Annotated in this window: 180 protein-coding genes, 1 tRNA gene, 2 pseudogenes and 1 riboswitch (1 of these 184 cut by a window edge); of the genes and pseudogenes, 80 read left to right on the forward strand and 103 right to left on the reverse strand. The window is 66.3% G+C overall.

What is annotated here, in order from left to right; genetic code table 11:
- Nucleotides 1-349 (reverse strand): annotated as a pseudogene (locus tag ABIC44_RS03570) (transposase family protein); the annotation flags it as partial.
- Between the two features lie 658 nt (nucleotides 350-1,007).
- On the opposite strand from ABIC44_RS03570, the gene ABIC44_RS03580 reads away from it, so the two are divergent.
- The 3 genes from ABIC44_RS03580 to ABIC44_RS03590 all read left to right on the forward strand — a co-directional run bounded on the left by ABIC44_RS03580 (nucleotide 1,008) and on the right by ABIC44_RS03590 (nucleotide 5,058).
- Nucleotides 1,008-3,404 carry a TonB-dependent receptor plug domain-containing protein gene (locus ABIC44_RS03580; protein ID WP_354293705.1) on the forward strand — a complete coding sequence of 799 codons (2,397 nt, stop codon included), beginning with the start codon at nucleotides 1,008-1,010 and terminating at the stop codon, nucleotides 3,402-3,404.
- Nucleotides 3,404-4,654, forward strand: coding sequence for an aminotransferase class V-fold PLP-dependent enzyme (locus ABIC44_RS03585; protein ID WP_354293706.1), 1,251 nt, complete (start codon nucleotides 3,404-3,406; stop codon nucleotides 4,652-4,654). Before ABIC44_RS03580 ends, ABIC44_RS03585 begins: the two co-directional genes overlap by 1 nt.
- Nucleotides 4,655-4,761: 107 nt before the next feature.
- Nucleotides 4,762-5,058 (forward strand): efflux RND transporter permease subunit, encoded by a 297-nt coding sequence (locus tag ABIC44_RS03590; protein WP_354293940.1) that lies wholly within the window; start codon nucleotides 4,762-4,764, stop codon nucleotides 5,056-5,058.
- Here the strand turns inward: ABIC44_RS03590 and ABIC44_RS03595 are convergent.
- Nucleotides 4,958-5,929: a quinone oxidoreductase family protein gene (locus tag ABIC44_RS03595; RefSeq protein WP_354293707.1), complete on the reverse strand. Its 972-nt coding sequence runs from the start codon at nucleotides 5,927-5,929 to the stop codon at nucleotides 4,958-4,960. The genes ABIC44_RS03590 and ABIC44_RS03595 overlap by 101 nt on opposite strands.
- Before the next feature lie 144 nt (nucleotides 5,930-6,073).
- Between ABIC44_RS03595 and ABIC44_RS03600 the strand changes: the two genes are divergently transcribed.
- The gene (locus ABIC44_RS03600) at nucleotides 6,074-6,949 is read left to right on the forward strand and encodes a LysR family transcriptional regulator (protein WP_354293708.1); all 876 of its coding nucleotides are present in this window, start codon (nucleotides 6,074-6,076) and stop codon (nucleotides 6,947-6,949) included.
- Between the two features lie 69 nt (nucleotides 6,950-7,018).
- Here ABIC44_RS03600 and ABIC44_RS03605 read toward each other — a convergent pair whose 3' ends face one another.
- Complete coding sequence (locus ABIC44_RS03605; RefSeq protein WP_354293709.1) at nucleotides 7,019-8,098, reverse strand: pyridoxal phosphate-dependent aminotransferase; 1,080 nt, start codon at nucleotides 8,096-8,098, stop codon at nucleotides 7,019-7,021.
- Nucleotides 8,098-10,737, reverse strand: a complete 2,640-nt coding sequence (locus ABIC44_RS03610; protein ID WP_354293710.1) for a TonB-dependent receptor plug domain-containing protein — start codon at nucleotides 10,735-10,737, stop codon at nucleotides 8,098-8,100. Before ABIC44_RS03610 ends, ABIC44_RS03605 begins: the two co-directional genes overlap by 1 nt.
- 389 nt (nucleotides 10,738-11,126) lie before the next feature.
- Between ABIC44_RS03610 and ABIC44_RS03615 the strand changes: the two genes are divergently transcribed.
- Entirely contained in the window at nucleotides 11,127-14,312 is a 3,186-nt protein-coding gene (locus ABIC44_RS03615) for a TonB-dependent receptor (RefSeq protein WP_354293711.1), read from the forward strand.
- A 2-nt stretch (nucleotides 14,313-14,314) separates the two neighbouring features.
- Nucleotides 14,315-15,046, forward strand: coding sequence for a DUF6250 domain-containing protein (locus ABIC44_RS03620; protein WP_354293713.1), 732 nt, complete (start codon nucleotides 14,315-14,317; stop codon nucleotides 15,044-15,046).
- Nucleotides 15,047-15,484: 438 nt separating this feature from the next.
- On the opposite strand, the gene ABIC44_RS03625 is transcribed toward ABIC44_RS03620, so the two are convergent.
- Genes ABIC44_RS03625 through hsdR form a run of 4 tightly spaced genes read right to left on the reverse strand, consistent with a single transcriptional unit; the run spans nucleotide 15,485 to nucleotide 22,659 of the window.
- The gene (locus tag ABIC44_RS03625; protein ID WP_354293714.1) at nucleotides 15,485-16,405 is read right to left on the reverse strand and encodes a restriction endonuclease; all 921 of its coding nucleotides are present in this window, start codon (nucleotides 16,403-16,405) and stop codon (nucleotides 15,485-15,487) included.
- A gap of 15 nt (nucleotides 16,406-16,420) precedes the next feature.
- Complete coding sequence (locus ABIC44_RS03630; RefSeq protein WP_354293716.1) at nucleotides 16,421-17,740, reverse strand: restriction endonuclease subunit S; 1,320 nt, start codon at nucleotides 17,738-17,740, stop codon at nucleotides 16,421-16,423.
- Nucleotides 17,737-19,218, reverse strand: a complete 1,482-nt coding sequence (locus ABIC44_RS03635) for a class I SAM-dependent DNA methyltransferase (RefSeq protein WP_354293718.1) — start codon at nucleotides 19,216-19,218, stop codon at nucleotides 17,737-17,739. The genes ABIC44_RS03630 and ABIC44_RS03635 overlap by 4 nt, the downstream gene beginning before the upstream one ends.
- 33 nt (nucleotides 19,219-19,251) lie before the next feature.
- Nucleotides 19,252-22,659 (reverse strand): type I restriction-modification system endonuclease, encoded by a 3,408-nt coding sequence (gene hsdR, locus ABIC44_RS03640; RefSeq protein WP_354293719.1) that lies wholly within the window; start codon nucleotides 22,657-22,659, stop codon nucleotides 19,252-19,254.
- A gap of 122 nt (nucleotides 22,660-22,781) precedes the next feature.
- On the opposite strand from hsdR, the gene ABIC44_RS03645 reads away from it, so the two are divergent.
- A complete protein-coding gene (locus tag ABIC44_RS03645; protein WP_502959815.1) occupies nucleotides 22,782-23,039 on the forward strand; it encodes a DUF6429 family protein in 258 nt (85 codons plus the stop codon).
- Nucleotides 23,040-23,273: 234 nt separating this feature from the next.
- On the opposite strand, the pseudogene ABIC44_RS03650 reads toward ABIC44_RS03645, so the two are convergent.
- The 6 genes and pseudogenes from ABIC44_RS03650 to ABIC44_RS03675 form a co-directional block, all read right to left on the reverse strand.
- Nucleotides 23,274-24,710, reverse strand: a pseudogene (locus tag ABIC44_RS03650) (IS1182 family transposase).
- 310 nt (nucleotides 24,711-25,020) lie between these two features.
- Nucleotides 25,021-26,415: a PIN domain-containing protein gene (locus ABIC44_RS03655; RefSeq protein WP_354293721.1), complete on the reverse strand. Its 1,395-nt coding sequence runs from the start codon at nucleotides 26,413-26,415 to the stop codon at nucleotides 25,021-25,023.
- A gap of 3 nt (nucleotides 26,416-26,418) precedes the next feature.
- Nucleotides 26,419-27,480: a radical SAM/SPASM domain-containing protein gene (locus ABIC44_RS03660; RefSeq protein WP_354293722.1), complete on the reverse strand. Its 1,062-nt coding sequence runs from the start codon at nucleotides 27,478-27,480 to the stop codon at nucleotides 26,419-26,421.
- The gene (locus ABIC44_RS03665) at nucleotides 27,458-27,844 is read right to left on the reverse strand and encodes a hypothetical protein (RefSeq protein ID WP_354293724.1); all 387 of its coding nucleotides are present in this window, start codon (nucleotides 27,842-27,844) and stop codon (nucleotides 27,458-27,460) included. Before ABIC44_RS03665 ends, ABIC44_RS03660 begins: the two co-directional genes overlap by 23 nt.
- Nucleotide 27,845: 1 nt before the next feature.
- A complete protein-coding gene (locus tag ABIC44_RS03670) occupies nucleotides 27,846-28,211 on the reverse strand; it encodes a hypothetical protein (RefSeq protein ID WP_354293725.1) in 366 nt (121 codons plus the stop codon).
- A complete protein-coding gene (locus ABIC44_RS03675) occupies nucleotides 28,208-30,874 on the reverse strand; it encodes an SMEK domain-containing protein (RefSeq protein ID WP_354293726.1) in 2,667 nt (888 codons plus the stop codon). The genes ABIC44_RS03670 and ABIC44_RS03675 overlap by 4 nt, the downstream gene beginning before the upstream one ends.
- A 789-nt stretch (nucleotides 30,875-31,663) precedes the next feature.
- Here ABIC44_RS03675 and ABIC44_RS03680 point away from each other — a divergent pair.
- Entirely contained in the window at nucleotides 31,664-32,812 is a 1,149-nt protein-coding gene (locus ABIC44_RS03680) for a hypothetical protein (RefSeq protein ID WP_354293728.1), read from the forward strand.
- Between the two features lie 376 nt (nucleotides 32,813-33,188).
- Here the strand turns inward: ABIC44_RS03680 and ABIC44_RS03685 are convergent, their stop codons facing one another.
- The 3 genes from ABIC44_RS03685 to ABIC44_RS03695 form a co-directional block, all read right to left on the reverse strand.
- Nucleotides 33,189-33,749, reverse strand: coding sequence for an alpha-ketoglutarate-dependent dioxygenase AlkB (locus ABIC44_RS03685; RefSeq protein WP_354293944.1), 561 nt, complete (start codon nucleotides 33,747-33,749; stop codon nucleotides 33,189-33,191).
- Nucleotides 33,749-34,831 (reverse strand): DNA polymerase IV, encoded by a 1,083-nt coding sequence (gene dinB, locus ABIC44_RS03690; protein ID WP_354293730.1) that lies wholly within the window; start codon nucleotides 34,829-34,831, stop codon nucleotides 33,749-33,751. Before dinB ends, ABIC44_RS03685 begins: the two co-directional genes overlap by 1 nt.
- Before the next feature lie 156 nt (nucleotides 34,832-34,987).
- Nucleotides 34,988-35,335 (reverse strand): winged helix-turn-helix transcriptional regulator, encoded by a 348-nt coding sequence (locus ABIC44_RS03695; RefSeq protein WP_294200023.1) that lies wholly within the window; start codon nucleotides 35,333-35,335, stop codon nucleotides 34,988-34,990.
- A gap of 100 nt (nucleotides 35,336-35,435) precedes the next feature.
- Here ABIC44_RS03695 and ABIC44_RS03700 point away from each other — a divergent pair, with 100 nt between their 5' ends.
- Nucleotides 35,436-36,467, forward strand: coding sequence for a zinc-binding alcohol dehydrogenase family protein (locus ABIC44_RS03700; protein WP_354293731.1), 1,032 nt, complete (start codon nucleotides 35,436-35,438; stop codon nucleotides 36,465-36,467).
- 39 nt (nucleotides 36,468-36,506) lie between these two features.
- On the opposite strand, the gene ABIC44_RS03705 is transcribed toward ABIC44_RS03700, so the two are convergent.
- Both ABIC44_RS03705 and ABIC44_RS03710 read right to left on the reverse strand, forming a co-directional pair.
- Nucleotides 36,507-37,112: a DJ-1/PfpI family protein gene (locus ABIC44_RS03705; protein WP_354293733.1), complete on the reverse strand. Its 606-nt coding sequence runs from the start codon at nucleotides 37,110-37,112 to the stop codon at nucleotides 36,507-36,509.
- The gene (locus ABIC44_RS03710; protein ID WP_354293734.1) at nucleotides 37,112-37,954 is read right to left on the reverse strand and encodes a PhzF family phenazine biosynthesis protein; all 843 of its coding nucleotides are present in this window, start codon (nucleotides 37,952-37,954) and stop codon (nucleotides 37,112-37,114) included. Before ABIC44_RS03710 ends, ABIC44_RS03705 begins: the two co-directional genes overlap by 1 nt.
- Nucleotides 37,955-38,027: 73 nt before the next feature.
- Here ABIC44_RS03710 and ABIC44_RS03715 point away from each other — a divergent pair, with 73 nt between their 5' ends.
- The gene (locus ABIC44_RS03715; protein WP_502959816.1) at nucleotides 38,028-39,473 is read left to right on the forward strand and encodes an aminotransferase-like domain-containing protein; all 1,446 of its coding nucleotides are present in this window, start codon (nucleotides 38,028-38,030) and stop codon (nucleotides 39,471-39,473) included.
- On the opposite strand, the gene ABIC44_RS03720 is transcribed toward ABIC44_RS03715, so the two are convergent.
- Complete coding sequence (locus ABIC44_RS03720; RefSeq protein ID WP_354293735.1) at nucleotides 39,453-40,370, reverse strand: LysR family transcriptional regulator; 918 nt, start codon at nucleotides 40,368-40,370, stop codon at nucleotides 39,453-39,455. The genes ABIC44_RS03715 and ABIC44_RS03720 overlap by 21 nt on opposite strands.
- 91 nt (nucleotides 40,371-40,461) lie before the next feature.
- Here ABIC44_RS03720 and ABIC44_RS03725 point away from each other — a divergent pair, with 91 nt between their 5' ends.
- Both ABIC44_RS03725 and ABIC44_RS03730 read left to right on the forward strand, forming a co-directional pair.
- Nucleotides 40,462-41,496: an aldo/keto reductase gene (locus tag ABIC44_RS03725; protein ID WP_354293736.1), complete on the forward strand. Its 1,035-nt coding sequence runs from the start codon at nucleotides 40,462-40,464 to the stop codon at nucleotides 41,494-41,496.
- Between the two features lie 13 nt (nucleotides 41,497-41,509).
- Nucleotides 41,510-42,673 carry an MFS transporter gene (locus tag ABIC44_RS03730; protein WP_354293737.1) on the forward strand — a complete coding sequence of 388 codons (1,164 nt, stop codon included), beginning with the start codon at nucleotides 41,510-41,512 and terminating at the stop codon, nucleotides 42,671-42,673.
- Here ABIC44_RS03730 and ABIC44_RS03735 read toward each other — a convergent pair.
- The 5 genes from ABIC44_RS03735 to ABIC44_RS03755 all read right to left on the reverse strand — a co-directional run bounded on the left by ABIC44_RS03735 (nucleotide 42,643) and on the right by ABIC44_RS03755 (nucleotide 46,455).
- Nucleotides 42,643-43,524, reverse strand: a complete 882-nt coding sequence (locus ABIC44_RS03735; RefSeq protein WP_354293738.1) for a sigma-70 family RNA polymerase sigma factor — start codon at nucleotides 43,522-43,524, stop codon at nucleotides 42,643-42,645. The genes ABIC44_RS03730 and ABIC44_RS03735 overlap by 31 nt on opposite strands.
- On the reverse strand, nucleotides 43,517-43,969 hold the full coding sequence (locus ABIC44_RS03740; protein WP_347091793.1) for a carboxymuconolactone decarboxylase family protein: 453 nt from the start codon (nucleotides 43,967-43,969) through the stop codon (nucleotides 43,517-43,519). The genes ABIC44_RS03735 and ABIC44_RS03740 overlap by 8 nt, the downstream gene beginning before the upstream one ends.
- 86 nt (nucleotides 43,970-44,055) lie before the next feature.
- Complete coding sequence (locus ABIC44_RS03745) at nucleotides 44,056-44,604, reverse strand: GNAT family N-acetyltransferase (RefSeq protein WP_354293740.1); 549 nt, start codon at nucleotides 44,602-44,604, stop codon at nucleotides 44,056-44,058.
- Nucleotides 44,601-45,518, reverse strand: a complete 918-nt coding sequence (locus ABIC44_RS03750) for a bifunctional helix-turn-helix transcriptional regulator/GNAT family N-acetyltransferase (protein WP_354293946.1) — start codon at nucleotides 45,516-45,518, stop codon at nucleotides 44,601-44,603. The genes ABIC44_RS03745 and ABIC44_RS03750 overlap by 4 nt, the downstream gene beginning before the upstream one ends.
- A gap of 40 nt (nucleotides 45,519-45,558) precedes the next feature.
- Nucleotides 45,559-46,455 carry an AraC family transcriptional regulator gene (locus ABIC44_RS03755; RefSeq protein WP_354293742.1) on the reverse strand — a complete coding sequence of 299 codons (897 nt, stop codon included), beginning with the start codon at nucleotides 46,453-46,455 and terminating at the stop codon, nucleotides 45,559-45,561.
- 150 nt (nucleotides 46,456-46,605) lie between these two features.
- Here ABIC44_RS03755 and ABIC44_RS03760 point away from each other — a divergent pair, with 150 nt between their 5' ends.
- Nucleotides 46,606-47,622, forward strand: coding sequence for an aldo/keto reductase (locus ABIC44_RS03760; protein WP_354293744.1), 1,017 nt, complete (start codon nucleotides 46,606-46,608; stop codon nucleotides 47,620-47,622).
- A gap of 72 nt (nucleotides 47,623-47,694) precedes the next feature.
- Here ABIC44_RS03760 and ABIC44_RS03765 read toward each other — a convergent pair whose 3' ends face one another.
- Nucleotides 47,695-48,435: a metallophosphoesterase family protein gene (locus tag ABIC44_RS03765; protein WP_354293745.1), complete on the reverse strand. Its 741-nt coding sequence runs from the start codon at nucleotides 48,433-48,435 to the stop codon at nucleotides 47,695-47,697.
- Nucleotides 48,436-48,533: 98 nt separating this feature from the next.
- Nucleotides 48,534-49,535: a quinone oxidoreductase family protein gene (locus ABIC44_RS03770; RefSeq protein WP_354293746.1), complete on the reverse strand. Its 1,002-nt coding sequence runs from the start codon at nucleotides 49,533-49,535 to the stop codon at nucleotides 48,534-48,536.
- Nucleotides 49,536-49,628: 93 nt separating this feature from the next.
- Between ABIC44_RS03770 and ABIC44_RS03775 the strand changes: the two genes are divergently transcribed.
- Together ABIC44_RS03775 and ABIC44_RS03780 are read left to right on the forward strand one after the other, a co-directional pair.
- Nucleotides 49,629-50,516: a LysR family transcriptional regulator gene (locus tag ABIC44_RS03775; RefSeq protein WP_354293748.1), complete on the forward strand. Its 888-nt coding sequence runs from the start codon at nucleotides 49,629-49,631 to the stop codon at nucleotides 50,514-50,516.
- Between the two features lie 92 nt (nucleotides 50,517-50,608).
- The gene (locus ABIC44_RS03780; RefSeq protein ID WP_354293757.1) at nucleotides 50,609-51,781 is read left to right on the forward strand and encodes a winged helix-turn-helix domain-containing protein; all 1,173 of its coding nucleotides are present in this window, start codon (nucleotides 50,609-50,611) and stop codon (nucleotides 51,779-51,781) included.
- Between the two features lie 13 nt (nucleotides 51,782-51,794).
- On the opposite strand, the gene ABIC44_RS03785 is transcribed toward ABIC44_RS03780, so the two are convergent.
- The 3 genes from ABIC44_RS03785 to ABIC44_RS03795 all read right to left on the reverse strand — a co-directional run bounded on the left by ABIC44_RS03785 (nucleotide 51,795) and on the right by ABIC44_RS03795 (nucleotide 55,239).
- Nucleotides 51,795-52,769: a serine hydrolase domain-containing protein gene (locus tag ABIC44_RS03785; RefSeq protein WP_354293759.1), complete on the reverse strand. Its 975-nt coding sequence runs from the start codon at nucleotides 52,767-52,769 to the stop codon at nucleotides 51,795-51,797.
- A 74-nt stretch (nucleotides 52,770-52,843) separates the two neighbouring features.
- Nucleotides 52,844-53,845: an alpha/beta fold hydrolase gene (locus tag ABIC44_RS03790; RefSeq protein ID WP_354293761.1), complete on the reverse strand. Its 1,002-nt coding sequence runs from the start codon at nucleotides 53,843-53,845 to the stop codon at nucleotides 52,844-52,846.
- A 53-nt stretch (nucleotides 53,846-53,898) separates the two neighbouring features.
- A complete protein-coding gene (locus tag ABIC44_RS03795; RefSeq protein WP_354293763.1) occupies nucleotides 53,899-55,239 on the reverse strand; it encodes a hypothetical protein in 1,341 nt (446 codons plus the stop codon).
- Nucleotides 55,240-55,760: 521 nt separating this feature from the next.
- Here ABIC44_RS03795 and ABIC44_RS03800 point away from each other — a divergent pair.
- Together ABIC44_RS03800 and ABIC44_RS03805 are read left to right on the forward strand one after the other, a co-directional pair.
- Nucleotides 55,761-56,270 carry a hypothetical protein gene (locus tag ABIC44_RS03800; RefSeq protein ID WP_354293765.1) on the forward strand — a complete coding sequence of 170 codons (510 nt, stop codon included), beginning with the start codon at nucleotides 55,761-55,763 and terminating at the stop codon, nucleotides 56,268-56,270.
- Nucleotides 56,267-56,893: a hypothetical protein gene (locus ABIC44_RS03805; RefSeq protein WP_354293766.1), complete on the forward strand. Its 627-nt coding sequence runs from the start codon at nucleotides 56,267-56,269 to the stop codon at nucleotides 56,891-56,893. The genes ABIC44_RS03800 and ABIC44_RS03805 overlap by 4 nt, the downstream gene beginning before the upstream one ends.
- 112 nt (nucleotides 56,894-57,005) lie before the next feature.
- On the opposite strand, the gene ABIC44_RS03810 is transcribed toward ABIC44_RS03805, so the two are convergent.
- Both ABIC44_RS03810 and ABIC44_RS03815 read right to left on the reverse strand, forming a co-directional pair.
- A complete protein-coding gene (locus ABIC44_RS03810; protein WP_347091783.1) occupies nucleotides 57,006-57,674 on the reverse strand; it encodes a hypothetical protein in 669 nt (222 codons plus the stop codon).
- Nucleotides 57,675-57,804: 130 nt separating this feature from the next.
- On the reverse strand, nucleotides 57,805-59,826 hold the full coding sequence (locus ABIC44_RS03815; protein WP_354293768.1) for a S8 family serine peptidase: 2,022 nt from the start codon (nucleotides 59,824-59,826) through the stop codon (nucleotides 57,805-57,807).
- Between the two features lie 643 nt (nucleotides 59,827-60,469).
- Here ABIC44_RS03815 and ABIC44_RS03820 point away from each other — a divergent pair.
- The 3 genes from ABIC44_RS03820 to ABIC44_RS03830 all read left to right on the forward strand — a co-directional run bounded on the left by ABIC44_RS03820 (nucleotide 60,470) and on the right by ABIC44_RS03830 (nucleotide 61,893).
- Entirely contained in the window at nucleotides 60,470-60,763 is a 294-nt protein-coding gene (locus ABIC44_RS03820; RefSeq protein ID WP_354293769.1) for a hypothetical protein, read from the forward strand.
- A gap of 63 nt (nucleotides 60,764-60,826) precedes the next feature.
- Nucleotides 60,827-61,345 (forward strand): hypothetical protein, encoded by a 519-nt coding sequence (locus tag ABIC44_RS03825; protein ID WP_354293771.1) that lies wholly within the window; start codon nucleotides 60,827-60,829, stop codon nucleotides 61,343-61,345.
- Between the two features lie 59 nt (nucleotides 61,346-61,404).
- Nucleotides 61,405-61,893 carry a hypothetical protein gene (locus ABIC44_RS03830; protein WP_354293772.1) on the forward strand — a complete coding sequence of 163 codons (489 nt, stop codon included), beginning with the start codon at nucleotides 61,405-61,407 and terminating at the stop codon, nucleotides 61,891-61,893.
- A gap of 113 nt (nucleotides 61,894-62,006) precedes the next feature.
- On the opposite strand, the gene ABIC44_RS03835 is transcribed toward ABIC44_RS03830, so the two are convergent.
- From ABIC44_RS03835 to rhmD, 9 genes are all read right to left on the reverse strand, one after another.
- Nucleotides 62,007-63,869, reverse strand: coding sequence for a site-specific integrase (locus ABIC44_RS03835; protein ID WP_354293774.1), 1,863 nt, complete (start codon nucleotides 63,867-63,869; stop codon nucleotides 62,007-62,009).
- Nucleotides 63,870-64,093: 224 nt separating this feature from the next.
- Nucleotides 64,094-64,170, reverse strand: a tRNA-Pro gene (locus ABIC44_RS03840).
- A 68-nt stretch (nucleotides 64,171-64,238) separates the two neighbouring features.
- Entirely contained in the window at nucleotides 64,239-64,730 is a 492-nt protein-coding gene (locus ABIC44_RS03845) for a nucleoside deaminase (RefSeq protein ID WP_354293775.1), read from the reverse strand.
- 64 nt (nucleotides 64,731-64,794) lie between these two features.
- Nucleotides 64,795-65,550, reverse strand: a complete 756-nt coding sequence (gene kduD, locus ABIC44_RS03850) for a 2-dehydro-3-deoxy-D-gluconate 5-dehydrogenase KduD (protein WP_354293777.1) — start codon at nucleotides 65,548-65,550, stop codon at nucleotides 64,795-64,797.
- Nucleotides 65,551-65,555: 5 nt separating this feature from the next.
- On the reverse strand, nucleotides 65,556-66,398 hold the full coding sequence (kduI, locus tag ABIC44_RS03855) for a 5-dehydro-4-deoxy-D-glucuronate isomerase (RefSeq protein WP_354293778.1): 843 nt from the start codon (nucleotides 66,396-66,398) through the stop codon (nucleotides 65,556-65,558).
- 41 nt (nucleotides 66,399-66,439) lie between these two features.
- A complete protein-coding gene (locus ABIC44_RS03860; RefSeq protein WP_354293779.1) occupies nucleotides 66,440-67,342 on the reverse strand; it encodes an amidohydrolase family protein in 903 nt (300 codons plus the stop codon).
- The gene (locus tag ABIC44_RS03865) at nucleotides 67,342-68,091 is read right to left on the reverse strand and encodes an SDR family NAD(P)-dependent oxidoreductase (protein ID WP_354293781.1); all 750 of its coding nucleotides are present in this window, start codon (nucleotides 68,089-68,091) and stop codon (nucleotides 67,342-67,344) included. The genes ABIC44_RS03860 and ABIC44_RS03865 overlap by 1 nt, the downstream gene beginning before the upstream one ends.
- Entirely contained in the window at nucleotides 68,088-68,951 is an 864-nt protein-coding gene (locus tag ABIC44_RS03870) for a 2,4-didehydro-3-deoxy-L-rhamnonate hydrolase (protein ID WP_354293783.1), read from the reverse strand. Before ABIC44_RS03870 ends, ABIC44_RS03865 begins: the two co-directional genes overlap by 4 nt.
- A 10-nt stretch (nucleotides 68,952-68,961) precedes the next feature.
- Nucleotides 68,962-70,149, reverse strand: coding sequence for an L-rhamnonate dehydratase (rhmD, locus tag ABIC44_RS03875; RefSeq protein WP_354293785.1), 1,188 nt, complete (start codon nucleotides 70,147-70,149; stop codon nucleotides 68,962-68,964).
- Nucleotides 70,150-70,324: 175 nt separating this feature from the next.
- Here rhmD and lra1 point away from each other — a divergent pair, with 175 nt between their 5' ends.
- The 9 genes from lra1 to ABIC44_RS03920 all read left to right on the forward strand — a co-directional run bounded on the left by lra1 (nucleotide 70,325) and on the right by ABIC44_RS03920 (nucleotide 80,993).
- Nucleotides 70,325-71,089, forward strand: coding sequence for an L-rhamnose 1-dehydrogenase Lra1 (gene lra1 / locus ABIC44_RS03880; protein WP_354293787.1), 765 nt, complete (start codon nucleotides 70,325-70,327; stop codon nucleotides 71,087-71,089).
- A gap of 114 nt (nucleotides 71,090-71,203) precedes the next feature.
- A complete protein-coding gene (locus ABIC44_RS03885) occupies nucleotides 71,204-72,007 on the forward strand; it encodes an IclR family transcriptional regulator (RefSeq protein ID WP_354293789.1) in 804 nt (267 codons plus the stop codon).
- Between the two features lie 104 nt (nucleotides 72,008-72,111).
- Nucleotides 72,112-72,927 (forward strand): rhamnogalacturonan acetylesterase, encoded by an 816-nt coding sequence (locus tag ABIC44_RS03890; protein ID WP_354293791.1) that lies wholly within the window; start codon nucleotides 72,112-72,114, stop codon nucleotides 72,925-72,927.
- The gene (locus tag ABIC44_RS03895; RefSeq protein WP_354293793.1) at nucleotides 72,915-74,114 is read left to right on the forward strand and encodes a rhamnogalacturonan acetylesterase; all 1,200 of its coding nucleotides are present in this window, start codon (nucleotides 72,915-72,917) and stop codon (nucleotides 74,112-74,114) included. Before ABIC44_RS03890 ends, ABIC44_RS03895 begins: the two co-directional genes overlap by 13 nt.
- Nucleotides 74,114-75,085 carry an alpha/beta hydrolase gene (locus ABIC44_RS03900; RefSeq protein WP_354293795.1) on the forward strand — a complete coding sequence of 324 codons (972 nt, stop codon included), beginning with the start codon at nucleotides 74,114-74,116 and terminating at the stop codon, nucleotides 75,083-75,085. The genes ABIC44_RS03895 and ABIC44_RS03900 overlap by 1 nt, the downstream gene beginning before the upstream one ends.
- Nucleotides 75,082-75,399 (forward strand): L-rhamnose mutarotase, encoded by a 318-nt coding sequence (gene rhaM, locus ABIC44_RS03905; protein WP_309695218.1) that lies wholly within the window; start codon nucleotides 75,082-75,084, stop codon nucleotides 75,397-75,399. Before ABIC44_RS03900 ends, rhaM begins: the two co-directional genes overlap by 4 nt.
- Nucleotides 75,396-78,356: a beta-galactosidase gene (locus ABIC44_RS03910; protein WP_354293797.1), complete on the forward strand. Its 2,961-nt coding sequence runs from the start codon at nucleotides 75,396-75,398 to the stop codon at nucleotides 78,354-78,356. Before rhaM ends, ABIC44_RS03910 begins: the two co-directional genes overlap by 4 nt.
- 19 nt (nucleotides 78,357-78,375) lie before the next feature.
- The gene (gene bglB / locus ABIC44_RS03915; RefSeq protein WP_354293799.1) at nucleotides 78,376-79,488 is read left to right on the forward strand and encodes a beta-galactosidase BglB; all 1,113 of its coding nucleotides are present in this window, start codon (nucleotides 78,376-78,378) and stop codon (nucleotides 79,486-79,488) included.
- Nucleotides 79,488-80,993, forward strand: coding sequence for an MFS transporter (locus ABIC44_RS03920; protein ID WP_354293800.1), 1,506 nt, complete (start codon nucleotides 79,488-79,490; stop codon nucleotides 80,991-80,993). Before bglB ends, ABIC44_RS03920 begins: the two co-directional genes overlap by 1 nt.
- 5 nt (nucleotides 80,994-80,998) lie before the next feature.
- Here the strand turns inward: ABIC44_RS03920 and ABIC44_RS03925 are convergent, their stop codons facing one another.
- Nucleotides 80,999-82,933, reverse strand: a complete 1,935-nt coding sequence (locus ABIC44_RS03925) for a rhamnogalacturonan lyase (RefSeq protein ID WP_354293802.1) — start codon at nucleotides 82,931-82,933, stop codon at nucleotides 80,999-81,001.
- Between the two features lie 207 nt (nucleotides 82,934-83,140).
- Between ABIC44_RS03925 and ABIC44_RS03930 the strand changes: the two genes are divergently transcribed.
- Nucleotides 83,141-86,275, forward strand: a complete 3,135-nt coding sequence (locus ABIC44_RS03930) for a TonB-dependent receptor (RefSeq protein WP_354293803.1) — start codon at nucleotides 83,141-83,143, stop codon at nucleotides 86,273-86,275.
- A 65-nt stretch (nucleotides 86,276-86,340) separates the two neighbouring features.
- On the opposite strand, the gene ABIC44_RS03935 is transcribed toward ABIC44_RS03930, so the two are convergent.
- From ABIC44_RS03935 to ABIC44_RS03960, 6 genes are all read right to left on the reverse strand, one after another.
- Nucleotides 86,341-87,018, reverse strand: a complete 678-nt coding sequence (locus ABIC44_RS03935; protein ID WP_354293804.1) for a DUF6250 domain-containing protein — start codon at nucleotides 87,016-87,018, stop codon at nucleotides 86,341-86,343.
- On the reverse strand, nucleotides 87,015-89,774 hold the full coding sequence (locus tag ABIC44_RS03940; protein WP_354293805.1) for an exo-rhamnogalacturonan lyase family protein: 2,760 nt from the start codon (nucleotides 89,772-89,774) through the stop codon (nucleotides 87,015-87,017). The genes ABIC44_RS03935 and ABIC44_RS03940 overlap by 4 nt, the downstream gene beginning before the upstream one ends.
- A gap of 93 nt (nucleotides 89,775-89,867) precedes the next feature.
- Complete coding sequence (locus ABIC44_RS03945; RefSeq protein WP_309695205.1) at nucleotides 89,868-90,053, reverse strand: hypothetical protein; 186 nt, start codon at nucleotides 90,051-90,053, stop codon at nucleotides 89,868-89,870.
- A 61-nt stretch (nucleotides 90,054-90,114) separates the two neighbouring features.
- On the reverse strand, nucleotides 90,115-90,822 hold the full coding sequence (locus ABIC44_RS03950) for a VIT1/CCC1 transporter family protein (RefSeq protein ID WP_354293806.1): 708 nt from the start codon (nucleotides 90,820-90,822) through the stop codon (nucleotides 90,115-90,117).
- Between the two features lie 60 nt (nucleotides 90,823-90,882).
- Nucleotides 90,883-91,239 (reverse strand): hypothetical protein, encoded by a 357-nt coding sequence (locus tag ABIC44_RS03955; RefSeq protein WP_354293807.1) that lies wholly within the window; start codon nucleotides 91,237-91,239, stop codon nucleotides 90,883-90,885.
- Between the two features lie 20 nt (nucleotides 91,240-91,259).
- Complete coding sequence (locus tag ABIC44_RS03960; protein WP_354293808.1) at nucleotides 91,260-92,795, reverse strand: L,D-transpeptidase family protein; 1,536 nt, start codon at nucleotides 92,793-92,795, stop codon at nucleotides 91,260-91,262.
- Between the two features lie 194 nt (nucleotides 92,796-92,989).
- On the opposite strand from ABIC44_RS03960, the gene ABIC44_RS03965 reads away from it, so the two are divergent.
- The 4 genes from ABIC44_RS03965 (at nucleotide 92,990) to ABIC44_RS03980 (ending at nucleotide 98,001) form a co-directional block, all read left to right on the forward strand.
- Nucleotides 92,990-94,795, forward strand: coding sequence for a DUF885 domain-containing protein (locus ABIC44_RS03965; RefSeq protein ID WP_354293809.1), 1,806 nt, complete (start codon nucleotides 92,990-92,992; stop codon nucleotides 94,793-94,795).
- Between the two features lie 54 nt (nucleotides 94,796-94,849).
- Complete coding sequence (locus ABIC44_RS03970) at nucleotides 94,850-95,440, forward strand: NADPH-dependent FMN reductase (RefSeq protein ID WP_354293810.1); 591 nt, start codon at nucleotides 94,850-94,852, stop codon at nucleotides 95,438-95,440.
- A gap of 99 nt (nucleotides 95,441-95,539) precedes the next feature.
- Nucleotides 95,540-97,375 carry a cation:proton antiporter gene (locus tag ABIC44_RS03975; RefSeq protein ID WP_309695192.1) on the forward strand — a complete coding sequence of 612 codons (1,836 nt, stop codon included), beginning with the start codon at nucleotides 95,540-95,542 and terminating at the stop codon, nucleotides 97,373-97,375.
- Nucleotides 97,372-98,001: an OmpA family protein gene (locus ABIC44_RS03980; protein ID WP_354293811.1), complete on the forward strand. Its 630-nt coding sequence runs from the start codon at nucleotides 97,372-97,374 to the stop codon at nucleotides 97,999-98,001. Before ABIC44_RS03975 ends, ABIC44_RS03980 begins: the two co-directional genes overlap by 4 nt.
- 63 nt (nucleotides 98,002-98,064) lie before the next feature.
- On the opposite strand, the gene ABIC44_RS03985 is transcribed toward ABIC44_RS03980, so the two are convergent.
- The 12 genes from ABIC44_RS03985 to ABIC44_RS04040 form a co-directional block, all read right to left on the reverse strand.
- Complete coding sequence (locus ABIC44_RS03985; protein ID WP_354293812.1) at nucleotides 98,065-99,963, reverse strand: prolyl oligopeptidase family serine peptidase; 1,899 nt, start codon at nucleotides 99,961-99,963, stop codon at nucleotides 98,065-98,067.
- 97 nt (nucleotides 99,964-100,060) lie between these two features.
- On the reverse strand, nucleotides 100,061-101,179 hold the full coding sequence (locus ABIC44_RS03990; protein ID WP_354293813.1) for a YihY/virulence factor BrkB family protein: 1,119 nt from the start codon (nucleotides 101,177-101,179) through the stop codon (nucleotides 100,061-100,063).
- Entirely contained in the window at nucleotides 101,176-103,074 is a 1,899-nt protein-coding gene (locus ABIC44_RS03995; protein ID WP_354293814.1) for an AI-2E family transporter, read from the reverse strand. The genes ABIC44_RS03990 and ABIC44_RS03995 overlap by 4 nt, the downstream gene beginning before the upstream one ends.
- A 165-nt stretch (nucleotides 103,075-103,239) precedes the next feature.
- Nucleotides 103,240-106,296 carry a TonB-dependent receptor domain-containing protein gene (locus tag ABIC44_RS04000; RefSeq protein WP_502959817.1) on the reverse strand — a complete coding sequence of 1,019 codons (3,057 nt, stop codon included), beginning with the start codon at nucleotides 106,294-106,296 and terminating at the stop codon, nucleotides 103,240-103,242.
- 395 nt (nucleotides 106,297-106,691) lie between these two features.
- Entirely contained in the window at nucleotides 106,692-110,006 is a 3,315-nt protein-coding gene (locus ABIC44_RS04005; protein WP_354293817.1) for a PAS domain S-box protein, read from the reverse strand.
- Nucleotides 110,007-110,217: 211 nt separating this feature from the next.
- Nucleotides 110,218-110,811: a nicotinamide riboside transporter PnuC gene (pnuC, locus tag ABIC44_RS04010; protein ID WP_354293818.1), complete on the reverse strand. Its 594-nt coding sequence runs from the start codon at nucleotides 110,809-110,811 to the stop codon at nucleotides 110,218-110,220.
- Nucleotides 110,811-111,965, reverse strand: coding sequence for a phosphotransferase enzyme family protein (locus ABIC44_RS04015; protein ID WP_354293820.1), 1,155 nt, complete (start codon nucleotides 111,963-111,965; stop codon nucleotides 110,811-110,813). Before ABIC44_RS04015 ends, pnuC begins: the two co-directional genes overlap by 1 nt.
- A gap of 2 nt (nucleotides 111,966-111,967) precedes the next feature.
- Entirely contained in the window at nucleotides 111,968-114,277 is a 2,310-nt protein-coding gene (locus ABIC44_RS04020) for a TonB-dependent receptor (RefSeq protein ID WP_354293821.1), read from the reverse strand.
- Nucleotides 114,278-114,308: 31 nt separating this feature from the next.
- Nucleotides 114,309-114,418, reverse strand: a riboswitch (TPP riboswitch).
- Nucleotides 114,419-114,450: 32 nt separating this feature from the next.
- Nucleotides 114,451-115,065, reverse strand: coding sequence for a class I SAM-dependent methyltransferase (locus ABIC44_RS04025; RefSeq protein WP_354293823.1), 615 nt, complete (start codon nucleotides 115,063-115,065; stop codon nucleotides 114,451-114,453).
- Nucleotides 115,062-115,715 (reverse strand): PIG-L deacetylase family protein, encoded by a 654-nt coding sequence (locus tag ABIC44_RS04030; RefSeq protein WP_354293825.1) that lies wholly within the window; start codon nucleotides 115,713-115,715, stop codon nucleotides 115,062-115,064. Before ABIC44_RS04030 ends, ABIC44_RS04025 begins: the two co-directional genes overlap by 4 nt.
- Nucleotides 115,712-116,704, reverse strand: coding sequence for an acyl-CoA dehydrogenase family protein (locus ABIC44_RS04035; protein WP_354293827.1), 993 nt, complete (start codon nucleotides 116,702-116,704; stop codon nucleotides 115,712-115,714). The genes ABIC44_RS04030 and ABIC44_RS04035 overlap by 4 nt, the downstream gene beginning before the upstream one ends.
- Complete coding sequence (locus tag ABIC44_RS04040; protein WP_354293829.1) at nucleotides 116,701-117,705, reverse strand: glycosyltransferase family 2 protein; 1,005 nt, start codon at nucleotides 117,703-117,705, stop codon at nucleotides 116,701-116,703. Before ABIC44_RS04040 ends, ABIC44_RS04035 begins: the two co-directional genes overlap by 4 nt.
- 221 nt (nucleotides 117,706-117,926) lie before the next feature.
- Between ABIC44_RS04040 and ABIC44_RS04045 the strand changes: the two genes are divergently transcribed.
- Nucleotides 117,927-120,110 carry a catalase gene (locus tag ABIC44_RS04045; protein ID WP_354293831.1) on the forward strand — a complete coding sequence of 728 codons (2,184 nt, stop codon included), beginning with the start codon at nucleotides 117,927-117,929 and terminating at the stop codon, nucleotides 120,108-120,110.
- 125 nt (nucleotides 120,111-120,235) lie between these two features.
- Here the strand turns inward: ABIC44_RS04045 and ABIC44_RS04050 are convergent, their stop codons facing one another.
- From ABIC44_RS04050 to ABIC44_RS04060, 3 genes are all read right to left on the reverse strand, one after another.
- Nucleotides 120,236-122,365, reverse strand: a complete 2,130-nt coding sequence (locus tag ABIC44_RS04050) for a TonB-dependent receptor (RefSeq protein WP_354293833.1) — start codon at nucleotides 122,363-122,365, stop codon at nucleotides 120,236-120,238.
- Nucleotides 122,366-122,553: 188 nt separating this feature from the next.
- Nucleotides 122,554-123,672, reverse strand: a complete 1,119-nt coding sequence (locus ABIC44_RS04055; RefSeq protein ID WP_354293835.1) for an esterase-like activity of phytase family protein — start codon at nucleotides 123,670-123,672, stop codon at nucleotides 122,554-122,556.
- Nucleotides 123,673-123,792: 120 nt separating this feature from the next.
- Nucleotides 123,793-126,336: a TonB-dependent receptor gene (locus ABIC44_RS04060; RefSeq protein ID WP_354293837.1), complete on the reverse strand. Its 2,544-nt coding sequence runs from the start codon at nucleotides 126,334-126,336 to the stop codon at nucleotides 123,793-123,795.
- Nucleotides 126,337-126,492: 156 nt separating this feature from the next.
- Here ABIC44_RS04060 and ABIC44_RS04065 point away from each other — a divergent pair, with 156 nt between their 5' ends.
- The 6 genes from ABIC44_RS04065 (at nucleotide 126,493) to ABIC44_RS04090 (ending at nucleotide 134,443) form a co-directional block, all read left to right on the forward strand.
- Entirely contained in the window at nucleotides 126,493-127,074 is a 582-nt protein-coding gene (locus ABIC44_RS04065) for an FKBP-type peptidyl-prolyl cis-trans isomerase (RefSeq protein ID WP_354293838.1), read from the forward strand.
- A gap of 242 nt (nucleotides 127,075-127,316) precedes the next feature.
- Nucleotides 127,317-127,832 (forward strand): RNA polymerase sigma factor, encoded by a 516-nt coding sequence (locus ABIC44_RS04070; protein ID WP_354293840.1) that lies wholly within the window; start codon nucleotides 127,317-127,319, stop codon nucleotides 127,830-127,832.
- 17 nt (nucleotides 127,833-127,849) lie between these two features.
- The gene (locus ABIC44_RS04075; protein WP_354293841.1) at nucleotides 127,850-128,845 is read left to right on the forward strand and encodes a FecR family protein; all 996 of its coding nucleotides are present in this window, start codon (nucleotides 127,850-127,852) and stop codon (nucleotides 128,843-128,845) included.
- A 99-nt stretch (nucleotides 128,846-128,944) separates the two neighbouring features.
- Complete coding sequence (locus ABIC44_RS04080) at nucleotides 128,945-132,028, forward strand: TonB-dependent receptor (protein ID WP_354293843.1); 3,084 nt, start codon at nucleotides 128,945-128,947, stop codon at nucleotides 132,026-132,028.
- 113 nt (nucleotides 132,029-132,141) lie between these two features.
- On the forward strand, nucleotides 132,142-132,912 hold the full coding sequence (locus ABIC44_RS04085) for a Slam-dependent surface lipoprotein (protein ID WP_354293844.1): 771 nt from the start codon (nucleotides 132,142-132,144) through the stop codon (nucleotides 132,910-132,912).
- A 58-nt stretch (nucleotides 132,913-132,970) separates the two neighbouring features.
- Nucleotides 132,971-134,443 carry a surface lipoprotein assembly modifier gene (locus ABIC44_RS04090; protein WP_354293845.1) on the forward strand — a complete coding sequence of 491 codons (1,473 nt, stop codon included), beginning with the start codon at nucleotides 132,971-132,973 and terminating at the stop codon, nucleotides 134,441-134,443.
- 21 nt (nucleotides 134,444-134,464) lie between these two features.
- On the opposite strand, the gene ABIC44_RS04095 is transcribed toward ABIC44_RS04090, so the two are convergent.
- On the reverse strand, nucleotides 134,465-134,767 hold the full coding sequence (locus tag ABIC44_RS04095) for a hypothetical protein (RefSeq protein WP_354293846.1): 303 nt from the start codon (nucleotides 134,765-134,767) through the stop codon (nucleotides 134,465-134,467).
- 46 nt (nucleotides 134,768-134,813) lie between these two features.
- On the opposite strand from ABIC44_RS04095, the gene ABIC44_RS04100 reads away from it, so the two are divergent.
- From ABIC44_RS04100 to ABIC44_RS04130, 7 genes are all read left to right on the forward strand, one after another.
- The gene (locus tag ABIC44_RS04100) at nucleotides 134,814-135,185 is read left to right on the forward strand and encodes an energy transducer TonB (RefSeq protein WP_354293847.1); all 372 of its coding nucleotides are present in this window, start codon (nucleotides 134,814-134,816) and stop codon (nucleotides 135,183-135,185) included.
- A gap of 346 nt (nucleotides 135,186-135,531) precedes the next feature.
- A complete protein-coding gene (locus ABIC44_RS04105) occupies nucleotides 135,532-137,973 on the forward strand; it encodes a TonB-dependent receptor (RefSeq protein WP_354293848.1) in 2,442 nt (813 codons plus the stop codon).
- Between the two features lie 11 nt (nucleotides 137,974-137,984).
- Nucleotides 137,985-139,403 carry an MFS transporter gene (locus ABIC44_RS04110; RefSeq protein WP_354293849.1) on the forward strand — a complete coding sequence of 473 codons (1,419 nt, stop codon included), beginning with the start codon at nucleotides 137,985-137,987 and terminating at the stop codon, nucleotides 139,401-139,403.
- A 13-nt stretch (nucleotides 139,404-139,416) separates the two neighbouring features.
- Nucleotides 139,417-140,352 (forward strand): TauD/TfdA dioxygenase family protein, encoded by a 936-nt coding sequence (locus tag ABIC44_RS04115; protein WP_307098489.1) that lies wholly within the window; start codon nucleotides 139,417-139,419, stop codon nucleotides 140,350-140,352.
- A gap of 171 nt (nucleotides 140,353-140,523) precedes the next feature.
- Complete coding sequence (locus ABIC44_RS04120; RefSeq protein WP_354293850.1) at nucleotides 140,524-141,264, forward strand: ABC transporter ATP-binding protein; 741 nt, start codon at nucleotides 140,524-140,526, stop codon at nucleotides 141,262-141,264.
- Nucleotides 141,261-142,700, forward strand: coding sequence for an ABC transporter permease (locus ABIC44_RS04125; protein WP_354293852.1), 1,440 nt, complete (start codon nucleotides 141,261-141,263; stop codon nucleotides 142,698-142,700). The genes ABIC44_RS04120 and ABIC44_RS04125 overlap by 4 nt, the downstream gene beginning before the upstream one ends.
- Complete coding sequence (locus ABIC44_RS04130; RefSeq protein ID WP_354293853.1) at nucleotides 142,697-143,959, forward strand: DUF3526 domain-containing protein; 1,263 nt, start codon at nucleotides 142,697-142,699, stop codon at nucleotides 143,957-143,959. The genes ABIC44_RS04125 and ABIC44_RS04130 overlap by 4 nt, the downstream gene beginning before the upstream one ends.
- Nucleotides 143,960-143,962: 3 nt before the next feature.
- On the opposite strand, the gene ABIC44_RS04135 is transcribed toward ABIC44_RS04130, so the two are convergent.
- On the reverse strand, nucleotides 143,963-145,723 hold the full coding sequence (locus tag ABIC44_RS04135; protein WP_354293947.1) for a M14 family metallopeptidase: 1,761 nt from the start codon (nucleotides 145,721-145,723) through the stop codon (nucleotides 143,963-143,965).
- 267 nt (nucleotides 145,724-145,990) lie between these two features.
- On the opposite strand from ABIC44_RS04135, the gene ABIC44_RS04140 reads away from it, so the two are divergent.
- Nucleotides 145,991-146,866: an SDR family oxidoreductase gene (locus tag ABIC44_RS04140; protein ID WP_354293854.1), complete on the forward strand. Its 876-nt coding sequence runs from the start codon at nucleotides 145,991-145,993 to the stop codon at nucleotides 146,864-146,866.
- A 123-nt stretch (nucleotides 146,867-146,989) separates the two neighbouring features.
- Nucleotides 146,990-147,358 (forward strand): hypothetical protein, encoded by a 369-nt coding sequence (locus tag ABIC44_RS04145; RefSeq protein WP_354293855.1) that lies wholly within the window; start codon nucleotides 146,990-146,992, stop codon nucleotides 147,356-147,358.
- Between the two features lie 33 nt (nucleotides 147,359-147,391).
- Here ABIC44_RS04145 and ABIC44_RS04150 read toward each other — a convergent pair whose 3' ends face one another.
- From ABIC44_RS04150 to ABIC44_RS04160, 3 genes are all read right to left on the reverse strand, one after another.
- The gene (locus ABIC44_RS04150) at nucleotides 147,392-148,834 is read right to left on the reverse strand and encodes a carbohydrate porin (protein ID WP_354293857.1); all 1,443 of its coding nucleotides are present in this window, start codon (nucleotides 148,832-148,834) and stop codon (nucleotides 147,392-147,394) included.
- Nucleotides 148,835-148,980: 146 nt separating this feature from the next.
- A complete protein-coding gene (locus ABIC44_RS04155) occupies nucleotides 148,981-150,015 on the reverse strand; it encodes a class 1 fructose-bisphosphatase (RefSeq protein WP_354293858.1) in 1,035 nt (344 codons plus the stop codon).
- A 55-nt stretch (nucleotides 150,016-150,070) separates the two neighbouring features.
- Nucleotides 150,071-151,081 (reverse strand): LacI family DNA-binding transcriptional regulator, encoded by a 1,011-nt coding sequence (locus ABIC44_RS04160; RefSeq protein ID WP_354293859.1) that lies wholly within the window; start codon nucleotides 151,079-151,081, stop codon nucleotides 150,071-150,073.
- A gap of 163 nt (nucleotides 151,082-151,244) precedes the next feature.
- Here ABIC44_RS04160 and ptsP point away from each other — a divergent pair, with 163 nt between their 5' ends.
- From ptsP to ABIC44_RS04180, 4 genes are all read left to right on the forward strand, one after another.
- Nucleotides 151,245-153,791, forward strand: a complete 2,547-nt coding sequence (gene ptsP, locus ABIC44_RS04165) for a phosphoenolpyruvate--protein phosphotransferase (protein ID WP_354293860.1) — start codon at nucleotides 151,245-151,247, stop codon at nucleotides 153,789-153,791.
- On the forward strand, nucleotides 153,791-154,759 hold the full coding sequence (pfkB, locus tag ABIC44_RS04170) for a 1-phosphofructokinase (RefSeq protein ID WP_354293949.1): 969 nt from the start codon (nucleotides 153,791-153,793) through the stop codon (nucleotides 154,757-154,759). The genes ptsP and pfkB overlap by 1 nt, the downstream gene beginning before the upstream one ends.
- Nucleotides 154,756-156,450: a PTS fructose transporter subunit IIC gene (locus ABIC44_RS04175; RefSeq protein WP_354293861.1), complete on the forward strand. Its 1,695-nt coding sequence runs from the start codon at nucleotides 154,756-154,758 to the stop codon at nucleotides 156,448-156,450. The genes pfkB and ABIC44_RS04175 overlap by 4 nt, the downstream gene beginning before the upstream one ends.
- Nucleotides 156,451-156,634: 184 nt before the next feature.
- Complete coding sequence (locus tag ABIC44_RS04180; protein ID WP_309695128.1) at nucleotides 156,635-157,657, forward strand: sensor histidine kinase; 1,023 nt, start codon at nucleotides 156,635-156,637, stop codon at nucleotides 157,655-157,657.
- 49 nt (nucleotides 157,658-157,706) lie between these two features.
- On the opposite strand, the gene ABIC44_RS04185 is transcribed toward ABIC44_RS04180, so the two are convergent.
- The 4 genes from ABIC44_RS04185 to ABIC44_RS04200 form a co-directional block, all read right to left on the reverse strand.
- Nucleotides 157,707-158,948, reverse strand: a complete 1,242-nt coding sequence (locus ABIC44_RS04185) for a DUF2254 domain-containing protein (protein WP_354293862.1) — start codon at nucleotides 158,946-158,948, stop codon at nucleotides 157,707-157,709.
- Between the two features lie 200 nt (nucleotides 158,949-159,148).
- Nucleotides 159,149-161,377 (reverse strand): glycosyltransferase family 32 protein, encoded by a 2,229-nt coding sequence (locus ABIC44_RS04190; protein ID WP_354293863.1) that lies wholly within the window; start codon nucleotides 161,375-161,377, stop codon nucleotides 159,149-159,151.
- Nucleotides 161,378-161,525: 148 nt separating this feature from the next.
- Nucleotides 161,526-162,125: a zinc-binding dehydrogenase gene (locus ABIC44_RS04195; protein ID WP_354293864.1), complete on the reverse strand. Its 600-nt coding sequence runs from the start codon at nucleotides 162,123-162,125 to the stop codon at nucleotides 161,526-161,528.
- On the reverse strand, nucleotides 162,046-163,017 hold the full coding sequence (locus ABIC44_RS04200) for a patatin-like phospholipase family protein (RefSeq protein WP_354293866.1): 972 nt from the start codon (nucleotides 163,015-163,017) through the stop codon (nucleotides 162,046-162,048). The genes ABIC44_RS04195 and ABIC44_RS04200 overlap by 80 nt, the downstream gene beginning before the upstream one ends.
- A 240-nt stretch (nucleotides 163,018-163,257) precedes the next feature.
- On the opposite strand from ABIC44_RS04200, the gene ABIC44_RS04205 reads away from it, so the two are divergent.
- From ABIC44_RS04205 to eat, 4 genes are all read left to right on the forward strand, one after another.
- On the forward strand, nucleotides 163,258-163,455 hold the full coding sequence (locus ABIC44_RS04205; protein ID WP_354293867.1) for a response regulator: 198 nt from the start codon (nucleotides 163,258-163,260) through the stop codon (nucleotides 163,453-163,455).
- A 215-nt stretch (nucleotides 163,456-163,670) separates the two neighbouring features.
- The gene (locus tag ABIC44_RS04210) at nucleotides 163,671-165,080 is read left to right on the forward strand and encodes an ethanolamine ammonia-lyase subunit EutB (RefSeq protein WP_354293868.1); all 1,410 of its coding nucleotides are present in this window, start codon (nucleotides 163,671-163,673) and stop codon (nucleotides 165,078-165,080) included.
- A complete protein-coding gene (eutC, locus tag ABIC44_RS04215) occupies nucleotides 165,077-165,880 on the forward strand; it encodes an ethanolamine ammonia-lyase subunit EutC (RefSeq protein WP_354293870.1) in 804 nt (267 codons plus the stop codon). The genes ABIC44_RS04210 and eutC overlap by 4 nt, the downstream gene beginning before the upstream one ends.
- 14 nt (nucleotides 165,881-165,894) lie before the next feature.
- Complete coding sequence (eat, locus tag ABIC44_RS04220) at nucleotides 165,895-167,286, forward strand: ethanolamine permease (RefSeq protein ID WP_354293872.1); 1,392 nt, start codon at nucleotides 165,895-165,897, stop codon at nucleotides 167,284-167,286.
- Nucleotides 167,287-167,338: 52 nt separating this feature from the next.
- Here eat and betA read toward each other — a convergent pair whose 3' ends face one another.
- The 4 genes from betA to ABIC44_RS04240 form a co-directional block, all read right to left on the reverse strand.
- Nucleotides 167,339-168,997, reverse strand: a complete 1,659-nt coding sequence (betA, locus tag ABIC44_RS04225; protein WP_354293874.1) for a choline dehydrogenase — start codon at nucleotides 168,995-168,997, stop codon at nucleotides 167,339-167,341.
- An 11-nt stretch (nucleotides 168,998-169,008) separates the two neighbouring features.
- Nucleotides 169,009-171,027 carry a betaine-aldehyde dehydrogenase gene (betB, locus tag ABIC44_RS04230; RefSeq protein ID WP_354293875.1) on the reverse strand — a complete coding sequence of 673 codons (2,019 nt, stop codon included), beginning with the start codon at nucleotides 171,025-171,027 and terminating at the stop codon, nucleotides 169,009-169,011.
- Nucleotides 171,028-171,189: 162 nt separating this feature from the next.
- A complete protein-coding gene (locus ABIC44_RS04235) occupies nucleotides 171,190-172,845 on the reverse strand; it encodes a trimethylamine N-oxide permease (protein WP_354293877.1) in 1,656 nt (551 codons plus the stop codon).
- 191 nt (nucleotides 172,846-173,036) lie between these two features.
- On the reverse strand, nucleotides 173,037-175,451 hold the full coding sequence (locus ABIC44_RS04240; RefSeq protein WP_354293879.1) for a TonB-dependent receptor: 2,415 nt from the start codon (nucleotides 175,449-175,451) through the stop codon (nucleotides 173,037-173,039).
- Nucleotides 175,452-175,742: 291 nt separating this feature from the next.
- On the opposite strand from ABIC44_RS04240, the gene ABIC44_RS04245 reads away from it, so the two are divergent.
- Together ABIC44_RS04245 and ABIC44_RS04250 are read left to right on the forward strand one after the other, a co-directional pair.
- Nucleotides 175,743-177,803, forward strand: coding sequence for a phosphocholine-specific phospholipase C (locus ABIC44_RS04245; protein ID WP_354293880.1), 2,061 nt, complete (start codon nucleotides 175,743-175,745; stop codon nucleotides 177,801-177,803).
- Nucleotides 177,800-178,837, forward strand: coding sequence for a haloacid dehalogenase-like hydrolase (locus ABIC44_RS04250; protein WP_354293882.1), 1,038 nt, complete (start codon nucleotides 177,800-177,802; stop codon nucleotides 178,835-178,837). The genes ABIC44_RS04245 and ABIC44_RS04250 overlap by 4 nt, the downstream gene beginning before the upstream one ends.
- Before the next feature lie 76 nt (nucleotides 178,838-178,913).
- Here the strand turns inward: ABIC44_RS04250 and ABIC44_RS04255 are convergent, their stop codons facing one another.
- The 6 genes from ABIC44_RS04255 to ABIC44_RS04280 form a co-directional block, all read right to left on the reverse strand.
- Nucleotides 178,914-179,993 carry an FAD-binding oxidoreductase gene (locus tag ABIC44_RS04255; protein WP_354293883.1) on the reverse strand — a complete coding sequence of 360 codons (1,080 nt, stop codon included), beginning with the start codon at nucleotides 179,991-179,993 and terminating at the stop codon, nucleotides 178,914-178,916.
- Complete coding sequence (locus ABIC44_RS04260) at nucleotides 179,990-181,237, reverse strand: aromatic ring-hydroxylating oxygenase subunit alpha (protein ID WP_354293885.1); 1,248 nt, start codon at nucleotides 181,235-181,237, stop codon at nucleotides 179,990-179,992. The genes ABIC44_RS04255 and ABIC44_RS04260 overlap by 4 nt, the downstream gene beginning before the upstream one ends.
- A 121-nt stretch (nucleotides 181,238-181,358) precedes the next feature.
- A complete protein-coding gene (locus ABIC44_RS04265; protein ID WP_354293886.1) occupies nucleotides 181,359-183,920 on the reverse strand; it encodes a GcvT family protein in 2,562 nt (853 codons plus the stop codon).
- Nucleotides 183,921-183,979: 59 nt separating this feature from the next.
- Entirely contained in the window at nucleotides 183,980-184,837 is an 858-nt protein-coding gene (purU, locus tag ABIC44_RS04270; protein WP_354293887.1) for a formyltetrahydrofolate deformylase, read from the reverse strand.
- Nucleotides 184,838-184,857: 20 nt separating this feature from the next.
- The gene (locus ABIC44_RS04275; RefSeq protein WP_354293889.1) at nucleotides 184,858-185,790 is read right to left on the reverse strand and encodes an electron transfer flavoprotein subunit alpha/FixB family protein; all 933 of its coding nucleotides are present in this window, start codon (nucleotides 185,788-185,790) and stop codon (nucleotides 184,858-184,860) included.
- Between the two features lie 23 nt (nucleotides 185,791-185,813).
- Nucleotides 185,814-186,563: an electron transfer flavoprotein subunit beta/FixA family protein gene (locus ABIC44_RS04280; RefSeq protein ID WP_354293891.1), complete on the reverse strand. Its 750-nt coding sequence runs from the start codon at nucleotides 186,561-186,563 to the stop codon at nucleotides 185,814-185,816.
- A 164-nt stretch (nucleotides 186,564-186,727) separates the two neighbouring features.
- Here ABIC44_RS04280 and ABIC44_RS04285 point away from each other — a divergent pair, with 164 nt between their 5' ends.
- Nucleotides 186,728-187,774 (forward strand): GlxA family transcriptional regulator, encoded by a 1,047-nt coding sequence (locus ABIC44_RS04285; RefSeq protein WP_309703025.1) that lies wholly within the window; start codon nucleotides 186,728-186,730, stop codon nucleotides 187,772-187,774.
- A gap of 24 nt (nucleotides 187,775-187,798) precedes the next feature.
- On the opposite strand, the gene ABIC44_RS04290 is transcribed toward ABIC44_RS04285, so the two are convergent.
- From ABIC44_RS04290 to glyA, 8 genes are all read right to left on the reverse strand, one after another.
- Nucleotides 187,799-188,773: a LysR family transcriptional regulator gene (locus tag ABIC44_RS04290; protein ID WP_354293892.1), complete on the reverse strand. Its 975-nt coding sequence runs from the start codon at nucleotides 188,771-188,773 to the stop codon at nucleotides 187,799-187,801.
- Nucleotides 188,774-188,841: 68 nt separating this feature from the next.
- The gene (locus ABIC44_RS04295) at nucleotides 188,842-189,348 is read right to left on the reverse strand and encodes a prolyl-tRNA synthetase associated domain-containing protein (protein WP_354293893.1); all 507 of its coding nucleotides are present in this window, start codon (nucleotides 189,346-189,348) and stop codon (nucleotides 188,842-188,844) included.
- A 10-nt stretch (nucleotides 189,349-189,358) separates the two neighbouring features.
- Entirely contained in the window at nucleotides 189,359-190,720 is a 1,362-nt protein-coding gene (locus tag ABIC44_RS04300; protein WP_354293894.1) for an L-serine ammonia-lyase, read from the reverse strand.
- Nucleotides 190,721-190,724: 4 nt separating this feature from the next.
- On the reverse strand, nucleotides 190,725-191,264 hold the full coding sequence (locus ABIC44_RS04305; protein ID WP_354293895.1) for a sarcosine oxidase subunit gamma: 540 nt from the start codon (nucleotides 191,262-191,264) through the stop codon (nucleotides 190,725-190,727).
- On the reverse strand, nucleotides 191,257-194,238 hold the full coding sequence (locus ABIC44_RS04310) for a sarcosine oxidase subunit alpha family protein (RefSeq protein ID WP_354293896.1): 2,982 nt from the start codon (nucleotides 194,236-194,238) through the stop codon (nucleotides 191,257-191,259). The genes ABIC44_RS04305 and ABIC44_RS04310 overlap by 8 nt, the downstream gene beginning before the upstream one ends.
- Nucleotides 194,235-194,519 carry a sarcosine oxidase subunit delta gene (locus ABIC44_RS04315; protein ID WP_307098397.1) on the reverse strand — a complete coding sequence of 95 codons (285 nt, stop codon included), beginning with the start codon at nucleotides 194,517-194,519 and terminating at the stop codon, nucleotides 194,235-194,237. Before ABIC44_RS04315 ends, ABIC44_RS04310 begins: the two co-directional genes overlap by 4 nt.
- Nucleotides 194,520-194,530: 11 nt before the next feature.
- Nucleotides 194,531-195,784: a sarcosine oxidase subunit beta family protein gene (locus ABIC44_RS04320; protein ID WP_354293897.1), complete on the reverse strand. Its 1,254-nt coding sequence runs from the start codon at nucleotides 195,782-195,784 to the stop codon at nucleotides 194,531-194,533.
- 22 nt (nucleotides 195,785-195,806) lie between these two features.
- Nucleotides 195,807-197,117, reverse strand: a complete 1,311-nt coding sequence (gene glyA / locus ABIC44_RS04325; RefSeq protein ID WP_354293899.1) for a serine hydroxymethyltransferase — start codon at nucleotides 197,115-197,117, stop codon at nucleotides 195,807-195,809.
- Nucleotides 197,118-197,280: 163 nt separating this feature from the next.
- On the opposite strand from glyA, the gene ABIC44_RS04330 reads away from it, so the two are divergent.
- The 3 genes from ABIC44_RS04330 (at nucleotide 197,281) to ABIC44_RS04340 (ending at nucleotide 199,799) form a co-directional block, all read left to right on the forward strand.
- Nucleotides 197,281-197,847: a pseudouridine synthase gene (locus ABIC44_RS04330; protein WP_354293900.1), complete on the forward strand. Its 567-nt coding sequence runs from the start codon at nucleotides 197,281-197,283 to the stop codon at nucleotides 197,845-197,847.
- A 218-nt stretch (nucleotides 197,848-198,065) separates the two neighbouring features.
- Complete coding sequence (locus tag ABIC44_RS04335) at nucleotides 198,066-198,896, forward strand: 23S rRNA (adenine(2030)-N(6))-methyltransferase RlmJ (protein ID WP_309695062.1); 831 nt, start codon at nucleotides 198,066-198,068, stop codon at nucleotides 198,894-198,896.
- A 72-nt stretch (nucleotides 198,897-198,968) separates the two neighbouring features.
- A complete protein-coding gene (locus tag ABIC44_RS04340; RefSeq protein WP_354293901.1) occupies nucleotides 198,969-199,799 on the forward strand; it encodes an aldo/keto reductase in 831 nt (276 codons plus the stop codon).
- Here the strand turns inward: ABIC44_RS04340 and ABIC44_RS04345 are convergent.
- Complete coding sequence (locus ABIC44_RS04345; RefSeq protein WP_354293902.1) at nucleotides 199,796-200,692, reverse strand: LysR family transcriptional regulator; 897 nt, start codon at nucleotides 200,690-200,692, stop codon at nucleotides 199,796-199,798. The genes ABIC44_RS04340 and ABIC44_RS04345 overlap by 4 nt on opposite strands.
- Before the next feature lie 89 nt (nucleotides 200,693-200,781).
- Here ABIC44_RS04345 and ABIC44_RS04350 point away from each other — a divergent pair, with 89 nt between their 5' ends.
- Nucleotides 200,782-201,648 (forward strand): aldo/keto reductase family oxidoreductase, encoded by an 867-nt coding sequence (locus ABIC44_RS04350; protein WP_354293903.1) that lies wholly within the window; start codon nucleotides 200,782-200,784, stop codon nucleotides 201,646-201,648.
- Here ABIC44_RS04350 and ABIC44_RS04355 read toward each other — a convergent pair whose 3' ends face one another.
- Nucleotides 201,649-201,960: an ArsR/SmtB family transcription factor gene (locus tag ABIC44_RS04355; protein WP_354293951.1), complete on the reverse strand. Its 312-nt coding sequence runs from the start codon at nucleotides 201,958-201,960 to the stop codon at nucleotides 201,649-201,651.
- 130 nt (nucleotides 201,961-202,090) lie between these two features.
- Between ABIC44_RS04355 and ABIC44_RS04360 the strand changes: the two genes are divergently transcribed.
- The 9 genes from ABIC44_RS04360 (at nucleotide 202,091) to ABIC44_RS04400 (ending at nucleotide 211,755) form a co-directional block, all read left to right on the forward strand.
- Entirely contained in the window at nucleotides 202,091-202,825 is a 735-nt protein-coding gene (locus ABIC44_RS04360; protein ID WP_354293904.1) for an SDR family oxidoreductase, read from the forward strand.
- Between the two features lie 286 nt (nucleotides 202,826-203,111).
- Nucleotides 203,112-203,450, forward strand: coding sequence for a hypothetical protein (locus ABIC44_RS04365; protein WP_354293906.1), 339 nt, complete (start codon nucleotides 203,112-203,114; stop codon nucleotides 203,448-203,450).
- A 57-nt stretch (nucleotides 203,451-203,507) separates the two neighbouring features.
- Nucleotides 203,508-204,767, forward strand: coding sequence for a TolC family protein (locus tag ABIC44_RS04370; protein ID WP_354293907.1), 1,260 nt, complete (start codon nucleotides 203,508-203,510; stop codon nucleotides 204,765-204,767).
- Nucleotides 204,764-205,930, forward strand: coding sequence for an efflux RND transporter periplasmic adaptor subunit (locus ABIC44_RS04375; RefSeq protein WP_354293909.1), 1,167 nt, complete (start codon nucleotides 204,764-204,766; stop codon nucleotides 205,928-205,930). The genes ABIC44_RS04370 and ABIC44_RS04375 overlap by 4 nt, the downstream gene beginning before the upstream one ends.
- A complete protein-coding gene (locus ABIC44_RS04380; protein WP_354293911.1) occupies nucleotides 205,927-209,157 on the forward strand; it encodes an efflux RND transporter permease subunit in 3,231 nt (1,076 codons plus the stop codon). Before ABIC44_RS04375 ends, ABIC44_RS04380 begins: the two co-directional genes overlap by 4 nt.
- A 156-nt stretch (nucleotides 209,158-209,313) precedes the next feature.
- The gene (locus ABIC44_RS04385; protein WP_354293912.1) at nucleotides 209,314-210,057 is read left to right on the forward strand and encodes a DUF4198 domain-containing protein; all 744 of its coding nucleotides are present in this window, start codon (nucleotides 209,314-209,316) and stop codon (nucleotides 210,055-210,057) included.
- 26 nt (nucleotides 210,058-210,083) lie between these two features.
- A complete protein-coding gene (locus tag ABIC44_RS04390) occupies nucleotides 210,084-210,452 on the forward strand; it encodes a hypothetical protein (RefSeq protein ID WP_354293913.1) in 369 nt (122 codons plus the stop codon).
- Between the two features lie 8 nt (nucleotides 210,453-210,460).
- Complete coding sequence (locus ABIC44_RS04395; RefSeq protein WP_354293914.1) at nucleotides 210,461-211,156, forward strand: HupE/UreJ family protein; 696 nt, start codon at nucleotides 210,461-210,463, stop codon at nucleotides 211,154-211,156.
- Complete coding sequence (locus ABIC44_RS04400; protein ID WP_354293915.1) at nucleotides 211,153-211,755, forward strand: hypothetical protein; 603 nt, start codon at nucleotides 211,153-211,155, stop codon at nucleotides 211,753-211,755. Before ABIC44_RS04395 ends, ABIC44_RS04400 begins: the two co-directional genes overlap by 4 nt.
- A gap of 24 nt (nucleotides 211,756-211,779) precedes the next feature.
- On the opposite strand, the gene copD is transcribed toward ABIC44_RS04400, so the two are convergent.
- The 9 genes from copD to ABIC44_RS04445 all read right to left on the reverse strand — a co-directional run bounded on the left by copD (nucleotide 211,780) and on the right by ABIC44_RS04445 (nucleotide 222,222).
- Nucleotides 211,780-212,634: a copper homeostasis membrane protein CopD gene (gene copD, locus ABIC44_RS04405; RefSeq protein ID WP_354293916.1), complete on the reverse strand. Its 855-nt coding sequence runs from the start codon at nucleotides 212,632-212,634 to the stop codon at nucleotides 211,780-211,782.
- A gap of 3 nt (nucleotides 212,635-212,637) precedes the next feature.
- A complete protein-coding gene (gene copC, locus ABIC44_RS04410; protein ID WP_354293918.1) occupies nucleotides 212,638-213,000 on the reverse strand; it encodes a copper homeostasis periplasmic binding protein CopC in 363 nt (120 codons plus the stop codon).
- 120 nt (nucleotides 213,001-213,120) lie between these two features.
- Complete coding sequence (locus ABIC44_RS04415) at nucleotides 213,121-215,334, reverse strand: TonB-dependent siderophore receptor (RefSeq protein ID WP_354293919.1); 2,214 nt, start codon at nucleotides 215,332-215,334, stop codon at nucleotides 213,121-213,123.
- A 247-nt stretch (nucleotides 215,335-215,581) separates the two neighbouring features.
- Nucleotides 215,582-216,733, reverse strand: a complete 1,152-nt coding sequence (locus tag ABIC44_RS04420; RefSeq protein WP_354293920.1) for a M20 aminoacylase family protein — start codon at nucleotides 216,731-216,733, stop codon at nucleotides 215,582-215,584.
- A gap of 20 nt (nucleotides 216,734-216,753) precedes the next feature.
- Nucleotides 216,754-217,248 (reverse strand): Lrp/AsnC family transcriptional regulator, encoded by a 495-nt coding sequence (locus tag ABIC44_RS04425; RefSeq protein ID WP_267433172.1) that lies wholly within the window; start codon nucleotides 217,246-217,248, stop codon nucleotides 216,754-216,756.
- A gap of 40 nt (nucleotides 217,249-217,288) precedes the next feature.
- The gene (locus tag ABIC44_RS04430) at nucleotides 217,289-218,665 is read right to left on the reverse strand and encodes an aminotransferase class III-fold pyridoxal phosphate-dependent enzyme (protein ID WP_354293921.1); all 1,377 of its coding nucleotides are present in this window, start codon (nucleotides 218,663-218,665) and stop codon (nucleotides 217,289-217,291) included.
- A 130-nt stretch (nucleotides 218,666-218,795) separates the two neighbouring features.
- Nucleotides 218,796-219,863: a tartrate dehydrogenase gene (locus ABIC44_RS04435; RefSeq protein ID WP_354293922.1), complete on the reverse strand. Its 1,068-nt coding sequence runs from the start codon at nucleotides 219,861-219,863 to the stop codon at nucleotides 218,796-218,798.
- A complete protein-coding gene (locus tag ABIC44_RS04440; protein WP_354293923.1) occupies nucleotides 219,860-221,332 on the reverse strand; it encodes an NAD-dependent succinate-semialdehyde dehydrogenase in 1,473 nt (490 codons plus the stop codon). Before ABIC44_RS04440 ends, ABIC44_RS04435 begins: the two co-directional genes overlap by 4 nt.
- Nucleotides 221,326-222,222, reverse strand: coding sequence for a GNAT family N-acetyltransferase (locus ABIC44_RS04445; RefSeq protein WP_354293924.1), 897 nt, complete (start codon nucleotides 222,220-222,222; stop codon nucleotides 221,326-221,328). Before ABIC44_RS04445 ends, ABIC44_RS04440 begins: the two co-directional genes overlap by 7 nt.
- Before the next feature lie 347 nt (nucleotides 222,223-222,569).
- On the opposite strand from ABIC44_RS04445, the gene ABIC44_RS04450 reads away from it, so the two are divergent.
- From ABIC44_RS04450 to ABIC44_RS04470, 5 genes are read left to right on the forward strand one after another with little or no spacing between them, the layout of a single operon-like run.
- Nucleotides 222,570-223,850 (forward strand): NAD(P)/FAD-dependent oxidoreductase, encoded by a 1,281-nt coding sequence (locus ABIC44_RS04450; RefSeq protein ID WP_354293925.1) that lies wholly within the window; start codon nucleotides 222,570-222,572, stop codon nucleotides 223,848-223,850.
- Nucleotides 223,847-225,373 (forward strand): ABC transporter substrate-binding protein, encoded by a 1,527-nt coding sequence (locus ABIC44_RS04455; RefSeq protein ID WP_354293926.1) that lies wholly within the window; start codon nucleotides 223,847-223,849, stop codon nucleotides 225,371-225,373. The genes ABIC44_RS04450 and ABIC44_RS04455 overlap by 4 nt, the downstream gene beginning before the upstream one ends.
- On the forward strand, nucleotides 225,370-226,329 hold the full coding sequence (locus tag ABIC44_RS04460) for an ABC transporter permease (protein WP_354293927.1): 960 nt from the start codon (nucleotides 225,370-225,372) through the stop codon (nucleotides 226,327-226,329). The genes ABIC44_RS04455 and ABIC44_RS04460 overlap by 4 nt, the downstream gene beginning before the upstream one ends.
- A complete protein-coding gene (locus ABIC44_RS04465; RefSeq protein WP_354293928.1) occupies nucleotides 226,326-227,123 on the forward strand; it encodes an ABC transporter permease in 798 nt (265 codons plus the stop codon). The genes ABIC44_RS04460 and ABIC44_RS04465 overlap by 4 nt, the downstream gene beginning before the upstream one ends.
- Nucleotides 227,120-228,910 (forward strand): ABC transporter ATP-binding protein, encoded by a 1,791-nt coding sequence (locus ABIC44_RS04470; RefSeq protein WP_354293929.1) that lies wholly within the window; start codon nucleotides 227,120-227,122, stop codon nucleotides 228,908-228,910. Before ABIC44_RS04465 ends, ABIC44_RS04470 begins: the two co-directional genes overlap by 4 nt.
- 47 nt (nucleotides 228,911-228,957) lie before the next feature.
- Here the strand turns inward: ABIC44_RS04470 and ABIC44_RS04475 are convergent, their stop codons facing one another.
- Both ABIC44_RS04475 and ABIC44_RS04480 read right to left on the reverse strand, forming a co-directional pair.
- Complete coding sequence (locus ABIC44_RS04475; protein WP_354293930.1) at nucleotides 228,958-229,656, reverse strand: cupin domain-containing protein; 699 nt, start codon at nucleotides 229,654-229,656, stop codon at nucleotides 228,958-228,960.
- 2 nt (nucleotides 229,657-229,658) lie between these two features.
- Nucleotides 229,659-230,321 (reverse strand): haloacid dehalogenase type II, encoded by a 663-nt coding sequence (locus ABIC44_RS04480; protein WP_354293932.1) that lies wholly within the window; start codon nucleotides 230,319-230,321, stop codon nucleotides 229,659-229,661.
- A 334-nt stretch (nucleotides 230,322-230,655) separates the two neighbouring features.
- On the opposite strand from ABIC44_RS04480, the gene ABIC44_RS04485 reads away from it, so the two are divergent.
- On the forward strand, nucleotides 230,656-230,686 hold the 5' portion of the coding sequence (locus ABIC44_RS04485; RefSeq protein WP_354293934.1) for an aldehyde dehydrogenase family protein. 1,397 nt of this gene lie beyond the right edge of the window; only the first 31 of its 1,428 coding nucleotides appear in the window; its start codon is at nucleotides 230,656-230,658; its stop codon lies beyond the right edge, outside the window.

Genomic DNA, 230,686 nt, shown 5'->3' on the forward strand with positions numbered 1-230,686 from the left:
ATGTCCGGCAGGCGGGAGATACCATGCCGCTGCAGGCATCGGTGCAGCGCTGAGCGCGTCAGGTGCGGGATCGATGGTTGCAGAGCGTAGAGGCAATCGTCGAGCGGCAGCAGCGTGTGACGTCGAAACGCCACAACCATCGCCTCTTCGGCCTCGGACAAGGTTGTCGAATGAGGGGCCTTCGGCCCGGTCTTCAGGTCCTCGACGGTCGCCCGCTTACGCCACTTCGCGACCGTCTTTGGGTTGATCCCCAACTCACGGCTTAGCGTCGCGAGCGAAGCTTGGCGCGCTGTATTGCTGCTCGGACGGCGTGCGTGGTCGTGGCGCACCCATGACGAACTTGTCCCATGCGGCTTCCTTCCATCCCAGCGAAAGGATCACACCATCAAACTCTGGGATCAAACACCTAAAAATGAAATCGACAAGTAGACGGGATGCGCGATAAACTTACATCTGTCGTCAGCCATTGAAAACAGATCAGCGTAACCGGCTAGATTTGGGCCGCTGTAAAGCCATGGGTATGGCGGTGGCGTCGCTCGGGTTAACGGGCCCGCCGTCCAATTTTGCGGCACGGCCGAACGGCCGTGCGGGCCATGCACAGGGGTATTTCCGCTGCTCGCATGCGCCATGTCGAACAGCGGCTTTCGTCATAAGCTGATGTTCAACGTTGGCCCGGTTGGCGTACCGGCATTAGGGCCGGAGGCGACGACAATGGGTGCGCTCGCATCCATCCTCGCGTTGCAATGGCAAATAGGGTGCGATCAGCGACCATTCCGCGTCGCTCACGTCGGACGGATAGGGCTTGCGGCAAATGCGCATCCCATCACGGATCGATCAGTCCCTCTTGCAAGTCCATAACAGCCTATAGGCTGCCGGTTGGACGTGACACAAAACCGTCATCGGCCTGACGTGCCCGTGCATTCGAAACTCAACGGCACTGCAACAAAGGTGCTTTAGCGCGCAGCCCATGGGCGCTGAGAGAGCCGCCCTTCAGGGAATGTGTCATCATGAAATTCGCTACCGCCAGTGCCGTTGCGGCACTGCACGTTCTGTTCGCGCCTGCCGTTTCGGCGCAGACCGCTGCATCCCAAGCCGGTTCGGAGATCAGCCAGGCCGCGGCGGATGCTGCTGGTGAAGACGTCGTCGTGACCGGCACGCGGGAGCGTGGCCGCACGCAATTCGATACGCTGGCGCCGATCGACGTGCTGCCGGAAGCACTTGTGCAGTCCAGCGTATCGAGCGATCTCACCAGCGTGCTGGCGCAATTGCTGCCGTCGTTCAACGTGCAGCGTCTGCCCGCGGCCGATGGGCAGGCGTTCGTGCGCCCGGCAACGCTGCGCGGCCTGTCTGCCGATCAGACGCTCGTCCTCGTCAACGGCAAGCGCTATCATCGCTCGGCACTACTGGGAACGCGCGGTGCGCAGGCGCCCGATCTCGCCAGCATCCCCACCCTCGCGATCAAGCGCATCGAAGTGCTTCGCGACGGCGCGTCGGCCCAATATGGCTCCGACGCGATCGCCGGCGTCATCAACATCATTCTCGACGACCAGCCGGGAATGGAGGCATATGGCCAGTTCAGCCAATATTATGCCGGTGACGGCAACAACTACCAGTCCGGCGCTCGCGGTGGCGTCGCGCTCGGAGACAAGGGCGCGATCGTCTTCACCGGTCAGTTCGAGCACGGAGAGGCTACCTCGCGCACCCGTCAGCGTCCCGACGCCGCCGCCTTCCAGGCCGCGAACCTGACGCTCGCGGTCCCGAACCCGGTGCAGCGCTGGGGACAGCCCGACGAGGAGCGCGTCCGCGGCGCAGTCGACATGCATTACGACCTCGCCGACGTCGCGACCGTCTACGCGTTCGGGACTGTGCAGCAGGGCGAAGGGATCACCGATTTCAACTGGCGAAACCCCAGTAATACCGGCAGCGTCTACAACGCCAGCAGCGCCTTTCCCGATTTCAGCTTCCGCAGCATCTATCCGGTCGGCTTCACGCCGCGCTTCGGCACGCAATTTGCCGACCTGCAACTCGTCAGCGGCCTGCGCGGCAATCTGTCGGACGCGCTCAGTTACGACCTTAGCGCCTCGGCCGGCCGCAGCCGCATCGACTATATGATCGCCGAAACGCTCAACGCATCCCTTGGGCCAGCCAGCCCGACCAGCTTCTACCTCGGTCGCCTGACGCAACGTGAGACGAACCTCAACGCCGACTTCGTCTATCGCCTGCCCATCGGCGGGGTCGAACCGCTCAACATCGCCTTTGGCGGCGAGCGTCGGATCGAGCGCTACGCGGTCGGCGTCGGCGATCCGGCTTCCTACGCGATCGGGGCGGGTGCGGCCACCGGTCTTGCCCCGAACGCCAATGGATTCCCCGGCTTCGGGCCGCAACAGGCGGGCAACTTCCAGCAGACGAGCAACGCGGGTTACGTCGATCTCACATGGCATCCGGTCACGCTGCTCACCCTCGGGGCGGCGGGCCGCTACGAGGATTTCTCGAGCTTCGGGGACAAGTTCACCTATAAATTCTCCGGCCGGGTCGAGCCGGTCGAATGGCTTGCGCTGCGCGGCACCTATTCCACCGGCTTCCGGGCGCCGACTCCGGCCCAGCTCAACTCGCGGGTGGTGAGCCAAGGCCTGGACACCCGGACGCTGCAGGTCTTCAACCAGGGGCGCCTGGCTCCCACGGACCCGCTCGCGGTTGCGCTGGGTGCAAAGCCGCTGCGGCCCGAAACGTCGCGCAACATCAGCGCAGGGCTCATCGCGCAGACGCATATCGGGCTTGGGGCGACGGTCGATCTCTATCAGATCGATGTCGACGACCGCTTCAGCCAGTCGGCGACGATTCCCATCCCGGCGGCCTTCGCCAATCCCAACCGCTTCACCTCGATCAGCTATTTCACCAACGACTTCAACACCCGGACCCGGGGTGTCGATGTCGTCGTCAGCTATACTCATACTCTTGGCGGCGGTCGGGCCAGCGCGACGCTGGCCTATAATTACAACCGCACCACCGTCCGTAGCGGAACGAGCGCGGCGATCGCCAACGACACGCAACGCCGCATCTTCGAGGAACGGCTGCCCCAGCACAATGCGACCGGCACGCTCGGCTACGAGATCGGTCGGGTCGGTGTGATGCTGCGCAGTCGTTATTACGGGCCCTGGACCGACGTGACGGGCAATGCGACCGGCGAGTTGTTCCAGCGCTTCGGCGGCCTCGCGCTCTTCGACGCCTTGCTTACCTATCGCGTGACGCCGAACATCTCGATCCGTGGCGGCACCGAAAACGTCTTCAATACCTATCCGGCGGAAGCGACCAATCAGGCGAACCGTGGCCTGATCTATTCGCGAAACGCACCCTATGACACCGACGGTGGCCGGTACTATGTACGGCTTGGGTTGAACTTCTGATGATCGATCGGCGCGCGCTTTTGGCTGGCGGGATGGCCGCTACCCTTCCCCTGCCTGCGCGCGCCGATGCGCCCGCGCATCCCGCCCCGGACGACGAGGCGTTCTGGGCGAACATCGCGGCGGAGTATGACGTGCCACAGGACGTCATCCAGCTCGAAAACGGCAATTGGGGCGCGATGCCCCGCCCCGTTCGCGGCGCCTACGAAGAGGCCGTCGCGCGCGTGAACCGCGATACCAGCTATTATGCGCGCCGCGGCATGCTCGCCGATCTCGCTGCCGGCCGTACCGCCGTCGCGGCGGAACTGGGTGTCCCCGCGAACGAGATCGCCTTCACGCGCAATGCGACCGAGGCGCTGAAAGCGCTGATCCTCGGCTACAATCGTCTGACCGCAGGCGATGCGATCCTGTACGCCGACCTCGACTATGACAGCATGCAGGCGTGCATGGAGAGCCTGGGGCCGCGGCGTGGCGTCCGCGTTCGCCGCATCGCGCTGCCCGAACCCGCAACACGCGCCAGCCTGATCGACGCCTATGCGCAGGCGATGGCCGACGAACCACGGCTGAAGCTCATCCTTCTTACCCATCTAAGTCACCGGACCGGTCTGGTGATCCCGGTTCGCGAGATCGCGGCGATGGCCCGCGCTCGCGGAATAGACGTCATCGTCGACGCAGCGCACAGTTGGCAACAGCTCGACTTCGCGCTGCCGGACCTCGATTGCGATTTCGTCGGGTTGAACGGCCACAAATGGCTCGGCGCGCCGCTCGGCATCGGCATCCTCCATATCCGCAAAGGCGCACTGTCCCGCATCGACCGCGATCCCGCCGAAGACGCGAGCGGCCCCGACACCGTCATGGCCCGCATCCACACCGGTACGCTCGACTACGCCTCCTGGCTCACCGTCCCCGCCGCGCTCGCCTTTCAGCATCGGATCGATCGTGCCGCTCGCGCCGCACGGCTGCGCGCGCTGCGCGACCGCTGGGTCCGACAGGTGCGGGCGATCCCCGGCGTCGAGATACTGACGCCGGACGACCCCACTTTGCACGGCGCGATCACCTCGTTCCGGCTTCAAGGGATAAGCAGCCCGCAAGCGAACGCCGCCATTGCCCAGCGACTGCTTGAACAGCATCGCATCTTCACCGTTCATCGGACAGGAGCCGTCAACGGAGCATGTGTGCGGGTGACGCCGTCCTTGTTCAACTCGGCGAACGATGTCGACTGTCTGGTTAAGGCTTTGTCGACCTTTCACTGATGGTGCTCCGGGCGTGCGTGCGGTTGAGGCGGAGCGGAGCGGCGGGCTGAGCCATAGCGCAATTCTTCATCGACCGCCCGGTTCTCGCCTGGTTTATCGCCATCGCCATTCCCCAAATGCCGGTCGCCCGCTTCCCCAGCATCGCGCCGCCAACCGTCAGCATCTTCGCCAGCTATCCCAGTACCACCCCACAGTCGCTGAACGACAGCGTCGTCTTGCTCGTCCAGCGCGAACTGTCGCGCGTGAAGAACCTGCTCTATTTCGAGAGTTCGGCCGACACTTTGGGCTTGGCTACGATCATCGTTACCGTGGACCGTCGGGGATCAGGACGATCTTGCCCGCGAAGCTGCGATCCTCCAGCAGTCGATGGGCGGCGGCCCCTTCGCTCAGCGGGAAGATGGTGATGGCGGGCGCGGTGATCGTGCCGGCCCGCAAGGCCGCGAACAGCCGGTCGGCGCGGCTCTGTCGGCTTTCCGCGCGGTTCAGATAGGTCCAGAGATCGCCGCCGACGACACCCTTGGAATGCTCCATCAGGGACCGCAGATCGATCGCGGGCGGTGGGCCGCCTGCCTTGCCGAAGATCACCACGCGGCCACCGGGACGCAAGGCAGCGAGGCTGTCGTGGAGCGTGGTGCCGATCGAATCATAGACCACATCGACGCCGCCTCCGGTCGCCCGCCGCACCTGCGCCACCCAATCGTCATAGCCATAGACCGCGTTCGCGCCATTCGACCGCGCCTGTTCGCGCTTGGACGGGGTCGAGGCCAGCGCATGGACCTCGGCGCCCAGCGCCGCCGCCATCTGGGTCAGCAGCCGCCCGACGCCGCCCGATGCGGCCTGGACCAGCACCCGGTCGCCTGCCGACAGCCTGCCGCTATCCTCGACCAGATATTGCGCCGTCACGCCTTGCAGCAACAGCGCGGCGGCGGTGCGGTCATCGACATCGTCCGGCAGTGCGACCAGACGATCGGCGGGCGCGCAGACCCGTTCGGCATGGGCGCGCGGCACGTCGAGAAACCCGACCCGCTGCCCGACCCGCCAGCGATCGACGCCGGTCCCGATTGCGACGATGCGCCCGGCACCCTCATAGCCGCCGATCCATGGCGCTTCGCCGTCCAGCACATAGATGCCCTGACGGCGATAGATGTCGGCGAAGTTCAGGCCGACCGCGCTGGTCTCCACCAGCACCGAACCGGCGTCCAGTGCCTGGTCCGGAAGATCGCCATAGCGCAGCACTTCGGGGCCCCCGAACCGATCGAAAAACAACGCCTTCACTGAACTATCCTCGACACACCCATCACCAATCATCCTTGTTCTGGTTGCCAATGATCAGAGAATGCCTGCTGGACCGTAGGACAAACAGCCCCATAGGATGAGACATCTTCGAACCAGGGGTTTGCAATGGACCGATTGACCAGCATGACGATCTTCGTATCGGTCGTCGACCTCGGCAGCTTCACCGCCGCGGCCAAGGCGCACGACATTTCGGCAACGATGGTAGCCAAGCACGTCAATGCACTGGAAGCACGACTCGACACCCGCTTGCTGCACCGGACAACCCGGCGGTTGTCGCCGACCGAGGCCGGTCGACGCTTCACCGAATCCTGTCGCCGCGTGCTGGCGGATGTCGCGATCGCGGAGGCGGTGGGGGCCGAGGTGGCGCAGACGCCGGTCGGTCGGCTTCGCATCGCGGCCCCGATCGCCTTCGGCACCGAACGGGTCGCGCCTTTGCTGGCCACCTATCTCGACCGCTTTCCGGACATGCAGGCGGAACTGGTGCTGGGCGACCGCAAGATCGATCTGATCGAGGAAGGCTTCGACCTGGCCTTTCGGATCGGTGCGCTGGAGGACGACTGGCTGGTCGCCCATCCGCTCGCTCCCTATCGGCTGATGCTCGCCGCCGCGCCGGGCTATCTGGAACGGCACGGTCATCCGGAGACGCCCGCCGACTTGCGCGAACATCGGCTGATCGGCTTCGCGCAATTCGGTGCGGACGACCGGTGGACGCTGGTCGGTCCGGGCGGTGAGCATGTCGTACCGCTGCCCCCGCCCCGCCTGCGCATCAATCACGCAGCCGCGCTCCGGCAGGCGGCGGTCGCGGGCTATGGTATCATCCTGCAATCGCGCGTGACGCTGGACGGTGATCTGGCGTCAGGGCGCCTGATCCCCGTCCTGGCGGATTACGCGCCCGAACCCAAGCCGCTGACGCTCGTCCGCCTACCCGATCGTCGCATGACGGCGGGCCTGCGCGCCTTTGTCGACATGGCGGTTTCGGCGTTCAGCGACGATGCATAGGGTTATGTTGCGAGCTCCCCAGCCGCGACGGGAAGCCATCGGCGATTGCCGCCAGATCCGGAGCGTTCGTCATCCGACCACCTGCCGCAGCACGGCAAGAAAGCGATCGTTCTCCGTCGGTCGTCCGACCGTCACGCGTATCCAGTCATCGAGCGGGGGGAACGGCTTGGCAATCTCGATGCCTGCGGTGGCGGCCGCAGCGCGAATGCGGCTTGCTGCCGGCGTGCGGAAGAAGACGAAGTTCCCACGCGCATCGGTGTGGCGGAGCGATAGCGCGTCGAGCGCCGTGTGAACCCGCCGCCGCTCCCTCGCCGTCCGGTCGCGCACCATGGCGACATGGCCCTGATCCGCCAGCGCCGCGCTGGCCGCCGCAAGCGCAGGACGGGACAGGGAATGCGGTGCGCCGATCCCCGCCTGACGCAAGGCGGTCGCCAGCGGAGCCTGCGAAACGGCATAACCGATCGACAGCCCCGCCAGCCCATAGATCTTGGCGAGGGTACGGAAGACGAGCACGTTGCGCCCCGCCCGCACATGCCGGATCGCCGACAGCCCGGCGAGGTCGTCATATTCGAGATACGCCTCGTCCACCACAGCCAGCGTCCGGCGGGACACATCAGCAAGAAAGTCGTGCCACGCCCCCGCCTTGCTGACCGTGCCGGAAGGATTGTGCGGGTTCACCAACGACACGGCCAGCGTGTCCGCGCCGACCGCGCGGGACAATGCGGGCAGGTCGTTTTCAAGACGCGCATCAAGCGGTACCGGCCTGCCCCGGCCACCCAGCGGGGCCGCCGCATCGACCAGCGCCGTATAGCCGGGCGCCGAGAAGACGATCTCGCCACCCCCTGCCCGCCTGCGCGCCAGGAAAAGCCCGAGTGCTTCGAGCACTTCGCCGATCACGACCTGCTCGGGCGCAACGCCTTCTAGGCGGGCGATCTGCCGGGCGAGCGCGTCCACCTCGGCCTGCTCGACATAGCGCTCCACGCCGACTGCCGCCGCACGGATGGCGGGCGCGACGTTTGGCGACGGCCCCCAAGCATTCTCGTTGAGTGACAGCCGGGTCCGTGCGGCAAGACCAGTCCCGATCGCCGGTGTCGCGGCCACCGCCGCGCCCATCGCGATCCACTCGCGCCGATTGAGCAGCGCCGCCATCAGAAGCTCACTCCGGCACGAACATAATAGAAGGCACCGCTAAATCCGAAGGGTGAGAATTCGCTGTATGGAAAGACGCCGAACGTATCGGCGCCGGTCAGCGCGGCGGTCGACCGGATGTTCTCGGTCGGATAGACATTGAACAGATTGTTGGCGCCCACCGTCACCGCCAGGTTGCGGTTGACCTGCCCGGTGAAGCTGAAATCGGTCACCCATTTCGGCTCCAGTTGCTGGATCACATCGACATTGCCCCGCGTCCCGGATTCGGTCGGCAGCGTGCGATAGGGCGTCGATCCTTGCGCGATCAGGGCGACGGCGGCAGGCGTCTGGTTGGTCAGCGCCACTTGCTCGACCCGGCCATAGCGGGTCGCGCGCACATCGAAGGTGATCGGCCCGGTCCGGAGGGTCGTCCCCAGCGCCACCTTGTCGCGCGGCTGGCCACGCTCGACGCGCGTCCGTTCGACAACGTCGAACAGCGGCGTCGTGATACCGAGCGCCGTAATTTGCGGGGGTGTTGCCGCGACACGGCGCAGCCGTGTCCGGTTATGATTATACGCCGCCGTCAGCTTCAGGTCGCCCCATCCGCCCAGTGGAGTCGCATAGGCTGCGGTCACGTCGACACCTTGCGTCCGGGTGTCGACCGCGTTGGTGAAGTAGCGGACGCTGGTCACGCCCGGAATGCCGATGCCGGCGAGATAGTCGCGCAGACGGCGGCTGCCCGACGCATCGACATAGTTGGACGACAACATGATCCGGTCGTCGATGTCGATATGATAATAGTCGACCGACGCCGTCAGACGGCCAGCCGCGTACGTCAGGCCACCGCCGAAGTTGGTCGACGTCTCGGGTTTCAATGCCTGCGCGCCGAGGGCTCGGGCGAGCTGGGAGCCGACCGGCGCGGTGCGGACGAGGACGAATTCGGGGAAACCAGTCGTGTTGTTGACGATCGTCCGGCTGCTGGTCGAACTGAAATATTGCTGGGCAAGGCTGGGCGCGTGGAAGCCGGTGCCGATGGACCCGCGCAGGGCAAAACCCGCAGGCAAGGCTAAGCGCGTCGATGCCTGCCCGTTCCAGGTGTCGCCGAAGTCCGAATAATGCTCATAGCGTCCGGCGAGATCGACCGTCCAGCCGCGCACCGGTTCCAGTCCGGCTTCCGCAAAGGCGCTGATCGCGTCGCGGTGGACATCGACCACGTCACTCGGCTGGATCCCGGCGAAACCCTGCGACCCGATCGTCGGGATCGCGCCGGCATTGGGTCCGTCGAGTACGCGTGCGGACCCATATTGATAGCTGGCCAGCTCGCCGGCGCCGATCTTGTAGCCGTCACGGCGATATTCGGCACCGATCGCGACGTCGATCGGTGCGGCCAGCCCCGCCTCGACACTGTTCGACAGGGTCAGGTCGGTCGTCCACTGCGAATTCCCATAGCGGCCGTTATAGAAGCGCGTCGGGCTGGCGGTGCCCAGCGTGGCGTTGAGCGTATTGCGGGTCCGATATGCGATGCGGTTGCCGCCATAGACGCTGGACAGGTCCCACTTCCAGCCGGCCAGATCGCCGCGCAGGCCGAGCGCGCCGGTATAGTCTGTACTTTCGGTATCGACGAAGGGCAGGAAGCCGTTCGGGTAGATCGCGCGGACATTCTCGTCCTGCCCCGGGCGGCGGAAGGAAGCGTTGCTCTTCGCCTTGCTCAAGCGATAGCCGCCAAAACCATAGAGTTCGACGCTGCCGAGCGGCTTGCTGAGATTGACCAGGACGGATCCGTCCTTGATGTCGCCCTGATCGGCGAAGCGCCAGACGTTGCGGTCGACGCTGGCCTCGCGCGGGTCGAGCCGTGTTCCCGTGACACCGCCCGGCGGATTGAGCCCGACCCCCGCCCCATAGCGCGACGACAATGGCTGAGGCGCGCCCGTGGGCGAAAGGCCGAAATAGAATTGCCGCGTGTCCGGCTGCGCACGGTTCGCCGCCTGATGATCGCGATAATAGCCGGTGACGTTGACGAAGCCGTCCTCCCCCAGCTTCAACCCGCCGCCCAGCGAGACCTCATAGGTGTCACCGCCGCCGTCATAGGTCGTGCCCGCGCTGGCCGTAGCGTGCAGCGCGGTATCGGTCCGAAGCAGGATGTTGATGACACCCGCGATCGCGTCGGAGCCATATTGCGCCGAGGCACCGTCGCGCAGGATTTCGATACGGCCGATCCCTGCCGCCGGGATCTGGTTGAGGTCGGTCGGCGTCGCGCCCTTGCCGATCGTGCCGCCGGTGTTCACCCAGGCTGCGCCGTGAAGCCGCTTGCCGTTCACCAGCACCAGCGTCTCGTCGGGCGACAGCCCGCGCAGCGAGGCGGAGTGGATATGGGTGTTGCCGTCCGGCGTCGTCGGATTGGCGAAGGAGAAGGACGGCGCAAGCTGGCGAAGCACCTCGCTCGTCTCCTGATAACCCGAAGCGCGGAGGTCGTCGCCGCGCAGCACGTCGATCGGCACCGGTGAAGTCGTGACGGTACGTTCGCCGGTGCGCGTCCCGGTGACCACGATCTCGTCGCCCGTCTTCGACTCTTCTATACTCGCCCGAGGGGCCGCGTCTTGTGCCGCTGCGGTCGCCATGGGTGATGCGCCGACCAACAGACTCATCACGACGATCTTCATCCATCAACCCCCTTGCCGACCCTGCGACGCCTGTTGGCATTCGCATCGACATAATATCCTATCGAGTCGATGGGATTTGATAGAAATGATTGTGTATGGGCAAGCTCAGGCCCATCTGCCGCGCCGCCGTGTTGGGATGTCCTTTGCGCAAGCCGGTCAGACTGCTTCCAGCCCATGCGAGCGTCCGCGCTCAAACGGGACTTGGCTGGCATGCACGAGGATCGAAGCCGATCTTCAGCGGAGGCTTGCATGCATTCGGCTGAGTGCCGTGTCAGACCATGCCCCCTCGCCCGTCCCAACTATTAGCTGCTCGGACGCAGGAAAAACTTTGTCGCGGGACCGCTGACTGCTTTTCTACCAAACTCCCATCTGAATAAGGGGGTATCATAATGCCGTTGGTCATCGGCCGCCGTCGAGCGGTACAATTCGCCATGTCCGGTGCGGCGCTGATCGCGATGGCGCAACCGGGGCTGGCACAGCAAAAAGGGCATTTGGCGGCCCCCGCCGATGATCAGATTTCTCCGACCGATCCCCTGGCCACCGCAGCCGACATCACGGTCGTCGGGACGCGGGCCTCGCTACGCTCGGCGATCGCGCGTAAGAAGCAGGCGGATACGGTGGTCGATTCGATCGTAGCCGACGACATCGCCAGCTTTCCCGACAAGAATGTCGGCGAGGCGCTGGCCCGGATCACCGGCGTGCAGTTGCAGCGCGACTTCGGCGAGGGCAGCAAGGTGTCGATCCGCGGCGTCGAGCCCGATCTGAACCGCATCGAGATCAACGGCGTCAGCCAGCAGAGCGCCGGCGGCGAGCGGAGCGGCGACTTTCGCGAACTGGCGGTCGAGCTGGTCAAGTCGATCGATGTCTATAAGGGCTATACGGTCGATCTGACCGAGGGGGGTATCGGCGGGACGGTGCGCGTCGAGACCCGTCGTCCGCTCGAACTGCTCAAGCCCATCTTCAGCATCAAGGGCGAGGCGCAGCGGCTGAACCTGGCGCAGAAATGGCGCCCGCGCGTCAATCTTACCGCGGGCCGCGCCGACCTGCTGGATGGTCGACTGGGCGTGTTGCTCAACGTGACGCACAGTCAGGTCGATACGCGCGGCGACTCCATCGCGAATACCGACTGGCGGCGCTATTTCGATCTCGATCGGTCGAACGAAAAGACCGTCGCCGACCCGGACTATGCAGCCTATTCGACCTATGAAAGCTGTGCGGGCACGACGGGTGGAACCGCCGCCAAGGCCACCGCCGCACGGCTGGCGTGCGAGACCCAGTTCTTCGACTGGGCTCCCAACTCCGCACGATACCGGGTGCTGGACCGATTCGACGCGCGGACCTCGTTCGACGGGCAGTTGCAATATCGCGTCGCCGATAACTTCACCATCTGGACCCAGGCGCAGCTCAACTGGCGCAACCAACGGATGCGCGACACCAATTACACCGTCAATCTGAGCAGCGGGACCGGCAGAACCCTGGACCTGACCCGCTATAACCTGGACGCGCCGCTGGCCACCAACGCCGCCGGCGGCACTTCCCGTCCGCGTCCGACGGTGGGAACGGTCACGACCGAGAACCACGTATTGACCAGCGTGCTGACCGCGCTGAACGGTGTAAACGCCGCCACCGATAGCGCGACCGCCAATTATCGTGGCGCGAACGGCATCGTCGGGGTGCAGCGCCGCGACTTTCGCTACGACGAGGAAAGCCGCTATTTCCAGACCGGGTTCGAATGGGATCTGGACCGGCTTCACCTGATCGGCCTGGCCTCGACCTCCAGGGCGTCGCGGATCGATGAGACGAACCTGGTGGGGATCACGACGGGCGTACCGGGTATCACGATCGACCGGCGCAACCCCGCCGGTCTGCCCATCCTTCAGTTTCCGGCGGCGTTCGATCCCGCGGCCATATCCAGCTATGCCGACGCCACGCGGCGCGGCGCGAATGGGCAGTTGCTCAACCAGACGGGTCCCGTACTGCAATATCGCCCCGGCCAGAACGATGCCTCGGAAGACCAGTTGAAGCTGGATGCGACTTATGCCGTCAATTGGGGGCCGCTCAAGGCCATCGCCTTTGGTGGTCAGTTTCGGAACCAGGATCTGGTATCCTACGGGGCGGGTGGCGCCCGCCTGCTGAGGGCGGCCGTGACCGCGGTTCCGTCTGCCGGGATCGCCGCATCGCCCGCCGTCTACCAGTATAACAACAACATATCCTATACGACCGTGATCGGCCCGGTTCCCGCGGGCGGAGCGGCGGCCAACACCTATTACCTGACTGCAGCGCAGTATCAGCAGTTTCTCGCGGCCAATAGCGGGGTGACCGGCGGAGCGCCGCTGTTCACCGGGATTTCAGGAGCGGAGGGCGCGCCGCAGAGACTGGCCATCCCATTGTTCGACTATGCCAATTTGTCACGTTATTATGACCTGTCGGGATTCAACCAGGATCGCGTGCGCTTTGCGGACGGCCTTCCCCAAATTCCCGATTACGTCATCAATGAGCGTATCGTCGCGGGCTATCTGAAGGCCGATATCGATACACGCCTGTTCGGCATGCCGCTGACGGGCAATGTCGGGGTGCGCTATACGGCGACACGCGACCGTTCGGTCAGCAGCAACACGCGCCGCGAGAATCGCGTACGCCCGGGAACCGGGGTCGGCACCATCCCGGCGGTGATCGAAACCGCTACGGTCGCGGTTCAGCAGATCACGCTGCAAAATCGCTATCATGACTGGTTGCCCGCCGCGAATGCCGCACTGGAAGTGCAGCCCGACCTTTTCATCCGACTGGGCTATGCCAAGAACCTGGCACGGCCCAAGCCCAGCGATCTTTCCCCCGCAATCAACTGCGTGATCGACACGGCGGATACGATCGCGGGTGAGGACACCTGCTCGGCCGGCAATCCCTATCTGAAACCTTATCGTGCCGACCAGTATGAGTTGAACGCCGCCTGGTATCCCAACCGCGATACCGCGATCAGTATCGGCTATTACTACAAGGACATCCAGAGCTTCGTGCTGCCCGCCGCGACGGTGTCGGGCGTGGACCTTTTTCGCGACGGCACGCTGTACACGGTACGCCAGCCGCTCAACGGCTTCGGCGCGAAGCTCGACGGGATCGAGGCGAGCGCCCAGACCGTGCTCGGCTTCCTGCCCGCGCCATTGGACGGGTTCGGGCTCAGCGGCAACATCACCTATAGCCGCTCGATCAACAGCGGCCTCACCAACCAGGCGACGGGCGAGCCACTGGCCGAGTTCCCCGGACTGTCCAAGTTCACCTACAATGCCAGCATCTTCTTCGACCGCGACTGGCTCAACGCCCGGATCAATTACAACCGGCGGAGCAGCTGGCTTTATCAGGCCGCCAGCGCAAACAACGGCAACAGCCCCGTGTACCGGCGCGGCGAAACCTATGTCGATGCCAAGGTACAGCTTCGCCTGGGCGCCCATTATTCGGTATTTGTCGAGGCGCTGAACCTGACCAATCAGTTGACCCGATCCTATATCGATGATGCGCGGCCGATCGAATTCACCGATGTCGGACGGCGCGTGTTCCTTGGCGCGCAGCTGAAACTATAAGCATGCGGGTGGTTCTGATCGGAGCCGGGCTGGTCGGTTTTGCGCTGCTCGCGAAGAGCGCGTCTCCCGCCTGTGTTCGGGCCCGAACGCCTCCGCCGTCCGCATGGCGGATCGAGGCGGAGGACCCGGCGGCGCGTGTCACCTTCCTCGGTGGAGACGGAGTCGAGATCGACACGGCGCGCGGTTTGACCCTGTGGTACGCCCGCCGTCTGGCGATGCCGGTTCGCATCGCGTTCGAGGCAAAGGCGGTCGCGGCGGGCGGTCCTAATGATCAGGTGAGCGACCTCAACGCCTTCTGGATGGCAACCGACCCCGCCGTCGCGGACGGTTCGGTGTTGGCCGCCGGTCGCCACGGCAGGTTCGAGGATTATGATGCCCTGGCCACCTATTATGTCGGCATCGGCGGCAATCGGAATACGACCGTTCGGATGCGGCGCTATGGGGGGCAGCCCGGCAACCGTCCGCTGATAGGAGAGCGTGCGCCCGCGCGCTCGCGCGACCTGCTGTACGCCAATCGCTGGACCCGGATCGTGCTGACCGCCGATCACGGGGGAATTTCCGTGAGGCGCGATGGCCGCTCGCTCTTCGCCTATCGCGACGCGGCGCCCTATCGACAGGGCTGGTTCGCCTTTCGTACGACGCAGAGCCATTGGCGCCTACGCCATATCTCCATCACTTCTACCTGTAATCTGGAGTATACCACCGACGCGAGCGGCCCGGACGACGCGCGCTAAGCAACCAGCCGCAATCAGCGCGCATTGGGCTGACCAAACGGTCCCTCACCTGTACGCCGGGCAATATTTCGGCGCGGATTAGTCGCGCGAGCTGTTGTCGTCGCTGCAGATGCTGAGCGTTAGGATCAGGCCCCATTGATGTGAGCGTTGCGATCTGACTCAGGCTTCGCGAGGAAACCGGGATGAGCGACCTTTTTTGAACTGCTACGTAAACGTGCTAAGTAGAGCGTCGACTTGGTCATGAAAAACGGCTAAAATCGAGATTTTAGAAAATGGTCGGGGAGACAGGATTCCTGACCTATTTTTTCCATGCGCTAAGCCATTGATTTTGCGTCGATGATCAACCCGTCTGTCGGCGGGTTGCACAGCAAGGGGTACAGCCGCGGGTACAAGTTGACAAGCGCGCATGACGTTTGTTCGGTGCAGCTATTCGCCTTGTCATTCGTCCGTGAAGAAGTCCTCGTCCAGCCGCTTCACCGCGATGGTACGGCTCACCCTAACGCCGACGCCATGTTCGATCATCAGCTCGGCAAGACGCGTGCCGTCGATCAGGACCACGCGTTGCGGCAGATGGCGGACGAAGTCGATCGCGGGGGCGCTGAAGCTGGAGGTGGTGACGAACACGCCCTTGGTCGCGCCGAAGCCGACCAGGCTGCCGACAAAGCCCTGCACGTCCGGCCGACCGACCCCGACATGCGGGGCATAGCGCTTCGCCTGGATATAGATTCGGTCGAGACCCAGGCGATCCTCGTCGATCACGCCGTCCACGCCGCCATCGCCGCTGCGCCCCAAGCTTAGCGCGGCGCCCTCATGACTGCCGCCATAGCCCATCGCCACCAGCAGATCGACGATCGCGCGTTCGAAAAAGGCCGGGCTCTGCGCCAGCACGCGCTGGAGCAGTTCCGCCTTCAACGCGGCGTGGAGGACGCCCTGCGCGGCGTCGATCTGTTCCTCGGGCGTGGCGGTCGCGGTGGCGGCGGCTTCGGCGACCGACGCTTCGGCAGGCGAGGCCTGCGCGTTCCCGGCATAGAATTGCGCGAAAGCGGGATAGGTCTTCAACGTTTCGACCGTGATCGCCGCAGGCTGGGTCGTGAGCAGCGCCTTGCCCTCCGCGCTGGCGACGAAGCGGCCCCGTGCGGGGCTGTCGATCAGCCCCGCCTTGGCCATGTAGAATTTTGCCCAGTGGATACGGTTGTGCAGCACGCGCTGACGTCCGCTGGGCAGCATCTCCTCGCGCTCCGTCTCGCTCAGGCCGAGCTGATCGGCGATCGCCGTCGCCGCATCGGGCACGCGCGTGACGCCGGTGGCGGCGAGGCGCAGGACCGGCAGCATCAGCGCCTGATAGTCGGGAATGGCCATGCGTCCCCTCCTCGCTCAGCTCACGGCCTTGCACGCACGCCCGCGCTTCGGCTTGGGCGCGGCGGCGCGTTCGGCACGGATACGGTCGAGCAGCACGCTTACCGGTTCGTCGTTCGGGTCCTGCGGCACCAATTCGCCGCGAAACGCCTTGGCGAGGATCGCGGCTTCGAGCCGGTCGAGCAGCGCGCGGGCGCGGGTCGCTTCGGCTTCGAGGCGGTCGGCGCGGGCGAAAGCGGCTTCGATCATCTCGACCCCCGCTTTTCGAACGTCCGCATCCGGATAAGGAATAGGAATGTCCCGGAGCGCGCCCTGACTGATGTTGCGCATCGAAAGCTGATTGCCCGTCGCCCGTAGCTCGATCTCGCGACGCCCGGCTTGTGAGCGCAGAAACCACATCACCCATCGCTTGTCTGCGTCAGGCATGACGAGCCGGAGGATTTTGTCGCTCAGATAAAGCTCGTTCGGCTCCTCCTCGACCAGCACGGTTGCCCCGACCAGTTCCAGCGTGTTGGCACGGGAAATAAGCAGGTCACCCGCCCGAATTTTGGCAGCATCGGGCGGGGTGTAGTCATGTGGCAACGTCTTCGACTGCTGCGCATCGAAGCGCCCCCACGTCACGGCGCTGACCTTAACCACGCCCCGCTCGCCCAAACGAGGCGGTCGCTCTTCGCAGCGGAGGTTCTTGCCAGCCTCAATCCCTGTCAGCAGGTCCCCAAGCGGGGTTGCGGCTTCGTGCTCCGAGAGGCAGCGCGAAAGCACTTCCGACCTCAGGCGGCGGGCCAAGATCATCACCCGCTCCAAATCTCCTCGTGCACGGGCAAGACGGATGGTCAGCGCGTCTAGCTTCGCGACGATGCGTCGCTGTTCGGAAACAGGAGGGAGATCAATAATCAGCTTCGCCAGTTTCGATCCGTTGAAGTTTGGCTGGCCCGTACCTTCCGATCCATCCAGAATCTGCTCCCAATATCGGGGCGACTGGAAATAAGACGCAGCAAACTCGCGAGATATGATCCGGTCATCACATCGAACTTTGATCAAATAGGACGCGAAAGCGGCATCGAATTCCAAGTCTCGAACCAAATAGGATTTTCCGACAGTTGCCCCCGTCCGAGCAAACAAAAGATCGCCCTTCTCCACACGATAAGGAGCCGCTTGATCACTTGACACGTCGGCAAATGGAACAGCGTTCCAGTCAATCTTACGATTTTGGATGTCGGTGATGCGGATGTAACGATAGCTACCCCCGCTTCTTGAGGACGTGCAAGTCAACCCGTATTGGATCGCCTCGCTTGTATCCCCGATAGTCGTTTCAACCCACCCCTGCGGCAACGTCATTCCGCCGCCTCCGCGAGAATCGGTTCTTCCGTCTCGCTCCCTAACTCCGCCACCAGCGCGCCGATTTCCTCCAGCGCGGCCATCAGATGGCCTTCGATCGCCGCCGCGATGTCCTCGGGCGTGTCCAGGCCATCCTCGGCCTCGGCGCTGGTGTCCTTGAGCCAGCTGATGTCGAGATTGTCGCTCCGTGCCTCCAGCGCGGCGCGGTCAAAGCGGCGGAAGCGGCCGGTTTCGCCTTCGTCCTTGCGCTCCGCGCGGCCATGCGGATCGTCGCCGAACGCCGCCACGAAACCCGCAAAGTCGGCGCGTTTCAGCGGGTTGGTCTTGCCATAAGCGGGCGCGCCCGCGCGCATGTCGTAGATCCACACCGCCTGCGTGACATCCTCGGTCGGGTCGGCTTCGGCGGAGCGGGTGAAGAACAGGACGTTGGTCTTGACCCCCTGCGCATAGAAGATGCCGGTCGGCAGCCGCAGGATGGTGTGTAGGTCGCAGCGATGCATAAGCATCCGCCGGAGCGCCTTGCCGCGCCCATCGTCGAACAGGACATTGTCGGGCACCACCACCGCCGCGCGGCCGCCGGGCGCCAGCGCGCGGATGATGTGCTCGACGAACGGCAGCTGATAGGACGAGACGCGGTCGGTGATGGTCAGGTCGTCGCGCGTCGGCGGCCCGCCCGCCGGGCCGAAGGGCGGGTTGGTCAGGATCAGATCGGCGCGCTTGAACGCCGCCTCGCTCCCCCTGGGCGACAGCGTGTCACCGAGCACTAGATCGGTCGGGTCGATCTTGTGGAGATGCAGGTTCATCAGCAGCAGGCGGAAGGTGTCGGGGACGTTCTCGACACCCCGGAACGCCTCGCGCAGCTGGAACGCCTGCTGCTTGGGCGACAGCTCGAAATAGTCGTCGGTGCCCTCCCGCATATGGCGATCGGCGGCGATCAGGAAGCCGCCGGTACCCGCCGCCGGATCCTGGATCACCTCACCCGGCTGCGGCTTCATCAGCTCGACCATCACGTCGATCAGCACGCGCGGGGTGAAATACTGCCCGGCCCCGCGCTTGGTCTCCTCCGCCATCTTCTGGAGTAGGCCCTCATAGGCGTCGCCGAACGCATCGCGCTCGGCGGAGAACCAGTGCAGCCCATCGATGGCGTCGATCAGGCGGCGCAGATTGGCGGGTTCGCGCACGATGGTCGACGCGTTCTGAAAGATGGCGACGACCGAACGATCCGGCACCTTGGCGGGATCGCCCAGGTCGATCAGCGCGCGCTTGTAGACGGTCAGCAGCTCCGCCTCGTTCGCCGCCTTCAGCCGCGACCAGCGATAGGCCTCTGGGATGCGGCTCTCGTCCTTCTGCTCGGACGCCATCTTCAGGAACAGCAGATAGGTCAGCTCGGTGACGTACTGCTGATAGGTGATGCCGTCCTTGCGGAGCATGGCGCAGAGCCGCCACAGCTTATTCACCAGTTCGGCGGAGGGGTTCACGTAATCGTCGTCCTTATTGTCAATGCCGGCAGATCAGGCCGCCTGGTCGGTATCGCCACGGCTATCCCAGATGGCGACGTTCAGGTCCATCAGCACATCGTGCAGGTTATGGTCGAATTCGCGGTCGATCGCGTCGAAGCCGCCATTCTGCGCGAAGAGCGGGTCGGACAGGATCGCGGGATCGCCGACCGGCTGTTCCTTGAGCGCGCGGCCGATGCGTTGCAGCCAGCGGCGCTGGGTCGGCGTCCACTCGCGGCTGACCAGGATACGCTCGACCCCGCTTTCGACGCGCGTGGCATAGGGCACCAGCGGATCGCCGAGCGCCGCCTGCCGCACGAAGCCGATGATATGCGCGGCGATGTCCGCATTGCGGACGCGGCCATAGGCGGCGCGCAGGTGGCTTTCGGAAAAGCCGTGCTCGTCGAGCAGGATGGCGATTTCCTTCAACTCGGCGCGGGTCAGGTCGCGTGGGCGCTGCGTCGCGGCGATCAGCGCGGGCACGACGTTCATCTGGGAGCGGACGTAGGCCTCAAAGCTCTCGATGTAATCGGCGGGACTGGCGTGATCGGGAAAGACATCCTCAACGCCGATCAGTTCGTCGTCATGCCCCGAGATGAAAACGCCGGGATCGGTCCGCTCGCGCGGCCCCTGGTCCAGGATCTCGACCAGCGAGGGATGCCGCTCGAACAGCGCCAATGCCTCGGCGGGCGAGGCGTCGCGCAGGCGATCGGGCAACGCATCGGGCGAGCCTAGCAGCTGCTCGATCCGCTCCCGCGCCGATGAGGTGAGCCGGGGCAGCCGCTGGCGCAGCTTCACCACGATCTGGTCGCGGACGAAGGCCTGATCATCCTCGTCCGTCGCGCGCGCCAGGTCGCCGAGCAGCGTGGCGAAGCTCAAGGCGGGATCGACCACGACGGGCCGCATGTCGGTCACGTCCTGAAGGTGCGCGTAGAGATCGACCGCGTCGAAGATGCGGAAATGGGTCTTGCCGATGTCGTCGCAGCGCCGCGTCGCGCGGCCGATCATCTGGTCGTAGAGGATCCGACTGTTCACCCGCCGGACGAAGACCAGATTGGTGATCGCGGGCACGTCGATGCCCGTGGTCAGCAGGTCGACGGTGACGACATATTTGGGGCGCGGATCGTTCTTGAACGCCTTGATCCGCTCCAGCGGGCGATCAACCGTGCCGGTGATCTTCTCGACCAGTCCGCCGGGTAGCGCGCCATATTCCTCGGTCAGCGCCTTGGCGAGTTCGTCAACCAGGATGTCGGCATGGTCGTTGCTGACCGCGAAGATCAGCGTCTTGCCCGGCTGGCCGGGCGGGCATTCCTGCGCCACCGCCTGCGCCACCGCGCGGTTGAACGGCTGGGTCAGCACCTTGCGGTTGAACTCGGCGACCTCGAAATCGACCTGATCGGGCAGCGTCATCAGCTCGATCTCGCCGGTCTGTCGGTCGACGATCTCGACCTCCTCGCCCGCGTCGAAGTGGATGCCGGTCTGACTGAGCGCGGTGGTGATCCGACGCGGCGGGCGATGGTCGATCAGCCATCCGTCGATCACCGCCTGACGATAGCCATAGCGATAGACCGGCAGGCCGAAGATCTGCGTAGTGTGCAGCGCCGGCGTCGCGGTCAGCGCCACGGTCGCGGCGTCGAAATAGTCGAGCACCCGGCGATAGGCGGACAGATAATCGTCGAGATTGCGGAAGCCGAGATCCTCTTCGCGCAGCTCGGCGTCTAGCGTGTAGCCGCGATGCGCCTCGTCCACGATGATCAGGTCATAGGTGCCGGGCGTCGGCCGCGTCGCATCGGGATCGTCGAACAGACGCCGGATCATCGCCTGCACGGTCGCGACCTGCACGCGGTCAACCGCCTCGGGCAGCTTCTTCTCCAGATCGGCAACGTTGAAGACATCGCTGAATTTGAGGAAGCCACTGGTGTCGGTCACGCTCATGGCGTCGAGCGTCTGGCGACCCAGCGCGCTGCGATCGACCAGGAAGAGGATGCGGCGGAAGCGACTGGCGCGCAGCAACTCGTACATCAGCGCGATGGCGAGACGGGTCTTGCCGGTCCCGGTCGCCATCGCCACCAGCATGTCCCGCCGCCCGGCCCGGATCGCGTCCTCGACCGCCGCGATGGCATCGCGCTGATAGGGACGAAGGCCGGCAACGCCCAGTTCCTGCTCGGCGACGTGCGCACCGGCGGGGACGATCGCCTGCGCCAGTCGCTCTTCCAGATCGCGCGGGCTGAACCATTCCGGCAGCGCACGCGGCACTGCACCCGGCGTGCGGGCGTCCCAGAACCAGATTCCCGATTTTGTCGCCAGCTGCTTCACATAGGCGCGGCCGTTGGTCGCGAACAGGAACGGCAACTGGTAACGATGCTCGCCGTCCATCCAGGGGCCTCCGACCGCATATTCGTCCGGGGTCAGGATGATGTCCTGGGCATAGCGCTTCGCCTGCCCCAGCATCCCGGGCACGTCAGTCTTGCGCTTCTTGGCCTCGACCACGCCGACGCAGCGGCCGTCGATGAACAGCGCATAGTCGACATGCCCCTTCTTGGCGGGCCATTCGGCGATCGCCATCGCCTCGCCATAGGCCGGCCGCGTGCCTTTAGCGTGTTTCAGCGTCTCGCTGTCGACCGTCCAGCCCGCCGCGCGCAGCTTGGCGTCGATGAGCACGCGGGTGGCGTCCTCGTCCAGCTCCACCTTGTCCGCCGCGCGCAACGCTGCCGCGGAAAGCAGTTGCATGTCCTGCGTCGGAGCCGCCTGCGCCTCGGCGCGTACCGCGGCCAGTTCCTCACGGGCCTTGGCCAGAGCGGCTTCGGTTTCTGCCGCATAGTTCTCCCAGAACGCACGTTGCCGCTGCTGCTCGTCGAACGATGCCGCCAGCCGTTCACGTTCCGCCTCGGCGTCCTGCGCTCGCAGACGGGCCTGCGCCGCGGCGTCATGGCTGTCGGCGACGGTCTTGCGCAATTTTTCAAGCTGTCCACGCAAGGCGGCATCGGCGTCCGCAGGCGCAATCGGCGGCACGAACGGACCTGGATCGAATGACGACGCATTCCGGTATGTGCGATGATACCAGACGCCGATCGCGCTCGCGAACTTCAACGCATTTAGGGCGTCGCCAGACGAGCCACGATCTTCATGCGCAGCCGCGTTACCCCAGCGCTTGATCTGGAACAGGAGGTCGGCGACCTGCTGTGGAAAAATCCCGCGCGCTCTGCCCTCGCGCAGCACCTCGTCCAATGTTGCCGAAGCCGAAATCGTCACGCCGTGTCGCGCAACGACCTGCTTCGCCAAGGCCTCACCAAAGAGGCGCAGCTTCAGCAACGCCGCCGGCGGGTCGGACCGGAAATAGCTCTCGGCCAATGCGCCCAGCCGCGCCAACTGGCTGTCGCGCGCCGCCAGAAACCTGAAATTGCCGCCCTGCTGAATCACCACCCCCGCTTGTTAGCACGGACGTCATCGTCCTCAAGCATCGGAAAGGATCCATGGTCATTAGCGTAATATGGTAACCGAAACGCGGATTGATTATCACCCGCTCGCGTCAAAAGGACAGACCGATGGACACGCTTTCGGTTGATACCGACTTAATCGACGAGGCTATACTCGCATTGATGTTCTTGACCCTGCATCGGAGTGGGTCTGCCAGGGCGTCATGGCGCGCTTGGAAGTCGTTCGACTGGTCAGCCCTTGATCGCCTACAAATGAAGGGCCTGATTTACGATCCCTACGGTAAAGCGAAGTCGGTAACCCTAACCGAAGAAGGTCACCGTCGATGCGAGGCGGCCTTCCGGCGGCTATTCACCAAGCCCGGTTGAGGGACGGTAAGGCGCTTGGCCGCAGCGGCTTGCCGAAATGGTGGGAGAAGTGCGAAGCATCCGATCAGGGTGATGAAAGCCGGTCACAGCTGCAAAGGTCGTGGTGCCTGATCCTAACGATTACTCACGAAGCTCAGCTTCGGTATCGACAATTGGGACAGGCCGTGTAAAAACGGCTTCACAGCAGCTGGTCAGTATTTTCGGCGCGGCGCGTTGAAGGTTGAGCGTTGGCGCTCAGCTCTGAATTGCTGCGATCATTGCCCGGACGCCGAGGATGGCAATCAGCCGTTTGAAGTTATAGGCCAGGATATGGAGGCAGGCCTCGGTTCTGACGTGCTTCAGCGTTTTCGTTTGGAAGTGCGTCGAGCCCATCCATGCTTTCAGCGTGCCGAACGGATGTTCGACAGTCTGCCGGCGGATCCGCATGGCCTCTGGCGCACGATCAAAGCGCCGCTCCATCGCCTCGACGACTGCCTCATGTTCTCATCGTTTGACCCGGCGTTCCTTGCCGGTCGTGCATTGGTCATGGAGCGCGCATGCCTGGCAGTTCGAGCTCCAGTAGCTATGGAGCGTCATACCGGCCTCGACCGAGGTGTACCGATAGATCAGGTCTTCACCGGCGGGACAGCGATAGACGTTTTCCTGCTCCAGATAGACGAAGTCCTGCTTGCCGAAGCGACCTTGCGCCTTCGCCCCCGAGGTCAGCGGCCTGGGCACGAAGGCGGTAACGCCCATCCCCTCGCAGGTCCGGATGTCCTCGCCCTTGAAATAGCCCTTGTCGGCAATGGCATCCAAAGCCTCCACCCCCATGGCGTCCTTGGCTTTCGCCGCCATGAGGGCAAGTTGCCCGCAGTCATATCCAATGTTCAAAAGCTCGTGCGCGACGATGAGGTGATGTTCGGCATCGACGGCCGCCTGGAGATTGTAGCCGACGATGCTCGTGCCGCGCCCCGCACTCGCCATGGCGCGGGCGTCCGGATCGGTCAGCGACACCTGCTGGTCCGGCGCATTCCGGACTTCCTCCTCGCGTACCGCAAGATCGCGCAACTGCGCGCGCAACCGGGCGATCTTCTCCGTCAATCGCTTCGCCTTCGGCTCGGCAATGTCACTTTCTTCGCGGTCGGCACGATCAAGCGCGTCGAGATACCGGTCGATATTGTCCTGCACCTGCTTCATCCGCGAGGCGACCTTCGCGGCCGTGTAGTTCTTGTCGCGGTTGTTGACCGCCTTCATCTTGCTGCCGTCGATGGCGACCACCGCGCGCGTGAACAGCCCCAATTGCCGGCACAGAACGATGGACTGGCTGCACACCGCCCGGATCGCAGCGCCATTGGCCTGGCGGAAGTTGGCGATCGTCTTGAAGTCGGGCGCCAACCGCCCCGTCAGCCACATCAATTCCACGTTGCGCTGTGCTTCACGCTCGAGCCGCCGGCTCGACTGGATCCGGTTCAGATAGCCGTAGAGGTAGATCTTGAGCATCGTCGCCGGATGATAGGCGGGCCGCCCCGTCTCGGCCGGCGTCATGCCCGCGAACTCCAGCGCCTTCAGATCCAGCGCATCGATGAACGCCTCGACCGCGCGAACCGGGTTATCTGCCGATACGTAATCATCAAGCGATGCAGGCAGCAGATAGTCCTGCCGACGGTCTTCCCCCTGAACGAAACGGCCCATGCCCAAGCCTCCCGAAACGTCGGAAAACCATAGCAGATTCCGACGTTTTTACACAGCCTCGGGACATTTCTGCCGGCAGCCGCTTATAAGGTGACCGTCCGGCTAAGCCAAAACCGGCCATTCGTCGGGTCGCAAAAGCCCTCTCCTTTATGGCAGAGTGGTTGGACATTCTGGAAAGTCGGCTTCAGGGTTGGAAATTGCCTGAAGCCGACGTTCATTCATCGGAACAGCACGACAGCTGCGCGCCTTAATGTCGGTCATTCGGCTACGACCTTCGCAACTCCAAAAGCCGCCGTTTGCTCAAGGCGCGCTAGTCGTCGTCGTTCTCATCCCAGTCGATTTCGTCGTATTCCCCAGCCTTGAGTAAGCGAGTAAGTTCCTTTTTCGTGGGGTATTCCTGCTTCAGTTCAAGATTCTGTAAATCCACCAGCTCACCCGGCTCAACCATGACGATCTGCTTGACGAGCCTAAAGGTTTTGATGCGTGCGCCCCGCAAATTCTTGGCGGTGAGCGTCACGGTAATTTCTAGCGGCTGGTCGCTCGATGTGGGTGCGACAACACCTTCGAAATAGTAGTCCTGCCCGCTGTGAAAATCCTCGCAGCTCGCCTTCGTCTCGCCACTCCTGCGCGCCCGCACGATCGTCTCAAATTCGTGCCGGCCGACGCGCGGAGGGATCATGTTTTCCAAGTGCCGATGAATGTTGAGCGAGCTGAGATAATCCGGCCTCGGCACGGGGGCGGCAGGTCCACTCGCTGATACGGCCACCACCCGACGATTGAACCAGCCGTCGCTTGTCTTAATCGACACGACAAGGTTATCGGCCCGAATATCGCCAGCATTGGTGACGCGCACGGTGAGGAGTCTTTGATTGAAAAGCAACTCAAGCTTTTCGCTGAACTTCGTTACGAACGAGGGCACTTTGCGGGTTATGAAAGCGCTATATTTTCCGTCGTATGAGCTATCGCGGTCGCCGCCGAAACCGGAGCTAATGCCGTAGAGATCCTTGCTGCCGTTCGACTTCTTAGGATTCTGCTTCTTGATAAGCGCGGTGATAACGTCCGCCTGCTCGGGATCCAGTACCGCAACCCGGTAGATTGTCGGCGGGACGATGTCAGAAACCTCAATTGAAATCTCGAAGGTCGGCTCGTCCTTTTTGTATTCGGCAAGCTGCTGTTTGAGCCGCTGAATTTCTTTGTCTTTGGGACTGGGTTCAGGACCACGTAGCCAATCGTCGGATGCTTGATGAACTGGCAAGTCGCGACCGCGCGCATAAGCCAGCGGCTTCATATCGTGGCTGATAAGAAGGCGGTTTTTCGAGGCTACATTGCGCACGTTGAGCGCTTCAGCGACAATCCTGCTGTCACCGTCATCGGGGTCAAGCTCGTCATAGTCATTCCAAGGAATGCGCGAACATGTCGCCATCTGAAGTTCGACGCGTGGGTCTGCCTCACGAAGAACAATTGGCTCGCCGCTGATGACAGACGGGGCAATCAGCCGATTAAACGCCCTTGCATGCGGACCTAAACGCCCGTCGCGCTTCTTGGCGTCGATCTCTTCCATCGCTTTCGGGACGATCAGGGCACGGATCAGCCCTACCGTTGCAATCTCTGTCCAAGGTAGTTCGGCCACTGGCTTGCCTTCGAGCACAATATTCGCGTCGAGGAAGGCGACCAATTCATCGGTGGACCCAGACGGGATGGCCACGGCCTACCGATTTCCGCAGACTACGAGTTGATCGAATATCGGACAGCCATTCATGCAGCTTGGCCGGTGCGAACAGCCACCGCAGCGGTTGGACGCAAAATAGCGCCGGAAAGAGCGGACGTTTTCCGAGCCGTGCCAGATATCAAGCAGCGACGTACCGTCATTGAGTGTGTCGCCCTCGACCAAGCCGCTTTGAAACGAGCAGGGATAGACCTTCATGTCTTCGGAAACGTAAAGGGAGAATCGCCCAGCATCGCAGGCATCAACTAGCGCGTTGTTGGCGTTCGTCCTGGCGAATACGCCGCTCACGCAGCAGGCATCGAACCCAACCCTCAGCTTCGCATCCGCCGCGGTGGCGAGGCCGAAGAACTCATCGAGTCGGTCGCTATGGCGGAGCATCTTTTCCTCGAAGACCTTCCGCCCCGAAGGTTTGTAGTTGAGGAATATGAGCGCGTTGATCTTGGCAAGGAACTCGGGCGGGTTGCGGAGCCAGTCAATCGCCGTTTCGACGCTGTCGCCGTCGATGATGAAATGTACATTGGTCTTGATGTCGTGATCGGTCAGTAGGTGGATAGTCTCGGCTGTCTCGTGATACGGTGCGTAAGCGGAGACGGCCACCGCGCCGCAATTGCGGCGTGTCGCCGACAAAATCTCTTCAGTCAGGCCGCGCCCGTTTGTCGTGTAATTTGGGACGATCCCTTTCGCCCAAGTATAGTCGAGAATATGGACGAAATCGGGGTGCTGGTTGGGATTGCCGCCGCCCAGCGCGACTTGGAAAGTGCCCATGTCTGCGGCCTGGTCGATCACGCGCTTGTAATCGGCGAGCGCCATGTGCGACCCATGCCGGGTCGAGCTCTTGTAGCAGAATGCGCAACCTTTGTCGCACCAGTTCGTGATCGAAATGTCCATCAGCTCGGGGCCGTGCGGCGACCAGAACGGCTCGCGTTGGCCGGGTTCGGGAACGCGCGCGAAAAAACCGGTTCGTGCGTTGAAGAAGGTTGAATAGCCGAGATCCTTGTACCGATTCACGCGCAAGCGCGCTTTACCAATAGTTGTCGTAGGCATTGATGAAGAACCCTTCGGACTTGATCTCAAAAATTTCAGTGCACAGCGTCATCTCGGCCAAATTGTTTTCGCTGCTGAAATGCCCGACCGTGACCGTCTCGCCGTCTGCGATGCCCTGCTTCATGCGATCGAGAACCTCTGGCGTATATTGTTGCCGGTTCTCCAACGTGTCGAGCTCTTCGACTCGGGTCAGGACGGTGCCACGGTCGATCTGGGTCTTGAGCTCGGCGAACATGGACTCGAACAGCGGCGCCACCGGACTGTTGGGATCGACGCCCGCCGCCGTCAAGAAATCGTCGCGCGACAGCATGTCGCGAGCGATATAGACGAACGATGTCGACGAGCTGTTCGAGACGAAGTCCATCTTAATTTTCAAGTCTGTTCTCCAGTTTCAGCACGCAGTCGATGACCGTGTCCCGGACATTGTCGTCATAGGCTTCTTCAAGCACGCCCCCTGGTGACTTTATCTTGAGGATGTGCGCTTTTTCGAGTTCGGTCGGATCGAGATATATTTCGTGCACCAATTCGAGATAGGCCGCGAACGTCGGATACTCCACGCAATAATATTGGTCATATTGTGTGCGTAGATCAGTCGACCAGGCGAAGAGTTGGTTGTAGACGCCTGTGAAAAGCTGCGCCGCAAACCCGGTCGGTTTAATCTTCAAGGCATCGATAAATTCGTCAAGCGACGGAATTCGGCGCAAGGACAGAATCAAATCCTTTTCAATCACGCTAAGGCTCCCGCAGATGATGCGATGTCCGCCAATAGCATTTTGACCGCCGCGGCTCTGGCGGGCCCGACCAGGGCCAAGGCTTCTGCGCAATTAGCGGCGCCCCCAGCGTCCTGGAACAACGTGGAGACGCGCTCACGTTCCAGCCAGCCGGCGTGCGTGGCGGCGTGCAGGAAAAACGCGAGCCATTGGGGTGCGTATCGCACCAGACCCCGGCGACCTTCGTCCTCCCCGACGTCGGTCACTAGCTCATTGATGCCTTGCCGCCATGCAAGCGGGTCGTAGTTGCGATGGCCGCCAAAGATCGCCTGAATGAACGCGGCGTGCTCCGCGTCTTCGAGGTCGTTCAAATGGCCTATGAGGATGGCAATGTTCAACAAATCGACTGCGTTGCGCCGGTGCAGCAAAAACAGCGCAACGCGCCGCCGCCGCAGAGATGCGTTGGGGTCCGCCAGGATGGCCTTAACGCGCGCGACGTCCTCGCTCGTCTGCACTGCTGGAGGCAATAGGTGGACGTTGAGGCTGAAATGTTCGGTGAAGTTCGGCGCAGCCTCGCACGCCGCAATCGCGGCGGTATTGTTCGCTTTGCGTGCGAGCAGATAGGCGTAGCGGTAGACGCCTTCGTAGACCGGGCGGCCCGGCAACCGGGCCAGCATTTCCGTCAACGCCTGGGCTTGGTCGGCAGCGGCATGCTCGACCAATTGATAGGCGATGATGAAGTCTCTCAACTCGTCATAGGTAAACGAGATGGTGAGGTCGCCGACTGCCGCGAAGCCCTCGCTATCGACTTCCCGGCGGAGGATGACATCGTCATCAATGAAGCGGCTTACGATCTCTTGCTCCTCGGCGGAAAAATCGCGCACCGAGAGCTTGGAAAAATCGTCCGCGACGAGCATCGCCCCCGCAATCTTGAACAAGGCGGGCAGGGCCTTGGCCTGGTGCCGCTGAGGGAAGGAGGCGATCTTCTTGCGCAGATAATCGACGAATAGATCGCCTTTGTAGATGTCGGTCACGTACCCAACATCGCTGCCCTCATAGCGTTCGCAGAAGATTCGCAGCAGCAAGAGGTCGTTTTCCAGGAACGACTTCGCTTGCCCTCTCAATGACCCTTTGATGCTGAAATGCGCCAGATAGGCGCTTAATAGCCGGGCCTTGCTGAGGTCGGTCATTTCGGAGCGTAAGTCGTTCACGCGGTGGATGTGCGCTGCAAATGGCTCGTCGAGCATGGTCGCAAAGCGCTCGTCGAAAAACTCGCTTCGGCACGTTATAACAAGTTTAATCCAATCATATTGGCTAACCGCGCTGCAGAACGCCTTGAGCTCTTCGTTGAACGAAGTGAGGTCGGTCACTTCATTGATCCCGTCGATCAGGATCACGAACGGCTTTTCGACATCGTGCGCGACCTGGTCGAATAGCGTCAAATAATCGTGCAGCTTGGTGCCGTCGGGCGCATAGCGGTTGTGGCCGATATAGTCGAAGAGCCGAGTGCCTGGCGCGAAGCCGTTCAGCTGGCGTGCCGGGATGAACAGGCACGGAATTTCGAAGAGCCGGAATTGTTTCTCGACCAAGTCGCACACGAAATTGGTCTTTCCCTGACCCGCCATGCTGGTGACGAGAAAGATCTTGTTGCGAATAAGGCTGACCAGCGCGCGCGCCTCGTTCAAGCGCGATGTCAGCCCGCCGGCGGCACCCTCAAGCTGGAGTCGCGCGATCATCCACCCCGCCGACTCTGGGTTCACCGGTTTGTAGCGAGCCTCGCCGGTCTCGCGCCACCACGACATTGGGCGAAACTTGGCCAGCTCGACGCCGATCGCTTGGTCGACCTGGTCGAGCCACGCGCCGAGTTCAGCGAAGGTCGCCGGCGTGGCACTGAGCAGGCTGCCATCGATCTCCGACACCAGCTTGGGCTCGCCAGCAATTGTCAGACTGGCGTTGAGGTGATCATAGGCAAAACGACGGAGCTTGTCCTGAATTTTACGATAGAAGAACAATGGATTGGCGAAAAGCCTCATCTGCTCTTTGGTGGAATGCGTTTCCACGAAGATGGCAGGAATGTATTTACGCGATGTTTTTTCGACCTCAATCTTCTCCGCTGAGAAGGCGAGAAACTTGTCGAGCTGCTCGCGGAACTTCACTTGACTGTCGCGCTTCGCCCAGCCCGACGCTAGATAATGATCAATCGCCTCGAGCTTTTCGTTCTCGAGATACCGAATGCGAGTAAGGATGTTCTCCCAATCGATCACGTCGGCGGCAGGATCGAACGGAATCGTAAGCACGGCAATCGCCCGTTTTAGCGACTTTGCCGTGTATGAGGCCTGCTTCTCGGTCAGCGCGAGCACGTAGAGGTGGTCAAACGTCCTATCCAAACCATGTTCATGGAACTTCTCGAGCGTTTTCTGGACTTTACTGTTCGATCCGTCGGTGGTCACCTGAAACGAAATCCTGGTCGTCGCACAGCCCAGGTCTACGGCCGGGAAGTTGGCTTGGATCTTGTTCATGTTTTGCAGATGCGGGCAATCGAACACCAGCTTCAAAACGGGGATCAGGAAATCTTCGGCAACCGAATTGATGTCAAAGCGTCCGACGGCGTTAAGCGCCCTGATCTCATGGGCCATGCGCCCTGCATATTTGGCGATATTGTTGAGGTAGTCGTCTCGGTTCATCGGAAATCCAGCGACATCTCGATTGGGCGCGCGGGAGTGCCTCCGACATCGCGCGGAAGCTGCTCGATAAGTCGGTTCGCGAATGACATGGAAGATCCCCCTAACCGGCTGACTATCAGGCATAACGGAAAGCGGCGCAAGCAACACGCGTATGATCTCTGTAACTTGGATGACGCTGGCTGGCGTCGTATAGGCCGGTTCAAGGTAAGCAGACTTGATCGTGTGCGCCGATGAAAGGCTGTTTCCCGCGATTCTGCGCCACCTGCAGCCAGTCTGGAAACGGCCCACAGCCCCCCATTGGACACGATGGATGGAAGGCAGCTTCGCACGGTCGGGATTTGACCTGCCAATGTTGGCTATTACGGCGCGTCTTGCCGGACGAGCTGAAGAGGCCCGAATGACTGATATTGTCTGGAGCAGACGCTTGCTCCGCCCGGTCTGAACGACTGGGTTTGGTCGGAAGCTGCCCAACGCGGTGAACCGTCAGTTCTTGAACAAAGCCATCGTTCGTAGAAGCTGCGGCGAACGGCAGCTTTGTCAAAAGCGGGCGTGAGTCGCTTGCCCGTTAGACGGCCCCAATTGGGGAAGCCTGCGATCTCCAAGACGACAATAAACCCGCCGTTTCGATGACACGCATCTGCGGCGATCGACGCTGCATATAGATCGTTGAAACATCTCGTCATAGCTAAACCGCCACGCTAGTCTTCCGACGAAGGGGCGGCAACCGTGGGGCCTTCAAGTGGAGACATCGGGGCCCACCGGCTGTCGAAATGATCGTAGGGGAGCCGGATGCCAACTTTCAATCATCGTTTCGAGGATCTCGCAGGCAAGGTCACGACGGGCACAGTGGCGCTCACGGTCCGGCAGATTGAAGACGCCGGCGTTTTGGAAATTCTGCAAACACCCGGTGCGGCTCTTGGGAGCTGGCAATTTCTGGGAGCATTGCTCGATCCGGCAGTCACCACGTTCAGCTTTCGCGAACCGCTCGGACATGCGCGTGAAGTCAAGACCGCCGTATCCGGACTTTTCGGACGCTTCGTTGCTCGGGCCTATGCAACGCATCATCTTGGGCTCACTCACTTCGTCCATGTGCGCAAACCGCCGATGCGTCTGGGCGGGATGCTACGCGGAGAGCTACGGCGGGTTCGGGGGCGTCGCGGCGACATGCCCGACTGGGTTGCTTGGGGGCCGGTACCTGGCATGGCGATCGTCGAGGCTAAGGGTTGCCACGACACCAAGGGGCCAGAGGCTGCGCTCGCTCGAGCATATACGCAGGCAGAACGCGGCGAGATCAGGATCCGCGGTCGCCGTGCGCCCTTCAAGCGCTATGCGATCGCCACGCGCTGGGGGTTCAGCAATCCCAAAACGTCTTTGCCGATGCTATGGGTCAAAGATCCACAGGAAAACGGGGAATTGAGCGACGCCGAGCGCGACGCCCTGCAGGTGGCCATGGCGCGATGGCACGCGGCCACATTGCTCGCGCCCTTGGGTCTTGGAGAAATCGCGAAACCGCTACTCGAGCTTGCGCGCACACCCTTCCGCAATCGTGTTGAGACTTACCAAAGGCGCGCGGTGGACGCTGTAAGCGCATATACGCCAATGCGAATCGAGGGGGACGACGCAACTCCGGACGATCTGCTTCTTGGCGGCTTCGTGACGCCAGCTGGCCCGCTAGGCCCAAAAGCCTTGAGTGGAGACGATCGAGGATTACTGCGCCGCCTCGGCATAAGGTCGGCTTTTGTGGGAATCGAACTCGGTGCCCTAAAGCGTGCCATCGAAGGCGTTCCCGAAGCGCCGTCTGCCTTGAGCAAACCGACCAAGGTTGAGACGCAGTCTGACGTGTTAGATCGTCGATCTGGCGAAGACGGAGCTGGAACCTGGGTCGTTCGTCTCGACGACGAGCAAACTATTATTGCTCCAATGAACCGCGTGACGTGAGCGGGTTTCCTCATTTTTGTGCTAGGGCCCCCTTTTGTCTCTTGTGAGAAGATTACCTGCTCGCGCATCTACAGGCTGGAAGCGAGCCGGTGGTTGCGCGGAAAGGACTTGATGAAGCAAAGATTCGGTCCCCTGCTAGGTCACAGTCGTCAATTGGCCCCCGTGTTATGGTGCTAATCCGAAGAGGGGGTTGCACCGCGTGAACGGTAGCTTCACCCAGAAGCAGCCGTTCACCGGTCTGGGTATCAACGACCGGAGTTGGTCGAGAGCCGCCGAAGGCGGATGTCAGGCAGCTTCACGGTGTCCTCGCCGGATGCAGTAACCAGCGCTCCTGATCGTCGGCCATAAGAACGGGACGATGAGCCCCTCCCGCCAATTACCGATGCTCCGCAAGACTGCGAAAGGTAATCGACCAGCGCGGGCGTTCCATCGGTGCGATGCTATGCTCCCATTCGTGCCGTGCTGGTCCGCTCATGTGGTAGCCGCCACGCGGATCGAGCGGCACCGACACCCGGTCAAAGCCGTCGGCGCGCCGACGCCGGAAGCGCATCGTCGCCGGTTCGCCGAGGGAGATGCCGAGGACATGCCCGTAGATGGGCCGGTCCCGGTGCCAGCCGATCCCGGCACCGGGGTCGTAGCGGATGAGCAGCGCCTGGATCAGCGCCTCAGGCGCGAGCCCGGCGAAATTGGCGGCCCTGTCGCGAATGGGGACAAGCCAGTCCGGCATCGGCGGTGCATCCTTAGGGTGCCCAACCTCGAAGTCGTAACTCCATCCGAATGACGTCGTCAGGCGCTTGCCCGTCCAGCCCTGGAAGCGGAAGGGTTCGAGGTCGGTCGCGTCGATCCGGTCAATCAGCATGCGCTCCTCGTCCGTGGTGATCAGGTTCGCCCGCGTGGCGAGCCCCGGCAGGAGCGGCGCATCAAAGAGGTCAAGCATCACGCCGCCGCCTCCGCGAAGATCGGCAATTGGGTCGGTGCCGCTGCCCCGGCCTCGACGAAGTTCGATACCGTTACGCCGACCAGTCGTATCCCCTTCTGGGTCGGCAGAACCGATCGGAGCAGGTCGAGCGCCGCGCGGCGCAGACCTTCGCGACTGATGACCGCCACGGGCTGGCTGCGCCGCCGGGTGATCTGATGGAAGTCGGCGTATTTGACCTTTACCGTGACGGTGCGGCCGAAGGCTTGCCGTCCCTCGCACCAGTCCCAGACATCGTCCGCCATCTTAAGAACGCCGGCCTCAATCTCCCCGGGTTCGGTCAGGTCGCGGTTGAATGTCGTCTCCGACCCCGACGACTTGCGCACGCGGTTCGCGTTGACCGGACGGTCGTCTTCCCCGCGCGCGATGGCGTGATACCATTCGGCCGAACTGCCGAAATGCTGCTGCAGGAACGCCAGCGATTTGGCGCGCAGATCAGCCCCGGTCTCGATCCCCAGCCGCTTCATCTTCTCCGCCGTCACCGGTCCGACGCCGTGGAAGCGGCTGACGGGCAGCGTCTCGACCCAAGCGGCACCCATATCCGGCGTGACCGCGAACTGGCCGTTGGGCTTTCGATGATCCGAGGCGAGTTTGGCCAGGAACTTGTTGTACGAGATGCCCGCCGATGCGGTCAGGCCGGTCTCTGCGAGAATGTCGGCGCGGATCGCCTTGGCGGTTAGCCATGCGGTTTCCATGCCCCGCTTGTTCGCGGTGACGTCGAGATAGGCCTCGTCGAGCGATAAGGGCTGGATCAGGTCCGTGTACCGCGCGAACACGTCATGGATCTGGCGCGAGACGTCGCGGTACACTTCGAAGCGGGGCGGCACGAAGATCAGGTCGGGACAGCGGCGCAGCGCGGTGACCGACGGCAGCGCTGAGCGAACGCCAAACGTGCGCGCTTCGTAACTCGCCGCCGCCACTACGCCCCGCGCCGCGGCATGACCGACCGCAACCGGCTTGCCGCGCAGCGACGGATCGTCACGCTGCTCCACCGACGCGAAGAAGGCATCCATGTCGACGTGAATGATCTTACGCACCGCCATGCGCACGTTTTAACGCATGTAGAACAGGATGTGAACATATTGTGCAAAAACGTCGGAAACCCGTCGCTTATCCCACATGCCCATCTCTTGGGGTACATCCGAGCACGACGCCGTTCGAGCAATGCCGCGAACGTCGCCGACGCATCAGTCGGATAATCACCGCCGCGCGAAAAGGTCCATATTCGCATCGCCCCAATCCTTCAGCGCCGCGATGATCGGCGACAGGGATCGGCCGCGATCGGACAGGCTATATTCTACCCGCGGCGGCACCTGGGCGAAGACCTCACGCTCGATCAGGCCATCGGCCTCCAGCTCGCGCAGCTGGTTGGTCAGCATGCGCGGCGTCACGTCCCCGGCACGGCGACGCAACTCGTTGAAGCGCGTGCGTCCGTCCTGCAGATGATAGAGGATCACCGCCTTCCACTTGCCGTCGATCAGGCTCACCGCCGCCTCGACGGCGCAGCCCGGGGTACAATCGAGGCGGGAGTGGCGGGCTTTCGCCATCAGGACGGTATCCTTTTCGACACTATGAGCGTTTTTTGTGCCTACGACACAGGCTGACACCGTCTCTATCTCGCGTGCGTCAGCAAAAGGAGCAAGACCCATGCGCGCCATAGCCTATCGCCAACCCGGCCCGATCGACCGGGTCGATGCCCTGATCGACGTAGAACTGCCACGGCCCATTCCGACCGGGCGTGACATCCTGGTCGCAGTCCGAGCTATCTCGGTGAACCCGGTCGACGCGAAGGTTCGCAACGGCGCTGCGCCATTCGACGGGCGTGACGAGCGCATCCTCGGCTGGGATGCGGCGGGGGTGGTCGAAGCGGTCGGTCCGGAGGCCACCCGCTTCAAGGTGGGTGACGAGGTCTTCTACGCGGGCGACCTGATGCGCGACGGCAGCAATGCGGAATATCAGCTGGTCGACGAGCGGATCGTGGGCCATCGCCCCCGCAGCATCGGCTTCGCGGAGGCGGCGGCGCTGCCGCTGACCGCGATCACGGCGTGGGAAACCCTGTTCGACCGGTTGAAGGTCGACGACCAGCCAGCCGGCGGCGCCCGCGCCATCCTGATTATCGGCGGCGCGGGTGGTGTCGGTTCCGCGGCGATCCAGATCGCGCGGGCCCGCACCGACCTGACCGTGATCGCCACTGCCTCGCGCGCCGAGACGCAAGACTGGGTGCGTGACCTAGGCGCGCATCATGTCATCGATCATTCCCGGCCGATGGCACCGCAGATCGCCGCGCTGCAGATCGGCGCGCCCGCCTTCGTCTTCTCGACTACCCATACTGATCGCCATCTGGCCGATATCGCCGAGCTGATCGCGCCGCAGGGGCGCTTCGCGCTGATCGACGATCCCGCCAGCCTCGACATCGTCGTCTTCAAGCGCAAGGCGGTGTCGGTCCATTGGGAATTGATGTTCACCCGGTCGCTCTTCGACACACCGGACATCGGCGAGCAGGGTCGACTGTTGGACGCGGTGGCCGAATTGGTGGACGAAGGGCGCATTCGCACCACGGCCACCGAAACGCTGTCACCGATCAATGCCGCTAACCTGATCGAGGCGCACCGCCGCATCGAGAGCACCACCACGCGGGGCAAGATCGTCCTGGAAGGCTGGGACAGCCCGCAGGCGTAATCTCGACGCGGGTTCCTACGAAATGCGCGTGCGGGCGGGTCAGGCGAATGCCAACTCGCCCGCGACGATCGCCATGGCATGATCGACGAAGCGCGCCTTCTCGCCGACCGGCGCGACGTAACGAAGTGCCTCGCGCGCCAGTTCGGGCTCGCCTCCGCGCGCGATCAGCCATGCGGCGAGATAGGGCGCGGCAAGACAACCGCCCGCCGTCGCGACATTGCCATGAGCGGCGAACGGCGCGTCGATGACGGTGACGCCGGCCTCCACCGCCCATGGCTTGGTGGTGAGGTCGGTGCAGGCTGGCAAATCACCGATCAGGCCGAGCTTGGCCAGCAGCAGCGTCCCCGAACATTGCGCCGCGATCAACTGCCGCGTTGGATCGAGGCGAAGCCGGGCGAGCATCGCCTGATCGGCGGCAATGTCGCGCGTGCGAACCCCGCTGCCGATCAATACCGCATCGGCTTCCTCGACGAAATCGAGCTGCCGTTGCCGATGGACGGTGACACCGTTCAACGACGTCACCGTCTCGGTCGGCGCCGTGATGTCCGCGGCCCAGCCATGCGGGCGCAGCCGGTTGATGATCCCAGCGGCCACGAACGAATCCAGTTCGTTGAAGCCGTCGAAGGTCAGGACCGCGACCTGCATCACCCTTGCGTCCGTCCGGAGAACAAAGTCCGCGTCGCCCCGGCGACCCAGACCTGGCCGGTCTCATCCTGCGAGACATGGATACGCCCGCTCCGCCCGAGGCGCGTGCCCTGCGCGGCGAGATAGCTGCCACTGGCCCGACCGCTGGCGAACAGCCACTGGCCGACGGATGCGTTGAGGCTGCCGGTGACCGGGTCCTCGATCAGCCCGCCATGCGCGTCGGTGAAGAGCGCGCGCAGTTCGAACGCGACCTCGCTGCCGGGCGCATGTGGTCCGACGATGCCGATGTCGATATGCTCGGGGTGGTGCCGCGCCGGCTCGACCGCCAGCACCGCCTCCGCCGACTCCAGCATGACCGCGATCCAGCCAGGGCCATTGTCCGCCCAGGCGGCATCGACGATTGCCGCACGGTCGATCCGCAGCAGATCAGCGACCTGTGCGATCTCCGCCTCGGTCGGCGTGCCGCCGCGCAGCAGCGGTGGGGCGGCAAAAGCAAGCCGATCGCCATCGCGCCGGATCGTCACCAGTCCGACACCGCATTCCTGCACGACCATGCCGTCCTGCTTCGGCTGTCCGCCCGCTTCCGCCCACGCATGGGCGCTGCCCAAGGTCGGGTGTCCGGCAAAGGGCAGTTCGTGCGCCATGGTAAAGATGCGCACGCGATAATCGGCAGACGGATCGGTCGGCGGCAGCAGGAAGGTCGTCTCCGAAAAGTTCAACCAGCTTGCGATCGCCTGCATCTCGTCCGTCGTCAGGTCATCGGCATCGGCGATGACGGCCAGCGGGTTGCCGGTCAGCGGATCGGTGCCGAATACGTCGACGAGGCGGAATGGGCGGGTCACGGGCATCTCCTGTTGATGATGACTCGTCCTATCGCGCGACGACTGGCGCCGACAGATACACATCGGTACGATCATGCCAAACTGTATTGATGAGATTGGCAGTACGATGGCGAGCATCCCCGACGAAACCCGCACCGGCATGGTGGTCCGCGCGATCCGCGACCGGATCGATGCCCGCGCGCTGACGCCGGGCGCACGGCTGCCGTCGATCCGCGCGATGGCCGAGACGAGCGACGTCGCGCGCTCGACGGTGGTCGAGGCCTATGATCGCCTCGCCGCCGAGGGCGTCATTCGCTCGCGACCGGGATCAGGCTTTTATGTCGCGGCGCCCTTGGCCCCGCTGGCGCTGGATCGGCTGGCCAGCACGAAAGAACGCGAGGTCGATCCACTCTGGATGCTGCGTCAGTCGCTGGGCGAGCGACGACACGAATTGATGCCGGGATGCGGCTGGCTACCCGATGATTGGCTGGCGGGCGATGCCCTCCGCAAGGCAATGCGCGGGGCGGCGCGATCCGACGAGAACGGCACGCTGGCGGGCTATGCGTCCCCCTTGGGTTCGCCCCAGCTCAGGGCGTTGCTGGCGAGGCGGATGGCGGATCAGGGGATTGAGGCTGGCCCCGACCAAATCCTGCTGACCGACAGCGGCACGCACGCGCTCGATCTGGTGTGCCGTTTCCTGCTCCAACCAGGCGATACCGTGCTGGTTGACGACCCATGCTATTTCAACTTCCTGGCGCTTCTGCGGGCGCACCGCGCCAAGGTCGTCGGCGTGCCGATGACACCCACCGGGCCCGACGTCACCGCCTTCGCCGAGGCCGCTGCGACCCATCGGCCGCGCTTCTATCTGACGAACTCAGGCGTCCATAACCCGACCGGCGCGTCACTCGTCGCCGCCACCGCGCACCGGCTGCTCAAGATTGCTGAAGCGCATGACATGGTCGTCGTCGAGGACGACATCTTCGCCGACTTCGAACACACGCCGTCTCCACGATTGGCGGCCTTCGATGGCCTCGACCGGACGATCCGCATTGGCAGCTTCTCCAAGTCGCTGTCGGCGGCGGTGCGCTGTGGCCATATCGCGGCGCGACCCGACTGGATCGAAGGGTTGGCCGACCTACGCATCGCGACGTCGATGGCGGGCAGTCCGCTCGCCGCCAACCTGCTCCACGCGGTGCTGACCGATGGCAGCTATCGGCGTCACGTTGACGGTGTCCGGACCCGGCTGGCTCGGGCTACGGCCCGGGTGGCGAAACGTCTACGGGCCATCGGTATCGAGCCATGGACCGACCCGGCGGCGGGCATCTTCCTATGGGCGCGATTGCCCAATGGCGTCGACGCCGTTGAGCTCGCACGCAGGGCGATTGATGCAGGGATCGTTCTAGCACCGGGTCCGGTGTTCAGCACCAGCGGCGGATGGCGCGATCACATGCGCTTCAACGTCGCGATGAGCGATGACGACCGGCTGTACGCCTTTCTGGAATCGGCCGTGCCGCGCCTGCTACTCGAACCGGCTGGCTAAGCGCTCGACCAGGAAATCGACGAACACCCGCACCCGCGCGGGCGTGGTGGAGCCTCCGACGAAGACGGCGTGGATCAGCTCGACGTCGCCCGGATTATAGTCCTCGAGCAGCGGTACGAGCCGCCCGTCCGCGATCTCAGCCGCGACGCTGAAGCGGCCGACGCGGGTGATGCCGACCCCGGCAGCGGCGAGATGGCCCAGCGTCTCGCCATTGTTGGCGACGATGCCGCCCTCGACGGACAGCGCGAAATCCCGGCCGTCGCGGCGGAACGGCCAGGTGGGCTCGGCCCGTCGGAAGCTGAAGTTGAGGCAGTTGTGGGCGTGCAGGTCCTCCGGGACCCGCGGCGTGCCCGCCCGGGCTAGATAGTCCGGTGAGGCGACGATCACCCGTCCCCCTTCGGACAATTTGCGCGCGGTGAGCCCGCTGTCCGCGAGCGGGCCGAACCGGACGGCGACATCGGCCTGCCCACCGGCCACATCGACCAGCGTGTCGGTCAGCGCCACGTCGATCAGGATGTGCGGATAGGCCCGCGCGAACTCGCCGAGCAGCGGCACGACACACAACCGGCCATGCGCCAGCGCGGCACTGATCCGCAGTCGTCCGCGCGGCGCGCCCTGATCGGCGATCTGTTGCTCGGCATCATCGAGATCGGCGAGGATACGGCGGGCTGCGAGCAGATAGGCTTGCCCCTCGGCGGTCAGCGTCAACGCGCGGGTGGAGCGCAGCAGCAGCCGTACGCCCAGCCGCGCCTCGATCCGGTCGATCGCGCGCGCCACCGCCGAGGGCGTCAGCCCGAGCGTGCGACCGGCGGCGGAGAAGCTGCCTTCCTCCACCACGCTCGCGAACAAGGCAAGCGACCGGGCGCGATCGTCGTTGCCAGCTACCTTTGCGTCCAAGGCATAGATCCTTTGCACCGACGGACGGTTCCGCCACGCTGCTTCACCGTCCATCTATGCGCCTGACAATGACATTCGCAAAGGAGGTGTCATGGAATATCGGCAATTGGGATCGTCCGGCCTGCGCGTTCCGGCGCTGTCGTTCGGGGCGGGCACGTTCGGCGGCAAGGGGCCGCTGTTCAGCGCCTGGGGCACAAGCGATGCCGTGGAGGCGCGGCGGCTGGTCGATATCTGCCTCGACGCGGGGGTGACGCTGTTCGATACCGCCGACGTCTATTCGGATGGCGCGTCGGAACAGGTGCTGGGCGAAGCGATCAAGGGGCGGCGTGATGCCGTCCTGATCTCGACCAAGACCGGCCTGCCGATGGGTGACGGTCCGCAGGACTGGGGCGCGTCGCGGGCGCGGCTGATCGGCGCGGTCGAGGCGGCGTTGCGGCGGCTCGGCACCGACCGGATCGACCTGCTCCAGCTTCACGCCTTCGACGCGTCAACGCCGACCGAAGAGGTGATGGGCACGCTCGACCGGCTGATCGCCGACGGCAAGGTGCGTTATGCCGGCGTCTCCAACTATCCCGGCTGGCAGATCATGAAGGCGCAAGCGTTGGCCGATCGTCATGGCTGGCCGCGTCTGGTCGCGCATCAGGTCTATTATTCGTTGATCGGCCGCGCCTATGAATGGGATCTGATGCCGCTGGCGGCGGATCAGGGTGTCGGCGCGCTGGTCTGGAGCCCGCTTGGCTGGGGGCGGCTGACCGGAAAGATCGGGCGGGGATGGCCGATCCCGGCGGGCAGTCGCCTGCACGAAACCGCGCAGTTCGCGCCGCCGGTCGAGGACGAGCATCTCTACCGCGTCGTCGATGCGCTGGAGGCGGTGGCGGCTGAGACCGGCAAGACGGTCCCGCAGGTCGCGATCAACTGGCTGCTGCGGCGGCCGACCGTATCGTCGGTCATCATCGGCGCACGCGACGAGGTGCAGTTGCGCGACAATCTGGGTGCTGTCGGCTGGGCGCTGACGCCCGAGCAGGTGGCGACGCTCGACGCGGCAAGCGACGTGCTGCCGCCCTATCCGTACACCCCCTATCGGCAGCAGGAGGGTTTTGCCCGCCTCGCGCCGCCGATGGTTTGAGGGAGCCACGCTCATGAAATTCAACCTCGGATTGCTCGCACTGGCGGTCGGTGCCTTCGGCATCGGCGTGACCGAGTTCGCGCCGATGGGCCTGTTGCCGGTGATCGCAAGCGACCTGCATGTGTCGATCCCTGCCGCCGGGCTGCTGGTCAGCGCCTATGCGATGGGCGTGCTGATCGGCGCGCCGTTGATGACGCTCACCACCGGGCGGATCGACCGGCGGACACTGCTGATCGCACTTATGGGCATCTTCACGCTCGGCAACGCACTGTCGGCGGTCGCGGGTGGATATTGGATGCTGATGGCGGCGCGGGTCGTCACCTCGTTCAACCATGGCGCGTTCTTCGGCGTCGGATCCGTGGTCGCCGCCAGCCTCGTGCCGCCGGACAAGCGCGCGGGCGCGGTGGCGGCGATGTTCACCGGGCTGACTGTCGCGACCATCGGCGGCGTGCCGGCGGCGACCTGGGTCAGCGAGGCGATCGGGTGGCGCACGGCGTTCGCCGGGATCGCAGGCGTCGGCGCGATCGCGATGCTGTCGCTGCGGCTCGCGCTGCCACCGCTGCCGGCTGCGGTGGGCGGCGACATGCGCGCCGAACTGCGGGTACTGACGCGCGGGCCGGTGGTGATGGCGCTGGCCCTGACCACGATCGGCTTTGGCGGCGTGTTCACCGTGTTCACTTATATCGTACCGATCCTGCGCGATGTGACGCATGGTTCGACCGGCTATGTCACCGCGATGTTGATGCTGTTCGGCGTCGGCGCGACGATCGGCAACGGCGTCGGCGGGCGGCTGGCCGACCGTTCGGTCGACCGGGCGCTCATGCTGATGCTGGCGATCATGGCGCTGACGCTGCTCGCCTTCACCGTTCTCATGCAATGGCCGGTGACCGCCGCGATCGCCATCCTAATCTGGGGCATCGCCAGCTTCGCGATCGTGCCGCCCTTGCAGATGCGGGTAATGGACGCCGCCTCGGACGCGCCGAACCTCGCCTCCGCGATGAACATCGGCGCGTTCAATCTCGGCAATGCGATAGGCGCGGCGCTCGGCGGCGGCGTGATCGGCGCCGGGCTGGGGTTGCAGATCGTGTCGCTAGCCGGTGCGGCGATGGCGGCAGCGGCACTGGTGATGCTGATAGCATTCCGGCGTCAGCCGCGTGCGACCGCCTGTCCGGTCTGAAGAGCGGTCGCGACGCGGATGAGCTTGTCCGGATTGCGGACGATGTAGATCGCCGCGATCCGGCCATCGCGGATGTCGAGCGCGGTGGTCTGGAGCACGCCGCCGCCCGCGCGGCTGATATAGCCGGGCAGACCGTCGATCGTGGCGAAGCGGATCACTTCCACCGGCGCGTCGGGGTATTTGCGACGCAGCCCCATGAACAAGCGCTGCGCCTTTGCCAGACCCCGGATGATGTTGTGGAATGCCAGGACGCGCCCACCGCCATCGGAATGGATCGCGACGTCCTCTGCCAGCAGGTCCGACAGAGCACGCGCGTCACCGTCTCGCGCCGCCGCGAAGAAGGCGCGGGTGATCCGGGCGGCTTCCTGCGCATCGACCGGATAGCGCGGCCGCGCCTCCGCGACATGCCGTCGGGCGCGGGAGGCGAGTTGCCGCACGGTGGCCGGTGCGCGGTCCAGCGTCCTGGCCACCTCGATCAACGCGACGTCGAACACATCGTGGAGCAGGAAGGCGGCCCGTTCCAACGGTGACAGCCGCTCCATGGCCAGCATGAGCGTAACCGTCAGATCGTCGGCCACCTCGTCCGGATCGGTTGTGCCGAGCAGCGGCTCGGGCAACCATGTGCCGACATAGGTCTCCCGCCGTACCCGCGCCGACTTCAGGTGATCGAGGCAGAGCCGCGTGACGACCCGAGTCAGCCACGCGGCGGGTACCTCGACCTCTTCCGCCCGCGACCAGCGCAACCAGGCGTCCTGCACCAGATCCTCCGCTTCGGCGAACGAGCCGGTCATGCGATAGGCCAGCCTGACGAGCCGCGGCCGCTCCGCCTCGAACAACGCGGCGTCAGGCATCGTCCACCGGATGCGCGACGCGGAAAGCCACCTGGAGGCGGTTCCAGGTGTTGATCGCCCCGATCGCCATGGTCAGCCAGACCTGCTCTGCATCGGAAAATGCCGCCTTGAGCGCGTCATAGTCCGCATCGGGCGCCCCCGTCTCGGGCAGCAGCGTCAACGCCTCCGCCCAGCCAAGTGCGGCCCGCTCGCGATCCGAATAGAGCGTCGATTCCCGCCATGCGCTTAGCATGTACAGGCGCATCTCGCTTTCACCATGACGGCGTAGGTCGGTCGCATGCATGTGCAGGCAGAAGGCGCAGCCGTTAATCTGCGACACGCGGAATTTCACCAGTTCGAGCAGATCGTGGTCGAGGCCGCTTTTCGTGAAGCTCTGCTCCAGCGCCGTCATGGCCTTGATCGCTTCCGGGGCCAGAGCGTGTGGGTTGGCGATACGCGGTGTCATGGTCGGTCTCCTCAAGGTTCGAAACCATGACGAGACAGCGGCGACCGGTGTGACATGCCGGTGCAAAATCTTCGCCCGCTGCCCCGCTACGCCGGATCGCGCAGCCGCTTCCGCATCCGGGTCAACGGCACGACGACCCCGTCGACATGGGTATCGGCGCGCTCAGCCGGCTCGTAACCGCAGGCCGCGTAGAGCGGGACGCCGCCGGCCGTGCCCATCAGTTCAACGGCGGCGAACCCTTCCGCCCGTGCCGCTTGCTCGCAGTGGTCGAGGATCATCCGGCCGATACCCCGCCGGACATGATCCGGGTGGGTGTACATGGCGCGGATGCGAGCGGCGTCCTTCACCGGATCGAGCAGCGCCGGGTCGCGCAGGCTCATGCTATGGTCGCCGCCATAGAGCGTCGCGCGGCGGCTCCATCCGCCGCAGCCGACCGGCACGCCATGGTCCTCGACGACGAAGTACGTGCCGTCGCGCACCAATTGCGTGTCCAGCCCCATCACCGAGCGGCTGGCGACGATCTGCGCCGGGGTCAGCACCGCCGCCTGGCCGCGATCGATCGACAGCGTCATCAATTCGCGGAGCGTTCCGAGGTCGGCTTCGGTCGCGAGGCGGATCGTCAGGACGCTGGTCACGCCGCCAGCTCCCGCCGCCAGGTTTCGCCCTGGAGCGGAACGCCGAACCGCTCATGCATCGCCGTCTCGACGCATGCGAAACCATGCGCGGCATAGAGGCGCCGAGCGGACTCCAGCACGCTGTGGGTCCACAGCGTCAACGCGCGATAGCCCTTCTCCCGTGCGAAGGCGACGCAAGCGCCGACCAGCGCATCGCCGATGCCCCGGCGGCGGGCGAAGGGCTCGACATGCAGCAGCCGCAGCCGGGCAAGGCCATCGCCCTCGTCAGTGACGAACACCGCGCCCGCCATCACCCCGTCGATCTCGGCGACCCAGCATTGCTCGCGCTCGGGATCGAAGTCGCGCAGGAACGCTGCGGTCACCTCGCTTTCGATCACCTCCAGCTCGCGACCCCAGCCGTGACTTTTGGCATAGAGGAGCGACTGGCGCGCCGCGATCAACGCGGGCTCGCCGGCGCGGAAGGGCCGGATCACGAACGGTCCACCCGATGCCGGGTCGAGCAGTAGCCGCGCACGCGTCAGGGCCTCGACCAGATCGCGCCGAGCCTGACCGTCCACCGTGCCGAGCAGATCGCCGACGGCATGGCTCTGGCGGTGGTCGACGATGGCGAAAGCCTCACGTCCCGCCTCGGTCAGCCGCAGGTCACGCGCACGGGCGTCATTGTCGCGGCGCACGCGCACGATCCAGCCGCGCTTCTCGAAGCGTGCGACCAAGCGGCTGAGATAGCCCGCGTCCATGCCCAGCGCGTCCTGCAACACGCTGGCGGTGACCGGCTCGCGCGTGGCGATCTCGAACAGCAACCGTGCTTCGGGCAGGCTCGCCTCGGTGCCGAGGAACCGTGCGTCGAGCGCGCCGATCGTCTGGGTATAGAAGCGGTTGAACCGGCGGATCGCGGTGATGTCTGCATCTTCCATATCCGCCATGCTGGATCATTTTAGTTGACTAAGTCAAGTATCAGGGCAGCGCCGGCTCTGGCGCCAACTGCGCGCGAAGGGCGGCCGCATCGCGACCCGGCGGAGCGCCGAACAGGCGGCGATAGTCGCGGCTGAACTGCGACAGGCTCTCGTAACCGATCGCGAAGCCCACCCGCGCGACCTCCTCGGCGGCGACCAGGCGGCGGCGTGCTTCCTGCAAGCGGACCTGCTTCTGGAACTGCACCGGCGTCATCGTCGTCACCGTCTTGAAATGGCGGTGGAAGCCGGGGACGCTCATGCCCGCCAGCGCGGCGAGGTCGGCCACGCGCAGCGTCTCGGCATAATGATCGCGGATGAACGCCGTCGCGCGGCCGATCCGCGCGGCATGGGTATCGACTAGACCCATCTGGCGCAGTGCCGGTCCCAGCGTGCCGCCGAGCAACCGCCAGACGATCTCGCGTCGGATCAGCGGGGCGAGCACCGCCTGATCGGCCGGGTGGTCAAGCAGGTCAAGCAGACGCCTGAGAGGATCGCGCAGCGCCGGGTCATGGTCGCTGGTCGCCAGCGCATTGAAGGCGGCGGCCGGGCCCGGCGCGCTCACCTGCTCCGCCACCAATTCGCCCACGGTCACCGGCTCGATTGCCAGCGACAGCGCCAGATAGGGCGCGTCCGCGCTCGCCCTGACGATGCGTGACGTGACCGGCAGGTCGACCGAGGCGAGCAGGCATTGACCCTCGGCATAATGATAGGCCGTCGGCCCCAGCATCGACATCTTCGCTCCCTGCACGACGAGGCAGAAGGACGGCCGATAGACCGTGCGGATGATGCCGGTCGGCTCCTCCGCGCGGGTGATGAGCAGGCCCGGGATTGGCGTTTCGCGACCATGGACGAACCAATGGCGCTCGATCAGTTGGGCAAGGTCGGACAGCGTCGTCATGGCAGAGATCGTAGCTCCGCCGACCACCGAATGCACCGGCGCAAGCTCCACTTTGATAGGATCAGGCAGGACTTTGATCGGATCGGCGTCGCGGCGCCGAGCGTTCGCGGCGTATCTCCGGCTCATCCATTCCAACAGGAGTATCATCCCATGCGTATGCGCCAGCTCGGCCATAGCGGCCTGTTCGTGTCCGAACTCTGCCTCGGCACCATGACCTTCGGCGGCAGCGAGGGCATATGGGGCCAGATCGGCCAGCTTCGCCAGGACGAAGCCGATGCGCTGGTCCGGACCGCGCGCGATGCCGGCATCAACTTCATCGACACCGCCAATGTCTATGCCGGCGGCGAGAGCGAGCGTATCCTCGGCCAATCGCTCAAGAACCTGGGCATCGCGCGCGACGATGTCGTGATCGCGACCAAGGTGTTGGGGCCGATGGGCGATGGTCCCAATGCGCGCGGCGCCTCGCGCGGCCAAATCCTCAGCCAGTGCAAGCAGAGCCTTCAGCGGCTGGGGCTCGACCATATCGACCTCTATCAAATCCACGGCTTCGATCCTGCGACGCCGATCGAGGAGACACTGGAGGCGCTCGACACGCTCGTCCGTCACGGTCACGTCCGCTATCTCGGCTTGTCCAACTGGGCGGCGTGGCAGGTGGTGAAGGCGGTCGGCATCGCCGAGGCGCGGCGGCTCGCGCCGATCCTGTCGCTCCAGGCCTATTACACATTGGTTGGCCGCGACCTGGAGCGCGAGATCGTGCCGATGCTGCGGTCCGAGAAGATCGGGCTGATGGTGTGGAGCCCGCTGGCCGGTGGGTATCTGTCGGGCAAATATGACGGCGAGGGCCAAGCGGCGGACGGGCGGCGTGCGAATTTCGACTTTCCGCCGGTCGATCGCACCCGTGGCTCGGTGGCGATCCCCGAGATGCGCCGCATCGCCGAGGCGAAGGGCTGCACCGTCGCGCAAGTCGCGCTCGCCTGGTTGCTCCACCAGCCGGTGGTCACGAGCGTGATCGTCGGGGCCAAGCGGGTCGACCAGCTCACCGACAATATTGCCGCGACCGAGGTCTCGCTCGACGCGGACGACCTTGCCGCGCTCGACGCGGTGACGAAGCTGCCAGCGGAATATCCCGGCTGGATGCTGGAGCGCCAAGGCGGCTATCGCGCCTGACGGTCGCAAGTTCGGTGGGATGGTTTCTCGATTGTCCCACCGCTCCGACCGTCCGTTCAGAGGAACAGGGGATCATCCGGGCGGGATACGACCGGTCCGGGCGGCATGGGCAAAGGCCGGAAAGCCGAATGCCTCCGCCTGACGCGCCGCGATCTCATAGTCATAAGGCACGCCGTACAGTTGGGCTGCCCATCCGGTGCTACGACGCTCGACGATGGCATAGCGCGCCAGCGGGCTGCCCGCCTCCATGACGTGCGGGGTCGCACCCCGGTCCCGGTAGCACGGCATCCCGACGCTGCCGGGATTGACGATCAGCACGCCATCGACCGCCACGATCCGCGGCGTATGCGTATGCCCGCACAGCACCAGACTGGCCGACCCGATGCCCTTCAGCCGCGGCCGAATGGCGGTGTCGGCATCCAGCGTGGCGCGACCGGAGGTCACGTCCTCGAGCAGATATTCCAGATCCCCGCCCGCCGGGCTGCCGTGGCAGGCGAAGACGTCGCCATCACCGAGGGTGAGCGTCGCGGGCAGACCCTCGATCCAGGCCCAATGCTCTTGGGTCAGGAGAGGCCGCGCCAGAACGTCGAACGCCCCGTCGCTGCCGTCCTGCAACTGCCGCTCATGGTTCCCGGCGATGGTGAGATAGCCGGCACGCATCTGAAGTTCGGCGCTTGCCCCAGGATCGAACGGGCCGGACACGAGGTCGCCCAGATTGACGACCAGGTCGGGCGCGGCGGCGGACATCGCGTCCCGAACGGCCTCCAGCGCAGCCAGATTTCCATGGGCGTCGGCAATGACCCCGATCTTCAATGCTTCCCCCTTGGCCGAAACGCAGCGACATCCCGGATGAGCATGGCAGGTGCTTCCGCGAAACGCCATGCACGCCTAGCGGCCACCAGCGACCGCCGTTACCCGAGCTCGGGGATCAGGACGATCTTGCCCGCGAAACTGCGATCCTCCAGCAGGCGATGGGCAGCGGTCCCCTCGCTCAGCGGAAATGTGGTGATTTTAGGCGCAGTAATGGTGCCAGCCCGCAAGGCCGCGAACAGCCTGTCGGTGCGGCTCTGTCGGCTTTCCGCGCGGTTTAGATAGGTCCAGAGGTCGCCGCCGACGACACCCTTGGAATGCTCCATCAGGGACAGCGGATCGATCGCGGGCGGTGGGCCGCCCGCCTTGCCGAAGATCACCACGCGGCCACCGGGACGCAAGGCGGCGAGGCTGTCGTGGAGCGTGGTGCCGATCGAATCATAGACCACATCGACGCCGTCTCCGGTCGCCCGCCGCACCTGCGCCACCCAATCGTCATAGCCATAGACCGCACTCGCGCCGTTCGACCGCGCCTGTTCGCGCTTGGACGGGGTCGAGGCCAGCGCATGGACCTCGGCCCCCAGCGCCGCCGCCATCTGGGTCAGCAGCCGCCCGACGCCGCCCGATGCGGCCTGGACTAGCACGCGGTCGCCGGCGGCCATCCTGCCGCTATCCTCGACCAGATATTGCGCCGTCACGCCTTGCAGCAACAGCGCGGCGGCGGTGCGATCGTCGATATCGTCCGGCAGCGCGACCAGACGATCGGCGGGCGCGCAGACCCGCTCGGCATGGGCGCGCGGTACGTCGAGAAACCCGACCCGCTGCCCGATCCGCCAGCGAACGACGCCGGTCCCGACCGCGACAATGCGTCCCGCCCCCTCATAGCCGCCGATCCATGGCGCCTCGCCGTCCAGCACATAGACGCCCTGACGACGGTAGATGTCAGCGAAGTTCAGGCCGACCGCGCGGGTTTCCACCAGCACCGAGCCGGCGTCCAACTCGTGATCCGAAAAAGCGCCATAGCGCAGGACCTCGGGTCCCCCGAACCGATCGAAGAACAAGGCGTTCACTGCACTATCCTCGACATGCCCATCGCCGATCATCCTTGTTTTGGTTGCCAATGACCGGAGGATGCCTGCTGGACTGGGCTGGAAACAGCCGCATAGGATGCGAAGTGCTCGAACTAGGGGTTTGCAATGGACCGATTGACCAGCATGGCGATCTTCGTATCGGTCGTCGACCTCGGCAGTTTCACCGCCGCGGCCAAGGCGCACGACATCTCGGCAACGATGGTGGCCAAGCATGTCAACGCCTTGGAAGCGCGGCTCGACACCCGCCTGCTGCACCGGACGACCCGGCGGTTGTCGCCGACCGAGGCCGGTCGACGATTCACCGAATCCTGTCGTCGCGTGCTGGCGGATGTCGCGAGCGCCGAGGCGGTGGGTGCCGAGGTGGCGCAGACGCCGGTCGGTCGGCTTCGCATTGCCGCACCGATCGCCTTCGGCACCGAACGGGTCGCGCCCCTGCTGGCGACCTATCTCGACCGCTTTCCGGACATGCAGGCGGACCTGGTGCTGAGTGACCGCAAGGTCGATCTGATCGAGGAGAGTTTCGACCTGGCCTTTCGTATCGGCGCGCTGGAGGACGACTGGTTGGTCGCCCATCCGCTCGCTCCCTATCGGCTGATGCTCGCTGCCGCGCCGGGCTATCTCGAACGCCACCGTCACCCGGAGACGCCCGACGACTTGCGCGAACATCGGCTGATCGGCTTCGCGCAGTTCGGCGCGGACGACCGCTGGACACTGGTCGGTCCGGGTGGTGCACATGTCGTGCCGCTGCCCCCGCCGCGCCTGCGTATCAATCACGCGGCCGCCCTGCGGCAGGCGGCGGTCGCGGGCTATGGCATCATTCTGCAATCGCGGGTGACGCTGGACGGTGATCTGGCGTCGGGGCGCCTGATCCCGGTCCTGGCGGATCACGCGCCCGAACCTCGTCCGCTGACGCTCGTCCGCCTGCCCGATCGTCGCATGACGGCAGGCCTGCGCGCCTTTGTCGACATGGCGGTTTCGGCGTTCAACGACTAAGCATGAAGCAACGCGATGACGCTCGAAGCCGGTCCATTCATCACCGGAGCGCCAGATTGACGTGCCGCCATCCAAGGTCGAATTCGTCGGACATGAGCATCTCCAACCGCGAAGCGCGTCGGATCGTCCTGGCGGCGCAGGGCTTTGGTCGCGCGCGTCCCGTCACTCCGTCGGTTCGCCACCTGCGCGGCACCGCCGAGCGGCTCAACCTCCTCCAGATCGATAGCGTCAACGTGCTGACGCGGGCGCACTATCTGCCCGCGTTCTCGCGTCTAGGCAGCTATGACCGTGCCTTGCTGGAGGGAGATGCGTGGGGGCCGAAACGACAGCGACGCATGTTCGAATATTGGGCGCACGAGGCGTCGCTGCTGCCGCTCGACCTCCACCCGCTGCTCCGCTGGCGCATGGCACGGGCGGAGCGAGGCGAGATCGGCTATCAGGCGCTGCGCCGCTTCGCGGTCGAGCGCCGGGCCGAGGCGGATGCCGTGCTCGAACGCATCACTGCCGAAGGACCGCTCGCGGCCGCCGACTTCGAGAACGGGTCCAGCCGCAGCGGCTGGTGGGAATGGAGCCACGTCAAGCACGCGCTCGAATGGCTGTTCTGGTCCGGGCAAATCACCACCGCGACCCGGCGGGGCAGCTTCGCGCGCCTGTACGACCTGACCGAGCGCGTCATTCCGCCGGCGGTACTGGCGCTCCCAACGCCGTCGGTTGAGGCGGCGCAACGCGCCTTGATCGAACGGAGCGCCCGTGCGCTGGGCATCGCTACCGCCAGCGACCTGCGCGACTATTTCCGGTTGAAACCCGCCGAAGCCGATCACGCCATCGCCGACCTGGCGGAAGACGGAGTGCTCGTGCCGGTGCGGGTCGAGGGCTGGAGCCAGAAGACATGGATGCATCGCGACGCGACCATGCCGCGCCGGGTGCGCAGCGCTGCCTTGCTCGCGCCGTTCGATCCGTTGATCTGGGAGCGGGCCCGCGCCGAACGCCTGTTCGGCTTCCACTATCGCATCGAAATCTATGTGCCGCAGGACCGGCGCACGCATGGCTATTACGTGCTGCCCTTCCTGATGGACGAGGCGTTGGTCGCGCGGGTCGATCTGAAAGCGGATCGGCAATCGGGGCTGCTGCTCGCGCACCGCATCACGCTGGAACCGGAAGCGCCCGCCGATACGCTGCCGCGGCTTGAGGCCGAGCTCGACCGGATGTCGGCATGGCTCGGTTTGGACGCCGTCCGTATCGGCGCGGTCGTCCATCGGCGTTGAGCGTCTTAGCCCGTCACGTTGCTCCACCCCGCTCGGCGGCGGGCACGATGCCGTCGTCGAGCAGTGCATGGAGCGCGGCGATATGGCCATTGTCGCGCGCGCCGCTGGAATCGGAGGTCATGACGACCGTCAGCTTCAGGTCCGGCACGATGAACAGCATCTGCCCGCCATAGCCCCAGGCGAAGCGCAACGGATGGCCGCGACTGGTGCCAACGAACCAGCCATAGCCATATCGCCCACCGCTCCACGGCGATACGGTGCGCGGGGTCCAGCTTTCCTCGATCCAGCGTGCAGGCACGATCCGCCGTCCGTCGATCACGCCACCCAAGCGATAGAGTTCGCCGAACCGCGCCAGGCTGCGCGGCGACATCATCATGTCGTTGCCGCCGAAAAAGATGCCCTGCGGATCGCGCGACCATGGCGGGATGGTGATGCCGAGCGGCTCCGCCAGCCAGTCGCGCATCAGCGTGTGGGTGTCGCGTCTCGAAGCGCGGGTCAGCATCGCCGACAGCAGATGCGTGTTGCCGGTGGAATAAAGCATCGCGCCGCCCGGCTCATCGACGAACGGGCGCGCGAGGGCGAAGCGGACCCAGTTGCGACTGGACACCCAGCGCCCGTAATTCTCGCCCGACGTCCGCTCCAGTCCGGCGCGCATCGTCAGCAGGTCCTCGACGGTCAGCCGGGCAAGACGCGGGTCGGGGCCGGGCGGCGCATCGCTGCCGAGCACCGACAGCACGGGCTGGTCGACGCCGGTCAGCGCGCCTTTCGCGATCGCGACACCGACCAGCGCGGACAGGACCGACTTAGACGCGGACTTGATGTTCACCGGCCGGTCGAGCGGCGGCCCGCCGTTGAAGCGCTGCTCGGTCAGCACCTGCCCGTCGCGGAGGACCAACAGCGAGCGGAGCCGGGGAAGACGGCTGGCTTGGGCAACGGTGTCGGCCAGGATGACGGCGTCCAAACCGCGCGTCTCGACCGGGCGGGACACGGCTGCTTGCCGTGGCGCTGGTGCAGCATCGCAACCGCTGGCGAGGAGGAGCGCCAGTGCGCAGGCATATCGCTTCACGGCGTCATCGCAGAGCGAAGCGATTGCAGGAACTCGGCGGGCGCTTCGACCTGCGGCGAATGGCCGAGATCGTCCAGGCGGATCAGGCTTGCGCCTTGGATGCGCTTCACCGCCTCCTCGGCGGCCTGCGGCACGGTGCGGACGCGGGCGCGCTGGCCCTTGGGCGCACTGTTGGCCCGAAAGGCCGTCAGGTCGCGCTGGCCGATGATCAGCGTGGTCGGAACCGCAAGGCGCGGCAGTTCGGCGGCGACCGGCTGGGTTTGGATCATATCGGACAGTCGCGCCTGCGCGTCGCGCACCGTGTCGCCATCGGGGCTGGCATATTGCCCGGCCAGCATGGCGACCCAGCGATCATAGGCCGGACGCCAGACCCCATGATAATAGTTGCGGAGCTGATAGGCCTTGATCGATGCGGCGTCGGTCTTCGCTTCCTCGGCGCGCAGCTTGCCGAGATCCGCATAGGGCACGCCCTCGCTCAGCGTGTCGTTGAGGCCGAGCGGATTGACCAGCACCAGCTTCGCGACCCGCTCAGGGTACAAGAGCGCAAAGCGTGTCGCGAGGATGCCGCCGGTCGAATGGCCGACCAGCACGACCTTGCCGGCCCCGGCCCGGTCGAGCAGCGCGGCAGTCAGCGCGGCCATGGTGTGGAAACTGTACTGATAGCCGCTCGGCTTCGACGATTTGCAAAAGCCGATCTGGTCCGGCGCGATGACGCGGTAGCCCGCCGTCGCCAGTCCGCGTGCGGTGTCGCCCCAGGTCGCGGCGCAGAAATTCTTGCCGTGGAGCAGGACGACCGTCGTGCCGTTGGGCGTGGCGGTCGCCGGCCAGTCGAGAAAGGCCATGCGAACCGGATGGCCCTGCGAATTGGCCTCAAACCAGTGCACGGGGGCCGGATAGGCGAACTGCTCCAGATCGGCGCCGAGCGGCGCCGTTTGGGCAGCCGCAGTGGTTGAAAGCAGGGCCGAGCAGGCAGCGGCAGCAAGAAAGCGAAATCGCATCAACAGATAACAACAGCCGCGACGCCAATATCCCTGGCGCCGCGACGACGTGGTCAGATGGTTCGCTTTGTCTCCGCACGGCTGGTGACCATGTCCCACAATCGGTAGGCCGCGTCTTCATCGTCCGGGGATGGCGCATGGAGATTGAAGCCAATATCCTCCCAAGGCTGGCGGGCCTCCCAGTCCGGATTGAGCGACCAGTAACAGACGCTCGCCTCGAACATCGCCAGATGCTCGATGGGGGTTTCCATCGGCGGCAGGCCCTTTGTCTCGACATGCGTGTGAATGGACCGCGCCAGATCATCGAGCCGCTTGTTGATCATTTTGCTTTCCGTCAGCCGTAGGGGGCGTGGCGACATGATCGCGATGGGCGCCATGGCAGCGCGTCCCAGAACCTGCTCGGTCGTGCTGGGGCCAGCGGCGACCGGCATGAATTGCCGCAGCAACTCGGTTGGCATGGGTGACACGCCACCGGGGTAATCTGCTGCCACGGGGTGCCGTGGCATGTCGCGCAGCCAGGCGTAAGCCGGTTCGTCACGGAGAGTGCCGAGCACGGCATCAATCGTTGGATCGTCGCATCCGCTGTCGCCGGACAACAGGATTTTGCCGAACGCGATCAGCGCGTTTTTCCGTCGCTCCGCGGATATCGCCTCAATGGCAAAATGCTGCTCTATGTCGGTCTGCTGTGCCTGGCTGTCGACCTGCTTGTTCGTCGGCAGGACCCTGCCCGGATGGCGCTTCGCCCAGTCGATCACCGAACGCTGGATGTCAGCGGCGAGCTGATGTCGAAACGACGGATCGTCTCCATAGCCAGCGATGAACCGACGGAGTTCCGCATGCGGTCGCCCGGAGACTGCGCTGACGAGCGGCCAAGCACTGCCGAGCGCGGCCCGCTCATTGGTGACATTGTGCAGTTCTTTGAGCAGCGACGTCGCGATCAGGATACCCAGCGCGGTCCGCAGATCGGCAATTTCTCGCGCGTTCGGCGGACGATGGCCTGCCGCCTTTTGGTATCGATCAAGCAGACGGGGCAGGAAATTACCCGGCGATCCGATCGTGGGCTGCTTACCGTCAATCGTCTTCGGCCGCTTGCCATAGGCCTTGTACCCGGTGAGGTCGAAGCTGCCACGGGCGATGGCCTCGATCCAGGCGTGCGGATCGGGGGCTGGGCCGAGCAGTACCGCGATCAGTTCCGATAGGATCGAGCCGCGTCGGGGGCCCAGGGCTCCAACGGCGTTGCGTCCCGCCTCCGTCACCAGAAGCTTCATCATTCTGGTGATGCTCGCGGCGGCGGCCTTCTCCTGTTCGGGACTGCCGTCGCCGTACTGCCCGCCCGCCATGTGACGCCGATACGTTTCCAGTTCGGCCGGGGTCAGCAGGGCATTCAAATCCATCCTCGATGCTCCATCGATGCGGACGGCCGATGCTCGCCGCTCGCGACACCAAGCAGGCATAGCCTTGCAGACCCTCACACGCGGTAAACGCCGCCGTAAGGGCGGCGCGCACAGCCTCACAAAAAGATGGAGGAAAGCTCACAGAGAGAAGTGGGCGCCCTCACAGAAGAAGGCAGACCGCCCCCATGCGGGGCCGCACAGAAACTGCGGCGCAATACCGCTAAAATGTCACATTTCATATTTGTGTCATTTTAGCTGCGTCGGCGCGTGCGCGCCGGGAGCGCAATGCGCTCCTGGTGGAGGCGTCGCCTCCAGGTCCGCCGGCACCGCGATGACGGTGCCTCCGGAAGGCGGGACCGGTCGCATGGCCAATGGCATGCTCCGCCAAGACCACCCAAGCGCCGCATGGCGGCGAGGTCGATGACGAAAGGTCGGGAGAACGAATCGGCTGAGCCGAGAGGTGAAATGACCAAGGAGGATCACCGCGAACAGCCCGCGGCCCCCATGGATAGAAGTCGACCATGCACATCAAGACACTGGAGGCGGTCGCGATCGCCGCCGCCCTGACCCCTGCGCGTCTTGCCGGGCTGCGCTTTCCCGTCGATCCGGATGCAGGCCCGAAGCCTGCCACCCGGCTGCGGCACTATCTTCACGCGCCGGCGGCGCGGTTGCTGATCGTCCCGGCGATCGCGCCGCCCGCCCGCCGAGACGTCGAGGACCTCGTCCGGGCATATGATACCGATGCGCTGGTCGCGCTCGCCTCGCCGAATGGCGTCGACGACATCACCTTCGCGGTCATGCTCGCTGGCAACGATCCGGTTTACTCATCCGGACTGAACCTCTTCCTCGGTGCCGGGGCATCATGTCATTTCGTGCCTCCGGAGCCGAGCAGAACGTCCTTCGCCCTGCTGCCGGTAGGGCTTCGCGGTTGCGAATGCGCGCCATGGGATAGCGAGATGGATCGGCGAGCGGGACTGGCCGACGGGCGCGCGTTTCTATCCGGCATCTTCTTCGCGGGAGGGACGATGTGACCACACTCCCCGAATGGCTGGCGCCGGGTGCCGTCACTGACCGGCTTTTCGACGTCCGTGCCGAGGCCGGTCGCGCGATCGGCTTCGGCCTCGTCCGGCCGCGGCGCAGCGGACTGGAAAATACGATGAGCCAGATCGCCTTCGCCAAGCTCAACCCGGTCAAACCGGTCGACGATGGGGTGAGAACGGCGTGCGGCTGGCCGGTGACGGCCCGCGATTACCGGATCATCCCTGCGCCCGGCGTGCCGGACGTCACATCTATCGGGCGGCTGTTTGGCGACTATGACGCGGCGGTCCGGCCGCATCAGAAGCTTCTGGGCGCCGTCTTCACCTTCCCGTTCGTTTCCGATGTGCCCGTGCATGACGGCTTCGGAGCAGTGCTGTCCTATGCGGCCTTGCGGTTCGGCCGGGAACGCCGCCTGACCAGTTTCGTGGTCGCTCACGCACCGTGCGATCAGCTGGCGGAGGAAGCCCCGCATGCCCACGCCATCGTGCTTGGTCGCACCCACCGGGCGTCCGGTTGGGGGCCGCCCCATCCCGATCTTGCCGAAAGCGAGCATGCCATGTGGGCAGAGGATTGGGCGGATTTCTCCGCACGCTGGGCCCTGACGCTGGGGCAGTGAACAGAGCGGAATTTCGGTATCGCTTCATGCAGCGTGCCGGATCGATTCATGGCGATGGACGGGACGACCCAGCGTCCCGTCCATCGAACTGACCGTCGGCGGCTACGGCTCGTCAGAATGACGATTTCCCTGCCGTACCTCCACCGACCGCACGGCTGACCGCATTCTGCCATGCCCGCTCCGCTACCACGCCTTGCGAGAGGGAGACGTTCAGCTTGCCGTAGACGTCGAGTTTGGCCGCAAGCCCCTCGTGCGGATTGCCCCAGATTTGACGGCACCGGTCGCCGCCCGTGCACCAGCTCGCCTCGTATGTGGATCCAACGATTTGCGAGAAACCCGGCTTGCCATAGCGCTTCACCATCTCGGCGGCGATCTGCTCGGGCGTCCGTCCGGCCGCAGGCGCGACGTATTTGACGACTTTGACCGCGTCACCCGTCGGCATCGGCTGGAATTCGACGATCAGGCTCTCGTCGCCTTTCGCGGCGTTCAGCACCGCCACACCCTGTTTCGGCTCCTCGATCGGGAAGACGTCGCGCTGCCGCTTGGCCTCATGGTCGACGGTCGCGGCCCAATCCTCGCCCGCCGACGTCTCGACCTTCCATCCGGTACGGGCAAGCGTCGCCTGCACCTCGGGCGCGGCCATGCCGATACGGATGCCAGCGATCGTCAGCGGCGCGGCCGCGGTCTTCGTCTGCGCGGCGGCCTCCTGCTCGGTAACCGAGGCCGATCCACAGGCGGTGAGCAGCGCCAGTGCGGCGGTGGCGGTGAGCTTCGTCATCATGTCATGTCCTTGTATTCCGGACGTGCGGGTTCGTTCGCCGGAATGCATTCCGGCGTGGCAGGTCCGTTGAGGGTGTGTTTCTAGGGGTGGGCTGCGCTTGCCGGTGGCGAGCGGGCCCGGACGGCGAGCCTCATCGCAGCACCAGCGCGACGAAGCCTGCGGTGTCCTGCGCGCCGGCGACGTGGCCGGCGTCGAAGGCATGGGCGACGCCGAGCCGCAACGACGAGCTGGGCGACAGCGCGGCCGACCAGCCGAGCTCGACGTCCATCTCGCGCGCGGTCGGTGTCAGGTCGACGGTGGTGAGGCGGGTGGCGAGCGCGCCAGTCATCAGGTCATAGGCGACGGGCGCCTCGACGACCGCACGGGCGCGTTCGAGCCGAAGCGGCGAGGACAGCCCGAACGTCATCGTACCGCCGCCGAGGCGATACGCGGCGTCGAGCGCGAAGTCCGTCCCCGTCATCGGGCCGGTGAAGCGCAGCAGGTCCGATCCACCAGCGACACGAGTGGTGGCGGCCGTGGCCCGTGCCGACAGCAGCACGCCTGCAATGCTGCGGCTGGCGTTCAGGGTAACCAGCGTCGTCCGGCTGCCCGAGAGGGCGAAGCCAGCGGGGCCGCGCAGGCCCAGCACCTGACCGCGCTCGGTCAGATCCGACAGCTCAACCCCAAGCCCCAGCGGCGTTGCGAAACTGACACTGCGCAAAGCAGAGCGGCCGTCGTGCGACGCGCCGGAAGCAAAGCCTGCCGACCAGCCGCTGCCGCTCCACGATGACGAGGTGCCGACCGGTGTGGCTGCGACGTTGCGCAAAGCAGAGCCGGCGATGCCTGCGCCTTGCCCGACCGCGGCATTGGCGCTGAAGCTGATCGTCTGTCCCGCAGCGGGCGAGAAGGCGAAGGTGGCCGGTCGGTTGGAGCGCGCTGCGGCCCATGGACCGGTGGCGGCGGAGGCGAACCCCAGTTTTGCGTCGTTGGCCGTGATGGCCAGCCACGGCGGATCGATCGTTCCCAGCATCGCGCCTGCCAGCAACCCCGAACCCCGGCTGCGTGGTCCGGTGGTGCCAGTCATGGCGAAGTCACGACCATAGCGGTCGACGACCGTCATCCGGGTCACGGTATCGGCTAGCTGCCCGCCGCTGCCGAAGGGGCCCGACAGGCTAAGCGAGGAATAGCGCGCCAGCACCATATCGGCGGCGGCGAAGGCACTGGTGGGCGCCTGCGCCTTCATCGCCGCCTCGATGTTGAGCAACCCGGCGCCGAAGATTTGGTCGGCACCCTTGTCGCCGAGGTCGGTCGCGGTATCGAGCAGGATGCGCGAGATCGCCTTGCCGCCGAGCTGCGGCCAGCATTGCTTGAGCAGCGCCGCCGCCCCGGCGATCGCGGGAGTCGCAAAGCTGTTGCCCGTGACGGCGGTCAATTGCCCGTCCTTGCCGACGACGCTGACGTTCGTCGCAACCACCGCCAGCGTGCGGTCGGCAAGATCGCCGGGCAGGCCATTGCCGCTCGGCGGTCGCAGCGAGCTGTCGACACGGATGCCAAACAGGAAATTGTCCTGGTTCTCCAGATTGCTGCCAACAAGGTTGCGGGTGATCGTGCCTGATGCAGCGCTCTTGTCGTCGACGAAGTTGGAGACGGACTGGACCAGCAGCCGGTCGGCTTTGACGACGCCGTCCATTGCGGTGCGTTGTTCGGTCGCCGCCTGACCGGCTGCCTCGCCGTTCAGGCTCAGCGAGATGACGAACGCCCCTTTTTCCACCGCATAGGTGATGGCCGGGGCGACGTTCATCGGATTAGCGCTGTCCGCCTCCTTGATGACGGAAGTGGGGGTGACGTTCTCGAGATTCGGCGCGGCGATCTTTAGCGCAAGCAGCGTCGCGTCATAGGCGACGCCGTGCATACCCAAGCCGTTTTTGGCCGCCAGCGCGACCGAGGCGACTTCGGTGCCATGGCCCTGTACATCGTCGAGCGGGAAGGTCACCGTCTCCGGCGAGCAGGTGGCGCAACGCGCGATCTTATTCTCGAACGCCATACTGTCGGGTGAGATACGGCCGGCGAACTCGGCGCTGCTGGTGGCGATGCCAGTGTCGATGACAGCGATGGTCACGCCCTTGCCGGTGATGCCCCTGTCATAGGCATAGGCGGCTTTCGCGCCGACCACGGCGGCGGAAGCCTTGTACTCCGCGCTATCTACAGCGCTGGGCGGCGGGGTCGGTGTGGGGGATGGCGTCGGTGTTGGGCTAGGTGTCGGCGTCGGGATCGATCCGGACGAATTAACGCCTCCACCACCTCCGCCGCCACAGGCCGCAAGCAGCATGGCTGCTGAAATCACCGATGATGTTTGAAAAGCTCTCCGCCACTGGCGGCCAAGTCCCGCAACCATACGCACCCCCGTGTCGGGCGATGCTTGGCTTCCCCAGCCGACGGCATCGCCCCTGATGACGAGGCGATGCCGACCCGAAAGCCGGAAGTTGGAAACTCGCTATTAGACGAGCGCGCACGCCTTTAGGCCCCCGAAGGAGCCCTGGACATCCGCGAGCGCCTCCCGGCCGAAACTGGTTCGGGCCGGGTACACGGCTACTAATAGCGAGGTTTCCACGCCTCGGTCCGCCTGCTGGCGAACGGCACTGGTGTAAGCGGAACCTGTTAACGAACCAAGTCCCGCCGTGCAGGAACGCCGTTCGGGCTGCTGCAACATGCGGCAAGCTGGGCGGCTTCCGTCTGAACAATATCGCGTATTTCGAGATGTTTACCCTCTCCAGCAGCGACAATCTGCTGGAGGAAAGAAAATGAAGCGACGTCGCTTGCCCATCGTGTTTCGCCTGAGCGCCATCCTGCTGCTGACCGCCCTGATCGCGGGACAATGGTGGCAACGCCAGCCCGCCAGCAGCATCGCCGGCTGGGTGCCCGCCATGGCCGAAGTTTATTGCCCGGCCGCCGCGATCCATCGCTCCGGCACCATCGCGGACAGCGCCCGCATGCTCGACGACTGGGCCTATGCCGTGATCGGCAACGCTGTCTTTCGCGATGGCCGCGACCGCTGCCGTGTGAGGAAGGGAAGATCGGCCGGGGCCGAGCGAAGCCCTGAAGAGAAATGAAAATCGAAGGGGCCTGATCCGGACCAGCCGGTCCGGGGATCACGCTGTTGCGCAGGTACCCCCATGCATTCGACTCTCCATGACACGCTGCCGACGACCTCGGTCGCGCTCCTCAACTATGTTCTGACCGCACTCGCTCCCGACGAGCCGTACCCCTACGCGGGCAACACCGGCCTGCCGGGGGGCGTGGAGTCGCTCGAGAACAACCTGGTCGTCGTGGCGACCCCGGTCGCCGAGCGTCTCTATGACGACGCGGTCATGCGCTGTGCCGCGACCCGCAAGCGCGACGTGGTGCTGGTCCGGCACGGTTTCCACCCCGAAATCCTCGAACCGGTGCGGGCCGATGTCGCGCTGCACTCGGTCACCGGACCGATCCTGGTGCCAGATTTGAGCTTCTACCGCGATGCCGATGGCGGCCTGCACCTCGTGCCGGCGCGTCCGGACCTCTTCGTCGGGATCACCCGGCACGGGTTGGAGGTGTCGATGCCCGCTCCTTGGAACAGCGGGTGGGAGCGGGTGACCGGGCTCGAGCGCGCCGCCGCCGAGATCGTCCGCGCCTGCCGGCGGACAGAACAGGGTTGAGATCAGCGAACACGAGAATGTGCCCCCGGAAATGGGGGATGAAACAAGGAGATATCGAGATGAACACCCCGAATTTCGAAGCCGCCGTCACCCGCGCCGTCGTCAAGCTGCTGCTCGGCAACCGCAAGCTCAAGCCCGGAGTCGCCATCACCGGTGGTGATCCGCTCGAGATCGAGGATCAGATCAAGATGGGTCGTCACGCGGTCGAGACCGACGCCGACGTCCTGCACCTCGAATATCGCACCGGACCAAACCCGGCGCTGACCGGGATCACGATGTTCCTGCCGCGCGATGGCCGTTGCCACATCCAGAGCGGCTGCCGCCTGTGGCAGTCGAAGTCGGGCAACCGGGGGCTGATCCTGCCGCAGGCTCATGTGCGCGGGCATTTCCGGCTCGCTCCGCGGGAGATCGTGCACATCGACGGCAAACCCGCAGACGATCTGAGTGAGGGCATCGAACGCGCCAGCACGTGGCTGACCCGGCAGGTCATGCGGCCGGGCGTCCAGTATGACGACTCGCAGTGCACGCTCTGGGCAAAGGCCGCCTGACGGATCGCGTCGAGGTCTATCACCCTGTACGGACGAGCCAGCCTATTCGGACACCCGCTCGAAAATAATAGCGGTCTTGCCCGAATATGGCAGCTCGTCCGATATGCCGACACTCACTTTAACCGCACCTTCGCGGCTCGCGTACGATGCTGCCGTCGCTCGGGCGGCCTTAGCCGAATGGGGAGCGTCGCAGGGATGTGCGCGGTCAGCGGCGTCAGCAACTTCAGGGCATCAAGCTTGAGGGAAAGCTCGGCTTCCTCGTCATAGGTCCTTGCGGTCTCCGTCTCGCCCTCGTGGCCGAAGATGTCGCACCGCACTTCGCTGGGAACACGCCCTTTCATGGTCGTCGTTGCCAAGCCGCGGAAGCTGTGGACGTCCTTGTCCTTCCATGCCCCGCCGACGCGATGCCGCCATGACGTGCCTTCGGGGAAAGCCCAGTCCCGCAACGGCCTGAACACGGACTTGTAAAACGTGCCGGCGAATGTCGTCGAGTTCGGCGACTGCATCTCCGGAAACAGCATCGTGGATCCTGCGGCGCGCATCGACTTCACATAATCGATAAAGCCCAAGCGGATCAGTTCGGGATGGATCGGCAGCCGTCGGATCGACTGGATGTTCTTGAGCGACCGATCCTCGGTATATTGGATCAGAAAATAGGGGATCAGGTCTTGTTCGAAGACCTCGGCCAAGCCCAGTCCGGCAAGCTCTGAACTGCGACCGCCATAAAGTGGGAGCATCAACGGCAGCCAGTACCAGGCGTCGTGGAAGATTTCGGTTCCGGGTTTGAAACGTCCGCCGATACCGGCGCACCCGGTCCAGATCGGCGCGGACAACAGCGTGGCGACTTCCTGCTTGGTCCAATTGGCGCGCTTGTCCCGGTCACGCTTGCGCTGCTTGCGATCGGATTTGCCAAGGCCGGCCCGCGCAACCTTGAAGGACAGCGGCTTGGCCGGTCGATGCGCCTCGGGGTCATCCTCTTCGCCCGCCGCATGGGCCAGGACGGCAGCGACCCATGTCAGATGCTTGTTGATGGTGACCTGACTGATGCCGATCTGCGCGGGGTCCATGACTTTCGCCCGCTCCAGGCTGGCGGCGATGCCACCCGCCTGTTCTTCGCGGGTACGGCCCCAGCGGTTCGGCAATGCCCGACACAGGGTCGTGAAGGCGCGAACATGGGATTGGTCCAGATCCTCGATGAAGGCGTCGCCGCCGCAAGCGTGATCGAACAGGCGGATGGCGGTCCGCACCTGCTTGATCGAATCCGTGTCCCAGCCGCCCTCCTTGCTGTACGCGGCGATGCAGGCCTCAGCCGCATCGACGATGCGTTGTTTTGGTCGCTCGGGCTTTGGCGGCGGCGCCGGGGTCTGAGCAGGCGTGACGATGTCATCCGAGAGTGGTTCTGTAGGCGCAGGGCACGCGTCTTGTGGCGCGATCTGCTCGAAGGCGAATGGCGCGTCGTCCGCCAACGCGTCGTCGACCCATGCGGCCGTCTCGTCTTCCGTGTCGGGCAGCAGCGCCGTCGCTTCTCGGCAGGCGGCGGCCCGTGCGGCGCAGATCGTCTTGCCCATACGGGCGACATTGTCCTGCGTCGGCAGGATGCCGAACACGGTGGTGTACTTGTCGATCTGGGCCTTGGAGACGGGGTCGTTGTTCTGGAACTCGAACACCAGATCGGCGACCTGCTTCGCGCGCGCTGGCGACCAGCCGGCCGCGATCAGGCGGTCATGCTCGTCCAGCGTCCATTGCGCGCCGACCCCGCGGCGGCCCAGAAAGCCCCAGGCCTCGGCATAGAGGCTATTGATCGACGCGTGATCATCGGCTGGCGCGGTGGTGCCTGCCTGATCTTCCAGGATGCGCTGCAACTGCCAGCGCAGCGCATCGCTGAACACCTTCTTCAGTTGATCCGGCCTCATCCCCGTCGATTGGCCATAGGCCATGCGCACCCCCTCGACCGCCACATTCAGGCGATCGGCCATACACCGCGCATGTTTATAATTTCCCGTTCGAAGGGAAAAGCACAGGGGCACGTGCGTGCCCGCCACCGTGATCTTGCGCCGCCAATGATAGCTGCCGCCGCGCAGCCGCAGGTTCCGTAATCCCATTCCGTCACCCCCAATGGGTACAGCGATGGGTACAGCCGTGGGTACAACGGTTCCCGATCGCCAGGTAGGCGACGTGAAATCAACAACTTAGATGCGGATGGTCGGGGAGACAGGATTCGAACCTGCGACATCCTGCTCCCAAAGCAGGCGCGCTACCAGACTGCGCCACTCCCCGACAGGGGGTCGCCCTTAGGGGAAGCGGGGCGGTACGTGCAAGGGGAATTTGATCATGAGCCGGTTCCCCTACAGGTTAGCCTGCTCCTCACGCGGCAGGTTGGCGTCGGGCGGGTAATAGAGGCCCGCGCATTCCTCACGCAGGCAACTGCCTTCGATCACGATGTCGTCGCGATAGGCATCACCGATGAAGGACAGCGTGTCGACATGCCGCGCCTCGAAATACATGGCGTGCACGTCGTCGCGCCCGGCGCCATAGACGACCCGCCCCACCTTCGACCAGATCGCGGCCATGGTGCACATCCCGCAGGGCTGCAGCGTCGAATAGAGCGTCGCGCCGCGCAGTTCCATCTCGCCGGTCCCCTCACAGGCGCGACGGATCGCCATCATCTCGGCATGGGCGGTGGCGTCGCGGAGCTCATGGGTCTGGTTGCGCTCGGCGGCGATCACCTGTCCGTTCAGGACGATGATCGACCCGAGCGGCGAAGTGGCGGGATCGGAGCCCTTGGACCGCGCGACCGCGATCGCCTGGCGCATCCATCGTTCGTCTTCCTGTGTCATGAGCCTTCAACGCGGCAGTCGCGTTGCCGGTCCATGGCCTGGGGCTGGCGGCCTGCCCCGACGATCAGCGCGCCAGCCAGCCCCCGTCGACCGCCAGGATATGGCCGTTCACATAGGCCGCCGCGTCGCTCGCCAGAAACACGGCTGCCCCGCCCAGATCGGCGGGGTTGCCCCAGCGCCCCGCCGGAATACGGTCCAAGATCGCCTTGTTCCGGCTTTCGTCTGCCTGAAGTGCCGCCGTGTTGTTGGTCGCGATATAGCCCGGCGCGATGGCATTGACGGTCACCCCCTTGGCGGCCCATTCATTGGCGAGCAGCTTGGTCAGCCCGCCTACTCCGCTTTTGGATGCGGTATAGCTCGGCACGCAGATGCCGCCCTGAAAGGTCAGCATCGAGGCGATATTGATGATCCGGCCGCTCCCCTGCCCGATCATGTACCGCCCGGCGGCCTGGCACAGGAAGAACACGCTTTTCAGATTGGTGTCGATAACCGCATCCCAATCCTCTTCGGTAAAGTCGACGGCGTCAGCCCGGCGGATGATACCGGCATTGTTGACCAGGATATCGAGCCGTCCGAGTTCGGCCAGGGTGGTGTCGACCACCTGCTGCACGGGGGCGATCGTGGACAGATCGGCCGGGATCAGGACGACCCGGCGACCCAGCGCCCGGATCTGCTCCGCCGTCTCTTCGGCGGGGGTACGCCCCACACAGGCAACTTCCGCCCCGGCCGCAGCCAAGGCCACGGCGATCGCCTGCCCTATGCCGGTGTTCGCGCCGGTGACAACCGCAACCTTGCCAGCAAGATCAAAGGGATGTGCCATGACTCTTAGGCCAGCTGGCAGATGTCGAGGACGTTCATGTCGGTATAGTCCTGGTTCTCGCCCGCCATCGCCCAGATGAACGCATAGGCCTTGGTCCCCGCCCCCATATGGATCGACCAGGGCGGTGAGATCACCGCTTCCTCATTCTTGACGACCAGATGCCGGGTCGCCTCGCCTTCCCCCATGAAGTGCATCACCCGGTCGTTGGCGAGATCGTCCAGTTCGAAATAGAAATAGATCTCGCTGCGGCGCTCGTGAATGTGCGGGGGCATGGTGTTCCAGACGCTGCCCGGCTTGAGCACGGTGAGCCCCATCACCAGCTGCGCGCTGTCGCATACGCCGGGAATGACGAGCTGGAAGATGGTGCGTTCGTTGGATTCCGCCAGGCTGCCGCGCTCCAGCGCGTTGGCATCGGCAATGCCGAGCTTGCGGGTCTGAAACGCCTTATGCGCGGGACAGGACGCCAGATAGAAGCGGGCGCCCTGCCCTTCGAACAGGACTTCCCGTGCGCCCATCGTGACATAGAGGCAATCCTTGTTGCCCAACACAAAGACCTCGCCATCCACCGTCACGCGTCCCTCGGCGGTGCCGACATTGACGATGGCGAGTTCGCGGCGCTCGAGGAAAGGATGACCGGCGGTCGATGCGGGCTCTTTCTGGTCGGGCAGCTTGACCGGGGCGTCACCCACCGCGACGCCGCCGATCACGAACCGCTCGGCATGGGTATAGTTCAGCACGCACTCGCCGGTGCGGAACAGGTCCGGGATCAGATAACGGTCGCGCAATTCGTCGTTGGAGACGCATGCCATCATGTCGGGATGGGTGGCGTAGTAGGTGCGGTCGTACATGCTCGAAACTCCCATGGTCCTGCGTGAACAGCCGGGCGCGGTCAGCAGCCCAGTCCCAATCGATAGATGCGGTCGGCGTTGCGACCGAATAGGGCGCGGCGGTCTTCCTCGCTGAAGTCGGCGACGGCGGCGTGACACGCGTCCATCTGCGCATCGATGGCGCCGAACAGCCGGTCGGTCGGCAGGTCGCTGGCGAACATCGCGCGGTCGGTGCCGAACAGGTCGATCACGGTGCGGACCGTGTCACGCACAAAGGCGGGCGTCGCGTCGCGCCGGGCAAAGCCGAAGCCCGACAGCTTGACCGACACCTGTGGGCAAGCCGCCAGCGCCGCCAGTCCCCGCCGCCATTCGGCCGGACCGTCAGGGTCGTCCAGGACCGCCATGCCCGCATGGTTGAGGATCACTGGAATATCAGGATGGCGAGCGAACAGTTCGACCAGCGCGGCCATCTGGCCCGGATAGCATTGCAGGTCGAAGGACAAGCCATGATCGGCCAGCTTGGCAAAGCCCCTCTGCCAGGCGGCGTCGCGGGTCACGTCGCGCTCGGTATAGCTTCGCCGGGGATCGGGATGCCAGTTGACGATATGGCGGATGCCCCTCACGCGGGGGTGCCGGGCCTGCGCCGCCAAGAAACTGTCGAGATCGGGGGCGTCGAGCGCGGCGAAGGCGATGATCGCATCGGGGAGCCCCTCGGCATCGGCCAGGCCGTCCAGCCATTCGGTCTCCCTGAGCGCATCACCGGGATGGGCGCCCGCATCGACATGCACCGCGCCGACGACATTCCACCGCGCCATCTCGCGCCTGTAATCGGCGGGGAGATAGGTCCGGGCGATCGCCTCGACCGAGCCGTTGGGGCCATCATCCGCAAAGGGCGGCGTCAGCCACGGATAGCGCAGCCGCTCCAGGTCCCACAGATGGATATGCGCATCGACAAACGGGATCATCAGAAGGTCGTCCGCCCCCCGGAGGTGTCGAAGGTCGCCGCGGTGGTGAAGCTGCATTCCTCCGACGCCATGAAGCACACCATCGCCGCCGTCTCGCTCACCTGCCCCAGCCGCCCCATCGGGATTTTGCCGCGCATATAGTCGACCTGGCTTTTGGGCAGTTGCGCGAGGATCGGGCTTTCGAAGGTCGCGGGCGTGATCGCGTTGGCGATGACCCCCTTGCCCGCGAGTTCCTTGCCCAGCGATTTGGTGAAGCCGATCACCCCCGCCTTGGTCGCCGAATAGGCCGACGCGTTGGGATTGCCCTCCTTGCCCGCGACCGATGCGACATTGACGATCCGGCCATAGCCGTTCGCGAGGAGATGCGGCACGACCGCGCGGCAGCAATAGAAGACGCCGTTCAGATTGATCTCGACCACCCGTTGCCAGCTGTCGAGCGGATAGTCCTCGACGCAGGCCGTTGCGCCGGTGATCCCCGCCGAGCAGATGAGGATATCGACCTTGCCCACCGCCGCCACGCTGGCGACGGTGGCATGCTCGACCGCCTGGCAATCGGCAATATCGAAGGATTGCCAATATGTTGCACCGACATCCTCCGCCGCTTCCGCAAGTTTAACACCGTCGACATCCCATAGCGCCACCGATCCGCCCTCGGCGACGATCCTCCGAGCGACCTCGAGGCCCAGCCCCGATGCCGCCCCCGTGACGATCGCGGATCGCCCCGCAAAGCGCCCCTCGAAGAGGGTCACGCGGGCAGTTCCATCGCAAAGGGGATGCAGGTCTGCCGCTGCTCGCCGAGCTTCGCGATGCCCAGGTGCATGGTGTCGCCGGGCTTGAGGAAGATCTTGTCGGGCTTCTGCCCCTCGCCCACCCCCGGCGGGGTGCCGGTGATCAGCAGGTCGCCCGGATGGAGCGTGATGAAGCGGCTGACATAGGCGATGCATTCGGCGACCGGGAAGATCATCGTCCGCGTATTGCCGGTCTGCATCCGCCGTCCGTTCACGTCCAGGAACATGTCCAGCTCCTGGCAATCGCCGACCTCGTCCGGCGTGACCAGCCAGGGACCGACAGGTCCGAACGTGTCGCAACCCTTGCCCTTATCCCACTGACTACCGAGCTCTTTCTGGAACGCGCGCTCGGACACGTCATTCGCCAGGACATAGCCCGCGACATGGTTCAGCGCATCGGCCTGCTCGACATAGCGACAGGTCGTGCCGATGACGATGCCCAGTTCGACCTCCCAATCGGTCTTCTCGGCATCCTTGGGGATCATTACGGAGTCGTTGGGACCGGTCAGGCACGAGATCGCCTTGGTGAAGAAGATCGGCTCGGGCGGCGGCTCCAGTCCCGATTCCTCGGCATGGTCGGCATAGTTCAGGCCGATAGCGATGAACTTGCCGATTCCGGCGACGGGGACGCCGTAGCGCGGATCACCCTCGACCAGGGGCAGCGTTTCGGGATCGACCAAGCGCAGGCGTTCCAGCACTTCGGGCGTGATGGTGGCGGGCGTGACGTCGTCGATCACGCCGGACAGGTCGCGGATCCGACCTTGCGCATCGACGAGACCGGGCTTTTCCGCGCCCTTTTTACCATAACGGCAGAGTTTCATGCGAATATCCTCAATGGGTATAGGGGCGGTGAAGCGGCACGTCGGCGTTGAGTTCGACGCCGAAGCCGGGCTTGTCGAGCGCGCTGGCCCGGATACGGCCATTCTGCGGCACCGGCTCGCCCAGCAATTGCGGCGCGAACATCGGCACCACCTCGGTCGGGCCCGGGTGCATCATCAGGAATTCGGCGAGGGGCGAATTGTGCCGGGTGATGACGAAGTGATAGCTGTACACCGATGAGCCATGCGGGATCATCATCACGCCCCGGCTGTCGGCATAGTTGGCGATCTTGATCAGCTCGGTCACGCCGCCGCACCAGCCCACATCGGGCTGGATGATGTCGCAGCAGCCCATGTCGATCAGCATCCGGAAACCCCAGCGGGTCGCCTCATGCTCGCCGGTCGTGACCAGCAGGCCCGGCGGCGCCTTTTTGCGCAATTCGGCATAGGCCCAATAGTCGTCGGGGCTGAGCGCCTCCTCGATCCATTTCAGCCCGCATTCGTTCCAGGCGCGATGCGCGAGCCGCGTGGCATAATCGAGGTCGAGCGCCATCCAGCAATCGTACATCAGCCAGAAATCGTCGCCGCACTTCGCCCGCATGTCGGCGAGCAGGGCGATGTTCTTCTCCATTCCCTCCAGCCCCTCGGCCGGACCATGGTGGAGCGGCAGCTTGCCGCCGATGAAGCCCAGTTCGCGGGCGATATCGGGCCGCGCGCCGGTGGCGTAGAATTGCAGCTCATCGCGCACCGCGCCGCCCAGCATGTGATAGACCGGCTCGCCCCGCAGCTTGCCCAGCAAGTCCCACAGCGCCAGGTCGACACCGGAAATCGCATTCACGACCAAGCCCTTGCGGCCATAATATTGGGTCGAGAAATACATCTGGTCCCAGATCTTCTCGACCTCGACAGGAGAGCGTCCTTCGAGGAAGCGGGCGAGGTGCTTCTCGACGATATAGGCGGCGGGCTCACCCCCGGTCGTCACCGCGAAGCCGATCGTGCCGTCCTCCGCCTCGATCTCCACGACCAGCGTACCCAGCACGTTGATGCCGAAACTCTGCCGCGACTGGCGATACTCGGGATAGCGGCTCATCGGCGTGGCGATGTGGTCGTCGATCCAATGGCCCGCGCCCTGATCGTGATAATCCGCGCCCGCACCGCGCGCGACGAAGGCACGGACATGCTTGATCCGCGAGAGGGTCATCGCCCACCCTCGCTGGCTTGCGTCGTTCGGCCACCGCCCCGCATCCGATCCTCCCGGCTTTACTTTCTCACTTTATGGAATAGGATGCTAATTGTTGAGACTTCGGGCGTCAATCGGTTGTTTTGCGAAAACCGATGGCCAAGGTGAGCCGGTGGACAGGATGAGGAGCAAGGCCGTGAAACTGCTGGAAGGAAAGACCGTCGTCGTCACCGGTGCCTCCACGGGGATCGGCCGGGCGATCGCGATCGGCGCGGCCGAACATGGCGCGGACGTCGCGATCAACTATGCGCGCGATTCGGACGGCGCGGCCCAATGCGTCGCGGGGATCGAGGCGCATGGACGGCGCGCGGTCGCCATCCAGGGCGACGTCGCCGATCCCGCCACCGCGACCGACTTCATCGCGCGGGCGGCGAAGGCGCTGGGCAAGGTCGACGTCATGGTGTCGAACGCGGGCATCTGTCCGTTCCACGGCTTTCTCGACATGCCGGTCGAGACGTTCGAGCGGACGATGCGGGTCAACCTGCATGGCGGCTATTATATGTGCCAGGCGGCAGCGCGGCAGATGGTCGAGCAGGGGCATGGCGGATCGATCATCGCGGTCTCCTCCATCTCGGCGCTGGTCGGCGGCGAATTTCAGACCCATTATACCCCGACCAAGGCGGGCCTGCACTCGCTGATGCAGTCGGCGGCGATCGCGCTGGGGCGCCATGCCATACGCTGCAACTCGCTGCTTCCCGGCACCATCCTGACCGAGATCAACAAGGAGGATTTGGCCGACGAGGGCAAGCGTCGCTATATGGAGGGCCGCGTGCCGCTGGGCCGGTTGGGCGTGCCGGAGGATATGGTCGGACCCGCCGTCTTCCTGGCCTCCGACATGGCGCGCTATGTGACCGGCGCGGCGTTGCTGGTCGATGGCGGGGCATTCGTGAACCTGCAATAGGCACGGGCGGGGGATGGCGCTTTCCCCTCGACATGCGGACGTGAGAAAGGCAAACACTTCCACAATATGGTACGCGCTGGCAGCAAATGCGGCGCGTCAGGAGAAGATGTTTCCATGCCCGCATCCGCCAAATCCCCCAAGACCGAAACCGGCGAGACCAAGGGCCCGACGGGCAGCCAGACCCTATTGCGCGGGCTCGACCTGATCGACGAGGTGTCCGACCGCCCGATCGCGCTGGCCGAACTCGCCGAGCGGCTGGGGCTGACGCGCAGTACGACGCATCGGCTGGCCAGCGCGCTGATCGACCGGCGCTTCCTGATCTTCACGCCGCGCCAGGGCTATCGTCTGGGGCCGAAGCTGCTCGAACTGGGCTTCCTGGCGCAGCAGCAGGCCGATGTCGTCCAGATCGGGCGCGATCATATCGAGGCGCTGGCCGCCGCGTCCGAGGACACGGTCCATCTGGGCGTCCGCGACGGCGACAAGGCGCTGTATCTCGACAAGATCCCTGGTCGCCGCCGGGTCGACATCTCCAGCCGCGTGGGCGATCGCCAGCCGATGACCTCCACCGGGCTGGGCAAGGCGCTGATGCTGGACGACGAGGCGAAGCACTGGCGCCAGCGTTTCGACGACGAGCGGGCGGGCGATCCGCATGCGCCCGACTATGACGTCTGGCTGGAGCGGATGCGCGGCTATGTCGGGCTGGGCTGCGCCTATGACCTTGAGGAGAACGAGGATCAGATACGCTGTGTCGCCGCGCCGATCCGCGACGCCAGCGGTCGCATCGTCGCCGCGATCAGCGTGTCGAGCGCCGCGCAATATATGTCGGACGAACGGATGACCGCGCTGACCGGCGATGTGCTGAGCACCGCGCATGCGATCAGCCGCGACTTGGGGTGGCGGGAAAAAGATCGCCGCTGACCACATCCCAAATTCCAAAACCCTCTTGCACTATGTGGGATATAGGCACATAGTTTAGGAAAGCGGATCGAAACAGGTCCACGACAGGGCGAGGGAGCGGGTGCATGACGAAGCGTCATCGGACGGCTGTCAGGATAGGGGCGGCCTGCGCGTCGTTGCTGATCGTCGGCGCATCCCCCGCTCCCCTGCCCCCGGCACGGCTGTTCATCGCCAGCGACTCCACCGCGCAGGACTATCGGCCCAACAAATATCCGCAATCGGGATGGGGCACGATGCTGCGCTGCGCCTTCGGGCCCGAGGTCACCATCGCCAACCATGCGATGGCGGGGCGCAGCACCAAGAGTTTCATGGCGGAAGGGCGGCTGGACGCGATCGCCCGTGACCTGCGCCCCGGCGACACGCTGCTGATCCAGTTCGGGCATAACGACGCCAACCAGGCGAAGCCCGAACGCTATGCCCCCATTCCCGAATATGAGAGTAATCTGAAGCGGTTCATCGCGGTCGCACGCGCCGCCGGAGCCCGACCGGTGCTGCTGACCCCGGTCACGCGTCGCGCGTTCAAGGACGGGCATGTCGTGCCCAGCTTCCCCACCTATTCGGACGCCGCCAGGCGGGTGGCGGCGCAGGAGCATGTGCCCCTGATCGACCTGGCTGCCTTGTCGGAACATTGGATCGACGGGCTCGGGCCGGACGGATCACGGGTCTATTATCTCCATTATGCGAAGGGCGAGGGCCTGCCGGGCTTTGCCGAGGCGGTGGATGACGACACCCATTTCAGCGAGCTGGGCGCGCGGCGGATCGCCGATCTGGTCGCGGGCGGATTGGCGGGCGCCCATTTGCCGATCGCCCGCCATGTGCTGAAGAAGCGCGCAAGCCTGACCCGCGCCACAGCCGCGGGCGGGCCGTCATGCGCCGGCTGATCGCCGTGGCGGTGCTGACGGGGTCGGCGATGGCCACGGCACAGGCGCCGGTGCGGGACTTCGTCATGGCCGCGAATGCCGACCACCGCTTCGACGGCGATCATGGGTTCGAGGCCGATCCGCACCTCTTCTCGGTCGCGGTGCCGCCGGGCAATTATGCCGTGACCGTCACGCTGGGCGATTCCGCCCGCGCGAGCGACACCACGATCAAGGCCGAGAGCCGCCGCCTGATGCTGGAGGCGGTTCGGACACGCGCGGGCGAGTTCGTCACCCGGCGCTTCATCGTGAATGTCCGCACCCCCGCGCTCGTGCCCCCGCCCGCCAACGCGCCGGGCGGCGATGCGGTGCGGCTCAAGCCGCGCGAGATCGGGTCATTCACCTGGGACGATCGGCTGACGCTGGAGATACTGGGCCCGGCGCCCGCGCTTTGCCGCGTCAGCATCGCCCCTGTCGAAGTCCCGACCCTGTTTCTGCTGGGCGACTCCACCGTGACCGACCAGCCCGCCGAGCCGGCCGCGAGCTGGGGCCAAATGCTGCCCGCCTTCCTGACGCCGGCCATCGCGGTCGCCAATCATGCGGAGTCGGGAGAGACGCTCAAATCCTTCCTGACCGAGCTACGGCTGGACAAGGTGCTGGCGAGCGCCAGACCCGGCGATGTCGCGATGATCCAGTTCGGGCATAACGACCAGAAAGCCCAGTGGCCGCAGACCTATGTCGACGCCGCGACGACCTATCGTGCCTATCTGCGCACTTATCTCGCCGAATTGCGGCGGCGCGGGGTGACGCCGATCTTGGTGACCTCGCCCGAGCGGCGGCAATGGAGCGCGGACGGGCATATCCGGCCCAGCCTGGGCAACTATCCCGCCGCCGTTCGCGCCGTCGCGGCCGAGGCGGCGGTGCCGGTGATCGACCTGAATGCGGACTCCTTCCGTTTCTATGAAGCCTTGGGCATGGATCGCGCGCCGCTGGCCTTCAACGATCAGGGCCGTGACGCGACCCATCATGACAATTACGGCGCCTGGGTCCTGGCGCGCGACGTGGCGGAGCGGATGCGGGCGATAGGCTCGCTGGCCCGCTTCGTCAGAAGCGACCTGCCGGATTTCGACCCGAGCCGTCCGCCCGCCCCCGAGACCTTTCGTCTGGCGGCCAGCGGAATGCGCAGCAGCGAACGACCTGCGGGAAATTGATGATGCCCCTAGACCGCCGCACCCTGATCGCCGCCGGATTGTCGCTGGTCGCCACGCCCCGCCTCGCGACCGCCGCCCCTGCCCCGCGGCGCTTTCCGATCTGGCCAGGCTCACCGCCGGGGATGCCCAGCCCTGCGGCCGCGGACGCCTTCGTCCAGCGCTCGCCCAACGGGCCCGCCGACGACATCGCCTGGCCGCATGTCGCCACCCCGATGCTGACCGTCTGCCCCGCCGCGCGACCGACCGGGGCGGCGGTGCTGCTGATCCCCGGTGGAGGCTATGCCCGTGTGGCGGTGGGGCGCGAGCCTTCGCCCGTCGCGCGCTGGTTCGCCGCGCAGGGTGTGACGGCGTTCGATCTGCTCTATCGCCTGCCGCACGACGGCTGGGCGGCCGGGCCGGACGCGCCGCTTCAGGATGCACAGCGCGCGCTTCGGGTCATCCGGGCCCGCGCGGGCGAATGGGGCATCGATCCGACCAATATCGCCGCGATGGGCTTTTCGGCGGGCGGCCATCTGGCCGCGCGGCTGGCGGCGCGATCGGCGCTCGTCACCTATGGGCCGATCGACGCCCTGGACGCGCAGCCGACGGCGCTTCTCACCGTCGGGTTGCTCTTCCCGGTCATCACCATGACCCAGCCCTTCGCGCACGGCCAGTCGAAGCGCGAACTGCTCGGCCGGGACGCGGATGCCGGGCGGGCAGCTCGCTATTCGGCGGAACGGGACCTGCCCTCCGACATGCCGCCGACTTTTCTGGGCCATGCCGCCGATGACCCCGTCGTGCCGGTCGCCAACAGTATCGCGATGTTCCAGGCCGTCCATGCGCTGCCCCGCCCGGCCGAACTCCATATCGTCGAAACGGGCGGGCACGGTCCCCGGTTGATCGCCGCCGACGGCACGCCGCATCCCTGGCTGGCCCGGTTCGCGACCTTCGCCCACCGCCACGGCCTGAAAATCCCAGGAGACGACGCATGACCCGGCCCATCGCCTTTCGCATGATGCTGAAGCCCGGCATGGCCGAGGAATATCGCCGTCGCCATGACGCGATCTGGCCCGAACTCGCCGAGGCGCTGCGCGCGGCGGGCATTTACGACTATTCGATCTTTCTGGATGAAGAGACGAACGCGTTGTTCGCCGTCCTGCGGCTGCATCCCGACGATAGCCGCGACACGCTGCCCGGCCAGCCGGTCATGCAACGCTGGTGGGACCATATGGCCGATCTGATGGAGGTAAGGCCCGACAATCGCCCGGTCGAAGCCCCGCTGACGCCGATGTTCTACCTCGCATGAGCCTGGTCGCCGCCCTGCTGCTGGCAGGCGCCGCCACGCCGCAGGCTTTACCGGTGGCCGAGCGCCCGCGCGTCGCGTTCGACCGCCATTCGCTGCTGATCGACGGCAAGCCAACGCTGATCTGGTCGAGCGAATTCCACCCCTTTCGCCTGCCCTCGCCCGACCTGTGGCGCGACATCCTTCAGAAGATGAAGGCGAGCGGGTTCAACACCGTCGCCATCTATATCGACTGGGGGTTTCACAGCCCGAAAAAGGGCGTGTACGACTTCACCGGCATCCGGGACGTCGAGCGGGTGCTGACCATGGCGCGCGAGGAAGGGCTCTATGTCATCACCCGCGCCGGGCCCTATGTGAATGCGGAGCTGTCGCGCGGCGGCTTTCCGGGATGGCTGGTGAACCAGCCGGGCAAGGCGCGGACCGACGATCCCGAATATCTGGCGGCGGCCGACGAATGGCTGGACCGGATCAACCCAATCATCGCGCGCCACCAGCTGGGCCGCGGCGGCACCGTCATCCTCCACCAGATCGAGAATGAGCTGGCGCTGACCACCCCCGCGCAGAGCCGCTACATGCAGCATCTGTACGACAAGGCGCGGGCCGATGGGATCACCGTACCGATCTTCCACAATGATCAGGGACGCAACGGCTATTGGGTGCCCAAAAGCTCGGGCGTGCCGCTGACCGTCGCGGGACCGCAGGAGCTTTATGCCTTCGACGGCTATCCCGGCGGCGTGTGCGGGGTCGACAATGTGCCGACCAAAGGTGCCCCCGCTCCGGACTGGGGCCTGTACGGTCCCGGTGGTGCCAAGGGCGGAGCGAGCGCCTCGCCGCACACGCCCGGTTTCATCGCCGAGTTCGGCGGCGGCTGGTTCGACTATTGGGGGTCGAACGGCATGTATCCGTGCAACGCCGTCCAGCGCGGGACCGGCTATCAGCGGGTCTTCTACGGCACCAACATCGCCAACGGCATCGCGATCCAGAGCATCTATATGGGCTATGGTGGCACGAGCTGGGGATGGCTGCCCGCGCCCGTCGTCTATACCTCCTACGACTATGGTTCGGCGATCGACGAGGCGCGCAATCTGCGGCCCAAGGCGCTGGAGCTGAAGCAGCTCGGCCAGTTCCTTGCCGCCGTGCCCGATCTCGCCCGTCTGGAAAAGGCCCCGCCCGTCGCCGTCACGGGCAGCGATGCGGTGCAGGTCTATCACGACCGCAATCCCGACACCGACGCACGCCTGCTCTTCGTCGCACCCAAGCCGTCCAACGCGACCGGCGATGCGCGGTTCACCATCACTGCCGACCTGCCCGACGGACGCTACAGCTTTGCCAGCGAGCTGCATGGCCGCGATGCCAAGCTGCTGGTCGCGGGCGTCGATCTGGAGCGGCAACGGCTGGTCTATTCGACGTCCGAATTGCAGACGACGATCCGCCATGGCGCGGAGGATGTCGCGCTGTTCTATGGTCGCACGGACGAGCCGGGGGAGACGGTGCTGCGCTATGCAGCCCCGCCGAAGGTCACGGTCCTGGAGGGACGGGTCGCCAGCGCCTTCGATCCGGCAAAGGGGGACCTGCGGCTGACCTATACGCATCGGGGTCTGGCCCGCGTGCGGATCGCGGGCGGCGGTCGCCCGCCCCTGCTGCTGCTGATCGGCGACGTCGCGGCGGCGCAGCGTTTCTTCCGACAGGACGGCCTGCTGGAACGCGGCCCCACGCTCGTCCGTCATGCGACGCCGAACCGGGAGGCGCTAGACCTGACCGGCGATAGCGAGGGCGCCGAGCCGTTGGAGGTCTGGGCCCCGCCGGGCATCCGCACGGTCCGCTGGAACGGGAAGGTGGTGCCCGTCGCGCGTTCGGCAAGCGGCAGTCTGGTGGCCCTGCGTCCCCTGCCCGCACCGCAACGCCTGACCCTGCCCGACCTGACCAGCGCGACATGGCGTCATGCGCCGGGATCGCCGGAGACGGGCGTGGAGTTCGACGACTCCGGCTGGGCCATCGCAGGGGCCGCCCGCAACGTGGCAACCATCCGCCCACCGACCGGCCAGCCCAATCTCGGGGCGGATGCCTATGGCTTTCATGACGGCGATGTATGGTATCGCGGTCGCTTCACCGGCTCGGCGGACGCGCAGACCGCGACCGTCCATTACGGGGCGGGCGGCGCAGGGATGGTCCAGCTTTTCCTCGACGGGACGCTGATCGGCCAGCACGAACTGGCAGGCGGCCTGCCCCGGCCGATCACCACCGGGGTCGCCGAATTCATCCTGCCTCGCCAGGCCCAGGCGCCCGGCGAGCATGTGCTGGCCGCGATGGTGCGAGTGAACGGCCATAACTGGGACCTCGACGTCGATGACGCGCACAAGGAGCCGCGCGGGCTGATCTCCGTATCGCTGGCCCGGCCGGGCGGCAAGAGCTTCGCGGTGCCGATCGCGTGGCGGATCCAGGGGCGCGCTGGCGGCGAAGACCTGCGGGATGTCGCGCGCGGACCGAGCAACAATGGCGGCCTTTATGGCGAACGCATGGGCTGGACCCTGCCGGGCTTTGCCGATGACGGGTGGCAGGCGGTCAAGCTGACCGAGGCGAAACCCCATGCCGGGACCGACTGGTATCGCACCACGTTCGACCTGTCGGTGCCGAGCGGCGAGGATGTGACCTTGGGCCTGAAGATCGGCGACCCCGATACGCCGCGCTCGCCGGGGCGCTACCGGGTGCTGATCTTCGTCAATGGCTGGAATATGGGCCAGTTCGTCGCGAATGTCGGGCCGCAGCGGGTCTTCCCCATCCCCGAGGGCATATTGCGCCATCGCGGGCGCAACACGCTGGCGCTCGCCGTGACGAGCGACGGGGTGCCCGGCAACGTCATCGAGCCGGTCCGGCTCGTCACCCTCCATCATGCGCGCGGCGGCGTCGCGGTCACCGACGTGGCCGCCCCGGCTTACCGCGACCTCTATCCCACCCCCTGATCCTTCGGAGAGCATTCCCGTGGCAGCCCTTACGCACGACATACCCCGCGCCGAGGTGACGGCGCAGATCGCCAGGCTGATCGACAATCTCGTCAACATCCGGGACGAGACCGGTGAGTTCCTGCTCCGTCTGGACGATGGCCGGGTGATCGACACCAAGGGGTGGAACGATTGGGAATGGACCCACGGCATCGGCCTGTTCGGCCTGTACCGCTATTGGGAACAGACCGGCGACGCACAGGCCTGGGACGTGATGCTGAAATGGTTCGAGGACCGTTTCGCGGCGGGCACCCCGACCAAGAACATCAATACCATGTCGCCCTTCCTGACGCTCGCCAATCTCTATGAGCAGACCGGCGACCAGACCTATCTGCCCTATCTCGACATCTGGGCCGAATGGCTGATGGCCGATGACGGCCTGCCCAAGACGGAGGAAGGCGGGTTCCAGCATATCGTCTTCAACGACGAGAACCCGCAGGAGATGTGGGACGATACGCTGATGATGAGCGTCCTGCCGCTCGCCCGCATCGGCCAGATCCTGAACCGCCCGCATTATATCGAGGAGGCCAAGCGCCAGTTCCTCGTCCACATCAAATATCTGTTCGATCGCCAGACGGGCCTCTGGTATCATGGCTGGACCTTCGACGGCCGCCATAACTTCGCGGGCGCGCTGTGGGCGCGCGGCAATTGCTGGGTGACGATCGCGATCCCCGAGATCATCGAGATGCTCGACCTGGCCGAGGGCGATGCCTTCCGCACCTTCCTGATCGACACGCTGGCGGCGCAGGTAAAGACGCTGGCCGAGCATCAGGACGAGAGCGGGCTGTGGCATACGCTGATCGTCGATCCGACCAGCTATCTCGAAGCATCGGCGACCGCGGGCTTCGCCTATGGCATACTGAAGGCGGTGCGGAAGGGCTATCTGCCGCGCCGTTACGAAGCGGTCGGGATCAAGGCGATCCGCGCCGTGCTCGCCAATATCGACGAGCATGGCGAGCTGAAGCAGGTCAGCTTCGGCACCGCGATGGGCGACACGATGCAATTCTACAAGGACATCGCGCTGACCTCGATGCCCTATGGCCAGAGCCTGGCGGTCTGCGCACTGGGCGAATTCCTGCGGACCTATATCTGATGGGCCCCGCCACCGGGTCCCCGCCCCCTCGTCGCGTTCGCTGGTACAATTTCGCCGCCTATGGATCGAACGACATTCTGGGCGCGGGCTCGATGGCGGTCATCAGCACCTGGGTGCTGTTCTTCTACACCAGCTTTTGCGGCCTGTCGGCGGCGCAGGCGACGCTGATCTTCGGCATCGCCCGCGTGCTGGACGCGGTGGCGAGCCCGACCATCGGCTATATCTCCGACCGGTTCGGCGACACCTGGGCGGGCCGCCGGTTCGGCCGGCGGCGGGCCTTCATCCTGGCAGCCATCCCGCTGCTCCCCTCCTTCGCGATCATGTGGGTCGCGGGGCAAAGCTTCTATTATTATCTCGTCACCTATGTCCTGTTCGAGCTGGTCTATGCGCTCGAGATCATTCCGTTCGAGACGCTGGCTGCCGAAATGGCGAGCGATTACCGGACCAAGGCCAAGTTCGCCGGGTGGCGGATCATGTGCGGCCAGATTTCCGCGATCCTCGCCGCCATTCTACCGGGCCGGTTGATCGAGCATCTTGGGAAGGATTCGCCCGACACCTATTTCTATATGGGCCTGTTATTCTCCGCGCTATTCATGGCCTCGGCGACGATGCTCTATCTGTTCAGCTGGGAGCGACCGCGTTCGGCCGAGACCATGGCGCTGGCGCGCGAGCGGATGACGCCGCTGGCCGCGATCCGCGACCTGTATCGCAACCTGTTCTCGACCCTGCGGATCCGGGCGTTCCGGCTGCATCTGGGCATGTATCTGGGCGGCTATATCAGCCAGGACATCTTCAACGCCGCCTTCGCCTATTTCGTCGTCTTCGCGCTCGGCGGCACGACGCTCGCCGTGTCCAACCTGGCCGGGCTGACCTATGCGGTCCAGACCCTCGCCGTCCTGCTGGCGATCAACTTCGCGCTGCGCGCCTCTCCGGCGCGGGCGTACCAGATCGCGGGGGGCAGCTTCGCGCTGGGCGTCCTGCTGTTCCTCGGTCTGTGGTGGACCGGCCGGGGCGCCAGCGGCTGGGTCTTCGTGCTGCCGGTCGCGTTCGCGGGCCTGGGGCGCGGCGCGCTCAACTATATCCCCTGGGCGACCTACAACTACATGGCCGATGTCGACGAGATCGTCACCGGCCGCCGCCGCGAGGGCGCATTTGCGGGTGTCATGACCTTCGTGCGCAAGATGTCGCAGGCCGTTGCGCTGATCGCGGTCGGCCAGATCCTGCAGGCGTCGGGCTTCATCGCCGGTGCGGCCAGCCAGTCCCCGGCGACCGTCCACGCCATCGTCGCGGTGATGGTCGGCGGCACCCTCGCGCTGCTGGCCTTCGGGCTATGGGTGTCGCTCCGCTTCCGGCTCGACCCGGCATCCCATGCCGTGCTGATGGACGAGATCGAACGGCTCCGCGCCGGTGAGCGCGAACCCGCCAGCGCCCGGACCCGCGCGGTGGTCGAGGATCTGTCGGGCTGGCGCTACGATCAGCTCTGGGGGCGCAATCCGGTGCTGTGACCGGGTCACTCCGCCCGTTCGGACGGCCTGGTCATGCCCAGATAGAAGCCGGTGTGCGGCGGCTGGTTATAGGCGGTGTTCTGCCAGGCGATCCCGGCGCGATAGACCGGGTCCTGGAGCAGCGTGGTGATCCGGTGCGTCGTCGGCCAGGGCGTCGTATAGATGCGCAACTCGCGATTGTCGGCGCTGCGCCACACCACCTCCTCGCGCCAGTCGCCGATCAGGTCGGCCTGTAGCGCGGGGTTGGCCTTGGTCCCGTTATTGGATGCCGCCCCCGCCACCGCCAGCAACGGCTCGGCCTTGCCGGTCGTCCAGTTCCATTTCGAGATGGTCGTCCCGTCGAGCAGTTCGCGAAGAAGGTCGCCGTCCCACCAGATGGCGAAGTTGGTCTGGCGCGGATGCGGGCCGACCGATACGCCGTGGACGTCGTAGAGATCGGGCTGGTTCGATCCCCACATCTCCTCGCCGACATGGCGCGGGTCGATATCGGCGGACAGGCCGCGTCCGGTGTCGCTGGTGGCGGGCTTGGTCCACAGAATTTGCCCGGTCCGGGCATCGAGCAGCGCCGATCCGATCCCGCCATTCCTGCCGACCTGTTCGTGCACGCCGAACTTCTCCAGCCCCGGCCGGGCGGGATCGAGATCGCCGACATGCATCGCATCGCCGTGATAGAGCGGCCGTGTCCACAGCCCCTTGCCGTCCGCATCGACCGCCATCGAGCCGTAGATGACGTCGTCGCGACCGTCTCCGTCGACATCGGCGATGCTCAGCTGGTGGTTGCCGCGATCGACATAGTCCTGATTACCGGGTTGGTCGGTGTCGAACAGCCAGCGCTCGGTCAGTTGGCCGTCGCGATAGTCCCAGGCGGCGATCGCCGTTCGTCCATAATAGCCGCGCCCGAAGATCATGCTGGGACGCCGCCCGTCGAGAAAGGCGACCCCCGCCAGAAACCGGTCGACCCGGTTGCCATAGCCGTCCCCCCAATGCGCGGCCATCCAGGCGAAACCCGGATCGTGGCGCGGCCCGCGCGGCGGATCATAGGCCTTGGTGGCCAGCGCCTTGCCGGTCATGCCGTCGAACACCGTCAGATATTCGGGCCCGGTCAGGATCCGTCCGGCGAGCCTGGCGACCATGCGCCCGTCGGCGGTGATGTGCGCGCCGGTCCTGTCGGCCTGCGGCACCTCTCCGTCATGCTGGCGCCAGTCGGCCTTGGGATCGCCAATCACGTGCCCCTGCCCGTCGACCGTGCCGTCGGCGGTCTTCATCGCCACCTCGGCCCGACCGTCGCCGTCGAAATCCTGCACCAGAAACTGGGTATAATGCGCCCCGGCGCGGATATTGGGGCCGAGGTCGATCCGCCACAGACGCTTGCCCGCCAGCGTATAGCCGTCGAGATAGACCCGTCCGGTATAGCCGCTCTGGCTGTTGTCATGGCTATTGGTGGGGTCCCATTTCAACACCAGATCGGGCTGCCCGTCCCCATCCAGATCGCCCAGCCCCACATCATTGGCGGTATAGCCATAGGCCTCGCCATCCGGGGTGACGCCGCCCGGCGGTGGGTCGAGCGGAATGGAGGCATAGCCTTTCACCCACACCGGCACGGCCGGGCTGACCGCGCCCGCCGCGCCTGGCGCGATCATCCGCACGGCATAGCGGCTGGCGGCGCTCCCACCGCCATCGCGGAAATTGGTCGAGCCGGTGATGGCGGAGACCGAGACCCTGCGTCCGTCGCGAAACACCTCGAACCCCGCGCCTGGCGCATCGCTTGCCAGCGAGCGCCAGCTGACCAGCACCCCGCCCCCGATGGCGGGAACCGCGACGACGCCGCGGTCCCATTTTTCGGCCTGGCGCTCCGGCGCTGGCGCGGCATGGACCGGACAGACGGCCGCCATCATCACCCATGATGCGATACCGCCCCTGATGCGCCGCCTGCCGATCATGCCTCTCTCCTATCCCAAATAAGCACGGCGATCCGGGTCATATGCCGCCTTTCGCATTGCCTGACAGCACCATAGCCCAACGAGTCAAAATTCCAATCTATATGATTGCATTCCATATTGTGGTTATATACACCAAGACAGATTGGAGCAGCCCTATAGCGTCAGCCGAGAAACAGCGGCGGCACCGGGGGCGAGAGGGAGGATGCCATGACGGGTTTCGTCGCTATCACCGGGTCGCGTCACGCGGGCGACCGGCACCTGCTACGCGGGATGCTGCGCACATCGGCCTGGGGCGTGCTGGCCGTCGGACTGGCGCTGAGCGCGCCCGCCTTTGCGCAAAATGCCGCGAAGACCGCCGATCAGGGGAAAGGCGACAAGCTCGACGGGGTCAGCCCCGAGGACATCATCGTCATCGGCACCCGCGCCTCGCTACAATCCGCGATCGCCCGCAAGCGCAATGCAGGCACCGTCGTCGACTCGATCGTAGCGGACGATATCGCCAGCTTCCCTGACAAGAATATCGGCGACAGCCTGGCCCGGATCACCGGTGTCCAGCTCAGCCGTGAGTTCGGCGAGGGCAATCAGGTATCGATCCGCGGCGTCGAGCCCGACCTCAATCGCGTCGAGATCAACGGCGTCGGCCAATCCTCCGCGCTGGGTTCTCGCGCGGGCGACTTCCGCGAATTCGCCTCCGAGCTCGTCAAGTCAATCGACGTCTACAAGGGCTATCAGGCCAAGCTGACCGAGGGCGGCATCGGCGGCACGATCCAGATCGAGACGCGCAAGCCGCTCGAACTGAAAAATTTCATCGCCAATCTCAATTTCTCCGAACAGCATCTCGACACGACGCAGGACTGGAAGCCCCGCGCGACGCTGCTGATCGGCACGCCCAAATTCTTCATCGACGGGCTGGGTCTCCTGGCCAACGTCACCTATAGCGACGTCTCGACGCGGCAGGATTATGCCAGCAACACCAATTACAGCCGCCTCGCCGATTTCGACCATTCCGACCAGAAGACGGTCGCCAACCCGGCCTATTCGGCGTTCAATACCTATGCCAGCTGCGCGGGTGTCGGCGCGACCGCGACCCAGACCTTCGCCACCCGCCGGGCGGCCTGCGAAAATCAGTTCTTCGACTGGGCGCCGACCGTGCCCCGCTATCGCAACCTGGTTCGCCGCGACAAGCGCCTGTCGGGCGACATCACGCTGCAATATGAATTCTCGAACAATTTTCGCGCCTTTGCGGAAGTGCAGTTCAACAGCCGCAACCAGCGGTTGATGGACGTCAACTATTCGCTCGATATGGGGCGTTACCAGCGTTACCAGCTCGATCCGTCGCTCGGTACGGGTTCGACGCCACAGGTCAAGCTGGGTACATCGACGGTCGACGGCAACCATGTCGTCACCAGCTACACCACGGCCCTGTCGGCGGCGAATATCGGCAGCGCGTCCGCCCCCGTCTATAGCGGGTCCGCCAATATCCTGGGCGTTCAGCGCCGCGACTTCCAATATGACCAGAATTCCCGTTACTATATCACCGGTTTCGACTGGGTGGTGGATCGCCTGCGGCTGAAGGGTCTGGCCTCGCGCAGCGAATCGCGGACGCTGGGTGAAACCAACCTGATCGCGATCAGCACCGGCATTGCGGGGATGCAGGTCGACCGGCGCAACGATCTGGGCATTCCGGTCTTCACCTATCCCAGTTCGGTCAATCCCGCCGATCCCAATATCTACACCGATTACAACCGCGCCGGGAACACCGCCCAGGCGGGGCCGAGTATCCAATATCGTCCGGGCGACTCGGGCAATAACGAGAACCAGCTGAAGCTCGACGGGACCTGGGCGGCCGATTGGGGCCCGCTGAAGACTATCGAGTTTGGCGGGCAGTTTCGCTGGGCCGACTATTATAATTATGCAGGTGGCGGGTCGCGTCTGCTGACCCCGGCGGCCGGCACCACCCCGGCGGTCTATCAATCGAGCGCCAATGTGTCCTTCACGACCCAGGTCGTGAACGCCGCCACCGTGCCGCAGCGGGTCAATGGCAGCACCTATTATCTGACGCGCGACGAATATGCCGGGCTTATCCGGTCCCTGGGCACCACGACCGGCGGCGCGCCGATGTTCGCGGGGCTGCAAGGCGCATCCTCCTCGATCCCCAATCGCCTCGCCTTCGCCAATTTTTCGCCGTCGCTGCTCAGCCAATATTACGACCTGTCCGGTTTCGACCAGGATCTGGTCCGCGAAGCCAACGGCCAGCCCCAGATCCCCCAGTTGAAGATCGACGAGACGGTCGCCGCCGGTTACGTCCAGGGCGATCTGGAAACCCATGTCTTCGGCATGCGCCTGACCGGCAATGCGGGCGTGCGCTATGTCTATACCCGGGATGTGGGCACGGGCACCAATATCCGCCGCCAGACCCGCTTCACCGCCACGGGCGGCACCGAGACCGTGGTGCTCGGCGCACAGCAGCTCTCGCTGCGCAACAGCTATGTCGACATCCTCCCCGCCTTCAACGCGGCGCTGGAGCTCACGCCCGATCTGGTTTTCCGCGCCAACTGGGCCAAGAACCTCGCCCGGCCCAAGCCGACCGATCTGGTGCCCAACATCAACTGCCTGGACGATGCGACCGTCGCCGCGTCGGATGATGTCTGCACCGCGGGCAACCCCGCGCTCAAGCCCTATCGCGCCGACCAGTGGGAGGTGAACCTGGCCTGGTATCCCAACAAGGATACGCTGTTCAGCCTGGGCTATTACAAGAAATATGAGAGCAGCTTCGTCATCCTGAACGTGCTGCGCACCGGCGTCGACCTGTTCCAGGACGGCGTGACCTATACGGTGCGCCAGCCGGTGAACGGCTTCGGCGCGCTGCTCGACGGGATCGAAGCGAGCGCACAGACCGCCTTCGCCTTCCTGCCCGCGCCGTTCGATGGGCTGGGCGCCAGCGGCAACGTCACCTATGCTCGGGCACTGCGCACCAACCTGACCAACAGCGCGACCGGCGATCCGCTGAACGACTATCCCGGCCTGTCCAAATGGACCTGGAATGCCAGCGTCTTCTACGACAAGGGATGGCTGAACGCCCGCCTGGCCTATAATTTCCGGTCGGACTGGCTGACGGTCGTCGCCGATTCCAATAACGGGAACCTGCCCATCTATCGCAAGGGCGAAGGCTATCTGGATGCCAAGGTCACGTTCCGCTTCCCCGAATGGCATTATCAGCTGTTCATGGAGATGCAGAACATCAACAAGGAATTTTCCAAGACCTATATCAAGAATATCGGCACGTCCGAGGTCTTCTATCCGGGGCAGCGCTTCTTCGCGGGCTTCAACCTGAAATTCTGAGCCGCAGCGGGCTCGCCTTTTTCCCTCAACTGCGGGGGCCGGGTCCACGCGATCCGGCCCCTTTCTTATCGGCCCAGCGGCGTGATCCGCACATCGCGAACCCGCAAATGGCTGCGCGTGGTGCGCAGCGCGAACCAGCCGCTGCGATAGGGGGCGGCGTCCTGCATCGTGAAGAGCCGCTGGCCGTCGCGATCGACCGCGATGTCGTGACCATCGGCGATCAGGCGGATATGGGTCCATCGGTTCGGGACCAGCATCGCGGCGGGATCGCTGCGGTCATGCTGGGGAAGGAGCGGCCGATCCCCCTTGCGACCGACATAGCGGCGCATCCGCGTCGTACTGTTCCGATTGCCGCCGATCCCGACATAATAGGTCTCCAGATCGTCATAGCTGGCAAAGGCGCCGTCGCGTCGCCGGGTCAGCACCGACCCGCCCTTCACCCTGGGGTCGCGCGCCATCCAGAAGGCGTTGACGTCGCTGACCGCGTCATGCGCCCCGCCCTCCACCACCGGCATCACGTCATAGTCGATCGCGACCGGCCCCTTCAGCCTTTGCCGATACCAGATCGTCACCCCGTCGGCCGCGTCGATATCCAGCACTCCGTCCCGAGCGACGACCTGCGCGCCCGGCTGGGCCTCGACGGACCAGCGCGACAGGTCGCCGCGAAAATCGTCGATACGCGCACCCGGCCTCGTTGCGGCCAGCGCCGCCACGCCCAGCATGGCGCAGGCCCATCGCCTCACGACAGCCACCGGCCGATCAGCGCCAGATTGGCGGTCGCCGCCAGCCCCCATTGGGCGGCGTCGTTGGTCGAGATGTCGGGGATTTCGTCCACCGGCTTGAGCACCGCCGGACCGGAGACGCGCACCGCGCCCTTGGCCTGATCGCGCGTGGCGCGGTCGCCCGCCCCCAGAAACTCCGCCCAGGCTCGGCGGGCCAGGGCAGGGTCGCGGCGCTGGACGGCAGCATAGGCGGTATAGCGCGAATGGGCCTGGGTCAGCCCCCGCCCCTTGCCCGGATCGCCAGTCTTCGCGCGGAACACGTCGGTGGGGGCATTATAATAGGCGCAATAGTCCAGCCACGCCTCGCGATAGGCGGGCACATCGACCAGTTCGAGCAGTTCGGCCATCGTCTCGAACACGCCGAAGACCCCGTTCAAATGGCTCTTGCTCACCCGGTCGCCCTCGCCGACAAAGCGTCCCGTGGCGAGGTCGAAGGGCGCGCCGCCCGCAAACCATTGGCGGGGCAGAGCGGCGAGCGACTGCATTCCCGCCACGATCCGGTCGCGCCAGCGCGGATCGCCCGTCCGTTCCCATTCGGTCATCCAGGCCGCCACCAACGGCCCCCAGACGGTGCCGAACTGGACGAAGACCTCTCCCGGCGGCAGCCTGCCCTCCGCGACCACCGCGCCGGTGCCGCCGGGCGGCTCCGAACCGGGCGCGCGGGCCCCGACCTTGCGCCCGATCTCGACATGGCGAAGCGTCTGGTCGCTGTCGATCAGCGCATGCATCAGGTCGCCGCACCGCTCGTCGGCGGTCAGGTAATAATAGATACGGCGATAGGCGGCGTTGGAGATGCGCGGCTGTTTCGAGCTGTCGCCCCAATGCTGCACCCCGTGACGCGTCCCAAGCCCCCGGAAGCGGCCGAGATGATAGACATCGACCTCGCCGGTATGCCGCGTCATCGCCTCCGCCATCCGAAAGACATCGGCGCGCCCGGTCCGCAGATAGGCGTACCAGAGCCAAAGGTCGGTCGACAGCTCGCTGTTATCCCACGCGAAACCGCCGATATCGTAGCGCCAGACATGGCGATCCGCGTCATAGCTGTGCATGACGTCGCCATAGTCCCAAAAGCCGTACCAGCGCCGTTGCTCGACCTGCCCGATATAGAAATCCAGCTCGCGCGAAGCCCGCGCCTCAATCCGTCCCGCCGCGTCGCCGCCGGGTGGCCCCGCCAGCGTCCAGGCACCGAACACCCCCGCCGCATGAACCGCTTCGCCGGTCGCGAGCAGGCGGGGCGGCGCCTCGACCTGCGCCGCCATCCGGATCAGCCGCTCGCGGGTCGGCGTCGTGTCGAGCGCCCAGAGCCGGAATTCGGTCGTCCGTGCGATCCCGCGCGCATCCCCCCAGCCGGGCTCATAATCCTCATAGGTGATGTCCAGCCCTTCGTTCTGTCGGGCATAATCGGCCATCCCCATCTCGTCGTGATAGAAGCGCAGATCCATCGCGGGCGCGTCGGGCGCGTGATACCACAGGGTGAAGCGCGCCGCCTCGCCGGTTGCCTCGGTCACGTCCAACCCGACCGGGCAGCGCCGCCAGAAATCATGCATCGCAAAGGCGACGCCACCGCCCCGCGCGCCACCCACATAGCCCAGCCCCGCCGCGCGCCCGGCGCCGTCGACCGGCACCCAGCCATGGTTGCTTGAAGTCCGCTTTCGGATGGTGAAGCCGTCAGCATTGGGCTGGCGCAACCGGAACTCGCCCCAGGGCGGGATGTAATCCAGCCGGTCGCGCACCGCCGCCGCCATCGTCGCCAGCGGCGGCGTCTCTCGTCCGGCAACCTGCGCCTCGCGGAAGGCGCGCCCCGGATCACGGCGCAATCCCGTCAGCGGCCGGACCGCCTCCGCCCATAGGCCATCGCCCTGTCCGGCGAAGCGGACATGCCGGTCGTGCAGCGGATCGGTCATCGGCACCTGCCCGCTCAGCCCCAGTCCGCGCACGAACCGCCGCGTGGGGTCTCCGTCGAAGATCAGGCTATGGACGATCCGCACCGACGCCGATCCGGCATGGAAGTAGAGGCGCAGCGAAAAGGGCAGCCATTGTTCGTCGGGCGCGGCATGACGTCCCTCGACCCGCACGACGACCCGGATGGGGCCATCCTGTTCCACCGTGACGCGCTCGATCCGCCCCGCATAGCGGAGCAGCCGGGGCGCGGCGCCGTCCTCCTCGTCGGGCGCGTCCTGTGCCGTCGCGATGAGGCCGACGTCGCGCATGACCGTCTTGCCGCCTCGCCGCGCCGAGCGGATAATCGCCTCGCCCTGTCGCCCGATCGTCCAGAGCGTATCGCCGACCGTCACCTCGATCCGATCGGCAAAGCTTCGCGCCGTGGCGGAAGAGGGCGATGCCTGCCGCGCCCTGCCCGGCTCGACCCGCAAGCTGGTGGCGCGCCCCGCATCGGCGGCCAGGGCATGGCCCGTCCATTTGATCGACCCGTCGGGCCAATAGGCGAGCGGCCAGCTTTGCAGCGAAGCCGATCCTTCCCCCGCCAGCCGGTAGGAGGAGGAGAATTTCGTCCCCCTGGGCCAAGGCTGGCCCCAGGTCATTCCCTCATGGCTATCCGGTGGTACACCGTCGAGCCAGCAGGTTGCACCGGTCCCCTTGGCGGCCTCGTCGCGTATGGGGAGAGTGGCCGCCGGGGCGGATGTCTGCCCCATTGTCACGGCCATGCCGGTGGCCGATAGCAACAGGCTCCGCCGGTCGAAATGCACTGGGTCCGCCATATCGAGAATCCATTATCTGGTATCGTTCATCACAATACGAGATATTTTCCGAATGGGAATGCCCTGTGCGATCGGCCGACGGGGCCGTCACGATCAGCTCGGATGCGCCTCGCTCTCGGCGATCGCATCATTGGCATCGGGCGCGGGGGCCGCATCCGCTTCGGTCAGGCGCATCTGCTCATAGGCGATTTCCAGATCCTGGACACCCGATCCGGTCGGCTGGATCGGCAGGTCGCCAAAGCTCTGGGGTTCGGTCGGGGTGTCGAGTTCGTCGCGCATGTCACTCTCCTGATGGAGACGGGTCAACGCACCGGCCGCGCGAATGGCTCAACACGGCCACCTAGACGATGTTGCCGGTCAGCGTCCCGATCAGCGCGGTGACACCCATGGCCAGCGCACCGAGCAGGACGACACGGATCGCCCCGCGCCCGATCGGGGCACCACCCGCCCGCGCGCCCAGCGCCCCGAGCACGGCCAGGAGCAGCAGCGCGGTCCCCGGCACCGCATAAAGCACCATGCCGCGCGGACTGAGCGCGGCGAGCACCGGCAGGATCGCGCCCGAGGCGAAGGCCCCGGCGGAGAACAAGGCCGCCTGCAACGGATCGGACCCGCCATCATCCGCCAGTCCCAGTTCGTCGCGGCGATGCGCGCCGAGCGCGTCATGCGCCATCATCTGCTCGGCGACCCGCCGGGCCAGCCCGGCATCGACCCCACGCGCCTCATAGATCGCCGCCAGCTCGCGCGTTTCGGCGAGCGGTGCACGGACCAGCTCCGCCGCCTCGCGTGCCAGATCGGCCCGTTCGGTGTCCGCCTGCGAACTCACCGAGACATATTCGCCCGCCGCCATCGACAAGGCGCCACCGACCAGCGCGGCGATCCCCGCCAGCAGCACCGTTCCTGCCGTGGCCCCCGGAGCCGCCGCGACGCCGACGATCAGGCTGGATACCGAGATGATGCCGTCATTGGCCCCGAGCACCGCCGCGCGAAGCCAGCCGGTGCGATGGACGAGATGCTGTTCGCCCGCGGCATGGACGCTGGCTTCGCTCATACGGTCTTATCCTTGCAAGGGGGGCAGACGGCTCGTGCCGCCCGCCCCCGCCGGCCATACTTACTCGCCGCCCTTGCGCTCGGCCGCCGGAGCATCGGCCGCAGGCGCATCGCGCTGCACGCGCGACGTCATGCCGGTGGCCGAGGCGTCGTCGAGCATCTGCTGATCGACGGTCCGCTCGGGCGGCGGCGGCGGGATTTCCTCGGCGGCATTGGTCGCGGGCGCCGCGACCTCGTCCATATTGGCGACCGCCGTCATATTCTCGTCGGCGGCGCCGTCGGTGACGGTCAGCTCATTCTCGGCGGCGGCGGCCACCGGCTGTTCCTCCGGCGTGGACTGCGAACAGCCCGCCAGCGTGGGAAGCAGCATGGCAGCGGCCACCAGACCCCAGCGGCGCATTTGATTGATCTTCATCATCTTATCCCCTTTCGCACTCATCAATTCGCGGTCGCGGCCGCCCGCTCGGCGGAACGCGCCTCCAGCTTGGTCGCCAGTTGCGCGTCCCAGCCATATGGGTCCTCACGGAAGCCCACCTGCCCGTCCGCCCCGGCAAAAGCCGTCCAGTATAGCAGATAGACCGCCACCGGCTCGGCCATCGTCGCGCGCACCGTCTTGCCGGAGGCGAGAACGGCGTCGACCTGCGCCGGTTGCCATTCGGGCGTCGTCTTCAGCATCAGCGCGACGAGATCGGCGGGCTTTTCCAACCGGACGCAGCCATGGCTGGCCAGCCGGTCGAATTTCGAGAAGCCCGACTGGGCGGGCGTGTCGTGGAGATAGACCGCGAAGTCGTTGGGGAAGTCGAACTTGAACCGCCCCAGCGCGCTCTTCTCCGAGGCCTGCTGCAACCGCTTGCTGCCGTCGCCATTGTCGATCACGCGAAAGCCGTTGCGCTTCAGATAGCCCGGATTGGCCTTCTCCTTGGGCCACAGCTCCTTGTTCGCGATCGAGCTGGGCACGTTCCACGGCGGGTTGAGCACGATGCTGTGGATCGAGGAAACCAGCATCGGCGTCTCGTTGCCGGGCCGTCCCGTCACGGCCTTCATCGACATGACCGGATTGTCGCCGTCGAACACGGTCAGCACGGCGGCCGCGATGTTCACCTGGACGCGCTTGGCCTCCAGTTGCTGCGGCAACCAGCGCCAGCGTTCCATATTGGCCATGATCTGGCGGATGCGCTGGCCGACCGGCACGTTCAACGCCGCGACCGTCTGGCTGCCGACGGTGCCGACCGGGTTGAGGCCGTACCGCCGCTGCGCCCGCCGCACCGCCGCCAGCAGATTTTCGTCGAAGGTCGCGCCGGTCGCGCTGACGGCGGGGTCCTCCATCGCCAGTCGCTTGCGCAACTGCTGGACCAGCGGGCCGCTCGACCCGAAAGCGATGGTCGTCGACGGCAGAGGCGACCAGCCCCCCGCCGCCGCCATGGCCCGGTATCGCGCCAGCCCCGTCACCAGCGCGTCATACCCCGCATAGGGCGGCGGCAGCGAGGCGACCCAGGCCGCCAACCGGTCCTTCTGCACCGCATCGGCAAAGCCGGGCAGCGGGTCATAGGGCTGCGGCCTGATGCCCCAGTCCTTGGAAAAGTCCGAGGGGTCGAGCCGTCCGGCATGAACCGCATGGGCATAGTCGAGCGCCACGCGGATCAGCGCGGCGGGCGACAGCGCCGACAGATCGCGCTGCGCGCCGGAGCGCAGCCCCTGCGTCACCTCGCCCTTGGCGATCAGCGTGGCGAGTTGATGCGCTTGGGCATCGGTCAGGCTGGGCATCGCCACCGGCGCAACAATGCTGGGCGGCACAGCCTGGGGCACGGGCTGAACGGTCGCGCCGGGGGGCGTCTGGGTCGAGGGCGCGGGCACCATGACGGGCGGCGGCGCGATCTGCGCCATCACGGGCGCCGCGACCAGCGTGCCGGTCGCAAGGGTGGCCAGAAGCCGGGCGACCGATTGGCCGGAGACGGAAAAACGCGATACGGTCATGTTGGTGTGATAGCCCCTATTCAGTCCAATGTCGTCGCAGGAACGCCCATGCACGACGCAACCCTACGCCAAGCTGAACCGATCGTCAGGGGGACGGGGTCCTGAAATTTTTGTGGGAAGCGCCCGAATCGCGCTGCCGACCTGTCAGGCTGGTGTCATTTGACGCCGCGCTTCGGGCCGGTCATCTATCGGAAATGAACAGAGCTATTTCCCGCCGCGACACGCTGATCGGGCTCGGCGCCGTTTCCGTCACGGCCTCGACCCAGGGACTGGCCGCCGCGACCGGCGACGCGGGCGCACTGCTCGACCGGCTGGCCTGGCAGCTGCTGGCGCTGGCGCCGGAGCGGGCGACCAGTCTGGGTGTCGACACAGGCGTGCATGCCGGGCTGCGGCGCGCGCTGGAAGATCGCTCGCCTGCGGGCGTGGCCGCGCGGCAGCGTTTCCTTGGCGAGGGGCTGCGCGATCTGGCGCGGGTGCCGCGAACCGGCCTGAATGCCGCGACCGCGACCAGCCTGGCGGTGGTCGAGACCGCCTTTCGCACCGCGCTGGACGGCATGGCCCTGCCCTATGGCGTGGCGACCATCGGCGACTGGCGCAACACACCCTATGCCGTGATCCAGAATGTCGGGGCATGGCTGGACGTGCCGCAGTTGCTCGACGGCGACCAGCCGGTCCGCGACAAGGCGGATGCGGAGGCCTATCTGGCCCGCCTCGCCGCCATGCCCGCCCAGCTGGACGGCGAGACGACGCGTATCCGCCAGGCGCGCCAGCAGGGCGTCGTGCCGCCCTCCTTCCTGCTCGACAAGACGATCGCGGGGATGACCGGCACGATCGCGGAGGCGGCGAAGAGCGACGGACCGCTGATCGGTCCGCTGGCGCGCAAGGCGGCCGCCATCCCCGGCGACTGGACCGCGCAGGCGGCACGGATCGTCCGCGCGGCGATCGTGCCCGCGCTGGAGCGACAGCTGGCCGAATTGCGTGCACAGCGGGCGGTGGCGACCGATGCGGCGGGGATGAACAGCCGCCCGCACGGCCCCGAATGGTATGCATGGGGCCTGCGCGCGGGCACGACGACACGGCGCAGCGCGACCGAATTGCACGCCATGGGCCACGCACGGCTGGCCGATCTGCAGGCGCAGATGGATGCGATCCTGCGTCAGGCGGGACTGACCCAGGGCAGCGTCGCCGAGCGCACCATGGCCTATCAGCGTCGCCCGGGCATCGGCTTTCCCGATGGCGACGCGGGACGGCGCGAGATCATCGCCTATATGCAGGGCCGGATCGACGCGATCCGACCACGCCTGCCCGAAGCGTTCCGCCGTCTGGCGCGGGGGCATCTGGAAATCCGCCGCATGCCCCCGGCACAGGAGCCAGGCGCACCGGCGGCCTATGGCGGGCCCGGCACGATCGACGGACGCGAACCGGGCAAGGTCTGGGTCAATCTGGGCGACCCGTCGATCCACAACCGTGTCACCATTCCCGATCTGGTCTATCACGAGGGGATACCGGGCCATGTCTGGCAGGGCGAATATGCCCAGCAACTGCCGCTGATCCGCTCGATCCTGGCGTTCAACGCCTATTCGGAGGGGTGGGCCCTCTATGCCGAACAGCTCGCCGACGAACTGGGCATGTACCGCGACGATCCCGCCGGGCGGCTGGGCTATCTGATGGGGCTGGCATGGCGCGCGGTGCGGTTGATCGTCGATACCGGCATCCATGCGCTCGGCTGGTCGCGCGACAAGGCGCTGGCCGAGTTCATCGCCGCCACCGGCCTGCCGCGCAGCAACGCGGTGAGCGAGGTCGACCGCTATTGCGCGTGGCCGGGCCAGGCCTGTGGCTATGAGGTCGGACGCGCCAAGATCGTCGCCCAGCGCGACCGGGCCAAGGCCGCGCTCGGTGCCCGCTACGACCTGCGCGACTTCGATCAGGCGGTGGTGGACGGCGGCAATGTGCCCCTGGACGTGCTGGCCACCAATGTGACGCGATATATCAGGGGATAAGAGTGGCTTGCCGGGATCATCTCATACGGTCATGATCGGGCCGCGAGGTGCGCGATGGCGGATACTATCCTGATCTTCTACGGTTCGTACCGGTCCGACCGGCAGGGCATTCGCCTGGCTGACTATCTGGTCCGCGCGTTCGGCGAACGGGGCGCGGAGGCCGAACTGATTGACGCCCAGGCGGTCGGCCTGCCGATGCTCGACCGGATGTACAAGGAATATCCTGCGGGCGAAGCGCCCGAGGCGATGGAGCGGCTGGCGACCAAAATCCGCAGCGCCGATGCCTTCGTCTTCGTGACCGGCGAATATAATTGGGGCCAACAGCCGGGCCTGAAGAACCTGACCGATCATTTCCTGGAGGAATGGTATTGGCGTCCGGCCGCCATCGCCAGCTATTCGGCGGGACGGCTCGCGGGCGCCCATGCCAGCGTCGCATGGCACGCTACGCTGTCGGAAATGGGAATGGTCGTCGTGTCAAGCACGCTGGCGGTGGGCGGCATCGGCCATGCGCTGGACGACCGGGGGCACCCGACCGGCGAGGGCGGCGGCGCGCTGACCAGGGCCTTTCCGCGCTTTGCCGACGATCTGCGCTGGTGGGCGGCGGCCGCGCGCGAACATCGGGCCCGCATCGCGCCACCCTATTGACCCTTCATACGTGCGACCGCCCGGCGGACCGGGGGGCAAGTGCGATGCATCGGCGGGCGCAACGGTTACCTTTGCCGTATCCGGGTGTTAAGTGGCCCTATGGAACAACACGCGCTTGTCTTCGCATTGATCGGTGTCCTGGGCATCGGTGCGCAATGGATTGCCTGGCGAACGGGATGGCCCGCCATCGCCTTGATGCTAGCGGCGGGGGTCATCGCCGGGCCGATCACCGGGCTGATCGTTCCCGAACATATCTTCGGCGAATTGCTGGAGCCGATGATCTCGGTTGCGGTCGCGCTGATCCTGTTCGAAGGTGGCCTCAGCCTCAATTTCCGTGAGTTGCGCAAGACCGAGGGCGCGGTGACCCGGCTGATGATGATCGGCATCCCGCTCGGCTGGGTGCTGGGGGCGCTGGCCTGCTATTATGTCGCGGGGCTGGTCTGGCCGGTGGCGATATTGTTCGCGGGCATCCTGGTCGTGACCGGTCCCACCGTCGTCATCCCCCTGCTTCGCCAGAGCAACATCGCGGCACGGCCCCGCGCGATCCTGAAATGGGAAGCGATCGTCAACGATCCGTTCGGTGCGCTATGTGCGGTCATCACCTATGAATATCTCCGCCGCGTCGACCAGGGCGGCACCCTGATCTCGGTGGTCGTCGCGCTGCTCGGTGCGGCCGTGGTGTCGGGCCTGATCGGCTATGCGATGGCCCGCGCGATCGCCTGGGCCTTTCCGCGCGGTCATGTGCCCGAATATTTGAAGGCCCCGGTCCTGCTGGTCGCGGTCATCGGCACCTTCGTCCTGTCCAACCTGATCCAGCAGGAGACAGGCCTGCTGGCGGTCACGGTCATGGGCGTCGCGGTCGCCAATATGCGGCTGGACTCGCTGCGCGACATTCATCCGTTCAAGGAGAATGTCACCGTCCTGCTGATCTCCGGCGTGTTCGTCATCCTGTCGGCCTCGCTGAATTTCGAGGTGCTGCGCCTGTTCGAGTGGCGGTTCGCTGCCTTCCTGCTCGCGCTGCTGTTCCTGGTGCGTCCGGCGACCGTGCTGATCGCACTGGCCTTCAGCAAGATCCCCTGGAACGAGCGGCTGCTGGTGGCGTGGATCGCCCCGCGCGGTGTGGTCGCGGTGGCGGTGTCGGGGCTGTTCGCGCTGCGGCTCGACCAGCTCGGCTATGGCAATGGCAATATCCTCGTCACTTTGTCCTTTGCCGTCGTGGTCGCGACGATCATCGCCCATGGGTTCAGCATCCGCTTCGTCGCGCGCTGGCTGAAGGTCACGGGCGCGATGCAGAAAGGTCTGCTGATCGTCGGCAGCACGCCGTGGAGCATCGCGCTGGCGCGCCAGATCCAATCGCTGGGACTGCCAGTCAGCATCACGGACTCGAGCTGGCAGCGGCTGTCGGCCGCGCGGCAGGTCGGGATCGCGACCTATCATGGCGAACTGCTGGCGGAAGCGACGGAGGAACGGCTGGACCTCAGCCAGTTCCAGGTGCTGGTCGCCACCACCGAGAACGAGGCCTATAATGCGCTGGTCTGCAGCGAGTTCGCCCATCATATCGGCCGGGATTCGGTCTATCAGCTGGGCGGCAGCGGCGACGATCATGACCATCGCAGCCTGCCGGGTGCCTTGCGCGGGCGCGCCATGTTCACCGCCGGGCACGGGGTCGAGGACATTTTGCGGCGCGAGGCGGCGGGCTGGACCTTCCGCAGCACGCGGATCAGCGAGCAGTTCAACTTCGACCATGCCCGCTCGGCGCTGCCCGACGAGGCGGATATGCTGTTCGTCCTGCGCAAGGACGGCCGCATCCGCTTCTTCACCCATGCCGCGCGGCCCATGCCGCAAAAGGGCGATATCGTCGTGTCCTATGGCCCCTCGCGCCATGCGGATCCGGAGGCTAGACTGCAATTCCAGAATGGAGAGGCTGTCGCATGACGACCAAGAGGCTGAACGAACGGGCCGCGCAATCGCTCGCGGCGATGACCCTCGCGCTGGGCATCGCCGCCTGTCAGCCAGCGGGCCCCGCGCCCGCGAACGACACCGCGCAGGTCGAACCCGTCGCCAATACGGCATCGCCGGACAATAGCGCGATGGCGAACGAGCAGGTGGAGACCAAATCGATCATCCGCCCGGATATCGAACCCGCCCCCACCCCGTCGCCGACGCCCGAGCCGATCGACCTGACCATCGCCTTCCCCGCCAAGGGAGCCAAGCCCGATGACAAGGGGCTTGCGCAGATCGACGCGTTGATCGCCGAACCCGTCTTCGCGATGGGCGGTGCGATCACGATCTGGGGCCATAGCGATTCCCACGGCTCCGACGCGTCCAACCTGATCGCCTCGCGCCGCCGGGCAGAGGCGGTGCGGGACTATCTGGTCGAAAAGGGCACCGCCGCCGACCGGATCACCGTCATCGCCATGGGCGAGGCCAACCCCGTCGCGCCCAACCGCAAGCCCGACGGATCGGACGATCCGGAAGGACGCGACAGGAACCGCCGCGTCGAGATCAAGGTGGACCTGCCCCCGAAACCCGCCGAGCCGACACCGGCCACGCCGTCCTGAACGACGCCCCCGCCGCCACGCGGGGGCCCTCTCCGCTCCGTCCCTAGGCGGCAGGGCGGGCAGTCAGCGCTGGGGCTGGCCCAGATATTTGCCGAACCATGCCAGTTGCCGGTTCATCACATCGCCCGCCTGGGTCGGCACGCAATGTCCGGCGTCGGGATAGATGACGAGGCTGGTCGGCACGTCCTGGCTTTTCAGCGCATTCCACCATTCGACCGACTGGGTCGGCGGCACCTCGATATCGCGCTCGCCGACATAGATGAAGGTCGGGGTGCGTGCGGTCTTGACGTGATAGACCGCCGAGACGTCCTCATAGGCCTTGTAGTCGTCATAGACCGACTTGCCGAAATAGGGGATCATCCAGGTGTTGATGCCGTTGGTGCCGTAATAGCTTACCCAGTCGGACAGCCCCGCGCCCGCCACGATCGCCTTGAAGCGATTGGTCTGGGTATTCGCCCACATCGCCATGAAGCCGCCATAGGAACAGCCGGTCAGGCCCAGCCGCACATCGTCGACCGGGGCCAGCTTTTCCACCGCATCGATCCCCGCCAGGATGTCGCGCAGGTCGCCGCCGCCAAAGTCGCGCTTGTTGGCGGCGGTGAAGGCCTCGCCCTGACCATAGGAGCCTCGCGGATTGGGGAGGAAGCGGTAATAGCCCGCATCCTCGAACGCGCTGGCCAACCCCTTCTCGATGAAGCGCGGCGTGCTGGCCGCCGCCGGACCGCCATGGACCTGCACGATCATCGGGGCCTTCACGCCGGGCCGCGCGGACAGCGGCGACAACAGCCAACCCTGGACGGTGAACCCCTCGTTCGTCCAGGTCACGCTGCGCGCCTGGACGGCGGGATGTGCGGCGTCATTGTCATGGGTGATCTGGCGCAAGGCGGTGGCAGGCCCCGCATAGATGGCGGGCGCATGGGTGAAGTCCTCGACGACGCTGGCGGCCATTTCGCCCTTCGCATCCCAGGCGATCCGGCCGTCGCCGGCGGAGAGGCCCACCGGCCGGGCAAATAGCGGACGCGGAGCACGACCGGGCTCGATCGCGACGGCCCCCATCTGATCGTTGCGCAGCGTCGCGGCGCGCAGCCCGCCCTTGGTCCAGGCCAGCGAGGTGAAGGTGATCGGCTGCCCCTTGGTCTGGTCGGTCGGCGTGCCCCCGGCCAGCGGCACCGTCCAGACATCGCCGCCGATCGAACCGAAATCGCTCATCAGCCCGCCGATATAGGCGACCGTCTTCCCATCGGGCGAGACGCGGGGCATGTTGATCTGGGTCGACGGCCTGGCGATCGCGGTGACCGCGCCGGTGTTGGCATCCACCCGGTCGAGCGTCGCCACCCACCAGTTCGCATCGCCGTTGCCGAGCGCCGAGGTCACGACCAGAGCGGTCCCGTCGGGCGTCCAGTCATATTCGTAGATATAGCGGCCCTGCGGCGACAGCGGCATCGCCTTGGTCGTCCCCTCTCCTACCGGCACGATGGCCAGACGCTGTTCGTCATTGGCGACGCCGATCTCGCCGACCTGCCGCGCACCCGCCTGGGTCGCGCCGACATCCTTGGTCGCCCCTAGCGTGATCAGCATCGCCACGCGCTTGCCATCGGGCGAGAAGCGTGGGGTCGAGGCCAGCCCCTCGACGGTCGCGACCGGGCGAACCCCGTCACCGCGTGCGATCATCAGGGTCACGACGCCCCGCTCCCGGTCGCGCGCGAGAAAGGCCACGCCGTCCCCCTTGGGCGTGAAGGTCAGCCCCGAATAGCTGCACGTCGCGCAGGGATCGATCCGGCGCACCACCCGCCCGTCCCCGGCATTGCGCAGCACGACGGCCGGATGCGTGCCGCCGTCCAGCTCGATCGTGGCCACCTCACCACCCGACGGCGCGAGGGTCAGGCCGCCATAGCGATGGACGGCCGCCTGCACCGGAAAAGCCAGAGACGACGCAAGGAGCAGGGCAACGGGAAGACGCATGAAACATCCTTCGAACGAGGCAAGGCGGCAGGGTCTGCGGCCTTCGTTTAAGCCACATCCCGGCGCACGGATAGCCTGTGCTCGCCCGGTGGAGGGATCAGACCCGGCGGCGCGGGGGGCGGCTTCGCCATGCGGCATGCGCGGCAAGCGAGAGGGCGACGATCCCGACCGGCCGCCCCCGGCGCAGCAGGGCGAAACCGATCGTGGCCATGGTCCCGTTCCCTGCCCAGGCCAGCAGGATCGCGGTCGGAGTGCTGGCCGCCGGTTCCTGCGCCGGATCGGGCTTTGTCGGCGTCACCGGGCCATCGGTTGCGGTTTTCGCCTCGCCCCCCTCGCCTTCCACCTGCCGTTCCAGTTCGGCGTTCAGTTCCGCGCCCATCAGGAACACATAGGCGGTCAGCCAGAGCCAGGTGAGCGTGACGATGACCGCGCTCAGCGAACCATAGGTCGCGCCATAATTGCCGAAGTTCGACACGTAGAAACCGAACCCCGCCGTTCCCGCCAGCCAGAGCAGGGTCGCACCCACCGACCCCGGCGACAGCCATATCCAGTGCGGATGGCGATGATCGGGGCCGAACCGGAACAGGATCGCCGCCGCCGTGACGACCAGCAAGGCCAGCAGCACATAGCCTCCTAGGCGTATGAGCAGTAGGATCGGGGTCGGCGCGTCGGGGATCAGCCCGCTGAGAAAGGCGAGCAGCATCGTCGTGCCGATCGCAACGAAGATCAACGCGACGCCCCCGGCCACGATCGCGAATTGCAACAGGTTCAGCCGCACGAAGCCGCGCGTCTCCTGGGTATCATAGGCCACGTTCAGGCCGGTAACGATCGCCGACGACCCCTTGGTCGCACCGTACCAGGCCAACAACAGCGCGACGACCAGGCCCAGACCCTGCTTGTTCTTCGAGCTTTCGACCACCGTCAGCAGTTGGTCGGTGATGATCGAGGCGGCATCGCGCGGCAGCGAGGCGAACAGGCCCTCGACATTCTGCCGAACCGTATCCGCATCGGCGAACAGGCCATAGCTCAGGACCACCGCGCCCAGCGTCGGCACGATCGCGGCAAAGACGTAGAAGGCGATCCCGGCCGCGATGATCCCGATATTGTCGGTGCCCATCTCCGCCCAGGTGCGCCGGAGAATGGCGAGCCAGCCCCGAGGCGGCACCTGCAACGGCGTCCGGGCACCCTCGCCTGCACGATCGTCCGCCCCGGTCATGCCGCCGCCTCCCGCTCGGCCCCGGCATGGTCGAGACAGGCCTCGACCATCGCGCCCAGCGTGCCGACATAGATGTCCGCGCCCAGCGTCCGCTGGATCTCGCGGTCGGTCAGCGCCGCCTCTCCCTCCGGCCACAGCCCGACGAGGATCGGGACGGGCCCGACGCGCGAGCGGATACGGCGGACCAGATAGCGCAGATGCGATGGCGAGCCGCCAATCTCCAGATAGGAGATGCACACCATGCGGGCGCCCGACGCATCGAGCCGGTCGATATTGGCGCGCGAGCCCGCCTCGTGCGGCACCCGGTTCGCACCGAAGCCCCGCTTCGTCAGCAACTGCTGAAGCATCGCGGTGACGGCATCGTCGAGCACGCCGCGCCCCGCGATGCACAATACGCTGCCACCCCGCTCCCAGCCGGACGGCGCCGAGGGAAGCGAAGCGGGCGCCGTTTCATCGAAGCCCGAACGGTCGTCGGGCAGCGGCCGCAACAATCCGCCGCGCGGTTCCAGCGGGCTTGCGGTATCGTCCTGATGGTCCAGCTCGCCGACGAGGACGAGCATCGAGTCGACGACGCGCGTCGCGCGGTCGCGGGTGATCGCACCGCGCTCGACATCCGCCGCCGCCAGTTTCAGCGCGGCCAGCGCCACTTCGTCATAATAAGCGGTCAGCGACCGGTCGGCGAGCTGGCTTTCGGCCTGTTCCAGCGCTTCGTCGGGGTCTTCGGCCAGCATCCGCTGATAGAAGCTCTCGACCGGGGTCAGCGCGGGGCGATCGCCGAGCACCACGTCGAGGAATTCCAGGCTGGGGATATGCCGCCCGAGGACGACGAGCAGCAAGGTCAGCGGCATCGACAGGACCAGCCCGACCGGCCCCCATATCCAGGTCCAGAACACCGCCGCCAGCACCACCGACAGCGGCGAAAGCCCGGTCGAATGACCATAGAGAAGCGGCTCGATCACATAGCCGATCACCGGCTCCAGGACGATGAACAGCCCCGCGACCATCAGCATGGTAGACCAGCCGGGATCGATCCCAGCGGCGACCACCAACGGCAGGGCGGCCCCCAGCAGCGCACCGATATAAGGGACGAAGCGAAGCACGCCCGCCAATATGCCCCATAAAGCGGGCACCGGCAGGCCGATCAGCCACAGGCCGATCCCGACCGTCAGGCCGAAACTGGCATTTACCGCCAGTTGCGACAGGAAATAGCGGCTGAGGCGTCGCCCGGCATCGTCCATCGCGGCAGTCGTGCGATGCAGATCGGACGATCCGAACAGCCGGATCAGCCGGTCGCGCAAATCCTCCTTCTGCATCAGGATGAAGATCGCCACGACGAGCACGATCACGAACGTCTCGAACGGGGCGAGGACCGGCTCCAGATAGCCGCCAACCTGTTGCAGGACTGGTGCCTTCTGCTCGACGACGCGGACGTTCAGCGGGTGGGTTCGGGTGCCGCGCACCAGCCTGGGATCGGCGGTCACCGCCGGGGCCGAACTGTTGGCCCCCAGGAACGGGAGCGACCTGGTCAGGAAACCCGTCGCATTCTCCATCTTGGACTGGATGCTGGTGACATAGCGCGGCGCCTCGTCCGACAACGAGGCCGCCTGGACGCCGACCAGGGTCCCGATACCGCCGAGCACGCCAAGCGCGCTCAGCACCGCGACGAACACGGCAAGGCCCTTCGGAATCCGCAATCGCCGCAGCAGCAAGACGATCGGCGACAGGACGAACGACAGAAGCACGGCCAGCGTGATCGGGATCAGCACGTCCTTGGCGAGGAACAGCCCCGCCACCACCACGACGGCCACCGCCAGGCCGAGCAATCCGTCGCGGCTGGGCACCTTGGCGGCGGTCACGCTGGCGGCCGATGCCTGCTGCCCCGATCGATCGTTCATCTGTTTTCCCTTCGGAAAACGCAAACTCCCGCTGATCGACTTTGGTCCACGCATTCGTGCGCGGACGTTCGGGCCCAGTTTCGTCGCCGACGAACCGGCCCGAAAACAAAAGCGCACCGGGCGGACACGAGGTCCGTCCGGTGCGCAAGGGTCAGGCGTACTGGCTTAGAAGTTGAAGTTCGCGCCAGCGCTGAAGTTGCGACCGACCAGGCCCGCATAATGCCAGCTGCTCAGATAGTTCGGATTGCTGGTATAGGCGGCCGCCGCCAGCGGAGCGCGGGCGTTGGTCAGGTTCTGGATGTTGAAGAAGAAGCGGAACTGATCGTTCACCCGCACGCCCAGGTTCAGGTCGGTGTAGATGAACGGGCGGATATAGCACTGGTTGTTCACGTCGCTGCCCTGCACGATGGGCGCCATCGTGTTCTTGCACGACAGGTCGATCACGCCGTTGACCGGGGTGATCTGATCGGCCGCGACCTGCTTGATCCGACCCACATAATAGGTCGTCGCGGTGATCGAGAAGTTGTTCACCTCCAGCGAGTTCTGCCAGTTGCCACGGATGCGTGGCGTACCGCCACCCGACGAGAGCTGGTAAGGCCCAAGCGTACCGGCATATTTCTGCACCACGCCCGCCGGGGTCACCAGGTCGAGGCGAAGCACGCGGGTGACGTCGAGGCGGCTGATCAGGCGCGCGCCATTGGCCAGCTCGAAAGCGGCATTGGCCTGCACGTCGATGCCCGAGCTGACCTGATAGTTGGCGTTGACGTAGGGCACGTTGAACACCAGCAGACGGGGCAGCGCGTTCGGGTTGTTGGGATCCGGCGCATCGATGACGTTGCACTGATAGCCCGGACCCACCGCCGCCAGCGCGGCGCAACCGGCGGTCGCGTTGGTCTGTCCATAATAGGCCGCGATCGCCTGGGCGCGGAGCGGTCCGCTGACGATCAGGTTCGACTTCTTGATGTTGTAATAGTCGACGGTCAGGTTGAACCAGTTCACCGGCTTGAAGATCGTGCCGACGGTGAAGCTGCGCGACACTTCGGGCAGGATATTGGCATTGCCGGTCGAGCCGCTGCCGATGCTGTAGGTGCTCGTATAGGCGCTGTTGCCCGGATGTGCGGCGATGAAGCTGGCGGGCGGCGTGAAGGACGAGAAGCCCGAATAGCTGCTGGCCGGGTTGTTTTCCGCGAAGGTCGGTGCGCGGAAGCCCTGCGAATAAGTCGCGCGCAGCGAGAACTGCTCGACCGGGGTGAACTTCGCACCCACCTTCGGCGAGAAGTGGCTATAGCCTTGCGAATAGTGGTCGTAACGGCCCGAGACGTTCAGGTCGAAGCTCCGCAGGAACGGCGCGTCGATCTCGAAGAACCCGGCGGTCACGGTCTGACGGCCCTGTGCCGACGACGTGTTCAGCGAATAATAGCTGAGGTCCGCATTCTGGTTGCGGTTCATCAGCGTCTCGCGACGGATCTGGAAACCCGCGCCGACATTGAGTTCGCCGCCCGGCAGTTCCATCAGCGACTTGAGCAGCGAACCGCCGATCGTCGCCACCGTCGAATAGGACGGCGTCGTGCGATCCGGCGAGATCTGGTTGCGCACCGCAGCCGTGTTCTGCTCCGGATTGACGAAGTTGTACGACCCCGTGTTGATCGCGTTCAGCAGACCCTGGATGTTGATGAAGCCGCGCTGCGTCACGCTGAAATTGTCACGCGCATAGACGCCGTTCAGACGGAACTTGAACCCGCCGCCCAGATCGCCCGAGATGCCGCCGGTCGCGCGGAACACGTCGACATAGCGATGGCTGTTGGCGGGGATGTCGCCGAAGAGATAATAGATGCGCGCCGCGCTCTGCGTGGGATCGGCACCGGCAACCGCATAGGGATTGTTCGGGTTCAGACGGCGATCGGCCGCCGTGGCGCAGTTCACGCCCGCCGAGCAGACATACATCGGCAGGACGATGCCAGGGCTGCTGGAGGCCAGCGCCGCCGAACCGCCGAAGGGCTGGGTCTGGCGGATGCCCGACGGGGTGCCGCGAATATCGACTTCGGAATGCGAGTAGCTGCCGCTCGCGAATGCTTCCCAACCTTCGGCCAGACGGACGTTCAGGCGGGCCGTGGTCGAGTAACGCTCCTGGCGCGGCTGTATGATCGAATATTCATCGGGCAGGTTGTGCTTGCAACCGGTGCCCTGCGCCGAACCGGACGAGACCGTGAAGCTGCCGAAGGGGCAGGCGCTGGGATTGATCAGCAGCTGGTACTGGTTGGTCAGCGGTGCACCGACCTGACCGGCGAGCGGATTGTTGAGATCGGTCTGCCGAACGCGGGTGACGACCGCCTGCGGGTTGGGCTGGACCAGCGAGTCATCGTTGCGGTTACGGTCGAGCAGGCCACTGGGGGTCAGATCGAGCGTGTTGAACGGGTAACCGCGTGAGTGGTTGGTGATATACCCGTCATAGGTATATTCGCCGTTCACATAGAAGTTGAAGCCCTGTTCGCGATAGTCGCCGAACCCGGCGGTCAGCGTGGCGCGATAGTGCGAGCCATCGGCCTTTTCGGTGGTGCCACCCTGGACCGAGCCCTGAATACCCTGGACATTCTTCTTGCTGATCAGGTTGACCACGCCGCCGATCGCGTCCGCGCCATAGGTCGAGGATGCGCCGTCCTTCAGCACTTCGATGCGGTCGATGGTGCTGAACGGGATCGAGTTCAGGTCGACATAGGCGTTATGGCCGTCATCGTTGAGCGGGAAGTTCGCCGAGCGGAGGCCGTCGATCAGCACCACGGTCGACGAGACGCCCAGACCGCGCAGCGATACGGCCGCGCCGCCCGCCGAGAAGCCGTTGCGGAAGCCGGTCGAGATCGAGCCCGCGCTGTCCGCCGAGACCGAGCGGATCGCGTCCTGGGCGGTGGTGATGTTCGCGCGCTGGAGCGTCGCGGAGGTCAGGACGGTGACCGGCGAGATCGAGCTGGCGTTGGAATCGCGGAACAGCGTGCCGGTGACGACGACCGTGCCGCTCTGCGGCGCCTCGCGCTTCGCCACGGGCGCGGCGGGGCGCTGCTGGATGTTCGCATCCTGTGCGACCGGGGTCTGCGGCGCTTCGGCCTGCTCGGCGGTATCGGTCGCCTGTGGCGCCACCGCTTCCTGCGCATAAGCCGGAGCAGCGATCGCGGTCAGCAGAGCCACCGTCGAAATCCCAAACCGCAGGGTACACAATGCGGAATTCATCAAAGTCACCAAGCCCTTCCCTGTTCACGCAGCGGCGACTTTTGTCGCCAGTTTGATACTCGCCATGATCTGGCACTGCGGTGCGGGAGCGCTTACGGCACGCAAAGTTACCGGCTCGTTAAAAATGATGGACCTGTAGTTACGGAATGCAACAAGTTGAAATCATGGCACTCGACGGGAAGCACCATAGAAATATCTGATTAACGATACATGCAATGTTTCCGAACATGTCACGGCATCGGGATAGGCCTGTAATCGACATGCCGAACTGCCTCGTCCTGCCGATAGGGCTATCCACGCACGCGAGCACCGGCGGGAATTATCCGTTGTTCGTCATAGCGTTGCACAGGACGTCCATGCCGGTCCCGACCTGTCCCGATCACGGCGCTCCCGGCCTATCGCGGTTCAAGCATCTCCGCGATCTTGTTGCCCAGCTCGGTCATCACGAACGGCTTGGTGACCACCTCCATGCCGGGCGCCAGATGGCCGTTCCCGACCGCGGCATTTTCGGCAAATCCCGTTACGAACAGGATCTTGAGGTCCGGGCGCCCTTCGCGAGCCGCATCGGCCACCTGGCGGCCGTTCATCCCGCCGGGCAGGCCGACATCGGTAATCAACAGATCAATGTCGATGTCCGACTGGAGGATCCGCAAGCCGGACGGCCCGTCGTCCGCCTCGATTGCGGTATAGCCCGCGTCTTGCAGAACCTCGACAATCAGCATCCTGACCGTCTCTTCGTCATCGATCACCAGCACCGTCCGCCCGGCGCCATCGTCCGGGATCGCCTCGTCGGGCTCGTCCTCCTGACCGACCTCGCCCATGAAGCGCGGGAGGTAGAGGCACATGGTCGTCCCATGCCCTTCCTCGGTATAGACCCGGACCTGCCCGCCCGACTGCCGCACGAAGCCATGGATCATCGACAGGCCCAGACCCGTCCCCTGCCCGATCGGCTTGGTGGTGAAGAACGGATCGAAGATGCGGTCGACAATGTCCTTGGGGATGCCGGTGCCGCTGTCGGTGACGCAGATCGACAGATATTGCCCCGGCGCCAGGTCGCGTTCGCGCGCGCCGCGATCGTCTAGCCACTTGTTGGCCGTCTCGATCGTCAGCCGCCCGCCGCCGGGCATCGCATCGCGCGCATTGATCGCCAGATTGAGCAGTGCGCTTTCCAGCTGCGCGGCATCGACCTTCGCGACCCATAGCCCGCCGGCGCCGACCACTTCGACCTTGATCGACGGGCCGACCGTGCGGCGGATCAGGTCCTCCATGCCGAAGACCAGCCGGTTGACGTCGATCGGCTTGGGGTCGAGCGTCTGCCGGCGCGAAAAGGCCAGGAGCCGCTGGGTCAGCGCCGCCGCCCGTTGTGCCGAGGCCTGGGCTCCGTTGATGAACCGGTCGATCCCGTCGGTCCGCCCCGCCGAAAGCCTGCGCTCGATCACCTCCAGGCTGCCGCTGATCCCGGCCAGCAGGTTGTTGAAGTCGTGCGCGATGCCGCCGGTCAGCTGGCCGACCGCCTCCATCTTCTGCGCCTGACGGAGCTGTTCCTCGGCCTGGGCCAGACGCGCCTGATCGCGCAGCCGGGCGGAGACATCCACCGCATATTGGAACGCACCGATGAAAGCGCCGTCGCGGTCGTGCAAGGCGTTGAAGCGCAATTCATAATATGGCCGCGTCCGGTCGGGATCGCCGAATGCCTCGACAACCATGAACTCCTCGCCGTCCAGCGCGCGCTGCCAGATGCCGAGCACCGCCTCGCGATGCGCCGGAACACGCTCCATCAGGTCGGGGAGCGCGTCGCCCACATGCGTGCAGACGCCATAGATGCGCTCGAACTCGACCACATAGGCCGAGTTCAACGCCAGGAAGCGGAAGTCCGGCGACACCACGGCGATCAGTGCGTCGGTATTCTCGATGACATCGGCCCAGAGCTTGCGCTCCGCGACGGCCTCTTCCACCCGGCGCTCGAGCGTGTCGTTCATTTCGCGCAGCTGAAGTTCGGCACGACGACGGGCGCTGATGTCGTTGAACAGGATGGCGACGCGACGCGCCTCGGGTGTCCCGACCCGCAGGGCATAGACGTCGAACCACCGGCCCATCACGTCGGAGCCGTTCTCGAAACGGATCGCCTCGCCGGTCCGCGCGACATGGCCATAGCGGTCGAACCAGAATTGTTCGAGGCCCGGCACCAGCTCGCGAGCGGTGCGACCGACCGCGTCGATCAGCCCCGTCTGTCGCTCAAACGCCGGGTTGGCCTCGACAAAGCAATAGTCCAACGCGCGATCGCCGTCGAAATCGACCTCGACGATGCAGAAGCCCGCATCGATTGCCTCGAACAGCGTCCGATAGCGTTCCTCGCTGATCCGCAGCGCATTCTCAGCCTCGCGACGCTCATGGATGTCGATGACCGAGCCGATATAGCCCAGGAACAGACCATCGGTGCCGAAGCGCGGCGATGCAGCGTCGATCGCCCAGCGATAGGTCCCGTCACGATGACGCAGGCGGTATTCGAGGCGGAACGCTTCCTGCCTGGCATTGGCGGCCAGGAAGACGTTGGTGGACCAGTCCCGATCGTCCGGATGCACCGCGTCCAGCCAGCCGAAATCTTCGGCCACCCGGTCGTCCTGTCCGGTGAAGGCGTACCATGCACGGTTCAGATAGGTGCAGCGTCCTTCCAGGTCGGTCACCCACATCATCACCGGGGCGTGATCCGCCATGTTGCGGAACCGCTCCTCCGACTCGCGCAGCGCCGCGTCCCTGGCGCGCTCGGCGGTGATGTCGCGTGCCTCGATCACCGTGCCGATGGGCTGGCCGTCATCGCCGAGCAGCGGGCTGGCGGTGAAGGCGACCGGATAGAAGCTGCCGTCCGGGCGGACGAACACTTCCTCGCCGCTCATCTGCGCGCGTTCCGGGAAGGCCCGGTCGATCGGACACTCCTCCAGCGGATAATGCGATCCGTCGGGATGGGTGTGATGGACGACGTCGTGGAGCGGCCGCCCCTGCATCTCGGCGAGCGCATAGCCCGTCAGACCCTCGGCCGCCGCATTGGCATAGACGCACTGCTGATGGTCATCCATCAGGAACACCGCCATGCGGGTATTGTCGAGCACCGCGTTCAGGCGCCGTTCGCTCTCGCGGTGCGCATGGTCGGCCGCGCGCCGCCTGAGGATCTCGGCCTCCAGCCGCTCCGCCCGTTCGTCGCGAAGCGTGATCTCGCGACGCAGCTCCAGCTGGGTCATGACCTGCCGCGCCAGCACCTCGAGCGTGAGACGCTGACGCTCGGTGATGCCCTCTGGCCTGGGCTTGGTATCGAGCACGCACACCGTGCCGATCGGCAGCCCGTCCGGGGTTTCCAGCAGGGCCCCGGCATAGAAACGCAGGCCCGGCCTTCCCACCACCAGCGGGTTGCAGGCGAACCGTTCGTCCGCCGTGGTATCCGGCACGACGAAGATGCCCGGTTGCAGGATCGCATGGGCGCAGAGCGACACTTCGAGCGGGAGTTCGTCGGCGCCGATGCCGACCTCCGCCTTGAACCACTGGCGATCCGCCGCGATCAGATTGACGACCGCGATCGGCGCTTCGAAAATATCGGCGGCGAGCCGGACGATATCGTCAAACTCCACCTCGCGCGCCGTATCCAATATCGCATAGCGGTGCAGCGCCGCGACACGGGCTTCCTCGCTCCAGGGCGGCGCGACCTTGGGGCCCGTCATGCGGCAGTCGGCGCGTCGGTGTTAACGGCGGGGCGGCTGGTGTCGGATCGCGGGTGCGACCGGAGCGCCGAAGGGACCATAGGCGTCCCCCGCATGGCACCGCCAGCGTTGAACCATCGACCACATCCACTTCCATGCCGCATAGGAGAACCTAACGCTCAAATATCGGCCCCGCTCAATCGAAATCTGACCGCTGCGCTTTTTTTCTTCATCAGGCTGTCGGCGGCACGGCGGGACGCTCCCCTTCCGAGGCCGCCGAGGGGCGCCGCCAATCCCGGTAGCCGATCACCGCCAGCCCGATCATCACGGCATAAAGGCCGGCGGTGGGCAGCAATCCCTTGTAGAGAAACATGCCCACATAGACGACATCGACCACGATCCAGAGCAGCCAATTCTCCCGGTGACGCCGTGCCGTCCAATATTGGGCGACCAGGCTGAAGGCGCTGAGCGTCGCGTCCATCCAGGGCAGCGCCGCATCGGTATGTCGGCTGGTGAACCAGCCGATCGCCACCGCGCCGAACGCGCCCAGCGCCAGCCCCGCCAGCGCCTTGGGGCGCGACATCGGCATCACCACGACCGCGCCGGTATCGCGACGCTCGCGGCTCCAGACGATCCAGCCATAAAGGATGCCCACCCCGAACACCGCCTGCAACACCATATCGGCATAGAGCCGCACGTCGAGGAACAGCTTGAAATACAGCGCGCAGGCAAGGAGGTTGAGCGGCCAGCAGAACAGGCTTCGCCGCGCGGTCAGCCAGATCGCCAGGAAGCTGATGACCACCGCCGCCATCTCGAGCGTCGACATCACAGTTTCCGCCCCGCCCGAAGCTCCGCAAGGAAATCCCGCCCCGCCGCCGATCCGAACCAGTCCGCATGACCCAGCAGATACCCCTCCCAGGCCAGCATGGCGGCGTCCCGGTCGCCCACGACCCCGGCGAAATAATCGATCTCCGACAGGGCGAACTCGACATGGACCAGCGGCAACATTGCGATGACGCTTTCCATCATGGCGGGGTCGATGGGGGACATCGCCTCATAGCCCGCGATCAGCGCCAGTGCCGATGCGGGGTCGGCGATGGCGTCATCGCGCCCCTCCCCCAGTTCCAGCCACGCAATGGCGGTCCGTTCGATCGCGATCGCCAGATCATGCGCGGCACAGCTGCGATCGGCCAGCCCGAAGTCGAACACGGCCCGGACCGTATCGTCCGCCGCCCATAGCAGGTTGGAGGGGTGCCAGTCATTATGGGTCCACAGGGGCGGCTGACCTGCGATATGCCGGGCCAGCCCCTCGCCCCACGCGGCGAACAGCGACGACAGGCGACGGTGCCAGGCATGCCCGGCGAGAAACGCGGCCAGCGCCGGACGCGCGGCGACATAGGCTTCGGCGGCCGTCATCGGATCGATCGCCGGCAGGATGCCGAAGCTGGCGACCAGGGGCTGCACGGGGCGCGGCGGCGCATCATAGCCGAGCGACGCGCGGTGCAGCCTCGCCAGCGAAACCCCGGCGGCATGGGCGTGCGCGAGCGACTGGAACGGCGTCCAGGACAGCCGGTCGCGATACAGATCCTCGCCCGGCGCCTGGCGATGGACCTCATAGGTCGCCTCGCCCAGCGCGACCGCGCTTTCCCCCTGCCCCGTGCGCCATATCTCGGGCACCGGCGCGCCCGCAGCGGCGAGATACGCGATGAAGCGATGCTCCTCCGCCAGTCCGGCGGCCGTGCGCACCCGGCGATCATGCCGCTTGACGAGCAGCATGCCCTCCGTCGTGTCGATCAGCGTCGCGGCGGAAAAGGGACGTGGCGAGTGCCAGCGCAGCGCCTCGATCCGGGCGGCCTGCGGATAGTGCGCCAGCACGGCCGCCGCTTCCTCGGGCGTGATCGCGGGCCAGGTGGGCGCCTCCATCGCCAGCCCCATGCCATGGACGCGGTGACCGGCGCCCGCCTCGTCCGGGATGGCCATGCTCAGAACCCGCGCGAAATCGTCGCGACGACCGCCGATCCGCCGCCGATATAATAGGACGGCGCATTGCCCTTGATGATCGTGCCGCCGCGCCCGACGACATCGCTCGCGTTGGTCGTGACGGACTGAACCCCCGCCAGGACATGCGGATCGGTGACGTTGATCGCATTGACCCGCAGATCGGTCCGCTTGCCGTCGAGCCAATCGGCCAGATGGACGCCGATCGCCAGGTCGAGCGTGGCATATCCCCGGATGCTCTCGTCGTTCATGAACGTCGCATATTGGCGACCGACATATTTGCCCGCGATGCTGCCGAACAGATGCCCATCGTCATAGGTGCCACCGGCGCCGAACTGGAGCGTCGGGCTGGATACCGCCCGCTTGCCCCGCGTCGGCAAATAGTCTCCGCCGACCGGCAGATCGTCATCGATCCGCGTGCGCAGATATTCGCCCGAGACATAGACGCTGACGCCCCTGGCGGGCCGATAATCGATCTCGGCATCGACGCCATAGGAGGTCTGTCCGCCCGCGTTCAGGGTCGAATTGACCAGCGCCCCGCCATTGTCGACCACGGTCGCCAGCTGGCGGTTGCGGAATTTGTAGTGGAAGCCGGTCACCGAGGCGGAAACACTGGGCCCGATATAGCGATAGCCGAGCTCCTGCGACACCGAATATTCGTTCTTCAACGCGTCCGTCCCGCGCGTCGAGACCACGCCGCCGTCATAGCTGTCGTACAGCGTGAATTCGTTGGGCGTCCGGAAATTGGTCGTGACGTTGGCAAAGACCTGCTGGCGATCGTCGAGATCATAATGGACGGCGGCGCGCGGCAGGGCAGCGAAGCTGTCGCTGCGCACGCGGGTCTGCGGTCCGGGCAGGTAATTGCGGCCGTTGCGGAGCAGGTTGACGCCCTTGAAGCCGATATCGACCGTCAGCCTGGGGCTCAGCGCGATGCTGTCGGCCACGAAGACGCTCTTCGTCACGGTCGCGGTGCGCTGGTTCTCATAGGCGAGCAGGCGGCCATCGGCGGTGCGGATCGCCTTGCTGCGATAGCCCCAGCGGTCGGCCGGGCGTCCGTCGGTGCCGACGGCGGTATAGGTCTGGGTGACGCGATCGGTGCCATAGTCGAACCACAGGCCCGCGGTCAGCCGGTGGATGCCCGCGCGCAGCGTCAGGCTGGCGACCTGGCCGATCCGCATCTGATCGCCGGTATAATTGCCCAGCACCGTCGCGACCCCATTCACCGCGCCGGGCAGCGCGATCGGCTGCGCCAGTTGTTCGTTGCCCAGGAAATTGCCGGTGGTCGCAAGCTGGGTGCCATAGGGCGAATTGCCATAGCCGAACTGGAGATAGGTCGTGGCGTCCAGCGTCAGCCGATCGCCCAGGACCAGATGCACGGGGGCCGAGGCATAGAGGTTGCGGAAGGGCGCCCGGTACAGTTCCCAATAATTGGTATTCCCCGGCGTATATTGCGCGTCATAGTTGAAACCGCGTCCCCGCGCGCGCCAATCGGCCAGGGTGGGGCTGGCATAGCTGGAGGAATTGGCGTCGTTGTACGACAGGGCCAGGCTCGCACGGTTGCCGTTTCCCCATTCGCCCAGCAGCTTGGCATCGACATGCTGGCGCAGATCATAGCCTGCGCCGCGCCAATTGTCCGCGCGGGTGTTGGAATAGGACAGAAACGCCTTCAGCCCGGTATTTCCGATCGTCCCCGTATCGACCCGGACAAAGGCCCGGTGCATATTGTACGACCCCAGCGACAGATCGGCGAGCATCCCCCGCGCCGCCTTGGGATCGTCGAGCGACAGCGACAATAGACCGCCCGCGCCGCCGACGGTCGGCGAGGCGAGATCGACCGCCCCCTGGGCCAGCCGGATCGCCCGCACATTCTCTGCATCGGCGAATTGCGACGGATAGGCGTAGTAATAGCCGATGTCGTTCTGCGGCGCGCCCTCCATCAGCACGCCGATCTCATCCTGCCCCAGACCGCGCAGCGTCAGGCTGGAACTGGTCGACAGGCCATAGGGATCGCTGGACGCGACATTGGCGCCGGGCAGCAGGCTCACCAGTTGGAAGGCGTTCAGCGTCGGGGCCTGCTTGACGATGAAGTCCGAGGAAATCTCGCTGACCGCCTTGGGTTCGGTCTGGTCGGGCAGCAGCCCCTCGGGATCGCGGTGGCCGATCACGCGGATATCGGCGGGCGCGTCGGTCGCCCGCTGCGCCGAGGCCGCGCCGGGCAGCGCCAGCCACGCGGCGGACAGCAGCAGGGCACCATATCGGATCGTCTTGCGATCGCACGAAATCTCAACAGCCATCGTCTCTCGTCCACTTCACACGGAAGGACGACGAAGGAACCGCCACCCTCCCTACGCCGGTATCAGCCGGATCAGGTTCGGCGGGTCATGGGCTGCTGCTCATCTCTCGACCGCGCATCAGCGGTTCCCCGGGGATGGCGTCGTCTAGGCGCTTACGGCCCGTAAGCAAATGATTATCGATGGCGGGAGGAAAGACCCGTCCGGGGCACCCCGTCGCACCGCCGCGCGACGAGGACATGCCAGCGCGCCCGGCGGCGCATCGTTTCGACCTGCCAGGTCATGCCGGTCATCCGCAGGAAGCATTCCTGGATGTCGGCGGCGTGCTGCGCGAAATCATAATAGTCGATGCGATGATGCGCGAGGACCAGCCGCCCGCCGGGGCGCAAGGCCGCGGCGACGCCACGCGCGACATGCCGCATCGCGATGGGCGAAAGATAATAGAGCAGTTCGGCGATGACGATCGCATCATAATCCCGTCGCGGAAACCGGGCGGGCAAGGCCAAAGGTATCGCCCGCGCTCGCGGCCAGGCAGCGATCGCCCGCGCCGTCAGGCGGGTGCCCTCGACCGTCCCCTCGGTCGCGTCGAGCCGAAGCGCGCGGCGGGCGATGGCGCGGCTGTTCGATCCATTGCCGCTGCCCAGTTCCAGGACCCTGCCCCATGGCCCCTGGCCCAGCGCATGCAGGATCGCCCGGCGCTTCACCGCCTCGTCCCGGTTGGAGAAGGTCCGCCAGGGATCGTCGTCCGCCGCGAACTTCTCGGCAAAGCCGCCAAGATCGATCGCCTTCATCGCCTTACCGGGAGGAAACGCTCGACCGGGTGGGAAAAGACCGCGAGTTCATGGCGTGCGATCGAAAAGCCGTGGGGATCGTCGGTGATCGCGCCCAGCTGGCTCCGATGCACCCGGATCAGCGCGCGCTTCGCCGCAGCGCCGCCGGGGATCGAGACGGTCCGGCTCCGCGCGGCCATCCGCTTTTGCGGCGGCCACACCTGATAGGTCAGACGCCGCCCGCCGAAGCGAAAACCGCCAAGCGCGGCCGCGACCGCCCGGTGATCGGGATGGGCATCCGTGGCGGCGGGCCCGACCAGCAGATCGATGCCCAGATGCTTGCGGAGCGCCCGGTGCAGCCGCTCGCGGCAAGGATAGCCCTCCGCCATCAGCCCGCCATCGGGCAGCCCGAGGAACGTCACCCGGTCGCTCCGGATACCCAGACGGCGCAGCGCATGGCGGCTTTCCCGCTCGCGCGCGGCGATCAGACGCGCGGCGGGCCATGTCCGGCTGCCGGGATGCGAGGCGGCGCCGTCGCTGACCACGACGACCCAAACCCCGCTCCCCCGCCGCCGCAGCGCCTGGATCAGCCCCGCCGCCCCGATGATCTCGTCATCGGGATGCGGCGCGACGATGACGGCCCGGCGGACGTCGTTGAGGTCCAGCCTCATAGCGACAGCTCCAGCAAGCCCTGCGCCACCGCCTGCCCGACCCGAAGGCGCTGGGCGTCGGGCATGGGCTGGCGCAGATAGACCGCCAGATCGGACAGCATCGCGGAGAGCGGATGGGTGAGGAACTGCCCCGCCAGCCCCACCGCCTCCCGAGCGATCACGATCGCCTGCTCGGCCGCGTCGGCCACCGCCATGCGTGCAGCCGCGACTCGCGCCAGCCGGGCCTCTTCGACCTCCTCCCCGAACCAGCATCGCGCCGCGCGCCACACGATGGCCGCCGCCAGTTCCGCCAGCGCGAACAACCGCGCGAGCCGCGCCGACTGGAACGGATCGTCGGCGCGCCCCGCCTCGACTAGGTGGCGGCGGGTCAGGTCGCACAGCCCGGCCACGCCCCCGGCATGGACCGCCACGAACCGCAGCGCCCCGCCGCTGAAAAAGGGTTCGCGCGCATAGAGGTTCGGCGCGCCGATCCGGTCGTCCTGCGCGATGACGCCGTCCCGCCAGCGGACCAGATGCGTTTCGGACCGCTGCATGCCCGTCACCCGCCACCAGTCGCGGTCGATCACCGGCGCGACCCGCGCCAGATCGAGCAGCAGCAGTTGCACCCCCTCGGCCGTGTCCGCCGTGACCAGGGCGTGGCTCAACACCCCGGCGCCCGAGGCATGGCTCTTGCCCCCGGTCAACCGCTCGCCGTCCAGCCGCAGGGGCTCGCCCGCCAGTCCGGCATTCCAGACGCCCAATGTCGCCCCCCGCGCCAGTATCCCGCTCAGCCGTTCCACCTGTGCCGCCGATCCGTAGCGGCGCACGATCTGCACCGCATCGACATGGCCCTCGACCAACCGCCCGAGCGGGAGATCACGCCGGCCGATGTCATAGAGCCGGGCCAGCAGCGCGAGATAGTCCTCGACCGTCCGGGGATCGCCGGGGGGATGCTCGGCCCAGCCCATGGCGGCAATCGCGCTTCGCAGTTCGTCGGCCATGGCGGTCATGCCGCGATCTCGCACCATTGGCTCTCCAGTTCGGTCAGAAGATCTTCGGCGTCCGACAGCGACACCTGGCCGGAATGGAAGGCCGGTGCCGGGACGATCCGCATCGCGAACGCCTCCGCATTGGGGCAATCGCGCGCGACGCCCAGGACATGGTCCGCCGAAAGGCCCAGCCGCTCGCCGAGCGCGATGCGCCGGTCGACCCGGTCGATCATGGCGAAGCTCTGCCGCGCGGCCGCCTGGGCGCGCCATTGCCAGGCCGCACCGCGCGGATCGGCCATGCGCGGCGGCTCGCCCTGATCCAGCGCCAGCAATTGGCCCGCGAGCCCGCCGCCGATACGCCCCTGTCGCCGGGACGAGGTCTCCACGATCATCGCCGCATCCCGACGGACGCGCAGTCCGGCGCGCGCGGCATCATCGAGCAGGCGGGCGTCCTCCCCCGACGGGATCGGCAGGAACCCGCCCAGCGCGCGATAGGCGGAGGCGCGTATCGCGATATTGGCGCCACCGCCGAAGTGATGCGTGTCCCGCGCCTCCCATGGCACCGGGTCGATGGCCCGGCGATATCGGTGCAATCGGTCATAATAATGCTCGATGTGGCTTTGCTGCGGATCGGATGCGGCATCGACCCGCTGGATCCGCCCGGCGACGACCTCCGCCTGCGACAACCCCCGGCGACCCGCCGCGATCCAGTCGGGCTGCGGCGTGCTGTCGGCATCCGTCGTGAAGAGCAGGCCCTCGCGCCCCGCCAGGACGGACAGCCCCATCGCCAGCGCCGCGCGCCGGGCGGCCCCGGCATTGGGCGCAGCATCGCGCCCGCCCCGGGCGACATGCAGCCGAAACGGCAGGGTCGGGCCGAGACGATCGACCAGCGCGACACTGCCATCCCGGCAGTCATCGAGGTACAAGCATGCCTCCACACTCGTCCCATCGACACTCAGCGCGGCGAGCGCGGCGAACAGCGCGGGCAGCATCGCCTCCTCATTTCGGGCGGGAATGCACATCACCACGGGCGCGTCGTCGAACAGAAGCCTTCTCCCTCCGGCCGTCGAAACTCACCGAGTCCCCGCACGACCGGGAACGGAGGGCTGATCCCGATCACTGGCATGCGTCTACCCCAAGGCGGCGGAAAACACCTTGATAAGTATCAATCATTTAGTTGGAGGGCGATTGGCCGACCCGTGCGTTGGACGGGCACGTCCCCTCAACGATGAAAGACACCATCATGGCCAGTTCGAAGAGCAAGCAGGGCAGCGGCAAGGCGAAGGGCGTATCGCCCGCCCAGGCGCCCTCCCTTCCCGCCGGGGCGGATATGCCGACCCATTATGCCGAGCCCCAGGGTCATGGCGGAGAGACGCACCAGGCCACCGACGACACGGCCCGGGCGCTGACCACGCAGCAGGGCGTTCCCGTCGCCGACAACCAGAACAGCCTGCGCGCCGGGGAGCGCGGGCCCACGCTGCTCGAAGACTTCATCCTGCGCGAAAAGATCTTCCACTTCGACCATGAACGCATTCCCGAACGGGTGGTCCATGCCCGTGGATATGGCGCGCACGGCGTCTTCGAGCTGACCGACAGCCTGGCCGATTATACCCGCGCCGACATACTGAGCGAGGTTGGCCAGCAGACGGAGGTCTTCGTCCGCTTCTCAACCGTCGCGGGCAACAAGGGTTCGATGGACCTGGCGCGCGACGTCCGGGGCTTTGCCGTCAAATTCTATACGAAGCAGGGCAATTGGGACATTGTCGGCAACAATATCCCGGTCTTCTTCATCCAGGACCCGATCAAGTTTCCCGACCTCGTCCACGCCGTCAAGCAGGAGCCCGACCGCGCCTTTCCGCAGGCCCAGTCCGCGCATGACAACTACTGGGACTTCGCCAGCCTGAGCCCCGAGGCGTGGCACATGGTGATGTGGCAGATGTCCGACCGGACGATCCCACGCTCGTTCCGCACGATGGAGGGCTTCGGCGTCCACAGCTTCCGGCTGGTCAATGCCGAAGGCAAGTCGACCTTCGTCAAATTCCACTGGAAACCGCGCCAGGGCCTGCAATCGGTGCTGTGGAACGAGGCGGTCAAGATCAACGGCGCCGATCCCGACTTCCATCGCCGCGACCTGTGGCAGGCGATCGAGGCGGGCGACTTTCCGCAATGGGATCTGGGCGTCCAGCTGTTCGACCAGGAAACGGCCGACCGCCTGCCCTTCGACCATCTCGATTCGACCAAGCTGATCGCCGAGGAGGACATTCCCGTCCGCATCATCGGGACGTTGACGCTCAACCGCAATGTCGACAATTTCTTCGCCAATACCGAACAGGTCGCCTTCTGCACGCAGAATGTCGTGCCCGGCATCGACTTCTCCGATGACCCGCTGCTGCACGGCCGCAATTTTTCCTATCTCGATACGCAGCTGAAGCGGTTGGGCGGGCCGAACTTCACCCATATCCCGGTCAATGCGCCGCGCTGTCCGGTGATGAATTTCCAGCAGGACGGCCATATGGCGATGCGCAATCCCAAGGGGCGCGCCAATTACGAGCCGAACAGCTGGGGCCCCGATGGCGGCCCGCGCGAAAATCCGACGATCGGCTATCGCAGCTTCCCGGCCGAGGTGCAGGGCACCAAGCAGCGCATCCGCGCCGAAACCTTCGCCGACCATTACAGCCAGGCACGGCAATTCTTTATCAGCCAGCAGCCGATCGAACAAAAGCATATCGGCGACGCGCTGGTGTTCGAGCTGTCCAAGGTCGAACGGGTCGATATCCGGGCGCGTGCCGTCTCCCACCTCCGGCTGATCGACGAGGGGCTTGCCGCGACGGTCGCCGATGGGCTCGGCCTCGACCTGCCGGAGCCCGCAAAGGCGGCGAAACCGACGCTCGACCTGCCTTCCTCGCCCAAGCTGAGCATCCTCGCCAACGGCCCCCAGGACTTCAAGGGGCGCAAGATGGGCATCCTGCTGACCGACGGCAGCAGCGCGGCGCTGTTCGCGGCGGTGACGAACGCGCTCGAGGCCGAAGGGGCGCTGTGGGAAGTCGTGGCGCCCAAGATCGGCGGCGTGACGCTGGACGACGGCACCAAGGTCGCCGCCAAGCAGAAGATCGACGGAGGCCCCTCGTTCCTTTACGACGCGGTGGCGGTGCTGCCCTCCGAGGCGGGCGTCGCAATGCTCGCCAAGGATGCGACAGCCAAGGACTTCGTCGCCGACGCCTTCGCGCACTGCAAGTTCATCGGCCACAGCGCGGCCGCGACCACGCTGTTCGACGCGGCGGGCGTGACCGAGCGGGACGAAGGGTTTGTCGCGCTGGCCAAGCCGAAGGACGCCAAGGGCTTTGTCGACCAGTGCCGCGCGCTGCGCTTCTGGCCGCGCGAACTGGCGGTCGACCTGGATGCGGCTTCGCTCCAACCCTTGGCCTGAGGCCATCCCCGGCGGGAAGGATCGAGTGTCCTTCCCGCCGACCTCTGCCGGGGCCCGGCCATGAAACCAGCGCGGCGGGCCGTCTCCACATGCTACTTGCGACCGTCCCGTCCCGCACCACCCGATCAGAAGGTTTCGGTCAGCCTGAGCCTTGCCGATCGCGGCTCCAGCGGGTGGAACTGATAGCCTTCGATGCCGTCGTCCGGCTCGCCCGGCAGGCGCGTGGCGTAGTAATAGGCCGATGCGTTGGCATGGGTGTTCAGCATGTTGAAGATGCTGAGCTGGACCGTCGTCCGCGCGCCGAGATGGTATCCGATATCGAGATTGGCCTCGGTATAGCCGGGGTCGTGCGGTTCGCGCGGACCGTCGACCAGCGGATAGGGACCGAGATTGCGGATCTGGAAGCCGCCGAACCAGGGGCCCAGATCCTTGACCAGCGCACCGAAGGACAGGGTCGAGCGCGGTGCGTTGGCGATGAAGCGCCCGGTCAGCCCGAACGGCTTCAAATCCCCGCGATACCGCGCCTTGGCGAAGGCGATGTCGGCATTCAGCTCCAGCCAGCGCGTCGGATGATATTGCGACGACAATTCGATCCCGACGCGGCGGCTCGGCGCGGAGGCGCTGTCCTGGCCGACATCGGCATTATAGGCGAGTTCGGATTCGAAATCCTGCCGGAACAGCGCGAACTGCACCGCAAGCCGCCGGATCGCATTCGTCCGCAACCCGAATTCATAGCCGACCGCCCGCGCCAGCAGCGGCGTCCTTCCGGCCGAACCGGGAACCCCCTGCTGCGGCACGGTGCCAAAGACGCCGCGCACATCGTCGCTGTGGAAGCCGCGTCCGGCGCTGATATAGAATTCAGTGGTGTCGAAGGGGCGGATCGCGATGCTGCCCTTGGGCTGGAAGAGCATCTGATGCGCATGGCCCGAAAAGCGGGTTGTCCGGCTGGTGTCGGTGGCGCCATAATATTCCTCGCGCAGCCCGATCGTGCTGCGCAGCCACGGCGTCCAATCGGTGCTGTTCTCCACAAAGCCGCCGAGATCGAGCAGCGTGACGTCGTCGGCATTGCAGATACCGCCCGCTGCGGGCACCTGCGTCGTCCCGTTGGGCCCCTCGACCGAGCAATAGGATAGCGGCAAGCGATCCTTCGTGTGGAACCGCGCGACATAGGCGCGGTCATAGCGCGCCTGCAGCCCGATCGTCGTCACGCTGGGTCGACCCAGCCATTCGTCGCTGCGGCGATAGGCGATCCGGCCGCCCGCCGTATCGCGGTTCTCATATTGCTTTTCCTGGTCGCCATTGACCGGATCGTCGAGATAATGGGTGAAGTCGTTCCACAGGATCATGTCCGACCGGATATAATAGGCACTGGCGTCGATCGTGGCGTCGCCGATCGGCTTGGCGAACCGGCCCGACAGGCTGAACCGATGCGAGCGGCTGCCATCGCTCGGGTCGAGCGTGCCGTACGGGTCGATCAACCCTTGCCGGACCGCGCGCCGAGGCTGGTCAGTGGTCAGATTGCCCTTACTGGCATAATAGAGCGCGGTCAGGCTGGTGCCGTCATTGGTCGTTCCCTGGCTATAGCGGGCGGCGAGATTGACCTTGTCGAAGTCGTCGGGATGCGTCCATGGGCCGTCGAGATGGCCATATTCGCCCGCGAGCAGCAGGCGGTGACCGGGCGCCAGCGCGATCGTCGTCCCGCCGGAGACGCCATAATCGCCCAGCGTCCCGGCGCTGAGCGACAGCGTCGTCGGGATATGATCGACCAGCCGCATATGCGCCGAGCCGACCGCGCCGAAGTCGCCCACCTCGGCGTGATACGGCCCCTTGGTGAAGTCGATCCCCCCGATCAGCATCGGCATGATGAAATTCTGATCGGCATAGCCCTGCCCATGGGTATTGGTCGGGCGATTGATCGGCATGCCATCGAGGAAGCTGGCGAAGTCGGTGCCATGATCGAGGTTGAAACCGCGCAACAGATATTGCGATGCCTTGCCCTCGCCCGAATGCGCGGTCACCACCAGGCCGGGGACGGTTTCCAGCAACTGACCGGGCCGATAGATAGGCCGCAGCGCCACTTCGTCGGCCGTGATCCGCCCCTCGCTGGCGGTGGTCCCCTTGCCCAGCATGTCGAGGCGCGACGCGGTGACGACGATGTCGCCGGTGCTCGACCGATCCGCCCCTTCGTCCTTCTTTACGCGTGGCGAGGCGGCGGTGGAGTGCGCCGCGTCCGACATGATATTGCCTTTGGCCATGGCTGCGACGCTTGCCGACAAGGCAAGCGCGCCGATCACCATTTTTGCCGAATATTTTGCGACTGTCATTCCGCCCTCGTGATAAGTCCGGGGGCGCCCCTCCATTCAAGGGTAATGCGAGTCAATATCAGCACGATGACAGCCGGTTCACACTCCCTGCAAACCACTCGCAGCGTTAGGAAATAATATTACATGGCCGATCGGGTCGTCACCAGTCTTCCCCGCCAGGCGAAGGCGAGGAACTGCGAAAGCTGGTCCTTGTTGAAATTGTCGTCCGCCTCGACGATCAGGGTCCGCCGACCATCCGGCAGCCTCGGTCCCCAGGCCATCCCCTCCAGATTGTCGATCTTCACGCCCCGATATTGCTGCGGCAGGTCGAGCAGCACCCTGCGGGTCATCGGAACGGCGGGGCAGGACGGCAGCGCCGGGCAGGACAGGATGTCGGTCGTGCGATCGGTGATGCCGGACACTATGATCCTGGCCCTCACGCCCGTCCGCGAGTCGAAAGGAACGACCCGTTCGATCGACAGGAAATGCCGGTCGTCGATCGCCAGAAGCTCGGAAACGCTATACTGGCCGTCGGGCACGTCATAGACATATTGGTGAAGCGGCCGGCCGCTCTTGGGGTCGAAGCTGGTCAGCCGGTGCCGCGTGGCCTGGCCGGGTCCGTCATCGACGGCAAGGTCTTCATAGGCGGGAACCTCGTTGATGGCATAGACCGTCCCGCGCGGCCCGACCGCCAGCCCCTCGATCACCCCATTGGATGCCGCGCCCCGGCTCCGGTTGTCGGCATAGAGATAGGCGGGCGGCAGCGAGAAGCTGCGCAGGATGCGTCCCGTTGCATCGGCCTCATAGATGGCAGGCTGGACCCGCCGCGCGGGGTCGACGTTCCACGTCCCCTCCGACGACCAGTAGACATGATGTCCACCGGCATGGCGAATGGCCTCGGGATCGACCACCGGATGATCGGTGGGGAATGGCAGGCCCTGGGCATCGCGCAGCACCTGCTGCGCCTCTATCCGCACGTGCATCCGGTGATGGGCGGGATCGAGCGCGATCGCCAGCCGGTAATAGCGCGGCGGCCGTCCATCCCCCTTGTCGTCCGAAATGGCGAGATAATCGCCACCCGGCAGCCGGTCGAGCCCCGACAATCCGCCGATCGGCAGGCCTTGAAAGCGGGTGCCATGGGGGATGGCGGTCGCACCGATCAGCGCCAGTGTCGGGGTTCCGTCCTTTCCGGCCATGGACGCCGTGGCACCCAGCCCGATCGCCAATATCGCCCCGATATTCCGCATCACCTTGCGCATGATGACCTTTGCCTTCGTCTCGAAATCGATGGCCGGGCGCGATGGTGTTCCTCCACCGTGCCCGGCCCCTCCTTGTCCCTTCGCGACGGCGAGCGGCACAGCCGCCGCCGCGATCCGTCGTCAGAACTCGAAATGCACGCTGGCGATCACCGTGCGCGGATTTCCGAAGTTGAAATAGCCGCCCTTGCTGGCCACCGTTCCCAGGTTCGAGAAATAGGCCTTGTCGAGAAGGTTGACGATGTTGAACTGGAGATAGGTTTTCTTCAGGCCGATCCACTCCATCCCGATCTGCGCGTCGAGATCGACCAGCGTATAGCCCGTCACCTTCACGTCGTTGACATCGGTCACGAAGCGGTCGCCGACATGCTTGGCGGACAGCCCGACCACGCCGAAGGGCAGATTGACCTGCGCACGGCCGCCATATTGCCAGTTCGGCGTATCGACCAGCGACTTGCCCTTGGTCGCGATCGCCACCTGCCCCGTGGCGGCGTTGATGACATCGTCCTTCAGCTTGGCGGTCATGTAGGAGGCAAAGCCATAAAGGGACAGCCAGCGCGCCGGACTGACCGAAAGCGAGGCATCGATACCCTTGCTGTCGACCCCGCCGACATTGCGGCTGGCGCTGATCGTGCCGCCGCCCTCGACCGGCGTGGTCACGTTGACGATGCGATTATCGTACCGGATGTACCAGCCGCCCAGCTGGGCCTGGGCGATGCCCATCGTATAGCGAAGGCCCAGATCATAGGAATCGGTGCGTTCGGGCTTCACCTCGTCCCCGCCCAGCCGGATGACCTTGTCGTCATAGGCATAGACATCGGTGCTGGGTGCCGAAAAGCCCTTGGTGTAGCTGGTGAACAGGCTGACCGCCGGTGTCATCTGCCAGGTCAGGCCGATATTGGGCAGCAGCGCGCGATATTCCTTGATCCGCCCCGTATAGGGCGGCGCGAAGCCTTTGGTCCGGCTGTCCGCCTGGACCTGCGCCTGGGTCTGCGAGGTGCAATAGGCTTCGCTGCCGCTGCCCGGAATGGTGTAGCAGGCATTGTTCATGTTGCGCCGGAACAGCGCCGCGCGAAGGCCCAGGGTGAAGGACAGCGAATCGTCGAACGGCTTGCCGCGATATTCGCCCGACAGCTGATGCAGTATCGAATAGGTCAGGCGGTTGCGCTTGTTGAGCACATGGCCCGCCGCATCCAGCATGGCATGGGGATTGCTCGCATCGCTGGTGCCGAACGGCAGCCACGGCGTGCCATCCGACCGCAGATAGCTTGCCTCGCCCGTCTGCGTCGTCCGCGCCCGATCCCAGGTATAAGCTAGGCGCAACAGGTTGCTCGGATCGATATCGTAGCGAAGCCCGGCAATCGCGATCAGGCGATGGGTCTGGGTGTTCGACGGATAATAGGCGCGGACATAGTCGAGCATGTCGCCGTCGCCGTTCAGGTCCCGCCCCGAGGCGACGCCGCCGCCCACGCGGCCATATTGGTTGCCATTGGCCCCCTTCTGCCCGGCATTGGCGTCGCTCTCGGCGAACACGATCGAGCCGCCGCCATTGGCGCGGGTAAAGGCATAGCCGCCGTCCATCGAGAAGGTCAGCCGATCGGACAGGGTGAGCAGGCTGTTGAAGCGGAGGTTGCCCGTATCGACGGGGTTCAGACCCGTTTGACGGGTGTTGGTGCAACTCGCCCGGTCATCCTGGACCGTGCCCTTCGCCGCCTGCATCTGGGACGGCAGCGCGCAGGTGGTGCTGTTCAGATAGCTGTTGGTCTGGTCGGCGAACAACTTGTCGAATTGCGCCCGCGTCAGATCGACGCGAACCGGGCCGTTCGACGTCGATCCATAGGGATTGTCCAGCACGTTGTTGAGATTGGCGAGCGACGGCGTGCCATATCCGAAATTGCGATGCTGGTAGAAAAAGCCCGCCAGCGACACGAAATCCTTGCCGCCCAGCGGCTGGTAGATCCGGGCGTTATACTGGGCCTTGTGCACCTTGGAATAGCGGTAGAGGTCATAGCTCTGGCTGCTGGCGGAGAACCAGGCACGGGTACCGCTGGCGGTCAGGTCGCCGGTGTTGAGCAGCCCGAAGACACGGTTCATGTTGCCGCCGCCATGCGAATAGACCGCCGTCGCGCTCAGCGTCTCGGTCGGGACGATGGTGCGATAATTGACCGTACCGCCCGCCGCGCTGGCGGTCGGCGAGTCGACGTCGGTCGACCCGAAATTCACGTTGACCGATTGCACCAGCTCGGGATCGATTTGCTGGCTGGAATAGATCGCATAATTGCCCGCGTCGTTCAGCGGCAGGCCATCGAAGGTGAAAGCGATGCGACTGGCATCGAAGCCGCGGATGCGGATGCCGCCGCCATTGCCGCCATAGGGATCGCCCGCATTGTAATTGACGCCGGGCACGAGATTGATCGCATTGAAGATCGACTGACCGGGGACGGTATGCTCGATATAGTCCTGCGTGACGATCGCGCGCGCCTTGGGCGAATTGGGCAGGTCCATCACCACCGGCTTGCGGGCGCGTTCGCCCACCACGACGACATCCTGCTCCGCCTTGTCTTCGGCGGCGATCGTGCCCGCCGTCTGGGCAAACACCATTTGCGGAAGCATGGCGCACAGGCACACGCCACCGATACCGGCAAGGCCGGTCCAGTTCTTGATCACATATTCCTCCACGGGAGATTTGGAAGAAGGCCGCCCTATGACCGAGGCTTTTCATTAGTGTGACAATGTTCATGTGTAATGATGATAAATGCAGTAGCGGCGCGGCGTGGCCCAGCCGCTTGATCTGTCGGCCAAAGCGCGACTAGGGCATGCGCCATGACCATTTCCCGCCGTGCGCTGCGCCGCTTCGCCATCGCGATCGCCCTTCCCGCCCTGACGGTGCCGTTCTCCGCGGGCGCGACCGCGCAGGGCGTGAAGGCGCGGCCTTCCTCGCCCTCGGCGGCGGCCAATGGCGGCATCATCCCCCTTCCGCTGAACCCCATCGTGCCGCCCGCCCAGCGTGCCTGCACCTCGCGGACGCCGTCCGGGCTGGGCTATACGGTGTTGCGTCCCGGCACGGGCGCGATGCCGGGTGCGGACGCGACCGCGCTGGTCAACTATGTCGGCTATCTGGCCGCGACGGGCGTGGTGTTCGACCAGGCGATGCAGTCGGTCATGCCGGTGGGCGAAGTCATTCCCGGCTTCTCGCAAGGGCTGCAAATGGTCGGTCGGGGTGGCATCCTGCGCCTCTGCATTCCGGCCGCCCTGGGTTATGGCGCGCAGGCCTCCGGCCCTATCCCGGCCAATGCGGATCTGGTCTTCCAGGTCGAAATGCTGGACTTCAAGACCGCCGCCGAGATCGCCGAACTCCGCCGTGCTGCGGCGGCTCCCGAGAAGCCCGCGACGCCCCAACCCTGAGCGCGACATATGGAGGAGCCTGCGCGCTCCCGGCAGCCGACGCCATCATATGCGATTGACTCGCATTAGCTAATTTGGCAACGGGCTCGGACAGCCAGATACGGCACCGAAGGTTCCGGGCCAGGGCTGGCGGGAGCGACGGGCATGCGAAGGATCGAGCGACTGTCGTCTGTGGCGCGGTCTGCCATGCCCGTCGCTCCGGCAGCATATGCCGCCTTCGGGCTGGCGGCATGGCCCGCGCCATGACAGTCCTGCCGCCACTGGCCACGCTGTTCGCCGACCAGCGGCGACGGCTGATCGCAGAGGCCTCGCGTGTGACAGGCGACCCCGATTCCGCAGAGGATGTCGTGCAGGAGGCATGGCTGAAACTGGCGCAGCGAGGTCCGGAGCGGCCGGTCGGCGAACCGATGGGCTATATCCGACGCGTGGTCCGAAATCTGGCGATCGATGCCTATCGTCAGCGGCGACGGCAGGAACGGATCATGCCGCCGGATCTCGACGGTGAAAGCGACCGGGTCGCGGCCGCGGCGGCCAATGCGGAGCAGGCCGCGATCGCCGCCCAGCAACTCGCCATCGTCGCCGCCGAACTGCGCCGGATGTCCCCGCCCATGCGCCGGGCGGTGGAGATGCATCGCCTGTCGGGGGCGCCCTTGCGCGAGATCGCCGCCGAACTGGGCGTGTCGATCACGACGGCCCATTCGCTCGTCATCGAGGGCGTGGCGCGCTGTCGCCGCGCGGTTCACCCAGCGACGAATTAGTCAGCCGAGGCGAAAAAATGGCGGCTCCGTTCGTCCTCGGAGAGAAGGAAGAGGCTGAAGCCATTGTGAGCAAGGACGAGGGCGAGACATGTCACCAGCGCGAGGCGCTGGAATGGATGATCCGGTTGCAGGAGCGACCGGATGATGCCCCCTTGCACGACCGGTTTCGGCTCTGGCGAGAGACACCGGCGCATGATGCCGCGTGGAGTCAACTCGATCATGTCAGCGCCCTGATCCGGCAGCTTCCATCATCGGGCGGCGTGGCGAGGGTTCCCGCCGTACTCGATCGGCGATGGCGACGCGCAGGCCGGACCATCCTGGTCCCGTTCGCGCTGGCCGCTAGCCTTACCGCCCTTTTCCTCGGCCGCGACCTTTTGCCAATCCCGGCAGCGGCAACGACGACCCGAACCGGCGAGGTCCGGACGATGAAGCTCGCCGACGGCAGCCGCGTCATCCTGGCCCCCCGCAGCGCCATGACGTTCGACGGCGCCCGCCATGCACGCTTGTTGCGCGGAAGCGCCTATTTTCAGGTTCGCCATGATGACGACCATCCTTTCCGGGTCGTCGCGGGCGATGCCATCGCCACGGATCTGGGAACCGCGTTCGAGGTCGCCATGGAAGGCGCCACAACGCATATCGCCGTTCGCGAAGGGGCGGTCGGCGCATCCTGTGCCGGGGGCTGGAAGGATCCCCTCCCCCTGCGGCCCGGCCAGACCGAAGACCTCGACTGCGCATCGGGCACCCGGCGTCGGGGTGAGATGCCGCCCTCCCGCGTCGCAGCCTGGGCGACGGGAAGGCTCGTCATGATCGATCGCCCCCTGGCGGCGGCGATCGCGGCGTTGCGGCCATGGCATAAGGGATGGCTGATCGCCCGCGGCCCCGGCATGGCGCGCCATGTGACCGGCGTTTACGATCTGCGCCATTCCGACCGCGCCCTCGCCGCGATGCGCCAGGCTCACGGCCTGTCCATCACCCGGATCACGCCGTGGATCACCATCATCCACGCCGATTGAACGACGAACCCCAAAAAAATTTTGAAACCGCCCGAAAATCCGAGCCGCCCAAACGTCCAACTTATGAATGCGACCAATACGCATTAGCATTTATGCCGTATGACGATGGGGGACTATGTGAAGAGCGGACGGATCGGTTTTCGATGGAAGCGGCTGGGCATCGGCTTGATGCTGACGGCCTCGACGATGGGGGTCATGGCCGCGCCGCTGGCGGCTCAGGGTCGGCCGGACGAAATCAGCCTTGCCATCCCCGCACAGCCGCTGGCCGATGCGCTGGCCCTGTTCGCCCAGCAGGCACAGGTGCAGTTGAGCGTCGATGCGGGCCTGCTCGCCGGACTGCGGTCACGCGGTGCGTCGGGCCGCATGGACCGCGCCCGGGCCCTGGACCATCTGCTCGCCGGGACCGAACTCGACTGGCAGCTGTCGAACGGAGTCCTGACGCTCCGGCGGCGCCCGGTGCGGTCTTCAGGCGGCACGCAGGCCCCGGTGATCACCGACGCCCTGCGCGTCGAGGGAGACGATGCCCCCCGCAATGTCGCGGCGACGCGGGCCGAGCGCGGCCATGACGCGGTCTTCGACGCCGATTTCTCCAGCGGTTACAAGGACCGGGCCGAGATCGAACGCTATAAGGGCGTCACCACCTCCGACCTGCTGAGCGGCATGGTCAATGTCCTGAGCGGCGATGCGCGCAACAGCGGCGCGCTCGACCCCAGCATTCGCGGTATCCAGGGGCCCGGCCGCGTGCCCGTCGTGATCGATGGGACCGAACAGGCGCTGACCGTCTGGCGTGGCTATAACGGCGCGAGCAACCGGGCCTATGTCGATCCCAGCCTGATCTCCGGGCTTCAGGTGCTGCGCGGCCCGACCGATCGGGGCAATATCCGAAGCTCGACGGGCGGTACGGTCGTCATCAACACGCTGGACGCGGACGACGTGCTGCGTCCGGGCCGGACCTTCGGCCTCGACGTGCGGCTGGAGGGCGGCAACAATGCGACCGACCCGCGCCTGCCGACGTTGCTGACCGGGCGCGACTATCGCACCGTGCCCGGCTTCCCGCAAAACTCGCCCAGCTTCGCGCTGCGCGACCCCTCGCTGCTGATCGTGCCGCGCACCCGCGACGACAATCACTTCTTCTCGCTGGGGGACCGCGCGGTGCGGGTTGCGGCGGCGTTGCGGATCGAGGGGCTCGACCTGTTCGGGGCCTATGCCTATCGCGAGCGGGGCAACTATTTCTCCGGGACGAGCGATCCGGATTATTACCGGCAGACGCAACTCCCCTCCAGCAATCTCAACCGGATCCGCCGCATGGCGCTGGGCTTCGCGCCGGGCGATGAGGTGCCCAACACCTCCAGCGATCTGGAGTCCGTGCTGCTCAAGGCGACCTGGCACATCGCCGACGACCAGTATCTGCTGGTCAGCCTGCGCGACAGCGTGACGCGATATGGCGAGATCATGCCGTCACGCATCCTGATCGATACCGGCAATGCGCAATGGCCGCTCAGCAAGGTGCATGCCCGCGCCTATAATGCCGAATATAAGTGGCAGCCGGAGAGCCGCTGGATCGACCTGAAGGCCAATCTCTGGGCCACCGACACGACCAGCGACACCTATAATTCCGGCGGCATGCCCAATTTCGCGACCTTCGCCCAGCCGATCCTGGTCGACAATGCCCGCGCCAATGCGATCAACAACCGCTATGGCTTGAACGCCGCCAACACGGTCCGGCTGGGCTCGACCTTCGACCTGACGCTGAGCGGCAATTGGCAGCATGAGAAACTGGCGTCGCGCGACGTCTATGATCCGGCGCGCTTCCAGGGATGGCGGCAATTCCCGCGTGCGGGACGGCGCGAGGAGTTCCTCGTCCGGCTGGACGGCGAATGGCGCCCCGCCAGCTTCCTGAAGCTGAACGCGGGGGTCAGCTATGCCGGTTACTGGGCGGTGGACGATTTCGCGCGGAGCCAGATCGCCAAGGGCAATGCGAACCTGCAATCGGTCGCCTATCGCGGCTATAATTCGTTCTTCAACGTAAAGGGCACCGGCGCCGATTTCGCCAAACGCTACTGGCGCAGCCTGTTGACCGATGTCGATCCCAAGGAGGTCGACGCGCTGATCGCCCAGCTGCTGCCCGAATATCTCGCCAATCCCTATGAGGTCGCGTTCGAGGAGCAGGGGCCGACCTGGAGCCCCGATGCCCAGGGACGCTATGCCCGGAACGGCAATCCCTGTCTCAACGGTGCGATCGGCCAGATCGCGGGCAATGACGGGACGTGCCGTCTGCAGAGTATCGTCGAGGTCGTTCCGATCACCGCGCCGCGCCGATCGGATCACCGCTGGGCCCCCAGCCTGTCCGCCACCGTCTATGCCGACGAACAGACCCGCGCCTATGCCCGCTATATCGAGACGTGGCGCTTCCCGAGCATGTTCGAGAGCACGCTGGGCTTCTCCGCATCGTTCAACCCGCTCGCGCAACTTCAGCCGGAGCACGCCAAATTATACGAGGTCGGCCTGGTCCGCGACCTGCGCAGCCTGTTGCACCTCAACCGCGAGGATCAACGCGCGGACATCAAGCTGACCTTCTATCGCAACCATATCTCCAACGTGGTCGAACGGTCCACCAACCTCCAATTCAGCAACATCCAGGAACAGACGATCGCGGGCATCGAGGCCGAGGCGCGGATCGATACCGGCGGCTTCTATACGCAGCTGGGCGCGGCCTTCATGACCACCAACCAGGTGTGCGACGAAAGCGCCGCCGCGCTTGCCGACAAGAAGAATGGCAGCGTTCCCAACTGCGTGAAATATGGCTTTCCCGACGGTTTCCTGCTGACCCAGGCGACGCCGGAGCAATCGGTCAACTGGACGATGGGAGGGCGCTTTTTCGACAAGCGGCTCGAACTGGGCGGGCGGCTGACCTATTATAGCCGCTACAACAATCCCTTCTTCGAAAAGATCGCGAACCTGCCGCGCGCGCAGCAGATCGACGTCTATTCGCTCAACGTGCCGTTCAGCTGGGGCGCGATCGTCACCGCCGACGCCTATGTCCGCTACAATCTGAACAACCGTTTCTCGGCCGAGCTGGTCGGGACCAACCTCAACGATCGTTATTATGCCGACCCGCTGACCCGTTCGCTGATGCCCGCACCGGGGCGCACCGTCCGGTTGAGCCTGACGGGCCGCTTCTGACGATCCCGCCATTCGACCCCGCCGCCCTCGTCCTTCCTGAAAGCCGGACGAGCGGCGGGGCCGGATCGATGCGCCCGAAGCGATCGGGCGCACACAACCGCAGGAGCAATAGCATGACCTCCATCCAGATGAAGACCATCCTTCTTGCTGGCCTCGCCACCGTCCTGGCCAGCGGCGCGGCGCAGGCGCAGTTCGCCGGAGGATCGAGCGATATCAATAAGGTGACCGTGGGTGTCAGCGATGTGAACGGCGGCCCCCATGTCGCGGGCCGGGCCGGGATCGGCGTGCCGAGTACCAATGGACGGCGCGTCGATTTTCAGGGACTCAGCCTCTATGCCCTGCCCGATCTGAACGGGGTGCGTCATCTGAACATGGCGACGAGCAGCACCCAGGATCATAGCAGCTATGGCGACTTCCGCTTCGCGCGGGTCGGTTCGGCGGACCTGTGGTTCGGCGAATGGTCGCAGACGGGCAATGCCTCGGCGGGGGATCACACCGTCTATTATGTCGGCAACACCAGCGGCACGACCGTCCCGACCAGCGGCACCGCAACCTATACGGTCAAGGGGATCAGCGACTATGGCAACAAGGGCGCGCTGACCGGCACCCTGACCGCCAATTTCGGCTCGGGCACGTCGGGTACGCTGCGCGGCAGCCTGTCCAACGCGTCGACCGGCGCGGGGGTCGATATCGGCACGGCGCGGATCATCGGGGCCAGCTTCTCCGGCAATGGAGGCGTGGCGACCCAGTCGGGGACAACGGTTGCGTCGGGCGGCGCGGTGAGCGGTCGCTTCTTCGGCGCCGATGCGGCGGCACTGGCCGGGACCGTCAAGTTCGACGGCGCGCGCCAGCATGACACCGCCTTCGGCGGCACGAAGAACTGACGCAAGGGTCGGGGTTCCTGTCTCTCCCTTGCGGGAGCCCCGGCTTCGCCAAGCCCTTATGCGCCATATCCTCCTTCTCGGGTTTCTCTCGCTGTCGGCGTTCCTGTCGTCGGGCGCCGTCCATGCCCAGACCGCGCGCAGCGAAGACGATCGCCTTCGCCTCGACCCCGGCATCGACCGCCGCCCCACGGCCCGCGAACGCGCGGCCATCGACGCGAGCAATCGGCCGACCAGCATCACCATCGATGGTCAGACCTACAGCGTCGCCAACAATCCCGACGATCTCGGCCGCGCGCTGTACCTGTCGGTCGCGCGCAGGCAATGGTCCGATGTGCGGCGCTTCCTGCCCGCCTATCTGGCGCTCGCCAATCCCGATCCGATGCTCGTCGCCTGGGCACGGGGCGGACTGGCGCGCAGCGAGGGGCGGCTGGGCGAGGCCGAACGGGCCTATCGCACGCTGCTGGCAATCCAGCCCGACTTTATGCCCGGTCGGCTCGAACTCGGTCGCGTCCTGTTCGAGAACCGCAAGGACCGCGAGGCCCGCACGCTGTTCCGCGACATTCGGGCCGATCTCGCCGATCAGGGCGAGCGGGCCGCCGGAGTCCGCCGCTCGGTCGACACCTTTCTCTCGGTGCTGGACCGCCGACGCGGCTGGCAGGGCATGATCGCGCTGGGGCCGGGTTACAGCAGCAACCTGAACCAGACCTCGGCCAGCCAGACCTGCCTGCTGATCGGCCAGGACGGCCGCTGCCTGATCGACCGGACCCTGCCACCGGCCATCGCCTCGGTCGGCGTCAATGTCGAGGGCAATGCCAGCCGCCGGATACCGCTTGGCGGACATGGTGGGCTGCTCGCCCGCGCCTTTCTCTATGGCGACATCTGGCCGGGCCATGGCACCTATGACCAGGCGACGCTGAGCGCCCAGATCGGCTATGACCATCAGACCGCGCGATATAGCCTGACCCTGTCGCCGACCTTCGACCTCGCGGGGTTCGGCCATCGCCTGCTCTTCGCCGCGCCGGGCCTTCGCGCCGAGGCGATGGTCAGTCCGTCGCCCAGCACCGCGATCCGTGTCGAGCTGGCGCGGCGGCAGTTCGATTACCGCGGTGGCCATGACGATCTGGATGGCGCCTTGACCGAGGCCAATGCCACCTTCTGGCTGTCGCTTCGGGGCGGATGGACGCTGTTCGGCGGGGTGGAAGGCGGCGACAAGCGGGCCGCCGCCCGCGCCAATGCCTATCGCCATGTCGGTGCGCGGATGGGCGTGGCGCATGGCTTTTCGGATTGGGCGGACCTGACGCTGATCGGCTCCGTCCGCCAGCGGGATCATCGGGGCTATAGCGATCTGCTGGGCGCGGTGCGTCATGACCGCGAGACGAACCTGACCGCCGTGCTGCGCCTGCCCAGGCTGCGCCTCGCCGGGTTGACCCCGAATATCCTCCTTCAGCACAACCGGGTGACGAGCAATGTCGACTGGCTCTATTCCTTCCGCCGCACCGCCGCGAGCATCAGGCTGGAACATGGCTTTTAGCGGCGGACGAGACCGAAGCGGCTACCGCCAGCCCGTCCAGGCACGGGCATTCGGCACGGCGACGCTCTTGGTCGGCATGATGGTCGGCGCGCTGCTGTTCAGCATTCGGTGGATCGCACCGCCCATCCCCTCGGTCGATGCCGGACAGACGGCGGTGTCCCTGGCCCAGTCCATTCCGCTCGCGCCGGTCGTGGAGCCCAGCACCTCCACCTCCCCGCCCCGGTCACCGTCAAAGGCCACGCCACCGCCCGCGACGACCGACACGAGCGCGCCGACGCCGACCGCCCCGATCTCCCCAGCCCCAATATCTCCTGTCCGCGCCATGCCCGCCTCGCCGCCTGCCCCCGCTTTCCCGCCTCAAGCAACGGGCATGGCGGCTCCGGTCGCAGGCCCCGCCATGCCCCCGGCATCCGCCCCGGCCACACCCGCCAGCCCGACGTCATCGGCCAGCGCCGCCGCCGACTGGCGCGCCAGGCTCCTCGGCCATCTCAAGCGCTACCGACACTATCCCCGCCAGGCCGAGGCGGCGCGGCAGCAGGGCGTCGCGCGCATCGCCATCACCCTGCGCCGTTCCGGTGAGGTGACGGCGGTCGAGCTGATCCACGGCAGCGGCTTTCCGCTCCTCGATCAGGAAGCGTGCGCGACGGCCCGCCGCGCCTCCCCCGTACCGCCCGTCGAGGATGGCATTCCCGGCGATCCCGTGACCGTCGAAGTCCCGATCGATTTCGCGCTTCGGCGCTGAGCCTTCCTGCCGTTTCCACCGGTCGACGGAGGATCCGGGGCCGTCGCGATCGTCATAACCTGTTTCATGGACCCGGATAGCTCGCCTAGCCGCCCGGCAATATATGCTTTTCTCGCAAATCCTATCGATTTGATAGGCTTTGACTTGTGGCGCCGCGTTGCGCCCGGTGAGGAGCCGTCCATGACCTCGAACCGCTGTCACGATCCGCCTGTGCTGCGGGCCAGTCGCGCCCGCCTCTAACCTCTGAACCATGATCGGGACCGGCAAGGGTTCGACGCCATCTGTGCGTCGGCGGCCGATGGTCCGCGCCTTGGTCCCATTGCCAGAACCATAAGAAAGCCAATCCATGAAAAGGGGATTTCCGGCAGCGATGACGCTCGTGTGGAAGCGCCGCTGCCTGTTGCTGGCCGCCACGGCCTTGATGCCGTCCAGTGCCGGAGCGCAAGTCGTTCTCGCCAGCCATGCCGTACCCGCGAGCGGGGCCACCGAGAATGCCGAGCCCGAAGCCGCGCCCGATGGGTCCGGCGACGTCGTCGTCACCGCCCGGCGGCGCGAGGAGCGGGCCCAGGACGTCCCGATCGCGCTCAGCGTCGTCGGTGCCGAGCAGCTCGGCCTGCGCGGCGATTACCGGCTCGACCAGGTGCAGCAGCTGGTGCCGTCGCTTCAGGTCTTCAGCTTCAACCCGCGCAATACCAACATCAATATACGCGGGCTGGGCTCCAACGTCGCGCTGACCAATGACGGTCTGGAGAATGGCGTCGGCGTCTATATCGACAATGTCTATTACGGCCGCGTCGGGCAGAGCCAGTTCGATCTCGTCGATCTTGACCGGGTCGAGGTGCTGCGCGGGCCGCAGGGCACACTGTTCGGCAAGAACACCACCGCCGGCGCGATCAACATCTCCAGCCGCCTGCCGCAGTTCCAGTGGCATGCCGATGGCCAGGCCGATATCGGCAATTACGACTATCGGCAGTTGCGCGGCTCGGTCACCGGCCCGTTGATCGACGGCCTGGCCGCCTTTCGCCTGAGCGCCGCCTATACCACGCGCGACGGCTTCCTCTACGACACGACCACCCGTCGCCGCGTCCATGATTATGAGAATGCGACGGTGCGCGGCCAGTTGCTGCTGACCCCGGCCCCGGCGCTGACCATCCGCATCATCGGCGACTGGGGGCAGCAGGACCAGTCCTGCTGCATCAACCTGCCGGTGCGGACCTTCGCGACCTATGACAATGGCAGGGCGATCGCGAACAGCTTCGAACAGCGGCTGGCACGCTTTCCCAATTACACGCCGCTGCCGCTTGATCCCTTTGCCAGGCGTACCGATGCCAATTCACCGTTCCAGGCCAATATGGACACCTGGGGCGTGTCGGGACAGGTCGATTACGATCTGGGCGGCGCCGCGCTGACGTCGATCACCGCGGCCCGGCAATGGAACTGGTTTCCGCGCAACGATGGCGACCTGACCGCGCTGTCGATCAACACGCAGGGACATATCCTCAACTTCCAGCGCCAGTTCAGCCAGGAATTGCGGCTCGCCTCGACCGGCTCGCGCGCAGTCGACTGGGTACTGGGCGTCTATTATTTCCAGCAGGTGGTGCGCGGCTATGGCCGCACCGAATTCGGGTCGGATGCCGCACTCGCGCTCTTCCCGACCGACGATCAGAGGGTGGCGAGCATCGCCACCAACGGCCTGCTGTCCGCCTCCCGGTCCGATCCGCATACCAAGAGCGGCGCGGTCTTCGGCCAGGCGACCTGGCACATCACGCCCGCGCTCAGCCTGACCGGCGGCCTGCGCTACACCCATGAGGAGAAATGGGGCAGCTATGCCAATGATCGCCTCTTCGCGCAGCCGACCACCGGGCTGACCGCGGCGCAGATCGCGCGCGTCGCCGCGATCCGCAACGCGCTGGTCCCGAACCAGGCCTTTTCGGTCGACACCGACGACGACAGCGTCTCGGGACTGGCGACGCTGGGCTGGAAGCCGGGCGAGGACGTGCTGGTCTATGCCACCTATTCGCGCGGGGCGAAGTCGCCGGGGTTGAACCTCACCAATCTGCCCAGCGGCGTGGATCCCATCGTCAGGACCGAGACGGTCGACAATTTCGAGGTCGGGCTGAAGTCCCAGTTTCTCGACCGGCGCGTGACGCTGAACCTCGCCGCCTATCAGACCAATGTCACCGATTATCAGACGACGATCGTCCAGCAGGTGATCGGCACCAACACCTATATCAACTATATCGCCAATATCCCCAAGGTCCGATCGCGCGGGTTCGAGGGCGATCTGGCGGTGCGCCCGGCCGACTGGCTGAGCCTGACCGGCTCGATCGCCTATACCGACGCCACCTATCGCGACTATCCCAACGGCCCGACCCCGGTGGAGGCGCTCAACCCGACCGCCGCCAATCCCGGCGGCTCGCCCGTGCGCGACTTCACCGGCCAGCGGCTGGCGGGCGTGCCGAAATGGGCGGCCTCGGTCGGCGGCGACGTCACCCGTCCGATCGGCGGGGGTGCGGAGGCCTATCTGCACGGCGACTGGTCGTATCGCTCCTCCTATTACACCGTCGCCAGCAACAGCCGATACGGGTTGGTCCCCGGCTATGGCCTGGTCAATGCGCGCGCCGGGGTCCGGCTGGGCGAGGACGGCCGCTACGACCTGTCGGTCTGGGCGCGCAACCTGTTCGACAAAGACTATTTCCAGACCTTGAACGTCGTCAATTACGGGCTCGTCTCCGCCATTCTGGGCGATCCGGGCACCTATGGCGCGACGCTCAAGGTCCGTTTCTGACGGAGACGGCGATGGCCAGCATTCCCCTGCCCGCAATCGAACGCGATCACCCCGCGTCCCGACCTGCGCCACCCCTTGCCGCACCGGGCCAGCGTTACGGCGCGGCACGGCTGAGCGCCTTCGGATCACTGGAGGTTCCCGCCTGGGGTGCGGAGTTGGCGATCGCCCTCTTCGTCCCGCAAATCTATGCCAGTTACTATGGCATCCCCTTGGCCGCGCTGGGCATCATCCTGTTTCTGGTCCGCCTTTGGAGCGTCGCCACCGATCCGATCGTCGGTGCCCTGAGCGACCGCAGCCGCACCCGTTTCGGTCGCCGCAAACCCTGGATCGCAGGCGGCGGGCTCCTGTTCGGGCTGGCGTCCATCGCCCTCTTCTTCCCGCCGACGGCTCCCGGGCCACTCTATCTGGCGGCGACGCTGTTCGTGTACACCATCGGATGGACGATGATCGAGGTGCCGTCATGGGCCTGGGCAGGCGAGGTGTCCGGCGACTATCACGAGCGCACCCGCATCATGACCTATCAACAGGTGCTGCGGTCGATCGGCCTGTTGCTGATCCTGGTCCTGCCGACGCTGATGGATCGAGGAAGCGCGGCTGCGCCGAACGCGAAGCTCCATGTATCGGGCGCCTTCGTCCTGGCGACGCTGTTGCCCACGCTCGTCCTGACCCTATCCGCGCTGCCTGAGCCCGCGCTGCCGAGCCAGTCGCATCACCGCATCGGATTCTGGCGGACGGCCACGATCGTCTTTCGCGACAGGCTGCTCCTGCGCGTGCTCGCCTCCGACCTGGCGGTGACTGCGGGCCAGTCGATCCGCGCCGGGCTGATCGCCTTCTTCTGCATCAGCTATATGGGCCTCGCGCAATGGGCGAGCGGCCTGTACCTGCTGCAATTCGTCTTCGGCGTCGTCGCCGGGCCGCTCTGGCTGGCGATCGGGCGGCGGCTGGGCAAGCGCGAGACGGCGATCACGGGCGAGCTGGTGCAGGCGGCGATCAATATCGGCCTGCTCGCGGTCTTTCCCGATACGCTGTGGCTGCTGGTCGCTCTGGCGGTGGCGCAGGGGCTGACCCAGGCCTCGGGCAACCTGATGCTGCGCGCGATGGTCGCGGACGTCGCCGATGCCCATGAACTGGCGACGGGGCACAACCGCACCGGCCTGTTCTTCTCCGTCTTCAGCCTGGCGTCCAAGGCGGGTCCCGCGATCGGCATCGGCCTCGCGCTCCCGCTCCTCGCCTGGGTGGGTTTCCGGCCCGGAGGGCATAGCGCGCCCGCCGCGCTGGAGGCCCTGAAATACGTCTTCGCGCTCGGCCCCGCCGCCGCGCACATCATCTCGGCTGCGCTGATCTGGCACTTCCCGCTCGACCAGACCCGCCACGCCGCGATCCGCCGCGCGCTCGACACGCGCGCGGCCTCCGTTCCCGTCGAAGCCTGAAGGAGTGTGTGACATGACTGTGATCCAACACCAGTTCGATAACGCCGCCGACGCGCAAAGCCCACTCGACATCGTGCCCGTCGCCGGGCGGATCGGCGCGGAAATCCGGGGTGTCGCCCTGTCGGGCGACCTGGACGACCTGACCGTCGATGCGATCAAACGGGCGCTCGGCCGTCACAAGGTGATCTTCTTCCGCGGCCAGACCCAGCTGGACGACGAAGCGCACGAGGCCTTTGCCGCCCGGCTCGGCGAACCGCTGGCGCATCCGACCGTCCCGGTGGCGGAGGGATCACGCTTCCTGCTCGAACTCAACTCGCGCGAGGGCGAGGCGGCGTCGCAATGGCATACCGACATCACCTTCCTGCCCGCCTTCCCCGCCGCGTCGATCCTGCGCGCGCTGGTGATCCCACCGGCGGGCGGCGACACGCTCTGGGCCAATGCCGTCGCCGCCTATGAGGGGCTCTCCGCCCCGCTCAAGGCCCTGGTCCACGACCTGCGCGCGGTCCACACCAATGCCTATGACTATGCCACCGCCAGCCCCGAGGCATCGTCGGAGGCGATCCGCCGCCACCGCGAGATATTCGCCTCCACCGTCTATGAGACCGAACATCCGGTGGTGCACGTCCATCCGGTGACGGGCGAGAAGGCGCTTCTGCTGGGCAATTTCGTCAAGAGCTTCGTCGGGCTGAGCCGTGACGATTCCAACCGGGTGTTCCAGATCCTTCAGGACCAGATCACCAAACCGGAAAACACCGTCCGATGGCGCTGGCAACCGGGCGATGTGGCGATCTGGGACAATCGTGCGACCCAGCACCGCGCGATCGCGGACTTCGGCAGGCAGAAGCGCCACCTGCGCCGCGCGACGATCGCCGGATCGGTGCCGGTCGCGGTCGATGGCGGCTCCAGCCGCGCGCTGAAGCCCGAGCGACTGCTCGAAGCCGCCGAGTGATCCCTTCCGCCGGCATCCCCGCAACACGGGATGCCGGCGGCTCCTTGCCCGACGTTACCGACGGCATGGCCGCGCGCGCCAGGACGGGCTGCATGACCGATTTTTCATGATATATTGTCTCCGCGACGCGTATGGTGCAGAGGTGCCGGACATCCGAGCATCGAGGTATCCATGTCGCTCCCACCATCCGCCCCGATCCTGATCGAGGACCTGTCGGTCGCCTATGGCGATCATCGCGTTCTCGACGGGCTGTCCCTGGCCGTGGGATCGGGCAGCATCACCGCGTTGCTGGGCGGCAATGGCGCGGGCAAGTCGACCACCCTGTCCACCCTGCTGGGCTTTACGCGCGCGCAATCGGGGCGGATCGCGGTGTGCGGCGTCGATCCCGGCACGGCCCCCGACGCGGCGCGGCGCCACATCGCCTATCTGCCCGAAAATGTCGCGCTCTACGAGCATCTCTCGGCCATCGAGAATGCCGATTACCTGCTGGCGCTCAGCGGCGAGCGGCAGGGGCGCGACGCGATCGTCGAGGCGCTGCGGGCCGCCGGGTTGCAGGAGCGCGCCTGGGACCAGCGGCTCGGCGGTTTCTCCAAGGGCATGCGGCAGAAGGTGGCGATCGCCGTGGCGCTGCTCCGCGCCGTCCCCGTCCTGCTGCTCGACGAGCCGACCTCCGGGCTCGATCCGCGCGCCACGGCGGATTTCAACGCGCTGGTGTCCGCCGTGCGCGGACGCGGCACCGCCGTGCTGATGGTGACGCACGATCTGTTGAGCGCCGCCGACGTCGCCGACGACATCGCCTTTCTGGAGGCCGGTCGGGTCACCCACCGGGTGACGGCGAGCGGCCCGGACCGGTTCGACGTGCGCGCGCTCCATGCCCGGTTCCAGGTGAGCGGGGAACGGATCGCCGCATGAGGATCGTCCGCCTGATCGCGCGCGACGAGTTGCGGCTGATGCTGCGCAACCGCGTCGCCCTGATCGCCTTTGCGCTGATCGTGCTGCTGACCCTGGTGGCGGTGGCGAGTAGCTGGTCGCACCAGCGCGGCGTCGCCGAACTGCGCCAGCGGCATCAGCACGAGGCCGAACACGCCTTCGACGCGCAGCCCGACCGGCATCCGCACCGGATGGTCCATTATGGCCATTTCATCTTTCGTCCGCTCAGCCCGCTCGCGGCGTTCGATCCGGGTGTCGACGCCTTTACCGGCAACAGCATGTTCCTGGAGGGGCATCGACAGAATACCGCGAATTTCGGCGATGTCCGGCAAAGCTCGCTGCTGATCCGCTTCGGCCAGCTGACCCCGGCCTTCGTGCTTCAGATCGTCGCCCCGCTGCTGCTGATCTTCCTGGGGTTCGGCAGTCTCGCGCGCGAGACCGAGCGCGGCACGCTGCGCCTGCTGATGTTGCAAGGAGCGTCGCGGCGACAGGTGGTGGCAGGCAAGCTGCTCGCTCTCGGCGGCGTGGCGCTGGCCGCCGCCGCACCGGCGATGCTCGGCCTGCTGGTCATCGCCGGACAGCCGGGCGCGCTGGGCCTGCCGATGCTGGCGATCGCGCTGGGTTATCTCTTCTATCTGGGCCTGTGGGTGGTGCTGATCCTCCTCGTCTCGGCCTGGGTTCGCCGCAGCCGCGATGCGCTGCTGGTGCTGGTCGCCCTGTGGGCGGTGACGACGGTGCTGCTGCCACGCGCCGTGCCCGACCTGGCGAGCGCGACCGTGCCCTTGCAAAACCGCCTGCAGACCGATGTCGCCATCGGGCGCGACCTGCGGCGCATGGGCGACAGCCACAATCCCGACGATCCCCATTTCGCGCAGTTCAAGCAGGCGCTGCTCGATCGCTACCATGTCAAGCGGGTCGAGGATCTGCCGGTCAACTATAAGGGGCTGCTGGCACTGGAGGGAGAGCGGCTGACCTCCGAACTGTTCGACCGCTATGCCGCGCAGAACTTTGCCGCGCAGGCCCGGCAGAATGGACTGGTGAACGCCGCCGGACTGTTCAGCCCCGCCATCGCGCTGCGCGGGCTGTCGATGGCGGCGGCCGGCACCGACTTCGCCGCGCATCGCCGGTTCCTCGAACAGGCCGAGCTCTATCGCTATGCGCTGGTCCAGCGGCTGAACCGGATGCAGGCGGAGGATGTCAGCTATGCCGACGATAGCGCCACCGATGCGGGGGCCGACCGGCGCAAGCGGATCGGTGGCGCGCATTGGCGGGCGATCCCCGATTTCCATTTCATCGCCCCCACCGACGCGACGCTGGCACGGGCCGCGCTGCCCGGCCTCGCCATATTGAGCCTGTGGCTGATCGCCGCCCTGGCCTTGCTGGGGCTGGCCACCCGCCGACTGGGAGCACGCCGATGACCTTGTGGCGGCACGAACTTCGCTTGTTGCTGCGCCAGCGGCTGAGCGTCCTGGCGCTGGCGCTGCTCGCGCTGCTGACCGTCGCCGCGCTGGGAACGGGCATGGCCGAGGTCGCTCGCCAGCGGGCCGCCATCGCCGCCATTCCGCCCGCCCAGGCCGAGGATATCGGCGCGGTCGCCGACTATGTCGTCCGGACCAGGGACGCCGGAAGCGCGGCCTATTACAGCTTCCACGCCACCTGGGACGCGCCCGCGCCGCTGGCTTTCGCGGCGCTGGGCATGCGCGACGTCGCGCCCTATATCCTGCGCGTCCGCGCGCTGGGACTGGAAGCGCAGATTTATGACGGCGACACCTTCAATCCCGAGGTCGCCCTGCCCGGCCGGTTCGACTTCGCCTTCGTGCTGGTGTTCCTCGCGCCGCTGTTCGTGATCGCTCTGTTCCACGATCTGGTGTCGGGCGAGCGGGAGGCCGGGCGGCAGCGCATGCTCGACGCGTTGCCGCGCGGTGGTGCGGCGCTGTGGCGGCGGCGGACCGGGTTGCGCCTGATCCTGCTATGGGCCGCGCTCGGCCTGCCGTTCGCGGTGGCGGCGGCGGTCGAGGGGGTCGCGATCGGCGTCGTCCTGCTCGTCCTGGGCGTGATCGTCGCCTATCTGCTGTTCTGGATCGGCCTGGCCGCGCTGGTCGGACGGTTGCGGTGGAGTTCGGTCGCCAATGCCGCAACGCTGGCCGCCGCCTGGCTGGTGCTGGTGCTGATCGTGCCGACGCTCGGCAATGTCGTCATCGATCGCGCCATTCCGGTCGGACAGGGTGCCGAGATCGCGCTCGCGCAACGCGAGGTCGTCAACCATGCCTGGGACATTCCGCGCGAGGCGACGATGCGCCGCTTCTATGCCACGCATCCCGAATTGGCGGACTCGCCGCCGCTGGGGAGCGACTTCCACTATAAATGGTATCTCGCCTTTCACCAGAATGGCGACGAGAGCGTTGCGCCCAAGGTGCGGGCCTATCGCGCCGCGCTGGAACGGCGCGACCGGGCGGGCCGCGCCTTTGGCTGGGTGCTGCCCTCGGTCGGGGTGCAGGCGCTGCTCACCCGACTGGCGCGGACCGACCTGACCGCCCAGCTGGCCTATCAGGATCGCATCCGCGCCTTTCATGCCCGTCTACGATCCTTCTATTACGGCTATGTCTTCTACGACCGGCCATTCGGACGGGACGAGTTCCGGCGCGCGCCACGGTTCGACGACCGGGCGGGAGGCTGAGCCTCAGTCCACCTCCCGAGCCAGCGGATATTGTAGCACATGGGGATGCCCCGGCCCGGCCTGCGCATAGAGCCAAGCCAGCCGCGCATCGGGATCGGAGGCAAAGCCCGGTTCGTCGCGCAGCCTGGCCTCGAACGCGGCCTTGACCTCGGGCTGCGTCGCCAGGACATGCTCGCCCAGCTTGGCGAGGACGAAGGCGTCCGTATCCGGTGCCGGTGCCAGCATCTCGGGGAAGAAGCCCCAGGCCAGGAAGGAATCCTGGCTCTCCGGCTCCAGCAGCGCCGCGGCCAGCAGGCCGAGCGGCTGGTCGGCGGGCACACGGACGCTGCCCGCGGGCATGGCCTGTTCAGCCCGTCGATGCTCGAAGCGCGCGGTGATCGGATAGCGCCCCTCCTTGGGCTGCGTCACCTTGGGATCGATCAGCCGGACCCGATCGACCGTCAGCGTGCGGGGCCTGGCGATCGTCTCGAACGCGATGCCGTGCAGGCGCAGGCGGTCGATCACCTCGGTCTGCGCGGGCGGCACCCACCAGGCTTTGGGCAGGCGGACCGTCTCGACCGGCTGCTGGCCGATGATCGGCATGCGAAAGGAGATGGGCTTGCCCAGCCAGCGCTGCTCCCGGCGGCCCGAGGCGGGTGACAGATAGGTGTCGAACGCCACGCCCTTGAAATCCTCCACCCATCCGATCGGCGTGGGCGCCGGCTGCCAGCGGGTCAGGAGTTCGGCCGGGCGGCTGGCCCGGTCCTCGGCCTTGGCGGCGGCGATGCGGGCGGCGTCGGTCCCGGCGATCCTCAGCGCCGCCTCCATCAGCACATAGGTGCCGAGCACCCGCCGACGATAGGGCTTCAGCATGTGGTTCTCGACCAGCACCGTCGGCATGCCGATGAAGTCGCCATAGCCCGTCGAATAGCGCGGCCCTTCGGGGCTGTAGCGTATGCCCTTGTCGGGCTGGCGCGTGTCGATGGGACTGGGATAGATGGTCGGAACATGCCCTGCGGCCGTCAGCGCCTGCGACACGGCCGGACCGAAGCGGTTCTCCAACCACCCCGCCGTCGCGCGATGCCGCGCATATTTACCCCAACCCGCATAGGTGAAGGTCACGTCATACTGCATGTCGAAGCCTTCGCTGACATGGCAGTCGATATAGAGGATCGGGTCGAGCGCGCGGATCAGGCCGATCATCGCGCGCGACTCCGGCGCGTCGAGCTTGGCATAATCGCGGTTGAGGTCGATATCGCGCGCATTCGCATCGCGGCCCTTTTCGGCCGGGCCGCGAATATGCGGGTAATTGTACGCGCTGCGCTGTTCGTGACCGTCGACATTGTAGATCGGGACGAACACCAGATCGACCGTGTCGAGCAGGCTGTCCTTGCCGCGCAGCGCGATGTCGCGCAGCAGCATCAGCCCGGCATCCTTGCCGTCGATCTCGCCCGAGTGAATGCCGCCCTGGATCAGCACGACCGGCTTGCCGGGCCCGCCCTTGCTGGCGCGGACATAGATCATCTCGCGCCCCTCGGTCGTGCGGCCGAAGCTCTGCACGGAAATCAGCGGCGATGCCGCATCGAGCCGTTCCAGCCATGCGCGAACCTCGGCATAGCGCGGCGTGGTGCGAAAGGTGGCGGCCTCGGCCGGGGTGATCCAGGGGTCGTCCGCCGCGACGATCAGCCGCTCGCTCGCGCCTTTCCACGGCATCGTCGGGGGCAGGATCCTGGCGGACAGATCGTCCGACCCGACCTGCTCCGCCAGAGCGGGAAGCGGCGTCATGGCGATCAGGCCAAGCAGGGTGCCCGTGCGCAGGGCATGAAGGATATTAGGGGGAGAGTGGTTCACGATCATGGTCCTGTCGTCCGCCATCACCGATGGCGTGAAAGGCCGCCTGCTGGCGCATCCTCGCCGATAAGACAATATATCGTTTCCTATGCATTCCGTTGGTCGGTCTGGCAAAACTCGACCCAAGCCGGGAATGGCGATGCTCCGGCACGTTATGCCCGGTGAGCCGTTTGCTGCTGACCCCTTTCAGCAGGAATGGACATGACCGACGATCCCCGCACCAGCCAGCCGACGCATTTTCCCGACGAGCCGCACCAGCCCAGCCCCGGCCTGACCACCGCGATGCGCACCAAGCCCGACCATGGTGAGGAGAGCTATGTCGGCAAGGGGCTGCTCACGGACCGGATCGCGCTGATCACCGGCGGGGACTCGGGCATCGGCCGGGCCGTCGCCATCGCCTATGCCCGCGAGGGGGCCGACATCGCCATCTCCTACCTGGCCGACGAACAGGCCGATGCGGAGGAAACGCGTCGCTGGGTCGAGAAGGCGGGACGGCGTTGCCTGTTGCTGCCCGGCGACATCCGCAACCGGGATCATTGCGCCAGCCTGGTCGAGCGCACCGTCGCCGAGCTGGGCGGGCTGGACATCCTCGTCAATAATGCCGCCGCCCAGACCATGAACGAGGGGCTGGACAGCATCGACGATGACGAGATGCAGGACGCCTTCGCCGCCAATGTCTTTGCGATGATCCGTCTCGCCAAGGCGGCTGCGGCGCATATGAAGCCGGGCTCGGCGATCATCAACACGACCAGCGAGCAGGCCAAGATCGCGAACAAGACGATGATCGTCTATGCCGCGACCAAGGGCGCGATATCGAGCCTGACGGTGGGGCTTTCCAACCTTCTGGCGAGCGACGGCATTCGCGTGAACGCGGTGGCGCCCGGCCCGATCTGGACACCCATACAGCCGATCGCCAAATCGCCGCAGGAGTTGGAGACGCTCGGCCATGACACGCCGATCGGGCGCGCCGGACAGCCGGGGGAACTGGCCCCCGCCTATGTGCTGCTCGCCTCCGCCGAGGGCAGCTACATGTCCGGCAACGTCGTCGCGGTCACCGGCGGCGTCCCGATTTCCTGATCCCCGAAAGCCGGGCCTCGACCGGCGGCCTGTCCGCATATGGCCGAGGCCCGCACCGGATCGCGCATTGCCCCGGCCCGTGGTGATGCTACGGCTCCGTTTCTTCACGGAATGGAGACGGAGATGACGGTCACATCCAGGCCATGGGACGGTGCGGCGGTCGGCCAATGGCTCGACCACCGGGTCCAGGCCGCCAGGCTCGACCAGGCGGCGGCGGATCGGCGGGGCTATGAGGCGCAGGACGACTATGACAAGGCGGCGGCCGAGGAATGGGTGTGCCGGGCATTGCAGGCTGGCGGAAAGGCCGAGGACCAGGCGGCCTTCGCGCTGCACCTGAAAAGCTTGCTTGCGCAGGAGGAGTACCGGACGACCGGCATTTATGATGACCGGCGGTTCGACCGGAACGTCCGCGCCACGCTTCGCAAGATCGCCAAGATGACCAAGGCGAATGAAGGCTTCGAGAACAGGCTTCGCTATCAGCGGTCCGCCTGAACGCCGTCATGCCCGTGGCAAGCATGGCGCGGCCTAGTCGCGCCGTGCCATCGCGATCAGGGTCGGTGCATCGACCGTGAACTTGAACCCGAAGACGAGCGCATTGCCGATATGGGTCTTGCGGAACGGGGCGCCGGTCTGGTCGGGGTTCAGGATATACTGGATGTTGGGCGACAGGCGAATGGCGGGGCCGATCTGGGCGCCATAGGCCAGTTCCATCATATATTGGTTGCGGCGGATGTCTCCATCGCCCCCGGCGGACAGGCGCGCGGCGCGCATCCGGGCCATGGCCAGGTCGGAAAAGCTCTGCTGGTTGATGACAAAGCCGATCGTATCGCGATCGCGCCCGGCAAAGGTCCCCGTCTGGAGCAGGCCCAGTTCGAGGAAATGCCGCTCCTCGACCCGGCCCGACAAATTGGTCATCGCGACCCCGAACACCGCCAGCCCCCGGTGCGAATTCATGTCGGGGCGCGTCAGCATCTGGTCAAAACGGGCATAGAGGCCGCTGCGCCCCTTGCGTGTGGCGTAGGGGCGACCGCTCAGGATCGCGATGCCGCCCCGATCGTCGAACAAAGGATCGGCATAATCGCCGCGATCGACCCAGCCGCCCAGGATGTAGTGGCGCGGCAGCCGGTCGGTCTTGAAGTCCGAGGCATAGCCGATTTCATAGGGCACGATGAAACCCGTGCCGCCCTTGAAGCTGAGGCTGAAGCCATTGTCATCGGCCCGCTTACGGTTCGGGTTGACCTCATAGATGCCGGCATGGGCGAACCAGTTGTCGGCGATCGTCAGCTTGGCGCGGGCCATCCAGCTCGATGCCGGAAAATAGGTGAAGTTGCTGTTCTTGAAGACGAAGGTGGGATTGCCGCACGCCGAATTCGTCTGGAAATTGCAGTAGAGCGGCGAGTTCAGGAAATGGATGTTCGCCTGGCTCTTGCCCGCCTCGATATCCAACCGGTTGTCGAACAGCCTCTGTTCCCAGGTCAGGATGGCCAGATGGGTATTCTGCGTGCCCCATACCTCCTGCACCGAGGTATTGTTGCCGATCGCGATCTGCGACAGGCTCTGGCCATGGCGGTTGGTGATCGCGAGGTGAAGGCCACCGCCGCCGATGCCCGCGATCTTGTCGAAGTCGAAATCGGCCCCGACATAGATTTGCCCGGTATAGGCGGCCTTGCGCGCCAGCCCGCCGGTGACGTTGGCGGCTGCTTCGCCAGTATAGTTCAGCGCCAGGGTGACGCCGTCATCGACCAGCGGCTGCCAAGTCTCGTCGCCCTTCCTTCGCTGGCCCAGGACCAGCGGCACGGCCTTGGTCGCATGTTGCGAGACCTGCGGCGTCGCTGGATCGGACGCGACGGGCGACCCATCCTCGCCAACCACCGTGGCGGCCGGATCGACCGTGCGCGACCAGAGTGGGGACACAGGCAAAATGGCCGCCCCGACAATGATACCCAGCTTGAATCGGACCTTGTCCATCCGCATCCTCACCATCATGTTATAGAAAACGTTTTCTCAACTATTTACCGAAAGGAGCCCGACCACGCAGGCCATCGTCGTGTAGAACGATTTCCCGCCAAGACCAGTTTGTCGCCCCCTGGGAACGACCTTCCGCCGACCCGCCCTTATCCCGAGGCGGCAAGCGGCAGGACGGTGTCCCTCTCTTCGACGTCGCACAGCGTTGCGACCTCGGCGGCATCGCCCAGCACCACGCCGACCCGCTGGTGCAGGCCCGCGGGCTGGATGTCGAGGATGCGCATCGCGCCATCGATCGCCGCACCGCCCGCCTGCTCGATCAGCATCGCCATGGGATTGGCCTCATACAACAGCCGAAGCCGTGCCTTGCCCGGATGGCGGTGATCGGCCGGATAGAGGAACACCCCGCCCCGTTTCAGGATGCGATGGATGTCCGCCACCATCGAGGCGGTCCAGCGCATATTGTAATCGCGGCCCAACGGCCCGTCGCTGCCCTGAACCCGCTGCTCGACATAGTCGGCGATGCGCGGCGACCATTGCCGCCGCCGCGCCAGGTTGATCGCGAACTCGCACGTCCCGGCGGGCAGCCGCATCGGACCGTCGGTCAGTCGCCACGAACCGACCTCCCGGTCGAGCGTGAATTCATAGACGCCGGTGCCGATGGTCAGCACCAGCAGCGTCTGCGGCCCATAGATGGCATAGCCCGCCGCCACCTGATCGCGGCCGGGCTGGAGAAAATCGGCCTCGGTCGGCTCACGACCGGCGCAATCCTCCGGCGCGCGCAGCACCGAGAAGATGGTGCCGACCGACAGGTCGACATCAACATTGCTCGATCCGTCGATGGGATCGAACAACAGCAGATATTCGCCCTTGGGGTAGCGATTGGGGATGTGATGGATCGTCTCCATCTCCTCCGACGCCATCGCCGCCAGATGCCCGCCCCATTCATTGGCGTCGAGCAGCAGCTCGTTGGCGATCACGTCCAGCTTCTTCTGGACCTCGCCCTGGACATTCTCCTCGCCGAGACTGCCCAGCACTTCGCCCAGAGCGCCCTTGGACACGGCGTGGCCGATCGTCTTGCAGGCGCGCGCGACCGTCTCGATCAACAGGCGCAGTTCGGCGGGCAGCGCGGCATCGGCGCGTTGCTGCTCGATGAGGAACCGGGTGAGCGACATGCGTTGCATCGTGGTCAGGCTCCGAATAATGTCGGCGGCGCTGTTCGCCCGCCCGTGATATGGATCATGCCGTCACCGAGGGAGACGGGGCGGAAATCGGCGAAAGACTGGAACCGCGCGAGATCAGTCGTCCGGCCAGCACGACTTTCCGGGTGGCGGCATCGGGATGGTCGAACCGGTCGATCAGCATCGCCATCGCGGTGCGACCGATTTCCTCGACGGGCTGCTCGATCACCGACAGGCCGCCGACAATGTCCATCCACCCTTCATTGTCGAACCCGACAAGCGCGATGTCGTCGGGCACCGACAGTCCGTGTTCGCGCAGCGTGCGCAACACCGCCAGCAGGGTCACGCCATTGCTGGCGACCAGCGCCTGGGGCCGGTCGGCGCGCGCGAGCAGGTCGGCCATGATCTCCGCCACCTCGCCATCACCATGCGGCACCGCGATCGCCTCGGCCACCAGACCCAGCCGCTGCACCGCGGCCTCGAACCCGGTACGACGCTCCATGCCGGTACGGCTGGTCGCGCCGAACAGGCCCGCGATCCGGCGAAAGCCCCGATCATGGAGATGCTCGACCAGCATCTCCGACATCGTGCCATTGTCCAGGACCACGCAGTCATGCGCGATGCCCGGCGCCGCGCGATCGATCAGCACCATGGGATAATCGGGCTTCGTCCGGGTGAGGTTGGCCAGCCCGTCGCGGGTCGGCGCCAGGATGACCCCGGCCACTCGCTCCTCCTGCATCAGTTGCAGGTACATGGCCTCGCGCGCGGGGTCCTCGTCGGTGTTGCACAGGATGACCCGCTGTCCACGACTATAGGCCAGATTCTCGATCGCGCGGGATACGGCGGTGAAGAAGGGATTGCGGATATCGGCGACGATCAGCCCGATCGTATTGGTATGACGCGACCGCAGCCGCCGCGCCGCGAGATTGGGGCGATAGCCCGTCGAGCGCACCGCCGCGAGAACACGCTCGCGCATCGCCAGATCGACGTTGCGACCCGCCAACACCCGCGATACCGTGGCTGCGGACACGTTGGCGACGCGGGCGACGTCTTTGATACCCACGCTCATGGAAAACGTATTCTCCCCTCCGCGCCGTTCTCACCGGCTCATTTCCATCCTTCATGTCGCGTAAGGCGATTCGTTGCAAGGCCCATTGACAAAGTTGCGGGAAAACGTTTTCCAATCTGGCAAGCGAAGAATTGAGACTCGCGGCGGAGAGGCCAACAGAGACATGCACACCCAGTCCCCATCACCCGTGATCGGCCCGGAGCTGATCCGTCTCGCCGTGACGGCGACCGACAAGAGCGATGCGATCCGCCAGGCGGGCCAGCTGCTGGTCGCCGCCGGTTGCGTCGCGCCGGGCTATGAGGAAAGCATGATCGCGCGCGAAGGCGTCGCGAACACCTTTCTCGGCGCGGGCGTCGCCATTCCCCATGGCCTGGGCGAGGACAAGGGGCTGGTACGGCGCGACGGGATCGCGGTTCTCCAGTTCGTCGACGGCATCGAATGGAATCCCGGCCAGATCGCGCATCTGGTCATCGGCATCGCCGCCAGTTCGGACAGCCATATCGCGATCCTGCGCCGCCTGACGCGGCTCATCCAGGACGAGGCGCGGTTGCAGCAACTGGCGAAGACCAGCGACCCGGCGGTGATCGCCGCCGCACTGAGCGACGATGCGCGCGATCAGGGCCAGGCACGCCCTCCGGCCGAGGATCTGGACGAGCGGGTGAGCTGGACCATCGACTATCCCACCGGGCTGCACGCACGCCCCGCCGCCGCCTGGGCCGAAGCGGCCAAGGCGCTGCCGGTCGCATTGCGGGTCCGGCATGGTGCCGAGACCGCCGATCCGCGCAGCCTGGTGGCGCTGTTGCAGCTGGGGCTGAAAGCGGGTGACACCGTCAGCATCTCCGCATCCGGTCCCGCCGCCGCCGGCGCACTCGAGAGCTTCCGCACCGCGATCAGCCGCCTGACCGGCCGCGAAAAGGCGGATGCCGCCCGCGCGGCGGAAAAGGCCGCCGCCGCCATACCCGTACGCGGCTGGAAGCCCGTCGGCACCCCGGCGATGATCGCGGGTGTGGCCGCCAGCCCCGGTCTGGCGATCGGCAAGGTCCATGTCCTGGCGGCGGCCGAACTGGACGTCCCCGACCAGCCGGTCGATCTGGCGCGCGGCGGCGCGCTGCTCGACGAGGCGCTGGTGCGCACCCGCGCGCAGATGACGACGCTGATCGAAGAGACCACGCGGCGTCTGGGCGCGGGGGATGCGGCGATCTTTAAGGCGCAGGCGACGCTGCTTGACGATACCGATCTCATCACCCTCACCTGCCAGTTGATGGTCGAGGGGCATGGCGTCGCCTGGTCCTGGCATCAGGCGATCGAGCGGATGGCGGGCCAGTTGTCCGCGCTGGGCAATCCGGTGCTGGCCGCGCGCTCGGCCGATCTGCGCGATATCGGTCGGCGCGTGCTGGCCCAGATCGATCCCGGCCTGGGCCTGGGCACGCTGGACGACCTGCCGCAGGAGCCGTGCATCCTGGTCGCGGCCGACCTCGCGCCGTCGGACACCGCCGCGCTCGACACCCGCCGCGTCGCGGGCATCGCCACCGCGTTGGGCGGCCCCACCTCGCACAGCGCCATCCTCGCCCGTACGCTCGGCCTGCCGTCGGTGGTCGCGGGCGGCGCGGAGCTGTTGTCGCAGGCGGCGGGATCGATCGCGATCGTCGATGGCGATACGGGCCGCGTCTGGCTCGATCCCTCGGAGGCCGATCTCGCCTCCGCGCGGGGCTGGATTGCCGAGATCGCGGCGCGGCGCGCGGCGGAGGAGGCCGAACGCAGCCGCCCCGCGGTGACGCGCGACGGCCATCAGGTCGCGATCGCCGCCAATGTGAACCGGCCCGATCAGGTGGCCGAGGCGCTGGCCCAGGGTGGCGAGGGCGTCGGCCTGATGCGTACCGAATTCCTGTTCCTCGAGCGCGGCGACAGCCCCAGCGAGGACGAACAGTTCGCGGTCTATCGCGCGATGATCGATGCGCTGGACGGCCGCCCGCTGATCGTCCGCACGCTCGATATCGGCGGCGACAAGCAGGTGCCGCATTTGCATCTGCCCAAGGAGGAGAACCCCTTTCTCGGTGTACGCGGCGCGCGGCTGTTGCTGCGCCGCCCCGATCTGCTGGAGCCGCAGCTGCGCGCGCTGTACCGCGCGGCCAAGGAGTCGGGCGATCTGTCGATCATGTTCCCGATGATCACCTCGGCCGCCGAACTGGTGGCGTTGCGCGAACGGTGCGAGGCGGTGCGGGTTGCGCTGGACGCGCCGGTCGTGCCGATCGGCATCATGATCGAGGTGCCCGCCGCTGCCGTCCAGGCCGATGCCCTGGCCGCCCATGCCGATTTCTTCTCGATCGGCACCAATGACCTGACCCAATATACGCTGGCGATCGACCGGCAGAACCCCGAGCTCGCCAGCGAGGCCGACTCGCTTCACCCGGCGGTGCTGCGCCTGATCGCCATGACCGTGGCGGGCGCGCGGCGGCATGATCGCTGGGTCGGGGTGTGCGGCGGGCTGGCGGGCGATCCGTTCGGCGCGGCGCTGCTCACCGGGCTGGGCGTGACGGAATTGTCGATGACCCCGCGCGACCTGCCCGCGGTCAAGGCTCGGCTTCGCACCAGCGAGCTTCCGGCGTTGCAGGCGCTGGCGGCGCGGGCGCTGGAGATGGAGAGCGCGGCGGATGTGCGGGCGCTGGATGCCGCGCCGACCGGCGACCAACTCGAAAGGAATGCCGCGTGATGCGTATCGCCACCGTCACCTTCAATCCCGCGATCGACCAGACGATCACGCTGGATCGGCTGATCCCCGGCGAGGTCCATCGCGCCCGTTCCGTCCGACAGGATGCGGGGGGCAAGGGTATCAATGTCGCCAGCTGCCTTGCCGACTGGGGCGTGCCGGTCAGCGTATTCGGACTGCTGGGACAGGCCAATGCGGCGCTGTTCGAGGCGCTGTTCGCGCAAAAGGCGATCCAGGATCGCTTCCTGCGCGTATCCGGCGATACCCGCGTCAACATGAAGCTTGTCGACGATGCCGACACCACCGACATCAACATGAGCGGCGCGGCGGTCGAGGAAGCGCAGGTCGCCGCCGTCGAGCAGGCGGTGGCGGACTTTGCGGGGCCGAACACGCTGATCGTCCTGTCCGGAAGCCTGCCGCCGGGATGCCATCCCGGCGTGTATGCCGACATGATCCGAACCCTGAGCGAACGCGGCGCCAAGGTGCTGCTCGACACCAGCGGCCCTGCTTTGACCCAGGCGCTTCGCGCGGCCACCCTGCCCGCGATCGTCAAGCCGAACCGGCGCGAACTGGCCGCCTGGTTGGGCGAGCCGCTCGACGGCCTGGACGATGTCGTACGCTGCGCCGAGACGCTGCTCCGGCGCGGGGTCGCGCTGGTCGTCGTGTCGATGGGAGAGGACGGCGCACTGTTCCTGTCGGACGAAGGCGCGATCCTGGCGAAGCTGGCGGCGGGGCCGCTGGCCAGCACCGTCGGCGCCGGGGACGCCATGGTCGCGGGCCTCGCCGCCGGGCTTGCCGAGGGCGCCTCGCTCGAACGCATCGCCAGACTGTCTACGGCCTTCGCGGTCGCCAAGCTGGGCCGCACTGGCCCGCACCTGCCGAGCGGGGCGACGATCGATTCGCTGGCCGGGCAGGTCATGATCCGCCAGGTCGCCAAGACCGGCCCGGCGATGACGGGAGAGGACGCATGAAGCGGATTTTTGCGATCGTCGATGCGCGCGAGTCCGGCGTCACCGGCGTACTGGCGGGCGAAGCGCTGCGCCGTGCCGCGCGCGATATCGGCTCGCCGATCGAGATCGAGCTGCGCACCGCGCAGGGTATCGTCAACCCGGTCTCGCCCGGACCGACGGAGAGCGGCGACCGCCTGCTGTTCGTCGGCGCCGCCGACACCGCCGATGCGGCGACCCGCGCCCGCGCCGACCATATGGTGACGCTGGAGGCGGTGCTCGCCGATCCAGCCGCCGCGCTCGACATGCAGTCCGACCGCCCGGTCGCCGGTCGGGCCCGGAAAATCGTCGCCATCACCTCCTGCCCCACCGGCATCGCGCATACCTTCATGGCGGCGGAGGGGTTGCAGGAGGGCGCGCGGCAACTCGGCTATGACATCCATGTCGAGACGCAAGGGTCGGTCGGCGCGGGCAACCCGCTGACCCCCGAACAGATCGCCGAGGCCGATGTAGTCCTGATCGCCGCCGACCGCGAGGTCGATCGCGCGCGGTTCGCGGGCAAGCGCGTGCTGGTCAGCAACACGAAACCCGCCATCACCGGCGGCGCGGCGCTGATCGAAAAGGCGCTGGCAGAAGCGAGGGTCCAGGGCGAGGCCGCCGGAGGCGATGCGCCCACCGCCTCCCCCGCCAGCGAGCGTGCCGGACCCTATAAGCATCTGATGACCGGCGTGTCGTTCATGCTGCCCTTCGTGGTGGCGGGCGGGCTGCTGATCGCCCTCGCCTTCGCGCTGGGCGGCATCCACGCCAATGACGATGCCGCTGCGGGCACGCTCGCCCATGCCCTGTTCACCATCGGGGCGAAGGCGGGCTTTGCGCTGATGGTCCCGGCGCTGGCCGGATATATCGCCTATTCGATCGCCGACCGGCCCGGCATCGCGCCGGGGATGATCGGCGGGATGCTCGCCAGCACGCTAGGCGCGGGCTTTCTCGGCGGCATCGTGGCGGGCTTCATCGCGGGTTACGGCGTCGACGCGCTGAACCGGGCGATCCGCCTGCCCAAAAACCTTCAGGGCCTGAAGCCCGTGCTGATCCTGCCGCTACTCGGCACGCTGCTGACCGGGCTGCTGATGATCTATGCGGTGGGCACGCCGGTCGCGGCGGCGCTGGCCTTCCTGACCGAATGGCTGCGCGGGATGCAGGGGTCCAACGCGGTCCTGCTCGGGCTGATCCTGGGCGCGATGATGGCGTTCGACATGGGCGGCCCGGTCAACAAGGCGGCCTATGCCTTTTCGGTCGGACTGGTCGCGTCGCAGGTCTATACGCCGATGGCGGCGACCATGGCGGCGGGCATGACGCCACCGCTTGCCATCGCGCTCGCGACGCGGCTGTTCGGCACCCGCTTCACCGCCGACGAGCGCGAGGCGGGGGCCGCCGCCGCCGTTCTCGGGCTGGCCTTCATCAGCGAGGGCGCGATCCCCTTCGCCGCGCGCGATCCGCTCCGGATGATCCCGTCGCTGATGGCGGGGTCGGCCGTCACCGGGGCGATCTCGATGGTCGCCGGTGTCGAACTGCGCGTGCCGCATGGCGGTGTGTTCGTGCTGCCTATTCCCGGCGCCGTCACGCATCTGGCCGCCTATCTCGTGGCGATCCTGGCCGGCGTGGTGGTGAGTGCGCTGCTCATCGGCGTGCTGAAGCGTCCGGTGGCGCAAGGATGATAGCGGGGCGGTCGTGATAAGCGGCCGCCCCCACGCCCGGTGGGATGCCCGGCAATCCCGCCGATGAATGCCGCGCCACGCCCCATGGCGCGCAAAAGGGGCGTTCGGGCCAATGCTTACCCGAGTTGCAACCCGTCGCGGGATCGCGCAGGAGGGACGCCACATAAAAGGGCTTGGACGGAATATGGGGGTAAGACGCCGGGCCTTTGGGCAATTGCCGCTGCTTCGCGAGCGCAGGGCGCTGGCCTATGCGGCGGCGCTGCTGCTGTCGGCCATCGCCTGGTGGGTGCGCTGGGCGCTCGACCCGGCCTTTCCGCCGGGCTTTCCCTATCTGACGTTCTTTCCGGCGGTCATCATTTCCGCGTTCCTGTTCGGGCGCGGACCGGGCACCGTTTCGGCCATCGTCTGCGGCCTGCTCGCCTGGTATTTCTTCATTCCGCCGGTCCATACGTTCGATTTCGAATCCCGCACGCTGGTGGCCCTGGGCTTTTACGCCGGGGTCGTTGCGGTCGATATCGGGCTGGTCGATGCCATGCAGCGCGCCAATGAACGCTCGTCCCGACTGGCGGCCGAGCAGCGGCAGCTGGCCGAACGGACCGAGCTGCTCTTCCACGAATTGCAACACCGCGTGTCCAACAACATCCAGATGGTCGGTGCCATGCTGTCCCTCCAACAGCGGCAGGTCGTCGACCCGATCGCGCGCATGGTCCTGACCGACGCGTCCACCAAATTGCAGCTGATCGGACGAATCCAGCGGCAGCTCTATTCGACCACCGGAGAGCAGGTGCCGCTGGACATCTTCCTCCGCGACCTGATGACGGACCTTTTCGCCGCCGACAGCAAACCCGGCATCCTGCACCGGATCGAGGCCGTTCCCGGCATCCGCCTGTCCCCCGATGCGGCCATTCCGCTTGCCCTCATCATGGCGGAAGGCATCGCCAACGCGATGGAACATGGCTTTGCCGACCGCGAATTCGGCCAGCTCGTCGTTACCCTGACCCTGGAGGACGATATCATAGAGCTTCGCGTGATCGACGATGGGGCGGGCTTGCCGCCGGATTTCGACCTCCATCGATCGGACAGCCTCGGCCTGAAGCTGGTGCGCAGTCTGGCCAAGCAGATGGAGGCCGAGATCAGCATCCAGAACAACAGGTCATCAGGGGCGATGCTCCGCCTCTCGCTGCCCAACAGCGCCGATCAGGGGTGATCGGCAAGGCGCCGCGTGGCGCGCGAATGGGCGTGTCCCGTCGAAACGGTCAACGCGCATGCTCCTCATATACCGCCAGCGTCCGCGCCAGGGCGGCCTGGTCGAGCATCACGCGCTCGACATTCTGCCGCAGCTCATGCGCCAGCGCGCGGGTCGTTCCGACCGCGTGAGGCAGGGCCTCACCCAGCGCGTGGAGGATCTTGAAGGCGCGGATGGTGACCTCTTCCTCGCCTGCCCCCTCCCGCACGATCGGCGTGAAGCCGGCGCGGATCATCTCGTCCACGGACGGACGCGGGACATGGACGGGCGGCAGATCGGCATCCGCTGACGGCGCCTGCGCGGGCAGCTCGCTCAGGGTGCGCAACAACGCATTCAGCACCTCGACGGCGGTGCCGGGATCATTGGTGGCAGGTGCCAGCGCCCGCCCCGCAATCTCGCCAAGGGCGATCTGTCCGAGCCGGGGATCATGATCGAAATCGCGGTGCCGCTCGATCACGAAGGCGCCCGACAGGTCGTCGTCGCAGTCCGCCGTCCCCCCGACCACATGGAGCAGCGGACGCCCCTTGTGCACCAGCGTACCGGGGATCGCCTCCACATGGACGACGAGGTCGTGTTCCCAGGCCAGCGCGGCCAGGCGACCGATATCGACATGCGTCACATAACCGATCGCCTGTGACCGCACCGGCCGCGCATGGGCGGGAACCGGGATGGCCGGTCCTCCGCCCAGATATGGGTCGCTCGCGAACGCCCGCATGGCGGCCCCTGCCGCATCCTCGACCCGGTCGATCACGTCCGACATGCGCCCGAACGCGGCCAGGTGGGCGATCCAGCGCAGCAGGGTCACGACTACCAGCGCGACGAGCAGGACCGTGGCGATCAGCAGCAACACGCGCCCCTGCCCGCCATAGAGGCGGGTTTGCAGGCCGATGATGCCGACCACGGCAAAGATGAACGCCCCGAGAAAGGTCGAGAGCGCATTTTGCGACATGCGATCCGAGATCAGCAACTGGGTCGCACGCGGCGTCGCCAGCTGGGTCGCGGAGGAATAGGCGCTGACCATCGCCGTCAACGAGAAGGTGGTGACGGCGAGCATCGAGGAGGCGATGATCTCCAGGACCGTACCGACGGCATTCTGACCGATGTCGCCTGTGAAATGATAGGGGACCGTTCGGGCGACGATCCCCGCAAAGGCGGCGACGACCACGCTGGCGGCACTGATCAGCGCGGCGCGGAACCAGATCTTGCGAGCGATACGATGGAGGAGCCATCCGATGCGGGCCTTCGAGATCATCGGGTCCTGCGTTTCCTTTTTCTGCCTCTGCCACCCCGGTCGACGCCGATCCCTCCCACCGCGTCGCCCGCCCAGGGGGATGGAACGCGAGCGCACGGCAGAGGGACGGCGGCGTCTTCGGCAGCTTATACGCAGATGGCCGATCTTTGGCTCACCGCCCCTCAACGACGGGACGATTTTTCCATGCCGCGCCCCGCCGGTTACAGCCCGTTCAGCATCTTCAGGCCCGCGCTGTAGATCGTCGGCATGCCATGCTCGATATAGAGCGCCCGCGCATAATCCTTGATGACGTCGATGCGGTAGGCGGTCATGGCGTCTCCGAAGCCAAGCACGACATAATCGCCTTCCAGCGCTGCCAGCAGCGCGTGCTGCTCATCGGCGTCGAGGCGGCGTGTCTCGAAATGGAGGACCATCGGCAAGGCTCCATGGCCGAGAATGTCGAGGATGATCGCACTGTCCATGCTCCCGGCATCGACCACGAGGATGTCCGCCGCGCGGCCGCCGGTCTTGGCCAGCATGTCCTGATAGGTGACGACCGGCACCGCCGTCTTTTCGATACAGGACGAGCCTTGGATCATGCTCGTCTTGCCGTTGATCGCCTTCCTGCCATTGCGGACCGGGGAAGCGCCGACAGCCTGGGCCAAGCCCGGTGCCGCGACCATTATCGGGTCCACCGCATAGACCCTCCCCTCACCCGTCTCGTATCCGAAGGGCAGGAACATCGCGTTGCGGTTGTTGCGATAGCCGCGCTCCAAGGCGGCGAACCTGTGCGCATCGGGCTCCAGCAGAACCGCGGGTGGATCATAATTGACCATCACCGGCCGCAGCGGGTCGACCGACGTGCCCTCGCTCGCACCGATCCGCCACACCATATGGCCGCCATCGCGGTTGAGCAGCCAGGCCGCGACCTTGCCGAATTCGAATGCGAGCCGGTCGTCCGCATCGATCGACATATCGGGTTGCAAAATCGCCGCCATGCCGACGCTGCCGGTGCGGATCTCCCGCATTCCCTGGATCAGAATGCTGACATCCTGTGACCACTCATCGTCGTAACCTGCTAGGATTGCGGCGGGTTCTTCCAGATCGCCCTTGCGGAGCAGATCCATCGCCTTGTCCTTGCGCACCTGCTCGGGCAGCCAGGAGCCGCCCCAGACGTGGATGCCATAGGTGTTTTCCAGCGTCCGTCGGCGCAGCGACGCCAGCGGCTGGTCGTAAAGATACGGGTAGAACGCCTCGGTCCCGAGCCGGCGATGCGCATGCCGCTTCAAGAAGGCGCCGAACAGCCAGGGCCCGGTCGAGATATTGACCCGTGTCTCATCGAGATCATGGGTCATGATATGATCGAGCAATTCGCGGAAGATCGCGTGCCCCTTCGGCGCGCCGATGAAACCGATCGAGCAATAGTCGGTCGAGGCGTCCTCGTTGCAAACGGTCAGCGTCCGCGACATTTCGGCGGGGTCGAAATGCCGATGCGGCATGATGTCGCAATCCAGGCAGATACCGCCGAAGCGATAGAGGATTTCGTAGCGGGCGATGTCGGCGCGCATCGGAAGGACCGAGACAGCCTCGATCTTCTCGCGCGACATGGTCAGTTTCGCCACGTCCGCATCGGTCCAGGTGATGAAGCGCGCATCCGGGAACTGGCGCTGCCATGCCGCCCAATAGGCTTCGTAATGCGGCGGGATCGGCTTGTCTCCGAACCAGACCCGGTGGAACAGACCCTGCTCCAGATCCGGGTCGTGCACCGCCACCGGGGCCTCGGGCTGCGGGGCCGGAACCGGAGCGACGGAGACGAGCGCGTGTTGGTGGATCACGTCATAGGCGCCGCGCGTCGATCCCCAGAGCTGATGCGCATAGACCGGATCGCTGCCGTCATAGGCGATGCCGGTGAAATGCTCCGGGATGAAATAATGGCTGGGATAGATACGCAGCCGATTATAGCCATAGGCACGATAGGCGTCGGTCACCCGTTGCGGGCCGACGCTCTGCCACGCCATCCGGTCGGTGACGCTGGTCTCGGCGGCAATATCCTTGATGATCTGGCCGACAAACGGATTTTCGCTCTCGCACCCGAAATAGCCCGCAGCGATCAGGCCCGGACGTGCCACCTCGCTCTCCCAGCAGGCGAACGCCTCGCATTCGAGGAGATGCTCGTCCAGCGGGCGGACGCAGATGCTGTCGGCATCGACCAGGACGCCGCCATGGTGGTAAAGGATTTCCCACCGCATCATATCGGCGACCCCGTTGAGCTCGCGCGACCACATCGCATCCATATGCGCGCGGTTGGCCCACTGGCAGGCGGAAAAGTCCTGATTGCCCCATAAGCGGAACTCCCAGTCCGGATGCATCGCCCGCCAGGTATCGATGCAATTGTCCGGCCGCTTGGCTTCGTCGCCGACCCAGATGACGTGGAGGCGCTTGGGGATCATGGCGGCAATACCTTCTGGCTTGGTCGGGATGTTTGCCGAAGGGTAACCGGACGTGTTTAAGATTGTGTTGTCGCAATCGGAACGGAAAGAATCCGGGCACGAGCGCCGCCCGTGCTGCCCGGGCCATGCGATATTGGCGAGCGAGGTGTCAGATCGTCAGGCCGACGAAAATCGCGCCGGTCCGGCCGCGATCCTGCGCCGCTTCGAAAGCGTCGTTGATCCGGTCGAGCGGGAAGCGGTGGGTAATCAGCTCCTGGGTCTTCAGCACCCCGCGCGCCACCAGATCGATCACCTCGACCTGTTCGGCATGGATATCGTAAAAGGCGAAGCTGGCGCTGGGGATCAGGGTGATCTCGGACATCTGGATACGCTGCCACTCCAGCGGGATGGCGATGGCGCCATCGTCGAAACCGCCGACGATGACGACCTTGCCGCCGCGCCGCACCAAGCGCGTGGCGAGCGGCAGCGTATCGGGCATGGACTCGCCACCCGCGCATTCGAACACGATGTCGGCGCCGCGATCGTCGGTCATGGCGCCGACCGCAGCCTGCGGATCGTCGTCCGAATGGACGGTGCGGTCGGCGCCCAGCGCGAGGGCGTGCGGCATCCTGTCGATGATCGCGACGCGGGTAACCGCCGAGCCGATCTCGACCACCTCGCCCGCCAGTTCATGGCTCATGATACAGCAGTGAAGCTCCTCCTCCGCCTTTTCCCAATGGCGCAGGTCGGTTCCGCATATGCCCGCCATCCGCACCCGCGCCTTGACCCGATCGTCGGCGGGCAGGCGCCGCTCCTGGACTTCGGCGATCTCGAAACGGCCATTGGCGGTCTTCCGGGCGGCTTTCATGGCGTGTCTTTCGAATGGGGCGCGAACGGGTTCCGGTCCGGCGCGATTGTGCGGCGAAGGCCAGATCCTGCGTGCGGCTGATCATCCCGCCGATGCTCGGCGGGCGCGGCCCGGCCAGCGGCAAGAGGTCGACCGCGATGCACAGCAGCGGCGCGTCGCCGGGCCGGGCCAGCACGGGATCGAGCGGCAGGTTTGCGGACAGCCCGCCATCGACGTAGAGCGTGCCCTCGACCGCGACCGGAGGAAAGGCAGGCGGCATGGCGCAGCTCGCGCGGATATGGTCGGGCGCGATCCGGCCGCGCCCGCTGTCGAACACGACCTCCTCGCCCGTATCCAGCGTCACCGCCTGCGCCATATAGCGGACCGCGCCGTCATTCAGCCGGTCGAAATCGACCAGCCGCGCCAGCGTGCAGGCCAAGGCCGTCGTGTCATAGAGCGCGGGCGTATCGCGCGCGGCCAAGGCGATGCCCAGCGGCGCGAATAGCCCCCGCCGCCCGCCGAGCAGCGTCGCGATCACCTCGCCGCTGCGCCGCCAGCTGTCGATCATCGCGTCCCATCCCAAGACGCCCACAGGGTCGGTGGCTTCGGGACGCCACAGGTCGGACAGTCGCGGCAGCCGGTCCTCCGGCGCGTTGCCCGCGATGATCGCGCCGTTGATAGCCCCTACGGAGGTGCCGACGATCCAGTCGGGCGCGATACCGGCATCGTGCAATGCCTCATAGACACCCGCCTGATAGGCGCCCAACGCATTGCCCCCGGCCAGCACCAGGGCGATACGCAGATCGGGCGGCATTTGGAGCGTCATCCATCGACAAACCCACGAACGCCCGGATGGTCGCGCGAGGGAACGTTACTATTTTTATTTCTCAATGATATAGATCATAATTGCTGATAACTGGCGGCAACTCGCGTCGCAGGCGGGACGTTGCCCCGGCACCGAGGACGCTGGACCCGCAAGCCGAACTGACCGATCCCCGAAGCCTCGGTCCCCTCCGCCCTGTCCCGCATCGAACAGGAAGACCGGATCGACGCGGTGATCCTGGACGTCAATCTGGGCGGGCAGTTCGCGTTCCCCGTGGCCGACGCCCTGACCGCGCGGCACATCCCGTTCATATTCGCCAGCGGGTATGAGGACGACGTCGTGAAGGGCCGCTATCCCGACGTCGTCAACTGTGCCAAGCCGTTCGTTGCCAGACAACTCCTGCATTCGCTGGAGAATGTCCTGCCCTGACCTTCCGGGCCCATTTGCGTCGTTGAAGCCGACGGCGGCGCGATCGCACATAGGGGGCATGGACCCGATGGACTTGATCCGGATCACGTTGCATGATCCGGAAAGCGCGGGGGTGAAGAGCGGGGGGCGCGACCTCGCCAGCGGCGCCAGGGGCGGATTTGACAGAGCTCGCATCGTTCCGGCGTGGCATCCGGCATGGCGGTCAGGAGGTCGGATTGGCGTATTCCTCGAATGTCGGCGGCCAGCACTTCGTCTTTCGCGATCTCAAACACGTCCTGGCCTGCGCATCGCCGCTGCGCTCCGGCGACGAACTGGCCGGTATCGCCGCGGAAAGCGCGGCGCAGCGCATGGCGGCCCGGTTCGTCCTGTCCGATCTCCCGCTCGACCGGTTTCTGCACGAAGCACTGGTCCCCTATGAGGAGGACGAGGTCACCCGCCTCATCATCGACGGGCACGATCCCTCCGCCTTCGCGCCGCTAGCGCATCTGACCGTCGGGGGCTTTCGGGACTGGCTGCTGTCCGAACAGGCGGACACGGCCATGCTGGCGGCGGTCGCGGGCGGCCTGACCCCGGAAATGGTCGCCGCCGTATCCAAGTTGATGCGCAACCAGGACCTGATCGCGGTGGCGCGCAAGGTCCGTGTCGTCACCGCCTTTCGCTCGACGATCGGCCTGCCGGGGCGATTGTCGACGCGGTTGCAACCCAATCATCCGACGGACGATCGCCATGGCATCGCCGCGAGCGTGTTCGACGGGCTGTTGTTCGGGGTCGGCGACGCGACGATCGGCATCAACCCGGCGACCGACAACGTGCCCAACGCGATCGACCTGATGAAGATGCTGGACGATCTGCGCCAGCGCTACGACATTCCGACGCAGACCTGCGTGCTGACCCATGTCACCAACACGATCGACATCATGGCGCGCGGCGCCCCGGTCGATCTCGTCTTTCAGTCCGTGGCGGGCAGCGAGGCGGCCAATCGCGGTTTCGGCATCGACCTCGCCATCCTGCGCGAGGCGCACGACGCAGCGCGGTCGCTGCGTCGCGGGACGGTCGGCGACAATGCGATGTATTTCGAGACGGGACAGGGCGCGGCGCTGTCCGCCGACGCGCATCACGGCGTCGACCAGCAGACGATGGAGACACGCGCCTATGCGGTCGCCCGCGCGTTCGACCCGTTGCTGGTCAACACCGTCGTCGGCTTCATCGGCCCCGAATATCTTTACGACGGCAAGCAGATCGTCCGGGCCGGGCTGGAGGATCATTTCTGCGGAAAGCTGCTCGGCCTGCCGATGGGGTGCGACGTCTGCTACACCAACCATGCCGAGGCGGATCAGGACGATATGGACGTCCTGATGACGGTGCTGACCCATGCGGGCTGCACCTTCCTGATCATGGTGCCCGGCGCCGACGACATCATGCTCAACTATCAGAGCCTGGCCTATCACGACATGCTGTACCTCCGCTCCGTCCTGGGCGTCCGCGCCGCGCCGGAGTTCGAGGCGTGGCTCGACCGCATGGACATGCTCGCCCCCGACGGCACGATCCGCGCCATCGGCCCGGACCAGTCCCGGCTGCGGGCGTTGGCGGATATGGGGGCGGATATGGGGGCAGCGCGGCCATGAGCGACGATCGCGACCGGTCCCTGGTCGAAGACGCCACGCCGCGCGATCCATGGACGATCCTTCGCCGGGCGACCAGGGCCCGTATCGGCCTGGGCCGCTCGGGCAACGCCATTCCGATGAAAGAGGTCCTCCGGTTCCAGGCGGCCCATGCCATGGCGCGCGACGCGGTGCATGCCATGCTCGATGTCGCCGCGCTGGAGCGGGACCTGGCGCCGCTGGCCACCATCGCCGTTGCCAGCATGGCCCCGGACCGGGCGACCTATTTGCGACGGCCCGACATGGGGCGCCTGCTCGCGCCGGACGACGCGGAGCGGCTGACGGCCTTGCGCGGCCCCTTCGACATCGTGTTCGTGGTCGGGGACGGCCTGTCCTCCACCGCGGTACAGCGGCACGCCGCGCCGATGATCCATGCCTGCCGTCAGGCCCTGCCCGAGCTGTCGATCGCGCCGGTCGTCATCGCGCGACAGGCCCGCGTGGCCATCGCCGACCCGATCGGGGCCGCGCTCGGCGCACGCCTGAGCGTCATCCTGATCGGCGAGCGACCGGGCCTGACCGTGTCGGACAGCCTGGGCCTGTACCTCACGCACGACCCGCGTCCGGGGCGACGGGATTCGGAGCGCAATTGTATCTCCAACGTCCACCGGCATGGCGGCCAGAGCTATGAGCAGGCGGCGCGGACGCTGGCATGGCTGGCGCGCGAGGCGCTGCGCCGGTCGCTGTCGGGGGTCGCGCTGAAAGAGGGGCAGAACGCGGACACCCTCGAATCCCAGGGGACCATGCCGCGCATCGCAGGCGAATAATCGTAAGGGGGCTTATGACGCACGGGGCAGACACGCATCTCAGGAAATCGCTGAACGCCTTCCACCTCTGGGGCATTGCCGTCGGCCTGGTCATATCGGGGGAATATTTCGGCTGGAGCTATGGCTGGGCGACGGCCGGGACGCTGGGCTTCCTTGCCGTCACCGCAATCGTCGCGGCGATGTACATCGCCTTCATCTTTTCGTTCACCGAACTGACGACCGCCATTCCGCAGGCGGGCGGCCCCTTTGCCTATGCCTATCGCGCCTTCGGCCCCTGGGGCGGCGCGATCGCCGGTTTCGCCACGCTGATCGAGTTCGTGTTCGCCCCGCCCGCCATCTCGCTGGCGATCGGCGCCTATCTCGCCGTGCAGTTTCCGTCGCTCGATCCCAGGACGGCAGCACTGGGGGCCTATGCGATCTTCGTCGCGCTGAACATCGTCGGGGTCGGGATCGCGGCGACCTTCGAGCTGTTCGTGACGATCCTCGCGGTGGGCGAGTTGCTGGTCTTCATGAAGGTGGTCGCGCCGATCTTCTCGCTCGACCATTTCGTCGCTGGAGGCTGGGCAGGCAGCGATACGCCCACGCTGCGATCGCTCGGCGGCATGTTCGCCGCCATCCCCTTCGCGATCTGGTTTTTCCTGGCGATCGAGGGCGTGGCGATGGCCGCCGAGGAGGCCAAGGAGCCGCGCCGGACGATACCGATCGCCTATGTCACCGGCATAGTGACGCTGACCGCGCTGGCCTTCGGCGTCATGATCCTGGCGGGCGGGTCGGGCGACTGGAAAGCCCTGTCCAACCTCAACGACCCGCTGCCCCAGGCGATGCGGCGGGCAGTGGGGGATTCGAGCGGCTGGCTGCACATGCTGGTCTGGCTGGGTCTGTTCGGCCTCGTCGCCTCGTTCCACGGCATCATCATGGGCTATGCCCGCCAGATGTTCGCCCTGGCGCGCGCGGGTTATCTCCCGGCCGCGCTGGGGCGTCTGCATCCCCGGTTCCGGACGCCGCACATCGCCACGATCGCGGGCGCGGCGATCGGCGTCCTGACGATCTATAGCGACGGCTGGATCCGCTTCGGCGGGCAGCCGCTGACCGCGAGCGTCGTGACGCTGTCGGTCTTCGGCGCCCTGACCATGTACATCATGTCGATGCTGTCGCTGTTCCGGCTGCGGCGGCGCGAGCCCGACCTCGTCCGGCCCTATCGCGCACCTGGCTTCCCGGTCGTGCCCGGCTTTGCCCTGGGCATGGCGGCGGTCGCGGCCGTGGCGATGGTCTATTACAATGCGGCGATCGCGATGCTGTTCGTCACGGTCATGGTGATCGCCGTATTGCTGTCGGTCCGGCTGCGCGCGACGGCGTTACGCGATCATGGCAACCGGACGGACATGGTCGCCGCCAGCGACGCGTGACGGGCCTCCCGGTGCCGCGACATGGGCGCGGCACCGGCTGCCTCGCCGCCGCCTATCGCTGTCGGGTCTCCCACCCCTCGGCGCGGTAATAGTCCGCGTTCGAGGAGGGCAGCATCGGGCGGCCCAGGATATGATCGGCCGCCTTTTCGCCGATCATGATCGTCGGCGCGTTGAGATTGCCGGTCGTGATCGACGGCATCACCGAGGAATCGACCACCCGCAGCCCCTCGACCCCGTGCACCCGCAGCGCCGGGTCGACCACCGCCATGGGATCGGACGCCGCGCCCATCGCGCAGCTGCACGAGGGATGATAGGCGCTTTCGACATGGCTGCGGACGAATGCGTCGATCGCCTCGTCATCCATGACCGCCGCGCCGGGCTGGATCTCTCGCCCCGCGAACGGCGCCATCGCCGGCTGTGCGAAAATCTCGCGGGTGAGCCGGACACAGGCCCGCATCTCCACCCAGTCATCCGGGTGGCTCATATAGTTGAAGCGGATCGAAGGCTTCTCCGCCGGATCGGCGCTGCGCAGGCGGACATGGCCGCGGCTCTTCGACCGCATCGGTCCGACATGCGCCTGGAACCCATGGCCGGTCGCCAGCGACGATCCGTCATAGCTGACCGCCAGCGGCAGGAAATGATATTGGATATCGGGATAGGCGATGCCCGCACGGCTGCGGATGAAGCCGCAGCTCTCGAAATGATTGGTCGCGCCGAGGCCCTTCTTGCCGAGCAGCCATTGCGCGCCGATCAGCGCCTTTCGCAGCGGATTCATCGCAGGGTACAAGGTGATCGGCTGCTTCGATTCGATCTGGAAATAGAATTCCAGATGGTCCTGCAAATTCTCGCCCACGCCGGGCAGGTCGTGGACCGGGGAGATGCCGTGCGATGCCAGTTCCGCCGCCGGACCGATGCCCGACAGCTTCAGCAGTTGCGGCGAATTGATCGGCCCGCCCGCCAGGATCACCTCCCGCCGGGCATGGACCGTCGTTTCCACCCCGCCCCGACGATAGACGATCCCGGTCGCCCGACGCCCTTCCAGAACGATGCGGGTCGCCAGCGCATGGGTCACGACCGTCAGGTTCGGGCGGCGCATGGCGGGCTTCAGATAGGCATTGGCCGCGCTCCAGCGCCGTCCGCGATGGACGGTCATGTCCATCCGCCCGAACCCTTCCTGCTGACGACCGTTGATGTCGGCGGTCTCGGGATAGCCCGCCTCGCGCGCCGCATCGATAAAGGCCCGGTACAGCGGATTGGCCAGGCGGCCATAGCTGGTATGGAGCGGCCCGGAATCGCCGCGCCACGCATCGCCGCCCTCCTCCCGCGTCTCCGCGCGCCGGAAATAGGGCAGGACATCGCGATAGCCCCAGCCCGTCGCGCCCTCCGCCTCCCATCGGTCGAAATCCGCCGGGTTGCCGCGCACATAGACCATGCCGTTGATCGAGGACGATCCGCCCAGCACCTTCCCGCGCGGGGTATGCAGCCGTCGTCCGTCCAGATGCGGCTCGGGCTCCGTCTCATAGCGCCAATTGTACCGCGCCATGTTCATCGGGATCGACAGCGCGCTGGGCATCTGGATGAAGACCGAGCGGTCGGACCCGCCCTGTTCCAGCACCAGCACCGAATGGCGCCCCCCCTCGGTCAGCCGCGCGGCCAGCACGCACCCGGCCGAGCCCGCGCCGACGATGATGTAATCGAAGCTGTCGGTCATCGCAGATCCGCTCAATAGGGGCAGTCGATGTCGGTCATCGCGACATAGACGCTCTTCAGACGGGTATAATGTTCGATCGCGGCCAGACCGTTCTCGCGGCCCAGGCCCGACGCCTTGTAGCCGCCGAAGGGCAGCTCGATCGGCGTGACGTTATACTGGTTGATCCAGCACGTCCCGGCCTCCAACCGTGCGATCACGCGGTGCGCCCGCGTGATGTCGGCGGTGAAGACGCCCGCCGCCAGTCCGAACTCGGTCGCATTGGCGCGCGCGATCACCTCTTCCTCGTCATCGAACGGCAGCACCGTCATGACCGGGCCGAACACCTCGTCCCGCACGATGGAGGCGCGGTCGTCCTCCGCGACGAAGATCGTCGGGGCGACGAACCACCCGCGCGCGAGATCGCCTTCGGTCAGGCGCTTGCCGCCCGTCAGCAACCGCACGCCCTCGCGCCTGGCGCGCTCGATATGGCCGAGAACGATGTTCATCTGGGTTTCCGTCACCAGCGGGCCGATCTGCGTCGCGGGATCGAGCGGGTCGCCGACGACCAGGCGGGCGGTACGCGCCGCGAGGCGTTCCAGAAAGGCGTTCAGCACCGACCGATGCACGAAGACGCGCGTGCCGTTGGAGCAAACCTGCCCCGTCGAATAGAAATTGGCGAGCATGGCGCCCGACACCGCATTGTCGAGCGCGGCATCCTCGAACACGATCAGCGGCGACTTGCCGCCCAACTCCAGCGTCACCGCCTTCAGCCCCGGCGCGGCGGCCGCCATCACCGCACGGCCCGTGGGCACCGATCCGGTCAGCGATACCTTGGCGATGTCCCTATGCGTCACCAGCGCGCGGCCGAGCGGCCCATAGCCCTGCACGACCTGGAAAATGCCGTCGGGCAGCCCGGCGTCCCGGAAGACCTCCTCCAGCGCGGAGGCGGTCAGCGGCGTCTGTTCGGCGGGCTTGAAGATCATCGCATTGCCGCAGGCCAGCGCGGGCGCCGCTTTCCAGCAGGCGATCTGCAACGGATAGTTCCATGCGCCGATCCCGGCCACCACGCCCAGCGGCTCGCGCCGGGTATAGCCGAACGCCTCGGCCCCCAGGTCGAGATGCTGTCCCGCCACGGTCGCGGCGACGCCCGCATAATATTCCAGGCAATCCGCGCCGGACAGCACGTCCACCGCCTCGGTTTCCTGGACCGGCTTGCCGGTGTTGAGCGTTTCGATCCGCGCCAGTTCCAGATTGCGTTCGCGCAGGAGATTGGCGGCCCGGTGCAGGATGCGACCGCGATCGCGCGGGGCGAGCGCCGCCCAGGCGGGCTGTGCGGCACGGGCGCGCGCGACGGCGGCGTCGAGGCCGCCCTTGTCCGTCACCGCGATCCGGGCCAGCACCTCGCCGGTCGCGGGATTGCACGGCACGATCTCGCGGCGCGGCGGCGGAGCGGCCGGTATGGCGGCCAGGCGGCTGTCGACGAACGACCCGATCAGCGCGCACGCGCTATCGCCGTCGATCTCGCTCCACTCCGACAGGGCCCCGCGAAGCCACACCCCGTCGATCATCGCCGCGATGGTCGCGGCCAGCGCGGGCGCCTCCTCGGCCGACACCAGCGCGCGGAGCGGATGGCGCAGGTTGGACAGCATCCGCCGCTGATACACGCGCTGGATACGGAACAGGCGGGGCTGGTGGCGGACATGCCCCCAAAAGGCCAACCAGACCTTGCTGGTCGCTCCGTCGAGTTCTTCGGGCGCCAGGTTGGTGTCGATCACCGCCTGAAGCCGCTCGCGCGGGCCCTCCGCCTGCGCCAGCCGTAGCCGGAGCCGGGCCCCGAGGCGCGTGGTCAGCGCCCGGAACACCGCTTCGAGCAGGCCTTCCTTGTCGCCGAAATAATGGGCGACGAGCCCTGGCGACACGCCCGCGCGCCCGGCGATCTGGACGAGGGTGGTTCCGACGAACCCCAGTTCGGCCAGGCTGTCGATCGTCATCTCGACCAGCTGGCGGGCGCGACCATCGTCGGCGATCGGCGAAGAACGGGCAATGACCATGTTCTGAAGACTCGTTCAATTGAGCAAGGCACGGAAATCACGATGCCTGGAGTTGTATGGTGTTTCCGACCAAGGCGACCAGCCTATTCGTTGAACGCTTGGTCAATCGCTGTCAACGCCTGCGATCGATTCGCAGGGGCCAAGGCCGCGACGGCTTCCCCCTCACCCCGGAAGCACCGAGAAATGATGGGCGGCCGCGATGATCGCTGCGGCCAGGGCCAGCGCCGCATAGGGGCGTATCCCCGCACGCGGCGGATCGGCCGGCCGCGCGCCATCGGCGCGCGCCGCCGCCGGGAACCGGCCCCCGTCCTGGACATAATGGCGAAACACGAACACCGGCAGGATCATCGCGGCGGCGACCAGTCCGTTGCGCAGCGTGCCGGGACCCCACACTTCCGCCCCGGCGCCCAGCAGCGCCAGATTGACGAACCCCAGCATCGCGCCGACCGCGATCAGCCAGTTCGGCGCGCGGAACGGACGCGACCAGTGCGGACGATCGATGCGGTGGATCCACCCCGCCTGAAGATTGAGGAAGATGAAGATCATGTAGCAGACGTTGGACACCATCAGGACCATGAAATAGTCCGACATCATCAGCAGGATCAGGTTGAAGCCCAGGTCCGTCCACATCGCCGCCGTCGGCGCGCCGTGGCGGTTCACCCGCGACAGATAGCGTGGCAGCCAGCCATCGACCGATGCCTGATATAAGGTGCGCGACGACCCCATCATCGACGACATGACGATCAGCAGCAGCGCCAGGATGAACATCGCGACGAACAGGTTCGTGACGATCACGCCGCCCTTCACGATGCTCGCCAGCGCCAGCGCCACGCCCGTCCCGTCATAGATGGCGGGATCCATCAGTCCGCGCAGGCCCAGCGACGCCTGGAACGCCAGCGGCACCAGGGTGAAGATCGCCAGGCACATCAATCCCGCCGAGAAGATCGCCTTGTACGTGTCGCGCGCCGGGTCCCGGAACTCCCGCACATAGCAGACCGCGCCCTCGAAGCCGTAGGTCGACCAGCCCGCCCCGAACAGCCCCGCCGCCAGCACCGTCAGCCCCGCGGCATTCCAACTGCCAAAGCCGATATGCCCCGCCGCATCGCGGACGATGGGGACGAGCGGGAACAGGTTCGCGGAGGGCAGATCGCCCGTGACGATCGGCACCAGGCCGATGAGCGCAAGCGGGCAGAGGCAGGCGAGCGCCAGCACCTTCTGCGTTCGCGCCGCCCGCGCCGCACCCTGATGCTGCAACAGGAAGGTCATCAGCAGGAAAGCGGCGCCGATGATAGCGACGGCGTTGATCCGCAGCGTCAGTCCGGGCCGGATCGCGCCCAGGTCCAGCAGCGTCAGATGCCATGTGTTGATCGCCGCCCCCGCCGGAAACAGGCTGGTCAGGACATAGCCAGCCGCCAGCCCCGTACCCAGCGCCAGCACCGGCGACCAGGCCAGCCAGTTGCACCATACGGAAATCGGCGCGACGAACTTGCTGTACCCGATCCAGGCCGCCGCGCCATAGACCGATGCCCCGCCGGACTTGTCGGGATACAGGCCCGCAATCTCGGCATAGACGAAACATTGCAGGAGGCCGATCAGCACCGACAGGATCCAGACCGCCCAGGATGCCTGGCCGACCACCGTCGCGACGCCCCCCATGGTCAGCAGCACCCCGGCGGGCACCCCGCTGATCGCCCAGAATGCCCCGCGCCAGTCGAGCGCCCGTTGCAGCGTCGGGAGGCACGCGCCCGGCGCCCTGGGCCGGACGCCGACGTTCGCTTCCCCGTCCCAGCGTGTCGCCATCACCACATCGTCCGCCATTTCGCCCCCCCCTTGTTCGTCAACGGGTCGATCGTCGTCTCGCCGGGCGGATCAGCCGCCGCCCTGCCATCGCCCCGCTGCCGCCGACAGGACCCACACACGCGCCGTCGCCCGCCATGTGGCAGCGGCACAGGGGCCATCGAGAGCAGGCGGGAAGGGGTCGCGGCGACCGGATATCGCCGCGACCCGCATCAGAAGCCGCGCCGAAGCGTGACGAACCACTGGCGGGGCGCGCCGGCGAGCAGGGTCTGGTTGTCGCCGCTGGCGGTGAAGCCATTGGTGCCGACGGTCGAGATGTATCGCTTGTCGGTCAGGTTGGTCACGCTGCCCTCGATCGCGACGCCGTGGAGCGCTCCCGCATCCTCGCCGAAGCGATAGCCGATGCTGGCATCGACCAGCACGCGACCCGGCACCGACTGGTCGTTCAGATAGGTGAAATAGCGTTTCGACAGATAATCCGCACCCGCACGGGCAAAGACATGGCCGTCGTCATAGACCACCTCGCCCTTGACCATATGCTCCGGCGTATCGACCACCGTCTTCCCGGCGGTCGCGGTCAGCACGGTACCGGCGGCGTTCTTCACATCGTCCTGATAGGTGGCGTGATTATAGGAATAGCTGGCGAACAGGCTGAGCGGCCGGACGATGCGATAGAAGGCGGACACTTCCGCACCATAGCTGTGCACGCTGCCCGCATTGTTCAGCGTGGGCGGATTGCCCTGAATGCCCGACCCGTTGGCGAAGCTGAGCAGCCGGTTCGAGAAGTCGATGAAATAGCCCACCGCCGACAATTGCAGCCCGCCGCTGCGCAGTCGCCCGCCGCCCTCGATCGTCTTCGACGTCTCCGGCTTCAGGGTCGAGCGGATGCCGTTGAAGCCCGCCTGGGTCGTCGCGAACGGGCCGGTCGTCGCCGAGGAGACGAAGGCGCGCATATTCTCGGTATAGCTCGCGAAGAGTTCGGCTGCCTCGCTCACATGATAGACCGCACCGACCTGCGGCAGGAACCAGTCCTCGGCCTTGATCCGGCCGTTCACCAGGCTGCCGACCAGCAGGTTCGCCTGGTTCTTGACGCGCATCCCCTTCCATCCGCCGTTCAGCGTCAGATTGCCGAGGGTCAGCGTGTCGGCGACGTGATATTGCAGGGTCTCGGTGTCGTATTTGCCGTACCATTGCGTCCGATACGGGTTCGATTGGAATTCGAGCGCGTTGCGGTTCGGACTGGTCCCGTCGTTCATGCCATAGAAGCGGCGCGCCTGGGTAAAGCTGTTGCTCTCATACCAGGCGCCGACCTCGAAGCGGTTCGCGCCGGTCTCGTAGAACAGGTTGGTCAGATTGCCCCCGCGGCTGATGCTATATTCGGTGACCCGAAAGCCCAGCGGCGAGGCGAGCCCCGTGGTCGATGTCGAGGACGCGGCCAGGGGCGTTCCATCCGGTCCCAGCGCACCGGCGGGCGTCGCCGAATAGGGGGTGATCCACGACCCCTGCCCCTTATTGTAATGATAATAGCTGGTCGAGACGATCGACAGTTCATCGGTCAGCTTGCCGTCGAAGGTCACGCCCCCCAGCACGTCGCGGCGCAGACCGGCCGCATTATAATAGGCATCGTCGGGCGTCCCGAACCCGCTGGGATAGGTGAGACCCGCCCCCGTCCAGGGCGCGACGAAGCCCGCCGACGAGCCGTTATTCGCCTTCTGATAGCTCGCGAGCGCGGTCTGGTTCTGGTAGACGCGCGCGATCTGTAGCGCGAGCGAATAATTGTCGGTGATATTGTCGTTGTTCAGCCCCCGACGCCGGATGATGTCATAGCTCAAGTCCTGATAATCATTCTCGCGCCGGTCGGAATAATCGACAAAGGCCGTGATGCTGCCGCGCGCACCCATATCCTTCATCAGCTTGGCATTGACCTGCTGCTGGCGCTGGCGGCCGAACCCCTTCCACTTGTCGGTGGTGAGATAGGCGTAGCTGAGATAGCCCTTGACCCCGCCGCCCAGATCGCCGGTGTCGAGCCGCGCGAAACCGCGCCAGGTATTGTTGCTGCCATAGGTGCCCGACCCGACGATGTCGAACGTGTCGGACGGCTTGCGGCTGACGAATTGCAGCGTGCCGCCCAGGTTGCTGGTCGACGCCGTCCCGAGCGCGCCCGCTCCTTGCGCGACGGTCGTGCTGGCGAGGTTGTCGGAGATGATCGCGCGGCTGATGTGCAGGCCGTTGACATTGCCATAGCTCATGTCGCCGAGCGGCACGCCGTCGAGCGTGAAGCCGAGCTGGTTCTGGTTGAACCCGCGCAAGCTGATCCGCGTCGACCATTCATAGGCACCGAACGCATCGGCCGACTGGAAATTGACGCCCGGCAGCTTGGCGATCGCCTTGAGCGGCGACGTGCCGGGGGTGAGCCGCTCCATATCGATGGCCGCGACCGTCTGCACCTGGCGCGCCTGGCCAAAGCCCAGCACGACGATGTCGCCATGGGCGGCCTCGGCATCGCCCGAATTGCCCTGCGCGCCGGTGGCCGGCTTCGGCGCCTTGGCGGCATCCTGTGCCTGGGCCGCAACGGCCATTGTGAGCATGCCCGTTCCCGCAAGCAGATAGGCAACGATCTTAGTCATCCCACACCCCCCAAAATGTTCCGCGACGGCCCGATTCGGCATTCAATTGTTCGCATCCGCACAAATTTTTGCAAGATGCTTTCACGAGCGTTGAATGGGCGATCAGCATCTTCCATGGGGCATATTAGCGGACGTTATGGCCGCTATACCCCTACGGCCGGGCAAGGTGCGATGCCGGGAGCAGGGCATTGCACAGGGCCAGAATGATCTTGTCCGGCATTCCTTGATTGTTTATTCAATGGAGCGATCGCGGGTCGGGACCGACAGGTCCGGCCGCGCTTGGAGGCCGACATGGATCAGCACAGTCGCCGTCATTTCCTGTCCTCGATGGCGGGCGCTGCCGCAGCGTGCGCGATGCCGCCGTCCATCGCGCGGGCGCTCGCGCTGCCCGCCGATCGCCGAAGCGGGACGATCGCCGATGTCGACCATGTCGTGATCCTGATGCAGGAGAACCGGTCCTTCGATCATTATTTCGGCACCCTGTCGGGCGTGCGCGGGTTCGGCGATCCGAGGCCGCTGACGCTGCGGTCCGGGCGCAGCGTCTTCCACCAGCCGGGCGCCGACGGTCTTAGCACCGTCCCGCCCTTTCACCTCGACACGTCGCGCACGCGGGGCCAACTGCTGAAGAGCCTGGATCACAGCTGGAAATCGGACAGCGCCGAATGGGCCGCCTATGACTGCTGGGTGCGGCACAAGACGCCCATGACGATGGGCTATTTCCGTCGCGCCGACATACCCTTTTACTATGCGCTGGCCGATGCGTTCACGATCGGCGATGCCTATTACGCCTCGCTTCACGGCCCGACGAACCCAAATCGCATGTATCTGTTCACGGGAACCAGCGGCCTGACCGTCGGCGATCCCGGTCCGCAGGCGATCGACAATGCCGATGACGGCAACTGGACCGGCGACGCCGCCCGCGACCGCCCCGACTTTCCCGGCGCGCGCTGGACCACCTATGCCGAGCGGTTGCAGCGGGCTGGCATCCGGTGGAAGCTGTACCAGGAGCATGACAATTACGGCGACAACAGCCTCGCCTATTTCGCGGCGTTCCGGGGCCTTTCTCCGCAGGACGAACTGTATCGGCGCGGCCGGGCGATCGTGCCAAGCTCAACGGCGGCGAACGCGGCGGAGACCACGGCCCAGCATCTGGTCGACGCCTTTGCCGCCGATGTGACCGCCGGAGCCTTGCCCCAGGTATCCTGGATCGTCGCTCCCCAGCGTTATTCGGAACATCCCGAGGCCCCACCGGCACTGGGCGAGTCGCTGGTGTCGCGGGTGATCGATGCGCTGACCGCGAACCCGGCGGTCTGGGCGAGGACCGCGCTGATCATCACCTATGACGAGAATGACGGCTTTTTCGATCATATGCCGGGGCCGCTCCCGGCGCTGACCCCGGCAGCCGGGCGGTCGGGGATCGATGTGGCGGGCGAGAGCTATCGCGGGCAGCCGGTCGGACTGGGCGTTCGCGTCCCCCTGATCGTGGTATCGCCATGGACGCGTGGCGGATGGGTGAACAGCCAGGTCTTCGACCACACGTCCGTCCTGCGTTTCCTGGAGCGGCGGTTCGGCGTCATGGAACCCAATATCAGCCCGTGGCGGCGTGCGGTCACGGGCGACCTGACGAGCATGTTCGACTTCGATGACCCCGATGCGTCGGCGCTGCATGCCTTGCCATCGACGCGCGATGCCGCGGCCCGGCTCTCCCGTCAGGCCCGCCTGCCCGATCCCGTGCCCGGCACCGTCGGCGATCCGCCCGTGCAGGAGCCGGGAGGCCGTCCGGCGCGGCCATTGCCCTATCGGCTGACGGTTGACGAAGCGACGGCGCCGGGCCTGGCGCTGCGCTTCGCCAACACCGGGACCGCCGCCGCCGTCTTCGCGGTGTACGACGTGATGGGAATGGCGGGGCCATGGCACTACACCGTCCTGCCCGGTACGACCATGTCGGACACGCCGCACGGCCTTCCCGCGCACGGCGGCTATCGACTGGAAATCCACGGACCAAATGGTTTCCTGCGCGCGCTTTCCGGGACGATGGACGGACCGCCGGGGCTGCACGCGTCCCTGGCTGAGAGAGGTGACAGGATCATGCTGACGATCACGCATCACGGCACCGCGCCCATCCGGGTCGCGGTGACACCCCCTGCCGGCACCGGCCATCCCGAACAGACATGGCGGATGGCGCCCGGCGCGACCCGGACCATCGACTATGACGTGGCGGGGAACGACCATTGGTACGACCTGACGGTCGCGATAGCGGGCACGACATGGGCCCGCCGCTTCGCCGGTCATGTCGAGACCGGACGCCCCAGCCGCAGCGATCCCGCGATCCGGACGGGAGCGTCGGCATGAAGCGGCTCGTCATGGCACTGGCATCCATCGCCCTGGTCGGCGCCGCCCCCGATCCGCTCGCCAACTGGACACCGGCCGAGCGGGCCGCGATCGATACGACGCTGTCGCACGCCCAACCCGGCGACTATGCGACCTTCGACGCCGACAATACGCTGTGGGTCAGCGACCTCGAGGAGTCGTTGCTGCCATGGCTGGAAAACCATGGGTTCCTGCATGCGGACCGCCTCGATCCCATGCTGAAGCCGGTGCCGATGCTGCCGGGGGAAAGCCTGTATGGCTATTATCATCGGCTGTGCGAGGTCGATGACAATCTATGCTACCCCTGGATCGCCCAGGCTTTCTCGGGTCTGTCGCTAAAGCTGTTGAAGCAGCAGGTCGACGCGATGATCGCCGACGGGCGACCGATCCCGGTCCGCTACCGGGTCGGTGATCGCGAGGTTGCGGGCACGGTCATGCCGCCCCGCATCATGCCGGGGCAGCGCCAGCTGCTCGCCGCCCTGCGCGCGCGGGGCGTGCGGATCTATGTCGTCACCGCCTCGCTCGAGGAGCTGGTGCGGATGGTCGTCTCCGATCCGCGCTATGGACTGGACGTGCCGCCGGACCGGGTGATCGGCGTCACCATGCTGCTGCGCGATCCGGAAACCGGGGCGGTGACGACCGCCCGGCAACAGATCGCCAAGGGGCATTTTCTCGACGGCGTCTATTCCGCCCAGCATCACGCCGACATGGTCCTCACCCCGACGCTCTGGGCGCCGCTGACCTGGCATGAGGGCAAGGTCGCGGCGATCCGGACCTATATCGACCCGGTGCGCCATCCGCTGCTCGCCGCCGGGGACAGCGCCAGCGACTGGCCGATGCTGTTCTATGCCGACGGATTGCGGATCTGGGTGGAACGTCGTGCGACGCCCAATGCCGCCCTGCTCGCGCGCCGCCATTTCATGGCCGATGGGTCGCATGGGCGCGAAAGCGGCACGGGGGCATTCGACCAGCACTGGATCTCCCCCTTCCAGAGCGATCTCGCCCGCGGCGATTGAACACCGCTCCGCCCGCAGTGCCCGGAAAGCCTGCGGGCGGATGCGTCGTGATGGGGGGGCAGGATCAGCGGGGCGGCTAGGCCCCCACCTGCACATCGCCGCGCGGAACGGAGCAACAGGCGAGGATGTATCCGTCCGCTATGTCTTCGTCGAGGATGCCGCCATTGTGGTTCATGTCGACCGCTCCGGCGGTCAGGCTGATCTTGCAGGTGCCGCAAAGCCCGGACTCACAGGCGGCCGGGATGCGCACGCCGACCGAGCGGGCGATTTCGAGGATGGTCTGGCCAGCGGGCGCGACCGCTGCGACGTCGGATTCCAGGAACCGGATCGTCGCCGCATCGGCGCCCGGCGCGGCCTGCTCGGCGGGTGCCTCGCGGGTCGCTACCGGCAAATCCCCGAAACTCTCCTGATGATAGCGCGCCATGTCATGGCCCGCATCGGCGAGGATGCCTCTCACGGCGCCCATGAATCCATCGGGGCCGCAGCAGAACACCTCGCGCGTCAGCATGTCGGGCACGAGGATGGGCAGCCGCGTGGCGTCCAGACGGCCGCGATGCCCCGTCCAGGCTACGCCCGGCGGCGTGTCGCGCACGATCATGCTCAGCGCCAGCTTCGGCATCTGCCGGTCGAGCAGTTCGAGTTCGTGCCGGAAGATCAGTTCGTCGGGACTGCGCGCAACGGTGACGAAGGCCACGTCGCTGTCCGGCGCGACATCGGCGATCCAGCGGAGCATCGCCATCATCGGGGTGATGCCCGATCCCGCCGACACGAACAGATAGCGCGACGCCGGATGGGCGACATGGGTGAAATGCCCGGTCGGACCATAAGCGCGCAGCCGCATGCCGACGCGCAGATGATCGAACATCCATCGCGTGCCGATGCTCTCCGCCTGTGCCTTGACGGTCACCGCTACCGACAGGGGGCGCGATGGCGAGGACGACAGGGTATAGGTGCGCAGCAGCGGCCCACCCTCGATCGGGAGTTCCAGCGTCACGAACTGGCCCGGACGATAGCGGAACCAGATGCCGGGATCGGCGCGGAAGACGAAGGTCCGGACCGTCGGGGTTTCGGCATGGACGCCGATCACCTCCAGTTGGTGGAGCCGGTCGTTCCACACGCCCATGTCATCGAGATGCAGATGCGCCCCCGCAATCATGCCACGCGCCGGACATGGCCCCGCCCGGCCCCGCCCAGCCGTTCCTCGACCGAGCGCGCATACCAGTCGACGAACTGGATCACGCCGCCTTCCTGCAAGGGCGAATAGGGCCCCGGTTCATAGGCGGGCGAGCGGATGCCCAGCGCATTCTCCTCGACGATGCGGCGATCCTGGTCGTTGGTCTGCGTCCAGACATGGGTCAGCTGGTCGAGGTCATAGTCGACGCCCTCCACCGCATCCTTGTGGACCAGCCATTTGGTCGTCACCGCCGTCTCGTTCGGACCGATCGGCATGACGCGGAAGGTCACGGCATGGTCGATCAGGACATGGTTCCAGGTCGTGGGATAGTTGAACAGCATCAGTGCGCCGATGCGCTCGGCCGCGACCCCGTCCGACAGCCCGCGCGCGACCGCCCGCTCGCCATTCATCGTATAGCTTTCGGCATCGCGCAGCAGCGGCGCACGGATCGCGCGAAACTGGCCGCTGTCATGCATGCGGAATTGCGCGGGCAGCCCCGCCGCCTCGCACCGCGCCCAATGGTCGGCCATCTCCGGGTCCTCGCCACCGCCAGCGACGCCGGTGACGTTCGGCGATTCCGAATAGGTCTTGCACAATTCGGGATGACTGCCCGCGCAGTGATAGCATTCGCGGTTATTCTCCCACACCAGCTTCCAATTGCCCTTCTCGACGATGGTCGACTGAAAGGCGATCTTCGCATCGGCGAGGTTATGTGGCGCGAAATAGGGGCGCATCAGGTCGCTGAAGGGCGCGAAGGCGGGCGGCTCGGCCGCGAGGCAGACGAAGATATAGCCCGCGACACTCTCGCACGCGACGGGCTTCAGCGAATGCTGGCTGCGGTCGAAATCCTCGCCCATCTGGCGCGCGAAGGCCAGCGAACCGTCAAGATTATAGGTCCATTGATGATAGGGGCATACCAGCTTGGGGGCGACGCCACGCTCCGCATTGCAAACCCGGCTGCCCCGATGGCGGCAGCTATTGTGGAAAGCGCGGATCGTGCCGTCGCGATCGCGCACCACGACGATCGGATAGGCGCCGACCTGCATGGTGAAATAGCTGCCCGGCTTGGTCAGCTCGCAGTCGTGCCCGGCGAACAGCCAGTCGCGATACCAGATCAGCTCCAGATCCAGGTCGAAGAAATCCTGGTCGACATAGAAGGGCTGCGGCAGCGAATATCCCGCCTTGCGGGACCGGATCAGGTTCAGCATCTCGCTACGGGCGTTCACCTTGCCATCCTTCTTCTCATGGGTGGTCCCGACCGACGTGAATCACACGGGCGAGCTTCGGGGATCATTGTCGCAACGCTGATTTTATGAGCAACCCGGCATTTGCTAATAGTCGCTGACGTCAGCTTTTCGGCTTGCGGTTTTCGGGGTCGTAGAGCGGGCGGTAGCCGACCGAGGCGACCTCAACCGGATAACGCTCCCCGAAATACTCGACCTCCAGCTTGCGCCCCTCCTGGCACAATGCCCAGGGCAGATAGGCCAGCGCGATGTTCTTGCCGATCGAGGGGCCATAGGCGATCGAGCTGGTGTAGGACCGCCGCCCCAGTTCGTCGACCGGCACTTCGCCCGTCTCGGGGTCGATCACCGGCAGGATTCCGACGGGATAGCGCTTCACCCCCTTCGCATCGACATTGTCGGTCATCACCAGCGTGCACAGCTTGGCGGGCTGATGCGCGCGCGCGCGGTGTTCCAGATGCTTCGCCTTACCGCGGAAGTCGGCTTCCTTGGCCTTGGGGCGCGCCAGATCGGCTTCCAGCAGATTATAGTGGGTCAGCAGATCGGCATTCTGGAGGCGCAGGCTTTTCTCCATGCGCCGCGAATTGGCATAGGTCTCGATGCCGACCGCGATCACGCCGGTCGAGCGCAGCGCATCCCAAACCGCCAGTCCGTCCTCATAGGCCATGTGCAGCTCCCACCCCTGTTCGCCGACATAGGAGATGCGGAACGCCATCACGTCCCTGCCCGCGATGCGAACGGTGCGGATCGCGGCGAAGGGGAAATTCTCCAGCGACAGCGCGTCGGGGGCCTCCACCACCTTCTGGAGATTGACGCGGGCGTTCGGGCCCCAGATGCCGATGGTGACGTACTTCTCGGTCACGTCGGTGACGGTCACGTCCAGCCCGCGATCCTGCGCGACGCGGCGCATATAATGGACGTCGCGCGGCCCCGCATCGGCGCCGTTCACCAGGCGGCAGCGATCGGCGAGGCGGAAGACGGTGAAGTCGGCGCGGACATTGCCCTCGTCGTCCAGGAAATGGGTATAGACCCCCTTCCCGATCGTCGCATCGCCGCCCACCTTCGCCGCGCACAGCCATTCCATCAGCGCGACGTGATCCGGCCCCTCGATGTCGGTGATGTGGAAGTGCGACAGGTTGATCAGGCCGCAATCGGCGCTGAGCTCGAGCTGCTCGGCGTTGGACACGCGCCAGAAATGGCGATTGTCCCACTCATTCTCGCGCACCGGCACCTGATCAGCATATTTCTCCAGCAGATGCTCGTTCGCGGCATAGCCATGCGCGCGTTCCCAGCCGCCCAGTTCCATGAAATAGCCGCCGAGTTCCTTCTCCCGCTCCCAGAAGGGCGAGCGGCGGATGCCGCGACCGCCCGAAAAGGGCTCGCGCGGGTGGACCGGCGGATTGTAGATCTTGGCGGCGGTTTCGAGGCAGCGCTCCTCGATGAATTTGGCCTCCAGCTGGAACGGGTTGAACCGCGCATAGTCGATGCTGGCATGATCGATCGCGGTGCGCCCGTCAGTCATCCAGTCGGCGACCAGCTTGCCCATGCCCGGGCCGTCCTTCACCCAGATACCGACCGCATACCACAGCCCGCGCACCTTCTGGCTCTCGCCGATCGACGGACCGCCATCGGTAGTGGTCTGGAGCAGGCCGTTGAACGAATGCCCCTCGTTATAGCCCAGCTCGCCCAGGATCGGGGTCAGTTCGATCGCGCGCTCCAGCGGTTCGAGCACCTGCTCCATCTCCAGGTCCCGCTGCGACGGCGAGAGGCGCGCCTCCTCCTTCTCCAGCAGGTCGCGCGGATGGACGAGGCGGGGCGCGTGCTCCTCATAATAACCCCATTCGATCTGCCCGCCCTCGGTCGTGCGGGGATCGCCGGTGTCGCGCATATAGGCCGAATTGCCCTGATCGCGCAGCAGCGGATAGCCGATGTCCTTCCCCGTACCCTCGAACGCCTTGTACGGCCCGAAGAAGGTCAGCGGGTGGTCGACCGGGAAGACCGGCAGGTCCTCGCCCGCCATCTCGGCGATCAGGCGGCCCCACAGGCCGGTGCAGACCACGACATGATCGGCCATGATCGTCCCGCGCGTCGTCACCACGCCCTTGATCCGCCCATCCTCGATGACCAGCGATTCCGCCTGGTTGTTGGCGAAAACGGTCAGCTTGCCCGCCGCGACCGCCTGGTCGACCAGCTTGCCCGCCACCGTCTGCGACCGGGGCACGACCAGACCGGCATCCGGGTCCCACAGCCCGCCCTGCACTAGGCTTTCCTCGATCAGCGGGAATTTCGCCTTGATCGTCGCGGGATCGACCAGCTCCGCGCGCGTCCCGAACGCCTTGCCCGATGCGACCTTGCGACGGATCTCGTCCATCCGCTGATCGTCGCCGACCCGCGCGACCTCCAGCCCGCCGATCCGCGAATAATGGCCCATCTTCTCGAAGAAATCGATCGAGTAGAGCGTCGTCCAGGTCGACAGATAGTCGTGACTGGTCGCGTAGCAGAAGTCGGAGGCATGGGCGGTCGAGCCGATATCGGTCGGCACGCCCGACTTGTCGATGCCGACAATGTCGTCCCAGCCGCGTTCGACCAGATGATGGACGACCGATGCGCCGACGATACCGCCGACGCCGACGATCACGACACGAGCCTTTTCGGGAAGCGCTGCCATTCTCTACTCCTATCGGTACGGGGTCGTCGCGGGGATCATGTCGTGCATCCGCCCGGCCTTCACGGCGCGAACACCACGGTGCGGTGGCTGTTGAGCATCACCCGCCCTTCGAGATGATATTTGACGGCGCGGGCCAGCACGCGGGACTCGATGTCGCGACCCGCCGCGACGAAATCCTCGCTGGTCATCATATGGCTGACCCGCTCGGTTTCCTGTTCGATGATAGGCCCCTCGTCCAGGTCGGGCGTGACGTAATGCGCGGTCGCGCCGATCAGCTTGACCCCGCGCTCATGCGCCTGGTGATAGGGCTTGGCGCCCTTAAAGCTCGGCAGGAACGAGTGGTGGATGTTGATGACCCGGCCATAGAGCCGTTCGGACAGCTCGTTCGACAGCACCTGCATATAGCGGGCGAGCACCACCAGTTCCGCCCCCGTCTCCTCGACCAGGGCGAGCAGCTTGGCTTCCTGCTCGGCCTTGTTGTCCTTCGTGACCGGCCAGTGGTGGAAGGGCACGCCCTCGATCTCCGCCGCCCTGCGCGCCGCATCATGGTTGGAGACGATCGCCACGACTTCGGCGTTCAGCCAGCGAACCTTGATCTGGTACAGAAGGTGATGCATCGCATGGTCGAATTTCGAGACCATGACGATGATCTTCGGACGCTCGGCGACATCGACGATCGTCAGATCGAGGCCGAACCGCGCGATGGCGGGGTGCAGCACCCCCTCGATCGCGTCGCGCGTCACCGCCTCGTTCACCGTCACCGCGATCCGCAGGAAGAAATGATCCGCCTGCCGATCCCAGAACTGGTTCGATTCCAGGATATTGGCCCCCAGCCCCGCCAGCGCGGTGGTGACGGCGGCCACGATGCCCGGCTGGTCCTTGCAACCCAGCCGTATGACATAGGACTTCTCGGTCATGGAAAGGCTTTCGCTAGGGCTCAGAGCTGGCGTTCGAGATCCGGCAGGACCTCGAACAGGTCGCCGACCAGGCCGTAATCGGCGACCTGGAAGATCGGCGCGTCTTCGTCCTTGTTGATGGCGACGATCACCTTGGCATCCTTCATCCCGGCCAGATGCTGGATCGCGCCGGAGATGCCGCAGGCGACATAGAGGTCGGGCGCGACGACCTTGCCGGTCTGTCCGACCTGCCAGTCATTGGGCGCATAGCCCGCATCCACCGCCGCGCGCGATGCGCCGACCGCCGCCCCCAGCCGGTCGGCGAGCGGCAGGATCGTCTCGCGAAACTTCTCCGCCGATCCCAGCGCGCGACCGCCCGACACGACGATCCGCGCGGCGGCCAGATCGGGACGCTCGCTGGCGGCGAAGTGATTTTCGACAAAGGTCGACAGGCCGGGCGCGTCCGGAACGTCGACCGTCACGATCTCGGCAAGATCATCCTGGAAAGCCGCCGCCGCGAAGGCCGCCGTGCGGACCGTCACCACCTTGACCGGATCGGCCGACCGCACCGTCTGAACGGCATTGCCCGCATAGACCGGCCGCTTGAACGTGTCGGGCGCGACGACCGCCACGATCTCCGACAATTGCATGACGTCCAGCAGCGCGGCCACGCGCGGCAGGATGCTCTTGCCGTTGCTGCTCGCCGGTGCGACGATCGCGTCATAGCCACCGGCCAGCGACACGATCAGCGCGGCGGTAGGTTCGGCCAGCCGGTGTTCCAGCGCCGCCCCCTCGGCCAGCAGCACGCGCCGCACCCCGGCCAGTCTGGACGCGGCCAGCGCCACATCCCGCGCACCCAGGCCCGCCACCAACAGGTCGACCTCGCCCCCGATCGCCGACGCGGCGGTGAGCGCACGCGCGGTCAGTTCCGAAAGGGTCGAATTGTCGTGTTCGGCCAATAGAAGAATGGACATTTCTCTCGCTCCCCCCTTCGCGATCAAAGGATGCCGGCCGCTTCCTTGAGCCTGCCGACCAGTTCGGCCGCCGAGCCCAGGCGCACGCCGGGCTCGCGGACCTTCGGCTCCTCGGTGGTCAGCACCGTCAGGCGCGGCGCGACGTCGACGCCCAGGCTGTCGGCGTCGACCTCCTCGAGCGGCTTTTTCTTGGCCTTCATGATGTTCGGCAGCGAGGCATAGCGCGGCTCGTTGAGGCGCAGGTCGACCGATATGACCGCGGGCAAAGCGACCCGGATCAGTTGAAGGCCGCCATCGACCTCGCGCGTCACATCGGCCACGCCATCGGCAACGGCGATATGCGATGCGAAGGTCGCCTGCGACCAGCCCAGTAGTGCCGACAGCATCTGCCCAGTCTGGTTGGCGTCATCGTCAATGGCCTGCTTGCCGAGCAGGATCAGTCCCGGCCCCTCGCGCGCGGCGACCTCCCGCAACAATTTGGCGACCGCCAGCGGCTCGGGCATCGTGTCGGTCTTCACGAGAATCGCCCGGTCCGCGCCGATCGCCAGCGCGCTGCGCAGCACGTCCTGCGCCTGTGCCGGGCCGATCGAGACCACGACGATCTCGGTGGCGACCCCGGCTTCCTTCAGCCGCACCGCTTCCTCGACCGCGATCTCGTCAAAGGGATTCATCGCCATCTTCACATGGGCGAGATCGACCCCCGATCCGTCGCTCTTGACGCGAATCTTCACATTGTGATCGACCACGCGCTTGACGGGCACCATCACCTTCATTCCGCCGCCCCCTCGCCAGAATAATCGTGCCGAACCGGGTGAAATCCCTTTCGACAACAGTAGGTTTGCGACAGGGTGCGCCAAGGCGGAAAGAATATTTGCGTCAAATGGACACAAACTCTACGACATGCCATCCGAAGTTTATCGGCCGACCGGAGAACGGAATGGATCGACCCCCACCGTCGGTGCTGAGCGCGTCGCTGCAACGCCGTGCAAAGGGGCTGCGATTGTCGGTCGGCTTCATTCTCGCGCGGCGGTTCACGCTGTGCGCCTTCGCCAACTTCGTGGACGTCCTGCGGCTCGCCGCCGACGAGGGCGATCGCAGCCGCCATATCTTGTGCGACTGGAAGATTCTGTCGCGCAACTCCGCCGCCATCCCCTCCAGTTCCGGCATCGCCATCCAGCCCGACGAACAGCTGGGCGACCCCACCCGCTTCGACTATATCGTCGTGGTGGGCGGACTGGTCGATGAGATCGACGGCTTCGACAGCGAATACGTCGCCTATCTGCGCAAGGCCGCCGCGCTGGGCGTGCCGCTGGTGGGAGTATGCACGGGCGCGTTCCTGCTCCACAGCGCGGGCGTGCTGGCCGGGTATAAATGCTGCGTCAGCTGGTTCCACCACCGCGACTTCCTGGACCAGTTTGACGGGCTGGACCCGGTGTCCGACCAGATCTTCATCGTCGACCGCGACCGGCTGACCTGTTCCGGGGGCGCGAGCTCGGCGCATCTCGCCGCCTATCTGGTCGACAAGCATGTCGGGCGGGCGCAGGCCAGCAAGAGCCTGCACATCATGATCATCGACGAGGCGCTGACCGGCGAAAAGGCCCAGCCCGGCGCGATGCTCGACTATCGCACCGACGACCCCATCGTCCTGCGCGCGCTGCTGATCACCCAGCAGAATATCGAGACGCCGCTGTCTGTCGCCGACATCGCCCAGCGCATGGGGAAGAGCAAGAGGCAGCTGGAACGCCGCTTCAAGACGGCGTTGGGGGTATCGCCGCAGGCGGCGTTCATGGACATTCGGCTGTCGCTTGCGCGGCACATGCTGGAAAGCAGCGCCAAATCGATCACGATGATCGCGGTGGAATGCGGCTTCTGCGACTCCTCGCATATGAGCCGGATGTTCCGGCGGCGCTTCGGGTGTTCGCCGCTGGAATCCCGCCACGCGCTGGCCAACGGGCGCGCCGTCGCCAGCGCCGCTTCGGATTGAGGCACCGGCAGGCGCGATTTCGCCCTATGACGGCGGCCCCTCCCAGGCCATGGCGTCCTCGATCCAGGGAAACATGCGGATGAGCGAGTCCACTTTCCCGCCCCGCAGGATCGCGGCGGCCTGAAGCGCCATGTCGCGCGGCAGGTCGCCGAATTCGCCCTTGCGCGCCACCAGCTGGATGCGACGGCGGAAGCTGCCCCGTGGCATCGGCAACACCGTCAGCGCGGGCAGAAGCTCGATCTGACTGGCCAGACACAGCGGGGTGGCGATGCTCCACCCTTCCAGCGCGACGACGGTGGACAATTGCTGATGGGTGGAATCCACTTCGATCACATTGGGAATGCGCAGCTTCATCCGGGCGAGCTGGCGTTCGATCCGTTGCCCCATCGCCGACAGGAGCGAATAGCGGACAAATGGCAGCGGGGTCATCGCCTCGATCGAAACCGGCTGGTCCGCATAGGCGACGGGCGCGACGATCACGAAGGGTTCCTCCATGATCGGGTGATGCTCGATCTCCTCGACATCCTCCAGCTGGCTGGACCCTGTGATCAGCATGTCGATGCTGCGCGCCAGGAATTCGCGGTGCTGGACCAGCGAGATGCCCGATCGCATCTGCCATTGCTGCGCCCGCGCCCCCAGCGCGCGCAGCAATGGCGCGGTCAGGTGGTTGGCGATGCTCTCGGCCATGGCGACGACGACGCATTCGGCGGTCTGCGAGGATTGCTCGCACACCTCGCGTGCCAGCATCCTGGCCGCCGCGACCAGTTCCGCGCCTTCGCGCCGCAACAGCTTGCCCGCCGGGGTCAGCGCCAGCGGGCGCATGGTGCGATCGAACAGACGCGTATTGAGCGCCATTTCGAGCTTCGAGATGATCTGCGACACGGCCGATTGCGTCATGCCCAGATGCCGCGCGCTCTGGGTCATGCCGCCAAGCTCGGAGGTCAGGATGAAGACCTCCACGGCGTTGAGGTCGAAGCCGGGCGTCAATCTGGCGGACATTGGCATACCGTCCCATGTGGTGGACGATGTCGGCGACACCGTCCGGTCAGACCATCAGCATCGCGACCTCACGGCGCCACGGATGCTCCGCCCGGCAGCGCGACGACCCGCACGTCATGGCCAAGCCCCTCAAGCCACGCGACCATCGGCGCGAACGGCACCGCGATGGTCGCGCTGTTGCGCAGCGGATGGACGGCGATCCGCTCGGCGTGGCGGAAGCTCTCGTCAAAGACCAAAGATACCGGGCCGGGCGGCGCGTGCGTGACCGCCAGCGGCGTCACCGCACCCGGCGTCACGCCCAGCAGCTGTTCCATCTCGTCGGGCTTGCCGAACGAGAATTTGCCCGCGCCCAGCGTCTCGGCAAAAGCCTTCAGGTCGGCACGCCGGTCATGCGGCAGCACGATCAGCCAGAAACGCTTCTGCTTGTCCTTCAGGAACAGGTTCTTGGTGTGCGCGGCGGGCAAGGCGGCATGGATGCCCGCGCTCTCCTCGACGGTGAAGACGGGCGGATGCTCGATCTTCTCCATCGCGATCCCGGCGGCCGCGAACTGGGCGTAGATTTCGTCTTCGGTCATGATCCACTCATCAGCATTCGGGAAAACTCACCGCCAGGCCGCCTTGCGACGTCTCCTTGTACTTGGCGTGCATGTCGGTTCCGGTGCGCATCATCGTCTCGATCACCTGGTCGAGCGAGACGATATGCGTCCCGTCGCCGCGCAGCGACAGGGATGCCGCATTGATCGCCTTGACCGCACCAAAGGCATTGCGCTCGATGCAGGGCACCTGCACCAGCCCCGCGACCGGATCGCAGGTCATGCCGAGATGATGCTCCATCGCGATCTCGGCCGCATTCTCGGTCTGCGCGTCGCTGGCCCCCATCACCGCGGCCAGCCCGGCGGCGGCCATCGCGCTGGCGGTCCCGACCTCCCCCTGACAGCCGACCTCCGCGCCGGAGATTGAGGCGTTGAGCTTGGTCAGCACCCCGATCGCACCGGCGGTCAGCAGGAAGTCGTGCATGCCCGCGCGGTCGGCATCGGGCCAGAAATCGCGGTAATAGCGCAGTACGGCGGGCACGACCCCGGCGGCGCCGTTGGTCGGCGCGGTGACGACGCGCCCGCCCGCCGCATTCTCCTCGTTCACCGCAATGGCGAACAGGCTGATATGGTCCATGATATTGTGCGGCGCCTGCCGGTTGCGGAAACGGTCGCCGGCCAGCTTCTGGCGCAGGGCGGGCGCACGGCGCGGCACCTTCAGCCGCCCCGGCAGGATCCCCTCGGTCTGCATCCCCCGGTCGATGCAGCTCATCATCACCGCGATGACCCGGTCCAGATAGGCATCCAGTTCCTCCTCCGAGGCGCGCGCGCGTTCGTTGGCGCGCATCACCTCGGCGATCGACAGGCCGTGCCGACGGCAGATGGCCAGCAACTGCGCGGCGGTGCGAAACGGAAAGGGCGGCTCGCCCGGATCGTCCTCGGCCGCATCTTCCCCGAACCGTTCCTCCGGCACGATGAACCCGCCGCCGATCGAGCACCAACGCTCGCTGACCACGGCCTCCCCGTCCCGGCCCAGCGCGGTGAGACGCAGCGTGTTGGGATGGACCGGCGTCTCGCCGTCGCGGTCGAAGACGATATCGGCGTCGGGATCGAAGGCGATCGCCCGTCCGGCCACCACCAGGCTCCGCGCGGCACGGGCCTGCTCGACGACCAGGTCGATCTGCTCCGGCTCGATCGTGTCGGGGAGAAAGCCCGCAAGCCCCAGCATGACCGCCTTGTCGGTCGCATGGCCCGTGCCCGTCCAGGCCAGCGAGCCCAGAAGGTCGACCCGCACCCGCTCGAACGCCAGGCCCCGGAGCCTTGCCGCAAAGCCCTGCGCCGCCTTCATCGGCCCGACCGTGTGCGACGAGGAAGGCCCGATGCCGACGCGAAACAGGTCCCGCACGCCCAGCATCGGCCTACGCCTCGGTCTCCGCGACGTGGAGCAGCCCCTCGACATAGCGCGCGAAGGACCGCCACGTCTCGAGATGGAAACGGTCCGGCGCGCGGCGCCAGAGGATGATTTCCGCCTTGTCGTACATGGTCCGCGTGCACATCCCGACCGGGAAGGCGCGAAGCGACAGGTCGAGCGCGCAGCCGCTCGCCAACAGTGTCTCGGCCATCACGCGCCCGCCCGCAATCTCCAGCGCGACCTGCCGATGGCTGACATCGACCAGCGAACACACGGCATCGCCCAGCCGCGCCTGGAGCGTCGCCACCCAGTCATCGCGCGCATCGGCCGCCAGGAGCAGCCATTCGTCCGGCCCCAGCCATAGGGCCGCGACATCCGCCTCCATCGCCGAGCGGCAAGCCTCACGCGGCAGGACGATGCCGAGCCGCTCGGCGACCAGGTCGAGGCTCGCCGCCGGACAGCGCAGCACGGCGCGGCCGAAATGGCCCAGCGGACGAACCGACGCGCTACCGGCCGCGAAAGGCGAAGCGGGGGAGAGATCACACATCGATGCGGGTGCCTTCCGGATCGTAGAAAACGGGGGAGACGATCTCGACCGCGATCGGCCCGCCCGGCATGGGCACGTGGAGCGTCTCGCCCAGCCGCCGGCGGCCGCCGCGCACCAGCGCCAGCGCGATCGGCGCGTCCAGTACGGCGCTGCGATAGGCGGAGGTGACATGCCCGATCGGCGTCGTGGCGGCAGACGGCGCCGCGATCTGCGCGCCTTCCTCCAGCACCGTTCGACCGTCCAGGCTCTTCAGGCCGACCAGCTGCTTGCGGTCGGGCGCCGTCATCGCGGGCCGGGCGAGCGAGCGCTTGCCCACGAAATCGGGCTTCGCCTTGCCGATCGCCCAGGACAGGCCGACATCGTCGGGCGTGACCGTCCCGTCGGTTTCCTGTCCGACGATGATATAGCCCTTTTCCGCGCGCAGGACGTGCATCGTCTCGGTGCCATAGGGCACCATGTCGAACGCCTTGCCGCGTTCCCATATGGCTTCCCAGACCATGCGGCCATGGCCGCTGGGCACGTTCACCTCGAAGCCCAGCTCGCCGGTGAAGCTGACCCGCATCAGCCGCATCGGCACACCGCAGATGCGGGCATCGGCGATGCTCATATGCGGGAAGGCGGCGGCCGATATGTCCAGCCCCTCGATCAGCGGCGCGATCACCTCGCGCGCCTTCGGGCCCTGCACCGCGATCACCGACCATTGCTCGGTCGTCGAGGTCAGCCAGACGTTGAGGTCGGGCCATTCGGTCTGGAGATAATCCTCCATCATGCCCAGAACCCGCGCCGCGCCGCCGGTGGTCGTCGTCACATGGAAACGATCCGTCGCCAGCCGCCCGACCACGCCGTCGTCCATCACGAAGCCGTCCTCGCGCAGCAGCACGCCATAGCGGCACTTGCCGACGCCCAGCTTGGTCCAGGCATTGACGAAGAAGCGGTTCATGAATTCGGCCGCATCCGGCCCGACGATCTCGATCTTGCCCAGGGTGGAGGCGTCGAAGATGCCGACGCCCCGCCGTACGCCCACGCATTCGCGCGCGACGGCGGCGTGCAGGTCCTCGCCGGGACGCGGGAAATAATGCGCGCGGCGCCAGTTGCCGACATCCTCGAACGCCGCGCCTTGCTCCCTGGCCCAGTCGTGGATCGCGGTGATCCGCGCCGGATCGAACAGGTCGCCGCGCGCATGGCCCGCCAGTGCGCCGAACGTGACCGGCGTATAGGGCGAGCGGAAGGTGGTCAGCCCGATCTCCGGGATCGACCGCCCGGTCGCCTCCGACACGATGCCCAGCGCGTTGATATTGGACAGCTTGCCCTGGTCGGTCGCCATGCCCGTGGTCGTGTAGCGCTTGACATGCTCGATCGACAGGAACCCCTCGCGGGTCGCCAGCAGGATGTCGCGGGCGGTGACGTCGTTCTGCCAGTCGACGAACGCCTTGGCCTTGCCCAGATCGCGCGACGTCGGGGCTGCGCCCATATGGCCACCCTCGCCTAGCGCATGGCGCAGCGCGACCTTGGGAAGCATGGCTGGGCCTGACGCCGTGAAGCCCGCCGCCGACGCCGCATCCCGTCCCGCCGCGATGCCGTCGCCCAGCGCATCGACCAGCGCGAACCGGCCCCGGCACGCGCCTGCCGACCGCTCCGCCTCCGCCGATACGTCGGGCAGATAGGCCTGGAGCCCCTCGTCCCAGGCCAGCTTTCCGCGCGATTGGGAGAAGAGGTGGACGCTGGGCGTGAAACCACCCACCATCAGCACCGCATCGCAGTCGTGACGCACGGTCTTGCCCTGCGCGGTGATGGTGATGGACGTGACGCGCAGGCCGCCGGTCGTGCCCTCGATCCTGGCATCGGTCGCGACCGGCAGACCCGCCGCCTGCGCCGCCCCCGATGCGGCGGACGGCGGGCGAATGTCCGCGACCATCGCGACCGTCACGCCCGCCGCCGCCATCTCATGCGCGACGCGATAGGCATTGTCGTGTGCGCCGACGATGACGACGCGTTGCCCGACCGCGACGCCATATTGCTGGAGATAGGTGCGCGCGGCGTCCGCCAGCATGATGCCGGGCCGGTCATTGTCGGGGAAGACCAGCGGCCGCTCGATCGCACCTGTGGCGAGCACGACCTGCCGAGCGCGCACCTGCCACAGCCGCTCGCGCGGCATGCCCTTGGCCGGGTTCGCGAGATGATCGGTCAGCTTCTCGGTCAGCCCGATCCAGTTGTGCGGATAATAGCCGAAGGCGATCGTGCGCGGCAAAAGCGTGACGCCCGGCAACGCGGCCAGTGCCGCCAACTCCCGCGTCAGCCACTCCGTCGCCGACAGCCCGTCGATCATGGTGTCGGCCGCCGCCAGCAGCGATCCGCCGATCCGGGGGCGATCGTCGCACAGCATCACCCGCGCGCCCGCCTCCGCCGCCTGCCGCGCCGCCGCGATCCCCGCCGGTCCGCCACCGACCACCAGCACGTCGCAATGCGCGTAACGCTGCGTATAGCGATCCGGATCGGGCTCGGACGGTGCGACACCCAGCCCCGCCGCCTCGCGGATGCGCGGTTCGTAGAGCCGATCCCACGCCTTTTTGGGCCACATGAACGTCTTGTAGTAGAAGCCGGCCGGAATGAAGCGGCTCAACAGCCGGTCGTTGATCGCCATGCGATCATGTTCGAGGCTCGGGTGCCGGTTCTGGCTGACAGCATCCAGCCCGTCATAGAGTTCGACCTGGGTGGCGAGTAGATTGGGGGTATAGCGTGCCCGGTCGCGACGAATGCCGACCAGCGCATTGGGCTCGTCCGCCCCTGCGCCCATGATGCCGCGCGGCCGGTGATATTTGAACGACCGCCCGACCAGGTGCACGCCGTTCGCCAGCAATGCCGAGGCGAGCGTGTCGCCCTCCTGGCCCGTATACTCCTTCCCGTCGAAGGTGAAGCGCAGCGTGCGTCCGGTGGTGACGCGGCCCGGCGCGATGCGATGATGGCCGGTCGTCATGCCCGCTCTCCCTCGGGCGGCTGTTCGCCCACCTTGTAGGTCGCGACGAACGCGTCGGTCCGCGTGTCGCGGATGGCGTTGAAGAAACGGGCGCAGCCGTGGAGGTGCCGCCAGCGCTCGGCATGTCGTCCCTTGGGATTGGACCGGGTGTAGAGATAGGTGCTCCACTCCGCATCGGTCAGCTCGGCCGGCCGGGCCGGACGCTCGATATGTGCCTCTCCGGCATAGCTGAACTCCAGCTCGGGCCGCTCGCCGCAATAGGGACAGGGGATGATAAGCATGGTCGCGCCTCTCAGTGGGCGACGGCGGCGGCCGCCGCCTCGTCGATCATTTGACCGTCGCGGAATCGCTCGATCGTGAAGGGGGCGTTGATCGGATGCGGCTCGTCGCGTGCGATGGTGTGGGCCAGCAGATGCGCGGCGCCGGGCGTCGCCTTGAACCCGCCCGTGCCCCAGCCGCAATTGACATACAGGCCCGGCACCGGCGTCCTGGCGATGATCGGCGAGCGATCGGGCGTCACGTCGACAATCCCGCCCCAGCTGCGCAGCATCCGCATCCGCCGAAACTGCGGGAACAGCTCGCAAATCGCCTCCAGCGTGTGCGTGGCGATGTGCAGGCCGCCCCGTTGCGTATAGCTGGTATAGGCATCGGTCCCCGCCCCGATCACCAGCTCGCCCTTGTCGGACTGGCTCATATAGGCGTGGATGGTGTTGGACATGACGACACAGGGGAAGATCGGCTTCACCGGCTCCGACACCAAAGCCTGTAGCGGATAGCTTTCCAGCGGCAACCGCACGTCCGCCATGCCCAGCACCACGCTGGTATGCCCCGCCGCCGAGACCCCGATGCGCTTCGATCCGATGAAGCCGCGCGTCGTCTCCACGCCCGTCACCGCGCCGCTCGCGTCGCGGCGGATGCCGGTGACTTCGCAATTCTCGATGATGTCGACGCCCAGCGCATCGGCGGCGCGGGCATAGCCCCAGGCGACCGCATCGTGCCGTGCGGTGCCGCCCCGCCGCTGGAGCGCCGCGCCCAGCACCGGATAGCGCATGTCGGGCGAGATGTTCAGCGGCGGACAAAAGGCCTTGGCCTCCTCCGGCGTCAGCCATTCATTGTCGACGCCATTGATCCGGTTGGCATGGACGTGCCGCTTGAAGACCTGCACGTCGTGGATGTTGTGCGCCAGCATCATCACGCCGCGCTGCGAGAACATGACGTTGTAGTTGAGTTCCTGGCTCAACCCCTCCCACATCTTCAGCGCATGGTCGTAGAGCGCGGCGCTCTCGTCGAAAAGATAGTTGGAACGGATGATGGTGGTGTTGCGCCCGGTGTTTCCGCCACCGATCCATCCCTTCTCCACCACCGCGACGTTGCGGATGCCGAACCGGCTGGCCAGATAATAGGCTGCACCCAGTCCATGCCCCCCGCCGCCGACGATGATCGCGTCATAGGATGGCTTGGGGCTGGCGTTGCGCCATTGCGGCTTCCACCCCTTGTGACCGCCGAGCCCCTGCCGGAACAGCGAGAATGCGGAAAATCGCTGCATCGTCCCCCTCCCTTTCCTGGCCTCAGCCGCGCGACGTCGCATAGATCGGATAGCGGGCGCACAGCGCGACCACCTCGCCCCGTGTCTGTTCGATCAGCGCGTCGGGCACGTCCCCGGCGGAGGCCGCGTCGAGGATGCGGTTGATCAGCCGCGCGACCTGCTGAAAGGCGGCGACGTCGAAGCCGCGGCTGGTCAGCGCGCCGCTCCCGAGACGGATACCAGATGTCACGGCGGGTTTCTCCGGATCGAACGGGATGCCGTTCTTGTTGCAGGTGATGCCGGCGGCATCCAGGATCTGTTCGGCGCGCTTGCCGGTCAGGCCCTTGGACCTCAGGTCGACCAGCACGACATGGGTGTCGGTGCCGCCGGACACGATGGTGTAGCCGTTCGCGGCCAGCGCGGCGGCCAGGGCCTGGGCATTGTCCACGACGCGCCGGGCATAGTCCCGGAAGGACGGGCGCAGCGCCTCGCCGAACGCGACCGCCTTGGCCGCGATGACATGCTCGAGCGGCCCGCCCTGGATGCCGGGGAAGATGGCCGAGTTGACCTTCTTCGCCAGCGCCTCGTCATTGGTCAGGATCAGGCCCCCGCGCGGCCCCCGCAGCGTCTTGTGGGTCGTGGTCGTGACGACATGCGCATGGTCCAGCGGATTGGGATGAACGCCGCCCGCCACCAGTCCGGCGAAATGCGCCATGTCGACCATCAGCACCGCATCGACCGAGTCCGCGATCGCCCGGAACCGTGCGAAATCGATCTGGCGCGGATAGGCCGAGCCGCCCGCGATGATCAGCCGGGGATGATAATCCCGCGCCAGCTCGGCGACCGCGTCATAGTCGATCCGCTGATCCTCCTCGCGCACGCCGTAAGGAATCGCGTTCAACCACTTGCCCGAAAAGGTCGGCGCCGCGCCATGGGTCAGATGCCCGCCATGCGCCAGGCTCATCCCCATCAGCGTATCGCCGGGCTTCATCAGCGCGAACTGCACCGCCATATTGGCCTGTGCGCCGGAATGCGGCTGGACGTTGGCGAACCGCGCGCCGAACAGCGCGCACGCCCGGTCGATGGCAAGCTGCTCGGTCACGTCGACATGCTCGCACCCGCCATAATAGCGGCGCCCCGGATAACCCTCGGCATATTTGTTGGTCAGGACCGAACCCTGCGCCTGGAGCACCGCCGTGGAGACGATATTCTCCGACGCGATCAGTTCCAGCTTGTCGGATTGGCGCACCCATTCCGCCTCGATCGCCGCCGCGACGGCCGGGTCGGCGTCCCGCAGCGCCCCGCCGAAGAACGGAGCGCCAGCGTCCTCCCCGCAATTGTCCAAGGTCATCATGTCCAAGCTCCCCCGACGCTTTGGGCAGGATGATGCCTCGCCCGCCCCGACGCCGGGATGCGTGCGCCGCCCGCCCCGAAGATTTGCGACACGGCGCGCGCGCGTGGACCGGCGGCGCCCTGCGCCAGAAGACAAAGCCGCAGCCGGGCGATATGAGCGCGGGATGAGCCGCCTGCTGTTGTTCAACAAACCCTTCGGGGTCCTATCGCAATTTACGGATCGCGGATCGCCGACGGTCCGCGCGACCCTGTCCGACTTGATCGCGGTGAAGGGCGTCTATCCCGCCGGAAGGCTCGATCGGGATAGCGAGGGCCTGTTGCTGCTATGCGATGACGGGCGGCTGCAGGCGCGCATTGCCGATCCCCGCTTCAAGATGCCCAAGACCTATCTGGTGCAGGTCGAAGGCGATCCGCAGGACCAGGAACTGGAGGGCCTGCGGCGGGGCGTCCGGCTCAAGGATGGCATGACCCTGCCTGCAGAGGTCGCGCGTATCGACGCGCCGGACCTGTGGCTGCGCGATCCGCCCATCCGTCAGCGCAAGTCCATTCCCGACAGCTGGCTGAAGATCACGATCCGCGAAGGCCGCAACCGGCAGGTGCGGCGCATGACGGCGGCGGTCGGATTGCCCACGCTGAGGCTGGTCCGCTGGTCGATCGGCGACTGGTCCGTCGCCGGGATCGCGCCGGGCGCGTTCGAGGAGGTTTCTCCGCCGGGCAAATCGGAGCGATGACGCTGTCTGGCGGGCGGCCGGAGGCATTGCGGGCCGCGCCCCTGCCCGTTGCCGGTTGCCGCCGACCGCGAAACCTGATTTGAGGCTTTGCCCGGAGGCGACTTGACGGCCTCCGCCCGGCTCATACGAGCTGCGGATGGGTTGCCGCCATCGTCTCGCGATCGGCCTTCCCGTACGGCAGATCGCATGAGGGCCATTCGGCAGAGTTTTGGATTTCCATGAATTATCGCCATTCCTTCCATGCCGGCAACAGCGCCGATGTCGTGAAGCACAGCCTGCTGATCGCCCTTGTCCGGGCTTTGCAGCAGAAACAGGGTGCACTGACCCTGATCGATACTCATGCCGGTTGCGGGCTCTACGACCTCGGCGGCGAGCAGGCCCAACGCACCGGCGAGGCCGCCCAGGGCGTGGTGCGGGCCTTTGCCGATCCGAACCCGTTGCTGGACGACTATCGCGCCGCCGTGCAGGCGGTGAATGACGGGGCGGAACCAAGCCTCTACCCCGGCTCGCCGCAATTCCTGGCGCAGCTGTTGCGCCCGCAGGACTTGCTGATCCTCAACGAGAAGCATCCCGAGGATGCCCGTGCGCTACGCGGCGCGATGCGCGGTACGCCTGCGGCCGTGCATGAGCGCGATGCCTATGAGCTTTGGCTGGCGATGCTGCCGACCCGCACCGGTCGCGGCGTGGTGGTGGTCGATCCGCCCTATGAGCAGACCGACGAACGCGCCCGCATCACCGCGACCCTCGCCGCGGCGCACCGCAAATGGGCCCATGGCGTGACGGTCATCTGGTATCCGCTGAAAGACCGCACGACGCATCAGCGGTGGAAGGACCAGCTGCGGAGGCTCGGCATCCCGAAATTCCTGTCGGTGGAACATTGGCTGTACGATGCCGATCAGCCCGGCATCTATAACGGCGCGGGCCTCTTCATAGTCAATCCGCCCTATGCCTTCACCCAGGCGCTGCCGCCGCTGCTGGAAGCCCTGCGCGCCGCGCTGGCGCCGGAAGGGCATAGCGGCGTGATCACGGCGGATTGGCTGAACGATTGAGGATTGGGCCCGGTCCCCGCTCCTCGCTTTCCTCCAGCGGCACCATCTCACCGGGCGGACGTTGACCGCCGCATGAAGACGATCCGCTTTCCCGACGGTACAACCGCCCCCGCGCTGGGCCAGGGCACCTGGATGATGGCCGAAGACGCCACCCGCCGATCCGACGAGATCGCCGCGCTGCGCGAGGGGCTGTCGCTCGGCATGCCCCTGATCGACACCGCCGAGATGTACGCCGACGGCGAGTCCGAACGCCTCGTCGGCGAGGCGATCGCGGGCCTGCGCGATGAGGTGTTCCTGGTCAGCAAGGCCTATCCGCAAAATGCCTCACGCGATCGGCTCCAGCGGGCTTGCGAGGCGAGCCTGGACCGGCTCGGCACCGACCGGCTCGACCTGTACCTGCTGCACTGGCGGGGCAATGTGCCGCTGGCCGAGACGGTCGAGGCGATGGAGCGGCTGGTCGCGGCAGGCAAGATCCTGGGCTGGGGCGTCAGCAACCTCGACACGGACGACATGGCGGAACTCGTCGCGAGTGGCGGCGAACGCTGCCAAACGAACCAGATCCTCTACAACCTGACCCGGCGCGGTCCGGAATACGACCTGATCCCCTGGCTCGCGCAGCATCGCATGCCGGTCATGGCCTATAGCCCGGTCGAGCAAGGCCGCCTGCTGGCGCATCCCGAGCTTGCCGCCATGGCCAGGGAGCGCGACGTCACGCCCGCGCAGCTTGCCCTGGCCTGGCTGCTGGCGCGGGACGGCGTCCTGCCCATCCCCAAGGCCGGATCGGTGGCGCATGTGCGGGACAACCGCGCCGCACTGGACCTCACCCTGTCCGATGCCGAATTGCACCGCCTCGACAGGCTCTTTCCGCCCCCACGCGGTCCCGAGCCGCTCGCAATGCTCTAGCCACGGATATAGTCGACGAACGCGCGCAACGGTGGCGGCACCAGACGGCGGCCCGAATAATAGAGGAACGGGCCGGAGAAGGACTGCCACCAGTCGGGCAGAACCGGCTCGAGCGCACCGTTCGCCAGCGCGGGCGCGAGCCAGTCCTCGAACAGGTGGATGATCCCGCCGCCTGCAACCGCCACGTCCACCAGCAGGTCCGCCGCGCCGGATACGCTGGCGATCAGCGGTCCCTGCGGCTCGACCCGCACGATCTCGCCGGACCGCTCGAACTCCCATGGGCTGGTCAGCGCGCCACTGGTGAACCGGCCGCGCAGACAGGCATGGTCGAGTAGATCGCGCGGATGGCTCGGCCTACCCCGCGCCTCCAGATAGGCGGGTGCCGCCGCCGTCGCGAAACGCTGCATACGCGGGCCGATCGGCACCGCGATCATGTCCTGCTCCAGCCGCTCGTCATAGCGGATGCCCGCGTCGCAGCCCGATGCCACCATGTCGACAAAGCCGTCCTCGGCGACGATCTCGACGTCGATGTCGGGATAGGCGGCGAGGAAGCCGGGCAGGATCGCGGGCAAAACCAGCCGCGCCGCGCTGACCGGCACGTTGAGCTTAAGCGTGCCCGCCGGGCGGTCGCGGAACAGGTTCACGACGTCGAGCGCCGCCTCCACCTCGCCCAGCGCCGGGGCCAGCCGCTCGATCAGTCGCGCCCCCGCCTCGGTCGGCACGACGCTGCGCGTGGTGCGATGGAGTAGCCGGACGCCCAGCCGCGCCTCCAGCCGCCTCACCGCTTCGCTCAGTGTCGAGGCGCTCGAGCCGACGGTCCGCGCCGCGTCGCGAAAGCCGCGCGCCTGGGCGACCGCCAGGAATGCGTTGAGATCGGCAAGGTCCGCCTTCATCGTTCGGTTATCCGTACAGCCCGTGCGGATCACTCCGGCTTATCGCGATGATCCGCAAGCCGTATTTCGGGGCCAGCACAGGAGACACGATGATGACGATCGACCAGGCAGGCACCTATTCCTTCGCAGGCCGCCAAGTGAAGCGGCTGGGTTACGGCGCGATGCAGCTCGCCGGGCCCGGCGTGTTCGGTCCGCCGCGCGACCATGATGCGGCGCTCGCCGTCCTGCGCGCCGCCGTCGAGGCTGGGGTCAACCATATCGACACCAGCGATTTCTACGGCCCGCATGTCACCAACCGGCTGATCCGCGAAGCGCTGTCCCCCTACCCCGACGACCTGCTGATCGTGACCAAGATCGGCGCGCGGCGCGGTGACGACGCCTCATGGCTGCCCGCGTTCGCGCCGGACGAACTGACCCGCGCGGTCGAGGACAATCTGACGAACCTGGGGCTGGAGACGCTCGACGTCGTCAACCTGCGGCTGATGTTCGACGTCCACGGTCCGGCGGAAGGGTCGCTCGCCGCGCCGCTAAGGGCGGTCGCGGACCTGCAACGCCAGGGGCTGGTGCGCCATATCGGGCTCAGCAACGTGACGCCGACACAGTTCAAGGAAGCCCGCGACATCGCGAAGATCGTCGGCGTCCAGAACCAGTACAACCTCGCCCACCGCGACGACGATCCCTTTATCGACGCGCTGGCGGCGGAAGGCGTCGCCTATGTGCCCTTCTTCCCGCTCGGCGGGTTCAGCCCGCTCCAGTCGGCGGCGCTGTCCGAGGTGGCGGCGCGGCTCGACGCAACGCCGATGCAGGTGGCGCTCGCCTGGCTGCTCCAGCGTTCGCCCAACATCCTGCTGATCCCCGGCACCTCGTCGGTCGCGCACCTCCACGAAAACCTCGCCGCAGCCTCGCTGACGCTGCCTGAGGATGCGTTGGCGCAGCTGAACGCGATCGGCGGGTAATCAGGCCAGTCGGTTGGCGAGCACCGCGTCGAGCAGGCCGGGAAAGCGCTGGTCGAATTCGGCGCGGCGCAGCGTATTGATCATCTCGCGCCCCGCCTGCGTCGTCTCGATCAGCCCGGCTGCGCGGAGCAGCTTCAAATGGTTGGACAGCGTGCTCTTCGGGATGGAAGCGCACGGTGCGGCGTCGGTGCAGCTCAGCCGTTCGGTCGCGGCGAGCCGCGCCACCATGGCTAGCCGATTGGGATCGGCCAGCGCATGCAGCGCCAGATCGAGCGGGACGTCCTCCAGCCGGGGATGGGTGAAGCGGGGCATGCGACCGATATAGGGCCCCATGGTAAATTTAATAGTTCGGTATTATTGAACTGTTGTAGCATGACCCCATCTCCCGCCTGCCGACAGCGCACGACATCGTGATCGCGGGCCCAGTTTTTGGAGAATGCACATGTCCCTTGCAGGCAAGACAGCGCTCGTCACCGGTGGATCGCGCGGCATCGGCTCGGCCATCGCCAAGCGGCTCGCGGCGGATGGCGCGACCGTGGCGATCACCTATGCCGGGAACAAGGCAGCGGCCGACGAGACCGTGGCGACGATCGAGCGCGCGGGCGGCACCGCCTTCGCCTTCCAGGCCGATGCCGCCGATCCGGCCTCGCAGCGCGCGGGCGTCGAACAGGCCGCCGCGGCCCTGGGCGGGATCGACATTCTGGTCCACAATGCCGGTGTCGCCGAATTCTCGACACTCGCCGAGGATACCGACGACACCTATGACCGCCAGTTCGGCGTCAATGTGAAGGGCCTCCATGTCGGCACCCGCGCGGCGCTGCCGCATCTCCGCGACGGCGGGCGGATCATCCTGATCGGCAGCATCTCGGGCGAAATGGCCTTCCCCGCGACCACGGTCTACAGCGCGACCAAGGCGGCGGTGGCGGCACTGGCACGCGGCTGGGCCAAGGACCTCGCGTCCCGCAACATACTGGTCAACACCATCCAGCCGGGACCGATCGACACCGACATGAACCCCGCCGACAGCGAGTTCGCGGGGCAGGTGCTGCAAGCGATCCCGCTCGGCCGCTATGGCAAGGTCGAGGAGATCGCAGGCGCGGTCGCATTCCTCGCCGGACCGGATGCGAGCTATATCACCGGCACGACGCTCAACATCGACGGCGGCGCGACGGCATAAGACCGGTGATCGCCCCCCAGGTCGGAGGGACCGCTGATGCGTCGGCGAGTATGATCCGTAAACTCTACCCCCATACTCGCCAGCCCGTCCGGCCGGCCGCTGGATAAGACCCTAAACATGACGCGCGCCGCCCTTCCCGTAACGGCGGCGCGCGTCGACTTGCGTCCATGCCTCATGGCAACAGCGGAACGATCTGCCAAATGACGGCCCCGTCACGGGCGATCCTGCGGGATCGAAGATCGCGATGGGCTTGCCTCAGCCAGTCCGGCAGGACATGCTCGTATCTATGGCGACCCGTCACGTCCGATCCGTCTTTCTGAGCGCTGCGCTGGCTTTGCTGGCGGTGTCCGGGCTGATCGGCTTATCGGGTTGGCATAGCGCCATGGTGCATGATGAAGATGCCGTCCATGCCGTCGTTATACTGCACGACCATGCCGCGTCGCACAGCGATCCCGACGCGCCGCTTCATGCGCTTGCGCATACGGTCGGCCAATGGGTCGTCCATGCCGGCGTCACGCCCCTCGCGCACATGATCGACGCCCCCGCCATCCGCTGGACGATCGCCATGGAAGACCGGCTCGGAGGTATCGCCCCCGCGACCTTGCTGAGGCCCCCGCGCCGCTGAGCCCGGTTGGGCGCTTCGGCGCCAACAGGCTTCCCATGTGGCAGGAACAGCGAAGATATGAACGGTTATATTGGCCGGGCGCGCATGATGGCGCTTGCCGGTACGCTGGCGGCGCTATGCCCTGCCGGTGCGAGTTGGGCGCAGACCGCGCCTCCTTTCCCGGAATTGCTGCGTCGGGCACGCGATGCGCCGCGCGTTGCCGTGCTCGACGCCGATGTGGCGCAGGCGCGCGGCCATGCCGAACAGGCGCGGGCGCGCCCCAATCCGTCGATCAATCTCTATGGCGAGAATTTCGCGGGCGACCTGCGCACCAATGCCCGCGACCAGCAGCAGACGACGTTCCAAATCGACCAGCCGATCGAGCTCGGCGGCAAGCGCGCCGCGCGGATCGCCGCCGGGGATGCGGCAGTGGCAGCCGCGTCGGCGCGCGGGGTCGAAGGGCGCAGCGCCTTCGCGACCGAACTGGCGCGTGCCTATGCGGCCGCCGAGATCGCGGACCGCCGCATCGCATTGGCCGAGGATGAGGTCGAGGAAGCGACCGACGTGCTGAAGGTTGCCCGCGCGCTGGTTGCGGCGGGCAAGGAAGCCCGACTGCGCCAGGTCCAGGCCGAGACCGAGCTGCATACGATGGAGTCGGACCTGGAAATCGCCCATGCACAGCGGGTCGGTGCGCTTGCGCGGCTGGCGGCACTGGCGGGATCGCCCACGCCCTATACGGGTCTGGCGGAGTCCCTCATCGATCGTGTGATTGCGCAGCCGCCGAGCGGTCCGCTCGACCCGCTCCAAAGCGCGACCGTGCGGCTCGCCATGGCCGAACGCGAGGCCGCCGCCCAAGCCGTCACCGTGCAGCGGCGTCGCGCCACGCCCGATATCACCGCCCAATTGGGGGTACGTCAACTGCGGGTCGCCAGAGGGCCCGCCATCGTCGCAGGTGTGACGATTCCCCTGCCGGTGTTCGATCGCAATCGCGGCAATATCGCCGCCGCCCAAGCCGAATTGCAGGGCCGCGAGGCGCGCGCCGCCGCCGCCCGACTGGAAGCCGAAGCAGGCGCCCATTCCGCACTGGCCCTGATCGCGGCGACTGACGCGCGGGGTGCAGCGGCACGCCGGACGCTCGCGACCGCGGAGGAAGCCTATCGGCTGGCCCGCCTTGCCTATGAGGCGGGCAAGGCCCCGCTGAGCGAACTTCTGAGCGCTCGCCACAATCTCGGCGCCGCGCGCGGCGTCATTCTGGACGCCGACATCGCACGCTTCGACGCGCGCGCCTCACTCGCTCGCCTCGCAGGCCTGAGCATTACCGGAGAACCGGTCCAATGACCGCCCGATATCGTCTTTACGCAGGGACCACGCTCGGCCTGGCGGCGGCGGCCACGCTCGGCTTCGCCGCCGCGAAGCTGACCCAGCCCGGCGCACCGCCTACCCCTCCCCCCGCCTCTCCGTCCTCGACCAGGACCGGGCCCCGCGACACGCTGGCCATCTCGCCACAAGCCATAACGGCCTCGCAGATCGCCGTTTCGGCCGCAGGCACGGGGGAATTGGACCAGGCCGTGATCGCCACCGCCACCGTGCAGGCCACGCCGGACGGGGATGCGATATTGACCGCCCGCGTGCCGGGCACCGTCACGCGCATTCTCGTCCGCATGGGGGACACGGTACGCGCCGGACAGACACTGGCGTTGATCGAAAGCCGCGACGCCTCGCAGATCACCGCCGACCGCGCCACCGCCATGGCCCGCGTCGGGCTGGCCCGGCGACAACTCGCCCGCGAGCGCGGGCTGCTGGCGCAGGGCGTATCGCCGCGCGCAGACTATGAGGCGGCCGAAGCCAATCTCGCCGTAGCGCAGGCCGATGCCCGTCGCGCGGGTGCGGCGGCGGGCGCGGCGCGGGTGACGAGGGACGGACGCTCCGTCGCCGTTACCAGCCCCATATCCGGGCGCGTCACCCTGACCGATGCGAAGCTGGGGCAATATGTCGCCGCCGAGACCAATTTGTTCCGCGTCGCCGATCCCCGCCGTCTGGAGATCGCGGCCGCCGTGCCCCCGGCAGAGGCCGCGCGAATCCGGGACGGCGACCGCGTGGAACTCGTCACCCGCGAAGGGCAGACCGTTGCGGGCCGGGTCCGCGCCGCGACCGGGGTTGTCGATCCCCAGTCGCGCACCGCCACCGTCATCGTCACGCCGCTCGCCTCCACAGCCGCGCTCGCGCCGGGTCAGCTTGTCCAGGCCCACATATTTGCCAGCGGCGGTGCCGCGCGGAATAGCATCATGATCCCGCAAGACGCGGTGCAGACGCTGGGCGAGCAGGAGGTGGTGTTCGTCCGCACGGTGCAGGGGTTCCGCGCTAGGCCGGTCAGGATCGCGGGCCGGGCGGGCGGCATGGTCGCCATCGCCGACGGCATCACGGTGGGCACGAAAATCGCCACGACCAACGCCTTTCTGATCAAGGCGGAACTCGAAAAGGATATGGGGGGCGAGGAATGATCGCCGCCATCCTGTCCGGCTCGGTCCGGCTGCGCTGGCTGGTCGCGGTCCTGACGCTGGCCGTTATCGCGGTCGGCGCGTGGCAGATCACGCAGCTCCCGATCGATGCCGTGCCCGACGTCACCAATCGCCAGGTGCAGGTCAGTACCTTCGTTCCCGCGCTGGGCCCGGTCGATGTGGAAAAGCAGGTAACCTTTCCCATCGAAACGGCGCTGGCCGGCATTCCAGGTCTGGAAATGACCCGCTCGCTGTCGCGCAACGGCTTCAGCCAGGTAACGGCGGTGTTCACCGACGCCACCAGCATCTATTTCGCGCGCCAGCAGATCGCCGAGCGACTAGCCCAGGCAAAGGACAGCCTGCCCGCCGGGGTCCAGCCGAATCTCGCCCCGCTAAGCACCGGCCTGGGCGAGATCTTCTTCTATTCGATCGCCTTTCGCCATCCCGATGGGCGCGGTGCGCCCCGGATAGACGGCAGGCCGGGCTGGCAGAGCGACGGCAGCTATCTGACGCCCGAGGGCGAACGGCTGACCACCGAACTCGCCAAGGCTGCCTATCTTCGCACCGTGCAGGACTGGATCATCCGGCCGCAGATGCGCACCGTGAAGGGTGTGGCAGGGGTCGATTCCAACGGCGGCTATGTCAAACAATATCTGATCGAGCCGAACCTGTCCGCACTGGCCGCCTATGGCATTTCCATGACCGAGCTGGCCGATGCGGTGGAGCGCGCCAATGTCTCGGCGGGGGCGAATTGCGTCCGCCGGGCGGGCGAGAGCTTTCTGGTACGCGCCGACGCACGGCTGAAATCGATCGAAGACATTCAGGACGCGGTGATTGCCACACGCAATGCCGTGCCCGTCCGGGTCCGCGATGTCGGCCAGGTGACGATCGGCGGCGCGGTCCGCACCGGCTCGGGCAGCCGCATGGGGTCGGAGGCGGTCATCTCGACCGTGCTGATGCTGGTCGGCGAGAATAGCCGCATCGTGTCGACCGCCGTCGCCGACAAGCTCGTCCGGATCAACCGAACCCTGCCCCCGGACGTCTTTGCGGAGCCGGTCTACAACCGTTCGAAACTGGTCAATGCCACCATCGCCACCGTACGCAAGAACCTGTTCGAAGGCGCACTGCTCGTCATCGTCATATTGTTCCTGCTGCTCGGCAATGTCCGCGCCGCGCTGATCACCGCGGCCGTCATCCCGATCACCATGGTGATGACCGCGACCGGCATGAACATGCTGGGCGTCTCGGGCAATCTGATGAGCCTTGGCGCGCTTGACTTCGGACTGATCGTCGACGGGGCGGTCATCATCGTCGAGAATGCGCTGCGCCATTTGGCCGAGCGGCAGCATGTCGAAGGACGGCTGCTGACCCGCGCGGAACGGTTGGAGACCATCGCCGCCTCGGCGCGCGAGATGATCCGGCCGACCGTCTATGGCCAGGCGATCATCTTCCTGGCCTTCGCACCGCTCCTCACCTTCCAGGGGGTGGAGGGGAAGACTTTCGCACCCATGGCGATCACGCTGATGATCGCGCTCGGCTGCGCCTTCATTCTTTCGCTGACCTTCGTACCCGCGATGATCGCGATCTTCATAAAGGGGCGCGTCGAGGAAACCGAAGTGCGGCCGATCCGCTGGTTCAAGGCGCGCTATGCCCCCCTGCTCGCCCGCGCGATCGCCCGGCCGCGTCCCTTCGTGCTGGGCGGGGCGGCGGTGTTCGTGGCCGCGATCCTGGGCTTCGGGTGGCTGGGTGAGGAGTTCATGCCGCAGCTGGACGAAAAGGATATCACCGTCACGAACTTCCGCGTACCTTCCGCCTCGATTGACCAGTCGACGCAGATGCAGATGCGGATCGAGAATGCGCTCAAGACGCTGCCCGAGGTGGCGCTGGTCTTTTCCAAGAACGGCAATGCCGATCTGGGCACCGATCCGATGCCACCCAACGCGTCGGACACCTATGTCATCCCCAAGCCCGAGAGCGAGTGGCCCGCAGAGGTGCGGACCAAGGCCGACATCATTCGACGGATCGGGGACCGGATGAAGCAGGTCATCGGCAACCGCACCGAGATCCAGCAGCCGATCCAGATGCGGTTCAACGAACTGATCGCGGGCGTTCGCGCCGATGTCGCGATCAAGCTGTACGGCGACGACCTCGACGCCATGGGGGACGAAGGGCAGAAGATCGCCGATGCCGTGCGCACGATTCCGGGCGCGGCGGATGTCAGCGTCGAACAGACCGACGGCGCGCCGACCTTCGACGTGCGGATCGACCGTCAGGCGGCGGGGCGTCTGGGCCTGTCGGTCGATGCGGTCGCGGCGACCGTCGCGGCGGCGCTCGGCGGACGCGAGGCCGGTTTGCTATTCGAGGGGGATCGCCGCTTCGCGGTCGTCGTGCGCCTGCCCGACGTGCAGCGCGACGATATCGACACGCTGGGCGCCATCCCGGTGATGCTCCCCGCCGCCGAGGGCCAGACCGCCCGCTCGGTTCCCCTGCGCGAAGTGGCGAGCTTCCACTACACCCAGGGGCTCAACCAGATCAGCCGCGAAAATGGCAAGCGGATGATCACCGTGCAGGTCAATGTCCGGGGCCGCGACCTGGGCGGCTTCGTCGCGGAAGCGGAGGCGCGGATCGCGAAGATGACCCTGCCGCCGGGCATGTACACCGAATGGGGCGGCACCTTTCAGAGCCTGCAATCGGCACAGCTTCGCCTGATGCTGGTGGTGCCGATCTGCTTCCTCGCCATCTATGCGTTGCTGTTCATGGCGCTTGGCGGTTTCGTGCCCGCGCTGGTCGTGTTCTCGGCGGTGCCGATGGCGCTGGCGGGGGGCGTTTTCGCGCTGCTGATACGGGGCATCCCTTTCTCGATCACGGCGGCGGTCGGCTTCATCGCGCTGTCGGGCGTGGCGGTGCTGAACGGACTGGTCATGATGAGCGCCATCGCCCGCCACCGCGAGATGGGCGAGGCGGACGACCAGGCCATCGCCGAAGGCGCGATGGAGCGGGTGCGTCCCGTCCTGATGACGGCGCTCGTCGCCTCGCTGGGCTTCGTGCCGATGGCTCTGGCCACCGGCACGGGCGCGGAGGTGCAGCGGCCGCTGGCGACGGTGGTGATCGGCGGCCTCATCACCTCGACCGCGCTGACGCTGGTCGTGCTGCCCGCGATCGCGGCCTGGGTCTCGCGCCGCACCAGGGCACCGGAACGACCCGGCGCGGAACGCCTGGCCCGGACCTGATCCGGGGCCTGCCCCCGGTCGCCGCCGGGGGCAGGCAAAGGACGTGCTTTGCATCGCCGTCACGGCGGCATCTTGTTCGCATGGACGGCGAAAGACGGTCAAAGCTGCGGTCGATCCACGACTAGCCTCTGGTGACATTGGCAAAGGAGTGATGACGTGGCGAAGCGAACGACGCTGATCTGGTCCACCGTCCTGTCCGCAGGGCTCTCGATCCCCACCATGGCCGACGCCCACGGCATCTGGTTCGCACAGCGCGCCAAGCAGATCGCCATCATCTACGGCATCGGCGGCGACGACCTGGAGGCGGTCAAGCGCCAGCCGAATATGGAAAGCGTGCAGGCCTGGGATGCCGAGCTGAACCCCATCCGGGCGCAGCTTCGCACGGCAGGGCCGGTCGTGCTGGTGGACACCGACGCCCCGCCGACGATCGTCAGCGCGGTCCTTCAGAACGGCACCTGGTCCAAATTGCCCGATGGCGAATTCGTCAAGAAACCCAAGGACGAGGTGCCCAATTCCGTCAAGAGCGAGACGACGATCAAATATGCCACGATGATCAAGGGGCCGCTGGCAAAACCTGTGCCGTTGATCCCCGCGCAGACGCTTCAGATCGTGCCGGTCGGCGCCCTGCCCGACAAGCTGGGCACGCCGATGACCTACCGCGTGTTCTTCAAGGGCAAGCCTGTCGCGGGTGCGACGATCATCAACGACATGGTCAACGACCCCGACGCGGCCGAGATCGCGACCGGATCCGATGGCGCCGTCACCCTGCCGGTGCGCAACCAGGGGTTGAACGTCCTGCGCGCCGTCTATGTCTCCCCGTCCGATCAGCCGGCCAAGATCGACCGTTACGAACACACCGCGACGCTGTCCTTCACCTTGCCGCACGCGCCCGAGAAATGACCCCTGACCGCCAGCGGAGACCGATCATGAAATGCGCCATCGCTTGCCTTCCCCTGATGCTCGCCGCGTCACCCGCCCTCGCCCATGGCGACGACAAGCCCCGCCATGGCGGGCAGGTGGTCGAGGTCGGTGACACCGTGTTCGAACTGGTCCGCGCCAGGGGCGGCGTATCGCTCTATGTGATGGAGGATGGCGACGAGGTGCCGGCGTCCGGAATGTCGGGCAAGCTGGTCGTGACCACTGGCGCCAAGAAGACCGAGATCGCGCTGACCCCGGCCACGCGCAACCAGTTCGTCGCCAAGGGCGCGGTCGTCGCCCCCGGATCGAAGGTCGGCGTCCTCCTGATCGACCGTCAGACCCAGGCGCGCCAGACGGCGACCTTCGTGATCCGATGACCGGCGGGATGCGACGCAGGGTGCTGCCGCTGGTCGGCATCGCCCTGGCGGTCGGTTGTCACGGCATGGCCGCCGCACACGGCGTCGCCGAAGGGGACAAGGCGTTCATCCAGAACAGTCCGGGGATCAATATCATCCCCTATCTGTATCTGGGCGCCAAGCACATGGTCACCGGATACGACCATCTGCTGTTCCTGTTCGGCGTCATCTTCTTTCTCTATCGGCTGAAGGATGTCGGCACCTATGTCACGCTGTTCGCCATCGGGCACAGCACGACCCTGCTGGCGGGCGTGTTCTTCAACATCCACGCCAATCCCTATCTGATCGATGCGATCATCGGCCTGTCGGTCGTCTACAAGGCGCTCGACAATCTGGGAGCGTTCCCGATGCTGATCGGGTTTCAGCCCGACCAGAAGGCGGCGGTCCTGATCTTCGGTCTCTTCCACGGCTTCGGTCTTGCGACCAAGCTCCAGAGCCTGATCGCGTCGCGCGACGGATTGGTCCCCAATCTCGTCAGCTTCAATGTCGGGGTCGAGATGGGGCAGTTCCTGGCCCTGTGCGCGATCCTGTTCCTCATGACGCTGTGGCGGCGCTCGCCGAACTTCGCGCGCCGCGTCGTCGTCGCCAATACCGTGCTGATGAGCGCGGGTATCGTCCTGACCGGCTATCAGTTCGCCGGTTTCCTGATGGAGAAGGCCGCATGACCGCCACGCTTGCCACCGATCCCGCTGTCGCATCCCCCCGCACCGTCGGACGCGCCTCGCTCGCCGCGCTGGGCGCGGGCGCTGCGATCCTGACCCTGTTCGTCCTACCCGCCGAATATGGGATCGACCCGACCGGGGTCGGCCGCCTCCTGGGCCTGACACGCATGGCGACTGGCGGCGAGGAGACGGAGGACGCCCCCGCCCCCATGATCGGCACGCCCGCCACCATCGCGATACCGCCCCAAACCCAGGCCAACATCGCCCGCGTCACGCCCTTCCGCACCGACGAGAAGACCGTGACCCTTGCCCCCGGCAAGGGCGTCGAGGTGAAAGCACGAATGAAGGCGGGTGACAGCTTCAACTTCCGCTGGAACGCCTCCGGCCTCGTCCGAGCCGACATGCACGGCGAGCCTATCGGCGGCGGCGAGAGCGACTTCACCGACTATTGGAAGCAGAAGAATGTCCGCTCCGGTCAGGGCAGCTTCACCGCGCCCTTTGCCGGCACGCATGGCTGGTACTGGAAGAACCGGGGGGCGGTGCCGGTGACTCTCGTCGTCCGGCTCGACGGCTTCTACGACAGCGCATTCATACGCGATTGACCGCTTCGGGCGGGGCGTGGCCGATCACATGGCGGAGATCGGCGGCTCGCAGATCCCCGCCCACGCCACCAGCCCAACGATCGCCACGGCGGCGGCCAGTTCCAGCGACAGGCTGATCCGCAAAGCCCGCAGCCCCTTCCGTCCGGATGCGATCAGGCCGGGGGTCAGCCAGTATCGGTTCGCGGTGGCGAGCATCAGCATGGCGCCGAACAGCGCCAGCTTGGCGATCATCAGCCGACCGTAAAGGCTCTCGGGCAACCGTGTGATCCCATCGACCCCGATCAGCATCGCGGCATTGACCAGTCCCGTGGCCAGGATTGCGGCAACGATCACGCTGCCCACGCCCGCAAAGCCCGCCAGCGCTCGTGCCGCCGCCTCGTGATCGGGCTCGCGGCGGACGACAAGACCAAGAAAGACGATCAGCGCACCGATCCACGCTCCGACCGCCAGCATATGGACGATATCGGCACCCAGATGGATCCAGCCGACCCCGCCGGAGTCCATGGCACCATGCCCGTTCCAGGCCAGGGTCGCCGTAGCGCCCGCCGCGAACAGTGCGACGACGGACCGTGGCACGACCGACCGCACCAGCAGTGTCAGAAGCAGCGCCCCCAGCAGCACCAGGCGCATCACAAAGGCCAGCCCCGGCGCGGTGTCCCGGAGGAGCATGGTCAGCAGGTCGCCGCTCAGGGCCGCATAGTCGCCGCCGGTCATCGCAACGGCCAGCAGGACGAAGCCGATGGCCGACGCAAGAATGGCAAGGGCGGTGACCGCTACCAGCGGCCACCGCCCTCCTTTTGCGAACAGGGCCAGTCCGAACAGTCCGGGGAGGATGGTCAGCGACAATCCCCGCGCAAGGATCAGCGCGGCCTCCGCCATGGGTCAGCCGACCTGAATCTTGTAGCTGCCGGTGATGCGATGCGTGTCGGCCGACACGACATGCCAGTCCACTTGATACTGGCCGCGCGGCAAGGGTGACGCAGGAACCAGGACCAGCGAGCGCCCGTCCGCCCCGACCGAGGTCTTCACGGGGATGGCGTGCCCGCCCATGCCAGGCATGATCATGGTCAGTTCGGCCCCCGACATCGGGGCGATCAGCTTTTCGGAGAAGTTGAGGACCAGAGTCCGCGGTGCCGTCGCGACCGTGGTGTCGGCCGCGGGACTGGCGCCGAGCAGCTTGGGATGCGCCAGGACGGGCGCGGACAGGGACGCGGCCAGGGCCAGGCCGAGCAGGATGCGACGCATGGGATCAAACTCCGATTGGGGGTGAAGAACCGTTGCCCTTCAATACGCGGGCGGAGCGGCCGCCCCTCGCCCGACATGGCTTTTTCAGACCAGGCCGGGGGGAAGACGGCCGCCCACCGATCAATAGGAATAACCGATCCGGACCATGAACTGGCGCGGTGCACCCGGCAGCGTCCACAGCCGCGAATAGGAACTGGGGAAATAGTGGACGTTGAACAGGTTGGTGACCTCGCCCGAGATACGCAGCCGATCGGTTGCCTCGAACGCCGCCGTCATGCGGGTCAGCGTATAGGCGGGCAGATAGTAGAAACTGCCATTGGCAAAGCGGTAACCGGTCTCGCCCAGGCGCTTGCCGACATAATTGACACCCGCACCCACGGTCAGGCGCTTTTCACCAATATCGAAATCCTTGAAGACCAGCGCGCTGCCGCTGTTCTTTGCGATGTTGATCAGCGGATCGCCTTCGCGCAGGCCGAAGCCGAAATTGGGGTCGAGCGCATCCTGCGCCACTTCGGCGTCGATATAGGCATAGTTCAGCTGGACCCGGAACCCGGCGGGCAGCTGGCCCGACAGCTCGGCTTCGACGCCCTTGCTCCGTGCCTTGCCGACCGCCAGCGAGAAATTGGCGTTGATGGGATCGGCGGTCAGGACATTGTTCTTGTTCGTCTTGAACAATGCGACCGTGCCGGTCAGCCGCCGGTGGAGCAGCGAAACCTTGGCCCCCGCCTCATAGGAGATGGTACGCTCGGGCACAAAGGCGTTGCCGTTCGCGTCCGTGCCGTTGTTCGGGCGGAAACCACGTCCGTAATTGGCGTAGAGCGAGAATTGCGGTCCGAACAGGTATGTCGCACCCACCGAAGGGCTGAACGCGGTGCGGAACTGTTGCGCGCGGCGGCGCGAGACACGGTCGTCAATGATCTGCTCGAACTGGTCGTAGCGGCCGCCCGCGCGCAACTTCAGTCCGTCCGTGACGTCGATCTGATCCTGCAGATAGGCACCCCAGCTATATTGACGCTCCAGATAGCTCTGGAACGCGCCGGTGCTGGGCAGCTTGCCATAGGCGGGGTCGAAGATATTGATGCGATTGCCCGCCGCCAGATTTCCGGCCGCCTGCGATGCGATGGCTGGCGGGCGGTAGCGGTTCTGGACAATGTCCAGCTCATAATCGTCCCAGTCGGCACCGACGATCATATGATGGGTCAGCGACCCGGTATCGAACGTGCCGCTCAATTCCCCACGGAAGGTCAGGTCGGTGGTCTTGTAATCCCGGTCGCGTCGCTGGCGCGAAAGAGTGATGCCGTCGGTGTAGAGCCGCTGGCGCCCTGCGGCCAGCTCCGCTTCGGTCGACACGCCCCGGAAGAAGGTATCGCGATAGCCAACGCCCAGGATGATCGACCAGTTCTTGTCGAAATCATGCTGCAGCTGGGCCTGGTGGCCCATGGCGCGGACATGGACGGGTCCATCGCCCGGCTCGCCGAAAAAGCGGTTGCGCGGAATGAGAGACAGATCGCCGGTCGGCGCGACGATACCGCGATCGAAGGTCACTTTCTGGTCGATGAACTCAAACTCATAGCTGGCCGAGCTGTCCTCGCCCAGTTTGACGAGGAAGGAGGGCGTGACCGTGATCTTCCGGCTGGAATTGAAATCACGGAAGCTGTCAGCCGATTCCGCCGCACCCGTCACGCGCATCGCGATGCGCGACGACAGCGGCACGTTGAAGTCGCCCTCGCTGCGATAGGTGTTGAAGCTGCCCGCCGACAGGATCGCGCCGCCGTGCAGGTCGAAGCCCGGCTTCTTGGTGATGATATTGACCGTACAGCCCGGCTCGCCGCGCCCGAACAGCGAGGAATTGGGGCCCTTCAGCACCTGGATCTGCTCGACATTCGAGGTGTCGCGCGACCCGCCATAGCCGCGCGCGGCGTTGAACCCGTTGACCAGATAGTTGCTGGCCGAGCCTTCGTCCCCCGAAAAGCCACGGCAGGCGAACACGTCGAACAGGCCGCCGAAATTATTCTGGCGGGCAATGCCGGTCGCAAAGTCCAGTGCGTTGTCCAGCCGGGTCACACCCGCATCGCGCAACGTCTCGGCCGACAGGACCTGGATGCTCTGCGGCACCTCGATCGTGGGGACGGCGGCGACATATTGCTGGCGCTGGCCCTGCACGACGATGTCGGCCTGCTGGGGTTCCTCGGCGATCGCTACGGTCTTGGGATCGCCCTCGGCCGCCCCCGCCGCCGGATGAAACGCCACCGGCACCGTCTGCGCCGAGACCACCGTGGATGTCGTGATCGCCAGAGCGGCGACGCTGAACGATAGCAGATGTCGATAGCGCATATATTTTCCCCCGAAATGATAGTGGCAGTCGCATCGTCCTCTTCGTGACGGCGCCCTGGCCTTCGTCGCGGTCTTCGTGGACCGGCAGGCCATTGTGTCGCCCTCTCTGCGATACCGGCATCATGGGCAGCAGCGACAAGCATTTTATTGCGAAGCCGTGACTGGATCGGAACGAAATGCGGATTTGCGCGCACCTCACCGACACGATCTTGCCGCCGGAGGAGGCGGCTCTGCCGGGGCGCCGCCTTCAGGCGGGCAGTAGCATCCGGGCCAGTTGGGCGAACCACGCGATGCCAGAGGGAATGATCGCATCGTTGAAGTCATAGCCGGGGTGATGCAACGGCTGGGCATGGCCATCGTCGCGCTGCCCGAGCCACAGATACGCGCCCGGCCGCGCCCGCAGCATGAAGGCGAAATCCTCCGAGGTGAAGGCGGGATCGGCAGCAAGCTGCGCATCCGGGCACACCGCGCGAGCCGCCGCCAGCGCGATGTCGGCGCTGTCGGCGTCATTGATCGTCGCGGGGTAGTAGCGGATATAATCGACCGACACCTGCGTCTCGCTCACCCGCGCCACACCTTCGCAGATCGCCCGCAGCGACTCCTCGATGCGGTCCTGCACCGCCGCCGAGAAGGTGCGCACGGTGCCGGTCAGCCTCACCTCCGCCGGGATGACATTGTGCGAATCCCCGCCGGTGACCTTCGTGACCGACAGCACCGCGCTTTCGGTAGGGGCGACGCGGCGCGCGACGATCGTGTTCAACTCGCCGATCAGGGTGGCAGCGGCCAGTATGGCATCCGGCGTCTGGTGCGGCATGGCGGCATGACCGCCGCGCCCCGAAATGGTGATGTCGAAGCGGTCCGCCGCCGCCATGATCGGTCCGTGCCGCGTCCGGGCGCTGCCCAGCGGCAGGTCGGGCCAATTGTGGAGCGCGAACACCCGGTCGCAGGGGAACCGGTCGAATAGCCCGTCACGCACCATCGCATCCGCACCACCCAGCCCTTCCTCGGCAGGCTGGAAGATGAAATGGATCGTGCCGGAGAAATCGCGGGTCCGCGCCAGGAACCGCGCCGCCCCGATCAGCGTCGCGCTGTGCCCGTCATGGCCGCAGCCATGAAAGACGCCCGGCGTCGTGCTGGCATAGGGCAGGCCCGTCGCTTCTACGAAGGGCAGCGCATCCATGTCCGCGCGGAAACCGATCGCACCGTTGCCGGGGCCGTGACGCAGCGTGCCGACGATCCCCGTGCCGCCGATCCCGGTTGTCACCTCTAACCCCGCGGACCGGAGCGCATCGGCGACGATCCCTGCGGTGCGATGCTCGTGAAAGCCCAGTTCCGGATGCGCATGAAGATCACGCCGAAGCGCGATGAGATGACCGAGTTCCTGGGCGTCGATGGGCATAAGCAGACCTTCCGGCAACGTCAGCCGCGATCCTCGAACAAGGTTTCGATAGGGTCGTAACGCTTCACGATCGGCGACTTGAGGACGATGTAGCTGAAATATTTCTCGATCCCGAAATCGCTTTCGAGAATGGACTCGATCAGTTCCTGATATTGGGAGACATTGCGCGTGATGAACTTGATCAGATAATCATATCCACCGCTGACCAGATGACATTCCACGATCTCGGGCACATTGCGTGCGCGTTGTTCGAAACGGGAAAAGTCGCCGGTGCGATGATCCTTCAACGTCACCTCGGTAAAGACGGTCAGCGTCTCGCCCAGCTTGGCGAGCGCGACATGCGCGCCATAGCCGGTGATATAGCCCGCCTTCTCCAGCCGCTTGACCCGCGACAGGCAGGGGCTGGGCGACAAGCCCACCGCATCGGCCAGGTCGACATTGGTGATCCGCCCGTTGCGCTGCAGCTGCGCCAGAATACGAAAGTCCAGTCGATCAAGTTTGGGCGCTGACGTCATGGTGGCGGATATACCCCTTCATTCCCCGTACGAACCGCGATCATCGCAGCGCGGCCCGCACCTGCTGTTGCTCGGCGACATCATCCAACGTGCGCGTCAACCGCGCAAGCAAGGTCGCCATATCCGCCTCGTCGCAACTGATCGCGGGGGCAAGCCCGATCGTCCCGTCGGCAAAGGCGCGGAAGATGATGCCGCGCGCATAGCCTGCCCTCGCCAACCGGTCGGGCAGGCCCAGTGCCGGGTCGAAGCGCGTCCTGGCGGCCTTGTCGGCGACAAGCTCGATCCCCGCCAGCATCCCCGCCTGTCGCACGTCGCCGACCAGAGGATGATCGGCGACCGCCGCCAGCCCGGCGGCCAGCTGCGGCGCGCGGGCGAGACCGTTGGCGATGATACCGCCTTCGTAAAGGTCGAGCACCGCCATCGCCACCGCCGCCGCGACCGGATGTCCCGAATAGGTGGCGCCATGCCCGATCGGCAGGTGATTGTCGGGACCGTCGGCGATTCCGTCATAGACCTCCGCCGACATCAACACCGCGCCCATCGGCACGTAACCGGCGGTCAGCCCCTTCGCCAGCGTCATCAGGTCGGGCGACACGCCCTCATGCTCGCAGGCGAACATCGGCCCCGTCCGGCCGAAACCGGTAATGACCTCGTCGACGACCAACAGGATGCCGAGTTCGGTGCAGGCCGCGCGAATGGCGGCCAGCCACCCCTTGGGCGGTACGATCACGCCCGCCGAACCCTGCACCGGCTCGGCGAAGAAGGCCGCGACATTCTCCGCCCCAAGCTCGGCAACCTTGTCCTTCAGTGCCGCGACGCTGGCGGCGATCACCGCCGCCGGATCGTCCCCGGCCGCATGGCGATAGGGATAGGGCGCCGGAATGTGATGCTGCCAGCTGTGCGGCAGGTCGAACAGGCGGTGGAAGGCTGGCAGGCCGGTAATGCCCGCGCCATTGGACGACGAACCGTGATAGCCCTTGTCGAGCGCGATGATGTGCTTCTTGGTCGGGCGGCCCCTGGCGTTCCAATAGTGAACGATGAAGCGCAGCGCGGAGTCGACCGAGTCCGATCCCCCTTGCGTGAAGTAAACGCGGTCCAGTCCCTTGGGTGCCAGGCCCGCCAGCCGCTCGGCCAGCCGGATCGCCGGTTCGCTGGCATAGGAGAAATAGCCGGTCGCATAGGGCAGGCGCCGCATCTGTTCGGCGGCCGCCTCGACCACGCTGTCGTGACCATAGCCGATATTGACGCACCATAGCCCGGCAAAGGCATCGAGCAGGCGATGCCCGTCGCTGTCGGTCAGGTACATGCCCTGCCCCTCGGTCAATACGGTCGCACCCCGCGCCTCATGCCCGCGCCATGACGTGACGGGATGGATGAGGTGGCGGCGATCCGCCTCGATCAGCGAATTGGAGAACATGACTGGCCTTATTGTCTTGAATGATGCCAGCTTAGGCGTCCGGTACGGCGGAAGGGGCCGCTCGCCCCTTTTCCGGCATGGGAAGCTGCCGAGTTTTCCGACCCGGCGGCAGATTATGCCGCCCCCGTCCTCAACCGATCGCCGCCGCGATCGCCTTGCCGCATTGCACGGTGTCGGCGGATCCCTTCAGGTCGCGCGTGCGGCCGCCCTCGCTGGCCAGCACCGTCTCGATCGCGGTGACGATGGACGCCGCCGCAGCCGTCTCGCCGAGGTGATCGAGCATCATCGCCGCGCACCAGATCTGGCCGACCGGATTGGCGATCCCCTGCCCGGCGATATCGGGCGCCGAGCCATGGACCGGTTCGAACAGCGACGGAACCGCGCTGTTCGGATTGATGTTGCCGCATGGCGCGATGCCGATCGTGCCGGTGCAGGCCGGGCCCAGATCGGACAGGATGTCACCGAACAGATTGGAGGCGACGACCACGTCGAACCGGTCGGGATTCATCACGAACTGCGCGGCGAGGATGTCGATATGATATTTGTCGGTCCGAACCTCGGGGTATTTCTCCGCCATCTCGGCGACGCGACTGTCCCACCAGGGCATGGTGATCGCGATACCGTTGGATTTGGTGGCGGAGGTCAAATGCCTGGCAGGCCGCTTCTGCGCCAGTTCGAACGCATATCGCAATATGCGGTCGGTGCCGGTACGGGTCATGACCGTTTCCTGAAGCACCACCTCTCGGTCGGTACCGGGAAAAGCGGTGCCGCCGATCGCGGAATATTCGCCTTCGGTATTCTCCCGCACGATCATCATGTCGATGTCGCCGGGCTTCCGCCCCGCCAAGGGACAGGGCACGCCCGGCATCAGCCGCGCCGGGCGCAGATTGACATATTGGTCATACTCGCGCCGGAACTGGATCAGCGAATCCCACAACGAGATATGATCGGGCACGGTGTCGGGCCAGCCTACCGCGCCGAAGAAGATCGCATCGACACCGCCGATCCGCGCCTTCCAATCCTCGGGCATCATCCGACCGTGGCGGACATAATAGTCGCAACAGGCGAAATCATGCCATTGCTGCTCGACGGTGAAGCCATAGGCCGCCGCCGCCGCCTCCAGTGCGCGCACGCCCTCGGGGACGACTTCCTTGCCGATCCCGTCGCCGGGGATCACCGCAATCCGGTAATGTCTCACAGGCCCTTCAATCCCCCCCAATGGAACGCCTTGGTTTCCAGATATTCCTCGATCCCCTCGCGCCCCCCTTCCCGGCCGAGCCCGGAAGCCTTGATCCCGCCGAACGGCGCCATCTCCATCGCCAGCGCTCCCGTGTTCAGCCCGACCATGCCGAATTCCAGCGCCTCTCCCACGCGCCAGGCTCGGTGCAGGTCGTCGGTATAGAAATAGCTGGCCAAGCCGAACGGCGTCGCATTGGCGAGCGCGACCGCCTCTTCCTCGTCCCGGAAGCGGAAGATCGGGGCGACCGGCCCGAACGTCTCTTCGGAGGCCAGCCGCATGCCGGGCGTCGCTTCGGTCAGTACCACCGGCCGCGCAAACCGCGCATCGCCGCTCACGCCGTCGGGGGCAGCGGCGATATGGGCACCCTTGGCCAGCGCGTCGGCAACATGCTCGGCGACCTTGGTCGTGGCGGCGGCGTTGATCAGCGGACCAATGGTGACCCCCGCCCGCCGCCCATCCCCGACGCACAGGGCGCGCACCGCCTCACCTAGCTTTTCCACGAAACGATCGTGAATGCCGTCCTGCACGAACAGGCGGTTGGCGCAGACGCAGGTCTGTCCGGCGTTGCGGAACTTGGAGGCCATCGCCCCGGCCACCGCCGCATCGACATCGGCATCATCGAACACAATGAAGGGCGCGTTGCCGCCCAGTTCCAGGCTCAACCGCTTCAGCGTGTCCGCGGACTGCCGCATCAGCAGCGCCCCGACGCGCGTCGATCCCGTAAAGGACAGTTTGCGCACCACCGGCGAGGCGGTCAGCGCCGCGCCGATCGCCTGGGGCATGCCGGTGACGATGTTGACGACACCCGCCGGTATCCCCGCGCGTTCGGCCAGCCTGACCAGCGCCAGCGCCGTGAAGGGCGTGAGCTCGGACGGCTTGATGACGACGGTGCACCCCGCCGCGAGCGCGCGCGCGACCTTGCGGGTGATCATCGCGGCGGGGAAATTCCACGGAGTGATCGCTGCGCACACGCCCACGGGCTCGCGGGTCGCCAGGATGCGGCGGTCGGTGGTCGGCGCGGGGATCATGTGCCCGGCGATCCGCCGCCCCTCGCCCGCAAACCATTTGACGAAACTGGCGGCATAGCCGATTTCCCCCTTCGCCTCGGCCAGCGGCTTGCCCTGCTCGGCGGTCATGATCGCGGCCAGTGCATCGACATGGTCGAGGATCAGCCGGTGCCATGCCTCGAGCAGGGTCGCGCGATCGTCCGCCGTGCGGCGCCGCCATCCGGGCAACGCGGCGGCGGCGGCGGCGATCGCCGCCTCGGTCTCGGCCGCCCCCGCCGCCGGGATCGTCCCGATCGTCTCGCCGGTCGCCGGATCGGTCACCTCGAGCGTCGCGCCGTCGTTCGCGCCCGTCCAGGCTCCATCGATCAGCATCGTCTCGATCAGCAAGCCGGTCGCGCGCAGGTCCTGAGCGTTCAGCATAGCGCTTGGCTCACGATCGCAAAGGCGGTGCCGGGTGCGGTGCCTCGCGGCTCCCCGCCCCGTACCATCGTCACCACCCGGCCGACGCGGACCAGCCCCAGTTCCTCCAGCCACGCCCCGAGCCCGCTATCGCCCGGAATGTCCAGCCGGATGAATTCGCCGCTGCGCGATCCGATCCACTGTGCGATCAATGCCTTGGCGCGGGTCGCGTCGGGCGCGATCACCGGCCCGACGACATAGCCGCGTCCGAACCGGCGGAAAAGCGCCGCCCCGGTCACCGTATCGCCATGCGTCAGCACGACGCCGTGCGCCTTCTCGCGCAACAGCGTCATGACCGACGGACGATCGAGGCCGGTCGCCGCGTGGACCAACGAGTCGACGACCGCGCCGTCGCGCTCCCCCATCGGCCGGATACGCTCCCCCGGCTCCAGTGGAACCAGCGGGGCCTGAAACGCCGCCCCCTGATGCTGGAGGATTTCACCGACGCCGCGAAAGCCGAGCTTGCGATAGAGCGGCAGCCCATCCTCGGTCGCGTTCAGCATGATTGCCGCGTCGGGGCCCAGCGCGGCCGCAATCTGGTCGAGCACCGCGTCCATCACGATCCGGCCGAGGCCAGCCCCGCGATGACGGCGCGAGACGATCACCATGCCCAGCGTCGCGGTGGCCGGACCGGCCCGCCACCACATCGTCGTGCCGATGATCTCGCCGTTCAGCTCCGCCACCGTGCCGGAGCCCACGGCCAGCATGTCGGCAAGATCCTCCGCCCGGTGCGGCCATTGTTCGGCCTTGGCCAGCAGGTGCAGCGCGGCGACATCCTGCGGGGTCATGGCGCGAAGCCGCATCGTGCGATGCTCGACCTCGGCAGGGGGCAATTCGGCGCTTGTTGGCATGGTTTTTCGTTCCATCGAAATCCTCTCCCATTCTTTTATCGCAACCATGATGCAGGAGGTGCGTCGCTCACCGCCTTCCGAAGCATTTCACGTGTGATTTGGATGCCTGCACGGAATATCCTGCCGCATCGGGTATCACACCCCCATATCGCTGGCCCCGGCGCCTCTCGCGGCGGTTTCCCGTTGAGAAGGGTGCGGTATGCTGTGCGGTCCCGTCGGGTCGGATCGGCACATAAGACCGGCCGACGACGCAACTAAAGTGATACCATGCCGACGCAGCGTAGCAGACTATGCCGCGTCGGAGCCGCGTCGGGCGGCCCGGCGCCGGGGGGACGCGAAACCGCACGATGATGCTGGAATCCTATTGGTTGGATAGCGGCGAACGCTTTGCGCAGGATGGGGTGCCACCGCTCCCCGCCCGGGCGACGGTCGTGGTCGTCGGAGGCGGGTTCACCGGCCTTTCGGCCGCCCGCCAGCTGGCGATGGCAGGGACGCAGGTGACCCTGATCGAGGCGGGGCGTATCGCGTGCGAAGCATCGGGCCGCAATGGCGGCCAGTGCAACAACGGTATTGCGGGCGACTTCGCCGCGCTCAGCGCGCGCTTCGGGGCTCAGCGCGCCACCGACCTCTATCGCGCCTTCGACGCCGGGGTCGAACGTGTGGAGGCCATCGTGAAGGAGGAAGCCATTGCCTGCGACTTCACCCGCAACGGCAAGCTGAAACTGGCCGACAAGCCCGACCATGCCGTCAAGCTCGCCCGCTCCGCCGAGCTGCTGGCGCAGACGGTGGAGCCGGACATCCGCCTGCTCGACCGCAGCCAGCTGGTCGGGGAAATCCGTTCCGATGCCTTCCATGGCGGGCTGGTCTTCCCGCGCAGCGCCTCCCTCCATATGGGCCGCTTCGCCGCAGGGCTGGCGCGCGCCGCGACCCGCCACGGTGCCAGGCTATATGAGAATACGCCGCTGACCGGGCTGTCGCGGGTGCCGGGCGGACGGCACAAGCTGGTCACGCCGCGCGGTACGATCATTGCGGATGACGTCCTGCTGGCGACGGGCGCGTCGATGTCCGGGCCGTTCCGCTGGCTGCGGCGGCGGATCGTGCCGATCGGCAGCTTCATCGTCGCAACCGATCCGCTAGGGGATCTGGCCGACACGATCATGCCGGGACGGCGCAACGGGACAACGACACGCAACATCGGCAATTATTTCCGCCTGACCGCCGACAACCGGCTGATCTTCGGCGGCCGCGCCCGCTTCGCGCTCTCGACCCCGCGCAACGACGTGCGCAGCGGAGCCATCCTCGCGGCGCGGATGCGCGAGATCTTTCCCGAACTGGCGGGGGTCCGCATCGCCCATAATTGGGGCGGGATCGTCGACCTGACCGCCGACCGCCTGCCGCGCGCGGGAGTTCGCGACGGGGTGCATTATGCGATGGGCTATAGCGGCCATGGCACGCAGATTTCGGTGCTGATGGGCGAGGTGATGGCGCGGATCATGACCGGGGCCAGCCCCGCCGAGGCCAATCCCTTCCACGGCATCGACTGGCCAGCAGTCCCGGGGCATTTCGGACCGCCCTGGTTCCTTCCGCTGGTCGGGGCCTATTACCGCTATCAGGACTGGCGGCATTGATCGGGCGGCGCGACGCAATCCGCCTGATCGGTGGCGGCGGCCTGTCGCTGGGCCTGAACGCATGCGGCTTTACGCCCGCGCGTCCCGAACCAGCGGGCGGGCGGTTGCGGGTGGCGGTCGCGGTCAGTTCGACCGCCGACACGATGGACCCGGCGCGCCAGACGGTGGTGTCCGACTTCTGCCGCTGCGCGATGGTCTATGACGGGCTGACCCGGCTGGACGCACGGTCCCGCCCCCAATTCGCGCTGGCCGAAGCGATAGAGAGCCAGGATTCGCGCGACTGGTCGATCCGGTTGCGGCGTGGCGTGCGTTTCCACGACGGATCGCCACTCACCGCCGCGGATGTCGTCTACTCGCTGAACCGCCATCTCGACCCGGCAGTGGGGTCGAAAGCGCGAATTTTCGCCCAGCAATTCGCATCGGTCCGCGCCGATGGGCCGGATCATGTCCGCCTTGTCCTGGAAAGCGCCAATTCCGACCTGCCGACGATCCTGGGCATATCGCAATTCCAGATCGTCCGCGACGGTACCCGCGACTTCCGCCATCCGGTCGGCACCGGACCGATGCGCATGGTCGAGTTCGCACCCGGCGTGCGCTCGCTCGCGGTGCGCTGGCCCGACTATTGGCGGCGCAAGGTGCGGCTGGGCGAGATCGAACTCTTCTCCATTTCGGACGACAGCGCGCGGATCAATGCGCTGCTGTCGGGCGATGTCGACCTGATCCACGCGATCAATCCGCGTATCGCCCATCATCTGGAGCATGCGGGCTTCGACCTGCTGGTGACCAGGTCCGGCGGCTATACCAACCTGATCGCCCGGCTGGACCGGGGGCCGACCAGCCATCCGGATTTTGTGGCAGGCCTGAAGCTGCTGCTGGACCGCGAGACGATGCGCAATGCCATTTTCCGCGGCTATGCGACGATCGGCAACGACCAGCCGATCGCGCCCACCAATCCCTATTTCGACCCCAGCGTGCCGCAGCGCGCCTTCGACCCGGACCGCGCCCGCCATCATTTCGCGCGAGCCGGGATGATCGGCGCGCGCCTGCCCATCGTCACCTCGACGGCGGCGGACAAGTCGGACGACATGGCCGTGCTGATCCAGAATGCCGGGCGACGCGCAGGGGTCCGGTTCGATATCCGGCGCGTGCCTTCCGATGGTTACTGGACGAACAGCTGGATGAAGGTCCCGCTGGGCTTCGGCAACGTCAACGCCCGTCCGACGGCGGATATCATCTTCACCCAGTTCTTTGCCTCCGACGCGCCGTGGAACGAGAGTGGGTGGAAGAACACGCGTTTCGACAGCCTGCTTCGGGCCGCGCGCGGCGAGACGGACGAGGCACGCCGCAAGTCGCTCTATGGCGAGATGCAGCATCTGGTCCATGACCAGGCGGGCATCGGCATTCCGCTGTTCCTCAGCTCGCTCGATGCGCACAACCCGAGGGTGAAGGGCCTGCGACCCATGCCGCAGGGGGGATTGATGGGTTTCGACTTTGCCGCCGACGCATGGATGGAGGGCGCATGATCCACTCCCCCCTCATGGTGCTGATCGGCCGCCGGGTGGCTGCGGCGCTGGCGACGCTGATATTCGTGTCGCTGGCGGTGTTCGCCATCGCACAGCTGATGGAGGGCGATGTGGCCGAGGCGATACTGGGCCAGAGCGCTACGCCCGAGGCACTGGCGGGCCTGCGCCAGGCCATGCATCTCGACCAGCCCGCCTGGCGACGATATCTGGAATGGGCGGGCGGCGTATTGACCGGCGACCTGGGCCACTCCCTGATCACCGGCCTGCCGATGCGCGAGATGATCGGGACGCGATTGGTCAATTCGCTGACGCTGGCCGGGCTGACCGCACTGGTGTCGGTACCGCTGGCCCTGGCGCTGGGCATCATGGCGGCGGTCAGGCGGGGTACCGCATTCGACCGGGCTATCAGCATCGCGACGATCGGCATCGTGTCCGTACCGGAATTCCTGATCGCGACGCTGGCGGTCATGCTCTTCGCGGTGACGCTGCGCTGGCTCCCCGCCCTGACCTCCACCCGCGACGTTCATTCGATCTGGGACCTGGTCCGGGTCTTCGCGCTGCCGGTATTCAGCCTTGCCTGTTTCGTCATGGCGCAGATGGTCCGCATGACCCGCGCGGCGGTGATCGACGCGCTCGACACGTCCTATTGCGAGGCCGCGCGGCTGAAGGGCTGCTCACCGGCCCGCGTGGTACTGCGCCATGCCTTGCCCAATGCCATCGGGCCGATCGCCAATGCGATCGCGCTCAGCCTGTCTGCCTTGCTGGGGGGCGTCATCGTGGTCGAGATCATCTTCAACTATCCCGGCATCGCGCGACTGATGGTGGATGCGGTCGCCACCCGCGACCTGCCGCTGGTCCAGGCGGTCGCGATCATCTTCTGCACCGCCTATCTGATCCTGGTGACGACCGCCGATGTGGTTACGATCCTGGCCAATCCCCGGCTGCGTCACCGATGAGGAGGTTCACGACCAGCGGCCGGATCGGCCTGACCCTCGTATCCGCATGGATCCTCGTCGCGCTGCTCGGCCCCGGCATCGCGCCCCATGGCGTGGGCGAGGTCGTGCATCTCGACGTGTTCGACGGGGTCAGCCGTCGCTTCCCGCTGGGCACCGACTATCTGGGTCGCGATATGCTCAGCCGGGTGCTGTACGGCGCGCGCTATACCGTCCTCATCGCCTTTGTCGCGACCAGCATCGCAGCGATGTCGGGCATCCTGCTTGGCCTGGCCGCCGCGGCCGGCGGGTGGATCGACATGGCCCTGTCGCGGGCCTTCGACATCATTATCGCCATCCCCAGCCTGATGCTGGCGCTGGTGGTGATCGCGGCGACCGGCGCTTCGATACCCGTGCTGATCGGCACGCTGGCGATCATCTATACCCCCGGTGCCTTCCGCACCGCCCGCGCGCTGGCGGTGGGCGTCATGGCGCTGGATTTCGTCGCCGCCGCCCGCGCCCGCGGCGAGCGTCTGCCCTATATCGTCGTGCGGGAGGTGCTGCCCAACGTCACCGGCCCCCTCGCCGCCGATTTTGGTCTGCGCTTCGTGTTCATCGTCCTGCTTCTCAGTGGCCTGTCCTTTCTGGGCCTGGGTGTCCAGCCGCCCCAGGCGGACCTGGGCGCGCTGGTTCGCGAGAATATCGCCGGGCTGGGCTTCGGCGCGCCCGCCGTGCTGTTCCCGGCGGTGGCGATCGCTTCCCTTACGATAGGAATGAACCTGGTGATCGACTCCCTTCCCCGACGGCGGCGGCGATGACCGACGTGCCGCTTGCCCGCATCGACCATCTGCGCATCACCGCCGTCGGCGAAGACGGACGCGAGATCGTCATCGTACCCGATGTCAGCCTGTCGATCACAAAGGGCGAGGTGCTGGCCCTGATCGGAGAGTCGGGGTCGGGCAAGACGACCATCGCCCTGTCGCTGCTCGGCTATGCGCGTCCCGGCTGCCGGATCGCGGGCGGCGTGATCGAGGTCGCCGGCCACCGGCTCGATGGCGCGACGCCCGAACAGCTGCGTCAGGTGCGTGGCCGCACCGTCGCCTATGTGGCACAGAGCGCCGCCGCCGCATTCAATCCTTCGCTGACCATCATGGCGCAGGTGATCGAGCCCGCGCTGATCCACGGTACGCTCGACCGCGCCGCCGCCGAGGAAAAGGCCAAGGCTCTGTTTCGCCGCCTCGCGCTCCCCGACCCCGATGGCGTCGGCGCACGCTATCCGCATCAGGTATCGGGCGGGCAGCTCCAGCGGCTGATGGCGGCGATGGCGCTGATCACCGACCCTGCCCTCGTCATCTTCGACGAACCGACCACCGCGCTCGACGTCACGACCCAGATCGAGGTACTGAAGGCGTTCAAGGACGCGGTGCGAGATCTGGGAACTACCGCCGTCTATGTCACCCACGACCTTTCGGTCGTCGCCCAGATCGCCGACCGCATCGCGGTACTGCGCGGCGGCGAGGTGCAGGAACTGGGAACGACCCGGCAGATCCTGTTCGCCCCGCGCCACAGCTATGCGCAGGCGCTGGTCGCGGCCGCCGCGCCCCGAGCCCGCATCGTCCCGCCACCGACCGACGAAGCGCCGCTGCTCGATATGTGGGGAATCGTCGCGGGTTATGGGGGGACGGGGCCGGACGGCGCGCCTCGGACCAAAATCCTCGACGGGATCGATGTCTCGATCCGGCGTGGCCAGGTGCTAGGCGTCATCGGCGAATCCGGCTGTGGCAAGAGCACGCTCGCGCGGGTGGCGGCAGGGCTACACGCGCCCTCGACGGGCCGCATCCTGCTGAACGGCCATCCTCTCGCACCGCTCGTCCGGCACCGGTCACGCGACGAGCTTCGCCGGGTGCAGATGGTTTTCCAGAGCGCCGACACCGCGCTCAACCCGTCGGTCAGCATCGGTGCTGCCATTGCCCGGCCGCTGGCCTTCTATCACGGGCTGGACCGACGATCGGCCAAGGCGGAGGTGGCGCGCCTGCTCGACCTTGTCCGCCTGCCCGCATCGCTCGCCGACCGCTTGCCCGGCGAACTGTCCGGTGGGCAGAAGCAGCGGGCCAATCTCGCCCGCGCGCTGGCGGCACGCCCCGACCTGCTACTGTGCGACGAAGTGACCTCGGCGCTCGACCCGGTCATCGCGGAGGCCGTGCTCGACCTGCTTGTCGAGCTGCGCCGCGAACTCGGGCTCGCCTATATGTTCATCACCCACGATCTCGAGATCGTGCGGGCGATCGCCGATGACGTGCTGGTCCTCTATGCCGGTCGTGTCGCCGAGCAGGTGACGCGCGATGGCCTGGGTCACGGGGCCCACCATCCCTATACGCGGTTGCTGACCGCGTCGGTCCCCGAATTGCGGCCGGGCTGGCTGGAGGAGACACCGGCCCGACAAGCCGGGGCGGCGGGCGCGCGGATGTCGGCAACCGGATGCAGCTTCCACCCGCGCTGCATCCGCGCGAACACCTCCTGCGTCGATACGATGCCGCCGCGCCTGCTGGAGGGGGATCGGCAGATATTCTGCCACCAGTCGCTCGACCTTCTCGCGACGCCCTGAGCGGGCAAGCGGGGCGATACCGTCTTCGGCATCGCCCCGCAAAGCGATCAGGCGACCATCGGCCGCCAGATTGCATAGACCTTTTTCACATGCTCCTGGCTGTCCCACAGACATTGCGCAGCATGTTCCAGCAGGAAGATGTCGCCCTTGGTGAAGGTGCGGCTGGCCCCCGTCTCGTCCTCGAAGGTCACGCTCCCCTCGAGCAGGTGCATCAGCTCGTGATGGCGATAGCGCATCGCGGTGCGGTGATAGGGCGTCGAGTCCCAGGTGCCGCAGATGAATACGCCATCGCTCGACCGATAATCGCTATGGTTGCGGCACGACGGCGTCGGCCCGACCAGCAAGTCGGCGAGCGGCGGACTGGAAGGCGTCAGCTCGGCGCTTTCGTCGATCGGCACGATCCGGTCGGCGGCGGGCGTGTCGGTCGCATAGCGCATCGCAAGTGCGCGCGTGCCGGGCGCCGCTTCCCAGTCAAAGGCCACGCCGCTGGGGATGACCGCACAGCCATCCGCCTCCAGCACCAAGTGGCCCAACCGTATCGAACCCGCCAGCACGATGACGAACTCGTCGCCGGGGAGGCCCGCCTCCGACCCCGCCCCGCCATCGAGCGCGAGCAGGTCGAGCTGGCACGGCCCCTCGACCAGCGGCAGCGCGGTGCGTGCGGTGCGATAGTCCCCCGTGGCGGGCGCTTCGGCCGATGCGGCAAAGGCGCGCAGATCTATGAACGACCGGACATCGGTCGCCACGCTCACAGCCCCACCAGTCGCGGCAGGCCCGCGATGCTCGGAATCTCGTGCACCTGATAATAGCTGTTCAGCGGCTCGTGCCCGCGATTGACGAAAGCCTTGTTCGTAATACCCATGTCATAGGCGGTCATCAGGTCGTACCGGAAGCTGGACGAGACGTGCAGCACATCCTCCGGCCCGCAGCCCAGCTGATCGAACATATACTCGAACGCCTGCATCCGGGGTTTGTAGGCCTGGGCCTCCTCGGCGGTATAGACGGCGTGGAACGGCGCCTCGAGGTTGCGGACGTTCTGCGGGATGAGATCGACCATCGAGTTGGACAGGATGACCAGCGGATACTCCGCCGCGACGCGCTTCAGCGGCTCGACCACGTCCGGGTGCGGCCCCCAGGTCGGGACGGCGGCATAGACGTCGGCCGTGTCGCTATCGCGATATTCGATGCCCCACTTCGCGCAGGTGCGGCGCAGCGATCCTTCCACGACGTCGCGATAAGGCTTCCACGCACCCAGCACCTCGTCGAGGCGATAGGCGGAAAAATCGTCGCAGAACCGGCCCATATCGGCCGCCGCGATCCGATCAGCATAGAGGCGGCGTGCGATCGGAGCCATCTCGAAATAGATCAGCGTGCCATAACAATCGAAGGTGATATATTTTGGACGAAGCATGGTCGGCCCCCTTTGCTGATGTGAATTGCCGAACACGGTGATAGCGGCCGGCGTGCGGCAGAATCGCTCGTTGCAGCCGCGCCGATGCGGCACGACAAGCAACCTTGATAACGTCACAGCATAATATGCTGCGCATTTCCGGTGGCGGATAGCCTGCTGGCGCGCATCCCACGGGGTAAATCGCTGCTCGTGGCGGCCGGACACTGCGGGAATGCCGTTTGCCCCCCGATTTTCGGAAGCGTCTGCCGACCGGTCGCCGCTACACTCCGGTCAGACCTTATCGCGTCGGGAGCGCCTGCTCAGGGGAACGCGGTAGGGCCGGGACGGGTGGGACATGACGAACGACAGAGCGGGACAATTCTATG

Source organism: Sphingomonas sp. 1185, from assembly GCF_040544655.1.
In the GTDB taxonomy this organism is placed as follows: domain Bacteria; phylum Pseudomonadota; class Alphaproteobacteria; order Sphingomonadales; family Sphingomonadaceae; genus Sphingomonas.

Coding starts and splice junctions, on each gene's coding strand:
- ABIC44_RS03580 (WP_354293705.1), top strand. CDS start 1,008: ATGAAATTCGCTACCGCCAGTGCCGTTGCGGCACTGCACGTTCTGTTC.
- ABIC44_RS03585 (WP_354293706.1), top strand. CDS start 3,404: ATGATCGATCGGCGCGCGCTTTTGGCTGGCGGGATGGCCGCTACCCTT.
- ABIC44_RS03600 (WP_354293708.1), top strand. CDS start 6,074: ATGACGATCTTCGTATCGGTCGTCGACCTCGGCAGCTTCACCGCCGCG.
- ABIC44_RS03605 (WP_354293709.1), bottom strand. CDS start 8,098: ATGGCGGCGCTGCTCAATCGGCGCGAGTGGATCGCGATGGGCGCGGCG.
- ABIC44_RS03610 (WP_354293710.1), bottom strand. CDS start 10,737: ATGAAGATCGTCGTGATGAGTCTGTTGGTCGGCGCATCACCCATGGCG.
- ABIC44_RS03615 (WP_354293711.1), top strand. CDS start 11,127: ATGCCGTTGGTCATCGGCCGCCGTCGAGCGGTACAATTCGCCATGTCC.
- ABIC44_RS03620 (WP_354293713.1), top strand. CDS start 14,315: ATGCGGGTGGTTCTGATCGGAGCCGGGCTGGTCGGTTTTGCGCTGCTC.
- ABIC44_RS03625 (WP_354293714.1), bottom strand. CDS start 16,405: ATGGCCATTCCCGACTATCAGGCGCTGATGCTGCCGGTCCTGCGCCTC.
- ABIC44_RS03630 (WP_354293716.1), bottom strand. CDS start 17,740: ATGACGTTGCCGCAGGGGTGGGTTGAAACGACTATCGGGGATACAAGC.
- ABIC44_RS03645 (WP_502959815.1), top strand. CDS start 22,782: ATGGACACGCTTTCGGTTGATACCGACTTAATCGACGAGGCTATACTC.
- ABIC44_RS03660 (WP_354293722.1), bottom strand. CDS start 27,480: ATGCCTACGACAACTATTGGTAAAGCGCGCTTGCGCGTGAATCGGTAC.
- ABIC44_RS03665 (WP_354293724.1), bottom strand. CDS start 27,844: ATGGACTTCGTCTCGAACAGCTCGTCGACATCGTTCGTCTATATCGCT.
- ABIC44_RS03675 (WP_354293726.1), bottom strand. CDS start 30,874: ATGAACCGAGACGACTACCTCAACAATATCGCCAAATATGCAGGGCGC.
- ABIC44_RS03680 (WP_354293728.1), top strand. CDS start 31,664: ATGCCAACTTTCAATCATCGTTTCGAGGATCTCGCAGGCAAGGTCACG.
- ABIC44_RS03685 (WP_354293944.1), bottom strand. CDS start 33,749: ATGCTTGACCTCTTTGATGCGCCGCTCCTGCCGGGGCTCGCCACGCGG.
- dinB (WP_354293730.1), bottom strand. CDS start 34,831: ATGGCGGTGCGTAAGATCATTCACGTCGACATGGATGCCTTCTTCGCG.
- ABIC44_RS03695 (WP_294200023.1), bottom strand. CDS start 35,335: ATGGCGAAAGCCCGCCACTCCCGCCTCGATTGTACCCCGGGCTGCGCC.
- ABIC44_RS03700 (WP_354293731.1), top strand. CDS start 35,436: ATGCGCGCCATAGCCTATCGCCAACCCGGCCCGATCGACCGGGTCGAT.
- ABIC44_RS03705 (WP_354293733.1), bottom strand. CDS start 37,112: ATGCAGGTCGCGGTCCTGACCTTCGACGGCTTCAACGAACTGGATTCG.
- ABIC44_RS03715 (WP_502959816.1), top strand. CDS start 38,028: ATGCCAAACTGTATTGATGAGATTGGCAGTACGATGGCGAGCATCCCC.
- ABIC44_RS03725 (WP_354293736.1), top strand. CDS start 40,462: ATGGAATATCGGCAATTGGGATCGTCCGGCCTGCGCGTTCCGGCGCTG.
- ABIC44_RS03730 (WP_354293737.1), top strand. CDS start 41,510: ATGAAATTCAACCTCGGATTGCTCGCACTGGCGGTCGGTGCCTTCGGC.
- ABIC44_RS03735 (WP_354293738.1), bottom strand. CDS start 43,524: ATGCCTGACGCCGCGTTGTTCGAGGCGGAGCGGCCGCGGCTCGTCAGG.
- ABIC44_RS03740 (WP_347091793.1), bottom strand. CDS start 43,969: ATGACACCGCGTATCGCCAACCCACACGCTCTGGCCCCGGAAGCGATC.
- ABIC44_RS03750 (WP_354293946.1), bottom strand. CDS start 45,518: ATGGAAGATGCAGACATCACCGCGATCCGCCGGTTCAACCGCTTCTAT.
- ABIC44_RS03755 (WP_354293742.1), bottom strand. CDS start 46,455: ATGACGACGCTGTCCGACCTTGCCCAACTGATCGAGCGCCATTGGTTC.
- ABIC44_RS03760 (WP_354293744.1), top strand. CDS start 46,606: ATGCGTATGCGCCAGCTCGGCCATAGCGGCCTGTTCGTGTCCGAACTC.
- ABIC44_RS03770 (WP_354293746.1), bottom strand. CDS start 49,535: ATGATCGGCGATGGGCATGTCGAGGATAGTGCAGTGAACGCCTTGTTC.
- ABIC44_RS03775 (WP_354293748.1), top strand. CDS start 49,629: ATGGACCGATTGACCAGCATGGCGATCTTCGTATCGGTCGTCGACCTC.
- ABIC44_RS03780 (WP_354293757.1), top strand. CDS start 50,609: ATGAGCATCTCCAACCGCGAAGCGCGTCGGATCGTCCTGGCGGCGCAG.
- ABIC44_RS03790 (WP_354293761.1), bottom strand. CDS start 53,845: ATGCGATTTCGCTTTCTTGCTGCCGCTGCCTGCTCGGCCCTGCTTTCA.
- ABIC44_RS03795 (WP_354293763.1), bottom strand. CDS start 55,239: ATGGATTTGAATGCCCTGCTGACCCCGGCCGAACTGGAAACGTATCGG.
- ABIC44_RS03800 (WP_354293765.1), top strand. CDS start 55,761: ATGCACATCAAGACACTGGAGGCGGTCGCGATCGCCGCCGCCCTGACC.
- ABIC44_RS03810 (WP_347091783.1), bottom strand. CDS start 57,674: ATGATGACGAAGCTCACCGCCACCGCCGCACTGGCGCTGCTCACCGCC.
- ABIC44_RS03825 (WP_354293771.1), top strand. CDS start 60,827: ATGCATTCGACTCTCCATGACACGCTGCCGACGACCTCGGTCGCGCTC.
- ABIC44_RS03830 (WP_354293772.1), top strand. CDS start 61,405: ATGAACACCCCGAATTTCGAAGCCGCCGTCACCCGCGCCGTCGTCAAG.
- ABIC44_RS03835 (WP_354293774.1), bottom strand. CDS start 63,869: ATGGCCGATCGCCTGAATGTGGCGGTCGAGGGGGTGCGCATGGCCTAT.
- ABIC44_RS03845 (WP_354293775.1), bottom strand. CDS start 64,730: ATGACACAGGAAGACGAACGATGGATGCGCCAGGCGATCGCGGTCGCG.
- kduD (WP_354293777.1), bottom strand. CDS start 65,550: ATGGCACATCCCTTTGATCTTGCTGGCAAGGTTGCGGTTGTCACCGGC.
- kduI (WP_354293778.1), bottom strand. CDS start 66,398: ATGTACGACCGCACCTACTACGCCACCCATCCCGACATGATGGCATGC.
- ABIC44_RS03860 (WP_354293779.1), bottom strand. CDS start 67,342: ATGATCCCGTTTGTCGATGCGCATATCCATCTGTGGGACCTGGAGCGG.
- ABIC44_RS03870 (WP_354293783.1), bottom strand. CDS start 68,951: ATGAAACTCTGCCGTTATGGTAAAAAGGGCGCGGAAAAGCCCGGTCTC.
- rhmD (WP_354293785.1), bottom strand. CDS start 70,149: ATGACCCTCTCGCGGATCAAGCATGTCCGTGCCTTCGTCGCGCGCGGT.
- ABIC44_RS03885 (WP_354293789.1), top strand. CDS start 71,204: ATGCCCGCATCCGCCAAATCCCCCAAGACCGAAACCGGCGAGACCAAG.
- ABIC44_RS03890 (WP_354293791.1), top strand. CDS start 72,112: ATGACGAAGCGTCATCGGACGGCTGTCAGGATAGGGGCGGCCTGCGCG.
- ABIC44_RS03895 (WP_354293793.1), top strand. CDS start 72,915: ATGCGCCGGCTGATCGCCGTGGCGGTGCTGACGGGGTCGGCGATGGCC.
- ABIC44_RS03900 (WP_354293795.1), top strand. CDS start 74,114: ATGATGCCCCTAGACCGCCGCACCCTGATCGCCGCCGGATTGTCGCTG.
- rhaM (WP_309695218.1), top strand. CDS start 75,082: ATGACCCGGCCCATCGCCTTTCGCATGATGCTGAAGCCCGGCATGGCC.
- ABIC44_RS03910 (WP_354293797.1), top strand. CDS start 75,396: ATGAGCCTGGTCGCCGCCCTGCTGCTGGCAGGCGCCGCCACGCCGCAG.
- ABIC44_RS03920 (WP_354293800.1), top strand. CDS start 79,488: ATGGGCCCCGCCACCGGGTCCCCGCCCCCTCGTCGCGTTCGCTGGTAC.
- ABIC44_RS03925 (WP_354293802.1), bottom strand. CDS start 82,933: ATGATCGGCAGGCGGCGCATCAGGGGCGGTATCGCATCATGGGTGATG.
- ABIC44_RS03930 (WP_354293803.1), top strand. CDS start 83,141: ATGACGGGTTTCGTCGCTATCACCGGGTCGCGTCACGCGGGCGACCGG.
- ABIC44_RS03940 (WP_354293805.1), bottom strand. CDS start 89,774: ATGGCGGACCCAGTGCATTTCGACCGGCGGAGCCTGTTGCTATCGGCC.
- ABIC44_RS03945 (WP_309695205.1), bottom strand. CDS start 90,053: ATGCGCGACGAACTCGACACCCCGACCGAACCCCAGAGCTTTGGCGAC.
- ABIC44_RS03950 (WP_354293806.1), bottom strand. CDS start 90,822: ATGAGCGAAGCCAGCGTCCATGCCGCGGGCGAACAGCATCTCGTCCAT.
- ABIC44_RS03955 (WP_354293807.1), bottom strand. CDS start 91,239: ATGATGAAGATCAATCAAATGCGCCGCTGGGGTCTGGTGGCCGCTGCC.
- ABIC44_RS03960 (WP_354293808.1), bottom strand. CDS start 92,795: ATGACCGTATCGCGTTTTTCCGTCTCCGGCCAATCGGTCGCCCGGCTT.
- ABIC44_RS03965 (WP_354293809.1), top strand. CDS start 92,990: ATGAACAGAGCTATTTCCCGCCGCGACACGCTGATCGGGCTCGGCGCC.
- ABIC44_RS03970 (WP_354293810.1), top strand. CDS start 94,850: ATGGCGGATACTATCCTGATCTTCTACGGTTCGTACCGGTCCGACCGG.
- ABIC44_RS03975 (WP_309695192.1), top strand. CDS start 95,540: ATGGAACAACACGCGCTTGTCTTCGCATTGATCGGTGTCCTGGGCATC.
- ABIC44_RS03980 (WP_354293811.1), top strand. CDS start 97,372: ATGACGACCAAGAGGCTGAACGAACGGGCCGCGCAATCGCTCGCGGCG.
- ABIC44_RS03985 (WP_354293812.1), bottom strand. CDS start 99,963: ATGCGTCTTCCCGTTGCCCTGCTCCTTGCGTCGTCTCTGGCTTTTCCG.
- ABIC44_RS03990 (WP_354293813.1), bottom strand. CDS start 101,179: ATGACCGGGGCGGACGATCGTGCAGGCGAGGGTGCCCGGACGCCGTTG.
- ABIC44_RS03995 (WP_354293814.1), bottom strand. CDS start 103,074: ATGAACGATCGATCGGGGCAGCAGGCATCGGCCGCCAGCGTGACCGCC.
- ABIC44_RS04000 (WP_502959817.1), bottom strand. CDS start 106,296: ATGAATTCCGCATTGTGTACCCTGCGGTTTGGGATTTCGACGGTGGCT.
- ABIC44_RS04005 (WP_354293817.1), bottom strand. CDS start 110,006: ATGACGGGCCCCAAGGTCGCGCCGCCCTGGAGCGAGGAAGCCCGTGTC.
- pnuC (WP_354293818.1), bottom strand. CDS start 110,811: ATGTCGACGCTCGAGATGGCGGCGGTGGTCATCAGCTTCCTGGCGATC.
- ABIC44_RS04015 (WP_354293820.1), bottom strand. CDS start 111,965: ATGGCCATCCCGGACGAGGCGGGCGCCGGTCACCGCGTCCATGGCATG.
- ABIC44_RS04020 (WP_354293821.1), bottom strand. CDS start 114,277: ATGGCTGTTGAGATTTCGTGCGATCGCAAGACGATCCGATATGGTGCC.
- ABIC44_RS04025 (WP_354293823.1), bottom strand. CDS start 115,065: ATGAAGGCGATCGATCTTGGCGGCTTTGCCGAGAAGTTCGCGGCGGAC.
- ABIC44_RS04030 (WP_354293825.1), bottom strand. CDS start 115,715: ATGAGGCTGGACCTCAACGACGTCCGCCGGGCCGTCATCGTCGCGCCG.
- ABIC44_RS04035 (WP_354293827.1), bottom strand. CDS start 116,704: ATGACCGCCATGGCCGACGAACTGCGAAGCGCGATTGCCGCCATGGGC.
- ABIC44_RS04040 (WP_354293829.1), bottom strand. CDS start 117,705: ATGTGCATTCCCGCCCGAAATGAGGAGGCGATGCTGCCCGCGCTGTTC.
- ABIC44_RS04045 (WP_354293831.1), top strand. CDS start 117,927: ATGGCCAGTTCGAAGAGCAAGCAGGGCAGCGGCAAGGCGAAGGGCGTA.
- ABIC44_RS04050 (WP_354293833.1), bottom strand. CDS start 122,365: ATGGCCAAAGGCAATATCATGTCGGACGCGGCGCACTCCACCGCCGCC.
- ABIC44_RS04055 (WP_354293835.1), bottom strand. CDS start 123,672: ATGCGCAAGGTGATGCGGAATATCGGGGCGATATTGGCGATCGGGCTG.
- ABIC44_RS04065 (WP_354293838.1), top strand. CDS start 126,493: ATGACCATTTCCCGCCGTGCGCTGCGCCGCTTCGCCATCGCGATCGCC.
- ABIC44_RS04070 (WP_354293840.1), top strand. CDS start 127,317: ATGACAGTCCTGCCGCCACTGGCCACGCTGTTCGCCGACCAGCGGCGA.
- ABIC44_RS04075 (WP_354293841.1), top strand. CDS start 127,850: ATGGCGGCTCCGTTCGTCCTCGGAGAGAAGGAAGAGGCTGAAGCCATT.
- ABIC44_RS04080 (WP_354293843.1), top strand. CDS start 128,945: ATGACGATGGGGGACTATGTGAAGAGCGGACGGATCGGTTTTCGATGG.
- ABIC44_RS04085 (WP_354293844.1), top strand. CDS start 132,142: ATGACCTCCATCCAGATGAAGACCATCCTTCTTGCTGGCCTCGCCACC.
- ABIC44_RS04090 (WP_354293845.1), top strand. CDS start 132,971: ATGCGCCATATCCTCCTTCTCGGGTTTCTCTCGCTGTCGGCGTTCCTG.
- ABIC44_RS04095 (WP_354293846.1), bottom strand. CDS start 134,767: ATGGCGCGGACAGGAGATATTGGGGCTGGGGAGATCGGGGCGGTCGGC.
- ABIC44_RS04100 (WP_354293847.1), top strand. CDS start 134,814: ATGGCGGCTCCGGTCGCAGGCCCCGCCATGCCCCCGGCATCCGCCCCG.
- ABIC44_RS04105 (WP_354293848.1), top strand. CDS start 135,532: ATGAAAAGGGGATTTCCGGCAGCGATGACGCTCGTGTGGAAGCGCCGC.
- ABIC44_RS04110 (WP_354293849.1), top strand. CDS start 137,985: ATGGCCAGCATTCCCCTGCCCGCAATCGAACGCGATCACCCCGCGTCC.
- ABIC44_RS04115 (WP_307098489.1), top strand. CDS start 139,417: ATGACTGTGATCCAACACCAGTTCGATAACGCCGCCGACGCGCAAAGC.
- ABIC44_RS04120 (WP_354293850.1), top strand. CDS start 140,524: ATGTCGCTCCCACCATCCGCCCCGATCCTGATCGAGGACCTGTCGGTC.
- ABIC44_RS04125 (WP_354293852.1), top strand. CDS start 141,261: ATGAGGATCGTCCGCCTGATCGCGCGCGACGAGTTGCGGCTGATGCTG.
- ABIC44_RS04130 (WP_354293853.1), top strand. CDS start 142,697: ATGACCTTGTGGCGGCACGAACTTCGCTTGTTGCTGCGCCAGCGGCTG.
- ABIC44_RS04135 (WP_354293947.1), bottom strand. CDS start 145,723: ATGACGCCGCTTCCCGCTCTGGCGGAGCAGGTCGGGTCGGACGATCTG.
- ABIC44_RS04140 (WP_354293854.1), top strand. CDS start 145,991: ATGACCGACGATCCCCGCACCAGCCAGCCGACGCATTTTCCCGACGAG.
- ABIC44_RS04145 (WP_354293855.1), top strand. CDS start 146,990: ATGACGGTCACATCCAGGCCATGGGACGGTGCGGCGGTCGGCCAATGG.
- ABIC44_RS04150 (WP_354293857.1), bottom strand. CDS start 148,834: ATGGACAAGGTCCGATTCAAGCTGGGTATCATTGTCGGGGCGGCCATT.
- ABIC44_RS04155 (WP_354293858.1), bottom strand. CDS start 150,015: ATGCAACGCATGTCGCTCACCCGGTTCCTCATCGAGCAGCAACGCGCC.
- ABIC44_RS04160 (WP_354293859.1), bottom strand. CDS start 151,081: ATGAGCGTGGGTATCAAAGACGTCGCCCGCGTCGCCAACGTGTCCGCA.
- ptsP (WP_354293860.1), top strand. CDS start 151,245: ATGCACACCCAGTCCCCATCACCCGTGATCGGCCCGGAGCTGATCCGT.
- pfkB (WP_354293949.1), top strand. CDS start 153,791: ATGCGTATCGCCACCGTCACCTTCAATCCCGCGATCGACCAGACGATC.
- ABIC44_RS04175 (WP_354293861.1), top strand. CDS start 154,756: ATGAAGCGGATTTTTGCGATCGTCGATGCGCGCGAGTCCGGCGTCACC.
- ABIC44_RS04180 (WP_309695128.1), top strand. CDS start 156,635: ATGGGGGTAAGACGCCGGGCCTTTGGGCAATTGCCGCTGCTTCGCGAG.
- ABIC44_RS04185 (WP_354293862.1), bottom strand. CDS start 158,948: ATGATCTCGAAGGCCCGCATCGGATGGCTCCTCCATCGTATCGCTCGC.
- ABIC44_RS04190 (WP_354293863.1), bottom strand. CDS start 161,377: ATGATCCCCAAGCGCCTCCACGTCATCTGGGTCGGCGACGAAGCCAAG.
- ABIC44_RS04195 (WP_354293864.1), bottom strand. CDS start 162,125: ATGGCGGGCATATGCGGAACCGACCTGCGCCATTGGGAAAAGGCGGAG.
- ABIC44_RS04200 (WP_354293866.1), bottom strand. CDS start 163,017: ATGCCGCCCGATCTGCGTATCGCCCTGGTGCTGGCCGGGGGCAATGCG.
- eutC (WP_354293870.1), top strand. CDS start 165,077: ATGAGCGACGATCGCGACCGGTCCCTGGTCGAAGACGCCACGCCGCGC.
- eat (WP_354293872.1), top strand. CDS start 165,895: ATGACGCACGGGGCAGACACGCATCTCAGGAAATCGCTGAACGCCTTC.
- betA (WP_354293874.1), bottom strand. CDS start 168,997: ATGACCGACAGCTTCGATTACATCATCGTCGGCGCGGGCTCGGCCGGG.
- betB (WP_354293875.1), bottom strand. CDS start 171,027: ATGGTCATTGCCCGTTCTTCGCCGATCGCCGACGATGGTCGCGCCCGC.
- ABIC44_RS04235 (WP_354293877.1), bottom strand. CDS start 172,845: ATGGCGGACGATGTGGTGATGGCGACACGCTGGGACGGGGAAGCGAAC.
- ABIC44_RS04240 (WP_354293879.1), bottom strand. CDS start 175,451: ATGACTAAGATCGTTGCCTATCTGCTTGCGGGAACGGGCATGCTCACA.
- ABIC44_RS04245 (WP_354293880.1), top strand. CDS start 175,743: ATGGATCAGCACAGTCGCCGTCATTTCCTGTCCTCGATGGCGGGCGCT.
- ABIC44_RS04250 (WP_354293882.1), top strand. CDS start 177,800: ATGAAGCGGCTCGTCATGGCACTGGCATCCATCGCCCTGGTCGGCGCC.
- ABIC44_RS04255 (WP_354293883.1), bottom strand. CDS start 179,993: ATGATTGCGGGGGCGCATCTGCATCTCGATGACATGGGCGTGTGGAAC.
- ABIC44_RS04265 (WP_354293886.1), bottom strand. CDS start 183,920: ATGGCAGCGCTTCCCGAAAAGGCTCGTGTCGTGATCGTCGGCGTCGGC.
- purU (WP_354293887.1), bottom strand. CDS start 184,837: ATGACCGAGAAGTCCTATGTCATACGGCTGGGTTGCAAGGACCAGCCG.
- ABIC44_RS04275 (WP_354293889.1), bottom strand. CDS start 185,790: ATGTCCATTCTTCTATTGGCCGAACACGACAATTCGACCCTTTCGGAA.
- ABIC44_RS04280 (WP_354293891.1), bottom strand. CDS start 186,563: ATGAAGGTGATGGTGCCCGTCAAGCGCGTGGTCGATCACAATGTGAAG.
- ABIC44_RS04285 (WP_309703025.1), top strand. CDS start 186,728: ATGGATCGACCCCCACCGTCGGTGCTGAGCGCGTCGCTGCAACGCCGT.
- ABIC44_RS04290 (WP_354293892.1), bottom strand. CDS start 188,773: ATGTCCGCCAGATTGACGCCCGGCTTCGACCTCAACGCCGTGGAGGTC.
- ABIC44_RS04295 (WP_354293893.1), bottom strand. CDS start 189,348: ATGACCGAAGACGAAATCTACGCCCAGTTCGCGGCCGCCGGGATCGCG.
- ABIC44_RS04300 (WP_354293894.1), bottom strand. CDS start 190,720: ATGCTGGGCGTGCGGGACCTGTTTCGCGTCGGCATCGGGCCTTCCTCG.
- ABIC44_RS04305 (WP_354293895.1), bottom strand. CDS start 191,264: ATGTGTGATCTCTCCCCCGCTTCGCCTTTCGCGGCCGGTAGCGCGTCG.
- ABIC44_RS04310 (WP_354293896.1), bottom strand. CDS start 194,238: ATGACGACCGGCCATCATCGCATCGCGCCGGGCCGCGTCACCACCGGA.
- ABIC44_RS04315 (WP_307098397.1), bottom strand. CDS start 194,519: ATGCTTATCATCCCCTGTCCCTATTGCGGCGAGCGGCCCGAGCTGGAG.
- ABIC44_RS04320 (WP_354293897.1), bottom strand. CDS start 195,784: ATGCAGCGATTTTCCGCATTCTCGCTGTTCCGGCAGGGGCTCGGCGGT.
- glyA (WP_354293899.1), bottom strand. CDS start 197,117: ATGATGACCTTGGACAATTGCGGGGAGGACGCTGGCGCTCCGTTCTTC.
- ABIC44_RS04330 (WP_354293900.1), top strand. CDS start 197,281: ATGAGCCGCCTGCTGTTGTTCAACAAACCCTTCGGGGTCCTATCGCAA.
- ABIC44_RS04335 (WP_309695062.1), top strand. CDS start 198,066: ATGAATTATCGCCATTCCTTCCATGCCGGCAACAGCGCCGATGTCGTG.
- ABIC44_RS04340 (WP_354293901.1), top strand. CDS start 198,969: ATGAAGACGATCCGCTTTCCCGACGGTACAACCGCCCCCGCGCTGGGC.
- ABIC44_RS04345 (WP_354293902.1), bottom strand. CDS start 200,692: ATGAAGGCGGACCTTGCCGATCTCAACGCATTCCTGGCGGTCGCCCAG.
- ABIC44_RS04350 (WP_354293903.1), top strand. CDS start 200,782: ATGATGACGATCGACCAGGCAGGCACCTATTCCTTCGCAGGCCGCCAA.
- ABIC44_RS04355 (WP_354293951.1), bottom strand. CDS start 201,960: ATGCCCCGCTTCACCCATCCCCGGCTGGAGGACGTCCCGCTCGATCTG.
- ABIC44_RS04360 (WP_354293904.1), top strand. CDS start 202,091: ATGTCCCTTGCAGGCAAGACAGCGCTCGTCACCGGTGGATCGCGCGGC.
- ABIC44_RS04365 (WP_354293906.1), top strand. CDS start 203,112: ATGGCGACCCGTCACGTCCGATCCGTCTTTCTGAGCGCTGCGCTGGCT.
- ABIC44_RS04370 (WP_354293907.1), top strand. CDS start 203,508: ATGAACGGTTATATTGGCCGGGCGCGCATGATGGCGCTTGCCGGTACG.
- ABIC44_RS04375 (WP_354293909.1), top strand. CDS start 204,764: ATGACCGCCCGATATCGTCTTTACGCAGGGACCACGCTCGGCCTGGCG.
- ABIC44_RS04380 (WP_354293911.1), top strand. CDS start 205,927: ATGATCGCCGCCATCCTGTCCGGCTCGGTCCGGCTGCGCTGGCTGGTC.
- ABIC44_RS04390 (WP_354293913.1), top strand. CDS start 210,084: ATGAAATGCGCCATCGCTTGCCTTCCCCTGATGCTCGCCGCGTCACCC.
- ABIC44_RS04395 (WP_354293914.1), top strand. CDS start 210,461: ATGCGACGCAGGGTGCTGCCGCTGGTCGGCATCGCCCTGGCGGTCGGT.
- ABIC44_RS04400 (WP_354293915.1), top strand. CDS start 211,153: ATGACCGCCACGCTTGCCACCGATCCCGCTGTCGCATCCCCCCGCACC.
- copD (WP_354293916.1), bottom strand. CDS start 212,634: ATGGCGGAGGCCGCGCTGATCCTTGCGCGGGGATTGTCGCTGACCATC.
- copC (WP_354293918.1), bottom strand. CDS start 213,000: ATGCGTCGCATCCTGCTCGGCCTGGCCCTGGCCGCGTCCCTGTCCGCG.
- ABIC44_RS04415 (WP_354293919.1), bottom strand. CDS start 215,334: ATGCGCTATCGACATCTGCTATCGTTCAGCGTCGCCGCTCTGGCGATC.
- ABIC44_RS04420 (WP_354293920.1), bottom strand. CDS start 216,733: ATGCCCATCGACGCCCAGGAACTCGGTCATCTCATCGCGCTTCGGCGT.
- ABIC44_RS04425 (WP_267433172.1), bottom strand. CDS start 217,248: ATGACGTCAGCGCCCAAACTTGATCGACTGGACTTTCGTATTCTGGCG.
- ABIC44_RS04430 (WP_354293921.1), bottom strand. CDS start 218,665: ATGTTCTCCAATTCGCTGATCGAGGCGGATCGCCGCCACCTCATCCAT.
- ABIC44_RS04440 (WP_354293923.1), bottom strand. CDS start 221,332: ATGCTGAACGCTCAGGACCTGCGCGCGACCGGCTTGCTGATCGAGACG.
- ABIC44_RS04445 (WP_354293924.1), bottom strand. CDS start 222,222: ATGCCAACAAGCGCCGAATTGCCCCCTGCCGAGGTCGAGCATCGCACG.
- ABIC44_RS04450 (WP_354293925.1), top strand. CDS start 222,570: ATGATGCTGGAATCCTATTGGTTGGATAGCGGCGAACGCTTTGCGCAG.
- ABIC44_RS04460 (WP_354293927.1), top strand. CDS start 225,370: ATGATCCACTCCCCCCTCATGGTGCTGATCGGCCGCCGGGTGGCTGCG.
- ABIC44_RS04465 (WP_354293928.1), top strand. CDS start 226,326: ATGAGGAGGTTCACGACCAGCGGCCGGATCGGCCTGACCCTCGTATCC.
- ABIC44_RS04470 (WP_354293929.1), top strand. CDS start 227,120: ATGACCGACGTGCCGCTTGCCCGCATCGACCATCTGCGCATCACCGCC.
- ABIC44_RS04480 (WP_354293932.1), bottom strand. CDS start 230,321: ATGCTTCGTCCAAAATATATCACCTTCGATTGTTATGGCACGCTGATC.